This is a genomic window from Gordonia sp. PP30 (assembly GCF_023100845.1).
GTDB lineage: Bacteria > Actinomycetota > Actinomycetes > Mycobacteriales > Mycobacteriaceae > Gordonia.
This window is the reverse complement of the sequence record NZ_CP095864.1, coordinates 343,338-574,023: the sequence shown is the minus strand read 5'-3', so window position 1 is coordinate 574,023 and position 230,686 is coordinate 343,338. Positions and strand designations below refer to the sequence as shown.

Sequence of the window (230,686 nt, the reverse complement as noted above, 5' to 3'; positions counted from 1 at the left end):
GCGCCTGTTCCTGCGCGAGCTGGGTCAGGCGCGCGGCCATCGTCGGATCGGAATCGCGGAGCCGGTCGGCGTCGGCGTGCAGGCGGCCGAGCTCGGCGGCGGTGCGCTGCCGGTTCGCGTCGATGCTGGCGCGCGCGGCGATCACGCTGATCGTCAGCCCCAGCACCGTCGCGAGGATCAGCGCCACGATCGCCGCCCGCCGCAGTCGTCCGGTGCGCCGCTCCGTGTGTTCGGCGGCGGCGACGAAGGCCGCGGTCGCCGGGGAGACGTCGCCGGAGCCGGCCGCGTCTCGTGCTCGTTCGAGCTGGGTGCCGCGCAGCAGCAGACTGCGGTCGCGGCCCGCATCCTCCCAGGTGAGCGCGGCATCCTCCAGGCGTTGCCGGACCAGGAGGTCGGCCCGGTCGTCGTCGATCCAGGTCCGCAGGCGCGGCCACGACCGCATCACGATCTCATGGGTGAAGGTGATCCGGTCGTCGCCGTCGACGGTCAGCAACCGGGCGCCGACCAGCGCGTCGATCGCGTCACCCCGCGCACCGCGGGCCTCACCGCCACCGACCAGGAGCTCGTCGCGCGTACGCGGCACACGGGCGTCCCGGCCGGTGTCGTCGAGGTGGACCAGCCGCAGGAGGACTCGCCGGGCCTCATCTTGCACGGCGTCGTCGAACTGCGACCACATCTGTTCGGCGGTGTCACCGAGGGCGCCGAACACGCCCCCGGATGCCTCGTAGGCGTTTAGGGTGAGCCGGTTGCCGGTGCGATGCCGCCAGAGGGTGGCGAGTGCGTGATTGAGCAGCGGAAGCGCACCGGCGTCGTAGTCCTCCATCTGCGGTCCGCAGAATTCGGCGAGCACCAGCTCGGTGAGCCCCGGGTCGAGTTTCACGCCGACCCCGGCAGCCGGCGCCACGATGACCTCGCTCAACTGCGCGCGCCGCATCGGGCCGAGCAGGTAGGTGCGCTTGTTCATCGCTTCGACCAGACTCGGGTAGCGCACCCATTCGGAGAGGAAGTCGGCGCGCAGGCCGATCAGGACCGCGACGGGATGCGGCGCGTCGCGCGCGGTGAGCGCGCCCAGGGTCTCCAGGAACGCGAGGGTCCGGGTGCCGTCGGCGACGGTGAAGAGTTCCTCGGCCTGATCGATCACCACCACCAGCGGCCCGTCACCGTCACCGGCCGTGTCGAGCGCCCGCGTCAGCTGTGCGTCCGGATCAGTGCCGGGCGTCATCGCGACGACGCGCACGCCCGTGCCGGTCAGCGCAGGCGCCACCCCGGCGGCCAACAGCGACGACTTCCCCGAACCGGAGACACCGACCAGCGCCACCAGGCCGCCCCCGTCGTCGAGTGCGTCCTGGATGAGTGCGGTGATGGCCGCGATCGGTTCGTCGCGGCCGAAGAAGCGCGCCGCCGCGTCCGACCCGTACGGTGCGAGACCCGGGTACGGGCAGGCGACGTCGTCACTGGACTCGGCCAGCCGTTGCTGACGCCACAGCTCCTCCCACTGCTCCATCCGTGCCGGGATGCCGGCGAGCGCGTCCCGGGCCCGGGCGCGGTCGAGCAGTTCGGCGATGGTGAGGAGCAGGACGCCGTCGAACTCACGTGGCAGATGACGGCCCTTGCGCCAATCGCTCAAGCGGCCGAGGAAGCTCTGGCGTACCGTGACCCCGGCGGGCCGGCCGCGCTCGGCGACCGCCTCGCTCACGTTCCGGAGCGTCGGATCGCCCGCGGCGGCCCACAGCCTCCGCAATTCCTCGGAAAAGGTCATCATTCGCCTGTCGCACGGAGCCCCCCTCCCCGACGGAGAGACTCTCACTCGCGACAGAATAAGTAACGACGACGCCGATCGGTCACCATCGGGCGACCGATTGAGTCGTAGCTCACGACGATCTCCCCATCCGCGCCGACAGACGCGGCCGGACCCTGACCACCACGATCCGCGGGAGTCAGTGCCGAGACCGTCGCGCCCGTCCTCCGGCGCGTCGCCCGAGAATCCCGCCGTGCCGCAGGTGCCTGCGCACCGACAGCGCACACGTGCCCAGCACGAGAGCGACGGTCACCAGGATCACCATCAGTAGGGCGAAGTCGCCGGCGGCGAAGACGATGGTCATTCTCACTCCTGAAAAGTCGGAATCGGTGACGGACGTCCCGCCCCGACCGCGGGGCGCCCGTCACCGGACCGGATACGGCAGACCCCGGTCAGATCCGGGAGGTCTTGCCGTAGGCGTAATACACGTACACACCCGTCTCCGAGGTGACCGAGATCTTCGCGAACGGCCGCACCGAGATCGGCCCGACCGCATTGGTCACATTCACATCAACCCCGGACAACACGATGTCGGCGACCGGCTTGGTCAACGCGATCTCCGCCAGCGTCACGGTGGTGATCTTGCCCGCACCGACCGTGAACTCCAGATCCGCCGACGGAATCACCGTCGCCTCCGCACCCAACTCACCACCGATCTCACCCACCGAACCACCACCCCCGGAATCACTCACCGTCACATCCGGTGCGACCTTCGCATTCACCCCACCCGTCAGCTTCAACTCCGGCGTATGCGCGGTCACCTTCACCCCGTCGGGCGCCACCTGCACCGGATAGCCGATCTGGTAACCCAGCTCCACAGTCGCCCGGACCTTCTTACCGTCGATGTGCGCGATCCCCGCGTGAATGTTCGACGACAGCAGGGCCTCACCGGACGTCGGCGACGAATCCAGCGGCGCGACCTTCCGCACCGATTGCTGCGCGGCCGTCAACTCGATCGCCAGCCCCTCCCGGGTCGAATGCGTCTGCGCCGATGCCGGCCCCGCGATCAGACCCGACAGCGACAGCACACCCGCAACGGCGGCCACCACACCCAGACGACGCTTCATCAGAACTCCTCAAACTCAAACATTCGTGCGATGACGGCACCTCGTCGTGCCCTCCCACCACGCTAGAAACCCGCCGGTAGGCAGAACGCACACATCGCGACAAAATCGCAGGTCACGGCCGAATACTGTTTTCTGGTCCAGAAAACAGGAAACCGCGACCAGGGGAAACGTGGAAGATCCGGGCAACGAAAAACGTCGCGTCGAGTTGTGAGGCGCGGTGTCAGTCGCGGCGGCGGCGACCGCTCGACGACCCGCCGCCCGACCCCTCACGGAGCCGGTTGAGTAGTTCCGAGACCGGCTGACCACCGGTATGGGCACCGTCGTCCGTGGCGGGACCCCGACGGCCCCGCTGCGGCATCGGCGGCACCTCGGGCACCGGCGGAACCGGCGCGGCCGGCGGCTGATAGCCGGCCCCCGGATAGTCCTGCGGCAGCACGTAGTCCTGCGGCGGCGCGTACTGCTCCGGCTGGGTGTAGGGCTGCTGCGGGTAGTGCGCCGCCGGCGGCTCGGTGGCGTAATCGATCGCCGTGTACTCGCCGCCGGTGTACCGGTACTCGGTGGCGGTGTAGTCGGCGTGCGGCCCGGCCTCCCCGTATCCGGCCTCCGCGTATCCGGCCTCCGCGTATCCCGCCTCGGCGTACCCGGTCTGGGCGTATCCGGGCTCGGCATATCCGGTCTCCGCGTATCCGGTGTACGCAGCGGCGGCACCCTCGTCGACCGCCTCCGCGTAATCGAATTCCGGCGCCTCCTCGGTGACGACCGGAATGATCTCGGTCATCTCCACCTCGGGCACCTCCTCCGGTACCGTCTCGACGACCGGGGCATGGCGGCCGCCGTCGGCCGGCGGCACGGTGGAGGCGAAGTCGAGGTTCGCGGCGACACGGTCGTCGGTCGCACCCGCGTAGGCCACCCCGGACAGTCCGGAGCCGAGTTCGCGACGGCGTTCCGGACGCAGCGCGAGGGGCACGTCCGGCAGCGGATTACCGAGGACCTTCTCCAGGCTGGCCCGCAGGGCGAGCACCTGCTGCTTGAGGGCCTCGAACTCCTCGTTGGTCTCCTCGGCCAGCTCATGACGGATCGCGGTCTCGACCTCGGCCTCGTACTGGCGGCGGGCCGCGATCTCACGCTCCAGCTGCAGCTCGTACACCATGCGCTGGTCGCGACTGCGGCTCTCGGCCACGTCGGCCTGCCGCCGGTACTTGGTCACCAGCACTGCACCGATCACTGCCGCCCACAGCGCCGCGATCACGGCCAGGGAGGCGATCAGCGAGATGTCGTCGCCGAACACCATCAGCAGGCTCGCGATCAGCGCGAGCACGATGAAGAGGCCGAGCAGCCACTGCGCCGGCGACGCCGGGAGTCGCCGGGCACCCGCCGGGGTGGTTGGAGCGGCAGGTGTGCCCGATCCGTCAGCGGACGACGGCGTGGCGGCGCGGCGAGGTGGTCGCCTGCGGGCCCGTGCTGCGCTATCTGTGCTGGTCATGCTGGCCAACTTACCCGGCACCGGGTGCCCGGGCGGGCAGCGGCCGCGGAGAGTCGGCGTTCAGACCGGGTTCGGCGAGGTGTCTGGGGCATCCGGCGACGGGTCGTCGGGTGCGCGGCAGCAGTGCTCCAGCCAGAGGGCCGCGCCGGCCAGCAGCAGGCCACCGACCGCTCCGACCACCGCGGCCGGCAGATCGGCGCGGGCGACGTCGAGTTCCCGATGCGCCAGCAGGTAGACCGACAGTCCGGCCCATCCGCCGAGCGCGATCGCGCCGACCAACGCGGACGCCTTGGCCAGCGCCACCAGACGAGCCACGCTGATCGGGTGCAGCTGCCCCTCACCGGGCCCGAGCTTGCCGCCGGCGATCCGGGACCGCACCAGGAAACCGATCACGACTTCCAGCACCGCCGCGGCGTACAGGGTGAGCCCGGCCGGCCACGGCAGCGATGGGAACAGCCCGTAGTGGTAGCGAGCCAGCACCCACAGGACCAGCCCGGCCACCACCGCGACCGCCAGCAGGTCGCGCACCCGCGTCGGGCCGAGTTTGTGCTCGTCGTCGGGGTGGTGGCCGTGCGACGCGCCGGTGGTCACGAGGCCTCCGCCGAGGCGATACCGGCCCGCTCGGCCGGATCCAGTTCGTCCAGCAGTTCGGCGATCCGCCGCGGGCCGGTGGGCGTGGCCAGCACGGCGTCGGGCTCGATCTCCAGCCAGGGCACCAGCACGAAGGCTCGCACGGCGGCCCGCGGATGCGGGAGGGTCAGCTCCGGATCGTCGCTGACGACGACGGTGCCGCCTTCCTCGACGGACACCACATCGACGTCCAGCGTCCGCGGTCCCCAGCGCACCGTGCGCTCGCGCTCGGCGGCCCGCTCGCAGGCGCGGCAGAACTCCAGCCAGTCCCCCGGCGTCAGGTCGCCCTCGGCGACGAGCACCTGATTGACGAAGTCGTCCTGCTCCACGCCGCCCCACGGCGGCGTCGTGTAGACGCGCGAGGCGGCGACCAGCCGGTCGCCCAGCGCCGCGATCACCGAGGCGAGGTGCCCGCGACTGTCGCCGACGTTGGAGCCGGCCGACAGCACCGCGCGGCTCATCGCGGCACCCGGCCCGGCCCGGACTTGGGCGAGCGGCGGGTCACGACGGCGACGTCGTCGAACATCAGCGGGATGGGCGCGGACGGCTTGTGTACGGTCACCTCGCACGCGGAGATGCGCGCATCGGTCATGATCGTGTCGGCGATCTGCGCGCCGACCGTCTCGATCAGGTTCCGCGGAGTACCGGCGACGATGTCGTGCGCGGTCTGGGCCAGCGCCCCGTAGTCGACGGTGTCGGCGAGATCGTCGCTCACCGCGGCCGGCCGCAGGTCGAGCCACAGGGTGATGTCGATGAAGAAGTCCTGGCCGTCGCGCCGCTCTTGGTCGAAGACCCCGTGATGGCCGCGGACGCGCAGTCCCGTCAGTTCGATCCGGTCAGCCATGCCCGGCCCCTCTCGGTCGGCTCGATGTCCACGCCTGGGCGACGGCCACCGCGTCGCGGCTGCCCGCGACGTCGTGCACCCGCACGCCCCACGCGCGACCGGCCGCGGCCAGCGCCGAGATGGCCGCGGTCGCGATGTCGCGGCCTTCGGGCGCGCGGTCGACGCCGCCGTCGGCCAGCAGCGAGCCCAGGAAACGCTTGCGGGAGGCCCCGATGAGCACCGGGAAACCGAGCCCGACCAGCGTCGGCAGCGCGTGCAGCAGGGACCAGTTGTGGTCGGGGGTCTTGGCGAAGCCGAGGCCGGGGTCCAGGATCAACCGGTCCGGGTCGACGCCCGCGGCAACGGCGGCGTCCACCTGCCCGAGGAGTTCACCGCTCACCTCGGCGACCACATCGCGATAGCCGCCGGAATCGGTGTGCCGGTGGGTGAAGTGCCGGTCGCCGGTGGCCGAGGCGTCCGACGGCCGCCAGTGCATCAGGATCCAGGGCAGGTGCGAGTCGGCGACCAGCGACGCCATCGCCGGATCGGCACGACCGCCCGAGACGTCGTTGATGTACGACGCCCCGGCCGTGATCGCGGCTTCGGCGACGGCGGCACGCATGGTGTCGACGGAGGTGACCACCCCGGCGTCGTGCAGGGCGGCGACGACCGGGGCCACCCGGGCCGCTTCGACGGCGGGGTCCACCCGGACCGCGCCGGGCCGGGTCGACTCCCCGCCGACGTCGACGATGTCGGCGCCGGCCGCCGCGAGTGCGAGCCCGTGCTCGACGGCCGCGTCGGCGTCGAGGTACCGGCCGCCGTCGGAAAACGAGTCCGCGGTGACGTTGAGGACGCCGATCACCAGCGTCCGGCCGCCGTCGGGCGCGGTCATCAGCGGGCGATCAGGTCGAGCGCTTCGCCGCGGGAGACCGCGCTGGTCTGGAAGATTCCGCGCACCGCCGAGGTGGTGGTGCTGGCGCCGGGCTTGCGGATGCCGCGCATCGCCATGCAGAGATGCTCGGCCTCGATCACCACGATCACGCCGCGCGGAGCGAGCCGGTCCATGAGCGCGTCAGCGATCTGGCTGGTGAGCCGCTCCTGCACCTGGGGACGTCGTGCGTACAGGTCCACCAGCCGGGCGAGCTTGCTCAGGCCGGTCACCTGGCCGGTGGCACCGGGGATGTAGCCGACGTGCGCCACTCCGTGGAAGGAGACCAGGTGGTGCTCGCAGGTCGAATACATCGGAATGTCCTTGACGAGAACCAGTTCGCGATGGTCCTCGTCGAAGACGGTGGCCAGCACGTCCGACGGATCGGTGTAGAGCCCGCCGAACATCTCGCGGTAGGCGCGCGCCACCCGCTCCGGCGTACGGCGCAGGCCCTCGCGGTCGGGGTCCTCGCCGACGGCGAGCAGCAGCTCGCGCACGGCGGCCTCGGCCCGCGCCTGATCGAATGCGCGACCGTCGGCGGTGATCAGCGGCTCGTCGCTCATCTCGGTTCTTCGGTTCCTTCCGGCGAGAGATCAGTTGTTGCGCGGGTCGTCGGCCGGCGGCCACCCCGGGGCCTGCCAATCGCGCGGGGCTCCGTAGTCGGGCCAGGTGCCGCCGGGATGTCCGCCGTTCGGGCCGGGCTGACCGTATCCCGGCTGGCCGCCGTTCGGCTGACCGCCGTGGGGCTGGCCGCCGTTGGGCTGGCCGTACCCGGGCTGCCCCGGCGACGGCGCACGACGACTCAGATCCGGGTAGCGCGGCTGCACGCCCGGCGCCGGCTGGCCGTACGGCGGCTGACCCGGCTGCGGCTGCCCGTAGGCAGGCTGTCCCTGCTGAGGCTGGCCATAGCCGGGCGCCGGCTGCGGCGCGGGCGGCACGGTGACCGGCTCGGGCGCGGGCGGCGGCCACGGCTCACCGCGCTCCATCGCCAATTCGCCCTTGGTCTTGATCGGCGGCTTGGAACTCGGGGTGCGGTCACCGAATTCGCTGAACTCGGTGATCCGCTCGCGCTTGTCGACGCCGTCGAGGATCACTTCGAGATCCTTGCGGACCAGCGTCTCCTTCTCCAGAAGCGCACCGGCGAGCTCGTCGAGCTTGTCGCGGTTCGCATCGAGGATGGCCCACGCCTCGGTGTGCGCGGCCTCGATCAGGCGGCGCACCTCCTCGTCGATCTCGGCGGCGACACCGGCCGAGTAGTCGGGCGACGAACCCATCCCGCGGCCCAGGAACGGATCGCCCTGCTCCTGGCCGTAGCGGACGGCGCCGAGGCGGCCGCTCATGCCGTATTCGGTGACCATCGCGCGAGCGATCTTGGTGGCCTGATCGATGTCCGACGACGCGCCGGTGGTCGGCTCGTGGAACACCAGTTCCTCCGCGGCACGACCACCCATGGCCATCACCAGGCGCGCGATCATCTCCGAGCGCGTCATGATGTCCTTGTCCTGCTCCGGCACGGCCAGCGCGTGACCGCCGGTGCGCCCGCGGGCCAGGATGGTGACCTTGTAGATCGGGTCAAGATCGGGCATCGCCCAGGCGGCGAGGGTGTGGCCCGACTCGTGGTAGGCCACCACCTTCTTCTCGTGTTCGCTGATCAGGCGGCTCTTCCGGCGCGGGCCGCCGACCACGCGGTCGACCGCCTCTTCGAGGGTCTCGTCGGTGATCACGCTCTTGTTCTCACGCGCGGTCAGCAGCGCGGCCTCGTTGATCACGTTCGCCAGGTCGGCGCCGGACATGCCGGGCGTACGCTTGGCCAGTCCGTCGAGGTCGGCGTCGGGCGCGATCGGCTTGCCCTTGGCGTGCACCGCGAGGATCGCGCGACGGCCGGCCATGTCGGGGTTGCCGACCGGGATCTGCCGGTCGAAACGGCCCGGCCGCAGCAGCGCCGGGTCGAGGATGTCGGGGCGGTTGGTCGCGGCCATCACGATGACGCCGGAGCGCTCGCCGAAGCCGTCCATCTCCACCAGCAGCTGGTTCAGGGTCTGCTCGCGCTCGTCGTGCCCGCCGCCCAGGCCGGCGCCGCGCTGGCGGCCGACGGCGTCGATCTCGTCGACGAAGATGATGCACGGGCTGTTGGCCTTGGCCTGCTCGAACAGGTCTCGGACGCGGGAGGCACCGACACCGACGAACATCTCGACGAAGTCCGAGCCGGAGATGGTGTAGAACGGCACCCCGGCCTCGCCGGCGACGGCGCGCGCCAGCAGCGTCTTACCGGTGCCGGGCGGGCCGTAGAGCAGCACACCCTTGGGGATCTTGGCGCCGAGCGCCTGGTAGCGGGCCGGATTCTGCAGGAAGTCGCGGATCTCGTCGAGTTCCTCGACGGCCTCGTCGGCGCCGGCGACGTCGGCGAACGTCGTCTTCGGCATGTCCTTGGACAGCTGCTTGGCCTTCGACTTGCCGAAGCCCATCACGCCGCCCCGGCCGCCGCCCTGCATCCGGCTCATGACGAGGAAGAACAGACCGAACAGCAGCACCATCGGCAGCACGAAGATCAGGATCGACTGCCAGATCCCGGAGTCCTTGGTGATGTGCGTCGAGTACGGGGCGCCGGTGGCCGTCGCGGCCTGGAAGATGCGCGGCGAGACCCCGGACGGGTACTGGGACTGGATCTTGGTGACGTCTTTGCCGTCGTGCTTGATCGGCTTCTTCAGCTCGATGCGGACCCGCTGTTCCTTGTCGTCGATGGTGATGAACTTCGTGTTCTTGACGTTCATCTGTGTCATCGCGACGGAGGTGTCGACGCCGGTGTACTCACCGTCGGTCGAACGCAGCGCGGAGAAACCCCACAGGGCCAGAATGATCACGGCCACGATGGCCAGATTCCGGTACAGCTTCTTACGATTCATGCTGGTTCGCGCGGGCGCCGTCGCCCCTCACCTGCGGGTGGGTGTCGCGGCGCGCCCTTGTCCTTCCCGTCTCACTCGCCATTGAGGCTACCTGTCAACCCCCGGGGACCCCCTCTTTGTTCCCGCAGGGCGTAACGACGGCCGCCGGCGGCCGGGTCAGGAGCTGTATACGGACGGGTGCAGGCGCCCGATGAACGGCAGATCGCGGTAGCGCTCGGCGTAGTCCAGGCCGTAGCCGACCACGAACTCGTTCTCGATGTCGAAACCCACATCGGCCACCTGGACCGGCAGTTGCACGGCCTTCGGCTTGCGCAGCAGGGTGACCACCTCGAGGGACCGCGGATTCCGGGTCGCCAGGTTCTTCATCAGCCACGACAGGGTGAGACCGGAGTCGATGATGTCCTCGACGATCAGCACGTCCCGGTCGGCGATGTCCCGATCCAGGTCCTTGAGGATCCGCACCACGCCCGACGACGACGTCGACGACCCGTAGCTGCTGACCGCCATGAATTCCATCTGGTTCGGGATCGGCAGCGCCCGGGCGAAGTCGGTCATGAACATGACCGCACCCTTCAGCACGCCGATGAGCACCAGATCGTCGGGCGCATCCCGGTACCGCTCGGCGACGGTCTGCGCCATCTCCGCGGTCCGCTGCGCGATCTGCTCCTGAGTGATCAGGATCTGGTCGATGTCGTTGTCCGGGTACCCATGCGCCACGCGTCTAGCTTTGCACATCCCCGCCGCCCGTCTCCCACCGCCGGTGCGCGCATCTCGCACGTGGCCACGGCAGATCGCGGACCGGCTCAGAGCCTGGCGCGGTCGACCAGCCTCATTCCCCATCCCCCGTCCGCGACATCGCCGCCTCGACTCACCGGTCGACCGATCCGCAGGTGAGCACACCGGCTCGCCGGGCGATCACCAGACGCGCGGCGGCGTCGCCACCGACGGCGATCGGGCCCTGGCCGTGCCAGTCGGTGACCAGGGCCTCGACCTGGGCCGTCAGCCGGAACGACGGTGCCGCCGCGCCCGATTCGGTGAGCCACGACCGCAGCGCCCGGGTGCGCAGCGCCACCGGGGCCGCGGCCAGCGCCGCGACATCGAGGCCGCCGGGGGTGCGCGCGCGATCGAGCAGGTCGGCGGCGAGCAGGTCGAGGGCCTCGGAGTCCGCGCGCAGCTGCGCCGCCGTCCGGGCCAGGGCCTCGGCGGCGCCGCCGTGCAGGACGTCGTCGAGCAACGGCAGCACCTCGTGCCGCAGGCGCACCCGGGTGAAGCGCGGGTCGTCGTTGTGCGGGTCGTGCCAGGGGCTCAGGCCCCACTCGGCGCAGGCCCGCCGGGTCTGCGCGCGCCGCACACGCAGCAGCGGGCGGCCCCACGGTTCGTTCCAGTCGGCCATACCGGCCAGCGAGCGCGCCCCCGAGCCGCGGCCGAGTCCGAGGAGGACGGTCTCGGCCTGGTCATCGAGGGTGTGGCCGAGCAGCACCGGCCGCCCGGCCCGGGCGGCGTCGAGCGCGGCGTACCGCCCACGACGCGCCGCGGCCTCGGGGCCGCCCGGCCCGCAGACGTCGATCTTGAGCACCTGTGCCCGCGCGCCGATCGTTCTCGCCGCGTCCGCGGCCTCCGCCGCGATCCGCGCCGACCCGGACTGCAATCCGTGGTCCACCACCAGCGCGGTCACGTCGAGTCCGGCCCGGACGGCCGCGGCGGTCAGCGCCAGGGAGTCCGGCCCGCCGGAGAGCGCGACGCAGACCCTTTCGACAGGCGGGTCCTGAGCATGCGTGGCGGAGCTTGCGACGACACGCGGTCGAAGGGCAAGGGGCGACGGAAGATACCGATGCACGAATCCCCGGACAGCGCCGATCAGCTCCTGCTGGGCGGACGATTTCGGCGGTGGACCCGCTACAGGACCCGTGCGATCCACTTCTCGGGCTCGCCGATCTCGGCCATCGTCGGCATGGTGTCCGGCGAGGTCCACACGGTATTGAAGGCGGCCATCCCGACCTCACCGACCACCGCGTCGACGAACGCCTTGCCGCGGATGTACTGCGCCATCTTGGCGTCCATGCCGATCAGCGCCCGGATGAGCCGCTGAATCGGATTCTGCGGGCGGGTGCGGCGCGCATCGAAGGCCTCGCGAATGGATTCGACGGTCGGCACGTGTGCCGGCCCGACGGCGTCCATCACGTGATCGGCGTGCCCTTCGAGAAGGGTGCCGAGCACCATCACGCGCTCGAAGGCGTCGTGCTGTTCCGGGGTCTGGATCAGCTGCATCAGTCCCAGCACGCCCTTCTCCCGGGGACGGCCGCTGCGCAGCGTCTCGGTGATCCGGCCGACCACATCGGTCATCGATTCACCGGCGTCGCCGGTGAGCACGCCGACGTTGTCGCGCATGTATCCGGCCAGCCACGGGTTGGCGGAGAACTGCACGCGGTGGGTCACCTCGTGCAGGCAGACCCAGAGGCGGAAGTCGCTCGGCGAGACGCGCAGCTGACGTTCGACGGCGATGATGTTGGGCACGACCAGCATCAGCACGCCCTCGTCGCCGGTCTCCGGATCGGGCGAGAACGGGTCGTACTGGCCGAGGATCGCGCTGGACAGGAAGGCGAGCAGCCCGGCGGCCTGCGCCCCAGCGAGCTTGCCGGTCAGTCCGCGGCCGGGCTCCTGGTCGCCCAGCATGGCCGGCATCGACGACGCCGCCGCGGCGATCCAGCCCGAGCGGTCGAGGAGGCGAGCGGTCGGGACGCGCAGCCCGTCGGCGAGTCCGGTCACCTCACGCACCGGCCCTTCCGCGCGGATCGCGGCATCGGCGAGTTCGGCGCGCGCCTGGTCCATCGTGTAGCGGGTGACGCGCGGCCCGGGCCGCGCCAGTCGGCTGCCCAGCGACGCCGCCAGATCCCAGTCGATGTTGGCCACGCGGGGATCGTCGTCCGCGCCGTCGTCGACGACCGGCCCGTCGTGCGTCTGGGGTGCTGTCACAGCTGCGGTTCTCCTTCGTGGTCCGGTCTGGCCGACTCTACCGGCCGCGGCGAGGTGCCCGCCTCAGCTGCGGCAGCCGCAGAGACGCAGCGCACCGGCGAGGCCGTCGAGCGCGGGACGGGCGTCGGCCGGCGAGGTGCCGCCGGACATGAACGCGAAGGCCAGCACGCGGCCGTCGACCGTCTGCACGATTCCGGTCAGCGAGCTGACCCCGGTGAGCGTGCCGGTCTTGGCGCGGACCCAGCCCGCACCCGGATTCTCCCCCGCGGGGAAGCGGTCGGCGAGGGTGCCGCTGCCGCCTGCCACCGGGAAGGTGTCGAGCATGGGCCGGAGTTTCGGATGCGAATCACCGGCCGCCGCGGAGACCAGCTGGTCGAGCAAGCGGGCCGGCACCCGGTCGCCGGTGGACAGCCCCGACGAATCGTGCAGCACCACACCGGTGACGTCGAAGCCCTTCTCCCGCAGCACCTTCACGACGGCGTCGGCGCCGCCGGCGATCGACACCGGGCCGCCCATGTGCGCCGAGAGCTCGATGCCCAGGGACTCGGCGAGCACGTTGTCGGAGAACCGCATCATGTCGCCCACCCGCGTCGAGAGCGGCGCGGACTTGACCTCGGCCAGCACCTTCGCCGACGACGGCGGGGTCACCTCCTCGATCTGCCCGTGCAGGCCCAGCTGGTCGGCGAGCGCGCGGCCGGCGTCCTGGGCGGGGGTGTCCGACCGCGGGGAGTACTCGTCTGCGGTGTCGGTGCGCGCGCCGTCGAGCATCAGCGAGTCGATGGGCGCGATGTCGCCGCCCTTGATGTCCTCGGTGGACCAGCTGCGCTCCATCGCCGGGCCCTGCACCGAGCTCGGGGCGACGGCCACCGAGGTGATCGCGACCCCCGACTTCTTGAGCTGATCCACCAGATCGCCGATCGTGGGGCCGTCGGTGTAGAAACCGCCGTCGGGCTGCGCGGTGAGCGTCGGGTCGCCGCCGCCGACCAGGATCACCTGGCCGTCGGCACCCTCGACCACCTTGGTGGTCAGCCGCGCGTCGTGGTCGAGTTCCTCCAGGACCGCGGCCGCGGTCAGGATCTTGGCGTTCGAGGCCGGGGTCCGCGGCTGGTCGGGCTGCTGCGACCACAGGATCGCACCGGTCAGCGGGTCCGACACCACCCCGGTGAGCTTGCCGAGCGCCGGGTCTTTCAGACCGCCGCGCAGCGCCGCCGACACGCCCTGCGGGGTCGGCTCGGGGGCGTTCGCCGAGACGGGCAGGATGCTCGGATCGACGGTCACCGCGGCCGGCTGCGCCGGGGTGCCCGCCGGGACCGCCGCAGGCCGCAGGTAGTACCAGCTGTAGGCGAAGAAGCCACCGGTCGCCAGGATCGCGACGAGGACCAGGGCGAGCACCGTGATCGCTACCGTGCGCCCACGGCGCCGCCCAGGCTTCGTCGTCGACGCCACGTGGTTCCCTCCGGAGTTCTGGTAAGTGTTCCCACCACAGTATCGTTGACGCGATCGACAGCATTTCCCCGAAGACTGAGAGGAGCAGGCGCATGGAGTTCGAGGTCACCATCGAGATCCCCAAGGGCGGCCGCAACAAGTACGAGGTCGACCACGAGACCGGCAAGGTCTACCTGGATCGTTACCTCTACACCCCGATGGGCTACCCGGCCGACTACGGCTACATCGACCACACCCTCGGTGAGGACGGCGACCCGCAGGACGCGATGGTGCTGCTGCCCGAGTCGGTGTTCCCGGGCGTCATCGTCAAGGCCCGCATCGTCGGCATGTACACCATGACCGACGAGGCCGGCGGCGACGACAAGCTGCTCGCGGTGCCGGCCGGCGACCCGCGCTGGGACCACATCCAGGACATCGACGACGTGTCGAAGTTCGAGCTCGACGCCATCGCGCACTTCTTCGAGCACTACAAGGACCTGGAGCCGGGCAAGGAGGTCACCCCGGGTGGCTGGGTCGGCAAAGCCGAAGCCGAGAAGGTCGCCCAGGCCGCGGTCGCCCGCTACGGCGCCTGACACCCGGCGGCCTGCGGCTATACGACGACGCCCCGCTTCCCGAGGTCTCCGGGAGGCGGGGCGTCGTCGTTGAGCTAGGCCTTCGAAGGTTCCGTGTCCGGCTCCGGATCGGGCCCTTCGACCACCTCGCCGTCGCCCGGCTCGGCACCGTCCGGCTCGGCACCGCCGGTCCGCAGCGGCAACTCCGCCCAGGTCACGGTGCCGACGATGGCGAGCAGCGACAGTATCGATACGGCCAGGAACACCCGGTCCATCGACTCGGCGAACCCGTCCTTGATCGGCCGCGCCAGATCGGCGGGCATCCGTTCGAGGACGGCGGTGTCCTTCATGACGCTCGACGCGCCCGCGGCGTGGCTTGCGCCCCCTTGCGACGCGGCGATCAGACTCTTGCCGAACGCCGCGACCTCCGGGTCGTGGCTCTGTGCCGCCTGTGCGACCGCGACCTGGAACTGCGGATCGTGCGAGGCGGACTTCATATGGTCGGCGATGTTCGGCCCCATCGTGGAGAACAGCATGGAGAAGAACACGGCGACGCCCAGGGTGCCGCCGATCTGCCGGAAGAAGGTCGCGGTGCCGGTCGCCATGCCCATGTCACGCAACGGCAGTACGTTCTGCATGGCCAGCATCAGCGGCTGCATCAGGTTGCCGAGACCGAAGCCGAGGAACCCGGCGACCAACATCACGAGCCACATCGGGGTGTCGGTGCCGATGTAATGCAGCACGAACGCCGCGACCGTGAGGATCACCGAGCCGATGATCGGGTAGACCTTGTAGCGGCCGGTCCGGGAGATCAGCTGGCCGGACACGATCGAGCCGATCATCAGGCCGAGCACCATCGGCAGCATCTGCAGGCCGGCGACCATCGGGCTCGACCCGCGGAGCACCTGGAAGTACTGAGGCAGCATCGAGATGCCGCCGAACATCACGGCACCGACCACCACCGAGACCAGGATGCCCTGCGTGAACACCCGGTTCTTGAAGATCCGGAGCGGGATGATGGCCTCCTCGCCCATGGCCCGTTCGATCAGGATGAAGGCGATCAGGCCCACGGCGCCGATCACGTAGCAGGCCCATGACCGGCCGGACAGCCAGCCCCAGTCGCGGCCCTGTTCGGCGACGATCAGCAGCGGCGCGACGGTCACCGCGACGGCGACGGCACCCCAGTAGTCGGTGCGGTGACCGGTCACCTTGTGTTGGTCGTAGTTGAGGACCTTGTAGACCAGTGCCAGCGCGATGATGCCGATCGGCACGTTGACCAGGAACACCCAGCGCCAGCCGGAGACTCCAAGGATCGAGTCGGCCCCGGCGAACAGACCCCCGAGCACCGGCCCGAGCACACTGGATGTGCCGAACACGGCCAGGAAGTAGCCCTGGTACTTGGCGCGTTCACGCGGCGGCACGATGTCGCCGATGGTCGTCAGTGCCAGCGTGAACAGACCGCCGGCGCCGATGCCCTGGAACGCACGGTAGCCGGCCAGCTGGTACATCGACGTTGCCGACGCGCACAGTGCCGAGCCGATGATGAAGATGGTGATGGCCGCCAGGAAGAACGGTTTGCGGCCGTACAAGTCGGACATCTTGCCGTACAGCGGCGTGACGATGGTCGACGTCACCAGGTAGGCGGTGGTGACCCAGGCCTGCAGGTCGTACCCGTGCAGGTCGTCGGCGATGGTCCGGATGGCCGTCGACACGATCGTCTGGTCGAGCGCGGCGAGGAACATGCCGGCCATCAGGCCGGCGAGGATGGCGAGGATCTGGCGGTGGGTCATCCCCTGCGAGGGGAAGTACTCCGCGTCCGCGGTGTCGGTCATGGGGCGCCTTCTGTCGGGGTGGTTGGGCTGATCTCGGCTTCGACCGCGTTCACGAATCGGTCGAGCAGAGTCACGAATCTTTCGAGTTCACCGGGTGCCCACTCGCCGACCAGCGACGCCCCCATCGCGCGCCGGTACTCGACCATCCGGCCGAGGGTGGCCCAGCCCGCCTCGGTCAGCACCAGGCGGTGCGCGCGCCCGTCGATCGGGTCGGCCTCACGCCGGACCAGACCCTCGCCGACGAGATGCGCCACATGGCGGCTCACGGTCGACGGGTCGGACGAGAGGGCCTGTGCCAGCTCACCCGAGCGCAGCGGTCCGTGCTTCAGCATGATGAGCGCGCGATAGGCGGCCGGTTCGGTGGTGCCTCCGGTCGCCTGACTGGCTCTGGTCAGCGCGCGATCACGCAGCCGGTGATATTTGGCGAGCGCCGCGAAGAGGCGGTCGACGAGTTCGTCGTCGGAGACGGACACCGAAACCCCTTCCTCACGAAACACTTGCGGCCTGCAACTGATTGCAGACCGCAAGTGTGCGCCCGGATCCGGGTGCCGTGCAACTACGGCAATCGGCCCGAAACGGAAGGTTCGCCGATTGGGCCGTGTTGCGACAGTCCTCTACGAGGCATTCGGCGAGTCCGATGGGCGGACGACGACGCAGCCGGCCGTTCATCGGGCCGACGAGGCCCGCAAAGGGATTTTCGCAATACGGCCTACGCGCCGGTCAGCTGCGCGAGCGCGGCGACGAGCCGGTCGACGTCGTCGGACCCGGTGCCCAGCCCGAAGCTGACCCGGACCGCGCCGTCGCCGTGCCCGAGGCGGGTCAGCAGCGGGTGCGCGCAGAACTTCCCATCGCGCACACCGATGCCGTGGTGGTCGCTGAGGTACTCGGCCACCTCACGCGCCGCGCGGCCCGCGACAGCGAATCCGGCGATGCCGACCCGATCCGCGACGGCTCCGTTCGGAACGTCGTCCGGGGCCTCGAAGATCCTCAGCGGCGTGATGCCGGGCAGCGCGGCGAGCCCCGCGTCGAGGCGGGACAGCAGGTCGTGCTCGTGGTAGCCGATCAGTTCGAAACCGAGCCCGGTGATCGCCTCCGCGGCGGCCGCGATGGCCACGGCGCCGAGGACGTTCGGGCTGCCCGCCTCGTGACGCGCCGCTCCGGTGTGCCAGGTGGTCTCGGTCAGCTCGACGTGCGCCGTCGCACCGCCACCGGCCAGGTACGGCTCGGCGGCGTCGAGCCAGTCGGGCCGGCCGATCAGCACTCCGGCACCGAACGGCGCGTACACCTTGTGACCGGAGAACACCAGGTAGTCGACGCCCGAACTGGCCAGCGAGACGGGCCGGTGAGCCACCAGCTGCGCGCCGTCGATCAGGATGCGGGCACCGTGCCGGTGCGCCAGCGCGGTGAGCCGGCGGATCGGCAGCACCTCGCCGGTCACGTTCGACGCCGCGGTGACCGCGAGCAGCGCGGCCGGCGCGCTCGCGAGTTCGGCCTCGAGGGCGTCCAGGGTGGCGTCGAGCGTGGGCCGGGCGACCACCGTGCGGGCGCGCCCGGTCCGCTGCCACGGCAGCAGGTTGGCGTGGTGCTCGATGTCGAGGACCACCACCTCGCCGTCCGCCGGGAGCGCGTGGGCGGCCAGGTTGATGGCGTCGGTGGTGTTGCGGGTGAACACGACGGTGTCGTCGGCGCGGCCGCCGACGAACCGGCGGACCGTCTCCCGGGCCCGCTCGTAGCGCGCGGTGGTGACCTGCGACAGATGTCCCGCCCCGCGGTGCACGCTCGCGTACTGCCCGAGCGCCTTCGTGACCGCCGCGGCCACGAAGGCCAGGGCGGGCGCGCTGGCGGCGTAGTCGAAGTTGGCGTACCGCACCTGCGCACCGGAGACCGTGGGCACGGTCTCCTCGGCACCGACCACCTCGGCCAGCGGGGCGACGGCCAATGCGGCGGCCAGTGCATCGTCGGTGCACACGGGGGTTTCCAGGACAGCGGTCATGACGGTGTCTCCTCAGCGAATCCGCGCTTGCCGCGACCGGTCGGCCGGCGGCCGGGTCGTCACCGGGAGCACCCCACTCGCGAGCGGAGGGTTGCCGATCAGCCAGCCCGGGCTTGTCGCTGATACTCGTGACCCGCCGATCACTGTGCCGGTTCACCGGCCACGGCGCGAGGGTTAGATTCACGGCGGATTTAACCGCCTCGTCGTGCCCGATCCGGCCGGTCGGATACCGTACGACCATGACGAACCCGCCCCCACCGGGACAGTTCCCGCCGCCGTCCGGCCAGGATCCGCAGGGCCAGTACCCGCCGCCGCCCCAGCCGGGTCAGGTTCCGCCCGGCCAGTTCCCGCCGCCGGGACAGGTCCCGCCCGCGGGGCAGTTCCCGCCGAGCGCGGTGCCGCCGCCCGGATACGGCGCCCCACAGCCGGCCGGACGTTCGGGCATGTCCACCGGCCTGATCGCCGGGATCATCGGCGCCGTGGTCGTGATCGCGGTACTGATCGGCGTCCTGCTCTGGCAGCCGTGGAAGTCCGGCGACGCGGGCAAGACGCAGAGCTTCACGCTCGATCGCGGCGTGAAGGTGAAGGTCGACGTCCCCGGCGGATGGAAGGCCCTGACCATCACCGATGATTCGAGCCTCATCCTGGCGATCCTGCCGTCCGACGAGACCCGCACCGACAACGACTCGCTGGATCAGGCGACCCGCGAGCTGGAGACCGACCCGAACGCGAAGCCGGTGCACGCGGTGGCCGTCCACACCGAAGAGTGCCCGTCGAGCGTGAGCGACCTGGCGGCCGGCACCTGGCGGACCAAGCCGGTCAGCACCGACACCGAGGACAACGCCGCCACCGCGAGCTTCCCGGCCATCCTGCGCGTCGATTCGACGTACTGCCTGGGACTGGTCGGCATCGACGTCGAGCACGGCACCGCGGTGAAGTCGACCACCGGCGTCGACCTCGCCAAGAAGCTGGTCGACAAGAAGCAGATCACCGCCTCCCGGTGACCGGCACGACGAGCTTCGTGCTGTCGCGGCCGTCCGGGACCGTCCGCGGTACCGGCGTCGCCGCCCGGTTCGCTTCGGTGGCAGCGGCACGTTCGGCGCTGGGCGGGGACGCCGCGGTGATCGCGGGACTCCTCGCGTTCGACACCGCGGCCCCGGCCGCGCTGCTCGCCCCGGAGCGGTGGTCGTTCCGGCCGGAGCCGCTGGCCCCCCGGCCCCCGGCCGCCGTCGTTCCCGCGGACTCGTCGCTCACCCCGCCCGGGGTGCACCGCGAGCGGGTCGAGGCGGCGCTGCGGATCATCGGGGCCGGCGGTGCGGAGAAGATCGTGCTGGCCAGAGAGGCCACCCTGCGGTTCGCCGCACCGGTCGATCCGGACGCCCTCACCGCGGCGTTCGCCGACGGCGCCGGGCAGTCCGCGGTCTTCGCCGCGCAGACCGCCGGCGGCGGCTGGCTGATCGGCGCCAGCCCCGAGCTGCTGGTCCGCCGGTCCGGCCGCGTCGTCACCTGCCACCCGCTCGCCGGGTCGGCCGCCCGGCAACACGACCCGGATCTCGACGCCGCGGCCGCCGCCTCGCTGGCGGCGTCGGACAAGGACCTGCGCGAGCACGCCTTCGTCGTCGACGACATCGCCGCACGACTCGCTCCACTGTGCGAGGACCTCGACGTCCCGGCCGTCCCGGTGCTGTCCAGCACTCCCGAGATGTGGCATCTGGCGACGCCGATCCGCGGGATTCTGCGTGACGATCCGCCGCGCCGCGACACCGCGACCGCACTCGACCTCGCCGCCCTGCTCTCCCCCACCCCCGCCGTCTGCGGCACCCCGCGCGCGGCGGCCGCCGCCGCGATCGCCGAGATCGAGGGCCCGCGCGAGTTCTACGGTGGCGCCGTCGGCTGGTGCGACGCCCGCGGTGACGGCGAGTGGCTCGTCTCGATCCGCTGCGTGCAGATCGACCCCGGCCACCGGGTGGCCCGCACCTGGGCGGGCGGCGGCATCGTCGCCGGATCCGACCCGGCCGCCGAGGTCGCCGAGACCGACGCGAAGTTCCGTACCGCCTTCCGCGCCCTCGGCATCGATCCCCGCTGATCGAACGAACCGCCCCGAGCAGCGAGCAGTCTCCACAGCCGCGTTTCCGCGGCACCGAACGGGGAACCACCCCACCATCCACCTCGATCTCAGTGCAGCTCGGCCCGTCGTGCGGCCAGGCTCTCCGCGAGGAGCCTCATCGACTCGGCGACCTCGTAATTCAACTGGTGCCAGGTGTAACTCAGCACGATCCAGCCCGCCTGAACCACGTCGTTTCGCTTCCGGTGGTCGCGCTCGAAGTGCCGCTGCTGCTGGTGGTAGGCCCAGCCGTCGATCTCGACGGCGATTCTCTCCGTCGGCCAGGCGAAGTCGACAGGCCATTTCCCGACCCGGTACTGCGGTTGCCAGCCGGTGATCTCCTCCGCGCGCAGCAGGTCGACGAACAGGCGCTCCGCCGCTGACTCGGTATCGCCTCCGGCCACCTCGACCAGCCGCCGAGCTTCGGCCATGCCGCGGATCCCGGCGCCCGCGTTCCATCGCGGAGGCCAGCTCCGCGACCGTGACCGGATGCTGTTGCAGCGCTCGGTCGATCAGCCGGGCACCGTCCTTCACGACCGAGGCGGCGGACAGCACGGTCATCGGCAGGCTCGTCACCCTCAGCCCGCGGACCGTCTCGACGTCCGTTTCGTGATAGGTCCGGCGAATCGCCTCGACCGCACCGCCGGACCAGCGGTCCGGCCGGGAGGCGTACCCGACCGCGATCGTCAGCGGGGCGGCGAGCTCCGTTTCCAGCCCGCGCCACCAGGCGGCGGTCGTCCGGTCAGCGACGCCGCGCAGGGCCGCGACCGCGGCACGCACCATCGCCGCCTCGGTATAGGCGTGCGAGCACGACCGGAAGACGCCCCGGGCGAGCGACTTCCAGCTTCCCGAGCGGACGCGATACCTGATCTGCTCGCGCGTCAGCCCGCACGCCAGTGCGCGCTCGACGGTAATGACGCCATCATGATCGGCCAGTTCCAGTGCGAGTCGCCCCGTATCCCCCATGTCCATTTAGACGCAAGGGGCCCGATCCGGTTCCACCGGTCCGCAGACCGTCGCGGATGCGGTCACTATTCCCGCTTCCGCGACGATCTGCCCAGGGCCTGGTCCAGATCGCGGATCAGGTCGTCGGCGTTCTCCAGGCCGACGGAGAGGCGGACCATGCCGTCGGTGAGGCCGATCGCGGCCCGGCCGTCCGGTCCCATCGCGCGGTGGGTGGTGGTCGCGGGGTGCGTGATCAGGCTCTTCGCGTCACCGAGATTGTTGGAGATGTCGATGATCCGGAGTCCGTTGAGCACCTCGAAGGCCCGCTCCTTGCCGGTCTTACCCTCGACGGAGTTCGGGGAGCGGCCGGCCGAGCTCGGGGAGCGGCCGTCGGCGGCCAGCTCGAAGGTGATCACGGTGCCACCGCCGGCCATCTGCGCCCGCGCCAGCTCGTACTGCGGGTGCGACGGCAGGAACGGATAGATCGTCCGTGCCACCCGCGGATCGGCGTCGAGGAACTCGGCGATCTTCAGCGCGCTCGCCACCGACTGGTCCAGGCGCAGCTTCATCGTCTCCAGGCCCTTGAGCATCACCCACGCGTTGAACGGGCTGAGCGCGGGACCGGTGTGCCGCATCAGCTCGCGGACCGGGCCGGAGATGTATTCCTGCGTGCCCATGATCGCTCCGCCCATCACGCGGCCCTGCCCGTCGATGTGCTTGGTGCCCGAGTACACGATCACGTCGGCCCCGAGGTCGAGGCCGCGCTGCAGCAGCGGCGTGGCGAACACGTTGTCGAGCACCACCTGGGCGCCGGCGGCGTGCGCCAGTTCGGCGACCTTCCGCACGTCGACCAGCGTCTGCATCGGGTTGGACGGCGTCTCGAAGAACACCGCGGTGGCCGGCGTCGACAGCGCCTCCTCCCACTGCGCCAGGTCCTCACCGTCGACGAAGACGACGTCGACGCCCCACGACGGCAGGATCTCGTTGCAGATCACGAAGCACGACCCGAACAGGCTGCGGGCGGCGACCAGCCGGTCGCCCTTCTTCAGCAGCGCGCCGAGAGCGACGAAGACCGCGGCCATGCCGCTCGCGGTCGCGAACGCCGCCTCGGTGCCCTCGATCTGCCGCAGCCGCTCGGTGAACATCTCGACCGTCGGATTGCCGTAGCGGGTGTAGACGAAGCGTTTGTCCTCGCCGGTGAACGCCCGCTCGGCCGCTTCGGCCGAGTCGAAGACGTAGCCGCTGTTGAGATACAGCGCCTCGGAGGTCTCGAAGAATCCGGACCTCATCAGGCCGCCGCGAACCGCGATGGTCTCCGGCGACACCCATTCGGGCAGGTCACGGCTCATCGATGCACTCCTTCTACTGTTGCCTCCAGGGCAGGCCCTCGGCGCGCCAGCCGGCCGCCCCGCGGTGGCCCTGCGCGTCGAGCCCGCCCTCGAATCCGTCAAGAATGTTGTACGCCTTCTCGATCCCGGCCGCCGTGGCGGCCTCCGCGGCGCCGATCGAGCGATGCCCGGACCGGCACAGGAAGAGCACCTCGGCGTCGTCGTCGACGCCGGCCTCCCGCAGTGCCTCGACGAACCGCGGATTCGGCGCCATCGACGGGAAACTCACCCACTCGATGAGGACGGCCTGCTTGCCGAGCGCGGAGACGTCGGGCACGCCCACGAAGGCCCATTCGGCGGCGGTGCGGCAGTCCACCAGGACCGCCTCGGGGTGCTGTTCCAGGGCGGCCCAGGCCTCCTGCGGGGTCATGTCACCGGCGTAACTCACAGCGTGCACACCTTCCAGGCGTTGTTCTCGCGGACGACGGTCAGCGGTGTCGTCTGCTTGTCGTTCGGGGTGTCCTCGCGGTTCCAGTGCACGGTCACCTTCGCGGTGTCACCGGTCACCGCGACGTCCATGGTCGGGATCTGCAACTGGCCCTGCGCGTCGCGGGCCTTGCGGTTCTCGTCCGCGAACTGCTGCTCGGTCGGGAACTCCGGCGAGTTCACCTTGGCCGCGCAGTAGGAGTCGCGGAACTGCTGATAGTTCAGCGAGTTGCGGGCGGTGTACGCGTCGTTGACCACGTGCTGCACCTGGGTCGAGTCGTTCAGGCGCCGGTCGGGCGGGCTGCACGCCCAGACGCCCGCCACCACGCCCACCAGGATCAGGACGAAGATCGCCGCGGCCAGGATCGGCCAGGCGCTGCGGTCGGGGTCGTCACTGCCGAACTCCTCGGCGAGGGCCTCCGGATAGTCGTCCGACGGACGCTGGTCACTCATAGTCGGCGATTCTATCGGCCGGGCGGAAGCCCTGGTCGGCCGCGGCCGTGTGGGCGTCGTGGCAGATCGGCGCGGCTACGTCAAGGGTTTCGGGCAGAAGCGGCCGGGTGAGGGGAGCCTCACTGTTCGAATTTTGGCGGCGGCTCACCAGCGCATACCGTGGCAGGAGAACAGATTTGTCCAGCTGAGGAAGCGACTGCGAAATGAGTGAGAACAGCCGCCCGCTGCGCGTAGCGATCGTCGGTGCCGGTCCCGCCGGAATCTACTGCGCCGACGCCCTGATGAAGTCGGAGACCGCCGCGGAGCGCGGGGTCAGTATCGACCTGTACGAGCGCATGCCGGCCCCGTTCGGCCTGATCCGCTACGGCGTCGCCCCCGATCATCCGCGGATCAAGGGCATCATCACCGCCCTGCACAAGGTGCTCGACAAGCCGCAGGTCCGCCTACTCGGCAACATCGACTACGGCACCGACATCACCCTCGCGGATCTGAAGAAGCACTACGACGCCGTGGTCTTCTCCACCGGCGCCACCGACGACCGCGTCCTGGAGATCCCCGGCGTCGACCTGGACGGCAGCTACGGCGCCGCCGAGTTCGTCGCCTGGTACGACGGCCACCCGGACTTCCCGCGCGAGTGGCCGCTGGAGGCCGAGAAGGTCGCCGTGATCGGCGTCGGCAACGTCGCGCTCGACGTGGCCCGCGTGCTCGCCAAGACCGGCGACGAGCTGCTGCCGACCGAGATCCCGGACAACGTCTACCAGGGCCTCAAGGCGAACAAGGCCGTCGAGGTGCACGTCTTCGGACGACGCGGCCCGGCGCAGGCCAAGTTCACCCCCCTGGAGCTCAAGGAACTCGACCACTCGCCGAACATCGAGGTGGTGGTGAACCCCGAGGACATCGAATACGACGAGGGTTCCGCCGTCGCCCGCCGCACCTCCAAGATCACCGACCAGGTCGCGACGATCATCGAGAACTACGCGATCCACGAGCCCAAGACCGGCGCGATCCACAAGCTCTTCCTGCACTTCTTCGAGAGCCCGGTGGAGATCCTCGGCGAGGACGGGAAGGTCGTGGGCCTGCGCACCGAGCGCACCGAACTCGACGGCACCGGCAACGTCAAGGGCACCGGCCGCACCACCGACTGGGACCTCGGCGCCGTGTACCGCGCCGTCGGCTACCTCTCGGACAACCTGCCGGAGATCCCGTTCGACAGCCAGGCCGGCGTGATCCCGAACGAGGCGGGCCGCGTGTTCGACGACGGCCGGCACCTCACCGGCCTGTACACCACCGGCTGGATCAAGCGCGGTCCGGTCGGCCTGATCGGCCACACCAAGGGCGACGCCAACGAGACCGTCGAGTGCCTGGTCGAGGACATGGTGGCGGGCGCGCTCAACGCGCCGGAGGACGCCAGCGAAGAGGGCGTGATCGCGCTCCTCGAATCGCGCAAGATCCCGTACACCACCTGGGACGGCTGGTACCGCCTGGACGAGTACGAGCGCGGCCTCGGTGCCGCCGAGGGCCGCGAGCGCAAGAAGGTGGTGGAGCGTCACGAGATGCTCGCCGCCTCCGAGCCCGACAAGATCTAGTCGACGACGCCGAAGGACCCCGCCGCACCCGCGGCGGGGTCCTTCCGCATCCTGTCCCGACCGCACTCTGCCCCCGCCCTGCCCGCCCCACCCCCGCGCTCCCCGTCCCGGGGCGGCAGCGCGCATCCGCGACAGTCCCCACGAACGCGACGCCCGCGAGCGCCGCTTCCGTGGCCGACTGCCGCGCACATGTCGCCGGCTGTCGCGGATAGCGGGGCGGCGGGATAGCGGGGCGGCGGGGTAGAGATGAGTCAGGGGCGACGACCCCCCGGTCGCCGCCCCTGCCGTGTGTTCAGCTCAACTGACTCGCGGGCGAGATCAGTTGGCCGGGGTCGTCGGAGCCGGAGCGTTCGGCGGCGCCTGCTGCTGGCGGACATTCATCCAGAAACCGAAGTTGTCCTGGATCTGGAACGCCTCGTTCTCCGCACCGATGGTGTAGCCGGAGATGGACGACGGCCAGCAGCCCGCCCACTTGGTGTTCACCGAGATGTAGGTCTGACCGGGGAGGAGCTGACCCGCCCGGGTGTCCTTCGCGATCACCTTGCCGAAGGAATCCTTCTGGCCCTTCTTCTTGGCGGGCACGGTCTTGGTCGCGCCACCGATCTCGGTGATGGTGACGTTGTTCATCGTCGAGCCGCCGGTGTTCTTCACACCCATCCAGCGCTTCATCTGCCAGAGCGGGTTGGGCTTCCAGTTCGGTCCCCATGCCTGGAAGGTGCAGTCGACACCGCCGAGCATGGTGAGGTTGCCCGGGGTAGCGGCCTGCGCGGGCGCGGTCGCGAAGAGCGAGCCGGCACCGATGGCGCCCGCCGCGGTGACCGCCACAGCGGCTCGTTTCAGGGTCTTCTTCATGATCAAACCTTTCGTCGTTGTTCTACCGTTGCGGAGCCGACGGCCCCGGAATCGTCGCTACCGGCCGGCCTGCGCGGCGAGCATGCCGGGTGCCATGCCCCAGTCGAAGTCGATGTTCATGTTCGACCCGCTGAACACTTCCTGGATATCGTCGCCGATCGCGTAGCCGAGGATCGCGTACGGTGAACCGCAGCCCTCGGTGGTCTGCGCGGCGATCACGGTCTGGCCCTTCTTCAGGGTGCCGGCCGAGGTGACCGCCTCCGTGGACGCGAACACCAGGCCGCCCGCGCCTTCCGGCTTACCGGCGTCGAGCTTGGGGACCGTCGCCTCCGGGCCGGCGACCGAGCCGACGCGAACTCCGGTTGCCGTATCCGGACCGTGGTTGGTCACGGCGACCAGACGCTGGGTATAGGTCTTGCCGTTCAGTTCCTGACACTTCACGGTGGCGTTCACGCCGAGGTCTCCGGCGGCGTGGGCCTGGCCTGCGGCCAGTAGCGAACCGGCGCCGACGGCAGCGGCGGCCACCGTGACCAGCACCGACCGTGTGATGTTCTTCTTCATTGTCCCCTCCTGATGGGCTGCGGGCAGTCGTGTCCGCCGCGCGGAAACCGCGCGACGACACCCAGCTATCGGGCATACCGGGCGTCCACCAGAGTGACCACCCTCTTCACCGTTTGTCGCCGGACCAACAGGAAACGTTACGAATCTGTTCAGTTTTCTCACATCGGCGACGCCACGCCGGGCGCGCGCCTGCTCCGTTCAGCGCGACGGCGGAGGCGGAGGCGGGGGTCCCGGCGGACGCGGACCGCGCGGTCCGGCGGGGCCGCGCGGGGGCATGCCGGGCGGTGGCACCTGCGGCGGACGAGACGCCCGCGGCGGCGGCATCGGCGGGCGGGGTGCGCCTGCGGGACCCCCGCCCGGACCGGGCTGCGGGGGCGGCCCGGGCACGACACCCGGCGCGCGACGGGGCGGCGGCCCCGCCGGCGGCGGGCCGCCCGCGGGCGGTTGCGCGCGGTACTGATCGGTCTCGGCGGCGGCACCGTCCGGGGCGGCTTGCGGCGCACCCGATGCGGGGCGGCCCGGTCCGTCCGGGGTGTGGTCTCGAGGGAGATGCTGATCGGCGGCACCTTCGACCATCGTGGAAGCACCCACGACCGGCGCGGAAGCCCCCGCACCCGGCCCGGAGACACCCTCGGCCGGCGCGGAGGCACCCGGCATGACCGGCTCCGGGATCGGATCGTCCGCGCCGAGCGGCACTACAATCCCGGCGGCGCGGGTGGCGCGGCGGCGCGCCTCGTCGGTGGTCGGCGCGGTCGCGACGGCGACGCCCATCCGGCGTTTGGCGAAGCTCTCCGGTTTGCCGAACAACCGCAGGTCGACCGCCGGATCGGCGAGCGCCTCGGCCACCCCGGCGAAGCGGATCGCGGGTTCGTCGAGCCCGCCGTAGATCACCGCGGAGGCGCCGGGTGAGCGCATCTCGGTGGTCACCGGCAGGCCGAGCACGGCGCGGGCGTGCAACTCGAACTCGCTGAGTCGCTGGGTCGAGAGGGTGACGAGCCCGGTGTCGTGCGGGCGCGGGCTGACCTCGGAGAAGAACACCTCGTCGCCCTTGACGAACAATTCGACGCCGAACACGCCGCGCCCGCTGAACCGGATGTCGGCGGCGGCCATCGCGGTCACGACCCGCGCGGCGATCGACCGCGCCGCCCCGGAGGCGATCTCGCTCATCGGCTGCGGCTGCCAGCTCTCCACGTAGTCGCCGCCGGACTGACGGTGCCCGATCGGCTCGCAGAAGTACGTGGCCAGCTCGCCGGTGGCCGGGTCGATCGCGCGCACCGTCAGCAGCGTGATCTCGTAGTCGAAGTCGATGAACCGTTCGACGATCACCCGCGTTGAGCTGACCCGGCCGCCGGTCATCGCGGTCTCCCACGACGCCGCGACATCGGCCTCGCCACGCATCACCGACTGCCCCTTGCCCGAGGACGACATCACCGGTTTCACCACGCACGGATAGCCCACCCGGAAGGCCGCGTTCCGCAGCTCCTCCTCCGACTCGGCGAACAGGTACGACGACGTCGGCAGACCCAGCTCCTCGTCGGCCAGGCGGCGGATCCCCTCGCGGTCCAGGGTCAGCGTGACCCCCTTCGCGCTCGGAATCACCTCGGCCAGACCCTCGTTCTCCACGTCGACCAGGGCGGCGGTCGCGATCGCCTCGATCTCCGGAAGCACGTACTGCGGGCGGTGCTTCTCGATCACCGCCCGCACCGCGGCCGGATCGGTCATGTCGATCACCTCGGCGGCGTGCGCCACCTGATGGGCGGGGGCGTCGGCGTACCGGTCCACCGCGATCACCTCGACGCCGAGGCGTTGCAGCGCGATCACGACTTCCTTGCCCAGTTCACCGGAACCGAGCAGCATCACCTTCACCGCGTTCGGCGACAGCGGGGTACCGAAGGCCCGCACGGGGCCGCCCGGTGCGGCGGCGGGCTCGTCGGGGGCGTCAGGAGTGGGGTTCGACGTCATGCCCGCAGTCTACGGTGACTCTCCGGCCTCTCCGCCGGAAGCGATGTTCGGGATCAGCCGCGGAACGAACAGATCCGTCGGCTCGCTGCGGCCCCGCAGCACGACGGCGTCGGTCATCTTCCAACGTGTCCGCTCGCCCCGTTCGGCGGCCTCGACGACGCGGCGGCTGGCCCACGGCACCCGCGGATCCCGCTTGGCCAGCTCGGAGATGCGGGCGCTCTCGTTCACCGGATCGCCGATCACCGTGTACTCGAAGCGCTGGATGGCCCCGACGTTGCCGGCGACCACCGGGCCGAAGCTGACACCGATCCCGGCCCGCAGGTCCGGTACCTCCACGCGCAGCCGCTCGGCGATCTCGCGGGCGGCCCGCAGCGCGCTGCCGGCCGGGTCGGCGATCGCCTGCGGCGCACCGAAGATGGAGAGCACCGCGTCGCCCTCGAACTTGTTGACCAGCCCGTCGGCGCGTTCGGTCGCTTCGACGATCACCGCGAAGAACTGGTTCAACAGGTCGACCACCTCGGTGGGCGACCGTTTGGTGGCCAGTTCCGTCGAGCCGATCACGTCGACGAAGACCACCGCGACCGTGCGCTCGGCGCCGCCCAGCTCGGGGTCGCCGAGCATGGCCGCATCGGCGACGTCACGTCCGACGTGCCTGCTGAACAGGTCGCGCATCCGTTCTTGTTCGCGGAGTCCGGCGACCATGTTGTTGAAGCCGAGCTGGAGTTCACCGAGTTCGGAGGCGTCGTACACCACCAGGTCGGTGCCCGGGGAGACGTCGCCCTCGCGCACTCGCGCCATACCGCGGCGCACGCTCTGAATCGGTCCGGTGACGCTCCACGCGTACAGGATCAGGGACAGCAGACCGACCCCCATCGCGACGGCGACGAGCACGGTCACCGACACGAACATGTTCATCTTCGAGGTGTCCGGCGAGAAGGTCCCGAACAGCACCACCAGGAAGATGCCGAGCACCGGGACGCCGGTGCCCACCAGCCACGACGACACCGCCCGAGACCGCACCGACGAGCCGCGCCAGCCGAGCCCGGCCTGCAGGATCTTCGCCGACACCGGCCGCAGCATGATGTCGGCCAGCAGGTTGGAGATGGCGACCACCACCAGGGCGCTCATCACCACGATGAGCACGACCTTGGTGATCAGTCCGGTGTCGACCAGGCCGTAGAGGACACCGAGCAGCACGGCCGCGCCCACCCACAGGATGAACTGCAGCAGCACCAGCATCCGCCGCGCCCGCAGCGTCCGCTTCACATCGGCCGGGGTGGGGATCTGTTCCAGGATCGACCAGCGCAGGCCGCGCACCATCGTCGCGGTGCCGACCGTGATGCCGACGATCAGCGCCACCCCCGCGTACACGGGAATGGCGATGAAGTTGATCAGCATCAGGTCCCGGCGCAGGAACGACGGTTCCGGGATACCGACCGCGCCGAGTGCCACAGCGACCACGATCCCGACCAGGTTGGCGAAGACGATCGCCGAGGTCAGCAGGACCTGGATACGGACCCGCTGCTTGCGGCCGCCCTCATCGGCCGGCCCGAGCAGAATGGATCCGTAGTCCCGGCTCAGCCGCGGTGACAAGGTGGCTCAGACGATTTCGCGGCGCACGATGGTCTGTTCGCGGCCGGGCCCGACACCGATGCACGAGATGAACGCACCCGACAGCTCTTCCAGCCGCAGCACGTAGTTCTGCGCGTTCTGCGGCAGCTCATCGAAGGTCCGGCAGCCGGAGATGTCCTCCCACCAGCCGGGCATGGTCTCGTAGACCGGGGTGGCGTGGTGGAATCCGGTCTGCGTCATCGGCATGTCGTCGTAGCGCACCCCGTCGACCTCGTAGGCGACGCAGATCGGCACCTCATCGATGCCCGACAGCACATCGAGCTTGGTGAGGAAGTAGTCGGTGATGCCGTTCACGCGGGTGGCGTAGCGGGCGATGACGGCGTCGAACCAGCCGCACCGGCGCGCACGGCCGGTGGTGACGCCCACCTCGCCACCGGTCTTGGCCAGGTACTCGCCCCACTCATCGAAGAGCTCGGTCGGGAACGGGCCGGAGCCCACGCGGGTGGTGTAGGCCTTGAGGATGCCGAGAACCGTGGTGATCTTGTTCGGCCCGATACCCGAACCGACGGCCGCGCCGCCCGCGGTCGGGTTCGATGACGTCACATATGGGTAGGTGCCGTGGTCGACGTCGAGCAACGTGCCCTGGCTGCCCTCCAGGAGGATGGTGTCGCCGCGCTCGAGCGCCTGATTCAGCAGCAGCCGGGTGTCGGCGATGCGGTGCTTGAAGCCCTCGGCCAGCTCGAGTGTCTCGTCGACCACCTGCTGCGAGTCCAGGCCCTTGCGGTTGTAGATCTTGGTGAGGATCTGATTCTTGATCTCCAGGGCCGCTTCGACCTTCTGGGTCAGGATCTTCTCGTCGAGCACATCGGCCACCCGGACGCCCACGCGGGCGATCTTGTCCTGGTAGCACGGGCCGATGCCGCGACCGGTGGTGCCGATCTTGCTGTTGCCGAGGAAACGTTCGGTCACCTTGTCGATCGCCACGTGGTACGGCATCAACAGGTGCGCGTCCGCGGAGATCATCAGCCCGGCGGTGTCGACGTCGCGCTCTTCCAGACCACGGAGTTCAGTCAGCAGGACCGACGGATCGACGACGACGCCGTTGCCGATCACGTTGTTCACCCCCGGCGTCAGGATTCCCGACGGGATCAGATGGAGAGCGAAGGTCTCGCCGTTCGGCAGCACGACGGTGTGACCCGCGTTGTTGCCGCCCTGGTAGCGGACGACCCATTGGAGCTTGCCGCCCAGCAGATCCGTCGCCTTACCTTTGCCCTCGTCGCCCCACTGGGCGCCGATAAGCACAATCGCAGCCATGTCAGGTGCTCCTCCTATTCACCGCAACCCTACTGGGTGAACCGCACAGATACCCTATTCACGTGGTATCTCACGCGATCTCCCCACCGCCGCCCGGCGCCGAAGCCGCTGCGCTGTCCCGCGCCGTCGCCGCGGCGATCACCGATCCGGGCGTCTCGCGGCTGATCGTCACGCCCCCGGCCGACAGCGCCGCCGCCGACCTGTTCCTCTCCCAGGTGGTCGGCGTCCTGATGCGCCACGAGCGGCTCGACGTCGAGGTGGCCTACGTCCCCGCGGCCGCCACCCGGGCCACCCGGGCGTACGGCCTGCCGCACGGAGAAGCCGCGGCGAAGCTCGCCGAATCCGGTGTCGCGCACGACCTTCCGCTGATCCGCGACGATGCCGCCACCGTGCTGGTCGGCCGGGCACGGCACCTGGGCGCGGCCCCGGAACCGGGTTCCGGGCGGGTGAAGCTGCACGGCGAGACCTATGTCGATTCCGAGCGGCTCTTCGACGGTGATGTCCGCGGCGTGGTCATCGAGCCGCTGACCGAGGCGCCCGGGGTCCGGGCCCGGCTCGACCGCCTGATCCCCGGCGGCTGGCTGACCGGGCGCGCCGTGCAGACCGGCGGCACCAACCTGGTCGTCGAACGTGAAGGGGAGCTGTCGCCGCGACCGGTGAAGCGGTCCACCTTCTACCGGCACCACATCGACTGGAAGCTGGTGCGCCCGTGAACAGTTCACCCGCACTGGCGGCCGCCCGGGCGGTCCGGCCGGGCCCGGTCTTCGCGCTGATGGTCGCGGCCGCGGTCGGCGGCGGCGTGCTGCTCTGGCGCAGCGGCAGCGTGAATTCCGGCGCGGCGATCGGCGGCATGTGGCTGCTGATCCTGGCCGGCTGGATGATCTCGCTATGCCTGCACGAGTTCGCGCACGCCTTCCTCGCGTTCGTCTACGGCGACCGGACGACGGAGCTCCGCGGCTACCTGACGCTCGACCCGCGCAAGTACACCCATCCCGGGCTGTCGATCGGCCTGCCGCTGCTGATCATCGTGCTCGGCGGGATCGGTTTCCCAGGCGGCGCGGTGTACCTGAACACGTCGGGCATGACGAAGGGCCAGCGCACCCGGATCAGCCTGGCCGGACCGCTGACCAACCTGGTCTGCGGCGTGATCCTGCTGCTGGCGGTGGCGGCGGTGCCGATCACGACCGACAACCTCAATCTGCTGTCCGGGCTGGCCATGCTGGCCTTCCTGCAGATCACCGCGACCGTCCTGAATCTGATCCCGATGCCCGGGTTCGACGGCTACGGCGCCATCGAGCCCTATCTCTCGCCCGAGACCCGGCGCAGCGCGGCGCAGATCGCCCCGTGGGGATTCCTGATCATCTTCGCGCTGCTCTTCATCCCGGCGCTCAACCGGGCGTTCTTCGATCTCATCTACCGGATCATCGAGCTGTTCGGCGTGCCCGGCGGCCTGGTCGGTGAGGCCTGGCGGCTGTTCCTCTTCTGGCGCTGACCCGACGCGAACGACGGCCCAGCGCCTGAGCCGCGTCGCGATGTCCGTTCCTCCCCGAGGACGTGCGTGTCGCGGGTCCATTTCCGTGTCGCGTGCCGTGCATGAGCAGCGACACGAAAGACGACCCGCGACACGCGACCGGGAGGGCGTGCCGGGGTCGTACAGGTATCCGAATTCGACGTGCCAGTCGAGGGTGGCGTCGATCAGCGTGGCACGGAGCCGACGTCAGCCGTCACCACGACAGCCGGTCGCAGCAGCCGGCACCGCCGTCGACCGGGTCCACCTGGACGGTGGCGTGAACCAGACCGTATTCGCCGAGCACCGCGCGAGTGTCGGCGAGGACGCGCGCGTAGTCGTCGTCGGCGCTGCCGACGTGCACCGTCGCGACGTCCATCCCGGTGGTCACCGACCATACGTGCAAGTCGTGCACGTCGGTGACACCGGGAACATGCGCCAACTCGTTCCGGAGGGCGTCGAGGTCGACGTGGTCGGGTGCCTGCTGATTGAGGATCCGCAAGGCATCCCGCGCGAGCCCGATCGCCCGCGGGACCACCCACACCGCGATGCACACGGCGACCACGACATCGGCGTACTCCCAGCCGGTCGTCATCATCACCACACCCGCGACCAGCACGCCGACGCTGCCGACGGCGTCGGCGAGGACTTCCAGATACGCCCCGCGCACCGCGATCGAACCCCGCGCGTCGGCCCGTAGCAGCAGCATGACGACGACGTTCACCACCAGCCCGACCAGCGCCACGATCACCAGCGGACGGCCCGGCACCTCCGGCGACGCACCGCCGATCCGGCGGATCGCCTCGTACACCACGAAGATGCCGACGCCGATGAGCAGCACCGCGTTGACCACGGCGGTGAACACCTCGGCCCGGTACCAGCCGAAGCTCCGGCCGTCGGTGATCCGCCCGTGCCGCGCCAGCAGCAGCGCGGACAAGCCCATCGAGACCGCGACCACGTCGGTCAGCATGTGCCCCGCGTCGGCGATCAGCGCCAGCGAACCGATCGTGATGCCGACGAACAACTCGACGAAGAAGTACCCGCCGATCAGCACCACGGCCAGCACCATCGGCCAGAGCCGCCGCGCCGCCGCCTCCCCGGCGGCCAGGTCGGCGGCCGTCGGTCCGTGCGAGTGGCCGGCCTGCGAGTGATCGTGCACGTTGCTCATGACCTCAATATATGCGCGATTTCGCATGTGAATCAAGGGCTCTGCGCCGGGCGTCACATCCGGGCTCGAGAACGGCGTTTCGACACCGGCTCGGCTGGCGCCTCGCCGGGCTCAACGGGCGGGCGGCCACCCGCCCGTTGAGCCGGTCGAGCCCGCAGGGGCGAGACCGAGTCGAAACGCACCCCTCGCTAGGAAAGACGCAGCTGGGCGATCGCCGACTCCCGCTTCAGCCCGGTCACCATCAGCATGTCCACCAGCAGCGACCGGAGCTCCACCAGCAGCGCCACCTCGGAGACGTCGCCCTCCCCCTCGGTGATTGCCGCCTGCGCCTCCGCGATCCCCGGCGCCGCGCGCCGGAGGATCGACCGGAGCACCCGCGCCGCGTCGGCCTGATCGGGGGCGCCCTTCGGCGGGGCCAGCATCATCTGGCGCAGGACCTCGAAACCCTCGGGCAGCGCCGCGATCAGATCGACGATCGGCGGCTCCACCACCACCCCGCGCTGCGTGAGACCCAGCGCGCGCCGCGTGCAGACCCGGAAGTTGCGCATCGCGTTGTCGATCGGCGCACCGGTGTCCGCGATCCGCCGCAGCCGTGGCCGTTCCGCCCAGTACAGCGGAGAAAGGGTGCCGACCTCCCGGCCGGCCCGCATGTCCGAGTGCATGGCGTCGATCGACGACTGGGTGGCCCGCGCCCGCGCCAGCACCCGCTGGACCGAGTCGGCGTCGACCGTCCGCAGCGCCACCGCGAGATCGCCGGACAGATCCCGCAACGTAGCCAGGAGCAGGGCGGCGTCACGACGTGCCCGATGCGCCGGATTGAACGGCACCAGCGCGCCGATGAGGAGCGCGACGCCGCCGCCGACCACGGCGTCGAGCATTCGCTCGTAGCCCGCGGCGTTCCCGGGCGGCAACAGGGTGGCCACAAGGACGGCCGACGCCCCCGCCTGATTAGTCACCATCGGCGCGCTGTCGAATAAGACGGCCGCCATCATCGCCAGGGCGACCACCACCGCGATCTGCCACGGACCGGCGCCGATCCGCGAGATGATCAGGTCGCCGATCACGATGCCGATCAATACCCCGCCGATCAGCTCGATCGACCGCCGCCACCGTTTGGCCAGCACCAGCCCGAGGGACGCGACCGCGGAAATCGGGGCGAAGAACGGCCGCTGATGATGCAGCAGGTCGTGCGCGATGAACCAGGCGAGCCCGCCGGCGATCGCGCACTGCAGGATCGGGACCAGCGAGAGGCCGAGTCGCCGTACCCGCTTCTGCAACCACTCCGGCAGGTGCCCGATCAGTCGCGAGCGCGTCGCCCGGATCCGATCGGTGGTCATGGTCGGCGAGCTAGGAGAGGCCGAGTTCGTCGATCGCCGCCGGGTCGCTGTCGTTCAGCAGATCCAGGCAGCGCGCGTATTCGTCCTCTTCGCCGATCAGCTGCGCCGCGCGGGCCAGCGCCCCGACACACCGCAGAAAGCCCTGGTTCTGCTGGTGGCTCCACGGCACCGGGCCGTAGCCCTTCCAGCCGTGCCTGCGCAGCTGATCCAGCCCGCGGTGGTAGCCGGTGCGGGCGTAGGCGTAAGCGGCGGTCTGGGCCGCGACGTCGTCGTCCGCACCGTTCAGCGCCGCCTCGGCGAGGTACGCCCAGGCGATCGACGCCGACGGGTACTGCGCGGCGACGGCGGCCGGATCGACGCCGTTCAGCAGATCAGACTCGGCGTCGTCATCTCCGGTCAGGAGCGTCGGCGGGGGTCCCAGCAAGTCTCCGAATGAGGTCACCCCGCCATTCAATCACTCCGTGGCCCCCTCCCGGCCGGAGCCGCGTCACTCATTGTTCGATACCCTTTGGGGCATGGCGCCGCCGCCAGGCCGCCCGACTACCCACGACTCGTAGGACCAGCGCAGCATGCCGACTTCCGATAACGACAACCAGAGCGCCGTCAAGAAGGCGGTCGACGCCTTCCGCGCCCGCCGGGCCGGAGACGACGATGCCACCCCGGCAGCCGTTCCCGAGGACGACGGCGCAGAGACCTCCGTGGTCCGGATCGAGCCGGGCCAGAGCCCGGGCGGGGGCGGCGACTCCGAGTCGCCGACCAAGGCGTTCGCCATCCCGGTGGTCGAGCAGGCGACCGAGGAGACCACGGTGGTCACCGATGAGCCCGCCGAGGGCTCCGACGTCGAGGACTCCGCCGAGGCCGGTGACGCGTCGTCGTTCCCGACCGAGACGGTGGTGACCGTCGCCGGTTCGGGTGACCGTGCGCAGGCTCCGGCCCGCACCGCGGTCGAGGCCGTCGATCCCGATTCGGTGACCCGCCCGGAGATCGTTGAGCACACCGTCGACCTCACCGAGGCGGACGCCGACGCGCAGGCCGAGGATACGCAGGCCGAGGCCGCGCCGGCCGCCGACGACAGCGAGACCGCGGTGATCGCCGCCCAGGCTCCCGCCGAGGCCGAGGACGACGCCCCCGAGGCCGTCGAGGACTCCACCAAGGGCACCGTGGAGTCCAGCGCCGACGTGACGCCGACCGAGAAGATCGAACTGCCGACCGCCGCGGTCGCTACCACCGCCGCAGCCGGAGCTGCCGCCGCGGCCGGGGCCCCGGCGAAGCCGGCCGAGCAGCAGGCGTGGTCGAGCACCCCACATCAGCCGCAGGTGATCCCCGGCGCGCAGCCGCAGGAGCCGAAGAAGCGCCGCGGCCGCCTCATGGCACTGGGCGCCCTACTGGTCGCGGCGATCATCGCCGTCGCCGCGGTGCTGATCTGGTACTTCATGTTCGACCAGTCGACGCAGAACAAGGTCGCCGACGCCGCCAGGAGCTACCAGAACGCGATGTCCGACGGCGACCTCGAGGCCCTGCGCGACATCACCTGCGGCGAGGAGTACCAGTACTACTCGAAGGTCTCGCCCGAGGAGTTCGCCAAGGCCTTCCAGGCCCAGAAGGCACAGAACCAGATGATGAAGTTCAAGGACATCACCGGCGTGGCCGTCGACGGCGACACCGCCCGCGTGGGCGTCGACGTCTACAACTCGGGCGACCCCAAGGTCACCACGTCCGCTCAGATCACCCTGCACAAGGTCGACGGCAGCTGGAAGGTCTGCGACCAGCCGTAATCCCCCGGAACACGAAGTGCCCCTGCCGGCCGGCAGGGGCACTTCGTCGTTTCAGGACCCGGGTCTGAAGGACTTAGCGACCGATGGTCTTGCCCGCCGACTTGAGGTCGTTGCAGGCCTCGACGACGCGCTCGGCCATGCCGGCCTCCGCCTTCTTGAGGTAGCTGCGCGGGTCGTAGACCTTCTTGTTGCCCACCTCGCCGTCGATCTTGAGGACGCCGTCGTAGTTGGTGAACATGTGGCCGACCACCGGACGGGTGAAGGCGTACTGGGTGTCGGTGTCGACGTTCATCTTGATCACGCCGTAGCTCAGGGCCTCCTCGATCTCGCTCTTGAGCGAGCCCGAGCCGCCGTGGAACACGAAGTCGAAGACCTTCGCGCCCTCTTCCTTGCCGATGAGCTCCGCGGCGGCCTTCTGGCCGTCGAGCAGGACCGACGGCTGCAGCTTCACGTTGCCCGGCTTGTAGACGCCGTGGACGTTGCCGAAGGTGGCGGCCAGCAGGTAGCGGCCCTTCTCGCCGGTGCCGAGCGCGTTGACGGTCTTCTGGAAGTCCTCGACCGAGGTGTACAGCTTCTCGTTGATCTCGGCCTCGACGCCGTCCTCCTCGCCGCCGACCACGCCGATCTCCACCTCGAGGATGATGTTCGCCTTCGAGGTCAGGGCCAGCAGTTCCTGGGCGATCGCCAGGTTCTCGTCGATCGGGACCGCCGAACCGTCCCACATGTGCGACTGGAACAGCGGGTTCTGTCCCTTGTCGACGCGCTCCTGCGAGATCGCGATCAGCGGGCGGACGTAGGTGTCGAGCTTGTCCTTGGGGCAGTGGTCGGTGTGCAGGGCGACGGTGATGTCGTACCGCTCGGCGACGACGTGTGCGAACTCGGCGAGCGCCACGGCGCCGACCACCATGTCCTTCACACCCAGACCGGAGCCGAACTCCGCGCCGCCGGTGGAGAACTGGATGATGCCGTCGGAGCCGGCGTCGGCGAAGCCCTTCAGCGCGGCGTTGACGGTCTCCGAGGAGGTGCAGTTGATGGCCGGGAAGGCGTAGCCGCCCTCCTTGGCCTTCGCGAGCATCTCGACGTACTTCTCGGGTGTTGCGATGGGCATCAGAGTCCTCCAGCGATTTGGGGCCGCACTCAGGCGTTTTCGGTCCATCACAGTATGCCGGTTGCCGGCGACCGGCGGGTCCCGGCCCGGCCAACCCAGCCAACGTCACAGCGCAATGGACGTCCGGTTAGGGAATCTCCAAGGTTTCGCCGGTACTGTGAGGTCCTGTGATCGACGCTTCCCTGGCCAGCGCCACCACGACGATGAACGTCGCCCTGATGCCGAGCTTCATGGACCCCTACACCCTGATCGGGTGGTTCGGGGCCTGGGCGTTCTGGGGACTGCTGCTGGTGGTCCTGATCGAGTCGGGTGTCCTCTTCCCCGTCCTGCCCGGCGATTCGCTGCTGTTCGTCGCGGGTCTGATCGCCGCCGGTTCGACCAGCGCGGAGCACGCGAAGGCCGTCGCCGACGCGAACTTCCACCTCTGGCAGCTGTGCGTGTTCGTCCCGGTCGCGGCGATCATCGGCGGCCAGATCGGCTACTGGATCGGCCGCTACGTCGGCACGTCGATGTTCAAGCCGCAGGCACGCTTCCTCAAGCAACGCTACCTGGACGAGGCGCACCAGTTCTTCGAGGAGCGCGGCCCGATCACCATCTTCCTGGCGCGCTTCGTGCCGATCGTCCGCACCATCGCGCCGATCGTCGCCGGTGCCGCGAAAATGCGCTGGGCGGTGTTCGCACTGTACAACGTGGTCGGCGCCATCGTCTGGGGTGCGGGCATCGTGCTCCTGGGCTACTGGCTGGGCCAGTTCCAGATCGTGCAGAAGCTGATCGAGCCGATCTTCATCCTGATCGTGCTGGTCTCGGTGCTCCCGATGTTCATCGAGTGGTACCGCCGACGCCGCAACCGCGGCAAGGAGATCCCGGTCGAACTGGATCTGAACGAAGAGGCCTGACCTCCGCCGCCTCGCCTGCTGTTCCGCGGTCGCTCCACGACCACAGAACAGCAGGCCGGCGCCCGGCAGGCCCTCGGCGCACCGGCGCCGGTCAGGCGCGCGACATCCAGAAGTCCAGTTCCAGGCCGTCGATCGGCCCCGGCGTCACCTGGTAGCGCTCGAGATCGGTGACACCCGCGTCGGTCAGCACCTCGTCGTCGATGTAGCAGCGTCCGCTCTCGCCGCCGGCCGGGCGCGACAGGATCAGCATCGCGGCGTCGGCGATGATCTCCGGGGTCCGGCTCGCCGAGACGAGATCCTCGCCCAGGATGTTGCGGACCGCCGCGGTGTCGATGGTGGTGCGCGGCCACAGCGAGTTCACCGCCACCCCGTCCGCCTTCAGTTCCGCGGCCAGTCCGAGCGTGACCAGGGACATCGAGAACTTGGAGATCGTGTAGCCGGTGCCGATCTCGGCGAACCACGCCGGATCCAGCGTGATCGGCGGCGACAGGGTGAGGATGTGCGCGTTGTCGGAGGCCCGCAGATGCGGGATCGACAGCTTGGAGAGCAGAAACGCCCCGCGCGCGTTGATGTCCTGCATCAGGTCGTACTTCTTCATCGGCAGCTCTTCGGTGCGGCTGATGTCGAGCGCACTGGCGTTGTTCACCACGATGTCGATGCCGCCGAATCGCTCGACGGTCCGCGCGACCGCGTCGGCCACCTGCTCGTCGTCGCGGACGTCGCCGACGATCGGCAGCGCCTGGCCGCCGGCTTCCTCGATGGCCTTCGCCGCCGTGTACACGGTCCCGGGGAGCTTCGGGTGCGGTTCGGCGGTCTTGGCGAGGAGAGTGATGTTCGCACCGGCACGGGCCGCCTTCAGGGCGATCGCCTCGCCGATGCCGCGGCTGCCGCCGGACATGATCAGGGTGCGTCCGGCGAGCGGACGGGAAGTGTTCTCGGTCGTCATCGTCGACGATCCTTTCGGGTGAGGTGAGTGGAGGCCGGAGTCACTTGGGCGCCATCCGGATGGCGCCGTCGAGCCGGATGGTCTCGCCGTTGAGCATGGCGTTCTCGACGATGTGCATGGCCAGCGCCGCGTATTCGGTGGCGCGGCCGAGCCGGGACGGATGCGGCACCTGCGCACCGAGGGAGCGCTGCGCGTCCTCGGGCAGTCCGGCCAGCATCGGGGTCTCGAAGATGCCCGGCGCGATCGTCATGACGCGGATCTGCTTGGCGGCCAGTTCGCGCGCGATCGGCAGGGTCATCGCGGCGACGCCGCCCTTGGAGGCCGCGTACGCGGGCTGACCGATCTGGCCGTCGAAGGCGGCGACCGAGGCGGTGTTGACGATGACGCCGCGGTCGCCGTCGACCGGCTCGTTCCCCACCATCTGCTCGGCGGCCAGCCGGATCACGTTGAACGTGCCGACCAGGTTGATCTTCACGACACGCTCGAAGACGTCCAGCGGCAGCGGCCCGCCGCGGCCCAGGACCTTGCCCGGCGTCGCGACGCCGGCACAGTTCACCACGGTGCGCAGCGGCCCGAGATCGGTGGCGGCGGCGACGGCCGCGGCGATGTCGTCCGGCGAGGTCACGTCGCCCGGGACGAAGACCGCACGTTCGCCGAGATCTGCGGCGGCCGCCGCACCGGCCGACGACGGCAGGTCGACGAGCACCACGGCCGCACCCCGCTCGTGCAGGGCGCGCGCGGTGGCGTTGCCGAGGCCGGACGCGGCGCCGGTCACGAGCGCGACGGAGTCAGACAGATTCATGGATTCTCCTTTGGCGGAATCGGGGGGTGCTCAGTTCGCGGCCAGGCCGCGGGCGATCACGAGTCGCTGGATCTGGTTGGTGCCCTCGAAGATCTGGGTGATCTTGGCTTCGCGCATGAAGCGCTCGACGCGGAAGTCGCGGGTGTAGCCGTTGCCGCCGAACACCTGCACCGCATCGGTGGTCACCTTCATCGCGGTGTCGGTGGCCACCAGCTTGGCGACGGAGGCCTGGCGCGAGTACGGCAGCCCGCGGTCACGCCGGCGCGCGGCGTCGAGATAGGTGGCACGTGCGGAGTCGACGGCGGCGGCCATGTCGGCCAGCAGGAAGCCGAGGCCCTGGTGGTTGATGATCGCGGTCCCGAAGGTCTCCCGCTCCTTGGCGTAGGCGACGGCCGCGTCCAGGGCTGCCTGCGCGATGCCGGTGGCCACCGCCGCGATGCCGAGGCGCCCGGAGTCGAGCGCGCTGAAGGCGATCTGCAGGCCCTGCCCCTCGGCACCGATCCGGCGGTCGGCGGTCACCAGGGCGTCGTCGTACGTGGCGGAGGCGGTGGGGACCGCGGTGAGGCCCATCTTCTCCTCCGGCTTGCCGAAGCTCAGACCGTCGAGGCTGCCCGGGACCAGGAAGCACGAGATGCCCTTGGATCCCTCGCCGGTGCGGGCGAAGAGGTTGTAGAAGTCGGCGAGGCCGCCGTGGGTGATCCACGCCTTGGTCCCGCGGATCCGGTAGCCGTCGTCGGTCGGGGTGGCCCGGCACTTGAGGGCCGCGGCGTCCGATCCGGCGTCCGGCTCGGACAGGCTGTAGGCGCCGATGGTCGCGCCGCCGAGCATTTCGGGCAGCCAGCGTTCCTGCTGCTCCGGCGTACCGAAGGCGGCCATCGGGAAACACGCGAGGCTGTGCACGCTCACCGCCACGCCGACCGCCGCCCACCGCGCGGCGATCTCCTCGAGCACCTGCAGGTACACCTCGTACGGCTGTCCGCCGCCGCCCCACTCCTCCGGGTACGGCAGGCTCAGCAGTCCGGCCTCGCCGAGCGTCGCGAAGACGCCCTCGGGATAGGTCTCGTTCTTCTCGCAGTCGTCGACGATCGGATCGAGGGTCTTGTCCGCGATCTCGCGGGTGAGCGCGATGAGGTCGTGAGCCTCGTCGGTGGGCAGCAGGCGATCGACCGGCATGACATCTCCTTGTGGCGACGCTGAACAGTACTGAATTACTCAGGACAGTACTGGGCGGCCACTAGTACCGCAAGGGGTCCGCCAGTATCATTTCCGGTATGAGCAGGCCCACCCCCGAGTTCGCCACCCGCCGACGCTCGGAACTGTTCGACGGCATCGTCGACCTCTTCCTCAGCGAGGGGTTCGCGCATCTCACGCTCGACGAGATCGCCGCGCGGCTGCGCTGCTCCAAGTCGACGCTGTACACCCTCGCCGGCAGCAAGGAGCAGCTGGTCCGGGCCGCCACCGTTCACTTCTTCCGGCGCGCGACGGACGAGATCGCCGAGAGCGTCCAGGACATCACCGGCGCCCGGGAACAGATCACCGGTTTCCTCGACGCCGTCGGCGCGGCTCTCGCACCCGCGTCCGACCGGTTCATGGCCGACCTCGACGCGTTCCCACCGGCCCGCGACGTGTACCAGCAGAACACCGAGATGGCCGCGACCCGCGTCCAGCAGATGATCGACGCCGGTGTCGCGGCCGGGGAGTTCCGGCCGGTGCACGCCGCCTTCGCCGCCGACCTGGCGGCCACGATGATCGCCCGCATCCAGCAGGGCGGCGTGCGGGCGAGCACCGGTCTCGACGATGCCAGCGCCTATCACGAGCTGGCCGCGATCCTCACCGGCGGCATCAGCAAGTAGCGGAGCCGGCTGACAGCCGATTCACAGCGCCGCCCGAGCCGACCCCGAGCCCGGCACGCGAGGCTGAACGCATGATGACACCGATCCAGCACCCGCAGTTCGCCCTCCCGACCGTGCAGGTGGTGGTGCTCGACGACCCCGCCGCGCACGACTACGCACGACGCCTCGCCGCGACCGGCGCGCGCTTCGGTGTGATCGGGGCGCGGTCGGTGGACGTGGTCCCCTATCTGACCGGCGCCACCGGCAACGTCGTCGCCCTGATCGCCGACGCCGACGATCCGGCCCAGCTGGCCGATGCGGTCTCCCGGGTGGAAGACCGCCTGCAGGCCCTCGCGGCGGTGGTCCGCCACCGCCGCGACCCGCTGCTGACCGACGGGTTCGCTACCAGGCCGCACCGAGATCCGCGTGCCGCGTGATCCACGCGTGCATGACGATCCCGGCGGCCACCCCCGCGTTGATACTGCGGGTGGACCCGAACTGCGCGATCGACACTGTCATCGCGGCGGCCCCGCTCGCCTCCTCGGTCACCCCGGGCCCCTCCTGACCGAACAGCAGCAGCGCGTTCTCCGGGAGCTCGGTCTCCTCCAGCCGCACCGATCCGGGGGTGTTGTCGACGGCCACCACGACGAGCCCGTTCCCGGCCGCCCAGGCCGTCAGATCGTCGATCGTCGCGTGGTGGTGGATGTGCTGGTAGCGGTCGGTCACCATGGCGCCGCGGCGGTTCCAGCGTCGTCGTCCGACGATGTGCACGCCGGCCGCGAGGAAGGCGTTCGCCGTGCGCACGACCGTCCCGATGTTGGCGTCGTGGCCCCAGTTCTCGATCGCCACGTGGAAGCGGTGCCGTTTGGTGTCGAGGTCGGCGACGATCGCCTCCCGCGTCCAGTACCGGTACGCGTCGACGACGTTGCGGCGGTCTCCGGCGTCGAGCAGTTCGGGGTCGTAGCGGGGGTCGTCGGGTAGCGGCGCACCGCGTTCGGTGAGCCACGGACCGACGCCGACGGGCTCACCCAGGCCGCTGTGCCATTCGGTGGGACCGGGCTCGGAACCCTGCTCGGGACCCGAGGGCTCAGGCAAGGCCGAGGTCGGCCAGCCCGAGCAGCGAGCGGTAGCCGACCTCCTGCGCGCGGATCACGTCGTCGGCACCGGTGTCCCGATCGACGACGGTCGCGACGCCCACCACGATCGCGCCGGCGGCGCGGGCGGCCTCGACGGCCTTGGCCGGCGACGCCCCCGTGGTCGAGGTGTCCTCCACGATCAGCACCCGGCGGCCGGTGATGTCCGGTCCCTCGATCTGCCGCTGCATGCCGTGCTCCTTGGCCGCCTTGCGGACCACGAAGGCGTCGATCGGACGGCCCGCCGCATGCATGATCGACGTCGCGACCGGGTCGGCGCCCAGCGTCAGGCCGCCCACGGCGTCGTAGTCCCAGTCGGCGGTCAGCTCACGCATCAGCGCGCCGATCAGCCGGGACGCCTCGTGCTGCAGCGTCGCCCGGCGCAGGTCGACGTAGTAGTCGGCCTCCTTACCGGAGGAGAGCGTCACGCGGCCGTGCACCACGCTGAGTTCGGTGACCAGTTCGGCCAGTCGTGCGCGGGCCGTCGCGTTGAGTGCGGGCGTGTCGGAGGCAGCCATCGTCGTGGGGGTTCCTAAGTGGTTCAGTCGAGGTCGCGCGGGCCGCTCAGCGGCGGCAGATCCGGCGGGTCGAGGCGGTCGCGGTCCGGGCGCGCGAAGGGCGCCGGGCGCGGCGGCCGGGACGCCGGGTACTCGGCGCGGCCGTCGTCGTCCGCCGGAGCGGCCATCGGCCGCGGGCCACCTGGCACCGGGATACCGGGCTGGCTCGGCGGCCGGGGCGCCTGACGCGGGGCCGGCCGGTAGGCCTGGGGCGCGGCGAACTCGTCGGAGTCCGGGCGACGGCGTTCGCGGCGGGCATTGTCGCGCAGCGACTCGGTCTTCTTGTCCGCGAGCTCTTCCCGGATCGGGCCGTGCGGGTCGCGCGGGTCGGGCGCGTCCTGCGGGTCGATCGCCGGCGGCAGCACGCGCAGCAGGTCGGCGAACCGCCGCACCGTGTCGAGGGCGACGTCGAGCTGCTCGCCGTCGGTGGTCAGCGGCATCGAGCCCAGCGCCCAGTTGCCCTCGTTCCACAGGATTTCGAGGTAGGCGGGCGCGTTGGTGGCGAGCGCGACCATCCGCCGATCACAGACCCGGCGGGCGGCGTCGAGGTTGCTCGCGAACATCACGCGCGAGCCCATCGCACCGAGCAGGTCGACGTCTTCCTCCGCGGGAGCGAGGACGTCCTCGTAGCGCAGGTCGACGGTCACCGACGATGCGGCCGGGCGGCGGACTGCGACGACGGTGGCGGTCTCCTCGAGATCGAAGACCACCGCCTCGGCACCCTCGTAGACGCCGTAGGCGACGTCGCGCACCTGAACGTGCTCGGGCACGTCCATGGCGGCGCGGTGGAAGGCGGTCCGCAGCTTGCTGTCGGACTCACGGAACGCGAAGGAGTGCGTTTCGCCCCACACGGCGCGCTGGTGATGCACGTGCTCGGACCGGCTCCGGTCCAGCCACAGCAGGACACCGGCGCCGATGAGCGCGAGGGCCGCAATCACGAAATAGACGATGGTCATCGGGCATAGCCTACTATCGAACGCTCACGCACCGGAGGACGACACTGGCCTTGGGCCAGGCAGAGAAGGGATACGCGAGGATGCACGCAGGGTCCGCCACCGCGGTCGACCGCCTCGCCGAGTCCGTCGACGACCGCCTCATCGAGGCTCTGACCTGCGCCTTGGTCGAGACTCCCAGCGTCAATCCGGGCGGCACCGAGCAGGCCGCGGCGCAGGTCCTGGCGACCGCCTGCCGCGATCTCGGATTCTCCGTGACTCTCGACGAGGTGTCCCCCGGCCGCCCGAACGTGCTGGCGGCGACCGGTGAGGCCACCGGCCCGGGTCTGCTGCTCCTCGGCCACACCGACGTGGTGCCGCCGGGACCCGGCTGGACCGCTGATCCGTTCACCGTGCGCCGCGACGGCGACCTGCTCATCGGGCGCGGCGCCGCCGACATGAAGGGCGGCCTGGCGGCGGCCGTGGCCGCGATGGCCGCGCTGTCCCGGGCCGGCGAATTCGGCATCGCGCTGTCCGGCCCGGTCACCCTCGCCGCGACGGTCGACGAGGAGGAACTCAACAGCGGCAGCCGCCATCTGATCGGCCGCCCGCTCCCCGAGTTCGCCGGCTGCATCGTCGCCGAACCGACCGGGCTCGCGGTGGTCCGGGGTTGCCGCGGGGCGTCGTATCTGGACATCGCGATCACCGGGCGCGCCGCGCATTCGGGGCGCCCGTCCGACGGCGTGAGCGCGATCGCCGCGGCCGCCGCCGTCATCGGCCTGCTCGACGACGATCAGGCGGCGCTCGCCGCCGCGCCCGACCCGCTGCTCGGATACGGCACCTGGAACGTCGGCCTGATCCGCGGCGGCCAGGGCATCGCGGTGGTCGCACCCGACTGCTACCTCGGCGTCGACCGGCGCCTGATGCCCGGCGAGACGGTCGAGGCGGTCGCGCAGCGGCTGCGCACCGCGATCGCCGAGACCGGCATCACCGGCGACGGCGCCGTCGTCGAGGTGCGGCCGACCATGGAACTGCCCGGCTTCACCACGCCCGCCGATCATCCGCTGGTGCACGCCGTCGCCCAGGCGGTCCGCGACTGCGGGGCGCCGACGTCGATCGGCGGCTGGTCCGCGGCGTGCGACGGCGGCTACATCAGCAGTGTGCTGGGGGTGCCGACCGTGGTGATGGGACCCGGCGACATCGGCGGACAGGCCCACCAGCCCGACGAGTCGGTGCCGCTGTCGGAGGTGGTGACCGCCGCCCGCGCCTACGTGCGGGCGGCCGTCACCCTGCTCGGTACCTGAAACAGGCCGGTCAGCCCTTCCGGATGGCTTTCTCGACGTCTGCCGCCGGCAGTTCCTTGGTGCAGAAGAACCAGTCCTGGCAGTCCATCGGCCCGTCGTCGCCGGTCATCCGGTCCTTCGCGGTCCCGCACGACCCGGCGGTCGGCACGATCACCGGATCGCCGGGACGCCAGTCGGCCGGAGTCGCGACGTTGAAGGCGTCGGCGGTCTGCAGGCCCTTGATCACGCGGAGCAGTTCGTCGAAGTTCCGGCCCAGACTCAGCGGGTAGTAGACGATGGTGCGGATCACGCCCTCGGGGTCGATCACGAAGACCGCGCGGACGGCCTTGGTGGAGTCCTCGCCGGGCATGATCATCCCGTACTTGCGGGCCACGTCCATGGTGATGTCCTCGATGAGCGGGAAGGTCACCTCCATGTCCTTGTGGCCGTTGTATTCGATCTTCTCGCGGATGGTGCGCAGCCATGCGATGTGGCTGTACAGACCGTCGACGGACAGTCCGACGAGCGCGGTGTTGTACTTCGCGAACTCGTCCATCATCGAGGCGAAGGTGATGAACTCCGAGGTGCAGACCGGCGTGAAGTCGGCGGGGTGGGAGAAGAAGATGACCCACTTCCCCCGGTAGTCCGCCGGGAAGTCGATCTCGCCCTGCGTGGTGACCGCCGTGAATTCCGGGGCCTTGTCGCCGATGCGGGGCATGGCGGCCGCGGCGGCGTCGTTCCGGTCGGTGGTGAGCTGTTCGGTCATGGTGTTTCCCGTCTGTCAGACCCGCTTCCGGGTTCTTCTCTGGATAGACTCCAGATTATTAGATACCCCATGGGGTATCTACGGAATGCGATCCCGCTCACTCCGAAGTGGGGACGAAAGTCCCGGACCGATCGTGCGGATGACGCCAGACGTCGCGGATATTGTCGGCTGTCGACAGACGTCGCGGATCCTGGCGGATCTCTCCCGGACTCCGCGACAGATTTCGGCGTCGACAAGATCCGCGACGGATCACGCCCGAGCGCCGTCCCCCGACAGCGGACCGGCCGGGACTCAGCGTCGACACGGGACACTCGGGGCGTTTGTGGCCGGCTCAGCCGGCGTACCCCGGACTGCGACGTGTGAACGGTCGCCGCACCTGGTCAGCGCGCCGGCACCCGCCGGTAGAGCCGGAACGGAGCGTTAGCGGAGTTCCGTGTCGAAACCCCGCAAGATGCACTGGGACGCCGCGCTTTCCAACCCCGGCACCGGCAGCCTCGCTGCGCTCGTCACCGGCGGGGCCAGCGGCCCCCACCCGCCCCGACTCAACCAGCGACCCCGCCCGCCGGCTGAGGTGCGACGAGGCGCTGGCCGAGGAGCCTCGAAGCCCCCCGGCGACTCCGGAGAATTTGCTAGACGACGTCGCGGACGCGGATGCCGACGGTGCCCGACGATCCCCGGCGGAGGCGCGAGCCCAGGATGGTCAGTTTCCCGAGGAGGCCGTACTTGCGCTCGATGGCGCGGGCCGCGACGGTGCCGTCGATGATCTCGCCGACGCCGGCCACGACCGGCCCGGACGTCTTCGATCCCCGCGCATCGCAGGCCTGAACCAGCACGTTGTTGTTGCGGCGCAGCCGCTTGACCTTCCACGAGTCGGCGACGGTCCACAGCAGCAGGTCGCCCGAGTCCGGTGCGGCCCACAGCGGCGACGCCACCGCGGTGCCGTCCTTCTTGTAGGTCGTGACCATGACGTACTTGGCGCGGGCGACCTCGGCGACCGAAGGAATGCTCATGTCCGCCAGGGTAGCGATCGCGGCGCGGATCAGAGTTCCGGCCAGTGTCTTTCCAGACCGGCGAGGATGAACGCAATCTTGGTGTCGAGGGCGCCGCGGCCGGTCCACCACTCCTGCGGCGGCATGGCGACGGCACGCTCGCCGATCGCTTGTCGCATCCGGTCGATGCCGCGCACGCCGTCGTCGTCGGTCGCTCGCATCGACTCGATACCGAGGTGCGAGGCGAAGACGGTGTCGCCGATGAAGTCGAGGGCGAACCGCACCTGCCCGGGGGTGCAGCCCTGCGCGGTCAGGACGGCCGAGTAGGCGGTGAGAACGTCGTCGACTCTGGTCATGGCCGGCGGGAACGAGTAGACGAGGCGACTCAGCCCGGGAAAGTCCTCGCAGACCCGCCAGCATTCGTCGGCCCAGAGCTGCAGGGTGTCACGCCACGGCGAGCCGTCCGCCGGTACCGCGAGGGTCGCGGCGGCGGCATCGAGGCAGGCCACGACCAGATCGTCGCGCGAGGGGAACAGCCGGTAGATGGCCGGGGTCACGACGCCGATACGCCGGGCGACGGCGGCGAGGGTGAAGCGGTCGACGCCCTCGGCGACGGCGGCGGCCACCACGTCGTCGGCGGTGAACGCCGGTTTCCGGCCCACCCGCCGGCCGCCGAGGACGCCGCCGCGTGACGGCGTCCCCTCCGGCGATCCATGCACGGGACCAGATTAGTCCGAGCGCGTCCCCGACTCGGCGAGCTGCCAGCCCTGCGCGCTGCGCAGCCGGTGCCAGAACCGGGCGTAGGTGCCGCCGGCGGCGATCAGCTCGTCGTGCGTGCCCTGCGCCTGGACGCGGCCATCGTCGTCGAGCGCGACGATGCGGTCGGCGGCCGCGATCGTGTCGAGGCGGTGCGCGATGATCAGGACCGTCGCCTGCTTCCGCAACTCCTCGACGGCGGCGACGACGTTGGCCTCGTTCTCCACGTCGAGCGCCGAGGTCGCCTCGTCGAGCAGCACGATCGGCGCGCGCTTGAGCAGCGCCCGCGCGATGGCGACGCGCTGGCGTTCGCCGCCGGACAGCGCGCGCCCGCCCTCCCCGACCCTGCTCGCCCAGCCGTCGGGCAGCCGATCGGCGATCTCGGTGACGCCGGCCAGCCGCCCCGCTTCCCGGATCTCCGCGTCGGTCGCCCCGTCCCGGCCAACGGCGATGTTTGCTTCGAGGGTGTCGTCGAACAGGTAAACGTCCTGGAACACCAGCGACAGCTGGCCCATCAGCTGCTCACCGGTCTGCTCGCCGACCGGCACCCCGCCGACACGCACCTGGCCCGCATCGGCGTCGTAGAACCGGCCGATCAGGCGCGCGATGGTGGATTTACCGCTGCCCGACGGCCCCACGAGGGCGACCATGGTCCCGGCGGGAACACTGAATGAGACGTCGCGCAGTACCGGCTCTTCGCCGTAGGCGAAGCGCACCCGCTCGAGTTCGACGGTACCGGGCGCGGTGAGTACCGCCGGTTCGGCAGGTTCGGGCAGCGGCTCGGCGGTGAGGACCTCGTCGATCGCGTCGAGCAGTGGGCGTCGTGACTCCAGGCTCATGGCGTTCCCGGTGATGGCCGAGAGCGTCGAGGTGAAGCGCAGCGCCAGACCGATGAAGGCCAGGGCCGGAATCGGCTCCAGTGTCCCGGACACCGCGAACGAACCGCTGACGGTGATCAGCACCACGATCACGCCCTGGGTCACCATGCCGCTCAGGATCAGCCCGACAGTCTCGATCCACAGCGCCTTGACGCGGGCGCGGTAGGTGTTCGCCAAGGCGTCGTCGAGCGGGGTGAAGTGCTCGCTGCGTCCGCACGAGCGGAGCGCACCCTGGCACTGCGCGAACTCGACGATCCGGTCAGCCAGTTCCACCTCCTGCGGTTCGTAGATCGCGCCGCCACGGCGCATGAACCAGGTGGAGACGAGGGTGATCGCCACGAACACCGGCGCAGATACTGTCAGCACCAGGCCGAGCAACGGATTCCAGAACCAGGCAGCGACCACGATGACCACCGCCGAGGTGATCCGCGAGATCAGCGGGCCGATCATGTGCGCGAAGATCTCGCCGGCCATCATCAACTCGGACGACACCATGCGCGACAACCGCCCCGCCAGCGGTCGGGCGAACCAGCCGAGCGGCTGCTTGGAGACCTGATCGCCGACGAGCCGGTGGATGCTGTGGAGGAAGTCGAGGGCGATCCCGTAGGTTCGCTTTTCTTGCAGGTAGATGAGGACGAAATCGGCCACCGCAAGCACCGCGAGGACGATCAGCCAGCCGCCGACCCGCAGTCCCCACACGGGATCGCCGGAGGCCAGCGAGCTGATCGCGGGCAACAGGGCGGCCAGCGCGAGGCCTTCGGCCAGGCCGCTGGCCGCGGCGGCCAGTAGCGCGGGCCGCAGGTCCTGCGGCCGGGAGATCATGCGCTTGAGGCGCGGGATCACATCGATCAGCGGAAGGTTCATCGGTTCTCTCCCCGGGCGGCGGGCGACTGAGCGGTCGCCGGTTCCCACAGTCGGGCGTACGACGGCTGGTCCAGCAGTTGGTCGTGTGTGCCGGTCGCGATCACGCGCCCGCGGTCGAGCAGCACAATCTGGTCGACGCCGGCGATCACCTCCGGCCGGTGCGCGATGAGCAGCACCGTCTTGCCGCGAACCAGCTCCGACAGCGCTTCCTGAATCTGATGCTGCGATTCTGGATCGGTCAGAGCGGTGGCCTCGTCCAGGATCAGCACGGGGGCGTCGACCAGGATCGCCCGGGCGATCGCGAGACGCTGCGCCTGCCCGCCGGACAATCCAGTGCCGGCGCCGTAGACGGTGTCGAAGCCGTTCGGCAGGGCCTCGATCTCGTCGAGGATCCGGGCCGCGCGGGCCGCTTCCCGGATCTGCTCGTCGGTAGCTTCGGGGCGGCCCAGAGCGATATTGTCGCGTAGCGAGATGGCCGGGAGCTGCGGGTCTTGCAGGACGAAGCCGACGTGCGCGTACAGATCGTCGATCTCTGCGACCGGCACCGAGCCGAGCCGGATCTGGCCGGAGCCCGGATCATCGAACCGGGCCAGCAGGGTCGCGGCGGTCGACTTCCCGGAGCCCGACGGGCCGATCAGCGCGGTGATGGTGCCCTCGGGCAGCGTGAACGACACGTCGTCCAGGGCCAGCCCGCCATCGCCCGACTCCCGGTATGAGTAGCTGACGTGGTCGAACTCGACATCGTGCCCGTGCGGCTCGGAGCGGCGGCCATCATCGCGAAGTACCGAGGTGTCGAGCAGATCGGTGAGACGTCGCGCCGAGGCGCCCGCCATCTGCGTCGCCCACAGGGAGCCCATCAGCACCTCGATGCCATACGGGATCAGCAGCGCGATCAGCGCTGTCGCGAGCACGTCGGCGGTGGTGACGTCACCGCGATGTACCAGCCAGGCTCCCCCGCCGAGATTGATCAGCAAGACCAGAGGCACCGCCAGGAGTGACTGACCCAGTGCGCTGACTCGCAGCAGCGGCTTGACCCACGCGTAGTAGAAGACCTGGAACTGGCCTGCCGCTTCCTGATAGTTGCGGTGTGCCCGACCCACCCGGCCGAAAGCCTTCACCACCGCGATGCCGGTCACGAACTCCACCATCCGGGCGGAGACCATGCCCAGCTTCTTATCCATTTCGACTGTCTTCTCGGCCATCCCGCGCATACCGATCGCCATCGACGCCGTGTACAGCGGGAGCGTCGCGATGGCGAGTAGCCCCAAGCGCCAGTCGACGACGAAGGAATAGATCATCAGCGCGAGCGGCATCACGATGGCCTGCGTGCCGTCGACCGGCTGGTGAGCGATCAGCTGGTGGACGGTGGCGATGTCGTCCTGCAGCGCCTTGCGCACGCGCCCGGAGTTGGTATCGGTGAACCAGTTGAGCGGGGCCTTGGCGAAGCGCTGGACCAGCCGCTGCCGGATGAGATGTCCCAGCCGGAGGTCGGCGAAATGCGTCACGCCGAGTGCGATGAAGTAGATCACCAGTCGCAAGGTGAAGGTGATGACGAGGATGCGGATCCATCGGTCCACCTCGCCGCGGTCGACGGCGGTGTTCGACGCCGCAGCGTCGAGCAGGACGTCGCCGATGTGCACGAGCGCGATGTACGGCACCACCGCCAACACCCCGGAGACCACCGCCATGAGGCGGCCGATGGTCAGCGGTATCGCGACCGGCCGCATGAGGTCTTTGAGCGCCCGCGCATCCGCGCGCTGCCGGGTTTTGGGGTCGTCGGGTATCTGGTCCGGGACCTCGGCCTCGGGCGCCACCGTCGTCGTCACCACATCTCCTTGTGTTAGTTAGGATTGCCATACTTAATTGTGAATACTATTCACAATAAAGCCGACGGCGTCTCCGGACAAGGACGAAGGCACGCATGACCCATCGATCCCATCAAACAGCGCCCGCTCCGGGTGCCGGACCCACCCACGACGACGAGGTCCCCGCTCCGTACGGAGCGGGGACCTCGTGTCGTTCGGCGACCTCGATCAGCCGATGGTCAGCGCGTCGGTGCTCGGGTCGACGTCGACGCGCACCGTGTCGCCGTCGCGGATGTCGCCGGCCAGCAGCGCCTTGGCGAGCTTGTCGCCGATGGCCTGCTGGATCAGCCGGCGCAGCGGGCGCGCACCGTAAAGCGGGTCGTAGCCGCGCGCACCCAGCCATTCCTTGGCCTCGGTGCTGACATCGAGCGTCAGGCGGCGCTGCGCCAGCCGACTCGCCAGACCCTTCAGCTGGATGTCGACGATCGACACCAGTTGTTCGGGGCTCAGCGCCTCGAAGATCAGGATGTCGTCGAGCCGGTTGATGAACTCCGGCTTGAACCGGGCCCGCACCGCGGCCATCACCTGCTCGCGGTCCCCGCCGGCGCCCAGATTGGACGTCAGGATGAGGATCGTGTTGCGGAAGTCCACCGTGCGGCCCTGACCGTCGGTCAGCCGGCCCTCGTCGAGCACCTGAAGCAGCACGTCGAAGACGTCCGGGTGGGCCTTCTCGACCTCGTCGAACAGCACCACCGAGTACGGGCGGCGGCGCACGGCCTCGGTCAACTGACCACCCTGGTCGTAGCCGACGTAGCCGGGAGGCGCGCCGACGAGGCGGGCGACGCTGTGCTTCTCTCCGTACTCGCTCATGTCGATCCGGATCATGGCGTGCTCGTCGTCGAACAGGAACTCGGCGAGCGACTTGGCCAGCTCGGTCTTACCCGTGCCGGTCGGGCCGAGGAACATGAACGAGCCGAGCGGCCGGTTCGGGTCGGCGACGCCGGCCCGAGCGCGGCGCACCGCGTCGGAAACCGCCGCGATCGCCTCTTCCTGGCCGATCACGCGCTGACCGATGTGCGCCTCCATGCGGAGCAGCTTCTCGGTCTCGCCCTCGAGCATCTTGCCCGCGGGCACGCCGGTCCACGCCGACACCACCTCGGCGACGTCGTCGGGCCCGACCTCCTCCTGCAACATCACGTCCTGGTCGGGATCGGTGCCGGTCTTCTCGATCGCGGCTTCCAGTTCCTTCTCCAGGGCCGGGATCTTGCCGTAGCGGAGCTCGGCGGCCTTGCCCAGATCACCGTCGCGCTCGGCCCGGTCGGCCTCACCGCGCAGGTTCTCCAGCTCTTCCTTCACGTCGCGCACCGCGTTGATGACGTTCTTCTCGGACTGCCACCGCGCGGTCAGCTCGTTGAGCTTCTCGCGGTCGTCGGCGAGCTCCTTCCGAAGCTTCTCCAGCCGGTCCTTCGACGCGGCGTCGGTCTCCTTCTCCAGCGCGAGCTCTTCGACCTCGAGGCGCCGCACGACGCGCTCGATCTCGTCGATCTCGATCGGCCGCGAGTCGATCTCCATGCGGAGGCGCGACGCGGCCTCATCGACCAGGTCGATCGCCTTGTCCGGCAGGAACCGGGAGGTGATGTAGCGGTCGGAGAGCGTCGCGGCCGCGACCAGCGCGGAGTCGGTGATGCGCACACCGTGGTGCACCTCGTACCGCTCCTTGAGGCCGCGCAGGATACCGATGGTGTCCTCGACCGAGGGCTCGCCGACGTACACCTGCTGGAAGCGGCGTTCCAGGGCCGCGTCCTTCTCGATGTACTGGCGGTACTCCTCGAGCGTGGTGGCACCGACCAGGCGCAGCTCACCGCGGGCGAGCATCGGCTTGATCATGTTGCCGGCGTCCATCGCCGAGTCGCCGGTCGCGCCGGCGCCGACGATGGTGTGCAGCTCGTCGATGAAGGTGATGATCTGGCCGTCGGAGGCCTTGATCTCGTCGAGCACGGCCTTGAGCCGCTCCTCGAACTCACCGCGGTACTTGGCACCGGCGACCATCGACCCCAGGTCCAGGGAGATGACGGTCTTGTCGCGCAGCGACTCGGGCACGTCGCCCTCGACCACGCGCTGCGCCAGCCCCTCGACGATCGCCGTCTTGCCGACGCCGGGTTCGCCGATGAGGACCGGGTTGTTCTTGGTGCGGCGGCTCAGCACCTGCACCACGCGCCGGATCTCGCTGTCGCGGCCGATCACCGGATCGAGCTCGCCGTTGCGGGCCCGCTTGGTGAGGTCGGTGGAGTACTTCTCCAGCGACTGGTAGGTGTCCTCCGGGTTCTCGCTGGTCACCCGGGCCGTACCGCGCACCGCCTGGAAGGCGTCGCGCAGTGCCTGCGGGCCGGCGCCGGCGTTCTGCAGCAGCTTGGCGGCGTCCGAATCGCCCGTCGCGAGGCCCACCATCAGGTGCTCGGTCGAGACGTACTCGTCGTTCAGCTCGGTCGCGAGATTCTGCGCAGCGGTGATCGCCGCGATCGACTCCCGGCTCAGTTGCGGCTGTGCGCTGGTGCTGGAGACGACCGGCGCCCGGCCGACCAGGCCCTTCGCCTCGGCCAGGGTCTGCTTGGGGTCCACGCCGACCGCCTTGAGCAGCGGCGTGGCGATACCGTCGGCCTGCTCCAGCAGGGCGACGAGGATGTGGGCGGGCCGGACGTCGGGATTCCCCGCGGCGGCCGCATCTTGGACGGCAGCCTGCAGAGCAGCCTGCGTCTTGGTGGTCGGAGTGAAGCTGTCCACTAGCTACGCCTTTCGTGTCGTACTCGCCGGGAACGAACCCCGGCGTCAAGTCTATGAGGCTCACTGCGGCCTCTCACCGGGTTCAACCAACCCAGAGTTGAGTCTGTTCCGCTTAAGTCTTGGAATGGTTGTGATCTGCGTCATGACTTCCGGGTGGCGCGGCGCGGCGCGGACCGCGGCCCCTCGGCGACATGCTGTCCCAACCGTGACGTATCCGCCCGCCTCGACGACGTCCCGGGACACATCCACCGAGGTCGCGAGATCGAGACGGGATTCGTACGTCACGGTCGGGTCAGCCGGCGCCCTTCCCCGATGTGCCGGATGCACCCCCGCTTCGGTGAGGCGAGGCCCGACAGGAATCGGCGTCAGCGTCGGGCGCGTCAGCGTTCGCGACACCTGCCACGGGCCCGCGACAGCCACTCGGGGAAGCGACAGCCGCGGGAGTCGCGTTCCCCACGGGTGTCGCGCCGCGGGGTCGGGTGTCGCGGATGCCGGGCGGAAGCGCGGAGGCCGGGCGGAAGCGGGGAGGCCGGGCGGCGCATCGCGCGCCCGTGCGTTGACAGCACGGAGCACACCTGCGATCGTCGACTAGACAGACCTACCTACCTAGTGAGCGATCGTGACCCCACCGGCCCGACTCCCCGCACGACGGCGACTTCTCGACGCCGCGGCGCGCGGCTTCTACGACGACGGCATCGCGAGCACCGGGATCGACACGATCATCGCGCGGGCGGGTGTCGCCAAGATGAGCCTCTACAACAACTTCTCGTCGAAGGCCGAGCTGGTCGCGGCCTACCTGGAGGAGCGCCACGAGGAATGGTCGCGCCTCTACGACGCTCGCCTCGCCGCCGCCCGGACCCCGCGCGAGCGCGTACTCGCCGTCTTCGACGCCTACCTCGATCACGCGTCGATGGCCTACGACCACGGATTCCGGGGCTGCGGCCTGCTCAACGCCGCCGCCGAACTGCCCGCGAGCAGCCCCGGCCGGGCCGCCGTCAGGGCCCACAAGGAGCACGTCGAACATCTCCTGAACCGCCACCTCGACGGCCTCGTCGGCGAGAGCCGCGCGGGCGAACTCGCCGCACACCTCTCCTTCCTTCTGGAGGGCTCAATGTCGCGGGCCGGCCTCGAGGGCGATCCACGGCTGCTGCACCGGGCCCGGGCAATCGCCGACTCCCTGCTCGACGCCCGGTGAACGGTTCTCGGGCCGCGGCGCTGGCGACCGTCGCCGCGGCGGTCCTCTGGGGCACCACCGGCACCGCCGCGGCGTTCGCCCCCACACTCGGCCCGATCCTGATCGGCGCGGTCGCGAGGGGCGGCGGCGGCATCTTGCAGGCCGTCGTGAACGCCGGCGCGCTGCGCCGGGAGCGCCGCGCCCTGCACGACCGGCTCTCCGTCACGGCCCTCGGCGCCCTGTGCGTCGTGATCTATCCGCTCGCCTTCTACACGTCGATGCACGTCGGCGGCGTGGCGCTGGGCACCGTGGTCTCGCTCGCCTCGGCCCCGCTGGCGTCGGCGGTGATCGAGCGCGTCGCCGACGCCCGGCCGATCAGCCGCCGATGGGCGGCCTCCTGCGCGCTCGGCGTCGCGGGCTGCGCTCTGCTCTGTGTGTCACGAAGCGCGGGCACCGGCGGGAACGTGGTCGCGGGCGTGCTCCCCGGTCTCGCGGCGGGCGCCGCGTACGCGGGCTATTCGTGGGCGATGCGCCGCCTGATGGCGCACGACATCTCGCGCGACGCGGCCGCCGGAGCCGTCCTCGGCGGGGGCGGCGTCGTGCTCGCGGCCGGCGCCGTCGCCGGCGGCGCGTCGCTCGCCGCGGCCCCGCCGTCGTCGTGGGCCGTCCTCGCCTACCTGGCCGTGGTCCCGATGTTCGGCGGGTACGTCCTGTTCAGCCGCGGCCTGGCCGGGATCGACGCGACGACGGCCACCACCCTCACGCTCCTCGAACCGGCGTGGCGACGGTGCTGGCGGTCGCGGTGCTCGGCGAGAACCTCACCGCGTCGGGGTGGACCGGGATGGCCCTGCTCCTGGTCGCGCAGGTGGTCCTGGTCAGCCCGCGCGGCCGTCCCCGGCCGACGCGGCACGACAGACCGACCCGTAACGACAGACCATTACGCCCCGCAACTCAGAACGACAGCAGCCTGCCGTATCCGATCGACCACTGATCGACGCGCAGCGCCACGGTGACCGCGTCCCGGTCGACCGCCAGATCCACGATCCGCACCGCGTCGCCCAGCGCGGTCGGAATCGGGATCGCCGGGACCGCGCGCAGCCGGCGGCGCAGGCCGCTCTCGCCCCAGCCGGCATGGGCCGGATGCAGCTCCACCCGCCCGTTCACCACCTGAAGATCGACGTCCAGCCAACCGTGCCGGGAACGATGACCGGTCGGCCGCAGCCGTGCCCGCTGCCCGCCGAGCGGCTCCACGTCGACCCGCCCGAGGTGCCGCCGCAGCAGCGCCTGCACCTGGTTCCAGTCGGCCTCGATGAGGACGTCGAGCGGCGCGGCGACCAGCGTGGGCGAGAACCCGGGGCGCGTGTGCACGTTGCGCGGCCGCACCTCGACGCGGCGGGCCCGCAGCCCGTCGAACTCGATGTCGTCGCTGGTGATCAGGACATCGTCGATCTGCCCGAACGCCGTGCTGACCGGGTCGAAGGACGCTTCCAGGTCGCTGACCACCACCGCGAGCGGGCTTCCGCCGAGCGTCGTCTCGATCCGCCGCCCGATCAGCGTCGCGCGCAACGCCCCGAACAGCGGCTCGATCGGCAGGCGGATGGCCGTGTCGTATCCGGGGAGATTCGATCCGAGTCCGGCGAGCCACCCCAATGGACTGGTGTACCAGGGTTGACTCGTCACCGCTCTCCGTCGTCCGTCCGTACCGCCGCTTTCACGCTACGCCCCCGGCCGCGCCGCCCCGCACGGCCCGAACGATTGACGCACCGCCCGCCCGGGGGCTAGACCGGTGAACATGACCGACGCACCGATCAGCCGCTTCCCCGTCCCCACGCTCGACGAGCTGCCCGACGACATCCGCACGCGCATCCTCGACGTCCAGGAGAAGTCCGGTTTCATCCCGAACGTCTTCCTGGCCCTCGCGCATCGCCCCGACGAGTTCCGCGCGTTCTTCGCCTACCACGACGCGATCATGGACAAGCCCGGCAACGTCACCAAGGCCGAGCGGGAGATGATCGTCGTCGCCACCTCGGCACCGAACCAGTGCCAGTACTGCGTGGTGGCGCACGGCGCGATCCTGCGGATCCGCGCCAAGAACCCGCTGCTGGCCGACCAGGTCGCCACCAACTACCGCAAGGCCGATCTCACCGACCGCCAGAAGGCGATGCTCGACTTCGCCCTCAAGGTCTCGCAGCAGGCCTACGCGGTGAACGACGACGACTTCGCGATCCTCGCCCGCCACGGACTCGACGAGGAGGACGCCTGGGACATCGCCGCGATCTCGTCGTTCTTCGGCCTCTCCAACCGGATGGCGAACGTGACCTCGATGCGGCCGAACACGGAGTTCTACGGCATGGGCCGCTGACCCCGGCGATCGGCTATACAGAGGGAGTGACCACCGCCCCCGACGACGCCGCCCTCGCCGCTGACCTGGCCACCTTCCCGCCGCTCGACGCGCTCAGCGCCGAACAGCTCGCGCGCGCCGTCGATGCGGCGAGTATCGAGACCTTCGCGGCCGGGGAGGTGGTGCTCGACGCCTTCGCGCAGACGACGTCGGACCTGCTGGCCGTCCTCGACGGCGAGGTCGCGATCTGGAACGACCCCGAGAAGCTGCTGCAGGGGCCCACCGAACGGGGCTCGCGCGGACGACTCTTCGGATTCTCCGCCTACCTCGCCGGGCAGCCGGTCGGCCCGCGGATCGTCGCGAACACGCCGACCACGCTGGCCCGGATCCCCGCGCCCCTCGTCGAACCCGCCTTCGCCTCCCCGGCCGGGGCACGCTTCCTCGCGCTCGACGGCACCCGGGCGTACCGGATCACCGCCAGCACCCCGATGTACCTGCGCGTGGACGACCTCATCGAGTCGCCGCCGCTGCTGGTCGACGCCGCGACGCCGGCGCACGAGGTGGCCCGCGCCATGACCGGCCGGAGCCTGTCGTGCGCGGTGATCAGCGCCGACGACGGCACCTACGGCCTGCTCACCGACACCCTGCTGCGGGCACGTCTGCTCGCCGAGGGCCGCTCACCCGACACCCCGGCGCACCTCCTGATGGTGCATCCGGCGCCCGCCGTACGGCCCGACGAGTCGGCCGCCGAGGCACTGCTGGCGATGCTCGACGGCGGGCACGACCACCTGATCGTCACCGATCCCGGCGGTATCCTCCGGGGCGTGGTCGGCACCAGCGATTTCGTCGTCTCGCCGACCACCGCGGGGGTCAGCCTGCACGAGCAGATCCGCCGGGCGCCGACCGCGCAGCAGCTGGTCGACCGCGCCCGGCAGGCACCGGAGATGCTCGCCGACCTCGCCGACCGCGGCATGGACGCCGAACGGGTGATCGCGGTCTACTCCACCGTGGTCGACGCCGTCGTGCGGCGCGCGATCGCGCTCGTCTTCGCCGGCCGCCCCGACCTGGACACCGACGCCTTCACCTGGCTGTCCCTGGGCAGCAACGGCCGCCGCGAGGCCGTCCCGAGTTCCGACATCGACGCGGCCGTCGCCTTCCGCAACGACATCGACGACGAAGCGGCCGACGTCTACCGCGAGGCCTTCACGGATGTGGAGAAGCTGCTGGTCCGGGCCGGGATCAGTGTCGACGGCCACGGCGCGGTGCCGCACCGCCCGCCGTTCTCGCGCACCAACGCGCAGTGGCGGGCCGCCGCGCGGCGGTGGCTGACCGCACCGGAGGAGGAGAAGGCCACCATCATGGCCTCGATCCTGGTCGACGGCCGGCCGATCTGGGGTGACCTCGCACTGCCCGAGGTCACCCGGGTCTTCGGCGGCTTCCGCCGCCATCCCCGGACCATGGAACTGCTGCTGGCCGAGTCCCTCTCGCATCGGGCGCGCGGCCGCTCCATCCGCGACGCGCTGGTCGGGAAGGGCGACACCTTCGACATCAAGAAGCGCACGCTGCTTCCGATCGTGAACATCGCCCGTTGGGCCGCGCTGGGCGTCGAATCGACCGAACTGCGGACCACCCGCCGGCTCGCCGCCGCGGCCGGTTCGGAGATCCTCCGCCAGCACGACGCCACCCGCCTCATCGAGATCTTCGAGAGCCTCGAGCGGATTCGGCTCCGCCACCAGCTCGGGCAGATCGTACGCGGCCAGACGCCGACCGATGTGATCGACCGGCGCACCCTCAGTCCGATCGAGCGCACCGTGATCGGCGAGTCGGTCCGGGAGATCACCGCGGTGCAGCGGCGCATGGACCGGGTGTCGTCATACCTGCCGGTCGAGTCGTGGGCGACGCGCACCGCGCAGCGCTGACCGGGCCGGTCGACATCGACACAACCGAGCGACTTCTACTTACTCCCGGGTTTGTCTGACAATCTTCACGATGTGTTCTACATTACAACCACGCATCGCCGGGGAGACCCCGATGCGCCGTGACGAGGTGAAGGGCGCCTCGTCCTTCCTGTGAAGGAGTGGGAGATGGCGATCGACGTCGAGGTCGATTACGAAGCGGCCGACAAACATCTCAAGCGCACCATCGGACTGTTCAGCCTGATCGGCCTCGCCGTCAGCATCCAGGTCGGCTCCGGCTGGCTGCTGGCGACGCTCGCCGCCGTGTCGCGCGCCGGGCCCGCGGCCATCGTGGCCTGGGTGCTCGGCGCGGTGTTCTTCGCCGTCATCGGCATCTCGTGGATGGAACTGGGCACCATGCTCCCGCGCTCCGGTGGCGGCGTCCGGTATCCCCGCATGACGCACGGCGGATTCCTGTCGTGGATCAACGGCTGGGGCTACCTGATCGCCGTGATCGCACTGCCGGTGATCGAGACGCAGGCCGTGCTGACCTACATCGGCGGTCACTGGAAGCATCTCGGCCTGATCAAACAGTCCGGCGACGGCCCGGTCATGCTGGCCTGGCCGACCGGCATCATCACCGGCTGGATCGTCCTGCTGATCTTCCTCGCGCTGAACATCTTCGGCGCCACGCTGCTCACCGAGTCGAACAAGGTGGTCACCATCTGGAAGCTGGTGATCCCGGCGCTCACAGTGATCCTGATGTTCACCGCGTTCGACAGCTCCAACTTCAGCGAGCACGGCGGCTTCGCCCCGATGGGCTGGGGCGCGGTGTTCGGCGCGGTCTCCGGCGGCGGCATCGTGTTCGCCTACGTCGGTATCCGCCAGATCGTCGACTTCGGCGGCGAGGTGATCAACCCGAAGAAGAACATCCCGCTGGCCATGCTGATCGGCGGCCTGCTGATCCCGCTGGTCCTGTACACGCTGCTGCAGACCGCGTTCATCGGGGCCATCGACTGGAGCAAGGCCGAGGTCGCCCGCGGCGACTGGGCCGGGCTGTTCACCTCACCGTGGGCCTCGGAGCCGCTGCTCGCAGCGGTGACCGCGGCCGGGTTCTCCTGGTTCGCCCTGGTTCTGCTGTCCGACGCGGTGCTGTCCCCGGCGGCCTGCGGCTGGGTCTGGGTCGGGCTGGGCGGCCGCACGCTGTACTCGATGTCGGTCAACAACGAGATGCCGCAGAACGTGCAGAAGATGAACCGGTTCGGCGTGCCGTGGCTGGCCCTGACCATCACCACCGCGGTGGGCTTCCTGATGTTCCTGCCGGTGCCGTCCTGGTACACGTTCGTCGGCATGGTCTCGACGGCCCTGGTGCTCAACTATCTGATCGCCGGGCCGTGCATGGCGGTCTTCGCCCGGTGCGCGCCCGAACTGCCGAGGCCGATCAAGGTCCCGGCGAGCACCTTCTGGGGTTGCGCGGGCTACGTCTGCTCGCTGCTGCTGTGCTTCTGGGCCGGCTGGATGACCATGGTGAACGTGATGACCGTGGTGATCATCGGGCTGCCGATCTACGCGTCGTACTCGTCGGTGAAGTCCGGCTTCACCCCCGCGCGCGGCGTCCGGCGCCCTGTCGCTGATCTTCACGGTCGTCTGGGTGGTCGTGGCCGTCCAGTCGGGCTGGCTGTTCGCCGCGAGCTACGACGTCAAGCACTGGAGCGCCGCGGTGTATCTGCCGGTGTTCCTGCTCCTCGTGGTGGCGTTCCTCGCCGCACTGTGGGCCATCAGCAACGCCGAGGGCCGCAAGCTCATCGGCGCCGGCCTCTGGGTGCTCGTCGCCCTGATCGGCGCGCTGTTCCTGTCGTACTTCGGCGACACCGGGCCGCAGCCGATCTTCCGCTACGGCACCGACATCGTGGTGGTGGTGATCCTCGGCGTCCTGACCTATCTCTGGGCGGTCCGTGTCGGACACCGCACGTGGGAGATGGATCAGGTGGTCCAGCGGACCCTGCTCGACGCCGAGCTGGAGGAGGCCGCGGACCGGGCGCACGCCGTGTCGTGAGTGCTTCTCCTCCGCCGTGTGCCGTCTCGGCCCGCGACGGAGGAGAAGTTTCTCCCTGCGCCCACGGGGCACGTCCGCCGTGCGGCACATCGGGCCCGGCCGGGTGGCGACCGTCACGACCGAGCCGGTGATCTGCGCCCGATGCGGGCTCCGGTCGGATTCAGGCGCCCGATTCGCGCTGCTCGATCAGCGCCACCAGTTGCTCGGCACTGTCGATGATGTGCACGACGAGCGCCGCATGCACCGTTTCGAGATCACCGGTCTCGAAGGCGTCCATCAACGCCCGATGCGCCCGCGGGGCACGCTCGGGGTCGTGCCGGGCCGCCTGGTCGCGCGCGAGACAGATGGTGATGTGCGCCTCGGTCGCCGGCCAGAGATTCATCAGGAAGGTGTTGCCCGCGGCCTCCCAGATGCGTCGGTGAAAGGCCACATGCGACTCGTGCTGGACCATCGGATCCCGATCGTCCGCGAGCGGCCGGTACTCCTCCCACGCCCGCCGGATGGCCGCCATCTTCGCGCCGGACTCATCCGCCAGCACCTCGGTCATCGCCTGCATGTCCAGGGCCACCCGGACATGCGCGACGTCCAGGATCTCCCGGGGGTCCAGTTCGGCGACGCGCAGACCGCGGTACGGCTGCTGCACCAGCAGCCCCTCCTGCGCGATCCAGTTCAGTGCCTCGCGCACCGTCGGACGACTCACCCGCAGCGCCTCGCTGAGCGAGGACTCCGTCAGCCGCTCCCCCGGCCGGATCGTGCCGAGAACGATGCCGCGTTTGATCTCGTTGATCACCGCATCGCGCCGGGTCGGGTTGGCCACCGGCTCCAGGCCCGCGACCCCGCGCGGCGTCGTCGAACTCATCGTTTCCCCCTCCCACCATGACTGGCAGATCGCCTTACAATCTACTCTTCGCGCCGAGTATGACGAGGCCCCTTCCTGGGGTCCGGGCCGGCCCCGGACCCGAGTCGTGCCACTTTAGTGCCCCGTTGAGGCGTGGAGTTTCGCGATGATTTCGGCGGCGGTTCCGTCGAGTGGTGTTTCGGCCATGACGTGTTGTCCGCGGATGTGGATCATGACGTCACGTACCGGGCGCAGTGTGGTGATGATGCGTTTGATGGAGTAGCCGGTGGTGTCGGTGAGGTGGCGGGTGACGGCGAGTGCGGCGAACACGATGGTCAGGTGCGCTTCGATGGATTCGCGCTGGTGGTGGAACATCGGCCGGGCCCGCAGGTCGCTTTTGGCCATCCGGAACGATTCCTCGACCCGGAACAGGTCGTGGTAGGCGGCAACGATGTGCTCGCCGGAGAGCGTGCCCGAGGAGATGCTGGTGACGTAGCCCTTCAGACCGAGGTACGAGCGGGCCTTGTCGACTGCGTCCCAGTTCACGCCGGGCTGGTTCCCGAGGGCCACGAATCGGTCCTTCTTCGGCCGGCGCCGCCCGTCGGCGATGTCCTGGGCTCGTTCGATCTGCTTGTTCAAGGTGATGTTGTCGCGGCGCTCGCGTTTGCGTGAGTAGTGCCAGACCACCCGCCGTGTGCGAGCGTGCGCGCCGGTCCCCATGGTCCGCTTGGTTTCGATGGTTTGGCCGTCGCGAAGGTAGGTGCCGCGGCGTTCGTAGTGTTCGGCCAGGTCACGTGGCGCCGAGCCGGTGCGGGACCCGACGATGAAATCGAAACCTGCCTCCTGCAGGGCGTTGAGATTAGCGGCCGACAGCATTCCGGCGTCAGCGACGACGACGACGTCAGCGCCGTGGTGGCGTTCGCGGAACCGGGTGAGCACGGGCAGCAGTGTGCTGGTCTCTGCCCGGTTGCCGGCGAAGGAGTGCACGTCGAGGGGAAACCCGGTCGGGTCGACGAGCATCCCGACGAGGATCTGGGGGTCGACCCGCCGTTCCTTGCTCATCCCGACATTCCGGAAGGTGTCTTCGTTCTCAGCTTCGAAGTACAGGGTCGTCACGTCGTACATCACGACAGACAGGGCCCCGCCCGCGGTCAAGCCCCAAGTAGTGGTGTAACTCGTTGTTGATCCTTCGGTGGTGGTCAGGCTGGTATTTGCATCAGGTCATCGGTGGTCACCTCCGTCGTCGAGTCGGTGTTTGTGTCGGTGGTCAGGGTCAGCCTGCAGCGGCTCAGGACTTCGAGGCCGAGGTATCGGCGGCCTTCGGCCCATTCGTCGGTCTGCTCGGCCAGGACGGCGCCGATGAGCCTGATGATCGCGTCTCGGTTGGGGAAGATCCCCACGACGTCGGTGCGGCGTCGTATCTCACGGTTGAGGCGTTCGGTGGGGTTGTTGGACCAGATCTGACGCCATACGTCGTCGGGGAACGCGGTGAAGGCCAGCAGGTCCTCGCGGGCATCGTCGAGGTGGTCGGCGACCTCGGGCAGCCTGTCTTCGGTGTACTCCAGGAGCCGGTCGAACTGCTCATGCACCGCGGTGGCGGTGGGCTGGTCGTAGACGCTGTGCAGCATGGCTTTCACGGCCGGCCACATGCTCTTGGGGCAGGTGGCCATGAGGTTGGCGGCGTAGTGGGTGCGGCAGCGCTGCCAGGCGGCGCCGGGCAGGTTCGCCGCGATCGCCTCGACCAGTCCGGCGTGGGCATCGGAGGTCACCAACCGGACTCCGTCCAGGCCGCGGGCCACCAGGTCGGCGAAGAAGGTGTTCCATGAGGCCTTGGTCTCACTGGTGGCCACCTGCATCCCGAGGACTTCGCGGTGGCCGTCGCCGTTGACGCCGGTGGCCAGCAGCACTGAAGCCTTGACGACCTGCTTGTTCTCGCGGACCTTGATCGTCAACGCATCGGCGGTGACGAAGGTGAACGGGCCGGCCTCGTCCAGGCGGCGGTGTCGGAAGGCGGCGACCTGCTCGTCCAGTTCGGTGGCCATGCGGGAGACCTGGGATTTGGACAGTGAGTCGATGCCCAGCGTCTTGACCAGTTTGTCCATCCGGCGGGTCGATACTCCGGCAAGGTAGCAGTCCGCCACGACGGTGATCAGGGCGGATTCGGCCCGCTTGCGGCGCTCGAGCAGCCACTCGGGGAAGTACGAACCCGAGCGCAGTTTCGGGACGGCGACATCGACGGTTCCGACGCGGGTATCCAGGGGCCGGTGGCGGTAGCCGTTTCGGTAGTTGGTGCGCTCAGCCGAGCGGGCGTTCCACTCGGCGCCGCAGACAGCGTCGGCATCGGCGGAAAGCAGGGCGTTGATGATGGTTTGCAGCAGCTCGCGCATCAGATCCGGTGACGCGTCGGCGAGGGCTTGGCCAAGCAGGCCTGCAGGGTCGACAATATGAGGTGCGGTCATCGTGATGACTCCGTTCGAGGATTCTTTAGACGGTTGACTCGAAGGATCACACGGTGGCCGCTCTACGTCCGTCCCGACACGAAGTCGGAGACGATCTCGGCCACCGAGTTACACCACCTTATGGGGCACTACTCCGCCCGCGGTGACATGCCCCAACGCCGCCGAAGCGAGCTGTGTCCGCCAGTCCTCGGTGACACTGCGTTTGAGGGTGCGCCAGATCGTGCGCAGCGATGGTGAAGGCACTCCGAGTTCGGCCAGCACTCGGATCGTGTCGGCCTTGCTCGTCGGTTCGACGATCCTGGCCAGCACCAACTGTTTGAACGCGTCAGTGCCGATCTTGTCGAACCCGAGATCGCGGTAGCCCTGTTCGAGGACTTCCCACAACACGCGGGATTGTGACCCGGCCACCTCGGGGACCGCCGAAACCTTCGCCGGCAACGACGCAGACAAGTCGAAAGCGAGTTGACCTGCATGAATCTTGGTATCGGCGACCTCGAGCAATACCGCGAGTTCTTCGGGTGTGTGCGCAAATCCGATGTGTTCGACGATCCGGCGCACACCACGTTCCTTCGACACGATCTGTACCGCTGTCGCACCCGACGCGGTCCGCACCTTCCGGACGAACAACCCCACACGATCGATCGTAGACACCCAGTTTAGTGCCCCAAACGGGCACTACCGGCGGCCAAAACCCCAGGTCGCGCCGACCCGACGAGCCAAGTCACCGAAATGTGGCACGAGTCAGGCCGGACGTCACCGTGGCGGCGCTCGTGACGTCGATCGAGAGCATCATGACCGGCCGAGAGTTCCCGGTCGATCGGTCAGGACGGTCCCGGGTCCAGATAGCCCTCGACCACGAATGACCGCCACGGCTTGACCGCTTCCCGGCCGTGCCCCGGGTCGACGCCGACGATCCGCTGGCCGGCGATCCACACCGTCGCATGTTTCCCGTAGAAGTCGGCGGACATGATTACCGCGCCGGGCGCGGGCACCGACGCGTCCGAGCCCTGCCAGTCGACCAGTCCGGAGTGTCCGTGGACCTGGCTGAACGGCATGGTGGCGTCGGCCCAGCCCGGGATCAGCTCGCGACTCGACTCCGCCCAGATCGGCCCGGCATACGGATTGGCGCGGCCGGTCAGCATCAGGCCCGGCGAGAAGAACGCCGCGTCGCCCGAACGGGCCAGCCGGTTCAGCCGGGCCGCCGCCTCGCCCGGCGTACCGGGCGCATCGAGGACGGCCGACCAGAACCCCGCGGTGACGCCCGCGTGCGTCACCAGGAACGACTCGTCGGCCGTGACGATCGCCGCGGCGCCGACCGGCTTCCCCTGCTTCCACCACTTCCGCAGGGTCTTGGCGGCCGCCTTCCCGATCTGTTCCGGCCAATGGAATTCCGGTGTCCGCAGATACAGCGCCTCGTGGTTGCCGATCAGCTGGATCCACCGTCCGGGATTATCGTCCAGGTAGATGCCGACCAGTTCCACCACGGCGTCCGACTCGGGCCCCCGGTGCACCAGGTCGCCCACCTGAACCACGGCCAGATCGTCGGGCAGCCGTCCCTCGCGCTCCACTCCGAGGATCCGCAGTTCGGCGCGCAGCTCGTCGAGATGTCCCCCGATATCCCCGATGACCGCGATCCGCATGATTGTTCGATGCTAGTTCACCCGGCCGTCGCTCTCGGGCGAATTCGGCGAGGTCACAACGGTTTAGTATCCCGGTAATCTCGGCCCATGCGATTCGGAATCTGCCTGAGCCTGAACGCCGCGCCCGGCAACCCGCTGGAGAGCATCGGCCGCTTCGACGACCTCGTCGGCCACGCCGCCGCCCTCGGATTCACCGACGTCGTCGTGCATTGGCCGCGGGAGAGCGAGCCGTACCTCGGCGATGTGACCGTCCTCGAGGCGCTCGCCGCCCGCGGCTTCCGCGCCCCGTAGGCGCGGCCGGTCACGCGACCTTGGCGGCCGCCGAGGTCTTGTCCTGCTTGAAGATCTTCTTCATGCCCATCGAGTAGACCACCGCGGACAGATAGAACCCGGCCAGCATGCCGAGCGCCGCGTACGACACACGGTGCGAATCAGCGCCGCCCAGCTTGCCGCCGTCGATGATCTGGATGCCGTAGATCAGGAGCGACGCGGCGATCGCGAACACCACCGAGATCACGCCCCACTTGTTGGTCTTGGTCTTCGCGTAGAGGTATGGCGTCGGGTCGTCGTCCTTGCGTCGCAGGAGATAGTCGACGAGCGAGACGTTGAGCCACGGTGCGATCCACACGCCGAGCACCATCACGAAGCCCTGGTAGTTGGCCGGTAGATCCTGCGTCGCCGCCCACCCGAGCAGGAATCCGACCACCGTCATGAGGAGCGGCGCCACCTGGTCGAGGACCGTCTGGCCCGCGTCGTCCTTGCCGCTGCGGAAGACGTGCCTGGACGACTTCAGGGTGATCGCGTTGTTGGTCCACGAACCGATCAGAATCACGATCAGCACCACCACGCCGAATCCGGACGGCAGGTAGCCGGTGAACTGCGCGGTGGGGTTGTCGTTCGCGAGCAGCGACGGGTCGCCCTCGATGACGATGCCGGCGGCCACGCCGATGGACATCACGAACATCGTCGCGCAGAACAGTCCCAGCGCCGAGCAGAGTCCCGCCGTGCGAGGCGAGGCGCTGCCCTTACTGCGGGCGGCGTAGTCCGTGGCATAGGGGTTCCAGCCGATCGTGTACGCCCACGCGAGGCAGGCGACCACGACCACCGCGACGATGCCGTTGAAGTTCCACGGGCTGCCCTTGTCGTAGGCGAGGTCGACCTTCGCGAACGTCATGATGCCCGCGACGACCAGGATCACCGCCAGCACCGGGAACAGGTACCGCTGGATCGCCCGGTACTTGACCTGGATCTGGGCCAGGGCCAGCTGGACCACGACGGCGATGCCGATGCCACCCACCAGCGGAATCGAGGTGAAGATCGCGTTGATCGCCAGCCCCGCCACCACCGAGTTGACGATGAACCAGCCGAACGAGCTGATCACCGCCATGATCGTGGTCAGGATCAGGTTGCCCATCCGTCCGAACGCGAGCCCACCGAGAGCCAGCTGCGGCACCTTCAGTCGCACCCCGCGCGCGGTCAGAAGGCCGTGGCTGACCGCGCCGAAGGCGACGCCGAAGAAGATTCCGATGAGCGCCTGCAACAGGCTCATGTGCAGGAACAGCACCACGACGATGCCCATGTAGATCGCGCCGAACTCGATGTGCGGCGTCATCAGCCAGGTGGCGAAGTACCACCAGCCCGATCGCCGCTCCGGAGCCTCCGGGATCGGCGCCTCGACCGGATCCCCGATGCTGTAGCCGACCACCCGCACTCCCGCCGGAATCTCGGCGGCCATCGTTGCCTGCGTCACGCGCCACTCCTCGCCTCTACGGCCGATCACGGACGACATCTCGCAACCCCGCGTCCGTGGGTTCGGTGTTGTCGCCTGATTATTTCCCTGTCACCGCGACTCCCGCCCCACTCCGGCGGAAGATTCGCCGGTATGGCACAGAATGCGCATCACCTGGCACGGGATACCGTTGTCGTCGTGACCGAATCCCGTTTGCTGACCGATGTCGCCCGGCGACTCGCCGCCTTCGGCGCACTCACCCGGATGGCCGGAACCGACTCGCTGGTCACCCTCGACGACGGCGGCCTCACCCTCGACGACGGCGAGCACTACGTCCGGATCGAACGCACCGACGGTGGCCCGCTGCGCTCTCCGGACGGACCCGTCCCGGCCGGCTGGCGCACCGACGAGACCACCGAGCGCCTCGCCGTCGACTGGATCGAGGACTACCTCGAGGACACCTACCAGGCCCTCGTCATCCGGCGCGACGACATCACCGACCTGATCGCCGACCCGTTCTCGCAACTCCACCTGGAACGACTCGCCCGCCGCTTCCCCGCCGCCGACCTCCCCGCGCTGCGGGAGTTCCTGGGCACAGTGGCCGCCTGGCTCGGCGCCCCGGCCGTCGGGTAGAACAGAGGAGATATTGTGCATAATCTTCTAAGGAGTCGCCGTGTCGGAGATCAGCCCGATTCCCTTCACCCTCGACGACGGCCACCCCGCGCTGGCCGGTGACCGCTGGATCGACGACGACGCCCCACGCCGCTCGACGCTGCTGCTCTTGCACGGCGGCGGCCAGACCCGGCACTCGTGGGATCGCTCCGCCCGCGCCCTCGCCGCCCGCGGCCACGACGTGTACACGCTCGACCTGCGCGGGCACGGCGACAGCGAGTGGGCCGCCGACGGCGACTACGACCTCGACGCCTTCGCCGGCGACCTGCTGAGGGTCCTCGGCACGCTGCCCACCGCCCCGATCCTGATCGGCGCCTCGCTGGGCGGCATCACCAGCCTCTGCGTCGCCGGCGAGCATCCCGACGCCGCCGCCGGACTGGTCTTGGTCGACGTGGTGGTCGATGTCGAGCCCGAGGGCATCCAGCGGATCCAGAACTTCATGAACACCCACCTGGACGGCTTCGCCACGCTCGACGAGGTGGCCGATGCCATCGCCGAATACACCCCGGAACGCAAACGATCCCGCAATCTCGACGGTCTGCGCAAGAACGTCCGGCAGCGCGCGGACGGCCGCTGGTATTGGCACTGGGATCCGGCGTTCATGCGTGATTCCGACGACGAACCGCGGGCGCACTCGGACCCCGAACGTCTCGGCGCGGCCGCGCGCAACGTGACCGTGCCGACGCTGGTGGTACGGGGCCGCCAGTCCGACGTCGTCTCGGAGGAGGGCGCCCGGGCCATGCTCGAGCGCATTCCGCACGCCGAACTCGTCGACGTCGGCGGCGCCGGCCACATGGTGGTGGGCGACGACAATCAGGTGTTCGCCACCGCCATCGACGACTTCCTGGAGAGCCGCGGTCTCTAGCGGTGTCACGGTGGACCCGAGGCCGACAGGCCGAAATCCGTCGCGTATTCGCTTGGCGATCCGCCAGGATCCGCGACGTCTGTCGGCCGGCGACACGATCCGCGACGGATCACGATCGCGAGGTCGTGCGGCGCGTGCTCCCGGCGTGATCACTCGCCACCGACGGACGGCGCCGGGACTCACGAGTCCAGGCGGAATCCAGCGATCGGTACGGTCGATGCCATGGCGAATATCGTGATCATCGGGGGCCACGGCAAAGTGGCCCTTCTCCTGGCCCCGATCCTGACCGCACGCGGCGACACCGTCACCTCGGTGATCCGCGACCCCGAGCACGCGATCGACGTCTCCCGCACCGGAGCCAATCCGCTGTTGCTCGACATCGAGACCGCCTCCGCGCCGGAACTCGCCGCGGTGCTGACCGCGGCCCGGGCCGACGCCGTGGTGTTCACGGCAGGCGCGGGCGGCGGCGACCCCGCGCGCACCTACGCGGTCGATCGAGACGCGGCCCTGCGGGTGATGGACGCGGCCTCGGCCGCGGGCGTCCGCCGCTTCGTGATGGTGTCGTACCTCGGGGCGGGACCCGACCACGGTGTGCCGCAAGACAACTCGTTCTACCCGTACGCCGAGGCGAAGGCCGCCGCCGACACCGCCCTGCGCGCCTCCGGACTCGACTGGACCATCCTGATGCCCGGCCGCCTCACCCTGGACGAGCCCACCGGCGCCATCGATCCCGCCGCGGTACGCGCCGACGACAATCCCGGTACATCGCGCGCCAACGTCGCGGCGGTCGCCGCCGCGGTACTCGCCGATCCGTCCACCGTCGGCCGGGACATCCCCTTCACCGACGGCTCCGTCCCCATCGACGACGCCCTCCGCGGAGCTCGCTGACGGGAGGTCGGGAACCTCGGAGTCCCTGCCCGTCGAGCCGCCCGGCCCCCGCCCGCGTCGAAACGGCCAGTCCGAAGGCGTTTCGACACGGTCTGCGCCTAGCGGCTTGACCGGCTCAACGGGCTGCTGGCATCCACCTCCGCCCGCTGCCGGCATCCCCACGCGCTGCTGGCATCCGACTTAACAGGCTGCTAGCAACCACCTCCACGCGCTGAAGGCAACCGCCTCCACCGGCTGTTGGCATCAGGCTCAACGGGCTGCTTGGCAACCGCCTCAACCGCCCGCTGCGCCAAACCGGCCCCCACCAGCCCGTTGAGCCGACCCGAGCCCGCAAGGGCGCCCTTCGACGCCGCGTCGTCGCATGCTCCGCCGCGCCAGCTCAGGACCCGGGTCGTGTCGAAACGACCCCGGCGAGAGAGGCGTTTCGACACGGTCTGCGCCTAGCGGCTTGACCGGCTCAACGGGCTGCTGGCATCCACCTCCGCCCGCTGCCGGCATCCCCACTCGCTGCTGGCAACCGGCTCAACAGGCTGCCGGCAACCGCCTCCGCCCGCTGCTGGCATCCCCACGCGCTGCTGACATCCACCTCAACGCGCTGAAGGCAACCGGCTCCACCGGCTGATCGCGAGCGCCTCAACCGCGCGTCGGAACGACACCGAGCCCGCAGTCCAGCGCGCCGCCCGCTAAGCGAGCAGCTTCGCCTTCGCGGCGGCGAACTCGTCGTCCGACAGCAGGCCCTTGGTGTGCAGATCGGCCAGCTTCATCAGCTCCGCGGTCAGGTCGGTGCCGCCGGCCGCGGGGGCGGGCGCCGGAGCCGCGGCGGCAGCCGCCGCCTGAGCCTGCTGCTGGGCGGCGTACGCCTCGGCGGCCTGTTGCTGCTGCCACGCGGCCTGCGCCTGCGCGTTCTGCGCCTGTTCGGCGCGGCGGTTCGCGGCGCGGTTGCCCATCGCGTTGGCGGTGCCGGTCACCACGGCCGTGCGGGCCGCGAGTCCGATGAGGCCGGGTCGTCCAGCTCGTCGCATGTCGTGTTCTCCTCGGTGATCAGTGGGTATAGGGGACGGCGTGGCCGGATTCAGTCGGCGAGTGCGGCGATCTCGTTCACCACGACCGACGGGATCCGTTCGGACGCGACCACCTCGCTGCCCTCGGCGGCCAGCCGGGCACCGAGTTCCCGGGCCCACACCAGTTCCAGGGCGACGATCGCGGCGGTGGCACCGGGTTCCAGCGTCTCGGCGAGCACCTCGATGTCCTCGTCGCCGGTCAGTCCGGGAACGGCCAGGTCGAGCGCCGTCGCGCCGAGCGCGTCGAACTCCACCTCGGTCACCTCGACGTCTCCGGCCACCGATTTGGTGACCACCACGAAGTCGAGCACCCGGACCACACCGGCCTCCACCTGGGCGACCAGCGCACCGATCACCTCGGGCGACGGCGCCGGCTGGGCGAGCGAGACCACCATCAGTTCGACGGGGCCGAGAGTGCCGGCGGCGGGATTCGACATGGGTCCTCCTCATCGGTCGATGGCCCCGAGTCTTCCGCACACCACCCCGGTACCGCGCGAACGACGCGCGAGAATCACCCGTAAGAGATGAGGCCGTCACTCACCCCACACGACCGGGCATCCGGCGATACGATCAATCCATCGTGATCGCCCCGCCTGCTGAGGGAGTTTGATGTCCGAGTCCTTGGAAGTGCGCGAGGTCGATCCGGATGATCTGACGCTGCCCGTACCGACGGTCGACGAGTTCCGCCGGTCGCTGCTGCATCATCTGCGATACGGGATGGGCACCGATACCGCGCACGCGTCGAAGTTCGCCTGGCGGATGGCGCTGAGCTTCGCCCTCCGGGATCGCGCGATGGAACCGTGGTTCACCGCGACCCGGCGGACGTGGGAGGAGCGCCGCAAGCGGGTCTACTACCTGTCGATGGAGTTCCTGATCGGCCGGCTGCTGGAGGACGTCGCGATCAACCTCGGTCTGCGCGACATCGCCGTCGAGGCGATGGAACAGCTCGGTCTCGACTTCTTCGACATCGCCGAGGACGAACCCGATGCGGCGCTGGGCAACGGCGGTCTCGGGCGCCTGGCCGCGTGCTACCTGGAGTCGATGGCGACTCTGGCGTGCCCCGCTTACGGCTACGGCCTGCAATACGAGCACGGCTTGTTCAAGCAGCGTTTCGCCGACGGCCGCCAGGTCGAGGAGCCCGAGGACTGGCTGGTCAGCGACAATCCGTGGTACTTCACCCGGCCGGAGGCCGCCTACCGGGTCGGCTTGCGCGGCGACGTGGTGGAGCAGGACGGGCGGCAGATCTGGACGCCGCGGCTGTCGGTGATCGCCGAGGCGCACGACACCCCCGTGGTCGGCTGGGGCGGGCGATGGGCCAACACCCTGCGGCTCTGGGCCGCCAAGCCCAGCGCCGATCTGTTCGACCTCGGCCGCTTCAACGCGGGCGACTACGCGGCCGCCGCCGAGCCCGAAGCCTGGGCCCGCACCCTCAGCCGCGTGCTGTACCCGGACGACACCACCGACCGGGGCAAGGAACTGCGGCTCTCCCAGGAGTACTTCCTCACCTCCGCGTCGGTGCAGGACATTCTGCGGCGCTACCTCGAAGACCACGACGATCTGTCCCGGCTGCCGGACTACGCCGCGATCCAGATGAACGACACCCATCCGGCGATCGCCGGCCCCGAGCTGATCCGGCTGCTGGTCGACGAGCACGGTTTCGACTTCGACCGCGCCGTCGACGTCTCCACGCAGGTCCTCGGCTACACCAACCACACGCTGCTCCCCGAGGCCCTCGAGCGCTGGTCCGTCGGGCTGATGCGCAAGGTGCTGCCGCGTCATCTGCAGATCATCGAACGACTCGATTCGCGGGATGCCCAGCTGCACGGTCCCCGCCCGGACGGGGTCGGCCTGATCGGCGACGGCGACGTCAGGATGGGTGAGCTGGCGTTCGTCACGAGCCACCGGGTCAACGGCGTCTCGGCGCTGCACACCGAGCTCGTCCGGGAGAACCTGTTCCCGGCTCTCGACGAGCTGCACGGCGGCCGCATCGTCAACGTCACCAACGGGATCACCCCGCGCCGCTGGCTCAAGCTGGCCAATCCGCCGCTCGCCCAGCTCATCACCGAATCCGTCGGCGCGGGCTGGGAGACCGATCTGGACCGGCTGCGCGAGCTGGATCCGCGCGCCGACGACCCGGAGTTCCGCGAGCGCTACGGCGTCACCAAGCGGCTGGCCAAGGTGCGTCTGGCGAACTGGCTCGCCGAGCATCACGACATCCAGATTCCGGTCGACGCCCTCTACGACGTGCAGATCAAACGGCTGCACGAGTACAAACGGCAACTGCTCAACATTCTCTGGACCATCGCGCACTGGCAGCGGATCAAGGCCGACCCGGATGCCGGCTGGGTGCCGCGGGTCAAGATATTCGGTGGGAAGGCCGCCCCCAGCTACGCCATGGCCAAGGACATCATCGCGCTCATCAACGACGTCGGCGCCGTGGTGAACGACGATCCGCAGACCCGCGACCTGCTGCGCGTGGTGTACCCGGCGAACTACAACGTGTCGATGGCCGAGAAGCTGATCCCCGCGGCCGATCTGTCCGAGCAGATCTCCACCGCCGGAATGGAGGCCTCCGGTACCGGCAACATGAAGTTCGCGCTCAACGGCGCGCTGACCATCGGCACGCTCGACGGCGCGAACGTCGAGATCCGTGAACAGGTCGGCCCCGACAACTTCTTCCTGTTCGGCCTGACCGCCGACGAGGTCGCGGCGCGGCGGAGCGAGCCCGATCACGCGCGGACCGCCATCGAGGCCAGCCAGCCGCTGCGCGACGTCTTGCAGACCATCGCCGAGGGCACCTTCAGCCCGGGTGACACGCACCGCTACGGCGGCATCCTCGACATGCTCTGGAACAGCGACTACTTCCTGGTCGCCTCCGACTTCGACGCGTACGACGCGGCCCAGACCGAGGTCGACGCCGCCTATCGGGACTACCCGAGGTGGCAGACGATGGCCGTCCACAACATCGCTCGCATGGGCTTCTTCAGCTCGGACCGGGCGATCCGGGAGTACATGAGCGAGATATGGACCATCACTCCCGCCCTGTAGTCCCCCTCGGGGAGGACACGCTCGCGCAGATCCTCGGCGACGCCGAGGCGCACCTGCTGGTGCAGGGCCGCCATCGCGATCCGTTTGCGGTCCTCGGGCCCACCGACGACGGCCGGTACGTCGTCGTGCACGTTCCGGGTGCGCGCCGCGTGTGGATCGTCAACGACACCGATGAGGCCGAGGCGACCCGGCACCCGGCCGCCGACGGCGTCTTCGTCGGCCCGTTCCTGCCGTTCTACCGGCTGCGGGTCGAGCGGGCGGACGGCACCCTCGTGGAGCGGGAAGACCCGTACCGGTTCTCGCCGGTGCTCGGCGCGATCGACGAGCACCTGATCGGCGAGGGCAATCACCGCAGGCTGTGGCGGGTACTCGGCGCTCACCCGACGGTCCACGACGAGGTCGCCGGAGTGCACTTCGCGGTGTGGGCACCCGAGGCCGAGCAGGTCGCGGTGGTCGGCGACTTCAACGACTGGAATCCCACCGCCCACCCGATGCGCCGGCGCGGTGCGACCGGGGTGTGGGAACTGTTCGTGCCCGGGATCGGTGAGGGCGAGGTGTACAAGTACCACCTCATCGGGCCGGGTGGCCGGGCGATGCCGATGAAGGCCGATCCGGTCGGCTTCGGCGCCGAGCTTCCGCCGCGCACCGGTTCGGTCGTCCGGCGCCTCGGCACGCACCACTGGCACGACCGCGCGTGGCTGTCGGACCGCAGCCGCCGCAACGCGGTCGACGCGCCGATCAGCATCTACGAGGTGCATCTCGGTTCGTGGCGGCGCGACGACGAGGGCGACCCGCCGTCGTACCCGGAACTGGCCACCGAGCTGATCGACTACGTCGCCGAGCTGGGCTTCACGCACATCGAGGTGCTGCCGATCTCCGAGCATCCGTTCGACGGATCGTGGGGCTATCAGCCGATCGGGCTCTTCGCGCCCACCATCCGGTACGGCACCGGCGCCGAGTTCGCGGCCCTGGTCGACGCCGCGCACGCCCGCGGGATCGGGGTGCTGGCCGACTGGGTGCCCGGGCACTTCCCCACCGATCAGCACGGCCTGGGCCGGCTGGACGGCACCGCCCTGTACGAGCACGCCAATCCCCAGGAGGGGTTCCATCCCGACTGGAACACGCTGATCTTCAACTACGGCCGGCCGGAGGTGGCGAACTACCTCATCGCGAACGCGCTGTACTGGCTCGACGAATATCACCTCGACGGACTGCGCGTGGACGCCGTCGCCTCGATGCTCTACCGCGACTACTCGCGCGGGCCCGGCGAGTGGGTGCCCAACAAGGACGGCGGCCGGGAGAACTACGAGGCGATCGCCTTCCTGCGGAAGGCCAACGCCGCCGCCTACGCCGAGCATCCGGGCGTCATGATGGTCGCCGAGGAGTCCACCACCTTCCCGCGGGTCACCGGGCGCGTCGACGACGGCGGCCTGGGTTTCGGCTTCAAATGGAACCTGGGCTGGATGAACGATTCGCTGACCTATTTCGGCAAGGACCCCGTCCACCGCCGCTACCACCACGACAACCTCACCTTCGGCATCACGTACGCGTTCACCGAGAACTTCGTCCTGCCGATCAGCCACGACGAGGTGGTCCACGGCAAGGGCTCGATGTACGGCCGCATGCCGGGCAGCCACGCCGACAAGCTCGGCAACCTCAAGGCGTTCTACGGCTACATGTGGGGGTATCCGGGCAAGAAGCTGCTGTTCATGGGTCAGGAGTTCGGTCAGCCCGCCGAATGGAATCACGACGCCCAGCTGGACTGGGCGGTGCTCGCCGACCCCGGGCACGCCGGGGTACGCGACGTGGTGCGCGACCTCAACCGTCTCTACCGCGAGCAACCGGCCCTGCACCGGTACGACTCCGACCCCCGCGGGTTCCAGTGGCTGCTGGTGGATGCGGTCGACGAGCAGGTCTTCGCGTGGTTGCGGCGGGGCGCCGACGGCGACCCGCATGTCGTGGTCGTGCTCAACCTCACGCCGGTGCAGCGGACCGGTTTCCGGCTCGGATTCCCAGTGCCCGGCCGGTGGATCGAGGCGCTCAACACCGATTCGGCCCTGTACGCCGGGGGCGACCGCGGCAACACCGGCGCGATCGAGACGGAACCCGTTCCGGCCCAGCGGGAGGCGCAGTCGGCACTGCTGACGCTACCGCCACTGTCGGCCCTGTACTTCGTCGAGGAGAGGACGGTGTGATGACCCCGCGCAGTCTCCTCGCGGTCGCCTCCGAGTGCGTCCCGCTGGTCAAGACCGGTGGGCTGGCCGACGTCGTCGGCTCACTGCCGAGTGCGCTGGCACCCCTGGGCTGGCGCACCCGCACCCTGCTGCCCGCGTACCGCGGACTGCTCGAGCAGTTCGACGACCTCACCCCGGTGTGGGAGCACGGCGAGTTGTTCGGCGGATACGGCGCGGTGCTGGCCGGTCGACTCGCCGGCCTCGACCTCCTGATGCTCGACGCCCCGCACCTGTTCGACCGCGCCGGCGGACCCTACGGCATCGACGGCCACGACCACCCCGACAATCACCTGCGATTCGCGGCGCTGTCGTGGGTGGGTGCACGGATGGCGATCGACGGCACCGCGGAGGGCTGGCGGCCCGATGTGGTGCACGCGCATGACTGGCAGGCCGGTCTCGTCCCGTCGTACCTCCGGTACGCCGGGTGCCACGTGCCCTCGGTGATGACCATCCACAACATCGCCTTCCAGGGGGTCTTCGGCGCCGATCAGCTCGACGCGGTGCGGCTGCCGACATGGGATTTCCATCCGGAGGCGCTGGAGTATCACGGTCTGGTGAGCGCGCTGAAGGCCGGCATGGTGCACGCGCAGAAGGTGACCACCGTCAGCGCCACCTACGCCGAGCAGCTGACCACGCCCGAGTTCGGCTTCGGGCTGTGCGGGGTGGCCGCCGCCCGCGCCCGGCGCGGGGACATGCTCGGCATCGTCAACGGTATCGACGTCGACGTGTGGGATCCGGCCCACGACCCGCACATCGTCGGCTACTCGGCCGACGACCTCGCGGGGAAGGCGGCGAACCGGACCGCGCTGGCCGAGGCCTTCGGCATCGCCGAGCCGTCCGGTCCGCTGGCCGTCGTCGTCACCCGGTTGACCCACCAGAAGGGGATCGACCTGCTGATCGACGCGGTGCCCGACTTCGTCGAGGCGGGCGGCGCCGTCGTGGTGCTCGGATCGGGTGACCCGGCGTACGAGTTCGGCCTGGTCCAGCTGGCCGACCGGTACCCGCACGCGGTCGGGGTACGGATCGGGTACGACGAACCGCTGAGCCACCGGATGTTCGGCGGCGGCGACCTGGTCGTGGTGCCGTCCCGGTTCGAGCCGTGCGGGCTGACCCAGCTCTACGGTCTGCGGTACGGCGCGGTGCCGCTCGTCGCCGAGACCGGCGGTCTCCGGGACACGGTGACCGACGCGTCGGTGGAGAACCGGAGTGCCGGGACCGCCACCGGATTCACCTTCGGCGACGTCAGCTCCGTCGGTGTGGCCGATGCCTTCGCCCGGGCGATCGCGCTGTACGACGACCCGGCGGCCTTCGGGCGAATCCGCGCGCAAGGGATGGCGACCCCCGTCGACTGGGCGTCGTCGGCCCGGCAGTACGCGCAGCTGTTCGACAGCCTGCTCGCGTGACGCGGCCGTCGCCGAGGGTGTCCGCGGGCCGGCCGTGGCCGCTGGGGGTGACCGTCGACGGCGACGGCGTCAACGTCGCGGTGTCGTCCGAGACCGCCGAGCGCATCGACTTCTGTCTGTTCGCCGCGGACGGGACCGAGGACGCCGTCCCGCTGCCGTTCCGGGACGGGAACATCCATCACGCGCACGTGCGCGGGGTCGGCGCCGGGGCGCGGTACGGTCTGCGCGCGCACGGCCCGCAGCGCCCCGCCGACGGTCTGCGGTTCAATCCGGCCAAACTCCTGATCGACCCGTATGCGCGCGCTCTGGACGGCCCGATCCACTGGCATCCGCTGATGTCCGGGTTCTCCGGCGACGACGATCTGTCCATCGACTCCCGCGACAGCGCACCGGCGGTGCCCAAGGGCGTGGTCGTGGGGCACACCGACGGCGAACCGGGGCCCAATCCGGCGGCCAACCGGCCCGGGCACGCCGCCGCCGATCTGGTGATCTACGAAGCGCACGTCAAGGGCATCAGTGCCGCCCACCCGGAGGTGCCGCCGGAGGTGCGCGGCACCTACGAGGGCATGGCACATCCGGCCGTGCTCGATCATCTGACCGCGCTGGGCGTGAACGCCGTCGAGCTGCTGCCGGTGCAGGCCTTCTTCGACGACCGCCGGCTGGTCGAGATGGGTCTGACGAACTACTGGGGCTACCAGCCGATCGGCTGGTTCGCCCCGGAGCCGCGGTACGCGCGCGCCGACGCCGTCGCCGAGTTCCGCGGGCTGGTCCACGCCCTGCACGAGCGCGGCATCGCCGTGATCTGCGACGTCGTCTACAACCATTCCGGGGAGGGCGACGAATTCGGTCCGACGATCTCGCTGCGCGGACTGGACAACCGCTTCTATTACCGGCTGCACGACGGCGGCCGGCACTACAACGACGACACCGGAACCGGTAACACCCTCGCCGTCGACCGGCTCCCGATGCTGCGACTGGTGCTCGATAGTCTGCGCTACTGGGTCACCGAGTTCGGCGTCGACGGCTTCCGCTTCGACCTCGGCACGACGCTCGGCCGCGGCCGCTCCGGTTTCCGTCGCGACGGCCGCTTCTTCACGGCCCTGCGCCAGGATCCGGTGCTCGCGGGCGTCATCCTGATCGCCGAACCGTGGGACATCGGTCCGGGCGGCTATCAGCTGGGGCACTTCCCGCCACCGCTGCACGAGTGGAACGACGAGTTCCGCGACGGCGTCCGGCGGATCTGGCGCGGCGAGGAGACGCTGGGTGAGGCCGGTGTCGGGGCGTTGCTGCTGGGCTGCGCGCATCGCTTCGACCATGCGGGCCGGCCGGCGTCGACGTCGGTCAACTTCCTGACCGCGCACGACGGTTTCACCCTCGCCGATCTGGTGTCGTACGCGGTCAAGCACAACGAGGCCAACCTCGAGGACGGCCGGGACGGCCACAACGACAACCACTCGGACAATCTCGGCGTGGAGGGCCCGACCGACGATCCGGCGATCACGCGGGCCCGCGCCCGGCGCATGCGCGGGATGCTGGCCACCCTGCTGGTGTCGCAGGGCATCCCGATGCTGCTGGCCGGGGACGAGATCGGCAACGGCCAGGGCGGCAACAACAACGCCTACGCCCAGGACAATCCGATCGGCTGGCTCGACTGGTCCGCGCCCGACACCGAGTTGTTCGAGGTGGTGCGCCGGCTCATCGCGCTGCGCCGGGAACTGCCGGTGCTGCGTCAGCGCACGTTCCTGCACGGTCGCGAGCGGGCCGACGGACAGCGCGACGCCGTCTGGTCGCTGCCGGACGGGCGTGAGCCTGCGCCGGACGACTGGCACAGTGTCGACCGGTACTCGATCGCCCTGACCCTGCGCGGCGCGGCGGGCGATCCGGTCGGCGAACTACTCCCCGATGCGGTGTGCGTGATCGTCAACGTCGGCCCGGACATCGACTTCGCGCTACCCCGCTCGAATGGTCCCGGCTGGCGCTCCGAACTCGACACCGCCCGCCCGGACGGCCCCGCCGCCGTCGGCGCGCACTACCCGGTGGCCGAACAGTCCGTCGTCGTGCTCCGCTCCGCCGACGGACCGCCCACCGCCGACTGACCCGGCCGCCGCCCACCGCCGACTGAATCACCGGCGGACCGCCCAACGCCGGCCGACCCACCAGCAGACCACCCACCGCCCAGCTGAGCCACCGGCCGACCGCCCACACCCACAGACCACCCACCGGCCGACCGCCCACACCCGCAGACCACCCACCGCCGGCTGAGCCACCCGCGGACCGCGCACCGCCGACTAAGTCACCGGCGGACCACCCACCGCCGGCTGAGCCATCGACGAGCCCGCCAGGGCGAGACGATGAGTCGAAGCCACCCGTCTCTCGGGTCCCGGCCGCCACGAGGAAGTCGATCACCGAATCGGGCTCTCCCCGCTTCTACGACCCCGTAGCAGCGAGCCGACACAGAAGCAGCGTTCGCGAGCGCTGCCTCTGCACGCGGACGCTGCCACGCCCACCGGCCGGCAGCGGGAAGCCACGATCCGCACTCCACCCGCCGACAGCTGAATCACCGACGGACCACCCACCGCCGACCGAGCCACCAGCAGACCACCCACCGGCCGGCTGAGCCACCGGCCGACCGCCCAACGCCGGCCAAGTCACCGGCGGACCGCCCACCGCCGACCGAGCCACCAGCCGACCGCCCAGCCACCAGCCGACCACCCACCGCCGGCTGAGCCATCGACGAGCCCGCCAGGGCGAGACGATGAGTCGAAGCCACCCTCTGGCGGCTCGGCAACGCCGCCGACCCCCATCCCGAGCGGTCGATCCCCCTAGCGGCGCAGCTTCTTACCGGCGTCGAACCGCTCCTCGCGCTGGCCGAGATGCCAGGCGTGCCACCGCCGCCAGCGGCGGACCGAAGCGGTCTGCCACCACCGGTCGACACCCGGCGAGACGCGCCGCGCGAGTTCGACCGCGGCGATCAGCGGGGCCCGGCCGAGCAGCAGTGCCAGACCGGGGAGACCGCTCGGCAGCCGGTACTTACGCCGGTTCCACGGCAGCATGAACAGCCGCGTGTAGCCGGCCTGCAAGTGCAGGTGATACCGGGCGCGCAGCCGGGCGAGCCCGCGCACCTGCGGACCCGGCTCGAACGACGGCACGAAGCCCTCGACCAGCTCCGGGCCGAGCGGGCCGGAGTCGTACTTGCGGGTCGCGTCGAAGTAGTAGAGGAGCCGCAGGCCGTCGCCGACGGTCTCCGGATACATCTCGTCGACGCGGCAACCGACCAGATGACCGAGATACCTGTTGAAGTGGAGCACGGCCCGGATCTCCGCGGGACTCGTCAGGAAGCCCAGCGCGTACAGCCCCAGCGCCGGACCGACGCTGCCGCCGAGCAGGGTCAGCATCATCTCGCTCTGGCTGATCGGCAGACCGTGCGCGGCCGCATCCCACTCGGGATGCTCGGCGACGCGCGCCCGCACCGACACGTGCATCACGCGGACCTTGAGCGAGACCTCGCGGGCCCGTGACCCGGGTGTCAGCACCGCACCAGGCCGGCACACCTCCAGCCACCAGCGGCTCGTCTCCAGATAGCGGTGCAGCGCGCTGGCCCCGGCGTAGCCGCCGGACAGCGACAGCGGCACCGCGAGGGAACCCTCGGTGTAGGTGTCCATGGTGCCCGCGTTGCCGACGGCGCCGAGGCTGTAGCCCCACCGGCGCCAGACCGCCGCCCCCTGCTCGATCAACTCGGGGTCCACCCAGTCGGGGATGGTCTCGAACTCGGCGAACAGCGCGCGCATCGATTCCGGGGCATCCGGCACGGCATCGATGCCGACGCGCAGCGCCTCGTCGAGCAGTTCCCGCGATCGGTCGGCCCCCAACTCACCGAGATAGGTCTCGGCGACGAATCGCTCGGCCACCGGATCGCCCGCGGTGTGCCCGGCCAGATACCGCGCGGCGACCTCCGGCGGTGGCAGCAGGCCGATTCCGGTGAGCCGCCGCACCCTGTCGTGCCACCGCTGATGGGCCGGACCGACGACGAGCTCCATGACACACCCCTGATCTCCGCCGCCGCGGGAATGAAACGTTTCAACGATTATGTCCCATCTCACGGCGGCGCACCCCGAGGTCGGCGGTGTCCCGAGTAGGGTCGGGCCTCGAGAGCGCGTTCGGAGGAGCCCCCCATGCAGATCAGCATCGTCTGGAATATCAACGCCAAGCACGTCGCGATCGACCGCGCGATCGAGACGTTGCGCGCACTGCACAACGAGGGCTTCCGGCGCGTGTGGTCCACGCAGATGCCGAACGAGCCCGACCTGCTGACCGTGATCGCGGTGGCCGGTCACGAGGTGCCGGAGATCGAGTTCGGCACCGCCGTGCTGCCGATGCAGAACCAGCACCCGATGAATCTCGCGCAGCGAGTGCTCACCACCAACACCATCATCGGCGGCCGGCTGAGCTTGGGCCTCGGCCTCTCGCACAAGGTGGTCACCGAGGGCATGTGGGGAATCCCGTACTCACGGCCGGTGAAGCGGACCAACGAGATCCTGGACGGCCTGCTACCGCTGCTGAACGGCGAGAAGGCCGGCGCCGCAGGCGAACTCGTGACCACCCGAGGCGCCCTGAGCCTGGTCGACGCACCCGCGCCGGACGTCTATCTCGCCGCACTGGGCCCCAAGATGCTCGAAGTCGCGGGCCGTCGCACCCGCGGCACCATCACCTGGATGACCGGTCCGGCGACCCTGCGCGACCACATCGTCCCGTCGCTGCACGCCGCCGCCGAGCAGGCCGGGCGCCGCACCGACGAGGTCCGGACCGTGGCCATGCTGCCGATCGCCGTCACCGACGACGCCGACACCGCCAAGGGCTACGCGGCCGAGCAGTTCGCCCTCTACAACTCGCTCCCCTCCTACCGCGCGATGCTCGACCGCGAGGGCTACGAGCATTCCTCGGACGCGGCGATCATCGGCGACGAGGCGACGGTCACCGCGCGTATCGATCAGATCCGCGCCGCCGGGGTCGACGAGTTCGTCGGCATCCAGTTCCACCGCGACGGCGACGTCCGGGCCCGCACCCGCGAACTGCTTCGCTCGCTCGACAACTCCTGATCGCCCGCCTGCCTGCGGGCCGCGCCTACGACGCGGCTCCGGCGGCGAACCCTATCGCCTTCGGGCCCGTCGCCTCCTTCACGACGGTCGAGGGCCGACTTGCCGTCGACGCAACCGCCGACCTACTCTTTATTGGTAACTGTTTCCAATAAGGAGAACTCGTGAAGGTCCGCAACTCCCTCAAGTCCATGAAGAACCAGCCCGGCTCGCAGATCGTCCGGCGGCGCGGCCGGATCTTCGTCATCAACAAGCAGAACCCGCGCTTCAAGGCGCGCCAGGGCTGATCGCGGCCGCACGCGGGGTTGACGGATCCGGTTCGGCGCAATACATTCATAAATGCGCATACATTAATGCGACACCAGAACTCTCGCCCCCGGAGGTATCAGTCATGACCCACGCCACCCACGACGGCCACGCCCACACGCACGGAGACGGCTGCGGCCACGTCGCCGTCCCGCACGGCGATCACACCGACTACGTGCACGACGGCCACCTGCACCGCGAGCACGACGGGCACGTCGACGAGTGCGAGGCCGCCGAGCACGTCGTTCATGACGGCCACGACCACGAGCACGGCGAGGGCTGCGGCCACGTCGCCGTTCCGCACGGCGATCACGTCGACTACGTCCACGACGGCCACCGCCACGCCGCTCACGACGGTCACTACGACGACCACTGACCCTCATCGGTCGAGACGACCCGCCCTACGGAGTCCCCGACTCCCCGGGCGGGTTTCGTCGTTCACCGGACGGTCGAAGCCCACGACTGTCGGGTGGAGCGGCACCTTGCGCGACATCGCGCGAAATCGAAGCCACCCCATGACCGTCTCGACCCCGCTCGACCGACCCCTGCGTCGAGACCACCGGCTCTGAACGACTCACCCGGCCTCGACCGGCCGGCTCCCATCGTTCGACCACTGCGAGTACGACCCCGGGTACAGCGCGGCCCCGTACCCGGCGATCTCCAGCGCCGCGATCTGATGCGCGGCGGTGACCCCCGACCCGCAGTACACGACCACGTCGCGGCCGTCGGCCCCGAGCGAGGCGAACCGTTCGCGCAACGCCTCCGCCGTCCGGAACGTACCGTCGTCGGCCAGACTCTCCCCGGTCGGTGCGCTCACCGCGCCGGGGATGTGTCCCGGCCGCGGATCGACCGGCTCCACCTCGCCGCGGTATCGCTCCCCGGCGCGGGCGTCGAGCAGCAGCGCGCCGGTCGCGGCGACGTCGTCGATCCCGACGGTCGGCATGCCGCCACCGGTGAGGGTCACCGACCCGGTGCGCGGCACGGTGTCGCCGGAAGAGAGCCGGATGCCGGCGGCGCGCCAAGCCCTGAGAGCCCCGTCGAGGATCCGGACGTCGTCGATCCCGCCCCAGCGCAGTAACCACCAGGCGCGCGCCGCGGACATACCGCCGCAGTCGTCGTAGACCACCACCGGTACGCCGTCGTCGATGCCCCAGCGCCGCGCGGCGGCCTCCAGGTCGGCGAGCTCGGGCAGCGGATGCCTGCCGCGGGCGGCGCTCGGCGGCGCGGCGAGTTCGGTGTTCAGGTCGACGTAGATCGCGCCGGGCACGTGGCCGTCGCGGTAGTGGTCGTAGCCGCGGTCGTCGCCGAGCTGCCACCGCACGTCCAGCACCACCGGTGGCCGGTCGGAAAGCATCGCTTCGACCAGTTCCTCGGCCCCGATCAGCACCTCACCCATCACGCGTCCCTTTCGCTCGCCGGCCCGCTCCGCCCGCGAGCCTAACCCCGTCGGATCCGCGGCACATGCGACGGCCGCCGACGCAGCGGATGCGATCTGACGTCGCGGATCCGTTGCCGAGTGCCGCGGAACGGGGCGCTACGCGGAGTGCGGGACCGGGCAGCCCGTGGGGAAGGTGCCCAGTTCGGCGACCACCACGGTATCCGGGGAGTAACTCTTCATCCGGCGGCTGTGCTGAAAGTCCTTGGCGCGCAATCGCGGCGGCAGCATGCGCACCACCGCAGCACGGGCCCGCATCGCCCCGCGTGACGCGGCTCGCACGACGGCGGACGGCTCGTCGTACTCGAAGGCTTGCAAGAGCGGCGCGTCCATCAAAGCGCGGGAGAACAGCCTGACCAAGGGCCGCGCAGGCCGGGGATAGAAGGTCGCTAGCAGGTTCAGCGTCAGGTCGGCCACCCGACGGCCGCCGGGGTCGTAGGCGAAGTGCTCGGCCTCGTAGGAATCCAGCAGGTCGGCGAATTCGTCGTAGGTCTCCGGCATGTCCTTGATGTTCATGTGCCGCCCGAGCTTACGGAAATAGTGCACGCACGCGGTCACCTCGTCGTACGTCAGTTTGCGCCACCCGTAGTCGTCGATCCAGCGCTTGGGCACCACGACGAAGGTCGCAAGCACGTAGAGCATGTCCTCGTTGGAGATGTCGTACGAGCGGTGCATCTGGTTGACCCGGCGCAGCGCCGTCTTCCCCTCGGCCGAATCGAAGCCGCGCACTAACGGGCACTCCAGGAGCAGTGCGGTGTCGTCGTACCGCTTCTGCGTGTCGTCGAAACCCCGTGACTCCGCCAGGAGGGCACCGACACTGGGCACCGCATAGGTGCGGAACAGCGCGAAGCTGAGTGCCTGATTGAAATCCCAGGGGAAGTCGTACATCGAGAGGTTGCGATAGATCTCCTCGAAGTCGGTGCGCGGGTCGAGGCCGCGATTCCGGTCCCAGCGAAACATCGATTGGCCGCCTTTCATCGTCGTCCGCCTGAGCATAAGTTAACTTATGCCCTCCGGGCAAGGGGTCACGCCCATGAGAGAATCGTCAGTCATGACCACCCAGTCAACGAGCTCCGCAGCGTCCCCGCTGCGCGAGCGGTTCCTCGAAGCCGGGATGACGATCCTGGCCCGCGAGGGCTATGCGGACTTCAAACAGGCGACGGTCTGCGCCGAGACCGGGCTGACCACCGGTGCGTTCTACCACTCCTTCCGCAACTGGCGGGAGTTCGGCACGGCACTGATCGAATACTGGCGCAGCGAGTCGACCGATCGCCTCGTCGCCTGGCTCGACACCGACGTGGACCCGCTCGTCCGGAGCGACGCACTGGTCGATGTCGCCCTCGACCTCCCGCACGCCGCGGAGGCCGCGATCCGGACCTGGGCCGCCGGCGACCCGGCCGTGCGCCAGGCGGTCGACGACGTCGACGCCGTGCGCACCCAGGCCATCGTCCGGTACACCCTCGATCTCGGAGTCGAGCGCGAGCATGCCCGCCATCTCGCCCGCACCGCCATGCTGCTGCTGATCGGACATCAGACCGCCGGGAGCGCCGTCGCCGACCTGGAGTGGAGCATGCGCCACCTGCTGGCGACGGATCCACACGTGCAGGCCGGCCTCACCCGGCTCCGGGAACCGGACCGGTCAGACCGCTGAGTAGTCGGCCACCTGACCACGAGCCGGCGCCTTCGCCATCAGCCACAGCATCCGCGGCAGTTCCCGCAGCGGCAGGCGCGACGGCCAGTCGTGCGGGCGCAGCAGCGCCTCGGTGCCGCCGTCGACGGTGACCACCGAACCGACCATGAAGTCGGCGGCCGGCGACAGCATCAGCGCCGCCCACTCGGCAAGCTGCTCCGGCGTCCCGTACTGGCGCGCCGGCACCGGGAACGACCGCACCTGCTTGCCCGTCGGACTCTCCAGCTGCGAGCGGAGGAGCGGCGTCAGCACCGGCCCGGGCGCCAGCACGTTCAACCGGATCCCGGCGCCCGCCCAGTCCGCGCCGACCGCCCGCGTCCGGCACCACCGGCTCACCGCCAGCTTCGACGCCGCGTAGGCGACGGGCGCAGAGATGCCGCGCCGCGCCGCGATGACGCGGGCGGCCGCGGCAGTCTCCCCGCGGACCAGCAGCCGGACGGCACGACGCGGCACCAGCGGGGTCGACGTGGTCGAGTTGGAACCGAACACGACCACCTTGGCCTTGTCCGGGCACGCGGCGAGCGCCGGCCGCAGACCGTCGAGCAGCTCGGTGACCCCCAGAACGTTCACCTCGACGATGGTCCGCTCCGCACCGCGTTTGGGGCCGAGCCCGGCCGCCAGCACCGCGCCGTCGAGAACACCGCCGCAGCGGTCGAGGACGTCGTCGATCACCCGCCGCCGCCCGGCCGGAGTGGCCAGATCGGCGGCCACCTCGGCGCCGGCCAGATCGACGCCGATCACGTCGTGACCGTCGTCACGCAGCCGCCCGGCGACGCCCGCGCCCATGCCCGACGCCGCACCCGTCACCACATACGTTCCCATTAGCATCCCTTCGGAGATTTGCCTGCAAATCGGACCTTTTTGTCCCGATATGCCGTCGCATCGCGCACCCTAGCGATCCCGTGTACAAAGGCCTGATGGGTCGAAGACTAGCGGTGATCGTGACCGCGTTTGTGCTGTTCCTGGCCGGGAACGTGCCGGGTGCCGCCGGCGCCGCTCCCGGCGATGCGGAACAGACTGACACGGAGTCGACCGGCGACGCTCAGCTGCTCCGCGTCGGGCTCGACTATCTCGGCACGTCGGCGACCATCTCGCTGCCCGGCGTGCAAGAGGTCTACCCGCTGACCCTCGCCGTACCGAACGGCACGCGGCCCGACGCGATCGAAGGCCGCGCGCAGCTGCCGGCCTCCGTGACCGGCGGCACCGTCGATGTGCTGCAGGGTGATCGGATCCTTTCCCGGACCGCCGTCTCGACGTCGCCGAACGCTCCGATCCGGTTGCCGCTGACCGGGATCCAGGTGAACGACGAGACTCGTTCGGTCACCCTGTCGCTCCGCACGTATCTGCGCACCGAAGGCGTCTGCGAGTTCGACCCCGATGAGGGCTTTCGGATCACCGACGCCACCATGTCCGTCACCGGGCGTCCCACGGCCCCCACCGCGATCAGCGACTTCCTGCCCCCGGTACTGACCGGCGTGACCCTTTATCTCCCCACCGATCCGAGGCCCGACGAGGGTGCCGCCGCCGTCTCGCTGGCCACCGCCCTTGTCGCCCATTACGGCAACGCACCCATCGCTGTCCGCACTCGCGCACTGCCCCGCGACGCCCTGCGTCCGCCGGCGGCCACCGGTCCGCTGGAACGACAGATCGTCATCGCCCAGAGCCTGCCCGAGGGCCTGCACCTGGCCAACGATGGCGCGTACCTGACGCTCGGCGGCGACGATCTGCGCACCGCCGCTCCCTTCCTCACTTCCGGCCTGGCACCGTTGGCGATGGCCTCCGCGGCGATCCCCGGGCCCGCGGCCGACGCCCCGCAACTGCCGCGAGACGTCTCGACCCTCGCCGACATCGGAGTCGGCGATCAGCGTGTCACCGCTCTCGGCTGGCCGTCGGTGACCGTCGGCATCGATCAGACGCGCCTGGGTCGTCCCTCCGATGACATACAGGTTCAGCTGCGTGGCACCTACACGGCGCCACCGTCCGGCAGCGGCGGCCAGCTGACCGTCCGCTCCGGCGATACCGTCATCGCCACGTGGCCCGCCGACCAGAGCGGCGCGTTCGACCGCTGGGTGAGCGTCCCGAATTCGGTACTGGAACGCTTCACCGAACTGCGGGTGACGCTGGAGCGCGGCGATTCCCGTACCGGCTGCGGAGACGCCTTCCGCTCGAGCCTGTCGCTGTCGGCGTCGGGACGGATCCGGTCGAACCGGGCACACCCGCCGATCCCGGCCGGGCTGGCCTCGGTGCCGCAAGCACTCATGCCACGTACCCAGCTCGCGTGGACGCGCGGCGACATCACCGACATCACCCGCGCCGTCAGTCTGCTGAGCGGGCTGCAGCGGCTGTCGGCGATCCCGCTCGGGGTGGATGTGGTGGCGATGTCCGCGGTGAACAACGACCTGCCCGCTGTCCTGATATCCGGTGACGGCACCGGACTGCCCAAGCTGTCCCTGCCCGTCAGCGCCGCGGGACAGGGCCGGATCGACGTCACCGGGCTCGATGGCCAGCCGGCGGTGACCACCATCCCGCAGACCGTCTTCGGTTCACTCCAAGTGGTCAACAGCGGCGACCGCACCGTTCTGGTGGCGACCTCGACGGGCGCCCCGGCACTACTCGACGAAGCGCTGGCCTGGCTGGATGCCGACCCGGCGCGGTGGGGATCGGTGCACGGTGCGGCCATGCTGCAAGCCGCCGGCCGGACACCGGTCTTCTTCGGCGACACCACCGCACCGGCCCCGACGTCCTCCGGGACGGCGACCGCGTGGTGGACCGGTCTCGGCGTGCTGGCCGCCGGCCTGCTGGTGCTCGGCGGCCTACTCCTGCTCCGCCGCCGTCGCGGCACATCCGAGCCCGACGCCGACTGAATGTCCCGGCCATGACCGTCTCGCCGTCCTCCGGTGGCGCGCCCCCCACCGCCCAGCCGCCGCCCCCCGCCGGCACGTCGTCCGCCCGCTCCCCGCTGGCGGCGACCCCCGTGCGTATCGCCGCGCGATGGGTCCTGCTGGTGGCGCTGACGGTGTTCGCGTACTGGGACACCGTCGCCGCACTCGGCATCGAGATGGCCCAGCACACCGTGGTGACGTATGTACCCGCTGCCGCCACCCTGTGCCTGCTCGCGGCCATCGGGGTCACACTGCGGCACGACGACGAGCCACCCATCTACGACCGTGACACCGACTTCATCGTCGCCACCGTGGTCCTGCTGCTCTCGCTGTCGTTCCAGGGGCTGCTGAACCGGCGGTATCTCCCCGCCTACCTGGTGACCCACATCGACGTGCTCTCACTGCTGATGTTCTTTTTCGGCGGCTGCGTCCTGCTGTTCGGTCTGCGCCCAGTCCTCCGGTACCGCTGGGTCTGGCTACTGAGCCTGGCACTTTTTCCGCTGCCGTACCGGGTCGCGGTCGTCACGCTCGGTGGCACCCCGCTGGCCGCGGGCGCCGTGATGCTGGTCCTCGGAGTCTCCGCGTCCGCGGTCGCCGTCGGCCGGACCCGTCGCAGCGCCGTCTTCGGTGCCCTGGCCTCGGCGGCGATCGGAGTCGTGCTGCTCGCCCTCGTCGCGACGCTCGCACCCGACGCCCGCAGCTCGGCGTACCAGTGGATTCCGGCGGTCGGCTGCGCGGTACTGACCGGCGTGTTCATGTATGTGCAGCAACGACGCGGGCTCGGCAGCATGCGCCCCTTCCCGCACCGCGCGCTGCGCGCGCCTACTGCGCCGCGAGTACCGAAGGCGGCGATGCTGCTGACCGTCGTCGCTGCGGGGCTGCACCTGATCGGCTCTCCGGCCATCCGCGTGGACGCCGGCGTCACCGTCGCCGGCCTGTCGACCGCACCGCCGCTGCGGGTACCGCTCGGCTGGCACCAGATCGAGACCACCGGCGTACTGCCGTCCACCCAGAACGGCGCCGAGGCCCGGCGCATGCGCCAGGTGCTGGAACAGAACCACGGCGACACACGGTTCGATGCCCAGGCCCGGCCGCGCCGCATCGTCGCCGACACCGTCGAGACCGCGCTGCCGCTGACGCTCGACGTTTACCTGCCCGCACTTCTGTACGACATCTCGAACACCCGCGTCTCACCGGAGACCGCCGTGACTCTGCCACACGGGGTCACCGGAGTCTTGCAGACGCTCGTCGACGACCAGCGTCTCCTCACCTACAACCGGCTGGCCTGGCGCTGGAACAACGGGCACTCGACACAGCAAGTGGTGCTGTTCTCCGTCGACAATCACGAGCCGGAGGCGCCGTTCCCGCAGTTCCGCCGCCGGCGCGACACCTGGCGGGTGGTCAACGGCATGCTCACTCTGTTGATCCGTGGCAATGCCGTGACCGAGGACCTGAATCCGCGGTTCGCCGATCGCGCCCTCCTCACCGAGACGGCGGGCGCGCTCATCGACACCCAGGTCGCGGCGATCGGCGGCGGCCATGGCTGAGCCGGGCGCCGCACGCGAACCGGGCGTGGCCGAACGCCTCGCCGACGACGAGTACTGCGCGGCCGCGCTGATCGAGGCGGTGGACGGGCTGCGCACGCGCTTCCCGGATGCGTCCGCCTCGATCGCGTTCACCCGCACGCAGAAGATCGCCGGCGCGGTCGTGGCCGCGGTGGTGCTCGCCTGCGCGATCGCCTGGCCGATCCCGACCGCGGCCACGCTGGTCTCCGCTATGACCGCGGTCTACATCCTCGCACTGAGCGATCGTCTGCTGATCTTCCGCCGCGGTCTCACCAGCGGCCCGGTCGTGATCGACGACGACCTCGCCCGGTCCCTGCCCGACGACGCCCTGCCCGCCTACACGGTGCTGATCCCCGCCTACGACGAACCCGAAGTGGTGGGCGAGCTGATCGCCAACATGCGGGCGCTGGAGTACCCTCCCGACAAAGTCCAGATCCTGCTGCTCCTCGAGGCCGACGACACCGTCACCATCGAAGCGGCCCGCGGCCTCGACGACGACGAGTCGGTGACCGTGGTGCTGGTGCCGCCGGCCGAGCCGCGCACCAAACCCAAGGCGTGCAACTACGGGCTGGCGTTCGCAAACGGCGACATCGTCACCATCTACGACGCCGAGGACGAGCCGGATCCGCTGCAGCTGCGCCGGGTGGCCGCCGCGTTCGCCGCGGCCGACTCCGACGTCGTCTGCATTCAGGGGAAACTCAGTTTCCACAATGCGACCGACAACCTCCTCACCAAGTGGTTCACCGCCGATTACGGGATCTGGTTCGGTTTCCTGCTGCCCGGCATCATGGCGAGCCGTTCGCCGATCCCGCTGGGCGGGACGTCGAACCACTTCCGTCGGTCCCTGCTCGACGAGATCGGCGCCTGGGATCCGCACAACGTGACCGAGGACGCCGACCTCGGCGTCCGGATCGCGGCGCGCGGCTACCGCACCGAAGTGCTCGACTCGGTCACGCTGGAAGAGGCGAACGTCGACGGTATCAACTGGATCCGCCAGCGTTCTCGCTGGTACAAGGGCTACATGCAGACCTGGCTGGTGCACATGCGCCATCCGGTCCGGCTCTGGCGCACGCTCGGCCCGGTCGGCGTGTACCGCTTCACCCTGCTGCTGGCCGGTACCCCGGTGATCGCCTGCGTCAACATGGCCTTCTGGCTGATCCTGCTGACCTGGGTCACCGGCGAGCCCCGGGCCATCGCCGCCCTCTTCCCCGGCCTCTTCTACTATCTGGCGCTGATCTCGCTGATCCTCGGCAACGGCGCCGCCGTCTACATGAACATCATCGCGATCCGCGAGGACGACCGCAGCGAGCTCCTCGGTTCCGCGCTACTGGTGCCCGCCTACTGGGTGATGATGTCGATCGCGGCCATCAAGGGGATGTGGCAACTGCTCGTCAGCCCGTCGTACTGGGAGAAGACCGCGCACGGCCTGGCCACGCCGAAGAAGTCCGGCGACGGGGACGAGGAGGACGTGTCATGAGCCGGGCACGCCTGCTCCCGATCGCGGTATTCGCCATCTTCTTCGCCGCCTACCTCGCGGTCGGCTGCTACCTGACTGTCGACCAGCAGTTCTTCTTCGGCGACGCACTGTCCCGCGTCCAGGCCGCGCAGAGCGTTCTGTACAGCCGGGATCCGCACCTGTCGGCCATCGGCTTCATCTTCACCCCGCTCACCGCGATGGTGCAGTTGCCGCTGATCGCGTTCTCACCGGTCTTTCCGGCGCTGACCGCCGACGCGCTGTCCGCGGTCATCATGTCCGCGGCGTTCATGGCCGGCGCCGTCACCGCGCTGACCGGGATCGCGCGCGACCGCCGCGTCCCCCTCGGCCTGTCGCTGGTGGCACTGATCGCGTTCGCCGCCAATCCGATGATCGTGCTCTACGGCGCCAATGGGATGAGTGAGGCGCCCGCGATCTTCTTTGTCGCGTGGTGTGCCCGCAGGCTGATCCGGTGGGTCGACACCGACGACGTCCACGAACTGACCGTGGCCGGCGTCGCACTGGCTCTCGGATTCCTGACCCGATACGACCTCGCCGCCGGGGCGGTCGGCGCCGCGGCGCTCGTGGCGGTGGTCAGCTACCGCAGGCGCGGCGGCACCGCGCGAGGCTCACGTGCCCTGATCGACGCGACCCTGGTCCTCGCGCCGACCGTTCTCGCGTTCGTCGTGTGGTCCGTGACCAGCTGGATCATCAACGGCGAACTGCTCGCCCAGTTCACCTCGGAGTATGGCAACAAGGCGATCATCGCCCAGTCCGGCGGGTCCGGTTCCGACACCCTCGGTCAGGCGTTGCGCTTCTCGGCCACCGAGCTGCTGATCCTGTCTCCACTGCTGCCCGCGCTGCTACTCATCGTCGCCGCGGCCCGCACCCGCCGTCGCCGCCTCTACCCGCTCGCCGCCGCGGTCGTGGTGTTCGGCGCGGTCCTCGGTTTCCAGGTCATCACGTACGCGCGCGGACTCACTTTCGGCTTCCTGCGGTTCTATCTCGCCGCGGTGCCGCTGACCACCGTGGTCGCACTGCTCGCGGTGTCGGCCCGCCACACCGTTCCCTGGCGCAGGCGGGGACGGTACGCCGAACCACCGGCGCCGCCCCCGGCCAGTCGCGGCGCCGAGCGTGCACTCGCCGCGGCGGCCGCGGTGACCGCGGTGGTCGCGATCCCGGTGACCGCCGTGGGGATGACCTCGCCGAAGTTCGCTCCGCAGGAATTCGCGATCCGGTCGGTGGTCTTCCGGCAACCGGACTCGGTGAATCCGGTGTACCTCGACGCCCGCACGGTGGCGCGGTCATTCTCCACGGAGCGGGCCCTGGCGGAGTATCTCGATTCGCTGCATCTCCCGAACGGGTCGGTGCTCACCGACACGGTCTACGGGTTCGCCGTCGTGGCCCGGTCCGACAGCCCGCGGCAGTTCGTGATCCCCTCCGACGAAGACTTCCCGGAACAACTCAACGACCCGGCCCACTTCGGTGTGCGGTACCTGCTGTCGGTCCCGAACACCGGACGCGGCCGGTCCGACGCGCTGAATCTCCGCTACCCGACGCTCTACGAGAACGGGGCGGGTATCGCGACACTGGCATTCGAGGCCCCGAACCAGGGCGCCGACCTGCCCGATTGGCGGATCTACCGGGTCCTGGGCGGCCCGCCGCCGGAACGATGAGGGCACGGCGATGTCTCATCCGACCACGAACCCCGGAGTAGGGTCGGCCGTTATGAAGGGAGGACGGTCGGGCTGGGCGCTCGCCGGTGTCGCGGCCCTCATCGTCGTGCTGGTGGCGGGCAGCGTGCTGCTCTGGCAGCGCCCCGACGGGCGCGACACATCCACCGCCGACGACCTCGTCACCAGCGACGGCACCGGGCTCCGGCTGAACGGCCTGCCGTGGTGGCCGACCGGATTCAACGCCTACCAGCTCGCCACCGACTGGTCGATCAACGCCGGTTGCGGCGCGCAGGTGAACCTCGACCAGTACTTCGGCGCGCTGCCACCGCACTCACTGACTCGCTTCTCTCTCTTCGCACCGTCCGCCGTGCGTGCCGACGACGGGACCATCGACTTCCGCGCCGCCGACGCCGTGTTCGACGCCGCCGCCCGCCACGGACAGCTGGTACTGCCGGTCCTGTCCTCGGGCGACGGCGCCTGTGACGGCGGTTCGTTCAAGGACGAGGGGTGGTATGCCGACGGCTGGCGGAGTCTTCCGGTGAGTCCGCATGGGACCTTCGCCGACTGGGTGCGAACCGCGGTCGGCCGGTGGAAGGACGCGCCCGCGCTGGCCGGGTGGACGGCGACCGGTGAGCCCGAGCCCGGCCGGTGCGTCGGCGACGGCGATTGCCATTCGTGGCGGAACCGCTCATGCCCGGCGGATGCGAACGCGGTGCTGCGGCGGTTCTTCGACGACACCGGCGCCCTCATCCGGTCTGTCGACCCCCGGCACCTGATCTTCGCCGGACTGCTCGGCGGAGATCAGTGCGGGGTGGCCGGTGACGGCTTCTCGCGGCTCGGCGAATCGCCCGGTATCGACGTCCTGGAAGTTCATGACTACTCGCCGTCAGCACCGACGACGGTGCCGGCGTCGGCGACGGTCTCCGCCCGAATCAGCCAGGCGCGGGCACTCGGCAAGCCTGTGGTGATCACCGAGATCGGCGAGTACGGCGGGTCGTGCCTGCCGTTGCCCGACCGTGCCGCCCGGGTCCGCGCCGCCATCGATCTGGTGCGCGCAGAGGGTGCCGCCGGGGCATTGGCCTGGTCGTTCGTCCCGGACCCACGGCCCACCGAATGCACCTACGACATCGGACCGGGTGATCCGCTGTGGCCGCGCCTCACTGATCGGTGATGCGGTACAGGCGGCGCGCGTTGTCGTTGAAGAGGTGCGAGAGCAGATGGTCGCCGCGGTCACCGAGAACGTCGAGCAGGGCGCCGACCACCACACCGATGGTCGCGTTGTGGGTGTCCAGCGGGGCGTTGGAACCGAAGATCACCCGTTCGGGGCCGAACCGGTCCACCACGTGCAGCACCAGCGGACCGATCATGTCGGCGAGAATGTGCTGGCCGCCGATGTTGCCCGACCGCTCCTGCCCGTAGCCGAACAGGCCGCTGGCCACCGCGCTGATCTTGACGTGGACGTTGGGCCGCGCGGCGAGCATCGCCATCCGCTCGCGCCACAGTCCGAGGATGTCGGCGCGGGCCGCGGCCGTCGTCCCCACCGACGACCCGAACGGCCCGAAGACACCGACCGGGCAGCCGAGGTGCTCGACGACGATGGTCGCCTTCGGATACTCCGACGCCAGACTCGCCAGCTCGCCGAGTTGGTGCGAGTAGCAGAGCGACTCGAAGACCAGCCCGCGATCGGCCAGCGGCCCGAAAGCATCCCGGAAGTTCTTGGAGCGCAACGGATCCGATTCCGCCGTCCAGTCGTGGACGAGCGGGTCGTGATGGCGTCCCCACCGCAGCCGGAAGCCGCGGATCAGGCCGTCGACGTCGGCATCGAGCGCGTCGGCCACGCCGAGCCCGGGGATCCGGTCGTCGGCCGGGACCAGCAGTCCGCCGAGTTCGGGGAGGCCGTCGCCGTACGGGAGCCGGCGCAGGAAGTCGAGGTCGCGGGTGACGGCCCCGGGCACCTCCTCCGGTGACAGGCGGCGGCGCCACTGCGAGTCGACCGGGATCACCGTGGTCACCGGCACCCCGGCGACGGTGTCCAGCGCGGCCAGATCCTTCGCGTATTCGCGGAGCCGGTAGGAGGCACTGAGCCGGCCCGGGCCCGCGATCCCGCTCAGGCTGTGCTCATCGGTGAACCGGGAGGCGACCCGGATGAGCGGGCGCGGCAGCGCTTTCAGGACCGGGACGCTCGCCCGGCCGAGCCGCTGCAGACTCCACGGCGGTGTCCGCGGGTCGAAGAAGTGCGCATGCGCATCGACGATGCCCGGAACCCGCCCCACCAACGTCGACACGATTCTCAGCCTCCCACACCGGGCGACGGAAAGCGCGCCGGTATCGGGCGGAATCGGTCACAGGACTACTCTCGTGGGGTCGAGCCCGTCCCCGCCGCAGCGAAAGGAAGACCCGCCGTGAGCCAGCCGCAGCCGCCCGTCCTGCACCGCCTCCGCGCGCTGATCGCCGCGGATCCGGACGGTTTCGCGGGCCGCGTGCTGTCCCGCCTGTTCGGTTCGGCCCCGGCGGTCCGCGACCTGTTCCCGCCGCATCTGCGGCACCTGCGAGAGGCGTTCATCGACGTCCTCGATCACGTGCTGGAGGCACTGCCGGCCGAGAGCGGCCACGACGAGCTCATCGAACTGCTGGCCCAGCTCGGACGCGATCACCGCAAATACGGCGTGACCGACGAGCACTACGACCTGATGCTCCGCGCCCTGATCACCGAGTCGGCCGCCCTGTTCGGCGCCGACTGGACCGAGGACGTCGCCGACACCGTGAGCCAGGCGATGATGCTCACCACCGGGGTGATGCGCGGCGCCGCGCACAGCGTCGAAGGACCGGCCACCTGGCGCGCGCGGGTGGTCCAGAAGTTCACCATCACCCGGGAACGCGCCGTCGTGCGCCTGGTCGCCGTCGATCCGGTACCGCCGGTGCACGCCGGCCAGTACCTGGAGACCAAGATCCCGCAGTGGCCGTATCTGTGGCGTGATCTCTCACCGGCGACGCCGCCGAACGACGCCGGTGAACTGGAGTTCCACGTGCGGGCCGTGCCGGGCGGGCAGGTGAGCACGTCGATCGTGAAGGAGACCGCGCCCGGCGACGTCTGGACCTTCGCCCAGGCGCACGGCACGCTCGCCGTCGAGGGCGACGACCCCGTCCTGATGGTCGCCGGCGGCACCGGACTGGCCCCGCTGCGCGCCCTGCTCCTGGAGATGGCGCAGCGCACCGACTCCCCACCGACGCACCTGTTCTACGGCGCCCGCTACCCGGGCGAGCTGTACGACCTCGCCGTTCTCCGCGAACTCGCCACCACCAATCCGTGGCTCAAGATCACCGCGGTGATCGAGAATCCGGCCGATCCGTGGTGGATCGACGGTGCCCCCGACCCGCGTCAATGGGGTTTCGAGGTGGTCTACGGCCGTGTCGGCGACGTGGCCGCTCGCTACGGCGACTGGACCGGCCGCCAGGTTCTCATCGCGGGCCCCGCCGACATGATCACCTCCACCAAACTGAAGCTCCGCCTGGCCGGCGTCCCCCACGACGCGATGCGCCACGACCCCGTCCACGCCTGACCCGCGGCACTCGACGACGGAGCCGCGGCACCGGTGCACCCACGCGGCAGTCGCCGCCGCGCCTGTGACCGACTGCCGCGGGTCTGTCCGGGCCACACCGGCGACGACGCGCGCGGGGAGCGCGCGAGGGAACCGCGGTCACGCTCGGTGCGTTCAATCGTCATGTGGATGTTCGACGATCGCGCTGGTCGCCGCCGACTCGGACGTCGCCCGGTGCCGTGGCTGCGGGGCCGACTGCCGCGGTTCTACTCCGACCGGCGCCGGCGCGGCTGCCAGACCACCACGGAGTTGGACCGTTCGACGTGGACCACCTCGCCGCGCGAGCCGCGGGAAGCCTGGGCCCGCGCGGAGAGTTCGGCCACCCGGCGCTGCAATTCCTCCAGCTCGTCGCTCAGCTCGATGATCCGCTTGATTCCGGCCAGGTTGACGCCCTCGTCCTGCGACAGCCGCTGGATCTCGCGGAGCCGTTCGACGTCGCTCGGCGAGTACCGCCGCCCGCCGCCGGTGGTCCGCTGCGGCGTCACCAGACCGAGCCGGTCGTAGGTGCGCAGCGTCTGCGCGTGCATGCCGGCCAGCTCCGCGGCCACCGAGATCAGGTAGGTCGCGGTGTCACTCGACGCCACGTCGCCTCTCTCGTCCCGCATCGGCGATCACCGCCCCCAGCCGGCCCGGGGATCGAATCCGCTCTCCTTCTCCGCCGCCGCGTACGCCTTGATGGCGTCGGTGGCAGCCTCGTCGAGAGTGGGCGGCACCGCGACCTTGACGGTCACCAGCAGATCGCCGGCCCCGCCGGACCGCTTCGGCACACCGCGGCCCTTGAGTCGCAGCGTGCGGCCGTCGGCGGTGTTCGGCGGGATCTTGACGCCCACCGAGCCGTCGAGCGTCGGCACCGAGACCGTGGTCCCCAGCACCAGCTCCGAAAAGCTCACCGGCAGCTGGAGTTTCAGGTCGTTGCCGCTGCGCGTGAACAGCCGGTCCGGCGTCACGTGCACGGTCACGTACAGGTCGCCCGACGGCGCCCCACGACGGCCGGCCTCGCCCTGGCCGGTCAGCCGGATCCGCTGACCGTCCTCGACGCCCTTCGGGATGCGGACGTTGATGGTCCGCGGCCGGATCTGCACCCCGGTGCCCGAGCAGTCGGGGCAGGGCTCGTCGATCTTGGTGCCGGTGCCCTGGCATTCCGGATCGGGTTCGGCGAAGCCGAAGTGTCCCTGATCGCGGTGGATGAACCCGGAGCCGTTGCACGACGTGCACGTCTTCGGGCTGGTCCCCGCCTTGGCGCCGCTGCCGTGGCACGACGTGCACGGCGACGGGCTGGTGACCTTGAGCGTCACCGTGTTGCCCTTCACCGCGTCGCGGAAGGCCAGCGTGGTCTCGGTCTCCAGGTCGTTGCCGCGGCGCGGACGCTGCGGCTGCTGCTGAGCACCGCGCGGGCGGCCGCCGCCACCACCGAAGATGTTCCCGAAGATGTCACCCATCCCGCCGGCCCCGGCACCGCCCCCGGCGCCGCCGCCGAACAGGTCGCTCAGGTCGCCGATGTCGAAGCCACCGGTCGTGGTGTAGCCACCGCCGCCGCCGAATCCGCCGCCGCCTCCGAAGGCGTCACCGCCACGGAACCGGCCGCTGGCCATCAGCGCGCGGGCCTCGTCGTATTCTTTGCGCTTCTCCGCATCGGACAGCACACTGTTGGCCTCGGAGACCTTCTTGAAACGGTCCTCCGCAGCGGTATCGCCCGGATTCCGGTCCGGATGCAGCTGTGCTGCGAGCTTCCGATAGGCCTTCTTGATGTCCGCGGCCGATGCGTCCGAAGCGACGCCCAGGTCGGCGTAGAAGTCTCGGTCGAGCCATTCGCGTTGCACCGCCATACCGGCGTCACCTCCTTGTCTTGAAAAGTCTTGTTGATCTTCGTACCTCGCCCGGCGCCATCGCGTCTGTCACCCGGGCGGAAAAGTCTTGTGTCGCCGCGACCGCGGCGGGACCGGGACGACGCCGACGTCGTTCCCGGTCCCGCCCGGCTGCTATGCGTTCTCCGGTGTCCCGGCGGCGCCCGCCGCCGGATCCGGATCGGTGACGGTGACCATCGCGTGACGGATCACCTTGTCCCCCAGTCGATAACCGGGCCGGAACACCTGCCCGATCACCGGGTCCACCCCGCTGCCGTCGTTCTGGATCGCCTCGTGCAATTCCGGATCGAACCGGTCGCCCGGGGCACCGAACTTCGCCACCTTCTCGCCGCCCAGCACATCGCCCAGCTTGTCGGCGAAGGCCTTCAGCGGGCCGTCGGACAGGTGACCGTGCTCGCGGGCCCGATCGAAGTCGTCGAGCAGCGGCAGCAGCTTCTCGACGATCGACTGCTTGCCGAGCGCCACCTTCTGCTGTGCCTCCTCGGCGCTGCGCCGGCGGAAGTTGACGAACTGCGCTCGCTCCCGCTGCAACGCCTCGGTCAGCTCGGCGACCCGCTCATCGATGCCGCCCGCCTCCTCGGCGGGAGCCTGCGCGGCTCCCGCCTCGGCGGCGTTCTCGGTCACGACCTCGGCGTCCACGACGTCCTCGGGCCCCGGCGCGCCGCCCTCGGCGCCCGGCGCCGTCACTTGTCGTCCGCGGGGTCGTCCACGACCTCGGCGTCGACGACGTCGTCGTCGGAGCTGCCGCCCGCGGCGTTACCGGAGTCGGCGGCCGAGGTCTCGGCCTGAGCGTTGGCGTAGATCGCCTCGCCCATCTTCTGCGACTTCTCCGACAGCTTCTCGATCGCGCTGCGGATCGCGGCGGTGTCGGTGCCCTTCAGCGCCTCGTTGGCCTCGTCGACCGCACCCTTGACGTCGGCGACGACGTCGGCCGGGATCTTGTCCTCGTTGTCCTTCAGCACCTTCTCGGTCTGATGGACCAGGGACTCGGCCTGGTTGCGGGTCTCCGCCTCCTCGCGGCGCTTGCGGTCCTCCTCGGCGTGCAGCTCGGCGTCCTTGACCATGCGGTCGATCTCTTCCTTCGAGAGACCCGAGCCGTCCTGGATCCGGATGCTGTTCTCCTTGCCGGTGCCCTTGTCCTTCGCGGTGACGTGCACGATGCCGTTGGCGTCGATGTCGAAGGTCACCTCGATCTGCGGGACACCCTGCGGGGCCGGTGCGATACCGCCCAGCTCGAAGCTGCCGAGCAGCTTGTTGTGGGCCGCGATGTCGCGCTCACCCTGGTACACCTGGATCTGCACCGACGGCTGGTTGTCCTCGGCCGTGGTGTAGGTCTCCGAGCGCTTGGTCGGGATGGTGGTGTTGCGCTCGATCAGCTTGTGCATCACGCCGCCCTTGGTCTCGATGCCGAGGGACAGCGGGGTCACGTCGAGCAGCAGCACGTCCTTGACCTCGCCGCGCAGCACGCCGGCCTGCAGGGCGGCGCCGACGGCGACGACCTCGTCCGGGTTGACGCCCTTGTTGGGCTCGCGACCGTTGGTCAGTTCCTTGACCAGCTCGGACACGGCGGGCATGCGGGTGGAGCCGCCGACCAGAACCACCTGGTCGATGTCGTCGACGCGGATGCCCGCGTCCTTGATGACGGCCTCGAAGGGCTTGCGGCAGCGGTCGAGCAGGTCCTGGGTGATCTTCTGGAACTCGGCGCGGCTGAGCGTCTCGTCCAGGAACAGCGGGTTCTTGTCCGCGTCGACCGTGATGTACGGCAGGTTGATGGTGGTGCTCTGCGACGCCGACAGCTCGATCTTGGCCTTCTCGGCGGCCTCACGCAGACGCTGCATGGCCATCTTGTCCTTGGTCAGGTCGATGCCGCTGGACGCCTTGAACTTGTCGACGAGCCACTGAACGATGCGCTCGTCCCAGTCGTCGCCGCCGAGCACGTTGTCGCCGGAGGTGGCGCGCACCTCGACCACACCGTCGCCGATCTCCAGCAGGGAGACGTCGAAGGTGCCGCCGCCGAGGTCGAAGACCAGGATGGTCTGTTCCTTGGAGGCCTTGTCCAGGCCGTAGGCCAGGGCGGCCGCGGTGGGCTCGTTGACGATGCGCAGGACCTCGAGGCCGGCGATCTGGCCGGCTTCCTTGGTGGCCTGACGCTGCGAGTCGTTGAAGTAGGCGGGCACGGTGATGACGGCCTCGGTGACGTCCTCACCCAGGTAGGCTTCGGCGTCGCGCTTCAGCTTCATCAGCGTGCGGGCGCTGATCTCCTGCGCGGTGTACTTCTTGCCGTCGATCTCGATGGTCCAGTTCGGGTCGCCCATGTGGCGCTTGACCGAGCGGATGGTGCGGTCGACGTTGGTGACGGCCTGGTTCTTGGCGGGCTGACCCACCAGGACCTCACCGTTGCGGGCGAAGGCGACGACGGACGGGGTGGTCCGCGATCCCTCCGCGTTCGTGATGACGACGGGCTCGCCACCCTCCAGCACCGCGAGCGCGGAGTTGGTGGTGCCGAGATCGATTCCGACAGCACGTGACATGTGTGTTCCTCCCTGTTGTACGGCTAGGTGAGCCGGGTTTGTCCGGTAGGGCCGCAATGGCTCCTGATGTCTTGGTCAGAAACCTCAGCGTCTCGCACTCAACACTTAGACCGGTGACGGTGATCCGTCAAGCCTTCTTGAGCGCTGTTCACTCAGGTTCCTCGATGGGTACAACCGGTCCGCGGGCCGATCTCTTCCCGAAGTTGAGCCTGTTACGTGCATATATGTGGTGATCCTGCTCACAATGGGCGCCGGTGCGATGATGGAGTGAGCGCGCACCGGCGCGAGCTACTTCGAGGGGACACCATGCACCTGGCCACGATCCGTACCGGCACCACCACCCGCGCGGTCAAGCGCGTCGACAGCGGCACGTCGCCGGTGCTCGTCGACCTGGGGTACGTCGATCTGGGTGCGCTGCTGGCCGATCCGGACGGCCTCACCCGGGCCGCGGCGATCGACGGCGGCACCACCTACGACGCCGCCACCGCCGATTTCGCGCCGCCGGTGATCAACCCCGACAAGGTGATCTGCGTGTCGCACAACTACGGCGAGCACTACCGGGTCCTCGGGCTGAACATCCCCGAATCACCGCGCCTGTCGACCAAGTTCTCCACCGCGCTGATCGGCGCGAACGACGAGATCGTCAAGCCGGCGGACGCCCACGCCCTCGACTGCGCCGTCGAGCTCGCCATCGTCATCGGACGGACCGTGCGGCACGCCTCCGACGACGAGGCGGCCGCCGCCATCGCCGGCTTCACCGTCATGAACGACGTCACCGACCGCGATCTCGAGTTCCAGGCCGAGGAATGGGGACTCGGCAACATCTGGGACCGCTCCACCCCGATCGGCCCGTACCTGGTGACCCCGGACGACCTGCCCGGCGGCATCGCACCGACCCTCGCGCTCACGACCACGATCGACGGCCGGCCGGTCCAGTCCGGCAGCACCGCCGACCTGCACTTCGACCCGGTGCACGTGGTCCGTCGCGCCTCGCGGTTCATGGAACTGCGCCCGGGCGACATCGTCGCCACCGGCAGCCCGTCGTCGCCAGCGCACGACCACGGCCCCGAGGCGCATCTGCAGGCCGGCCAGCGGATCGTCGTGAGCATCGACGGCATCGGCGAGTGCCGCAACACCGTCGTCGCCGCTGACGCCTGACCCACCGCCCATGTCCCCCGTCGCAGCGGTGACCGCTCTGGACCGGCTGTTCCCGGAGAGCTGGCGCCGGCTCGACGACGACGACCCGGTCGGCCCGCTCTGGCGCGGTGCCCAGATATTCCGGCTGCTCGGCTTCTTCTACGCGCTCGGCTTCCTGATCGCCGTCGACCACGACCTCGAGCATCCCGGGATCGCCTGGCTCTTCTTCGTGCTCCTGACCGCCGCGAACGCGGTCTTCGCCACCGGGTACCTCGTCGGTTTCGGCCGCCGCTGGTGGTGTGCCGCGGCCGAACTCGCCTGCTTCATCGCGGCGATGCTCTCCACCGAGTACGTCGCGAGTTCCGCCTGGATCGCGTCGAACCAGACGTGGCCGACCACCCTGTGGTGTTCCAGCGCGCTGCTCTCGGCGGCTCTGCTCGGCGGCGCCTGGACGGGGGCCGCGGCCGGGGTCGCGATCGGGCTGGCGAACTTCCTGGTCAAGGGGCAGGTCTTCTTCAACTTCGGGCGCAACGCGACCTTCCTGCTGCTGGTCGTGGCCGGTATGGCGGTCGGACTGGCCGCCTCCCGCGCGCGGGTGACCCACGCGAAGCTGACCGCCGCGGTGCACGCCGCGGCACAGGCCGCCGAACGGGAACGACTCGCCCGGCACGTGCACGACGGCGTCTTGCAGGCGCTCGCCCTGATCGCCCGGCGCGGCCGTGAGATCGGCGGCCCCACCACCGAACTGGCCGAACTCGCGGCCGGCCAGGAACGGCAACTGCGGCGGCTGATCGCCGAGGTCCACCCGCAGGCCTCCTCCTCGCGCAGCCGTCCGACGACCGCCGAGATCGTCGACCTCGGCGTGCCCCTCCGCGCCCTCGCCACCGACACCGTCTCGGTCAGCACCCCGGCGGCACCGGTCGTCCTGCACGAGGAGATCGCGCGCGAGGTCCTGGCCGCGGTCACCAACGTCCTCGACAACACCGCCCGGCACGCCGGGCCCGGCGCCCACAGCTTCGTCCTTCTGGAAGACCTCGACGACGAGGTGGTCCTGAGCCTGCGCGACGACGGCCGCGGGATCGCGCCGGGCCGCCTGAACCAGGCCGCCGCCGAGGGCCGGATGGGCATCAGCAGGTCGATCATCGGACGCATCGAAGCGCTCGGCGGCAGCGTGGCGCTGGAATCGGCGCCCGGTGCGGGCACAGAATGGGAACTGACGATCCCGCTACGCCAGGAGGGCGACCGACGATGAGCGATCCCGCACCGATCCGCGTGATGGTGGTCGACGACCACCCGATGTGGCGCGACGGCGTCGCCCGGGACCTGACCGACGAGGGCTTCGACGTCGTCGCCGCGGCCGACGGCGTGCAGCGGGCCACCGAGATGGCGCGCGCCTATCAGCCCGACGTGGTGCTGATGGACATGCAACTCCCCGACGGCAACGGCGCCCAGGCCACCGTCGCGGTGCTGGCGGTCTCCCCGAATTCGCGCATCCTGGTGCTGTCGGCCTCGGAGGAGCGCGACGACGTCCTGGAGGCGATCAAGTCCGGTGCCGGCGGATACCTGGTCAAGAGCGCGCAGCGCTCCGAGCTGGTCGCCGCCGTCCGGGCGACCGCCGCCGGGCAGACCGTCTTCACCCCCGGCCTGGCCGGCCTGGTGCTCGGCGAATACCGGCGGCTCGCGAAGGATCCTGCCGACGACGCACCCGCCCTCACCGAGCGTGAGACCGAGGTCCTCCGCTACGTCGCCAAGGGCCTCAGCTCCCGGCAGATCGCCGAGCGCCTGTACCTGAGCCCGCGGACCGTCGAGAACCACGTCGGCGCCACCCTCCGCAAACTCCACCTCCGCAACCGGGTGGAGCTGGCCCGCTACGCGATGGACAACGGGCTGTCGTAGCGGCACCACGGACGCCGAATCCGTCCGGCCGTACAGCCGCCGACTCCGGGAATCGCCCATCTAGGTAGTTCTGCGCATCCGGGTGCCCGTATCCCGGCGGACACTAGAAATCATGAGCTCAGCACCGGATCCGATCGAGGTCGCCGCGCGCATCGACGACGACCTGCACGCCATCTCCGCCCGCCTGTCGAAGGTCACCGGCGACGTCGCCGAACTCCGCGAGGCCCTGGCCGGACTCGCCACGCGGCCCGCGACGGCCCCGGAACCCGAACAACTGGAACCCGAACAACAGGCTGAGCCGGAACCGCGGGCGGCGACCGAGCCGCAGGCCGAACCTCGGCCCACCCTGCAGTACGCGACCGCCTTCGCGCCGCCGCCCGGTACACCGATCGCACCGCCGCCCGCCGCGCCGCCCATCCCGACTCCGCTGGTTCCGCCTCCGTACGCCGGACCTCAGCCGGCCGCGCCCTTCCCGCCGTATCCGGGCGCTCCGTCTCCGGTGCATCCGTACGGCCCGGCCTGGCCCGCTCCCCCGGTGCGCGCACCCCGCGACACCGGCAGCGTGATCGGCCGGGTGCTGGCCGTCGCCGGTGCCGCGATCACCCTGATCGGCGTGGTTCTGCTGCTAGTGCTGGCCGCGGAGGCGGGTCTGCTCCGCCCCGAGGTCCGGGTCGCCGGCGGTGCCGTGCTGGCCGCCGTCCTCGCCGGCGCCGGGATCTGGGTTGGCCGCCGTCCGGCGCGCCGTCCGGCCGCGTCGGCCCTGGTCGCCACCGGCGTGGTGACCGCGCTCTTCTGCGTCATGGCGGCCGCGAACATCTATCACTGGCTGCCGATGATCGCGGCGCTCGTACTGTCCGGGACCGTCGTCGCCGGCGGCCTCGGCGTCGCCGCGGCCTGGAAGGATCAGTGGCTCGGGGTGACCGCGGGGGTGGCTCTGATCCTGTTCTCCCCGTTTCTCACGCACGGCTTCACCATGACCCTCGCGGTCTTCCTGCTGGTCTACGCCGCGGCCTCGCTGGCCGTCCAGATCGGCCGCAACTGGTGCGCGTTGTTCGCCGTCACCACGGTCGCGGCCACGCTGCCGATCGTCGGGCTCGCGGTGCAGCTGCACGCAGGGACGTCCACCCAGTTCGCGATCGTGGCCTGTCTGACCGCGGCCCTCGGTGTGGCGTCGGCCTGTCTGTTGGTGCGGACCAGTTCGCTCCCCCTGCTCGTCGCGCTCATCGGCCTCCTTCCGGTTCTACCCCTGTTGATCAGCGGATACCGGCTCGGCGGGACCACCGCCGGGATCATCCTCGGCGTCACCGCCGCGGTGTTGCTCGCGCTCGCCGCGGGCGGCACCGGCCTGCCGGGCGCGAACCGCGGCGTCCGGATCGCGTGGCTGGCCGCCGGCGTGGTGACCGGGGTGATCGCGGTGGCCGTCGCGTTCGGCGTCGACGGCTTCACGCTCGCGCTGCTCGGGACGGCCGCGGTCCTGGCCGTGTCGGACCGCGCTGCCGGCGATCTCGCCCTGCCGGTGCGGATCGCGGCCACCGTCGTCCTCGCCGTCGGGCTGGTGGCGATCGCCGTGCCGGGCGCGACGGCGATGTTCGTCCGGGACGGGCTGGGCACCACCGACCGGATCGTTCTCGTCATCGGTTCGCTGCTCGCGCTGGTCGCCCTCGGCATGGTCACCTGGTCGTGGCTGCCCTCGGCGAAGAGCGCGTCGACCGTGCTCATCGTCATCGCCGGACTGGTGTCCCTGCTCGTGACCAACGTGTTCTGCGTGGCGGTCGGCACGGCGGTCACCGGCGGGAGCCTGAACGGCTACCGGGCGGGCCAGATGTGCGCGACGATCGGCTTCGTCGCGGCCGGCGCCGTGGCGCTGACGTGGGCCAGGCGCCTCCGTCACGGCGATCGCACCCTGGCCCTGACCGCCGGACTGCTGGTGATCGCGGTCGCGGTCGCCAAGCTCTTCCTGTTCGATCTCGCCGCACTCGGCGGGTTCTTCCGGGTGCTGGTGTTCATCGTGGTCGGTCTGGTGCTGCTGGGTCTGGGCGTCGTCTACGCACAGAGCCTGCCCGAGGACGACCCGTCGGCCGATTGCCCGACCGGCCCGATCCCGGTACTGCACGGTCGCTGACCGGACGAGCTCGTTCACCACGAGCCGGCCTGGAGCTTTTTGAACGACGGACACCGCCGCACCGGGCGCGAGTGAGCACCCGGTGCGGCGGACTGGTGACGGCCTACCAGTCGGCCTCGTCGTAGACGATCATGCCGCGGATGTTGTTGCCCTCGAGCATGTCGTCGTACGCCTTGTTGATGTCTTCGAGACGGTAGGTCTGCGTCACGAGGTCGGCCAGGTTGAGCTGACCGGCGCGGTACTCGTTGAGCAGCTTGGGCACCTGGGTGCGCGGACCGGCACCGCCGAAGATCGCCCCCTGCACGCGCTTCTGCAGCAGGGTGAGTTCGAACAGGTTGAGCTTGACGTCCATCGCCTGGAAATCGCCCATGCCCACGACCACCACCTGGCCGCCCTTCCCGGTCATCGCCAGCGCGGGGGCGATGTACTCGCCCTTGATCTCGCCGACGGTGATGACCACGGTGTTGGCCATCGTGCCCCAGGTGATCTCACCGACCGTCGGCAGCGCCTCCTCCATGCTCGCGAAGGTGTGCGTGGCGCCCAGTTTCTCGGCCATGTCGCGCTTGAACTTCACCGGGTCGACGGCCACCACGTACCGCGCACCGGCGGCCTTGGCGCCCTGCACCGCGTTGATGCCCACCCCGCCGATACCGACCACGACCACGGTGTCGCCGACCTTGGTTCCACCGATCTCGGTGGCACTGCCCCAGCCGGTGGCCACGCCGCAGCCGAGCAGCGCGGCCTCCCGCAGCGGAATGTCGTCCTCGATCTTCACCAGCGAGGCCTGGTTGACCGTGATGTACGGCGAGAACGTGCCGAGCAGGCACATCTGGGTGAACCCCTCGCCCGCGGCGTTGGTGACGCGGTGCGTCTTGTCCGAGATCGACAGCCCGGTCAGCAGACCTGCGCCCTCGTCGCAGATGTTCTGCTGACCGCGGGAACAGGGGCCGCAGACGCCGCACGCCGGGATGAACGCGGTCACCACGTGGTCGCCCTCGGCGAACCGCGTCACCCCCGGCCCCACCTTGGTCACGACTCCGGCGCCCTCGTGGCCGCCGACCACCGGCATCGGCGCCGGGCTCTGGCCGGTGCGCAGGTGATGATCGGAGTGGCAGAGGCCGGAGCTGGCCAGCTTCACCTGGACCTCGCCGGCCACCGGGTCGCCGAGTTCCACCTCCTCGATCTGCCACTCCTGATTCACGCCGCGCAGGACCGCCGCCTTCGTCTTCATCGTGTGATTCCTCGTCCTTCTCGATCGATCGGATGCCCCCTGTCCCTCGATCCTCGCCGCGCGACCGCGAACGCGAGCCGTTTTCGGGGATCTGCCCGCACGACCTCCGCCGGCGAGGCCGCGCGAGGCCCAGCGACCCGCTGCCGGAGCCGCGCGCCTCTCCTCAGCCGATCAGGGAATCCACGACGGCTCGCGGCCGCGAGCCGAGAGCCTCCCGCAGAAAGTTGCGCGCCAGCGACAGTCGCGTACATCCGCGGCACGGCGCGATCACCCCGGTCACGTCGATCCCGGCGGCCCGGCACAGTCCGACGGCCCGCGCGACGTGGAAGTTCTGCGTCACGATCAGCGCGCGCCGCACCCCGAACTCCTCGGCCGACCGGCGGCATGTCGCCGCGGTGTTCAGACCGAGGGGGTCATCGACGATGTCCGCCGCCCGGACCCCGTGCGCCTGCAGGTAGTCGCGCATCACGCGGACCTCGTTGCCGGCGTCGTCGGCGTCGTTTCCGGAGGCGATGATCCGGTCGACCCGGCCCTCCCGGTACAGCTCCAGCGCCACGTCGAGCCGATTGCGCAGGTAGACGCCGGGTTCACCGGCGCCGGCCTTGGCGCCGAGAACGATCACCGTCTCGGGCGCCCCCGGCGGAACCTCGCCGGCGTCGACCACCCGGCCGCGCGAGACGGCCACCGCCCACGCCGAACTGCCGATCACGACGGCCTCGACCACGATCACCAGCCAGAGCGCCAGTGTTCCGAGTCGTCTCCGCACCCGATCACGGTAGCCGCCCCGGCGCGGGCCGGTGGTCGTCGGAGGGCACCGCGGCGCCGCGGAACCTGGTGCGTCCGCCGAACGGGACTGCCGTGTCGAGCCCGAGAAAGACTCCCCGGACGGCAGTCGGCCCGCTCACCTGGCAGGTGAGCGGGCCGATGCGAACCGTTGACTCAGTTAGTCGCTGACGACTCCGGAGCCCGAGTCGCCACCCGCACCGGCACCGGCACCGGCACCGCCGTCGTTTCCGGCGCCACCTTGACCTTCGGCGCCACCGTTGTCTCCGGCACCGCCTTGACCTTCGGCGCCACCTTGACCTTCGGCGCCACCGTCACCCGCGCCGTCGTCGGCACCGCCGCCGAGTTCCGAGTTCGACTTCTGATCGAGATCGGCCTTGTCGTTGTCACCGGTGCCCGTGACGGTGTCCACCGGCGGGGCCGGCGGAGACACCACGATCGCCGGCGGGTCGTTCGGCGGATTGATGTCCGAGCTCACCACGGGCGTCGGCGCATCGTTGACGACCATCGGATACTTCTGGGCCGCGTCTCCGTCCGACCCATCGGCCTGGCCGTCGGCGACCTGCTGGGTCGACTGCTCGCCGAGAGCGAGGGAGGCCGGCGCAGCCGCTTGTCTCAGGACCTGCGTGGAGGTATTCGACGAGGCCGAGCCGATGATCCCGCTGATCCAGTCGATCAGATCGGACTCCACCTTCGGACCGCTGTCGGTCATCACCACGCGGATCAGATCGCTCTTGAATTCCGGGACGAACTTTCCGGCGAGCACATCGTTCAGCGGCCCCAGGTCCAAGACGTCGCCGCCCACGTCGGAGATCAGGTCCGCGATCTTGTCTCCGAACGGCGAGACGAGACCGATGTCCAGCGGGTTCTTGATCGCGTAGACCACGTAGCCGCCGTGCTGATCCACGTTCTGCTGCTTCTGGAAGATGAAGAGCACGCTGGTGCAGGAATGGGTGCGCTTGGAGCTCGTGACCGCGCCCGAATCATCGAGTGTCTGCTCGTGCACCCGAGCCTCACCGTAGGCGGCGGTGCAGACAGCACCCGATGAACCGTCGAGCGACCTGTATGCGGCGGTGATACCGCCGAGCGCGACAGTCGATGCCCGGTACTGTTTGACGTTAGAAACCAACCCGGAGGCGACCTCACCGAGGGTCAACGACGAGTTGGCGATCGCGATGCCGAACGGCAGGCTCTTCGCATTCGCCGAGTTCTCCACCCTCGGCGAACCGATGCCGATCAATTCCTGCGACGCAGGCCGGCCGATCGCCGTCGCGACGCTCACCCCGAAGAGTGATTCCGCGTTCGCGATGCCACCTGCGGCGGCGATGGCCGCCGCGACCGCGAAGATGTAGTCCGCCTTGGCCGTGGACTCACCCCCCAGGACGGTGATGGCGGTGGTGTAGCCGCTTCCGGAAATCGTGGCTGTCCCGGGTATCAGAACACTGGGATTATGAAGGTCGAGTTCGACGCCTGGCGTGGCGAGTGCACCGTTCAGCCCGCCGACGGAGACCAGCCCCGCGATGTCCGGCGCGACGATGCCCAGGATCGCGTCGGCGACCGACGAGAACAGCCAGGGGCTGGCGCCGGTGCAATCCGCAACACTGCCCAGATCTTGGCTAGCGTCGGTGTCACCCGCATCGCAGGCCGCGACCGCTGGCAGTACAGAGCCGAGACTCCCGATACTCAGGGGAAAGATGTCTGCTGCGTGCGCGGGCGGCGCGGTCATCGTGCCCGCCATCAGCGCGGCGGTGGCCCCCACCGCGACGGCGGCGCCCGCCTTCCGGCGGCGACGGTTCTTTCGGGCCTGCGATGTGGCCATAAGTGCGCTTCCTCTCAGATGCAATCAAGTTCCCGGCGAAGCTGAGACTACGCTGAGCGTGTCGCGAGTCACAGAAGATCGGAAAGCCGTCTTTTCAGACTCTCCGTCCACCCGTCGGCCGACGCCCTCGGCCTCTCCGCGACGGCCGCCAACGGGGCGTGGGACACCACCGGATTCTCCGCGATGTGGTGCGTGCCACAATATGGCGAGAAGGCGGCGTGCGGTACACCGCCGGAACGGCGCGCAAACGGAGGAGCACCTGTGGAGTACATGCCGGTGACGCAGTCGATGTTCCTCGTCGCCGAAACGCGCGACCAGCCGATGCACGTCGGCGGCCTGCAACTCTTCATCCCCCGCGACGGGCAGAGCCCCGCGGAACTGGCCGAGGAGGTGCACGCACGGTTCGTCGCGGCCACCGGCGTGCAGCCGCTCTTCCGCAAACGCCCCGCCAGCCCGGCTTCCGTCATGGGCCTGACCGCCTGGCAGCACGACGACGAGATCGACGTCGACTATCACGTCCGCCGGATCGTGCTGCCCCGTCCGGGCGAGATCAAGAACCTCCTGCGGTACGTGTCCCTCAACCACGGCGCGCTCCTCGACCGGAACCGGCCGATGTGGGAGGTGCACATCATCGAGGGCCTGCGCGACGGCCGCATCGCCCTCTACACCAAGATCCACCACTCGCTGGCCGACGGCGTCACCGCGCTGCGCATCCTGCAGCGCAGCCTGACCACCGATCCGGACGACCGCAGCGGCACGTCGTTCTGGGACCCCGCACTCCTGCGGCGCCGCCGCCCCCGGAAGCCGACGACCCCGTCGGGTCTACTGAGCAAGGTCACCGGCACCATCGGCTCGGCGGTCGGCCTCGCCGACGACCTGATCGGCCTCGGCCCGGCCGCCGCGAAGGTCGCGATCGCCGGCGTGTTCGACAAGGACTTCGTCGCCCCGATGCAGATGGCCCCGGTCACCGCGCTCAATGTGACGATCGGCTCAGCACGGCGCTTCGCCGCGCAGGACTGGCCCACCGACCGCCTGCGCGACGTCGCACGCCGGCATGGCGTCACCTTCAACGACGTCCTGATCGCGATGTGCGCCGGTGCGCTGCGCCGCTACCTGCACGACCACCACGAACTCCCCGATTCCACCCTCACCGCGTGCCTGCCGGTCTCCCTGCACGGCGAGGGCGACGGCGACGGCAACGCGATCACCGCCATCCTCGTCCGGATGGCCACCGACATCGACGACCCCGCCGCTCGGTTGCGGGAGATCCGCGCCTCGTCGTCGTCCGCCAAGAACATCGTGCGCGGCCTCAAACCGATCCAGTCGCTCGCGCTCGGTGCCGCGAACGCCTGGCCGCTGGCCTTCGCGACGGTGCCCGGCTTCGTCAAGTACACGCCGCACGGCTTCAACCTGATGATCTCCAGCGTGCCCGGCCCCGACATGCCGCTCTACTGGAACGGCGCCCGTCTCGACGGCTGCTACCCGGTGTCGATCCCGATGGACGGCCTGGCGATGAACATCACCATCACGACGGTCGGCGGGAAGGCCAATTTCGGCATCATCGGCGCACGCGCCCAGCTGCCGAGCCTGCAGCGCATCCTCGACCATCTCGACACCGCCCTGCTCGAGCTGGAAGATATCGCGCCGATCGGCGCCTGACCAGGCACATCATCGACAAACCTGAGACGTCCGACGTCATGACGTCTCAGTGTCTACCTGCCAGTAAGATTCCCCTACCCGACCAACCCGAGGGAGCGTCATGCAGTACATGCCGGTGACCGAGTCGATGTTCCTCATCGGCGAGACACGCGACCAACCGATGCACGTGGGCGGGCTCCAGCTGTTCATTCCGCGCGATGGCCAGACGGCGGCCGAACTGGCCGACGAACTCCACGACCGCTTCGAGGCCGCCACCGAGTTCCAGGACGCGTTTCTCCGCCGGCCGGCCGGCAGCGTCGCCGGCTATCTCGCGTGGCAGCACACCGACGAGATCGACTTCGACTACCACGTCCGGCGCATCGCGCTGCCCCGCCCCGGCGAGATCAAAGACCTGCTGCGCTATGTCTCGCTCAACCACGGCACGCTGCTCGACCGCTCCAAGCCGATGTGGGAACTCCATATCATCGAGGGCCTGCAGGACGGCCGGCTCGCCCTCTACTCCAAGGTCCACCACTCGACGGTCGACGGCGTCACCGCGCTGCGCATGCTGCAGCGATGCCTCAACACCGATCCCGAGGACCGCACCGGCACGGCGTTCTGGGACGCCCGGCTCCGGCGGCGCCGCCGGAACCGGGCGCCGAAGCCGGAGAAGAACCTGTTCACCAAGGTCACCGATACCGTCGGCACGGTCGTACGCACCGCCGACGACATCGTCGGCATGGCCCCCGCGGCGGCCAAGGTCGCCGTCTCCGGCATGCGGAACAAGGACTTCGTCCCGCCGATGAAGGCCGCTCCCAAGACGATGCTGAACGTCCCGATCGGCGCCGCTCGCCGCTTCGCCGCACAGGATTGGCCCACCGAACGCATCCGTGCCGCCGCCCGCAGGCACGGCGTCACGGTGAACGACGTCATCCTGGCCATGTGCTCGGGCGCCCTGCGCGCATACCTGTCCGATCACGACGCCCTGCCCGGCGAATCGCTCACCGCGATGGTTCCGGTCTCCCTGCACGACGCCGAATCCGAGGGGAACAACGTCACCGCGATCCTGGCCCGGCTCGCCACCGACCTGCCGGCCCCGGCCGATCGGCTCCGCGAGATCCGCGCGTCCACCGCGTCGGCCAAGAACGTGGTCCGCGGGTTGCGCCCGCTGCAACAGCTGGCCCTCGGCGCGGCCAACCTCTGGCCGCTGGCGTTCTCCCCGATGCCCGGCGGACTCGATCTGTCCCCGCAGATGTTCAACGTGGTGATCTCCAATGTCCCCGGAACCGACGAGCAGTTGTACTGGAACGGTGCTCGGCTCGACGGCTGCTACCCCGCGTCGATCCCGGTCGAGGGGCAGGCGATGAACATCACGATCACCTCGGTCAGCGGCAAGACCGCCTTCGGGATCACCGGCGCCCGCGCCCAGTTGCCGAGCCTGCAGCGCATGCTCGACCACCTGGAGACCGCGCTCGGCGAACTCGAAGTGATCGACCCGATCGACGACTGATCCGGCCGGTCCGCGTCGTGTCCGGGGGCCCGGAGATCGATGACCCGCACCACAGTGCGCACGCGCGGGCTGGCTTGCTTTATTACTCACGAGTAATGTCCGGGGAGGACCCGTCTCACCTGCCAAGTTAGGTAAACCTTGGCGGCGCTGAGCACGGTCGAACCTCTACGGTATTACCGAATACATGTCGGGTTTCGCGCCATCCTCCGGGCTGTCGGCGCGCGACCGCGGTAACGACCTCAAGAAAGGCCGGTACATCCCATGACGACCACGACGGTTGTGATCGGATCCATCGCGGCGATCATCAGCCTCTTCTGCTGGGCGATCTTCCTCAGCGGCGTCGGCAAGATGGTGCTCGCGATCGCCCAGGGCGAGAAGGTCGAGCGAACACGCTTCACCTACCTGGGCTCCCGATTCTGGACGATGCTGAAAGAGTTCGTCGGTCACACCCGGATGGTGAAGTTCCGGACCGTCGGCTGGGCCCACTGGCTCGTCATGTTCGGCTTCCTGATCGGCGCCATCTTCTGGTTCGAGGCGTACGGGCAGATCTTCGATCCGCACTTCCACTGGCCGGTCATCGGCGCGTGGGACATCTACATCTTCGCCGACGAGGTCCTCGGCCTGGGCACCGTCATCGGTATCACCACCCTGATCATCATCCGTCAGCTGAACCACCCGCGCGTCCCCAAGCGGCTGTCCCGGTTCGGCGGCTCGGACTTCAAGGCGGCCTACTTCGTCGAACTCGTCGTCCTCATCGAGGGCCTCGGCATGATCTTCGTGAAGACCTTCAAGATCGCGACGGGCATGGAGAACCCACCGATCTGGACGTCGTTCTTCACCCACTACTTCGCCGAGCTGTTCGGCCACCCCTCGCACTACTGGGTCACCGCGGCGGCCGTCATCAAGCTCATGAGCGGCATGATCTGGCTCGCCGTCGTCGGCTACAACATCGACTGGGGCGTCGCCTGGCACCGCTTCGCCGCGTTCCCCAACATCTTCTTCAAGCGGGAGAGCGACGGCACCCCCGCGCTCGGCGCGATCAAGCCGATGATGAGCAACGGCAAGGTCCTGGAGATGGAGACCGCCGATCCGGACGTCGACTCGTTCGGCGCGGGCAAGATCGACGACTTCTCGTGGAAGGACCTGCTCGACTTCACCACCTGCACCGAGTGCGGCCGCTGCCAGAGCCAGTGCCCGGCGTGGAACACCGGTAAGCCCCTGTCGCCGAAGCTGATGATCATGTCGCTCCGCGACCAGGCGCTCGGCGGCGCCCCGTACCTGATCGCCGGCGGCAAGAAGGACATGGAGGGCAACGAGGTCGGGCTGGTCGACGCCGAGGGCAACCCTGACGAGGCCCGGCTCGCCAAGATCCCCGAGGCCGCCCGCACCATGGCCGAGCGCAAGCTGGTCGGCGAGTCCGAGGGCACCACCGGCGCGATCATCGACGCCGAAGCCCTCTGGAGCTGCACCACCTGCGGCGCCTGCGTGGAACAGTGCCCGGTCGACATCGAGCACATCGACCACTTCATCGACATGCGGCGCTACCAGGTGCTGATCGAGTCGGACTTCCCGACCGAACTGGCCGGCCTGTTCAAGAACCTGGAGAACAAGGGCAACCCCTGGGGCCAGCCGCAGGCCCAGCGCACCGCCTGGATCGACGAGCTCGACTTCCACGTGCCGGTCTACGGCCAGGACGTCGAGTCGTTCGAGGGCTACGAGTACCTGTTCTGGGTCGGCTGTGCCGGCGCCTACGAGGACCGCGCCAAGAAGACCACCAAGGCCGTCGCCGAGCTGCTGAACATCGCCGCCGTCGACTTCATGGTCCTGGGTCAGGGCGAGACCTGTACCGGCGACTCCGCCCGGCGCGCGGGCAACGAGTTCCTGTTCCAGATGCTGGCGCAGCAGAACATCGAGACCTTCAACGAGCTCTTCGGCACCGCCCCGCAGCAGCGCCGCAAGATCGTCGTGACGTGCGCCCACTGCTTCAACGCGATCTACAACGAGTACCCGCAGGTGGCGTCGCTGAACGGCGAGGCCAGCGCGGGTCAGTACGAGGTGGTCCACCACACCCAGCTGCTCAACCGCCTGGTGCGGGAGAAGCGCCTGGTTCCGGTGGCACCGGTCGGCGGCCGCGAGGTCACCTACCACGACCCCTGCTACCTGGGCCGCCACAACACCATCTACGACGCGCCGCGTGAACTGATGGAGGCCTCCGGCTCCACCCTCACCGAGATGCCGCGGCACGGCTCGCGTTCCATGTGCTGTGGCGCCGGCGGCGCGCGCATGTGGATGGAGGAGCAGATCGGCAAGCGGATCAACATCGACCGCGTCGACGAAGCCCTCGACACCCTCTCCGGCACCCCGGACGGCGAAGACACCAAGCTGATCGCCACCGGCTGCCCGTTCTGCCGCGTGATGCTGACCGACGGCGTCACCGCCCAGACCTCGGGCACCGAGCTCGAAGAGAAGGTCGAGGTGGTCGACGTCGCCCAGATGATCCTGGAGGGCGTCAAGCGCGGCCGGCCCGAGGGCGTGACCCGCGGCGACAAGCACCACGGCCCCAAGTGGGTCGCCAAGCCGGAACCGGAGCCCGAACCCGAGCCGGAACCCGCACCGGTCAAGGCCGCGCCCGCGGTCAAGGCCGCGGCACCCGCGGCGGCGGCACCGGCCGCCGGTGGCCTGGCCAAGCCGGGCGGTCTCAAGAAGCCCGGCGGCTTGAAGAAGCCGGGTGCCGCGGAAGCCGCCGCACCGGCCGCACCCGCCGAGGGCGGTCTGGCCAAGCCGGGCGGACTCAAGAAGCCCGGCGGCCTGAAGAAGCCCGGCGCCGCGGCCCCGGCCGCACAAGCCGCGGCACCCGCCGAGGGCGGCCTCGCCAAGCCGGGCGGACTGAAGAAGCCCGGTGGCCTGAAGAAGCCGGGCGGACTCAAGAAGCCCGGTGCGGCAGAGGCTCCCGTCGCGGAGGCAGCGGCCACGGAGGCTCCGGCCGCCGAGACCGCGCCGAACGGTCTCAAGAAGCCGGGAGGTCTGAAGAAGCCTGGTGGATTGAAGAAGCCCGGCGGGCTCCAGAAGCCCGGCGCCGCTGAGGCCGCCGAAGCCGCGACGACCGAGCCGGCTCCGGCCGACACCGCGGTGCCGGCCGAGGCGACCACCTCGGCGACGCAGGGCAAGGCCAAGGGCTTCGGCATGGCCGGTGGCCTCAAGAAGCCCGGCGGCGGGTTGAAGAAGCCCGCTCCGGCCGCCGAGGCACCCGCGGCGGAACCGATCGAGGACGTGACCCTCGACGATGCCCCGGTCACCGAGGACACCGCCGAGTCCGTGGACGCCGAGCCCGACGCCCAGGTCGCCGACGCGGCGATCGCCGCCGAGACCGAGGTCGCGGCGCCCGGTGCCGCCACCACCGCGGGCACCGAGGGCAAGGCCAAGGGCTTCGGCATGGCCGCAGGCAAGAAGCGCCCCGGCAAGTAGCCCGGCGCAGGTAGCAGCGACAGGCGGCCCGACTCCGAATGGAGTCCGGGCCGTCGCGCATCCGGGCTTTCGTCAAACATCCTCGCCTCGACGTCGTTGTCGCTCAGAGTGGGCAGACCAGGCGTCGCAGCTCCCCCGGAGATGACCGGCCAACGGCGCTGTCGCAACATCGACGCCGGCGGTGCATCATCGAATTCTGCCCACTCTGAGCGACAACAAATCGACAACGATCAAGGCCCGACTGCCCGCCACAGAAGGGGAAGCCGCATCTCAGGCGTCTCGCCTACCGTGGCCGCCATGACCTCCGCCGAGTACCCGACCGACGAGTTCCCCGGCACTGGCACCTCACCCGTGCGGTCCCACCCAGGCGGTCCGGCGATCCGCCTGACCGATCCCCGGTTCTTCGTCCTGCTCGCCGCGCTGGCCGGCACGTCGGCGCTCACCGCGGTCCTCGGCGTCACCGATCCGGCCGCACCCCTCAGCTATCCGAGCCGGTTTCTGATCTGGAACCTGTTTCTCGCGTGGATACCGCTGGCCTTCGCCCTCGCGTTCGCGGTCGTGCGCCGCCGGATCTGGCTGCTGCCGCTCGGCCTCCTGTGGCTCGCGTTTCTGCCCAACGCGCCGTATCTGATCACCGATCTGGTGCACCTCCGCGAGGGTTACGACCTGTGGCGCCACGTGCTGCAGTACGGGGTGGCCGCCTGGACCGGGATCATGCTCGGCGTGGTGGTGACCGGGACTCTCGACTGGGTGCGCGATCCCCTCTCGTCCGTCGAATCCACCGGTGTCGCCGCGGCGATCGCCGCCTTCCTCGCCCTGGCCTATCTGACGGTGTGGTCGTACGAGGCGCTCGCCGCCCCACCGCGGACAGGCGGATCGTACTGACCCGTATAGGGCGGGCCAGCGCCGTATGCGGCTCCGCGACCCGCATACGGGTCAGTACGATCCGGCTCAGGCCTCGGCGTACCGCACGACCAACGGTGCGTGATCGGACAGCCTCCGGTCCGCCGCGGGCTCCTTATCGACCCGCACCGACCGCGCACGGCGCGCCAGCCCCGGCGTCGCGAGCTGGTGGTCGATCCGCCATCCGACATCCTTGGTGAAGCTCTCGCCCGCCCAGCTCCACCAGGTGAGCGGGCCCGGCCGGTCGCCGTGGAGGCGGCGCACCACGTCGATCAGCCGCCGCGGCCCGATGATCGAGCCGAACCATTCCCGCTCCTCGGGCAGAAAGCCCTCCATCTTGCGCGCCGGCCGCCAGTTGGTCACATCGTGTTCGCGATGGGCGATGTTCAGATCCCCCACCAGCAGAAACTCCCGGCCGGCCCGCAGCGCCGCCCGGCGGTTCCGGTCCAGCTCACGCGCGAAGGCGGCGAGGAAACGCATCTTGCGCGCGTGCTTGGCGCCGCCGTCCGGCTTCTCGCGCATGGACCCGGGCTTCTGCAGGTCCGCGGGCAGACCGCCCTTGGGCAGATACAGCGAGGCGACGGTCAGCGGCCGATCGGCCAGGTCCACTTCGAGGTAGCGGCCCTCGGTGGCGAACTCGCCCAGTCCCCGCGCCACCGGCGGCGTCACATCCCAGCTGCGCACCGCCACCGGCTCCACCCGGGTCAGTACGGCCACCCCGTTGCGGCCCGGGATCGATCCGACGTCGTACGCCGCGTGATAGCCGGGGAACCCACCGACATCGGCGGCGCCGCACCGCAACTCCTGGATCGCGACCACCTCGGGTCCGCGATGCGCCAGCCAGTCGCCGAACCCCCGGCGGCGCGCCGCCCGGATCCCGTTCACATTGAACGACGCGACCTCGAACCCACCGTCGTCGCCCGGTCCGCGCAGCTGCACCATGACCATCACCCTGCCGGACCCGTCGCAGGGAATCCATTTGCCCCCGGCTGTCAGAATGGAACCCGTGAGCCGACCGCATGTATCCCACCAGAACCTGAACCTGCGCACCCTCGAGCAGTCCGACAAGCTCAAGAACGTGTGCTACGAGATCCGGGGACCGGTGCACGAGCACGCGGCGCGCATGGAGGCCGAGGGCCACCGCATCCTGAAGCTCAACATCGGCAACCCCGCCCTGTTCGGCTTCGAGGCCCCCGACGTGATCATGCGCGACATGATCCACGCCCTGCCCTTCTCGCAGGGCTACTCCGACTCGCTCGGCGTGCTCCCGGCCCGCCGCGCCATCGTCACGCGCTACGAGCTGATCAGCGAGTTCCCCTACTTCGACGTCGACGACGTGCTGCTCGGCAACGGGGTCTCCGAGCTGATCACCATGACCATGCAGGCGCTGCTGAACGACGGCGACGAGGTGCTGATCCCCTCGCCCGACTACCCGCTGTGGACGGCGATGACCGCGCTCTCCGGCGGCACGCCCGTGCACTACAAGTGCGACGAGGCCGCCGACTGGAATCCCGACCTCGCCGACATCGAGGCCAAGATCACCGACCGCACCAAGGCGATCGTCGTGATCAACCCGAACAACCCGACCGGCGCCGTCTACTCGCGCGAGGTGCTGGCCGGGATCGTCGAGATCGCCCGCAGGCACTCGCTGCTGATCCTGGCCGACGAGATCTACGACAAGATCCTGTACGACGACGCCGTGCACACCTCGATCGCCTCGCTGGCCCCCGACATGCTGGTGCTCACCTTCAACGGCCTGTCCAAGGCCTACCGGGTGTGCGGCTACCGCGCCGGCTGGGTCGTCATCACCGGTCCGAAGGACCACGCGAAGGGCTTCATCGAGGGCCTGCACACCCTGGCGTCGACCCGGCTGTGCAGCAACGTCCCCGGCCAGCACGCCATTCAGGTGGCGCTCGGCGGCTACCAGTCGATCGACGCGCTGTGCGCCCCGGGCGGCCGGCTGTACGAGCAGCGCACCGTCACGGTCGACAAGCTCAACGAGATCCCCGGCGTCAGCTGCGTCACGCCGAAGGGCGCGCTCTACGCGTTCCCCAAGCTCGATCCGAACGTGCACGAGATCCACGACGACGAGAAGTTCGTCCAGGACCTGTTGCTCCAGGAGAAGATCCTGGTGGTCCAGGGCAGCGGCTTCAATCTCGACGACACCGCGCACTTCCGGATCGTCACGCTGCCGTGGGCGCAGGACCTGTCCGAGGCCATCGACCGGATCGGCAACTTCCTCTCGTCGTACCGGCAGTAGCGGGTCGGCGCCCGGCCTCCTCCCGGGTGCTAACTTTTGCTACCACTTATCTGTGACGAGTGGTAACGTCCAGTGAAACCGGCCTTCCAGAGGAGAATGCACCCATGGTTTCCTGGCACCGCTCCACCGTGTCGAACGACGAGGTCGAGATCGCGGTCTTCGAGCTCGACTCCCCCGGCTCCGGCAAGGCCGACCGGCCGACGGTGATCCTGGTCCACGGCTGGCCCGACACCCATCACCTGTGGGATCGCGTCGCGCCCCTGCTCGGCGACGACCTCCGCGTCATCGCGTACGACACCCGCGGATACGGCGAGAGCACCCGCCCCGAGCAGGTCGAGGCCTACGCGCTCACGCACCTCGCCGACGACCTGTTCGACGTGATCGACGCCGTCAGCCCCGGCCGGCCGGTCCACCTGCTGGCGCACGACTGGGGCAGCGTGCAGACCTGGGAGGCGGTGACCCGGCCCGGCGCGCAGCAGCGCATCAAGAGCTTCACCTCGGTGTCCGGCCCCAACCTGGACTACCTCGGCGAGTGGGCGCGCGCCAATCTGGCGCATCCGACGCCCGGCAACCTCGCCCGCGCCCTGTCGCAGGTCGCGTCGTCGGCGTACACCGGCTTCTTCCAGTTGCCGGTACTGCCGCAGCTGTTTTTCTCGGCCGTCGGCTCGGAGAAACTGTGGACCGAGTTCCTGCACGTCATCGAGGGCACCCCGCGCGAGAACGTGTCACTCGGCGACACCCTGAAGCAGGACATGGTGTCCGGCCTGCGTTTCTACAGCGCCAACATCCGGCAGAAGCTGGCCCACCCGGATCCGCGGCCCACGGACGTACCGGTGCTCGAAGTGGTCAACGACCGCGACATCGCGCTGCGCCCGGCGATCTACCAGTACACGCATACCCACGCGAGCAAGCTCTGGCGCAAGGACAGCCCCACCGGCCACTGGCTGCCGTACACCAAGCCCGGGTACGTCGCCGCGACCGCGCGCGAGTTCATCGACCTGATCGAGAACGGCACGTCGAGCGCCCCGAACACCATCGACCGGGCGCGCCGGCTCGGCCCGCCGCAACGACTCGGCGGCAAACTGGCCGTGATCACCGGCGCGGGCAGCGGCATCGGCCGGGAAACCGCGTACGCGCTCGCCGAGCTCGGGTGCGAGGTGGTGCTCGCCGACATCAACGTCGACGGCGCCGAGGAGACCGCCACCGAGTGCAAGGCCAAGGGCGTCCTGACCAGTGTGTACCCGCTCGACGTGTCGAGCACCGAGGCCGTCGACGAGTTCGCCGAGTCGGTGCGCGCGGCCCACGGCGTACCCGACATCGTCATCAACAACGCCGGTATCGCACTCGCCGGTTCCGCGCTGGCGGCGTCCGACGCCCAGGTCGACCGCATCCTGGCGATCAATCTGCGCGGCGTGATCTCGGGCAGCCGCGCCTTCGGCCGCCAGATGGTCGAGCGCGGCGTCGGCGGCCACATCGTGAACCTCTCGTCGGCATCCGCGTTCACCCCGCAGCGCGACATGGCGCTCTACTCGGCCACCAAGGCCGGCGTGCTGATGTTCTGCGAGTCGCTGCGCGCCGAGCTGGCCGAACACCGCATCGGCGTCACCGCGATCTGCCCCGGCATCGTGCACACCAACATCACCGCCGCCACCGAGATCGCCGGGGTCGACGACGAGGCCGGCAACCGCAAGCGGATCGACGACTTCTACGCGCGCCGCGGCTTCACCCCGGACAAGGTGGCACGCGACATCGTGAAGGCCATCCTCGCCAACAAGGCCGTCGTTCCGGTGACCCCGGAGGCCAAGTTCGGCTACCGCTCCTACCGGTTCTTCCCGTGGGCGTCGCGTATCGCCGCCCGGGCCAAGCTCGCGAAGTAGCCGTTCCCCCGTTCCGACCAAGGCAGGAGTCAACGATGACCCGGCACCCGAACCAGTCCACTCCGGAAACCGATCCGGGCAAGGTGGAGCTGCACGCCCGCAACGTCCGCTTCGACCTCTCGGCGGCCCCGCTGCACTGGATCCCCGGCCATCCGGTCGCGTCCAACTTCATCACTGTGCTGAATCTCCTTCTCCCCGAAGGCGAGCGCTGGTTCGTGCAGACCTTCAACGAGGCGCTGCCGATGATCAAGGACGAGGCCCTCGCCGCCGACATGCGCGGATTCATCGGGCAGGAGGCGATGCACGCCGAGGCGCACGACAAGGCCGTCGTGGAGTGGCTGAACCGCCACGGCATCGAGACCAAGGCGTACACCGACCAGATGGAGTGGATCTTCCGGCGCGCCCTCGGCCCGCGCGACGGCGGCACCCCGGAACAGCGGCAGAAGCACCTGATCGAGCGGCTGTGGCTGATCGCCGCGATCGAGCACTACACCGCGATCCTCGGCGACTTCGCCCTGAACTGTTCGTGGGCGGAGGCCGGCGCCGACCCGAACATGACCGATCTGTTCACCTGGCACGGCGCCGAAGAGGTGGAGCACCGCGCCGTCGCGCACGACGCCGCGGCGTATTTCGCGGACAGCATGGTCCACCGGGCGCGGGCGATGGCCCTGGCACTGCCGTTCCTGGCCCTGCTCCTGGTGCGCGGCTTCCGCTTCATCATGAACTCGGACGACTCGGTGAACATCGGCATGATCGGCAAGTTCACCGGGTACTGGCGCGGTGGGCGGGCGAACGTGCTGCCGAAGATCCGGCATCTCCTGCTGGCCACCTTCACCTACTTCCGGCCGACCTTCCAGCCCACCGACATCGGTGACACCGCGCAGGCCGTGGCCTATCTCGCCTCATCCCCGGGTGCCCGGCAGGCGGTCTGATGAACCACATCTTCCACGAGCACACGACGAGCTTCACCACCGAGCCGCCGCACCTGTACGGCCGGTGGCGGCGTGATCCCCTGCTTCGGGTGACCACCGGGCTGCGCAAGACCTGGTTCCCGTTCTGGGGGGCGCTCGAACGGCTGCGCCCGCTGCCCGCCGACGACGGCCTGCGCACGCTGGAGATCGTCGGGCGCGAGGTGGTGGCCCAGGACGAGAACGTCATCGCGCTGACCTTCGCGGCCGCGGACCGCTCGGTGCTCCCCGAGTGGCATCCCGGCGCCCATCTCGACCTGCATCTGCCCTCGGGCCGGATGCGCTCGTATTCGCTGTGCGGGGATCCCGGAGACCGTCGTACCTACCGCATCGCCGTGCGCCGCATCCCGGAGGGCGGCGGCGGGTCGATCGAGGTGCACGACACCCTGTCCGTCGGCGACACCGTCACGATCCGCGGCCCGCGCAACGCCTTTCCCGTCGCGCTGCCCGGATTCGGTTCCGCGGCACCGCGATTGCGGTTCATCGCCGCCGGCATCGGGATCACCCCGATCCTGCCGATGCTCGCGATGGCCGACCGCTTCGGCGTCGAGTGGTCGATGATCTACTCCGGCCGCAGCGCCGACTCCATCCCCTTCATCGACGAGCTGGCCCGCTACGGCGACAAGGTGACCGTCCGCACCGACGACGTCGACGGCCTGCCGTCGATGGACGAGCTGGTCGGGCCGACCACGCGGCGCCCGCACGGCGAGACCGACCTCGCGATCTACTGCTGCGGCCCGGTCGTGATGCTGGAGGCGCTGCGCACCCATCTCGTCGGACGCGGCGACATCGAACTGCACTACGAGCGTTTCTCGCCGCCGCCGATCGTCGACGGCACCGAGTTCGAGGTGGTGCTCAACTCGACCGGGGAACGTCTCACCGTCCCCGCCGATCAGTCGGTGCTGACCGCCATCCGCGCGGTCCGCCCGGATGCGCCCTACTCGTGTCAGCAGGGTTTCTGCGGCGCCTGCAAGATGCACTCCACGGCCGGCGAGGTGGACCACCGCGACGGCCTGCTCACCGAACCCGAACGCGAGGCCGGGTACTTCCTGCCCTGCGTCTCCCGCTGCCACTCCCCGGAACTGTCCGTCGACGCCTGACTTCCACGACGGCCGAGCGAAATCCCACGACGGTCAAGTGAAATCCCACGACGGTCGAGCGAAATCCCACGACGGTCGAGCGAAGTCGAGACCACCCCGCTCGACGCCTCTGCCACAATCGACGTCATGACCGAATACCGGATCGAGGACTTGGCGCGGGCCGCGGGCACCACCGTCCGCAATGTGCGGGGCTATCAGGACCGCGGCCTCATCCCGCGCCCCATCCGGCGCGGCCGGGTCGCCATCTACACCGACCAGCACCTCGCGCGCTTGCGGGTGATCGCCGACCTGCTCGGCCGCGGCTTCACGATGGCGCACATCAACGACTTCATCTCCGGGCTGCAGCGGGGCGACGACCTGGTCGAAGTCCTCGGCCTGAAGGACCTCCTCGCCGAGCCGATTCAGCGCACGCCCACCCAGCGGATGACGGCGGCGCAGCTGCGCGAGCAACTCGGCACCGACGATCCGGACGTGGTGCAGCGACTGATCGATTTCGGTCTGGTCAACAAGCTCGACGGGGACGAGTACCTGGCCACCGACACCGACACGCTCGACGCCTACCGCTCGCTGATGGCCATCGGCATCCCGCTGACCTACATCCTCGGCCTGCAGCGCCGGCTCGAGGACGACCTTCAGGTCGCCGCCCGCACCCTCATCACGGCGGGCCGCGCGGCCATCACCGAGGGCCGCTTCGACGGCTGGATCCCGGAAAGCGACGAAGAGGAGGACTGGGCGATGACCTTCGTCCGCCAGCTCCGCCTCACCGGCCGTATCGCCGCGCACAACACCCTGAACCGCGCACTCGATCGCGAACTCGGCCGCCAGCTCGACGACTACCTCGCCATCGCTAAGGCGCGCCGCCACAGCGAGCACGCCGCGGACACCGCGTAACCCCACTCGCCCGCCGATAGGGGTCGTGACCCGGCCTCGGCGCCTGGAAGCCGCCGCCCGCCGGCCGAGTGCGCCACCCGCCGGCCGAGCCGGGCGAACGACGTGTGCCCATCTGAAGCCGCATCCGGAACAGTGCCGTTGACGTGCTCCATTGCACCTGTACAAATGTACATGTACGTTTGTACAGGTGCACCGCAGGACAGGAGATGCCATCGTGTCGACCCCCAAGCGCGATCCGAACGGCCGCCGCGAGCAGATCGTCGGCGCCGCAGCCGACCTGCTGAGAGACGGCGGCGCCAAGCTGACCCACCGACTGGTCGCCCAGAAGGCCGGCGTCCCGCTGGGATCCACCACCTACTACTTCGCCTCCCTCGACGACCTGACCGCCGCGGCGCTGGAACTCCTCGCGGCCGGCGTCGACGCCGATCTCGCCGAGACGACCGACCTGCTCGCGGCGAGTGACCGGTCGCCGGAGACCGTCGCCCGTCTCTTCCACGACTATCTGACCGATACCGACCGCGTCCGCACCGAGGTCGCGCTCTACATCGGCGCCCTCGCACGACCCGAACTGGTCGCCCTGAGCCGTCGCTGGTTCGACGGCCTGGTGACCCTCCTGAGCACCTTCACCGACCCGACGACCGCGCGCCTGCTGGCGGTCTTCGTCGACGGCGCCTGCATGCATGCCGCCCTGCACGACGAGCCCCTCGATCTCGCCCTCCTCGAACACCTCACCCGCACCTTGATGGAGCCGAAGTGAACGTCCTCGACGCCCCCGCGATCAAGCCGGACGGCACCCTGCGCGACGAACTGCCGCCGTGGCGGCGCTGGGCGTCGCTCACCGTCCTGTCTCTCGCGCTGCTGACCGTCGTGATGGACCTGACGGTCCTCAACGTCGCACTGCCGTCGATCAGCGCGGAACTGCATCCGTCGGCCACCGGCCAACTGTGGATGGTCGACGCGTACTCGCTGATCCTGGCCGGTTCGCTGATCACGATGAGCGGTCTCGCCGACCGCTGGGGCCGCAGGCGAATGCTGATGATCGGCTTCGCCCTCTTCGGCCTGGCCTCACTGCTCGTGCTGTGGGCCGACTCCACCGCCGCGGTGATCGCCCTCCGCGCCCTCCTGGGCCTGGGCGGCGCGATGATCATGCCGACCACGCTGTCGATGCTGCGCGTCATCTTCACCGACAACCGCGAGCGGACTCTCGCCCTCGGAGTCTGGGCCGCGGTCTCGGCCGCCGGTGCCGCAGTGGGTCCGATCATCGGCGGCCTTCTGCTGGAACACTTCTCGTGGCACGCGGCGTTCCTGGTGAACGTCCCGCCGATGGTCATCGCGCTGGTCGCGGCGGCGGTCCTGCTGCCCGAATCCCGGGTCGCGGTGACCGGACGGTGGGACGCGCTCTCATCGCTGCTGTCGATCGCCGGCGTGGCCGCACTGGTCTGGTCCATCAAGGAGTTCGGCAAGCACTTCGTCACCGACGGTCTGGCGAACGCCCCCGCGTGGATCGTGCTCATCGCGTCGATCGGGCTGCTCACCGCCTTCGTCCTGCGCTGCCTGCATCGGCCCGATCCACTCCTGGACGTACGGCTCTTCACGCGCCGCCAGCTGACCGCGGGCATCCTGGCGGCCCTGTTCTCGATGGTCGCGATGGGCGGAGGCCTGCTCCTCCTGGCGCAGTGGCTCCAGTTGGTCGAGGGATTTTCCCCACTGGCGGCCGGCTACCGCCTCCTTCCGTTCGCGGCGGGCGCGATCGTCACCTCGCTGTTCGCCCGATGGCTCACCGACATGCTCGGCGCGCGCGTCGTGATGACACTTGCCCTCCTGCTCCCCGCAGCCGGCTTCGCCCTCCTCTACCTCGCACCGGCGCCGCTGGGCTTCGGGTGGGTGGCTGCGGCGATGGGACTGCAGGGCGCGGGCGCAGGCGCCCTGGCGATCGGCTCGGCGATGATCATGTCCGGCAGCCCACAGGACAAGGCGGGAAACGCCGCCGCGCTGGAGGAGACCGCCTACGACCTCGGCAACGTCTTCGGTGTGGCCGTGCTGGGCACGATCTCGGCGGTGATCTTCGCCGGCCGCCTCCATTCGCCGATCCCGGGAGCCGACAACTCCCTCGCCGAGGCGCTGGAGATCGCCGAGCAACGCCACCTGCCCGAGCTCGCCGAGGCAGCGCGGTCCACGTTCACCGAGTCGCTGGTTCAGGTCGGCCTGGTCGGCGCGATCCTGCTCACCGTCGCGGCACTCGTCGTGTTCGCGCTGACCCCGCGCGGGCTGGACCTCGACATCCAGCACTGACCGGCGAGCGAGTCAGCGGCGATAGACCGTCGTGAACGCCTTCCGCGCGTCGGCGCGACCGGCCGCCACCTGATAGGCGGTCAGCGTCACCGCGGCCGGTTCCACATCGAGCGTCATGAATCCACGGTCCGTGTAGTTCTCGTACCTCGCGCGGAACCGCCGGGACGACGACGCGTGCACGGTCTTGGCGGCGGCGCCCGCGATGATCTGGCGGGTGCCCTTGAGTCCGGGCACCGCGTCGAGCACCTGCTGGCTGTGGTCGTGCCCGGAGAACAGGAAGTGCGCGCGGCCCGCGACATGCCGTTCGAGGAAGTCCTTGAGCCACTGGCCGTTGAGCGGCGCGGGCAGGCCGTCGAAGGCGCCGGCCGGACCGTGGGGACCATTGTTGGCGTACGGGTGATGCGTGCAGACGATGGTCCACGGCGCCGTCGACGCGCGGAGTCCGCGATCGAGCCAGCGCGCCTGCTCCGTCATGTACCGGCCGCCGGGCTCCCACTCCGGTGACAGGATCGGCGGAATGTACGCGGCGAGCGGGTTGACGTCGAGCACGAAGATCTCGGCCACGCCGAGGTCCACCGAGTAGTACCTCGACGGCATGTACCAGCGCCGGGACCGGCGATGATAGGCCACCTCGGCGTCGCCACGCCGCAGCCAGCCGCCGTCACCGGGGAAGACCGCCGAGTTGTCGTGGTTGCCGAGCGCCATCAGCCACGGAAAGTCGAGACTCGCGTTCGGCTTCTCGAACTTGGTGTGGAACTGGACGTCGTCCGGACCGTTCGGGCCGCTCTCGTAGATGTTGTCGCCCAGCCCCAACGCGATGTCGAAGGGTTTACGCGCGTGGATCTCCCGCGCCGCCCGGGTGACGGCGAACTGCGGCGCCTCGCCGGTGCCCGCGTCGCCGGTGACGAGGACATGGAGGCGATCGGCGCCTTTCGGCAACGTGAAGTGCGTGGCGGCCGAGGCGGTTCCGATCCCGATCCGGCCACCTCCGAGCGTCGCGGCAGCACCCGCGACGGCGGCACCCGCAAGAAGGGAACGTCGTTTCAGGCCGGAATCGACCGGCCGGGGACTGTTGTCGGTCACGCCGGAATGGTGGCATACGAGCGTGAACGCGACGCCGCCGCGCGGTGGCCGGGAAGTGTCCCGCCCGTCGCGCCCGCGCATCGGAATCGAACGGCGCGCTAACGAATACGAAGGGAGAGAACATCTCCCGACTCGGTGCCTGCGGTGAGCCGGTGCGGGTCAGCCGGATCGACGGCGACGGAGGTGACCGGCTGCCCGACGTCGTAGGTGCACCGCACCCCGGTCGTGGGGTTCACCGCGACCAGCCGGCCGGTGGCGCTCGCGACGGCTAGGCGCCCATCGGGCAGCAAGGCGAGATCGTCGAGCGTCCCGGGCAGCGGCGCGGTGAGGTCGAGAACCTTGGCGGCCGCCGGGTCGCCGATCGGCACGACCACCACGCGCCCGGTGGCGCTGGTGGTGGTCGTGACGTAGAGCAGGCTGCCGACCGCCGTGATGCCGTTGGTGCCGTAGGACAGTGCGAGCGGACCGGGCGCCATCGCCTTCGGCGCACGCGCCGTCCAGCCCCGATCGATGGACCCGTTCGGACGGACCCGGAACAGACCGGCGCCGCTGTCGGCGACGTACAGCGCCCTGTCGGGCCCGAAAGTCAGACCGTTCGGCATGGTGAATCCGCGGGCGAAGACGTGCGCCTTCGGCGCCGCCTGCCGGGGGTCGAAACGGACCACCGTCCCGCGCCGGGGCCCGCCGGGGATTTCATTGAGCGGGCTGGTGCCGCTGTTGACGTACATCAGCCCGTCGGGCCCCTGCGCGATGCCACCCGGCTCGCTCACCGCGACCGATCCGGTCTTCCGGCCGGACGGCGAGTAGCGGTCGACCGTCCCCCGCAGGACTCTGGTCACCCACAGGTCGCCCTGCGCGTCGTACGCGAGATTCTCCGACCAGTCGGCGACCGGCGTCCGCGCGGGAACGGCGACCGATGTCGTGAGCCGTCCGCACGACGAATCGGCTCCCGCCGTGGCTACCGGCGCGATCGCGCCCGCCACTCCGGCAGCGGCCGCGGCGACGAGGGACAACACGGAAGTTCGCAGACTATGCACGCGCACGACGCTACTCGCGACCGCTCGCGGGCGGAATCGTCGCGCGGTCCGGAAATCGCCTGCCCGATTGGTGCACGACACCAAACCCGGCACCTTGACGTCCAAATCACATCAGCCACATCAGTCTCAAACTGTCGTCGAATCGAGACCGTCCGACGCGCGTCACCGACGTCATCCGACGATAGCGTTGACACAATGCGCCGCCCCGTCCTCCGCAGCCTCGCCTGCGCCGCCACCGCGACGATCCTGCTGGCCGCCTCGGCCTCACCGAGTTCCGCCGATCCCACCGGCCCCGCGGGTCCGGCGAACACCGCCCAGGCCACCCCGCCGAATCTTCGACCCCTCCCGGGCCAGGTGATCGACGGCGTCGACCGGATCGTGCCGCCGGCCACGATCCCGACGCTGAAGACCATCCCGCAGCGCGCACAGGCGCCCGGCTACAGCCACGCGACGCTCGAACTGCGTAATGCCGTCCTGCCGTCACCGGTCGGCGATCCGATGTTCGACCGGTGGCCCGCCGGGCTGGACAAGCGCAAGCCGGGCGACGTGCTGGCGACCCGCGATGTGTCGGGCACCGCGGGATTCCTGGTGACCGTCCCCATCGCCCGCGCGACGATGCTGAAGTACCGCTCCACGGACGTCCAGGGCCAGCCGATCTTCGGCACGGCCACCGTCATCGAGCCGCGGGAGGCGTGGCACGGGCCCGGCGACCGGCCGATCCTGGTGAACAACGTCCCGATCAACGGTCTCGGCGTCAAGTGCACCGCCGGCTACACCCTGGCCCACGGCCTCTCCGACAAGACCAACCAGACCGACCTGTTCCCGCCGACCACGCAGTGGGCGCTGTCCCGTGGCTACACCGTGATCGTGCCCGACCACGAAGGACCGCGCGAGGCCTACGCCGAGCCGACCATGGCCGGCCACATCGTGCTCGACGCCATCCGGGCCGCCGCGAAGTACGCGCCCGCGAAGTACGCGGCCAGCCGGGTCGCGGTGACCGGCTATTCCGGCGGCGCGATCGCCACCGACGGCACCGCGAAGGTGCTCGCCGACTACGCGCCGGATCTGGTCCCGCGGATGGTCGGGGCGGCCCTCGGCGGCGTGCCCGCCGACTTCCGGATGCTCGCCGGCGCGATGAACGAGAACGTGGCGACGGGCGTGATGCTCGCGGCCACCCTCGGCGTCGCCCGGGAACGGCCGGAGATCCTGGACATGGCCAACAACCTCGGCGCGCAGCTGGCCACGTCGACGTTCAAGGATTCGTGCGGCTCCAGCTACGGCCTCGCCGCTCCGTTCCAGCTTCCGGCGCAGCTGTTGTCGAGCGACCCCGATCCGTTCAACTCCGCGGTGGCCGAGCACATCTACCGGGTGACCCAGATGGCCGACAAGAAGTCGGCCGTGCCGCTGTACATCTATCACGGCGCGCAGGAGATCTGGATCCCGGCGCAGGGCGCCCGGAACCTCTACGCCGAGCAGTGCCGGCTCGGCGCGAACGCGACCTACCGGGAGGTGCTCGGCGAGCACCTGTCGGCCGCGCTGATCGGCTATCCGGGTGTCCTCGACTGGCTCGACGCCCGCCTCCGCGGCGTCCCCGCGACCAGCGAGTGCCCGAAGCCGAAGGCCTCCTGACCCACACGCCGCACGACGGCCCGCCACACCAGCCTGCCGACTACTCACCACACCGCCCGGCATTCATCACGCCGTCCCCACCGCCCGCGCCACACCAAGCCGGCATCTGAACACGTCGCATGACGGCCCTCGACACCAGCCCGGCGCCCGCTCGTCACCCGACCCGCAACTCACCACGTCGGCCGCCACAGCGCCCCACCAGGCTGACGTCTACCCACGCCGCACGACGGCCCGAGCCACCAGCCGCCGTCCGTCACACCGACCGGCCATTCACCACGCCGGCTGAACCAGACGGGCCCCTCGGGCCCGGCTGAGTCGAAGCCAAGCTCCTGGCGAGCGCTCAGCCGATGACGATCGGGGGCAGGCCGGGAATCGGGTTCGGAATGGTGCGGCGATTGTCCGGCCGCGGACGGGGCCGGGGCTTCGGACCGGTCGGGGCGACCGTCGCCGTCGACGACTTCGACGTCGTCGTGGGCGGCGGGGTGTACCGCTTCATCTCCGCGCGCGCGGCCCGGATGTCCGCGGGCTCGGCCGTGGTCGGGGTGTCGTCCTCGGTGGTGGTCGGCGTGCCCGAGGCCGACGCGGCGGCCTCGGTGACCGGGGCGTGCGGACCGGAGTCGTGGTTCGACATCGTCGCCACCGCGACACCGGCACCGACGGCCGCGACCAGCGCCACCGCCGCGACGGTCACGATGACGCGATTGCGGCGCACGGACCTCCGGCGCGCGGGTGCCGCCGGCTCGCCGTCCTCGTCGGGAGCGGCTCCCCAGGCCAGGGCGGTCGGTGCGCCGGAATCGACCGCCTCGAACAAGGCGGTGGACTCCTCGTCGCCGGCGAAGGTCTCCGGGAACTCGTCCTCGGGGAGCAGCATGGCGTAGCCGCGCTCGGTGAGCGCTTCCCAGAGGCCGGGCCACTCGTCGGTACCGGGGCCGAGGAACACCGCGGCCACCGGGTCGTCGCCGGCCAGTTCGACGATCATCCCGTGGGCGCGGTTGACCTCCGGGACGGTCGCCCACATGACGGTGTCGAGGTCGACGGTCACCAGCCGCAGCCGGTCGGTCCCCATGAGCAGCGCACTGTCGCGCGCGACGAGCATGGGCCGCGCGCGGCGGCAGATGTCGCGGAGCTCGGCGAAGACCGCGGGGTCGGTCGACTCCGGGACGCGCTCGGCGTCGCGCAGATACGACGCGATCCGCACGTCGAGAACGGCCGGGGTGATCCGCGATTCGACGATCGCCCGCTCGACCGTCAGGTCACGGGCCAGTCGTGCCGCCCAGATGCCGCCGGGACCGAAGTCGAGCGCCAGCACCGCCCCGGAGGCGTCGTCCGGGATCGAGAAGTCACCGATCCAGTCGGGACGGGGCGCTGTCGGTTCGGTCATCGCTGCTCACTGCTGAAAGTTCAGATACGCCTTGGACGGCGTCGGGCCACGCTGGCCCTGGTACTTGGAGCCGACGCTCGCCGAGCCGTACGGGTTCTCGGCCGGCGACGACAACCGGATCAGGCAGAGCTGACCGATCTTCATGCCCGGCCACAGGGTGATCGGCAGATTCGCGACGTTCGACAGTTCCAGCGTGATGTGCCCGGAGAATCCGGGGTCGATGAAACCCGCGGTGGAATGCGTGAGCAGGCCGAGGCGGCCCAGCGACGACTTGCCTTCCAGCCGGCCGGCCAGGTCGTCGGGCAGCGTGCACACCTCGAGCGTGGAGCCGAGCACGAACTCACCCGGGTGCAGCACGAACGGCTCGCCGGCGGCCGGCTCCACCAGCGAGGTCAGCTCGTCCTGCCGCTGCGCCGGATCGATGTGCGTGTACCGGGTGTTGTTGAAGACCCGGAAGAGCCCGTCGAGCCGCACGTCGACCGACGACGGCTGCACCATCGCGGGGTCGTGGGGATCGATCCCCAGACGCCCGGACTCGATTTCGGCGCGGATGTCGCGATCGGAGAGCAGCACGCTGTTGAGGTTATCGGATCGAGCCCCCTCCCGGCGCGCCGACCAGCGGTTCTGCGGGCCCCCACACGGCCCCGCGCGGCCCCCTCCGGGCGTTTGCTACTGTGTGTTGCGCAGGGCACAGACCCGGCAGTGCCGATGTAGTTTAGTGGTAGAACATCAGCTTCCCAAGCTGAGAGTGCGGGTTCGATTCCCGTCATCGGCTCCACGAAGAACCCCGGTTCAGAGAAGCTCTGATCTGGGGTTTTCCGCTTTTCACCCGCGGATGGGCGCGGCTCACGACGGATGCCTCGTCGGCCGCCCTCGAATATCGGGTCACGAGGGGAATCGTCCCTCGTGGGTCAGCATTCGGGGGTGACCGACGAGCAAGACCGGGCCGTCCGCCCCGGACGGTGGCGGTGACGGTCCTTCGCGGTGATCGCGCGGATGTCCTCGACCACCTCGTCCCAGCCGAACAGGATGTCGTCATAGGTCAGCCGCAGCGTGATCCAGCGGCCGACCACCGCTTTGCGGTCGCGGGTCCGGTCGTTCTGGTACGACTCCAGACTCGTGTGGTGCTGTCTGCTGTCGCACTCGATCAGAATCCGGCCGATCCGCAGGTCGGTGCGGCCCACGCCGGCGATCTGCGGCTGCACGACCACCGAGAAGTGAAGCGCCCGGAGCCGGACGCGCGCGATCGACTCGGTGCCGGACTGGGAGTTCACATCGGTCTTGCCGAACATCGCCACCACATATTTGGGCAGGTGCCCCATCCGGCCGCGCAGTTCCTCGGCGGAGACGTTCCAGGTGTTCAGCACCGAATCGCACACGGCGATCCAGCCCTCCTCCCTCATGCAGCGGGCGGCGCATTCGAGGGCGATCACCACCGGATCGACCCCGACCCGGCCCGCGGCCAGCGGCGAGAACCCCCGGCACCCACTGTCGGCCTTGGCGTTACGGGTGATCCGGCGATGGTCCTCCGGATACCCCGGCGGCAGCCAGAATCCGTACCCGCGCAGCGCCGACAGCACTCCGCCTGCCTTCACCGCAGCGTGCACCCTGTCGTCGTGAGCCGGCGTCGCGTACCAGCCCCGGCGCACGATTTCGAGTTCGCCCGCCGCGACCATCCGCCGGATCTCGCGCGCATCGAGTCCGAGCGCTTCCAATTCGGCGCGGGAATAGACGCCGTGCACGGCGCCGCCCTCGCCGTGGTCGTCATCGATCGCGGTCGTCGTCGCTACATCCCCCATGGAGAGTTAGACGCACGAGGCGGCGGATCGGTTCCCTCGTCCGGACGCGAGTCAGCAGCGTCAGGCGGGACCCGCGACCCGCGTGAGCCGCCGCGTCCCGGAGGCGACCCGCCACGACTGAGCGTGGCGGAACGGCGAGTTCCGCACCGCCCGGTCGGCGACGAAGTACCAATCCATCTGCGCCGCGGCGGGACTCACCGTCAGCACCGCGTAGCCGTGGGCGTCGGTGTCGACCCAGCGGGTGTTCCGGTTGGTCGCCATCAGCGCCGCCGAGGCGGGCCGGCCGAGGGTGTGCTCGGGCACCGAGAGCGTGTCGTCGAGGTTGTTCGACGTCACCGAGGTCACCACGAACTCGGTCGCGGCGTTGCCGCCGGCCGGGTAGTTCGCGGGCCGGCGCGGCACCTCGCACGCCCACGACATGTGGATGTCGCCGGTGATGAACACGACGTTGCGACGGCCGCTCTTCTCGATCGCCGTCAGCAGCCGCTGCCGGTCGGCGGTGTAGCCGTCCCACGAGTCGGTGTTGAACGGCACCCCGCCGCGCGGCAGCCCGAGGAGGTCCGTGAGGATCGCGGCACGCTCGGGATCGAGCGGCGGCAGCAGGATCGGCGAGATCATCACCGGATTCCCGACGATCTGCCACCGGGTGGGCGAGGTCTCGATCCCGCCGGTCAGCCAGCGCATCTGCGCACGGCCGGTGATCGTCGTACCCGGCGCGTCGACGGCCGACGAGGTGGCCGACGGCTGCACGTCGCGGTAGGTGCGCAGGTCGAGCATGGACAACTCGAGCAGATTCCCGTAGCGAAGACGCCGGTAGACGTGCCGCCCGTCCGCGTCGACCTGCGGCCGCACCGGCATCCACTCGTAGTAGGCCTGCTCGGAGTGCGCCTTGCGCGCCGCCCACGACCCCTGCGTACGCGGATCGTGGTTCTCCGCGCCGCGCGCATAGGAGTTGTCCGCCGACTCGTGGTCGTCCCACGTGCAGATGAACGGGTGAGTCGCGTGCGCCGCCCGCAGGTCCGGATCAGTCTTGTACTGCGCGTGCCGGATCCGGTAGTCGGCCAACGACACGATGTCGTGCGCGGGCTGGTGCCGCCGCACCGGTCCGTGCTTACCCCCGTACTCGCCCGGCCCGTACTCGTAGAGGTAGTCGCCGAGATGCACGACGGCGTCGAGCCCGGGCTTCTTCGCGAGCTCGCGATACGCGCCGAAGTACCCCGCCTCCCAGTTGGAGCAACTCACCACCCCGAAGGTCGCGCGCTGAAGATCGTCGGCCGTGGCCGGTGCGGTCCGGGTGCGGCCGACCGGCGACACCGCCCCGGCCGCGGGGCCGTCGAGCACGCGAAACCTGTACCAGTACAACGTCTTCGGCGACAGCCCGCCGGCGTCGACCTTCACCGTGTGATCGCGTGAGGCGTCGGTCGAGGCGGTACCGGCGGCCACGATCGACGGGAACGACGGCGACGTCGCCACCTCCCACCGCACCGTCGAGCCGGCTCCGCGCCCCGACCCGGGCGCCGCGTCCGGCGTCGGCGTGACGCGGGTCCACAGGATCACCCGGTCGGGCAGCGGGTCGCCGGAGGCGACCCCGTGGGCGAACACCGCACCACCCGGCCGCGCCGCGGCGAGTGGCGCCGAGGCCAGGCCCGCGCCGACGATTCCGGCACCGGCCGCACCGACGAAGGTGCGCCGGGAGACGCCGGCCGAGCGGCGGGGCGGGAACTGGGCGGAAGCGGGATCGGGTCCGGAATGTCGCACCCGGCCAGCTTTCCGGTGTCACTTGAACTTCCAGCGACGCCGGAGTGTCCGGACAGCGACCGTTACCGACCGGTAGATGAACTCTCGGACACCGGTACCAGTCCGACGGCGGCATGCACGACCACCAGCTCGGTCAACGCCCCCAGCAGCGGCGACCGCAGGCCCCAGTGCTGCCAGTACAGCGGGACGTCGATGGGCTCGTCGGACAGCCGGACCAGACCCGCGCCGATCACCGGATCGTCGAGCTCCGTCTGCGGGATCGCGCCCCAGCCCATGCCGGCCGCGATCGCCCGCCGGTACTCGCTCGCCGCGGGCATGAGGTTGACCGGCGGCGACAGCCGGCCGGCCATCGGCGCCAGCTGGGCCAGCGTCTGCCGCTGCACCGCATCGTTCTGGTCGAACATCATCATCGGGGCCCGGGCGACATCGGCGGCGACCGGCCCGTGCGGCAGCCAGTGCGCGACGAACTCGGGCGATGCCACTGGGAAGTAGCGCAGCGCGCCGAGCGCGAGGGTCCGGCAGCCGCGCACGACGATCGGATCGGAGGTCACCGCGCCGATCACGTCGCCGGACCGGAGCAGGTCGGCGGTCACGCTCTCGTCGTCGCGCCGCACCTCCACCGTCACCGGATGCGCACGGTGGAAGTCGGCGAGCACCGGCAGGAACCAGGTCGCGAGCGAGTCGGCGTTGCACCCGATCCGCACGGCCACGCGCGGCCGGTCGCGCGGGTCGTCGGCGACGGCCTCCTGCAACGCGAACTCGGCTCCGGCCTCGTCGACCAGCAGCTGCCACTGCCGGCCGAGCCGCAGCAGGATCTCGCCGTCGACGGTCGGCCGCGCGGGCTTGGTACGTCGGACCAGGACGCGACCCACCGACTGCTCGAGCGCCTTGATCCGCTGGCTCACCGCCGAGGGAGTCAGGTCGAGGGCGGTGGCCGCGGCGTCGAACGACCCCTCCTGCACCACCGCCGTCAGGGTCCGCAATCCGTCCGAACTCAGCTCCATATCAATCATTCTAATGTTTCATCAAAATCATTCGCTGGACTCAGCAGAACCGCGGACCTAGCGTCGAGAATCGTGAACACCGCGCTCCTCGTCGCCGCCACCGGACTGGCGACCACCCTCGGCCTCATCGCCGCCATCGGCCCGCAGAACCTCTTCGTGCTGCGCCAGGGCCTCACCGCGACGCACGTGCTGCCGGTGATCGCGCTGTGCACCGTGAGCGACGCGATCCTGATCCTCGCCGGGACCGCCGGACTCGGCGCGGTGGTCACCTCGCATCCCGGCGTCGTCGACGGTCTCCGCTATCTCGGCGGCGCCTACCTGCTGGTGCTGGGGGCACTCGCCGCCAGACGCTGCGTGCGACCCGTCGCGGCGGCCGCCGCACCGGACCTCGGTGCGGCGACGTCGGCCGGACTGTGGGCGGTCCTCGGCACCGCGGCCGCGATGACCTGGCTCAACCCGCACACCTACCTGGACACGGTGGTGCTGATCGGCTCGCTCGCCAACAGCCACGGATCCACCCTGCGCTGGGTCTTCGCCCTCGGCGCGTGCGCGGGCAGCGTCCTGTGGTTCGTGGCACTCGGCAAGGGCGCGAGCCGGATGTCGCCGCTGTTCCGCTCCCCGCGGGCCTGGCGCGTGCTCGATGCCGTCGTCGCCGTCGTGATGGGCGGTATGGGAATCGCGCTCATCGCGGCGAGCTGACCCCGGCGACGCACTACCCTGGCCGCATGCCCGACGTCAGCGAACTGAGCCAACGACTCCCGAGCGGCATGGTGGTGACCGACCCGGAGATCCTCGCCGCCTATCGCCAGGACCGCGCACAGGATCCCGAGGCCGGCACACCGCTCGCCCTGGTCCGGCCGCGCACCACCGACGACGTCCAGACCGCCGTGCGCTGGTGCGCCGAGCACGGTGTCCCGATCATCACCCGCGGCCGGGGCACCAGCCTGTCCGGCGGCGCCACCGCCGTCGACGGCGCCTTGATGATCACCACCGAGAAGATGCGCGGCGTCACCGTCGACACCACGACCCGCACCGCCGTCTGCGCGCCCGGCATGCTGAACGCCGAGGTCAAGGTTGCGGCCGCCGAGCACGGCCTCTGGTATCCGCCGGACCCGTCGTCGTTCGAGATCTGTTCCATCGGCGGCAACGCGGCGACCAACGCGGGCGGCCTGTGCTGTGTGAAGTACGGCGTCACCGTCGACTACATCCTCGGCATGCAGGTGGTGCTGGCCGACGGCCGGGCGGTCCGGCTCGGCGGCAAGCAGCTGAAGGACAGCGCGGGGCTCTCGCTGACCCGCCTGTTCGTCGGCAGCGAGGGGCTGCTCGGCATCATCACCGAGGTCACCGTCCGGCTGCTCCCCGCGCAGGCCCCGGCCAGCACCGTGGTCGGGATCTTCCCGAGTGTCCGCGCCGCGAGCCAGGCGGTGATCGCGGTGACCGCGCAGACCCGTCCGGCGATGCTCGAGTTCATGGATTCGACGTCGATCAACGCCGTCGAAGACGTGCTCAAGATGGGCCTGGACCGCGAGGCCGGCGCCATGCTGATCGCCCAGTCCGACGCGCCCGGCCCCGCCGGTGCCGCGGAGATCACCCTGATCGAGGAGGCCTTCCGCGTCTGCGGCGCCGGGGAGGTCTTCGCCACCGACGACCCCGACGAGTCCGAAGCCTTCACCCAGGCCCGGCGCATCGCGATCCCGGCCGTCGAGCGCAAGGGCTCGCTGCTGCTGGAAGACGTCGGCGTCCCCCTGCCCGCGCTGCCCGACCTGGTCGACGGGGTGGCGGCCATCGCCGCCGACAACGGCGTCACCATCGCGGTGATCGCCCACGCCGGCGACGGCAACACGCACCCGCTGATCGTGTTCGATCCGGCCGACCCCGACGAGGCACGACGCGCTCAGCTCGCCTTCGACCAGGTGATGGGCCTGGCCGTCGAGATGGGCGGCACTATCACCGGCGAGCACGGTGTCGGTCGTCTCAAGAAGGGCTGGCTGCCCGCGCAGCTCGGCGACGACGTGATGGAGCTGACCGCGACCATCAAGCACGCGCTCGACCCGCAGGGGCTGCTGAACCCCGGCGTCATGCTCTGACTTCCACTCCGGAAGTCCCGTTCGTTCAGATCCTGGACACCTGACGGTCGCCCATGGTTCAGAATGGCAAACCATGGCGCTCCTCACCGCGATCATCGTTCTCGCGACCCTCGCCGCGATGACGAGCGGCCGCGTGCCCGCGGTCCTGGCGCTGATCACGGCCCTGGTGGCCGCCGGGCTGATCGGTATCGCCACCCCCGCCCAGCTGTTCGCCGGCGTGAGCAACGGCGGCGTGATCACGATCGCGGCCATGCTGGTGATCGCCAAGGGCGTGCTGGCCACCGGGGTGGTCTCCCGGGTCACGTTCCGGCTGCTCGCCGGGGTCAAGACGCCGGTCCAGACACTCGTTCGCCTGATCCCGCCGGTCGGCCTCATCAGCTCCCTGATCAACACCACCCCGATCGTCGCCATGCTGATCCCGGCCACCAAGGAGTTGCAGCAGCGCTCGGGCATTCCGGCGCGCTCGGTGCTGCTGCCGATCGCCCACGCGACCACCCTGGCCGGATCGATGACGCTGATCGGCACCAGTTCCAACCTGATCATCGCGGGTATGGCAGAGAGCGACGGCGTGAAGCTGTCGATGTTCTCGTTCGTACCGATCGCGGCCCCGGTCGCGGTGATCGGCTGGATCGCCATCGTCGTCAGTTCGCGCTACCTGCTCCGCAGCAAGCCGAAGGTCCGGAAGAAGGAACTCACCTGGCGCGCGGAGATCCCGGTATCCGGCAAGGCCGTCGCCCTGGGCAAGACCGCCGAGGAGGTCGGGATCGCGCGCACCGTGGAGTACGAGCTGATCGACGTCCGCCGCTGGGGCGAATCAGTGGTCCCGGACAGTCCGATTGAAGAGGGCGATATCCTGGTCTACCGCTGCACGGACCGCGGCGTGCGCATGCTGTGGGCCAGCCCGCGGTTCGGGCTCGCCCCGAATCACCTCTTCGCCGTCACCCTCGACACCGGCTACTCCGGCAGTATCCGCGATCTGCAGGACGACGAGGACCTGCTCGTGGTGGCCGCCGAGACCAAGAAGCGATTCCGCGACACCCGGGCCCGGCCGGGCGCCACGGTGTACGTCTCGACGTCGTCACGCGAGGTGCTGAACAATCATCCGGAGGTCGGCCTGTGGCAGAACGCCGCGGGCAAGGCGCCGCAGACCGGGAAGACCTGGATCGCGCTGGCGATCCTGCTCGCGGTGATCCTGGCGGCGTCGTTCGGCCTGGCCCCGGTGGAGTTGATCTCCTCGGCGGGCGCGGTCGGCATGGTGCTGTGCGGGGTGCTCACCCCGCGCTCGGCGGTCCGCGCGCTGGACTGGAACATCCTGGCGATCATCGCCGGCTCGATCGGCCTCGGCGTGATGGTGGTGCAGAGCGGCCTGGGCGGCTACATCTCCGACGGGATCATCGCGCTGTCGTCGGGGAGTGTCCCCGCCGTGGTCGCGGTGATCGCGGTCGGCACGGCGCTGCTGACCAACTTCGTGACCAATGCCGCGGCGGCGTCGATCCTCACCCCGGTCGCCATCGCCATCGCGAACTCGATGGGGCTCAACCCGATGCTGCTGCTGGTCCTGGTCGGCACCTGCATCTCGTTCACCTTCCTGAATCCCTACAGCCACCAGTCGAACCTGATGGTGATGGAACCCGGGCGGTACACGACGACGACGTTCGTGCGCTTCGGCATCCCCCTGACCCTGGTCAGCCTGGTGACCGCCTTCGCCGTCGCCTGGCCGCTCCTGGAGTTCTGGCACTGAAGCAGCGGCCGATCCGGCACACTCGGCGTATGGGAGGACCTCGACCGATCGTCGCCACACTGTGCCTGGTCACCGGCCTGCTCGCCGGTCTGCTGACGGCGGTGCCCGGCCCGGCGGCGGCCCGCGCGCTGCCCGACGACTTCCTGTGGGGTGTCGCCGCCTCCGGCTTCCAGACCGAGGGATCGTCGCCGGACAGCAACTGGCGCCGTTACGCGCGGTCGCCGAAGACGCACGACGACATCGGCACCTCCGTCGACTTCCGGCACCGCTACCGGCAGGACATCGCCCTGGCGAAATCGCTCGGCGTCCGGGTGTACCGGGTCGGGATCGAATGGGCCCGCATCGAGCCCGCTCCCGGCCGGATCGATCGGCGCGAACTCGCCTACTACGACGACCTCATCGCGTCGATCGCCGCCGCCGGAATGCGGCCGATGATCACCCTCGACCACTGGGTGTACCCGGGATGGATCGCCGATCGCGGCGGCTGGGCCGATGCGCGGACCCCGGCGGCCTGGCTCACGCAGCAGCGTCGCGTGGTGGACCGGTACGCGAGATACCACCCGCTGTGGATCACGGTGAACGAACCCGCGGCCTACGTGCTGAAGGAAGTGCAGTACGGCGGCCTGCCCGCACAGCTGGCACCGGTGATGTTCGATCGGCTGGTCGCGGTGCACCGAACGATCTACGACTACATCCACCGGCGCGATCCCGGCGCGATGGTCTCCTCGAACGCCGCCTACATCCCCACCGTCCAGCCGGCGCTCGACACGCTCTTCCTCGACCAGGTCCGCGACAAGCTCGACTACGTCGGCCTCGACTATTACTACTCGGTGAGCCCGAGCCGGCTGGGCGCGGCGAACATCGTGACCGACGAGCCGTGGAAGGCACCGGTCTCCGCCGACGGGCTCTATTACGCGCTGCGCGACTACGGCCGCCGGTTCCCCGGCATACCGCTGTACGTGGTGGAGACCGGGATGCCGACCGAGAACGGCGCACCCCGGCCCGACGGCTACCGCCGCGACAATCACCTGCGCGACCTCGTGTACTGGACCCAGCGCGCCCGCGACGACGGCCTGAACGTGATCGGCTTCAACTACTGGAGCCTCACCGACAACTACGAATGGGGAAGCTACACACCGCGTTTCGGGCTGTACACGGTCGACGTCAAGACCGATCCGGCACTGCGACGACGACCCACACCCGCGGTGGCCGCCTATCGCCGGATCATCGCGACCGGCGGCGTCGGACCGGACTACCGGCCCACCCGGCCGGCCACCTTCTGCTCCCTCGTCGCCGCTCCCGCGAGCTGCACCGAGCCGGTGCACTGACCCGGGCGCCCACTCCGGCGCCGGCCCCGGCGCCGATCAGTCCGCGGCCGGCGGCGGCGGAGGTGTGGGCGCACCGACCGGCGGCGGGATCTTCGGGTAGCCCTTGGTCGAGAGCACCATGCCCGGGTTGCCGGGGCCCGCGGGATCACCGGATCCGGGACGCGGGCGGCCCGGTGACGGGTCCCAGTCGGTCTCGACCAGCTTCTTCTGCACCCAGATCGCCAGGGCGAGGATCGCCGCGCCGATCGCGAGCATCACGATCACGCCACCGGCGCCACCGATCTTGGCAGCGTTGCCGAGCAGCAGGCCGTACCAGCCGAAGTCGGCGTCGCCGAAGGTGGTGTTCTCCTCGCCGAAGCCGCCGAGCACGCCGACGAGCACTGCGGGCAGGAAGGTGATCAGCAGACCGTTGGCGAACGCACCGCAGATCGCACCGACCCGCCCGCCGGTGGCGTTGCCGTACACGCCCGCCGCACCACCGGTGAAGAAGTGCGGCACCAGCCCGGGCAGCACCAGCGCCCAGCCCCACCAGGGGCCGAACCACAGGGCGATCGCCGCCAGCCCCAGCAGGCCGGCCACGAAGCTGGAGATGAAGCCGATGAGCACGGCGTTCTGCGCGTAGGGGAACACGATCGGCGCGTCCAGCGCCGGCACCGCGCCGGGCACGATGCGCTCGGCGATGCCCTGGAAGGCCGGCACCAGCTCGCCCAGGATGGTGCGGACGCCGAACAGGATCACCGCGACGGCCACGCCGAAGCTGAGACCCATTGTCACGCCCTGCATCAGGAAGTTGCCCATGCCGCTCGCGCCACCGGCACCGTCGGCGTCCGCGTAGGCGAGGTACGCCTGCGAGCTGCCGACCCGGCCGACGTAGACCAGCGACACGATGATGTACATGAGCACCATCGACAGCGCCGTGGCCACCATGGAATCCCGCAGGAAGCGCAGCGACTCGGGCAGTTTCAGGTCCTCCGTCGACCGGCTGCGCTTGCCGCCGGTCCACCGGCCGACGATGCCGGCGACCACGTAGCCGAGCGTGCCGAAGTGCCCGATCGCGATGGTGTTGTCGCCGGTGATGCGCTTGGTCCACGGCTGCGAGATGGCCGGCAGCGACACCATCACGACACCGAGCAGGACGCCGCCGATGATCACCACCGACACTGCGTTCAGACCGCTGGTCGCCAGCACGATGGTCAGCAGCGTCGCCATGAACAGCGTGTGATGACCGGTGAGGAACACGTACCGCAGCGGGGTGAACCGCGCGAGCACCAGGCTGATGATGAACCCGAGGATCATCAGCCAGGCGACCTGCGCACCGTAGGTGTCCTGCGCGATGCCGACGATCGCCTCGTTGGTGGGCACCACGCCGTGCGACTTGGTCGACCCCTTCAGCATCACGCCGAGCGGGTCGAGCGAGGCCACCACCAGCGTCGCGCCCGCGCCGATGAGCAGGAAGCCGAGCGTCGCTTTGAGCGCACCGCCGATCACCTGCCCCACGCTCTTGCGCAGCGCGATCAGACCGACCGCGGTGATGATGCCGATCAGGTACGCCGGGACCGCGAGGATCTCGTTGACGATGAATTCGGCGATGGTGACGAGCCAGTTCATGATCGTCGTCCCCCCAGATGTCGTAGTTGGCGCGGAGCGCGGCGTCGATCTCCGCGGTGGAGGTGAAGTTCTCGATGACCGTCATCGGCACCCCGAGGTCGCCGAGCGCCTTGGCGATCTCCCCGGAGATGAGGATCAGGTCCGCCTCCTTGGCCTTCCCCTTCGCCGAGATCGTGTCGGTGGCCTCCACCTCGATGAACGGCGACCAGCCCCACTCCCCCAGCACCTTCTCCAGGGTGTTCTTGAGGAACAGGCTGGTCCCGACCCCGTTGCCGCAGACGGTGAGGATCTTGTTCTTGGTGGTGCCGCGCGCCGCCCCGGACGACGACGTCCGAGCGGTCTCGGGGGCCGCCGGAGCCGCCCCGCCGTCGAGGACCCCGAGCACCTCGGCGGCCGAGGTGGCGGCGGCGAGCGCGGCACGACGCGAGGCGTCGCCGATCACCTTGGCCAGCTCCGCCATCGCCGTAGTGTGCGCCTTGGCGTCGCTCGCCGCGAGCGCGACGACCAGATCCACCGGGTCGTTGCCGGGACTGCCGAAGGCGACCGGCTCGGCCAGCCGCACCCACGACATCCCGGTCCGCAGCACCGCGGGCGACGGGCGCGCATGCGCGAACGCGAAGCCCGGCGCGATCACGATGTACGGCCCCTTCTCCAGGACCGAATCGACCATCTCCCGCGTATAGACGTCGGTGGTGACACCGGTCCGGACCAGCAGCGCACCGGCGACGCCGATGGCCTCCTGCCAGTCGTCGGCGGCGGCGTCGAGGACGATGGCCTCCGGACTCAGCAAATCAGTCAATGCGCTCACGTCCGGCACGGTATCGGACACCGAGCGGGCGTGTGGCCGTTCTCCGGGGTAGCCGATGCACCGTGGCACGAAATGATGCCATTGGTTAATGTCATCGTTCGTGTCCACGAATCGACAGCTCGAATCCGTCTACGTCCTCGGCGGCAACCGCATCCCGTTCGCCCGCTCCAACGGCGCGTACCTCGACCAGACCAACCAGACCATGCTGACGGCCGCTCTCGACGGCCTCGTCGAGCGCTACGGCCTGGCCGGCGCACATCTCGGCGAGGTGGCGGGCGGTGCCGTGGTGAAGCTGGCACGCGATCACAGCCTGACGCGGGAAGCGTTGCTGGACACCGAGATCGCCCGGTCGACGCCGACGGTCGACATGCAGCAGCAATGCGCCACCGGCGGCCAGACCGTGGTGCACATCGCCAACAAGATCGCCTGCGGGCAGATCGAGTCGGGCGTCGCCTGCGGCGCGGACACCACCTCCGACCCGCCGATCGGCTTCGGCCCCCGCCTCCGCGGGCAACTGGTCAGGCTGAACGCCGCCCGGAGCACCGCGGACCGGATCAAGCTCGCCGCACGACTGCCTCTCGCCCTGGACTTCGACGTGCCGAGCCCCGCGGAACGGCGCACCGATCTGGTGCCCGGCGCCGCCCAGGCGGTGACCGGTGCGGCCTGGGGCGTGTCGCGCGCCGACCAGGACCGGATCGCCCTCGACTCCCACACCAATCTCGCCGCCGCCTACGACAGCGGCTTCCTCGACGATCTGGTGACCCCGTTCGCCGGCCTCACCCAGGACGACAACCTGCGCCGCGGCCTGGACGCCGAACGACTCGCCGGGCTGAAGCCGTGCTTCGGCGGCCCGGACGGGACCATGACCGCCGCCAATTCGACGACGCTGACCGACGGCGCCTCCGCGGTCCTGCTCGGCACCGCCGGCTGGGCCGCCGGGCGCGGCCTGACGCCGATGGCGCGGGTGGTCGACGCCCAGAGCTGGGCGGTGGACTACGTCGACGGCGACCCCAAGACGCAAGGCGTGCTGATGGCTCCCGTGTACGCGGTCAGCGAGCTGCTCCGGCGCAACGACCTGGCGCTGCAGGATTTCGACTTCTACGAGATCCACGAGGCCTTCGCCTCACAGGTGCTGTCCACCCTGGCCGCCTGGAACGACGCCGAGTTCTGCCATACCGAGCTGGGCCGGGAAGCGCCGATGGGCACCATCGACCGCGACCGGCTGAACGTCACCGGCGGCTCGCTGGCCACCGGTCACCCGTTCGGGGCGACCGGCGGCCGGATCGTGGCGACTCTCGCGAAACTGTTGCAGCGCAAGGGATCCGGCCGCGGCCTGATCTCCATCTGCGCGGGCAGCGGCATGGCCGTCACGATGATCCTCGAAGCCGTCTGAACGAGCGCCGACCGGAGTCGGCGGTCGTCAGTGGTGTCGCGACCGCAGCACCCAGCGGCGGCTACTTCACCTCGGTGGTCATCACCCGCCAGATGCCCAGCACGCCGGGGATACCGACCCAGAGCACGAAGCAGACCAGCACGTGCGCCCAGGTCTCGGCACCGGCGGACGGGTGGGAGAGCGGGTCGAACGCGGTGCTCGGACTGATCCAGTCGGCGATCGAGTCGAAGACGGTCCTCTTGCCGCCCTCGTCGAGCCCGCCGGAGGCCAGGGATCCGACCGTGAGCACGGTCGGCACGATGAACGACGGCACGATCAGATACACGACGATGCCGCCGGCCGTGTTCAGCAGCGCCAGCGCCATCGCGAAGGCCATCAGCAGCTCGAAGAGGCCGTTCACACCGGAGAACCGCAGCGCCGGCCCGGACGAGTCGAACGACGCCCCGCGGGCCCCCGCGATGATCGCCGCGAGCGCCACATAGGCGATGAACAGGGCCAGCGCGAGGCCGAAGGCGGCGCAGAACTTGGCGGCGACCACCCGTTCGCGACGAGGTTCCAGGGTGAAGGTGCTCAGCACCGAACGCTGTCCCCATTCGCTGGTGACCAGCATGATCGTCACGATGCCGACGAAGGTGGGCGTCATCATGCCGAAGACACGCACCGAGGTCGCGAAGTCGGTGGGCGTCCGCATGAACGCCAGAATGAGGAGGGTGATCAGCCAGATCACGCCGAGCAGACCGAGCAGGATCCAGGTACTGCGGGTATTGAGGAGCTTGCGCAGTTCCACCGCGGCCAGGCGCCCGAACGGCACCCCGGGGAGAGACGGATCGATGTCTTTGGCGGGCAGGACTGGCGCGCTCATGCGTGACCTCCGGGGTAGCCGGGACCGGCCGGTCCGGGCGGATAGGGCTGCGTGTACTGCGGCGGCGGCGCGGGCGGGGCGTATCCCGGCCCGGGCGGCGGGGCGAATCCGGGTGGCGGGGCGTAGCCGACCTGCGGGGCGTAGCCGGGCGGCGGGGCGAACCCCGGCGCCCCGGGCACATCGCGCTGCGCCCCCGAGGTGAGTTCCAGGTACATCCGTTCCAGGTTCCCGGTGCCGGCCCGGCGCAGCTCGGTCAGCGCGATCGACGACGACGCGACCAGCGCGCCGACGGTGGCCGGGTCCGACTCGGCGTATAGACCGCCGTTCTCCGGGCGGCACGCGATACCGGCCGCGGTGAGCAGCTGGGCGAGCGCGGCGTCGTCGTCGGACGACACGGCGGTGCCCGGCTCCCCGGTGAGCGCGTCCTTGGTGCCCTGCGCCATGATCCGGCCCTGCCCGATCACGATGAGATAGTCGGCGATCAGCTCGATCTCGTGCAGCAGGTGCGAGCTCAGCAGCACCGTGCCACCGGCGTCGGCGAAACCGCGCAGCACCCCGCGCATCCAGTGGATGCCCGCCGGGTCGAGGCCGTTGACCGGCTCGTCCAAGATCAGCACCTTGGGATCGCCGAGCAGCGCGTTCGCCACCCCGAGCCGCTGCCGCATACCGAGCGAGTAGTGGCCGACGCGGCGGCCCGCCTCCTGCTGCGTCAGCCCGACCAGGTCCAGCAGCTGGCCGACGCGGGCGTCGGACAGGCCCATCGTGCGCGCGCTCAGCAGCAGCGTCTCGCGGCCGGTGCGGCCGTTGTGGAACGCGGACGCGTCGAGCAGCGTGCCGACCTGCAGCGCCGGATTGGGGATGTCCCGGTAGGCGTACCCGCCGATGGTCGCGGTGCCGCCGGTGGCCGGGGTGAGTCCGGTCAGGATCCGCAGCGTCGTCGACTTGCCCGCGCCATTGGGTCCGAGGAAACCGACCACCTGTCCCGGCTGGCAGGTGAACGACACGTCGTCCACCGCCAGCAGATTCTTGTAGCTCTTTCTCAGATGCTCTACGACGATCACCCCGCCCATCATGCCCGCCCATCGCCTCGAATCAAGCGCCTACACTCGCCCTCGTGTCCCCTCTCGAGCGCATCGTGCTGCCGAACGGCGTCGGGCTCGCGGTCGCCGTCGACGGCTCGACCACCGCCGATGCCACCACCGTCCTGCTCAATCCGGGCATGGGCATGCCGCAGGCCACCTGGGAATACACCGGTGTCACCCGGGGCCTGGCCGACGCCGGATTCCGGGTGATCTCGTACTCGGCGCGCGGCGTGACCCCGTCCGATGCGCCGCCCCCGCCGTACGACGTCCCCACCATGGCCGACGACGCCGCGCTGCTGCTGGACCACCTCGGCGTCGAGCGGGCCATCCTGGTCGGCTACTCGATGGGCTGCTATCTCACCCAGGCCCTGCTGGAACGACGCCCGGGCACCGCGCTCGGCGTCGTCATGACCGCCGGGCTGAACTCGTCGGAGATCGGCCGGCTGGTCAACGACATGGAGCTGGCCCTCTTCGCCCGGCTCGGCGAGGTCCCCGTCGAGGTGTCGGCGTTCGAGACGCTGATGACCACGCTGGCCCCACCGGCGCTGCAGGACGGCGAGACCGTGCGCGTCTGGCGGGAGATGCTGACCGACGGGCAAAGTTCATGGACGTCGCCCGACGGGCAGCACGGGCAGCTCGCCGCGTCGAGCGGCTGGATGAACCGCGGCGAGCCCACGCGCGAACGGCTCGCCGCGATCGACGTGCCCACCCTGGTGATCGCCTACGAGAACGATCTCTTCTTCCCGCCGAAGACCAGCCAGGCCGCCGCCGAGATGATCGACGGCGCCGAATTCGTGCAGATCAACGGGCTGTCGCACGGGGGTCTGATGCTCGATCCGGACCGCACCGCGACTGCGCGCATCGTCGACTTCTGCGAGCGGATCAGATCTGGTGACCGTCCCACTCGTGGTCGTGCATGAAGCCACCGGCCAGACCCACCCGGTACTTGATGCTGTTGCGCAGGATGTTGATGTAGGCCGGCACCAGCATGGCCGCCGGCCCCATGTCGCCGCGCTCGGCGATCACGTCGTCGGCGCTGCGGAACGCCTTCCAGAACTTGCGGAAACTGTTGCCGGGCAACGCATCCTTGCGCCAGCCGTACAACGTCATGCCGATGCCGATCATCCGGGTGCGTCCGGTGGGCGGGGTGATCAGCTCGGTGTTCTCACCGAAGAAGGCCCGGTCGACGCGGTTCTCCGGCGTGAACAGCATGATGCCGCTGGTCGCCCGCGGATTGGCCTCGATGGTGAACAGCCCGCGTTCGGGATGGTCGATGAAGTCGAAGCCGATGTGTCCGGTGAATCCGGTGCGCCGCACCACATCTCGCACCCATTCGAGGATGCCCGGGTGCTCCACCTGCTCGAACACCAGGCACGACGAGCCGCCGATCGCATAGCCGACCGGGTACAGCGCGTGCGCGTACACCTCGCCGTCGCGGCAGATCGAGTAGCTGCAGTAGCGGTCACCCTCCATCCACTCCTGCGCTATCCACGGGTTGGTGGGATCGAAGGTCAGCTGGGTCAGCGGGTCGCCGGGGTAGGCCTTGTACACCTCCTGCGAACCACGTGAGTAGGCCTGTTTGACGGCGAACGGGCCGTCGAAGTCGAGTTTCGCGATGTCTTCCGGGCCGGTGATCGCCGCGAACTTCAGCGTCTGAATCCCCAAGTCCTGCAGGAGTTCCTGGAACTTCAGCTTGTTGTGCAGCTGATCTTCGAGCGCGAAATCGGAGAGGAAGAGGTCGCACGACGGCGGGAAGAGCCCGGCCATCATCGAGAGGATGTCGGTCTCCTCGTGAATCGGGATCACCATGTCGATGCCCTCGGACTCGACGATCGCGGCGATCTCCCGGCAATACTCCTGCGGCCGGTACTTCGGCGGGCTGACCCGGTGAAAACCGTCGACCGCGTGCGAGAAACGGCTCACGGCGATCGGCACACTGTCGGCGATGCTGACCCGATGCCCCGCATCGGCGAGCAGCCTCGCGAGATTCAGGGTCAGGAACGACCTGCCAAAGGTGATGAGGATGTGCTTACGCTTACCTTCGTCCACGCGGACCAGCGTAGACCCCCGTGTCGGGGGCACCTGATAGCGTTCTCATGCAACCCGATTCCCCCTCTTCCCTCGAAGGACTCCCCTTGTACGCACTCGGAATCATCGCCGCGATGATGGCCGCCGTTGCGTATGGCATGTCCACCGTCTTGCGCGCGCTCGGCGCGCGGCGCGTCGCGGTCGCCGAACGCGAGGAAACAGGTCTCGACCAGCCGGAATCCACCGACGACGGGGCGGCCCCGTCGATGTCGTCGACCGTGGCCACGCTCGGTGATCCGGCCTTCATCCTGGGCACCGTGATGGTGGTCATCGGCTTCGCCGGCGGTGCCGTCGCGGCCCGCTTCCTGCCGCTGTTCCTGGCGCAGTCGATCGTCTCGGCGAATCTGATCGTGACCGCCCTGGTCGGCACCTTCATCCTGAACATCACGCTGCACACCCGTGACTGGGTGGCGATCTGGCTGGTGGTGCTGTCGCTGGCGCTGCTGGGCATCTCGTCCGCGCCGAGCGCGAACGACCACGCCAGCACCACCTTCCACTGGGGGCTGCTCGGCGCCGCGTTCGTGATCGGCGCGATCGGCCTCGTCGGCGTCTACACGCTCGGCGCCTACGCGGCCTTCGTCGGCGGTTTCTGCGGTGGCCTGCAGTTCGGCGTCATCGCGATCGCCGTCCGCGTCCTGGAGGGCGTCGCCCCGTTCGATCCGGTCCGGGTGCTGACCGACCCCGCCGCCTGGGCGATCGCCGTCGCCGGCGCCAGCGGCTTCTTCGTCCAGACCGTCGCCCTGCAGGTGGGCGCGGTCAACGGCGTCACCGCCGTCCTGGTGGTCGGCGAGACCGCCGCGCCCAGCGTGATCGGCGTCGCCTTCCTCGGCGACCACGCGCAGGCCGGCCTCGGCTGGCTCGCCTGGACCGGCTTCATCGGCGCGGTGATCGGCGCGATCCTGGTCGCCTGGTACGGCAGCGGCGACCCCGACCACTTCGGCGAGGCCCCCGAGGAGCTCGGCGGCTGGCGCCGCGGCCGCGCCGACGAGCCGTCCTCTCCCGACTAGGCGGCGCGGGGAAGCCGCCTGCGAGAAGGGCGTTTCGACACGTCTCGGCTAGCGCCTCGACGGCTCAACGGGCTGCTAGCGGACGACCGGCCCGCGAGCGGCCCGCCCCGCCCGTGAGGAACGAAGTGACGAACCGTGTCGAAACGCCCCCAAGCCCTTCCGCCCAGTGAGCTGCCACCACCGCTCCCTCCGGCCAACGGGCCCTCCGCCCATTGAGCCGGACGGGCCCGCAAGGGCCCGGCCGTGTCGAAATGCCCACCGACGACGATCAGCAGTCCACGACCGGCGACGACGCCTGCGCCCAGAAACGCTTCGGGATCCGTCCCGCGCCCGCGGCCAGGTGCCCGGCGAGCACCGCATGCCGCATCGCCGACGCCATCGCGACCGGGTCGGCGGCGCGGGTGACCGCCGACGCCAGCAGCACCGCGTCGCAACCGAGTTCCATCGCGAGCGCCGCATCGCTGGCGGTGCCGATCCCGGCGTCGAGCACCACCGGCACCCCGGCCCGGGCGACGATCATCTCGATGTTGTGCGGGTTGGCGATCCCCAGCCCGGTGCCGATGGGCGAGCCGAGCGGCATCACCGCCGCCACCCCGGTGTCCTCCAGCCGGCGGGCCAGCACCGGATCGTCGTTGGTGTAGGCCATCACAGCGAAGCCGTCGGCGACGAGCGCGGCGGCGGCGTCGACCAGTTCCAATGGATCGGGGAGCAGCGTGCGCTCATCGGCGACCACCTCCAGCTTCACCAGATCGGTCCCGAGCGCCTCGCGCGCGAGTTGCGCCACCAGCAGCGCCTCGGCTGCGGTGTGACAGCCCGCGGTGTTCGGCAGCACATCGATGTTCAAGCGCCGCAGCAGATCCAGCACGCCGGTGCCCGAGCCCGGACTCACCCGGCGCATGGCCACCGTGGTCAGTTCGGTACCGGAGGCCAGCAGCGCGGCTTCGAGCACCGCGAGATTCGGTGCCCCGCCGGTCCCCATGATGAGCCGCGACGTCAGCCTCCGCCCGGCGACCACCAGGGCCTGCTCCGGCTCCGCCGAGGGATCAGCCACCCTGCACCGCCGTCAGCACGTCGACCACCGCGTATCGCCCGATCGGCTCGTCCCAGCGCGACCGCGGCCGCACCACGCCGTCGATCGCCACGGCCACCCCACGCTCGGGCAGGTCGAGCCGGGCCAGCAGCCCGGCCACATCCGGTTCCCGATCGAAGGTCACCGCCTCCCCGTTCACCGTCAGCTCGACGATGCCGTCCGCACCCATCGGTCGCTCCTCTCCTCTTGTGTCTCGACAACGTTCCCGAGCAGCCGGAGGACCCGTACCGCGGTGCCCGGGGCCAGCGCGATTCCGTTCCGCCCGTGCCCGGCGGCCACGACCGTCCGCTCGTCCACCCGCCGCACGATCGGCAGTCCATCGGCCGACATCGGCCGGATTCCCGCGGCGACCTCTGTGAGTTCGTAGGTGCGCAGGCCCGGGAACAGCTCGCAGGCGTCGCCCAGGAGGTCCGCGACGCCGCCGGCCTGCGGGGCGCGGTCACCGGCGTCGACCGCCTCGTACTGGGTCGCGCCCAGCACCAGGCCGTCCGGGCGCGGCACCAAGTACACGTTGCGCCCGTGCCAGCGAGCCCGGATCACATGCCGCGGCGGCGGCACCGACCACGACGTGCGCGTCAGTCGCAGGATCTCGCCCTTCTCCCCGCGCAGGCCGTCGAGACCGCCGGGGATCAGCGCGCTCGTGTCGAGCCCGGCGGTCACCAGGACCTGGTCCCCGGGCAGTCCGGCGAGCCCGGTCACCCGGGTGTCGTGGAACCGCACCCCGGCCTCAGTCAGGGCCGCGCGCAGCGCCGTGAGCAGTCTCCGGTTATCGACGGCGCCCTCCCCCGACAACCGGTAACCACCGGCCGGGGTGCGCGTCAGACCGGTCTCCGCGGCCCGCAAATCGGCCGCGGTGCATTCGGTCGTCGCACCGCCCGCCCACGGGACTCGGGCGCGCGCGAAGCCGACCGACTCGTCGAGGTAGGCGCGGTCGGCGGCCGAACCGGCCACCAGCAGGGTGTCGGCGGCCGTGGAGACCCCCGGGTCGCCGAGACGGTTGAGCAGTGCGGGCCAGCGGGCCACCGAGTCGGCCGAGGCCGCCAGCAGTCCGTCCTCGCCCGGGTGCGCCTCGCCCAGACAGCCGAGCATCCCTCCGGCCACGTGCGCCGCCCGGCGCGCCGGGCCGTCGTCGTACACCCGCACCCGCCAGCCGGCATCGGCCGCGGCGAGCGCACACGTCAGCCCGACGGCTCCGCCGCCGACGACGGTCAATTCTCGTTCCACGTTCAGACCTTCCTTCGCCGGCATTACCCGGATCAGGTACGACGGTCGGCGGGGGCGGCCCCGCGATCTCAGCCCGGCGATCCTCCGGGCACCCGTGTCGTTCTTGCGCTGCTCCTAGCCTACCGTCGTCAGCATGGACGCCCGCTCTCGCTTGGATTCCGCCCGCCTGTACCTGTGCACCGATGCGCGGCGCGAACGCGGCGACCTGCTCGAGTTCGTCGCCGCCGCGCTCGACGGCGGCGTCGACATCGTGCAGCTGCGCGACAAGGGGTCGGCCGGCGAGCAGCGGTTCGGCGTGCTGGAAGCCCGCGAGGAACTGGAGTCGCTCGCCGGGCTGCGCGAGCTGACCCACGCGGCCGGCGCGCTCCTCGCCGTGAACGACCGCGCCGACATCGCCGCCCTCGCCGGCGCCGACGTACTGCATCTCGGCCAGGGCGACGTGCCGCCCGCGCTCGCCCGCCGCATCGTCGGACCCGACGTGGTGATCGGCCGGTCCACGCACGACGCGGCCCAGCTCGCCGACGCGCTGGCCGACGACGCCGTCGACTATTTCTGCACCGGCCCCTGCTGGGCGACACCCACCAAACCCGGCCGTACCGCCACCGGCCTCGACCTGGTGCGCGCCGCCGCCGCGGCCACCCGCGAGCAGACCAAGCCCTGGTTCGCGATCGGCGGCATCGACCTGGCGCGGGTCCCGGAGACCGTCGCCGCGGGAGCCTCGCGGATCGTCGTCGTCCGGGCCCTGACCGCGGCGGCGGATCCGGCGGGCGCCGCGCATGCGCTGCGGTCGGCGTGTGAAACCACTTGCGCGTCGCGGCCGGAGGAGTAGGCTCTTCCCATCATGTCGTGGCAGAAGCTTCTTGTAACCCGCCGCAGCGGGGTCTGATTCAGACCGACCCCCCGCTGCGGGTTCGTCACTGCCTCCTGATCTCGGCTCCCTCGCTTCCTGAGCTTGTCGAAGGACTTTCGTCGGTCATTCAGATTTCGACCGGAAAGAAGCCCCGAGATGCCTACCGTTCGCAGTGCTCGCCCAAGCTGGCGGCATGATCACCATGAGGCCCAGGCCATGAGCGCCGGCCCGATCACCCTGGAACGACTGCACACCGAACCCGAGCCCGGCGACGCCATCCACTGCCGGGCCACCCTGACCGTCGACGAACGGCTGGTCGATCTGGAGGCCACCGCCTTCGGGACCATCGGCGCGATGAGCGAGATGCTGTACGGCCTGGGCGCCGGCGTCGAGATCGTCTCGCTCTACCACCAGAACGAAGGTCCGGCGGCACCCGACGGCTCCGGCGGCGAGGTCTCCGCGTATCTGATGTGCCGACGCGACGGCGCGTGCTGCTGGGCACACGGCCGGGCCGCGACCGGCGACGAGGCCACCATCCGCGCGCTGATCTCGGCCGCCAACCAGCTGACGGGCCGGCAGCGACGCGGCTGAGCGGCGCGCGGCCGGTCGGCCGTTCTCGTATGTCGGCCCACGAGGGGAATGTTCCCTCGTGGGCCGGTATTCGGCAGTGGCCGACGAACCGGAAGGGCACCCCGTGTCGTCAGCGCAGGCGCAGGCGCAGCGTCGGCCACGCGCTCCCGAAGCCGGGATGCAGCGGCAGGTCGCCGACACCGGACTCGGGCACCCAGCGCAGTTCGGCCGATTCGCCGTTCGCGGTGGTGGCGACCGGTTCGGGCACGCGCGCGATGACCGTCGTATAGGTCCAGCCGCTGACCGCCTCGTGGGTCACCTCGGACTCCAGGACCTCGATCAGGTCCCGGTCGATGCCGGCTTCCTCATGGGCTTCGCGGAGGGCCGCGTCGATCGCCGACTCGTGCGAGTCCCGGGCGCCGCCCGGGAGGCCCCAGGTGTCGCCCTGATGCGACCACACCGCGCGGTGCTGCAGCAGCACCCCGAGGCCGTCGCCGATCGGCGTGCACAGCAGGAGACCCGCGGCACCGTGCCGTCCCCAATACCGCGCGCCGTCGGGGTCGAAGACCCAGCCGTCGCCATCTCCGCGCACCCGAATCCTCCCTCCGCGACACTCTCCCCGACCACGCTACCGGGTGCGCGCGTACAGCACGCGGTTCCCGACTAGGGTTGGCATCGTCACGGAAGGGCGCGATCGTGAGTGGGCAGCAGTCGACGGTACGCAGTGCGCTGACGCATGCCGGTCGGAATGTGCTGCCGGAATCGGTGCAGGCCAATCCGCGCCTGCGGCAGGTGATCGCCGATCGGCGCGAGATCGCCGCGATGACCCGCGATCGCGTCACCTCACCGATCGCCGCGTTCAAGTTCTACGCGCTGACCACCCCCGGCAAACTGGTGGTGCTGCTGACCGCGCTCGTGCTGGCCTGCGGGCTCACCGGCTGGTATTCGTCGGTGTCCCTCAACCAGCGCAGCGACACCCTGGAATCACTGATCAACAGCAGCGAGCCCCTGGCCGAGTCGGCCGAGGTGCTCTACAGCTCGCTGTCGGTGGCCGATGCGGCCGCCAACTCGGCGTTCATCTCGGGCGGCCGGGAGTCCCCGGATCTGCGCAAGCTGTACTCCGACGCCATCGCCAGTTCGGGCACCGCGCTGGTGGCGTCCGCCGACGGCGGCGGACTGGCCTCCGAGACCGGCCCCGGCGCCGACGTCTCGGTGCGCGACGACCTGGACACGATGGCCGTCTCGATCCCGTCGTACACCGGCGTGATCGAGACCGCCCGCACCAACAACCGGCTCGGCAACCCGGTCGGCTCCGCTTATCTGGTGCAGGCGTCGAACATGATGCAGGGCGACATCCTGCCCGCCGCCAAGCGCCTGTACGACGAGCGCTCGACGGCCATCTCCGAACCGCAGCGCACCCTGACCGTGCCCCCGTGGGGCGTGTACGTCGCCCTGTTCACGACCATCGCGATGCTGATCGGTATCGGCCGCTATCTGGCACGACGCACCCGCCGCCATTTCAATCTGGGCCTGGTCGGCGCCGGCGCGGCGCTCATCATCGGCACACTGTGGCTGCTGGTGACCGGGCTGACGTCCGTTGCCGCGGCCAACACGGCCAAGAACGACGGCGCCGAGCCCCTGCACGACCTGACCACCATGCGGATCCTCACCCAGCAGGCACGCTCGGCGGAGACGCTGAACCTGGTGCGCCGCTCCGATCCGGGCACCCTCGACCGTGACTTCAATTCCACGCTGACCCAGATCCGCAACCGCACCGCCTCGCTGATCGCCGAGCATCCGGACGAGTCCGGCATCACCGATCCGCTCCGCAAGGTCCAGAACTCGCTCACCCAGTGGGAGCACGCGCACGCCGAGGTGAGTCAGCGGCTCGCGGCGGGCGACTTCGTCGGGGCCCGCGCCCTGACCATCGGCACCGGCGACATCAGCACGGCGACCGGGTACGACCAGGTCAACACCCAGTTGCTGCAGGCGATCGACCAGACGCGCGACACCTTCCGCAGCAACATCCACACCGCTCAGCAGTTGCTCGGGTACACCGGCACCGGGATCGGCTGGCTGTGCGTGGTCGCCGCGGTCGCCGCCGCGGCGGGCCTGTTCCCGCGCATCCGGGAGTATCGATGACCCGATTCGTCCGCCGCGCCACCGGGACCGCATGCCTGGTCGTCGCCCTGTGCCTCGCCGTCGCCGGCTGCTCGTCGCAGGATCTGCGCGACACCGACCCGCCGACGACCGTCGCCCAGGTGCCGACGCCGCCGGGCGCGTCGTTCGGCGCTCAGGCCCCCGAGGGCATCGACACCAGCGACTGCGATGCGACGGCGAGCCTGCGGCCGCCGGACACGATGCCCGAGCCCGGCCACATGCCGCCCGGTTCGACGATGGCCCGGATCGCCTCGCGCGGCCGGCTGGTCGTGGGCACCGACATCGGCAGCAATCCGCTGAGCTTCCGGGACCCGATCTCCGGCGACATCGAGGGCTTCGACGTGGACATCGCGCACTGGATCTCGCAGGCGATCTTCGGTGAGACCCGCATCGAGTACCGGATCCTGTCGACCGGCGACCGCGTCGCCGCACTGCGCGACGGCAGCGTCGACGTCGTCACCAAGTCGATGAGCATCACCTGCGACCGCCGCAAGTCGGTGGACTTCTCCGCCCCGTATTACGTGGCGTCCCAGCGCATCGCGGTCTACCGGAACTCCGGGATCGAGAGCATCGCGGGCCTGGCCCACAAATCGGTGTGCGCCACCCAGAACGCCACGTCGATCACCCGGGTGCAGCGCCGGGTCCCCAGCGCGAAGATCATCACCACCGAGAACTGGGCCGACTGCCTGGTGCTGATGCAGCAGGGGCAGGTCGACGCGATCGCCGGCGACGAGCCGCTGCTGTCCGGGATCGCGGCGCAGGATCCGTGGGTGCAGATCGTCGGCGACCCGTTCGGGACCGAGTACTACGGGGTGGGTATCCCGCTCGGCGAGAACGACATGGTGCGCTTCGTGAACGGTGTGCTGGAGCAGCGGCATGCCGACGGCAGCTGGCAGCAGTCGTACAACCAGTGGTTGTCGCAGCTGGGCCCGGCCGTCCCGCCGCCGGTGACCTATCGGGAGGAGGCACGATGACCGATCGGAAACCCGTCGAAGAGCCGGTCGGCACGGTCCGCACGCAGGCCACGCCGGTCGACGTGTTCGACGACGACTACCCGGCCACCCAGGCCACTCCCCCCATGTCGCTCGACGACCTGGACGACGACACCGACGTCGAGCCGGGCACCCAGGCGACGCCCGCGGGCCGCCTCTTCGACGACCCGGCGCTCCCCCACCGGCGGCCGCCGCGGAAGAGCACCGCCGCCGTGCACGACCGGCGGCTCGGCAGCGAGCTCGTCGCGCTGCCCGCGATGCGGGACATCGACCCGGCCGATGCGGTGCTGTCGAACCCGATCATCGTGGAGAGCAAGCGGTTCTGCTGGAACTGCGGGAAGCCGGTCGGGCGGGCATCCGGCCCCGACGAGGGGCCGCTGACCGGCCACTGTCCGCATTGCGGCTCCCGGTATTCGTTCGTTCCCGGCCTCGAACGCGGCACCATGGTCGCCGACCAGTACGAGATCGCCGGCGCCATCGCGCACGGCGGCATGGGATGGATCTATCTGGCCGTCGACCACAACGTCTCCGACCGGCCGGTGGTGCTCAAGGGCCTGCTGAACTCGTCTGACTCGGCGGCGCGGGCGGTCGCGATCGCCGAGCGGCAGTTCCTCGCGTCGGTCAACGACCCCGGCATCGTCAAGATCTACAACTTCGTCGAGTACACCGACGACGAGGACCGGCAGCTCGGCTACATCGTCATGGAGTACGTCGGCGGTCACACGCTCAAGCAGCTGACCACCGGGCCCGACGGCGAGAAGGTGAACCTGCCGATCGAGCAGGCGATGGCGTATGTCCTCGAGGTGCTCTCGGCCGTCGGGCATCTGCACTCGCTCGGGCTGGCGTACAACGACGTGAAGCCCGACAACATCATGATCACCAGCGACGAGGTCAAGATGATCGACCTCGGCGCGGTGTCGGCGATCAACGGCTACGGGCACCTGTACGGGACACCCGGCTTTCAGGCGCCAGAGATCGTCGAGACCGGCCCGCAGGTGGTCACCGACATCTACAGCATCGGCCGCACCCTCGCCGTGCTGACGCTGGACATGCCGATGGAGAAGGGCCGGTACGTCGACGGCCTGCCCGATCCGGAGACCACGGAACTCTTCGTCGAGAATCCGTCGTACTACTACTTTCTGCAGCGGGCGACGGCCACCGATCCGGCCGAGCGGTTCGCGTCGACCGAGGAGATGACCACCCAGCTGCTCGCGGTGCTCCGGGAGACCGTCGCGCTGCACACCGGTGTTCCGCGGCCGGCCATGTCGAAGGTGTTCACCCCGCAGCGCTCGGCGTTCGGCACCAATCTGATCCTGGCGCCGATCGACGGCTTCTTCGATCCGGCGATGGCCGCGGTTCCCGATCCCGCCGACATCGCGCGGGCCCTCCCGGTGCCACTGGTCGATCCGGAGGACCCGGCGGCCAACCTGCTGAGTTCGGCCGCGCTGAGCTATCCGCGCCAGGTGCTCGACAGCATCAAGAACGCCCGCGCCGAGGGCTTCCCCGGTCTGGCGCTGGGCGACGACGACTCCGACGGTCACCCGTCCGCCGAGATCGACCTGGCCGAGGCGCGGTCGCATCTCGAGCTCGGCAATCTGGAGATCGCGTTGCGGCTGCTGCACGACGCCGCCGCGAACCACGGCGACTCGTGGCGGGTGCAGTGGTACCTCGGCATCTGCGCCCTGCAGGACGGCGACGCCGAGGTGGCCTACGAGCGGTTCCAGACCGTGCTGGAAGCGATGCCGGGCGAGGTGGCCCCGAAGCTGGCGGTGGCCGGGACCGCCGAGCTGATCGGGTACTGGCTGTCGGTGCAGGACGAGGTCAGCAACGATCAGGTGGCGCAGATCGAGCACTGGTACGACATCGCGCGGCACCACTACCACGACCTGTGGCTGACCGATCATTCCATCGTGACCGCCGCGTTCGGGCTGGCCCGCATGCTCCTTGCCGAGGGCCGGCACCTGGAGGCCATCGAACCGCTCGACGAGGTGCCCACCACCAGCCGCCATTACAGCATCGCGCAGGAGAGTGCGATCCTCTGTCTGGTGCACGAGCGGCCGATGAGCGAGGTGGAGAAGGACGAGCTCTTCGAGGCCGCCGACCGTCTGGAACGACTGACCGATGAGGACGGCCGCCTCGGTCGGCTGCGGCTGATCGTGCTGGGCACCACCCTCGGCTGGATCGATCTGCATCGCGAGGAACTGGAGGAGACGCCCGACGGCGAGCACCCCGATTTCCTCGGCTTCCCGTTCACCGAGCAGGGCCTGCGCGCCGGAACCGAGCGCTGCCTGCGCGAACTGGCGCGCCGCACCCGCGACAACCGCGCCCACCGCTTCCTCCTGGTCGACCTCGCCAACCTGGTCCGCCCCGCCACCCTCTTCTGACCGGGCTCGGCCGAGCCACCCGTGCCGATCGAGGAGCACCGAGGCCGTCCTTCCGCCAGCCGAGCCGGTCGAGCCTCGCACGAACGCGACCAGCACCTCCCTTGCGATCACCCCGTCCGCCCGCTGAGCAACGCCGAAGCCATCCGTTCGCCGGTTGAGCCCTTCGACTCCGCTCAGGAACCACCGGTCGAGCCCGCCAGGGCGAGACCGAGTCGAAGCCCCCCCTGCACGACGACGGCACCATGGCGGCCCACGCGTGCATATGTGGATCGTGACCCGCCAGAATGCCGTCGTCATATGCCGCTGGCGCCAGGCTGGCCGAACACACGGGGACCATGCCGACCGGAGGTCTCGGCTCAACGGGTCCTGAGAGCACGCGTGGCGGAGCTTGCCACGACACGCGGTCGAAGGGCGACCACCATCTCCGTCGAGACCACCCCACCCGCCGGCTGAACCTCATGCTGAGCACGCGTGGCGGAACCTGCGACGACACGCAGACGAACGGCGACCACCGCCTCCGTCGCGATCACCCCGCCCGCCGACTGAGCAACCCCGAAGCCATCCATCCGCCGGTTGAGCCGGTCGAGCCCGCCAGGGCGAGACCGAGTCGAAGCCCCCTGCACGATGGCCCAGTGCACGCGGGACCATGTCTATCGGGTCTCGGCGCCACAGGTCCTGAGCGCGCGTGGCGGAGCGTGCGACGACACGCGATCGAACGGCCACCATCTCCGTCGAGACCATCCCACCCGCCGACTGAGCAGCGCCGAGCCCGCCAGGACGAGGCGCGTGCCGAAGCCCCCGCCCACCGAACTCCACAATCCGGACCGGCGGCCCACATAGGCTAAGAGCCGTGACCGACACGAAGCCACAAGACGACACCGCGGCGCAGGACGACCGCGCGCCCGTCCACATCCAGAAGCACCTGGTCTACATCATCTACGCGGCGCTGATGGCCGCGATGTTCCTCTCCTCACTCGACCAGTCGGTGGTGAGCACCGCCCTGCCGACGATCGTCGGCGACCTCGGCGCGGTATCCCACGAGGGCTGGATCATCACGTCGTACCTGCTGGCCATCGCGATCGTCATGCCGATCTACGGCAAGATCGGCGATCTCTACGGACGCCGCTGGCCGTTCCTCTTCTCGATCGCGGTGTTCGTTCTCGGTTCACTGGGTTCGGCGCTCGCCGAGTCGTTCTGGATGCTGGTGGCGGCACGAACCTTCCAGGGCCTCGGTGCCGGCGGCCTGGTGATCCTGTCGCAGGCGATCGTCGCGGACATCGTCTCGGCACGCGACCGCGGCAAGTACATGGGTCCGATGGGCGCCATCTTCGGCATCGCCTCGGTGGCCGGGCCTCTGCTCGGCGGCTGGTTCACCGAGGGCCCGGGCTGGCGCTGGTGCTTCTGGCTCAATGTGCCGATCGGCCTCATCGCACTCGTCGTCGCGATCTTCGCGCTGAAGCTCCCCATGCAGCGGTCGACACGCCCCTTCGATTGGTACGGCACCGTGTTCATGGCGCTGTTCACGGCCGGGATCGTGTTCCTGACAAGCTGGCCGAGCGTCGTGCCGAGCGGCAAGTACGACTGGTCCGATCCGATCCTCGTCCTCCTGCTCGTCGGCACCATCCTCGCGTTCAGCATCTTCGTGTGGGTCGAGACGCGGGTCGACGAGCCGCTGGTGCCACTACGCCTCTTCCGCGATCCGGTGTTCAGCGTCTCGGTGACGGTCGCGCTGATCTTGGGCATCACGATGTTCGCCGCCCTCAGCTTTCTGCCGACCTTCCTGCAGATGGCCCGCGGCGTCGGCCCCACCGACTCCGGGCTGCTGATGCTCCCGATGACCGCCGGCGTGATGCTGACCGCGATCGTGTCGGGTCTGCTGATCACCAAGACCGGCAAGTACCGGATCTATCCGATTCTGGGCATGGCGATCACCACCGCCGGAATCGCCTGGCTCACCCGGATCACCGGCAGCATGTCGATGGTGCTGTTCGGTGCCATGATCTTCGTGCTCGGCTTCGGTATGGGCCTGGTGATCCAGACCATCGTGATCGCCGTGCAGAACGCCGTCGATCCGTCCGAGGTCGGCACCGCCACCTCGACCAACAACTTCCTCCGCGAGATCGGCGCCGCGATCGGCACCTCGGTGTTCGGCACGCTGTTCACCAGCAAACTGACCGCGAACCTGCACGACGTGATGGCCAAGGTTCCGCCGCAGGACCTGCCGCCCGACCTGCTGCACGACGACCTCACCCCGGAGGTGGTCAAGGCCCTGCCCGAGCCGCTGCACACGCAGGTGGTCGACGCCTACGTGAACGCGATGGCACCGTCGTTCTGGTACCTGGTGCCCATCGCCGCGATCGGCTTCATCGCCTCGCTGTTCCTTCGGAACAAGGCGCTCTCGACCCAGGCCGGGCTGGTCGCCCGCGGCGAAGCGGCCCCGCAGCCCGCCCCGACCGCCTGATCCAGCCGGCGCGGTCGGACGGCGCCGGCGGACTCCGACCCCGCTGTTCAGGTAGCGCCAGCATCATCCAGATCCGGCTGGACCGTCCGACTTCGCCGGCGGCGCGGGGAGTCGTCCCGGGTCAACCGCGGCCTGCGTCGTCGTCCGGCACCTCCGCCGGCCCGGCCCGGGCCCGCGCGGTCGCTTCCCGCAGACCGAAGTCGCCCAACCGCACCGGCACGACGACGTCGACCAGCACGTCCTGCCCCTCGACCTCGCACGTTCGCAGGCGCGGCGCACCTTCCTGGGCGACGACGATCTCGCGCGCCCGCCCGCAGGGATCGTCGCCACCGTAGAGCTGCGCCGATGCCGCCGCGAGCGCCCCCAGATCGGCGGCGTTCTGCGCCCGGTGCCGCGCGAGCACCGCCGCACCGAGATAGCTCATCGCCACCACGAGCGTCGCCAGCCCGGCGATGGCCAGCGCCGCCGCGATCGTCGTGAACCCGGCGTCATCCCGGATCCGACTGCTCGACGCCGGTCGGTTCCCGCGCGGCGACGCTGCGCGCCGAGACGTCGAGCATCGCCAGCAGCGGCACCTTCGCAACGACGGTCGCGACCACCCGGTCACCGTCCGTGCGCACCTCGATCCGGGCGCCCTTCGGCGCCACCTGGGCGCCGACCCGGGTGGCGGCCGGATCGCCCGCGGCGGCGAGTCGTGCCACCTCACGGGCCGCATCGGTGCACCGCAACTGGGCGGCGACCCCGCCGATCGCCGCCACCGACAGCACGACGAAGACCGCGAGCGCCGAGAGCGCATAGGCGGCCTCGACCGTCACCATCCCTGTCTCGTCCGCCGCAAGCCGTCGCCACCACCGCCGGCTCATCCCACTGACGTGGACAGCGCCTTGCTGATGATTCCCGTCAGCGCGCTCACCACGTTGTCACCGGTCACGACCGTGTACAGAATCGCTCCGAAGGCCGCCGCAGCGACCGTCCCGATCGCATATTCCACCGTGCTCATGCCAGTCTCGTCATCGAGCAACCGGCCCGGAAAGTCGTTGTTCACAGCATCCCCCTTGCCTCGAATCGCTCCGGACGAAGCGGTTCGAGGTTTAGACGCACCAGCGGCCGGTCCGGTTCCATGACGCGCCGAATCTCGAACCACTCAGGTCCTCTGCCCCTTCTACGCCAGCTCCCACTCGGGGCGAAAGCCGCACGACAGTCGTCCTCCCAGTCCTCCGAAATGTCGATGCCGACCGCTCCGACCGACACACGGCTTCGATGTTTCCCCAGGTGACGCATCCGGACGATTCTGGACCGGAATTTGATTGGTGTCCTCTACCTGCATGTTTGGGACTAGTGGTCCCCAAGAGCCGGCCTCACGCTCCTACCGTTGCTGCGAACTCCACACCGGGGCTCAACCACCACAGAACACAACGAAATCAGAGTGATGATGAGACGCCGTTTCACCCTTCTGCTCGCCCTACTCGGGGTGCTGTCGATGACCGCGCTGCTGGTTGGCGGTCCCGCTGATGCCAAGACCCACACGACCCGTGAAGGGCTGACGATCGCCCTGTCCGCGGCTCAGCAGTCGGTGCGTGCGGTGCCGCCGCTGGACTCCTCTCCGCTGTCCGGACAAGCCCTGCTGTCCTCGGACGTGCATGCGGCGATCGGGAACATCGACGGCAAGACCGTGCGCGCCACCGTCGAGGTGGGCTACAAGATCGGCTACCCCGTTTCCGTCGCCCCCAACGGAGTGAAGGTCACCGCCCACACCCCGGAGTTGAAGCTCTCTTCCGGGGTGAACGCCAAACTGGCTCCCAACGTGACGATCGGCGGTACCGGTGGCGGCGGATCGATCGGTGCGATCGGCGCCGATCTCGGTGCGGAGGCGACGGTGATTCCATCGGCGGATCTGGAGTTCGAGGTCGGCGCCGGGAAGATCACCACGGTCACCCTGGCCGAGATCGCGTTGACCAAACCGGTCGCCGACATCGTCCTCTCAGGCGTGGAACTGAACGTGTCCAACGCCCTCGGACCGATCAGCGTGCGGCCGTTCGCCAAGATCTCGGTCACGACTGAGACCGGGGTGTACGTGTACTACGCCCACGGCCGCACCACCCGGATCTGAACGGGGTTCCCGAGATGAGGGAGAACACCGGACTGCGAAGCCTCTTCTGGACCACCGTCAGCGTGATGGCCACCACCGCGGTCATGATCATGCTCGTTGTCGTACTGACGCCACCAGCGTCCAGCGCCGAGACACCAGCCGAACGCTGCAAACGCGAGACCACGGCTTACAACACCGCGTGGAAGAACACCTGGGCCCAGACCAACCCGGGGAAGAGCCCTTCGCAGGCACCGCCGCCGCCCGTGCCGTACCGGTGCGGAGTCCCGAAGAGCGCCCCTCTACCGCCTAGTACAACTTCTCCATCGCAGGAGCCGGAGCCTTCGAAGCAGGCGACGGTTCCGCCTCGCGAACCGGGCGCCACCGGCCCATCTCTGAACGGTCCTACCGACCGGAAGGATCAAGAGGTCGGGGTGGACCCCGATCAGCAGCCGATCGAGGCTCCTCCGACCTCGCCTGGAGGACTGTCGTTCGTTCGTCTCCCATCGGACCCAGGAGTTCTTCGTCTCCAGATTCGCCGCAACAATGTTACTCGAACGATTGAATGCACTGGCAATGTGCAGAATGTCCACCAATCGAGAGGGAATCCCGCATGGATGGATGTTAAAGCGAAGGTTCAATGCAAGGGAGACCTTCCGATCGAGTCTGCGAACTACAGAATCAGCTATCTGAAGAAGCGGGTGCTGAAGTTTAGGCCCGACCAATGGAATGAAGTGAGTGAAAGTGTTCGCACGCATTCATTTACTGGTCCGGACATGTATAAACAGAAGACGATCATGTCGGCTGAAGCAACACCGTGCATCCCAGGCGAGTATCAGGGTAAGGTCTCGGGACTGCTGCACGGATAGGTGACATCTGATCTGGCTTGCCTGGGAGGGTGGGCCTGGAAGGATGGCCATCGTGCCCAAGCCCTACCCGTCCGAGTTTCGTGACGACGTGGTTCGCGTCGCTCAGAACCGTGAACCTGGAGTGACGATCGAGCAGATCGCGAAAGACTTCGGGGTCCATCCGATGACGTTGCAGAAGTGGTTGCGTCGAGCCGAGATCGATGAGGGCGCCAGGCCGGGTCAGTCTCGGACCGAGTCCGCGGAGATCCGTGAGCTGCGCCGACGGAACCGGCTCCTCGAGCAGGAGAACGAGGTGCTGCGCCGTGCGGCGGCGTATCTGTCGCAGGCGAATCTGCCGGGAAAAGGCTCTACCCGCTCGTGACCGAGCTCGCCGCCGCAGGGGTTCCTGTGACGGTGACGTGTCGGGTATTGAAGCTCTCCCGCCAGCCCTACTACCGGTGGCTGGCCAACCCCATCACCCCGAGCGAGGTGGTGCAGGCCTATCGCGCGAACGCTCTGTTCGACGCCCACCGGGACGACCCTGAGTTCGGGCACCGGCTCCTGGCCGACGAGGCCCGCGGCAACGGCGAGGCGATGGCGGACCGGACTGCGTGGCGTATCGCCTCGACGAACGGCTGGTTCAGCGCGTTCGGCAAACCCAAGCGCAGCAAGGCTCGCAAGCCCGGCCCGCCCGTGCACGACGACCTCTGCGCCGTCGTCGACGAGCACGGCCGGACACGGCACGTGTTCGCCGCGGACGCACCGAACCAGCTGTGGCTGACCGACATCACCGAGCACCCGACCGCGGAGGGCAAGCTGTACCTCTGCGCGATCAAGGACGCGTTCAGTGGCCGGATCGTCGGGTACTCGATCGACTCTCGGATGAGGTCCCGATTGGCCGTCCGAGCGCTCGAGAACGCCGTCGCGATGCGCGGCGATGTCGCCGGCTGTGTGGTGCATTCGGACAGGGGGTCTCAATTCCGAAGCCGCAAATTCCGGCGCGCTTTGACCCGTCATCGCATGGTCGGAAGCATGGGAAGAGTCGGCTCCAGCGGAGACAACGCCGCTATGGAAAGCTTCTTCGCGCTGCTGCAGAAGAACGTCCTCGACCGCCGCTCCTGGACCACCCGAGAACAGCTGCGCACCGCGATCGTCACCTGGATCGAGCGGACCTACCACCGCCGCCGCCGGCAAGCCCGCCTCGGCCGTTTGACGCCCATCGAATTCGAGACCATCATGACCAACAGCGTCGCTCTCGCAGCGTGACTACAACCTGTCACCTAAACGTGCAGCAGTCCCGATCACGCATCATCGTCTCGGCCTCGGGTCGGGTCACGGGTTGTTGAAACGTAGTGCGCAGGGTGCCGGCGATCCTCACGTGTTCGGGGTCGGTGACGACCATGCGCCGGGCCCACCGCCGCTGGTGGACAGCGACCACGCGGCGGGCGTGTCAGATGGTCTGTGTAAGTCGGGAGGGTGAGTCCTGAAAGGAACTCTCACTGTGACCATCGATGATGTGACTGTGGATCAGTCACGAGAAGAGCGGCGTCGCCGCCAGAACGAGGCCACCGATGCGCTCATCGCCTCGGGTGCGCTCGATGGTGTCCTTGCCAAGATCGATGGCGGCGAGCCGTTGACCGGCGAGGGCGGTCTGCTCGGGTCGCTGATGAAGGCGGCCCTGGAGCGTGGTTTGAACGCCGAGTTGAGCGATCACCTCGGGTACGAGGCCGGCGACCCGGAGGCGTCGTCGTTTCCCAACTCCCGTAACGGTTACGGCACCAAGACTGTCGCCACCGAGGTCGGGGACGTGGAGTTACGTATCCCGCGTGACCGCGACGGCTCGTTCATCCCGATGCTGGTCCGCAAGGGCCAGCGCCGTCTGGACGGTCTGGACGCGATGATCGTCTCGCTCTACGCCGGCGGGATGACGATCCGCGATATCCAGCACCATCTGGCCTCCACGATCGGCACGGACCTGTCGCACGAGACGATCTCGAAAATCACCGAAGAGGTCGCCGACGAGGTGATCAAGTGGCAGCAACGTGACCTCGAACCGCTGTACCCGGTGATGTACCTCGACGCGATCGTGGTCAAGGTCCGTGACGGCGGGCACGTGATCAACAAGTCCGCGCACCTGGCCGTCGGTGTCGACGTGGACGGTATCAAGCACGTCCTGGGGATCTGGATCGCGCAGACCGAGGGCGCCAAATTCTGGGCGTCGGTGTGCGCTGAACTCCGTAATCGCGGCGTGCAGGACGTGCTGATCGTGTGCTGTGACGGGCTGACCGGGTTCGCCGACGCGGTCGAGGCGACCTGGCCGCAGGCTACCGTGCAGACGTGCGTGGTCCACCTGATCCGGGCGTCGATGCGGTTCGTGTCCTACGGTGACCGCAAAGCCGTCGCCGCCGCCCTCAAACCGGTCTACCAGGCCTCCAGCGCCGACGCTGCTCTCCAGGCCCTGGAGGAGTTCGACGCCTCCGAACTCGGGCGCCGCTACCAGTCGACGGTGCGCAGTTTCCGCGACGCCTGGGAACGGTTCACCCCGTTCCTGGCGTTCCCGCCGGAGCTGCGCCGGGTGATCTACACGACCAACAGCATCGAATCGTTGAACTACCAGTTGCGCAAGGTCATCAAGAACCGCGGGCACTTCCCGAACGACGCCGCCGCCGTGAAGCTGCTGTGGATGGCGATCGGCAACATCGAGGACAAACGCGCCCGTGAACGCGAGAAGGAGAAAGGACTACCCGCCGATCAACGCCGAGCCCCCGGCCGACTCGTCGAAGGCCAAGTCACCACGAACTGGAAACGAGCATTGGAACAACTCTCCCTGATCTACCCCGAACGAATCAACCATCACCTCTAACCCGAACACCCGAACGACATACACAGAAAACTTGACAGGCTCACCTGCGACGCACCGGCTTCCTCGAGGACTCGCAGGGAGTCGAGCTTGCTCGTCGGCTCGATGATCCGCGCCAGCACCAGATCGCGGAACACCAGGTCATCGCCGGTGGATGCGGCGAATCCCAGCTCGGTGTACACCCCGTCGAGGGCCTCCCACAGGTAGGCCATCCGCGAGGACTCAATCGGCAACGGCGCTTCCGGGTCCGGCGTACTCAGGCCGAGATCGAGTTGCGCCTGCCCATGAGAAAGTCTCTGCGCAGCAACCACTTTGAGCGCCTCGTACTCGTCATCGGTGTGCGCTGACCCAATGTGCTCAATCGACCGCGAACCCTTCCGAGAACCGTGAACGATCTGCACCGCACGCGCGCCTGAGGCCGTCTTCACCGTCCGCACGTACGCCATTCCCGAAGCCTACGGCCCCGCCCTTAGTGCGCACATCCAGACCATCGCCAACACCAACGCCCTGGTCACAGCACCACAACGATCACGCGGCCGAAAATTGGCCTAAGTCAGGTCAGAGACTTCTCGCTCACGGAATTCTGGACCAGAAAGCCACCGATGGCCTCTGACCTGCGGCTATGCCAGCTAGCCGCATCATCGCTCGCCGCGCTGCCCTACCGTTGCTCCGGGCACCGATCCGGGCGCACCGAGGCGAGCCGTCGTCAGCGAACGATGGCGTGAGGAGACCACATGAACCCCTTGATACCGACGACGGCGGATGTCATCGGCTTGATCGTGTTTCTGGGCATCCTGGCTTCGATCATTTACGTGACAGTCCGCGTATTCCGCAAGTAACGCGGCGTCTCCATTGGTGTTGCGTGACCACAGAAAGGAAGAAGTGGTACCAGACTGGGCGGATCTTACCTGGGTGCTTGGCGGCATGTCGATCGTTCTCGCGATCGCCGCGGCCATCGGAGTGGTGATCACCGAGCGTCGGACACTGAGCATCGTGTTGTGACTGGCAGCACTTCTGCTCATCCCCTTTCCGGGACCGTGTGGTTAGGGCCGACGTTTCGCGTCCAGACGCGCAGCGAACGGCAGGATATCGGGAGACGATCGAAATGGGAATTGCTCCACATTCACAGTGGCTCGCCGTCCATTCCGCGAGCGGCTGCGCGCGAGCCGGCCGCGGGAGCGTCGATCCGGTTCCACGACACTCGGCCCACGACACTCCGCCCACGACTCTCCGCCACCGGGACCGACCTCACGCGAGCCGGGTGATCCGGACGCTCACTTCCAGGTCCGACTCGCCGCCGCCACCGGCGTAGATCCCCTTGATCGGCGTAACGTCGGCGTAGTCACGACCGATTCCGACGGTCACGTGCCGGTCGGTGATCGCGGTGTTGTTGGTCGGGTCGATGCCCCACCATCCGCCGGTCCACACCTCGACCCAGGCGTGCGACTCGCCCTCGACGGTCTCACCGATCGCCGCCGACGCCTTGGGATGCAGGTAGCCCGACACGTACCGCGCGGGAATCCCCAGGCTCCGCAGCATCGACAGGGTGATGTGCGCGTAGTCCTGGCAGACGCCGCGCCGCTGCCGCCAGGCGTCGCGGGCCGTCGAATGCACCTCCGTCGTGCCGGGCTCGTACTGCATGGCGCCGTGAACACCGGCCACCACCGCCTCCGCGGCCAGCACCGGCGAAAGTCCGGCGGCGGCCTCGCGCGCGAACTCCGACAGCTTGGGCCGGATCGGCGCGTAGTCGCTGGCACCGAGCCATTCGTCGTGCTCGTCGAGTACGTCGTCGCTGGCGAGGAGTTCCCACGTGGCCGCGGCGGCGTCGGCGGAACGCGCTTCGTCGTCCACTTCCACCACGGCGGTGCCGGTCACCTCCAGGCTGTCGTGCGGGGCGTGCAGATCGAACGCCGTCACCAACGACCCCCAGTAGTCGGTGTAGCGGTACAGCCGCGCCGACGGCGAGGTGTCGACGTGATCCAGAATCACCGTCTGCCGGCTGTCCGAGCGTGGCGTGATGCGGGCCTCGTTGAACGACGACGTCGCCGGGCCCGCGTAGGTGAATCCGGTCGTGTGGACCACTCGCAACCGGGCGCTCACTGGGCTTCCTTTCGATCGGCCAGTTCGGTCAGACTCGCACCGGTCCACGATACGTACGGCTCGATGTGGAAGTGCTCCTCGGCGATCGAGTCGGTGACGGCCTGGCACATGACCTGCAGCTCGCGTAGGTGGTCGGTGAGGTCCTCGACCATCGAATCCGGGTCGATGAATTCGAGTCGGCTCCGCGCCCGCCCGAGGAGCGTCAGCGCCCGCGACTGCTGGCCGACGCGGTTGGGCCGGTGGTCGAGCGCGGCGAGATGCGATTCGGCGACGAGCAGCGTGTAGAACACCGACCGCGGGAAGAGCCGGTCGAGCAGCATGAACCGGACGACGCTGTCGGCGTCGACGGCCCCGCGATAGGCGCGCACGTAGGTGTCCTGCGCGCCGGCGGCGATCAGCACGCCGATCCACGACGGCGACGCGGCGAGGTCTCCGGACCGCGAGTGCAGCATCCGGACGATCATGTCGATGCGCTCGATCGACCGGCCAAGCAGCAGATAGCTGTAGCCGTCGTCGTGGCTCAGCGTCGCATCGGTGAGCCCGGCGAACATGGCGGCCCGCGCCTTGATGTACGACAAGAAGTGGTGCGGGCCGAGTTTGCGCGCCCGCCGGATCACCGACGGCACCTCGTTGTAGGTGGCGTTGAGGCATTCCCACATCTCGCTCGACGTCACCTCGCGCGCCCCGCGCGCGTTCTCGCGGGCGGCCTTCACCAGGCCGACGATCGAGCATTCGGCTCCGCGGTCGTAGGCGACGGCCTCAGCGAGCGTCCACACCGTCATGGGTTCGCCGGTGTCCGGCGGTGCGAAGCCGAGGACGGCCATCACCTGGCGGACGGTGTGGTCGGTGTCGCCCGTCGGGTCCTCGAGGAGCTGCTGGACGGCCACGTCGAGGATGCGCGCCATGTCGTCTGCGCGCTCCACGTACCGCCCCACCCAGAACAGCGAATCCGCGTTGCGTGCGAGCATCATCGGACCGTCACCTCCCCGTCGCCGGGGCCGTCGTCCGGCCCTGTTGCTGCTGTTGTTGCTGATCGGTGGTCGACGCCGTGCTCGGCGCCATCGTCGGCCGCGGCGACTGCGGCAGGTCGGCGACGACCCGCGACTCCGCCACTTCGGCCGGGTCGCTGGAACTGCGTGCCGCCAGCACCCAGGTGTCCTTGGACCCGCCGCCCTGCGACGAGTTCACCACCAGCGAGCCCTCGGTCAGCGCGACCCGGGTGAGGCCGCCGGGGAGTACCCAGATCGATTCGCCGTCGTTCACGGCGAACGGCCGGAGGTCGACGTGGCGGGGTTTCAACTGCGAGCCCGCGACGGTCGGATTGGTGGAGAGATTGATCAGCGGCTGGGCGATCCAGCCGCGCGGATTCTCCCGGATCTGCGCCTTGAGGGTCCGGAGCTCGGCCTTGGTGGCGCTCGGGCCGAAGACGATGCCGTAGCCGCCGCTGCCTTCGACCGGCTTCACCACCAGCTCGTCGATCCGCCGGATGGCCTCTTCCCGCTCGTCGGCCAGCCAGCAGCGCAGCGTCTCGACGTTGCCGATCAGCGGCTCCTCATCCAGGTAGTAGCGGATGATCTCCGGTACGTAGGTGTAGACGAGTTTGTCGTCGGCGACGCCGTTGCCGACCGCGCTGGAGATCACCACGTTGCCCGCCCGGGCGGCGTTGACCAGGCCGGCGACGCCGAGCATGGAGTCCGGGCGGAACTGCATCGGGTCCAGGAAGGCGTCGTCGATGCGGCGGTAGATCACGTCGACCCGCGCCTCGCCGTCGGTCGTGCGCATGTAGACCACGTTGTCGCGGCAGAACAGGTCGCGGCCCTCGACCAGCTCGACACCCATCTGGCGGGCGAGCAAGGAGTGCTCGAAGTACGCGGAGTTCGCGACGCCCGGGGTGAGGACGACGACGGTCGGGTCGCCGACGTTGCCGGGCGCGGACGCGCGGAGCGCGCTCAGCAGTTGGCTCGGATAGTCGCGGACGGCGCGCACCCGGTGGCTCGCGAAGAGGTCGGGGAAGACTCGGGCCATGGTCCGCCGGTTCTCGATCACATACGACACCCCGGACGGCGAGCGCACATTGTCTTCCAGCACCCGGAACTCGCCGTTCTCGTCGCGGATCAAGTCGATCCCGGCGACGTGGATGCGCACCCCGTTCGGCGGGCGGATGCCCGCGGCCTGCCGGTGGAAGTGCTCACACGAGTAGATGAGGCGGCGCGGCACGATCTCGTCGTCGAGGATCCGCTGTTCGCCGTAGACGTCGTCGAGGAACATCTCCAGCGCCCGGACCCGTTGCGCGATACCGGCTTCCAGCCGCGCCCACTCGGCGGCGCTGATCACGCGCGGTACCGGGTCGAGCGGGAACGGGCGCTCCTGTCCGGAGAGGGAGAAGGTGACGCCCTGGTCGATGAACGCCCGGTCGAGCGCGTCGAGCCGGATCTTCAGATCCGCCGGGTCGAGTGTCTTGATGGCGGCGGCGATCCCGCGGTACGGCGGGCGCACGGTGCCGTCGGGCCGGAACATCTCGTCGACGGCCCGCTGCTCGATCCCGCTCTCGTACGTCCGGAATGCCGTTGCGCCACTCGGGAATCGGGGATGCACTTCACGATCGGGAGGAGTGCCTGCGGCGTCGTCGGAGAGGGTTGCCGATGGGTCCATGAGTGCATGGTGCCTCAGCGGCGTCGGCTACGCGCGAGTACGACGAGGTCAGGCCCCGCAGTAGCCGGCCTGGCCGGAGACTGAGTCACAATATGAGTTGCCGCCGAGCATCAGCACCTGCCCGCCGGCCTGCGATTCGAGGTGCCCCTCGACGGTCTGCCCCTCCGTATAGAGCGGAGCACCGTCGCCGTAGACACTCTTCTTGCTGACCATGGTGACCTGGATCTGCGAGTCGTTCCCGGACCAGGTGACGTTCCAGACCGTGCCGTCCGCCGCGCCGCTGAACAGCGAGACCTCACCCGTGCCGTCCGCGCGCAGTTCGACGCTTCGGGTGTGCCCGAACCACCTGCCGAGGTACTTGGTGGGCTGCATCGGTTGCGCCGTCGGCGTGGCCTGCGTCGGGACCGTCGTCGCCGGGTTCTGCCCGGTGACGGTCGTGGTCGTGGTCGGTGCCGCGGTGTCCGACGACGGACCTGCCGTCACGATCTCGGTGACCGTCGAGACCGCGCCGGTCCGATCGCCGGCGCTGTCCTTGCCGGAGCCCGAACACCCAGCCAGGAACGCCGCGACCAGGACCACCACGAGTACCGCTGCGATTCGCCTCATATGTCGACTACTACTCGTGAGCCGGAATCGCGACAAGAGCCGGCGCCGGAGTCGTCGGCAATGCGTGATTTGCGTGGCGCTGTCGAATCCCCTTCCCCGGCGCGGTCAGCAGACAGTCGTCCGTACCGCGCCAGCGGATCCCTCACCAAAGTCACATCATTGGTCGCGAGTTCACCGCCGGACGAGGCAGTCATTCTCGCACGGAAACCGCCGCCAACGCGGACAACAACGGGACACGAAGGTCGCCTGTTCTTTGCCCGAAGCGTGCTGTCATCCCCACACTCAAGAAGGCGGCGCCGCAAGATCGATCTCCGCGGGATCGACGCATTCCCCACTCAGATAGTCCACCGGCGGAAAGTCGTTCTCGATGTCCGCCCGCAGAGCGTTCGCCAGTTCCGAAGGCGCAACAGCGGTCAACGTGACCTTCCGGCGATTCTGGGCCGAGAAGCACGCGTTGACCACGACCCAGGTCCGACCCTTCACTTCCACCGGAACGCGCGACAACTCCACATTCGAGAACGAGTAGCTCCGAACGATCTCAGGCGTCCAGCTCCCCCTCGATAGGAGATCGGCGGCGTCGTCGAGAGTCCTGAGACGCAGATCCTTGACCGTGACCAGCGAGCCGGACGGCACGCGGCTGGGAACCGCCGACGCCGCGCCGTCGCGCGCCACGTGGTTGACGCGGCCGTCCGGTGGGTCGTAGCGCGCCTCGTCCTCCGAACACGCCACCAGCCCGATCACGACCGACACCGTCAACAGCAATTTCGCGAGCGGAGCCATCGACTGCCTCCTTTAGCAGTACAGCCAGCGAAGGGACGGATTCGACTCGTCCGGGTTCGCCACCAAGCGCACATGGGACGTCTCCTCATACTCAGCCTCCGGCTCCGTAACGACAGCGGCAGTGGCCTCCGCTCCCACAATCTTCACGTAGTCCACCGAGAGAACAGGACCTCTGCGCACATTCTCCGATCGAACCGTTGGCAGTTCCATTCGACGCTGATCGCATACGTAGTCTGCCAATTCATCATCTGTTCCAGATGCCGCACCGTCGGCAACAAGACGTACGATTTCGGCCACATCTGCATACGAACTCAGGCTACCGCCATGACCGCTCGGGGGCGGCGGATCCCCCTTTTCCTCAGGAAGCCCGCATCCTGCAGTAAAGAGAAGTACCCCAAGAAGCACGACCGCGAGCACCCACCCTCTTTTGCGGCGCGCACTCAGACTCAGAGCCGCCGACCCCCATAAGCCGTGCTCCCTATTTCTCCCGTTCGTCACCCTCAGCAAACGAGCCACCCATACCGGGCTTGCTGATCTCGCACCATATTCACATCATTCGTCGCGAGTTCACCGCCAGAGGACACAGTCATTTTCGCAGTCGCGGTATCACCGGTGACGTGGATGTCCTCGACTTTCTCGACCACGAGATCACTGAAAATTGGGTCAGGCGAGGCGGTCGGTAGGTTGCTGACCTCAGACGCCGGCCGCCGCTTAGGCGCACAGTGCGTTTCCTCGAACAATACCTGATTGCCACTTCGAAGCGCATCCGTTGATACTTCTAGAAGAACCCTGATTTTCCCATAGTCTTCACCCGTACCGCCGGTTCCGGTTACCCCTGTAGAAAGCGTAGTCTTCGGAGGGGCGTCGCCGCCTCCAGCTTCACAGGCCCCGATGGTGAACATAAGCACGCTCGAAAGCGCCACTACTGAGAGTCGTAGCAACCGGGCAGGCGACGGCAAGAAATATCTCATACCGATCACTTCTCCTTAATGTACACAAGAGCCCCAGGGCATTCATTGGCGTTACCGGATCCCATTTTTTGGCCACGTATGTGGGCTCTTCGTCTCTCAGAGTGCGTTGATCCGAGTCGCGAGCTGACCGGAGTGCAGTAGGGACCGCAAGATGTAGTGGTCGAGGTTGCGGAAGCCTTGCGCGATGCCGCGGAGGTGTTCGAGGCGTCCGTTGATGGCTTCGACCGGCCCGTTGGAGACGCCGACGTCGAAGTAGGCGAGGATGTCGGCGCGCCGGGACCACAGGCTTCGTCCGAGTTGGGCCAGCTCTTGCAGGCCTGCCGGCAGTCCGGTGCGGATACGGCGCAGGATCTTGTACATGAGTTTCTTCCCCTCGCGGCGCTGCGGGTGTTCGTAGGCGGCGATCAGCTCCTGGTAGATCTGGTGGGTGATCTCGACAGCGACATGGTCGTCGTGACTGGTCAGCGACTCGAAGAGGCGGATCTTCTGTTTGTCGGTGAGCAGTTCGGTGCGGGTATGCAGAATCCGGCGAATCTTGTACAGCGGGTCGTCCTTGCGGCCCCGGTGCCCGCACACCTGCTGCTGGATCCGTTGCCGACACAAGTCGAGTTTGCTTGCGGCCAGATGTACAACGTGGAACGGATCCATCACTACCCGGGCCGCGGGGAGTTCCTCGGCGGTGGCGCTCTTGTAGCCGGTGAATCCGTCCATCGCCACGACCTTGATCCGATCCCGGAACTGCTGGTCCCGGGCGGCCATCCCGTCTTGAGTACCTGTTTGGATCGTCCGCCGATCATGTCGAGCAGGCGTGCCGGGCCGGTCCCGTCGATGACCGGGGTCAGGTCGATCAAGACGGTGACGAAACTCGAATCCCCTTGTCCGCGAACGTGTTTCCACTTGTGCTCGTCCACGCCGAGGCAGCGGACCCCGTCGAGGTGGCCGCCGTCGTAGACCAGGGCACGAGCGGCGTCCAGGGCGATCGTATTGACGGTTCCCCAGGCGATACCGAGGTTGGCGGCCACGGCGGCAACGCTCATCTTGTCGACCACGATGCGCTGCAGAATCCACCGTGCGGTCCGTGCGGTGACCACTGCCCGTGCTGGGGCTATGTGGTCGATCCTGCCGCGGAAGATCGTGCGCGGGCAGTCGCTAGTGCGGCACACGAACCGGGGAACCGCGGCGTGCAGGATGACCGGGTGGCCACTGATCGGCACATCGGTCAGGGCGCGGTCGGTGTGATCACGCAGTTCACCAGCGATCTGACAGCCCGGGCAGTGTGGATCGGCGTCCAGGACTCGGCACCATACGTGCGTGCGGTCGCGGGCGTCGAGGGCGGCGCCGGTAATCGTCACGCCCAACTCGACGGTTCGGCAGATCGTGTCGGCAACATCGGAAGTAAGCTCGGCCATGGGTCCTGTGGTGTGCGTCAGGGGTGTGTGAGAACTTCCATGATCACACCCAGGGCCTACCTACATGTTGTGGTCGCCCGCGCTCGGCCCGAACCTCACCTACGCACTCTCAGAACCGAAGAGCCCGTATGTGCCTAGAAAACGTTGATCGTGTCATCGGCGGTCCTGGCGATGATCCGGACGCTCGTTTTACCCAAACACCCGTCGACCGAGACTCTCGCGCGCTTCACCCGGATCGACGCGTGATCACCTTGCAACTGCTTCTTCCCCAGCGACAGCTCAGTGATCTTGCCCGGGCGGATGTGGGCCGAGATCGACGGGCTCACCGAAGCAGATGCGCCGAGCGTCGCACTCGGGACGCCGCTGATGGTGACGCCCACGCTAGGTCCTGCTGAGGCACTCAGGCCAAGGGTGGTGCCATCGGACACGTCTACACCACACCCGACGACGAGGAAATGTTCCAGGATTGCTGCCTGGACCGGTTCCTTACCATCTCCGGCAACCCGACCCTCGACCTTGGACGAGATCCACCCCTCCCTGGAGGTCGGAGTCTCGGCCAGATTGTGCATCGGATTCACCACTAACTCAGACGCGTTCAACTCCATCGTCCAGCCATCATCGGTCGCCAACCGATCGTGCTTGCTGTGCAGCGGAGTCGGCGTCGCACCAGCCGGCGTAGGCCCCAGCACGAACCCCAGCCCTATCGCCACAAACAATGCCGTTGCACCGGTCTTCATTACTTTGATCTCGCGCATTCACGTTCCTTCTGGAGTGGCTTCCGTTCAGCAAATCCAGCAGAAACATACATACCAGTCCAGCATGTGACAACATATCGGCCAGTACATTCCAATCTTGGCCAGAAAATATGGGACTTTAGTCCCGATCCTTTCCATATCGTGGCGACCTGTCGGCTTTCGCTGCTATTAACTACATGTGGGCAGCGACATAAACACGCTATCCGGTAGTTTGTTCGAAGATTCGGTGCTCCGGTTCGATCGGACCGTCGACCGCGCGCTCGTGCACCGGGCGTCGGTCGCCGAGGTGTTTCTGACCGACCTCGTCACGACCGGCGACGACGCCTTCGAACTCGCCGCTCAGCTGCCCCGCCGACACGCGTTCTACCGCCCGATCGGCGGCCGGTACGACACCTTGCTGCTGGCCGAGGTCCTCCGCCAGTCGGTGATCGCCGTCGCGCACTCCTTCTACGACGTGCCGCCGGCCTCGAAGTTCACCATGCAGGCCCTCGGACTACGCGTTCCGCGGTGGCCGCACGGCCTGAATGTCGGGGAATCGCCCGCTGAACTGCACGTACGGTTCGACGCCCGGCAGGTCGAGTACCGCGGGCCGGAGGTCGCGGGTCTCACCGCGCAGCTCACGTTCGTGCGCGACGGCCAGGTGATCGCCACCGGGTCGGGCGACACGAAGATCTTCGACGCCACCGGCTACGAACGGCTCCGCTGGCGCGGCGCGGGGCCGCGCACCGTCGGCACGCCGCCCCGTGTCACTCCGGTGGCGCCGGGCAGCGTCGGCGTGCTCGATCCGGCGGACGTGGTGCTCGGCGACGCGCCCGGTGCCGACTCGTGGAGGCTGCGCGTCGACCCGTCCCATCCGGTGCTGTTCGACCACGGCTGCGACCACGTCCCGGGCATGCTCTTACTGGAAGGCATCCGCCAGGCCGTGCGCCTGGCGTCGGACGATCCGTCCGCGTCCCTCGAGTCGTTCGACGCCCGATTCCAGCGGTTCGCCGAACTCGACGAACCGGTCACCGTCGCGGTCACCCCGAACGGGAACCCCACCGGCGCGACGGTGACGTGCCGTCAGCGCGATCACCACGTCGCGGACGCCGACGTCCGGGTCAGTGCTCGCTGACCGGCTCCCCCGGGGGCGTCCAGCGGGCATCCTGGATCTCACTGCGCGGATTGGTGCTGTCCGGGCGCATGATTCCGGGAAGCAGAATCCCCCACATCTGGTCGATGCGCCGTTGCAGGTCGGTCCGCCGCGTCAGCACGTTGGCGACCATCTGCACACCGGTGAACGACGAGATCACGTACTCGGCGAAGTCCGCCGGCACGATCGTCGACAACATGTCGCCCTCGTTGATCGCCTGTACGGTCAGGACCCGGCAAGCCTCGATCCAGTCCTTGTACGGGCCGTCCGGTCCCGGACCCGAACTCAGCTCCAGCGTCAGCCGGATACCGCCCTCGACGATCGGGTCCTCCACGATCTGCCTGCCCATCTCATGGCACAGCATCACGATCTGCGCCAGCGCGGGCGCCCCCGTCGCCGCGATCGACTCGACGGCAGCGATCGACGCCTGGTGCTGACGGGCCATCACCTCCGCCGCGAGCTCTTCCTTCGATTTGAAATGGAAGTACAACGCACCGCGGGTCATGCCCGTCGCGGCGATGATGTCGTTCAGATTCGCCCGGTCGTACCCGCCGACGGCGAACGCCGACGCCGCACCCCGCAGGATGCGCTCGTGTGTCGCGATCGCCCGTGCCTGCTTCAGCTCGGCCACCAGCTCTCCCTCCGCTCCCATGTAAGGATCAAGTCCAGTTGAACACCACGGTAGTCAAACCGGCCGGGCATCAGCATAAGTGGACCGCAGACGGCGCGCCGACCCGCACGATCGCCGTGCTCGGCGCCACCGGATTCTGCGGTGCGCACATCGTCGACCAGTGCCTCCGGCGCGGGTTCGCGGTCCGCGCGCTCTCCCGGACACCCGCTTCGCGCCACGCACCCCATCTGCGTTCGCTCGCCGCCGACCTCGGCGAGCGCTCCGCTCTCACGGCCGCACTGACCGGTGTCGACGGGATCGTCCATGCGGCGTCGTACACCGGTTCCGACCCGGCCCTCGCATGGAGCACCAACTGCGACGGCACCGCGAATCTCACCGCCGTCGCCCATGACCTCGGCATCGATTCGCTGCTCTATCTCAGCACCATCGGCGTCTACGGCCCCGGACCGTTCCGCGACCGGCCGGAGACCGCGCCCGTCGCACCGGTCACCGAACTCAGCCGCAGCCGGGTCGCCGCCGAAGACCTCGTGATCGACGCCGGCGGCCTGGTGCTGCGGCCCGGGTTCATCCACGGCCCCGGACCGAAGAGCTTCCTGACCGGGCTGGCCCGCATCACCGCTGCCCTCGACGCGCTGGTCGACGACGGAGCCGCGCTCCAGTCGACCGTCTCGGTGACCGCACTCGCGGCCCTCGTCGCCGGGCTCCTCACCGAGCCCTTCCCCGCCCGCCTGCGAGCGAGCGTGCTCAACGTCGCCGACGACGAGCCCCGGCCGATCCGCGAGCTGGTGTCGGACGCCGAGGCGGCGGGACTGCTGACCGCTCCGACGCGCACGTTCACCCTCGCCGAAGCGCAGCGGACCGCCGGGCCGGCCGGCCTCACCGAGCGCCAGGTGGACCTCGTCGCCGTCGACCACACCCTCGATGTCGGCCGACTGCGATCGTTGCGGCCCTAACCCCACTACGACCCGCCGAACATGCCCGACGCCAGACCGACCACCACCGGCACGATCCCCAGACAGACGAACGCCGGAAGAAAGCAGAGCCCGAGCGGCCCGCTGATGGCCACCCCCGCCCGTTCGGCGCGGGCCAGCGCCCGGGTCCGGGCCTGCTCGCGGGTGGCCTCGGCGAGGGCCTCGACCCCGTCGGCCATCGACGATCCCGCGCGGGAGGCGCGGCGCGCCAGCGTGGCCAGTTCGCGGAAGTGCTCGTCCGGAGCGCGGGGCCGGGCACCCCGGCGCTCCGGTGTCGCCCACGCGGTCTCCGGGTCGGCACCCAGCGCCAGCAACTCCGCCGCCCGGGCGAGATCGGACGCCAGCGGCGGCGGCGCGTGCGCGGCGGCCACGGCCACCGCGGTCGCCACCGGAAGGCCTGCGCGCAGGCAGACGGCGAGCAGGTCGTACCCGGCGGCCACCTCGAACGGATCCGGCTCCGGCGGCCTCATCCCGCCCCGAACCCGCGGAACGACGCCGGACGCGGCCCGCGGGGGACGACGCCCCGCCCCGATCCGGGCGAGTGCCCGCTCCGGACCCGGCCACAGCAGCGCGGCGATCGCCACCAGCACCAGCGCCGCACTCACCGGAGCACCTTCGCCACGATCGCGTCGACCCACAGCAGCCCGGCAGCCGCGAGCCCGACGCCGACCACCAGCAGGATCGAGCCCAGCGGCGTACCGAGAAGAACCCCGACCGGATGCGCACCCATCAGCTCACCGAGACCCAAGCCGAGCACCGGCAGCACGGCGAGCACCGTCGCCGTCGCCCGCGGGCCGGCCAGCGACGCCTGCGTTCGCGCACCGAAGTCCTTGCGTTCCGACAGATCCCGGCGCATCGCGCCGGTGAGCGCCGCCATCGGTACGCCGTGGCGCACCGACGTCGCCCACGCCTCCCCCAGCCTCCGTAATCCGGCATCGTCTGCTCCGGCGACGGCATCGGGTTCTCCGCCGAGTTCGACGTGTCCGGCGACCCGCGCCAGCTCCGCGGCGACGCCGCTGTCGGCGCTCGCCACCTCCGCTGCCGCGGCCCGGCACGCCCGCACCATCGGCGCGCCGACCGAGAGTTCGGCGGACACGACCGTGAGCGCGCGCATGAGGTCGTCGTCCCGCACCGCCCGCGCGGCGGCCGACGCCGCCCGGCGACTCCGCGAGAACCACAGGGCCACCACGATTCCCGACGCGATCGCCGGACCGATCCCGGCGAGGGCACCGGCCACCGGCACGGCCGCGAACACGAGCGGCCGGCGCGGCACCGTCCAGCGCCGGCTCCCCGGGCCCCCGCTCAGAGCATGCAACCGGTGAACCGGCCGGCCCGACGGCCACGCCAGGAGGGCGGCAGCGCACAGCAGCACCGCCACGGCGAGTCCCGGCGCGGTCACCGGTCACCCCTGGTCCACAGCGGCCGGATCGACACCTCGCCGCCACCGGCACGCTCCACCGCACCGATCTCTACGAGCCGCCGGTCGCCACCGGGACGTCGTTCGACACCGATCACCACGTCGAGGGCCGCCGCCAACTGACTCTGCAACGCGCTCCGGCCGATGCCGCCGAGCGCCGCCAGGGCTTCCATCCGCGCGGGCACCTCGGCGATCGAGTTGGCGTGCAAGGTTCCGGCACAGCCCTCGTGGCCGGTGTTCAGCGCCGTCAGGAGATCGATCACCTCGGCACCGCGCACCTCTCCGACGACGATCCGGTCTGGCCGCATCCGCAGCGCCTGGCGGACCAGTGCCCGCACCGAGACCTCGCCGATGCCCTCGACGTTAGGCGCCCGGGCGACCAGCCGCACCACGTGCGGATGCTGCGGATCCAGTTCCGGCGCATCCTCGACCAGGATCATCCGTTCACCCGGATCCACTTGGCCCAGAAGGGCGTTCAGCAGCGTGGTCTTGCCCGCCCCGGTGCCGCCGATCACCAGGAAGCTGCGACGCCGCGCGACCACCGAGAGCAGCAGATCCCGCGCTTGTCGCGGGATCGACCCGTCACCGGTCATGGCGGCGAAATCCTTGGTGACGCTGCGCAGCACGCGGAGCGAGATACACGTCCCGTCGACGGCCAGGGGCGGGATCATCGCGTGCAGCCGCACCGCGTAGCCGTGCCTGCCCACCCCGGAGAGGCGACCGTCGACCCACGGCTGCGCGTCGTCCAGGCGGCGCCCGGCGCCGAGGGCGAGCCGCACCGCCAGGCGCCGGACACCGGCCTCGTCGTCGAAGGCGACCGCCGCCGGTTCCAGTCCACGGCCCCGCTCCACCCAGACCCGGTCCGGCGCGGTGACCAGGATGTCGGTGACCGCCGGGTCGGCCAGCAGCGTCTCCAGCGGCCCGGCGCCGACCAGCTCGGTCTGCAGATACCGCAGCGCCGCGAGGAGATCGGTGTCCGAGAGCAGGCCACCCGATTCGGCGCGCACGGCGTCGGCGATGGTCTCGGCGTCCGGTTCGGCGGCGTGCGCGGCGAGCCGTTCACGGACCCGGGCGAGCAGGTCGGCATGCCGCTGACGGGTGGCGGTCATCGTCGTCCTCCCCGTGGGCCGGCGAGGGCGTCCAGTACGGCGCGGGCGGCCACCGTTTCCGGGCCCCGCCGGCCGGGCCGGAGTCCGCCCTCCTCACCGGATCGCGCCAGTGCCCGGCGGCTCCGCAGCGCGGCGAGCAGCGGCAGTCCGACGGCCTCGGCCACCTGCCCGGCGGACAGTCCACCTGGCGCGGGGCCACGGACGAGCAGCCTCGCCTGGCCGCCGAGTCGAGCGCGGGTGACGAGCTTACGGGTGGCCGCCACGGCGGGGACCGAAGCGGTGGTCATCACCACCGCCAGGTCGGCCGAGTCGAGCACACCGAGCGCGGCCGCGTCGACGGCGCGGCCCGCGTCGGCGATCACCGTGTCGCCGTGGGCGCGCGCGGCGTCGACGACCGTCAGCACCGTCTCCGCGGACAACGGTGTGCCGTCGTCACGCCGGGACGTCAAGAATTTCAGACGTGCGCCGCATCGCGGGAGCGCCGCCGACAGCGCCTGTCCGGCGATGCTGCCGGTCTCCCCGGTGATGTCACCCCAGCGCAGCCCCGGGGTGTCTTCGGCGCCGAGCAGCAGGTCCAGGCCCGCGCCGCCGGGCTCGGCGTCGAGCAGAAGGACCGGACTTCCCGACCGGCTGGCGCACTGCGCCAGCACCACCGCCATCGTGCTCACCCCTGCCCCGCCGTGACCGCCGACCAGCGCGACCGACGGTGCCGCACCGCGCCGCGGCTGCCGGACCGCCGAGAGCGCCGCGACGAGCGCGGCCTCGTCGTCGGGCAGCACATATCCGCCCTGCGCACCCGCCGCCAGTCCGTTGCGCCAGGTGCGCGCGTCGGTTCCCGACCCGGACACCACCAGCACCCCTGGCCGCGCGGGCAGCCGGGATTCGGTGAGCCGCCCGAGGGCGTCGCCGTCGACCACCACCGCACCGGCCCGCAGCCAGTCGTGCCGGCAGCGCGCCGGGTCGCCGACCACGATCCGGTACCCGGCCGCCGCGCCGCAGCGGGCGACGTCACCCTGCAGCACCTCGCCGGTCAGGACCAGCAGCGTCTCGCTCATGTGCCCAGCGTGAGCGCACACGACGGATCACGCCAGTGTGTTGTCCACAGGTCGTTCGAGTGAGGTGAGAGTTGTCCACAGGCCGCCGGATGTCCGGCGACGAGTATCTCTCCGCGGCCGGCGCGGCTCAGCCGGTGAAGGGCGGGACCACCTCGCACGGCACCGTCACCGGGTGCTGCGGGTCGAGGGCGTTCAGCACCATGTACGCCGCGCGGCGGGACCCCGCGATCGCCATGTGATCGCTGTAGTCCTGCGCGCAGGTGTCCTGCACGACGATGTTCGTGACGTCCTCGCCGGGACGGCCGGGGACCTGCCCGGCGGTGTAGGGCACCACCATCTCGTCGTACCGGGTGCTGATGTTGGTGTAGCGGACGCCCTTCACATACGGGCTGCCGCCGCGCCAGATCTTCTTGTTCATCGGCGAGCCGGGCAGCATCCCGCCGCAACCCACGCAGAACGGCAGCGGCACCGCACCGATCGCCTCACCGAGCTGCGTCATCACTGGATTCACCGACCCGGTCCCGCGCCACAGCGGCGCCAGCGAGACGTAGTCGGTCACCTTGTCCGCCCCGCCGAGGTACTTCAGGTAATAAGTCGGCATGTAGGTGCCCTGCGAGTGGCCGACCAGGTCGACCGTCGGCGCGCCGGTGGACTTGCGCACCTTCTCGACGAAGGCGTCGAGCTGGTGCGCGCTGATGTCGATCCGGTCCATGCCGCCGATCGCGGTGAACGGCCACGGCAGCCCGGGCAGCGCCCCGTAGGTGAGCGCGTACACGCAGTACCCGCGGTTGCGGAGCATCGGCACGTACGACCCCCAGTTGGTGGTCTTGGCGCCCCCGGTGCCGTGCACCAGGATCACCGGCCGCGGGTGTTCGGGGCTGGGCTTGCACGACCAGTCGTTGGCACCGGGCAGATCACCGCCGGGGTGCGCCAGCTCGTACGGGATCCCGCCGAAGAAGTTGTAGTTCTCCGGGAGCTTCGACGACGGCGCGGCACCCGCCGGACCGGCCGTCATCAGCCCGAACACCGTCGCCAGCAGCGCGGCGCAGAGCGCGCCGAGAGTCTTCCGCATGCGAGGAGGGTAGCGCTCCGAGGGCGAGAAATACCCCGGAATAGGGACGACCCCGGCCAGGGGGGAGGAGGCCGGGGTCATCTGCTTTCAGCCCCGGGGGGTCGGGCTGAAAGCGCCGGCCGAAGCCGGACACTTGCGAAGGTACACGCGCGCCGACAACCTTTGCAACTCCAACTATCCGCAAGTTGAAATTCGCTCGTTCCTGACTCAGCGGTCAAGGAATGTACGTATTCTCTCCATTTGTGACATCGACGTCGCCCGGCCGGTCCGCGGCTTTCTTCGACCTGGACAAGACGGTCATCGCCCGGTCGAGCGCACTGGCCTTCACCAGGCACTTCTACGACGGCGGGCTGCTCAGCAAACGCGGCATGCTGCGGTCGGCGATCGCTCAGCTCCAATTCGTCCTGACCTCCGATCACACCGACCAGGTCGAGAAGATGCGCCAGCACGTCACCGACATGTGCACCGGCTGGGAAGCGGCCACCGTCTCGTCGATCGTCACCGAGACGCTCGACGACGTGGTGCGCCCGGTGATCTTCACCGAGGCCGCCGAACTGATCGCCGAGCACCGTGCGGCCGGGCGCGACATCATCCTGATCTCCGCCTCCGGCATGGAGATGGTGGAACCGATCGGCGTCATGCTGGGCGTCGACACCGTCCGCGCCACCCGGATGGAGGTGGTCGACGGCCACTACTCGGGCCGGATCGAGTTCTACTGCTACGGCGAGGAGAAGGCGCGCGCGATGCGCGAGCTCGCCGAGGAACGCGGCTACGACCTCGCGGAGTGCTACGCCTACTCCGATTCGAGCACCGACATCCCGATGCTGGAGACCGCGGGACACCGCGCCGTCGTCAATCCGGACAAGGCGCTGCGCGCGCACGCGCTCGCCCACGACTGGGAGATCCTCGACTTTCCGAATCCGGCACCGCTGGTCGACTGGTCGAGCCCGGCGACTCGTGGCTGGACGGCCGCGGCGGCCGCCGGCGTGGGCGTGATCGCCGCGGCGGCGGTGGCCTACGGAATCTCCCATCGGCGACACCACGCCGCGTGAAGTTTTCTCAAAGGCTTGATGTGATGCGGATCACCATGTAGAAAGTAGGTACGGAACCCCGGGAAGGCAAAGTCCGGATCGGAAGAGAAGATCCGGATCCCCTGATCCGATGGTTCCCAGCACGGACGGTAAGCACCCACGCGGTGCGCGCCGCATTGGCAGAAGTGTTGTGCGCCTGCGACATCGAGGTTCCCGGCCCGGCCGGAGCTTCCCTCCCTCGCCGAGGCGAGACCACAACCCACCTTGCACGCTTGGTAACTTGCGTCCGTGCTCGCGGGCGGCACCCGAGACCGGTTCACCGGCACGGGGGCCGCCCGCAATACGCGTGGGGGGCGACCATCATGCGGATCCGCTCGACCGGCAGACGGCCCGACCGGCATACGGATCCGCGCGGAAGTCAGGAACGCGCGGCGTCGGCGATGGTCCGGGCTTCCGCCGCCCCGGCCGTCATCGCCCGGCAACTCAGCACGATCCAGTCGGCGAGCGCCTGCGGATCCCCGGTGGCGAACAGCGCGGAGAGTTCCCGGTAGTCGCCGAGATGACGCAGCCACGACACCTCGGGCACACCGAGCAGATGCGGATCGAGCCCGGTCGACGCCGTCACCAGCCGCGACGCCCCGCGCGCGACGACCGCGTTCCCCTTCTCGAACGGGGCCAGCGCCAGCAATTCGCCGTGCACGACCGCCGCCAGTACGGCGGCGGGCACCTGCGTCGCGCCGGTGACCAGCTGGCCGAGCAGATCGAGCCGCTGCGCGATGTGCGGCTCGGCCCGCGGGCGGCCCAGCTCGGTGTCGTCGTCGACCAGTTCGGCGGCGGCCAGCGAGTGCAGCCGGGCGAGCGACCGCATCGGTGCGCGCCGGAACACCGCCACCTCCCGATCGAGGGAGTCCGGGTCGAGGGCCTGCGCCACGCGGATCGCGCCGGCCATCACCGGATCGTCGAAGTCGTGCTCACGGTTCAGTTCGGTGGTCGCGCCCTCCATCGCGGCCGAACTACGGCCGCCGCGCCACGACGACTCGCGCGAGGTCTTGTCCCACCCCCGCAGATTCACCGGATGACGGTGCACGGCGGCCAACGCCTCACCCGCTTCGGCGGCGGCCTCGGCCACGCCGGGGAGATCGAGCAGGGGGGCGAGCGGATCGGCGGTCACCCGGTTCAGGGTAGTCGGCCACCGACCGCCCGGAACCGACCGCTCACCGCGCGCAACCCACCCGCAACCTATGCACGACTACCCTCAGCGACGCCAGTGACTACCCTCACAGATGTCGGGCTCCGGTGCTCTGCACCATGCCCCGTGCATAGCCTCACCTTCAGCACGCTCCACCGAAAGGCAGCCGATGTCCACCACCGAGCAGGTCTATCCCCCGTCCCCGGAATTCGCCGCGCAGGCCAACGCCACCGAGGCGATGTACGCCCGCGCCGAAGCCGATCCGGACGAATTCTGGGCTGAGCAGGCGCGGAACCTGGACTGGGCGACGCCGTTCAGCACCGTCCTGGACTGGTCGGATGCGCCGTTCGCCAAGTGGTACTCGGACGGCAAGCTGAACGTGGCCGTCAACTGCGTCGACCGCCATGTCGCCGCCGGTAAGGGCGACCGCGTCGCGATCCACTGGGTGGGCGAGCCCGGCGACAGCCGCGACATCACCTACAGCCAGCTCAAGGACGAGGTGTCCCGGGCCGCGAACTACTTCGCCGCGATCGGTCTGCAGGCCGGTGACCGCGTCGCCGTCTACATGCCGATGGTCCCCGAGGCGATCATCGCGATGCTCGCCTGCGCGCGCATCGGCCTGACCCACTCGGTGGTCTTCGCCGGCTTCTCCGCCGCCGCCCTGCGCTCGCGCGTCGACGACGCCGAGGCCAAGGTGGTCATCACCACCGACGGTCAGTTCCGCCGCGGCCAGCCCGCCGAGCTCAAGACGCACGTCGACGAGGCCCTGGGCACCGGCGACGACGCCGCGCCCTCGGTGGAGAAGGTGATCGTGGTCCGTCGTACCAACCACGACCCGAACCTGCCGTGGGTCGACGGTCGCGACGTCTGGTGGGAGGACACCGTCGGCGAGGCATCGCCGCACCACGAGCCGGAGGCGTTCGACGCCGAGCACCCGCTCTTCCTGCTCTACACCTCCGGCACCACCGGCAAGCCGAAGGGCATCGTCCACACCTCCGGCGGCTACCTGACGCAGGCCAACTACACCTTCCACAACGTGTTCGACCACAAGGAGGGGCGCGACGTCTTCTGGTGCACCGCCGACATCGGCTGGGTCACCGGGCACTCGTACATCGTGTACGGCCCGCTCTCCAACGGCGCGACCGAGGTGATCTACGAGGGCACCCCGAATTCGCCGGACGAGCACCGCCACTTCAACATCATCGAGAAGTATGGCGTCACCATCTACTACACGGCACCCACGCTGATCCGCACCTTCATGAAGTGGGGCCGCGCGATCCCGGATGCCCACGACCTGACCTCGCTGCGTCTGCTGGGCAGTGTCGGCGAGCCGATCAACCCGGAGGCGTGGCGCTGGTACCACGAGGTGATCGGCGCGGGCCGCTGCCCGATCGTCGACACCTGGTGGCAGACCGAGACCGGCGGCATCATGATCGCCCCGCTGCCCGGCGTCACCGCGTGCAAGCCGGGCTCGGCGATGCGGCCGCTGCCGGGTATCAGCGCGAACATCGTCGACGACAACGCCAACCCGGTCGGCGCCGGCGAGCAGGGGTACCTGGTGCTCGACCGCCCGTGGCCGGGCATGCTGCGCACCATCTGGGGCGACCCGGAGCGTTTCAAGGACACCTACTGGTCGCGTTTCGCCGACGAGGGCTGGTACTTCGCCGGCGACGGCGCCCGGTACGACGACGACCACGCCCTCTGGGTGCTCGGCCGCGTGGACGACGTCATGAACGTCTCCGGACACCGCATCTCCACCGCCGAGGTGGAATCGGCGCTGGTGGCGCATCCGGCCGTCGCCGAGGCCGCCGTGATCGGTGCCGCCGACGAGACCACCGGCCAGGGCATCGTCGCCTTCGTCATCCTGATGGAGGGCGTGGCGAACGACGGCGAGACGCTGATCGCCGAGATGCGCAACCAGGTGTCGATCGACATCTCGCCGATCGCCAAGCCGCGCGAGATCAACATCGTGCCCGAGCTGCCCAAGACGCGCTCGGGCAAGATCATGCGCCGGCTGCTGAAGGACGTCGCCGAGGGCCGCGAACTCGGCGACACCTCGACGCTGGTGGATCCGTCGGTCTTCGAGGCGATCCGCGCCAAGCGGAGCTGACACCCCGGACGATACCCATCCGGTCGCGCGACTCCACTGGACGCCGCGCGACCGGATGCGCGATCCGGCCCAGAGTTTCTGGACGGTTTCTCCCAAGCACACGCTGCTCACGCACCTGTGCTCTGGCCGCGAGCCCGATCACGGAGCAACGCGCAGGGTGACATGACGGCCAGACCTCGTACTCGGCGCGCTTCCAGTCGTCGACCGCGCGCCCCGACCATGGGGAGGGCGAACTGAACATCGGAACGGGCCGCCCCGCGATCGGCACCTTCGTCACGCACCGCAGGTCGTTCGACGCTGCCGATGCACCTGCCACGATGGAAGGCCGGCGCGAGAAGCCGTACGTGAGAAGTCGCTACCGCTGGGCGGGCGCAAAGCGGTCGTGATGAATACGGCGCGTCGGTGACGAAGCAGCCCGAGCAACCCCGATAGCACTGACGCGGGATCGCGGCAAGGAACACTCGGGCCACGCGACATTCGCGCGAGAGCGGAAACGCGGGTGCATTTCGCCGATCCCGTGCTCACCATGGCAGCGGCCGCCGAACGAGCACCGACTGGTCTCCGGCACCGGCCGAGTCGGTTGACACCGACTACCCGAACGAACTCATCGACAATGGGGCATCGTGTCCCCGGCGTGGCCGAGCAGTCACCCGCCACCGCGACCCGGATGGAAATCGCTCAGACCCCCGTCCAAAGCGTGGGCGAGACGCCGACACCGGCCACATCGATCCGAACAGGATTCGGCACCTTCCCAGATCGCAGGTCCGAAGAATTCTGAACCAGAATTCGATTTCCCTTCTCTACCTGCACGTTTGAGATTCGTACTCTCCAAGCGTCGACCTCACACTCCTACCGTTGCTTTGAGCTCCACACCGGAGCTCAACTCGACAGAACCCAAGCGAATCCGGAGTGACGATGCGACCCGCTTCGACCCTGCTACTCGCCGTGATGGGCGTGCCGTGCGGCATGGATCTGATCGACCCCCCCAGAACGAAGGAAACACGATGATCACCGCACGACAGAGACTTGGAGTCCTGACTTCAACGCTCTTGGCTGCTGTCGGCTTGGCCTCCGCAGTCGGTTTGTCAGAAGCGACGGCGGCGCCACCGGCCCCCGCGTATCACGACTTTCGGACTGGATCGCAATACTGGGAACACCAGAACAGCGTCGCCAGGTTCACCGCACAAGTCGACCCTGGCGCCAAGCGCTTCATGTGGAGTCTGAAGCTGCAGCCGTCAGTACAATCGATCGTCTGGGCGAACAAGATGGCGTGCACCACCACCATCTCGCCGATCGGTGGATACCGTGACGACCACAGCTGTATTCCCGCAGACTACCTGCTGCACTCGAGTCTCAATTATCGGCCGGACGTACTGCATCAGCTCCGCAGCGCATGCACGTTCCAAGTGATGACAAAGACAGGTCTGCAGCCAGGGCGAGTCGACACCGCAATCGATTTCAGGGCGTAAGGGGTCGGATTTGTCTTTGAACGCAACGTACCCCCGGCTCCCTGGGGTGTGGTCAGCCGCGGCATGCCGCGTGACTCGCGATCTCGCGGGACTCACTCCGTCGTTCGACCAAGATGGGGTCGGGTGGTCCTTCGAATACCTTGGCAACGGCTACATCGCATTGGGCATTCTGCCGCTCAGCGAATCGGATGGGGTCTCGGGTTTCCTCGTCGGCAACGGGTTCCACGGCGCCGAGACGGACGAGGAGGCCGCGACGGCGGCGGTCGCGGAACTCGTACAAGACCAACTCGCTGGACACCACCACGTTCAGTGGCCCGTGCCTGAAGGCGGGTCCGCCCCGCTCCATCCGGAACTCCGAGGTGGCGTGGCGGTGTGGACGAATCGAAGCGGTGTCCACTGCGAGATCGGCAGATTGAACCCGTCTAAGTGAAGGCCGACAGGCAAGGTAGCGTCGCGCAGCGGTCTTGGCGCCGTCGCCGTTACGCGGCTCGTCGTCGATACGCCGGCCCAAGTCACCGGCCTCGACCCGAGAGGTCCGGTCAGCTCGGCGTCAACGCCGCGCTCCAGGGCGGCCTTCATCGACGAGCCTGGCAGACCGGCGTCGCCAGTCGGTTCTTCTCGACAACTCTCACCGAATCGCAACCTCGTGCCGAACCCCGCACGGCGCCGGTCGACAACGGGTTTCTCGTGGAACAGCGCGACGAACCACGACCGCGCCGCCTCCCCAAGCCCCTGCCATGGCAACATAAGAGTCCAACAGCCGAGGCGACAAGGGAGAGCCGTGAGCGGAGATCAGGACACCTGGCCGAAGGAACCGAGCGACGCCCCTCGTGCGCCGTCGATCCCGATGACCGATGCGAACCTCGGGCGTGACGGACAGCCGACCATCGGCAATCTCGTCAAAGAGGCCACCGCAAGCGCGTCGACCCTGGTCCGCGCCGAGATCCAGCTCGCCAAGACCGAACTGATCGGGGAGGCCAAGAAGGCGGGCGCGGGCACCGGCCTGATGGTCGTCGCCGCCACCCTTCTCCTCTACGCGAGCCTGTTCTTCTTCGTGTTCCTCGGTTTCCTGCTGGATCTGTGGATGCCGACCTGGGCCGCTTTCCTCGTCGTCTTCCTGATCCTGCTGCTGGTCTCGATCGGTCTGATCGCCGTCGGCTACGTGCTGTTCCGCCGGCTGCGCAAGCCGGAGAAGACCATCGAGTCCGTCCAGGAACTCGCGACGGTGATCCCGGGCCGCGGCGAGCCCGGCGCCTCGGGCGCCGGCTACGCGCACCCGCAGATCCCGCCCGCGCGGGGCACCGGCCGGAGCTGACTCTGGCCACGCTGTCCGGCCCGCCCGATGCCACGCAGGTGCGGTACGACGGCCCGTGGCATCACTTCGACGTCCGCGCCAACGGGCTGCGGTTCCATGCGGTCGAGGCGGTGGCCGGGTCGATCGCCGACCGGCCGCTCGCGCTGCTGCTGCACGGGTTCGGTGAGTTCTGGTGGAGCTGGCGGCACCAGTTCGACGCCCTCAGCGCCGCCGGCTACCGCGTGGTCGCCGTCGACCTGCGCGGCTACGGGGACTCCGACAAACCTCCGCGCGGCTACGACGGCTGGACGCTGGCCGGCGACACCCACGCCCTGATCCGGGCGCTCGGCCACACCCAGGCGACGCTCATCGGGCACGCCGACGGCGGTCTGGTCTGCTGGGCGACGGCCACCCTGCATCCCCGTTCGGTGGCCGGGATCGCGGTCCTCGCCTCCCCGCACCCGCGGGCGCTGCGCCAGTCGGTCCTGATGAACTCCGCGGAGCGGTCGGCCTTCCTGGCGCCGTTCCTGCACAACCAGCTGCCCCGGCTCGGTGAGAAGCGCCTGACCCGTGGGAACGGTGCATTCATCGAAGAGTATTTCCGGGAGCGCTCGGGCGAGACCTGGCGGCACACCCCGGACTTCGCCGATGCGATCGCCCGCAATCGGCTGGCCATCCAGATCCCGGGCGTCGCGCACTGCAGCCTGGAATACCGGCGCTGGGCGTTCCGCTCGCAGTTCCGCGGCGACGGCCGGCGCTTCATGGAACTGATGAACAAGCGGCTGCACATCCCGGTGCTGGCCCTGCGCGGCCGCGAGGACGACTACATCCTCGACTCGGTGATGGCCGGCAGCGGTCACTGGGCGTCGCAGTTCGACTACCGGATCATCCCGGCGGCCGGGCACTTCGTCCACGAGGAGAACCCGGACGCGGTCAACGCCGCCCTGCTGGGACTGCTGGAGCACTGAGCCCTGCGCGCGTAGCAGCGGGTCGGTACGGAAGCAGCGCCCGCGAGCGCTGCTTCTGCGCGCGGACGCTGCCACGTCCACCATCCCCGGCGGCACCGCTGCGGGAGCGTCAGCGCGCGAGGCACTCGGCGGTGCCGACCTGGGCCTGCCGCTTCTCCGAGGCCGCCACGTCGGCCTCCACCTGGCTCGCGGTGAGCACGAACCCGGTGTCGTCGGCGACGTTCTCCGACGCCCCGAACACCACCCCGAGAACCGTGCCGTCGGGGGCGATCATCGGCCCGCCGGAATTGCCCGACCGGATGGTGCCGCGCACGGTGTACACCTTGCGCTTGACCTTCTCCGGGCTCTGATAGATGTCCGGCCCCACCAGGTTCACCGTGTTGCGGACGCGGACCGGGGTGACGGTGAAGGGGCCGTTCTCCGGGTAGCCGAGCACGATCGCGTCGTCGCCGGTGACCGCGGAGCGCTGCGAGAACTTCAGGGCCGGCGCGGTGAGGCCGGGGACGTCGAGCACGGCGACGTCGTTGCGGGAGTTGAACCAGACCACCTTCGCCTCGTACTCCCGGCCGTTCGGGGTGCGGATCGCGACCTGGTCGGTACCGGCGACGACGTGGGCGTTGGTCATCACCCGCTCCGGCGAGATGACGAAACCGGAGCCCTCCAGCGCCTGCCCGCAGCCGTGCGCGACCCCGAGGATCTTCACGACGCTGGGCCGGACCCGGGTGACCACGGCGGCGGTGTCCAGGGTCTGGTCCGGCGGGTCGACGGCCGCCACCTCGGTCTCGCCGAAGGGGCTGATCACCTGCTTGAGACCGGAGCTGTCGATGAGCGCGGTGAAGTCGCCGGGCAGGCCGCGCATCCAGTTCGGCGCCACCTTGTCGACCGCGCCGATCACCCGGGAGCCGTCGACGGCCTCGGCCAGCCGGGTCTGACTCGATTCCCGGATCGGGATGGCCACCAGCCACGCGACGATCAGGATCGCCACGAATTGCAGCACCGACCCGATACAGCTGTCGACCCGGCGCAGCCGCAGCGAGTGCAGGCCGCTGCGGGCCGCGCGGCCGATCACCATTCCGGAGACCTCGCCGACGATCACCAACCCGACCAGCAGGAGCAACGCCACCAGCAGACGGAGCCGCGGGTCGTCGATGCGGGTCACCACGTGCGGAACCACCAGGATGCCCGCGATCACGCCGACCACCACGCCGAGGAAGGCCAGCGCCGACGCCGCGGCGCCGGCCCGGTAGCCGCCGATCGCCGCGAGGAGCGCGATCGCCAGGACCAGGACGTCGACCCACACCGAGCCGCTCACCGGCGCGCCCGCTGATCGTCGCCGGGCTGCGGACCGAAGCCGGACACCTGGCGGCCACCGGTCTCGGCGATCATCTGTTCCAGCGGGCGCACGTCGTGGGTGTCCCACGGCACGTCCCAGCCGGCGCACGCGCTGATGGCCGCCAGCAGTCCGCCGGTGAAGCCCCAGACCAGCATGCCGTCGTACAGGAACGCCGGGCCCTTGTACGCCGTGGCACCGACGATGGTCCGGCTCACCTGGAAGCGGTTGGCCGGATCGAGGATCTCGCGCAGATTCACCCGCACCACGCGTGCGGTCTCCTCGTTCACGACGCCGACCTCGCTGGGCACCGCCTCGTGCCCGATCACCGGCATCACCTCGAATCCGGACGGCACCGGGAAGGTCGGCAGCTGCGCGAGCACCCGGACGCCGTCGGGAAGCAGGCCCGTCTCCTCGCGCGCTTCGCGCAGGGCGGTGCCGACCGGGTAGTCGTCGCCGGGGTCGCGGCTACCGCCCGGGAAGGCGATCTGGCCGCTGTGCGTGCGCATGGTCGCCGCTCGTTCGGTCAGCAGGATTCCGGCGTCGGCGGGCAGCCCGCCGGGATGATCGTGTGCCGCCTCGAACGCCCCGCTGAACAGGACCAGCACCGCCGCGGCGCGCTGCGCCCGGAACGCCGACGCCCAGCGCGCACGGTCGCCGCCGCGCCGCAGTACGGCCTCGTTCACCACTCGCGGATCGTCGGTCACCGCGCGCAGCCACGGCGGGATCTCCGACCGGTCCACCAGCGCGCCCGCCGGCTCCGCCGGCCGCCGCGTCACGAGCCGCCCCCGGACACGTCCACGCCCAGATCGGTGCGAACCACGGCGGCGAGGTCGTCGTACGAGCCGAAGACCCGCGGCAGCACCGCGGCCACCGTGCCGTCGGCGCGGATCAGCACCGTCGACGGGTAGACGCGCGGCGCGCGGAGCGCACCGGCGATGTCGCCGCGCGGATCGGCGACGGTCGGCAGGTGCACGCCGAGTTCCTTCAGGAAGCTCAGGATCGCGTAGGGCTTGTCGCCGCCGTCCCGCGAGTGCACGGCGAGCACGTCGAGCCGGTCGCCCGCGCGACGGTAAAGCTCATCGAACAGGGGGAGTTCACGGCGGCACGGCAGGCACCAGACCGCCCACAGGTTGATCACCGTCGGCCGCCCGGCCGTGGCCTGGCCCAGATCGATCGGCTTCCCGTCGGCGAGGCAGATTCCCGACACGCCCTTCAGCGCGGCGTCCCCGGGGACCGGCGCCCCGCTCTGCGGGCACGGTGCGAGCGCGGCATCGGTGCGTGCCTGATTGAGCATGCCCGCCGAGACGGCCTCATCGGTCACCCCGCCGGTCAACGACGCCGGGTCCGGTCCGGATGTCGCCGAGTCGCCGTGCACGCGGGGCCAGAGCGCGAAGATCAGGGCAGCCATCACGATGACGAAAGCGAGCATCGCCTTGGCGCCCGGCGACTTGAGCACGCTCATGCGCTTTCCCCGCAGGCCTCGGCGCCGAGTCCCGCGAGCGCGAGGAGATGTTCGGTCTCCGGGCCCTTGACCAGTGCGGCGGCCTGTTCCGGGTCGGTGGGACCGAGACCGTACGACGGGCAGTCGCGCGCTAGCAGACACACCCCGCATGCCGGCTTGCGCGCGTGGCAGATCCGTCGCCCGTGAAAGATGATCCGGTGCGAGAGGTCGGTGTACTCGCGGCGCGGGAACAGCTCGGCGATCGCGCGTTCCACCTTCACCGGATCGGTCTCGGTGGTCCAGCCCCAGCGGTTCACCAGGCGGCCGAAGTGGGTGTCGACGGTGAGGCCGGGAACGCCGAAGGCGTTGCCCAGCACCACGTTCGCGGTCTTGCGGCCGAAGCCGGGGAGCTTCACCAGTTGATCGAGTCTGTTCGGCACCACGCCGTCGTAGTGTTCCACCAGCGCCTGGCCGAGCCCGATGATCGAGTTCGCCTTGTTCCGGTAGAAGCCGGTCGGGCGGATCATCTCCTCCAGTTCGGTGCGGTCGGCACCGGCGTAGGCCCAGGCGTCCGGGTAGCGGGCGAAGAGCGCGGGGGTGACGGAGTTGACGCGCACATCGGTGCACTGCGCCGAGAGGATGGTCGCCACCGACAGTTCCAGCGGCGTGGTGAAGTCGAGTTCACACCACACTTCCGGGAATTCCCGTTCCAGGACCCGGTACATCCGGCGGGCACGACGAACCAGGCCCAGACGGGTCTCCGTTTTCCGCGCGCTCACAACAGTCCAGGCTACCGACCGCGCGGGTGCGGCAGCACATTCGCCGGTCAAGTCACAACTCGGTGACGAGCGGTCTCCCGGTTTCCGGCCGCGGCCGGCACTGTGTTTTCGTGGAGCACATGCAAGGTCTGGCAGTGATCGTCTTCCCCTTCCTGCTGATGCTGTTCGCCCTGGCGATGGAGAAGGTGCAGCACAATCTCGACCGGTTGACCGTCGGCGGCGGCCAGGTGGACGAGTTCCTGGAGAGCGCCGACGACACCGACGTCTCGAATCTGGCCAAGACCGGGCTTCCGGCCGCGCTGGACGAGCTCCGCAACCGGCGGCGCGGCACCGATCATGGTGACGAGGATTGACCGTCCAGTCGGCCAGTCGCGCGTTTCAGTGACTCTCGCAACAATTACACTCGACGATCGAGTAGCCTGAATCACTGCAGGTTGCCAATGCTGTGATTCGAACGAGAGAGGTTCGTACGTGGACGAGATTCTTGCCCGGGCGGGTATTTTCCAGGGGGTTGAGCCTACCGCCGTGGCAGCGCTCTCTTCCGAGCTCACGGAGGTCGAGTTTCCCCGCGGACACGTGATCTTCCACGAGGGCGAACCCGGCGACCGGCTCTACATCATCCTGTCCGGCAAGGTGAAGCTCGGACGACGCTCCCCGGACGGCCGCGAGAACCTGCTGACCATCATGGGACCGTCGGACATGTTCGGCGAGCTGTCCATCTTCGATCCGGGCCCGCGCACGTCGTCGGCGACGACGGTCACCGAGGTCCGCGCCGCCACCATGGACCGCGACGCCCTCAAGAAGTGGATCAAGGACCGCCCGGAGATCGCCGAACAGTTGCTCCGCGTCCTCGCCCGGCGTCTGCGCCGCACCAACAACAACCTCGCGGACCTGATCTTCACCGATGTCCCGGGCCGCGTCGCCAAGCAGCTGTTGCAGCTGGCTCAGCGCTTCGGGACCCAGGAGGGCGGCGCACTGCGCGTCACCCATGACCTGACGCAGGAAGAGATCGCGCAGCTGGTGGGCGCCTCGCGCGAGACCGTGAACAAGGCCCTCGCCGACTTCGCACAGCGCGGCTGGCTCCGCCTCGAGGGCAAGAGCGTGCTGATCGCCGATTCCGAACGACTGGCCCGCCGCGCTCGCTGAGCGCAGACCCCACTCGACTGGAGTACCCGCCACCCCTCACAGGGTGCGCAGGTACTCCAGTTGCGTTTTGACGCTCATCTTGGCCGCCGGCCACAGCTTCTCGTCGACGTCGGCGTAGACCTTGCGGACCACCTTCATCGGCTTGGCTTCCTGCGGCGTCAGCTTCAGGTCGTCGAGCGCCTGCCGGATCTGGTCCAGCCGCTCCTCGCGGTGCGCCTTGTAGAAGCGCGCGATCGGCCCGAGTTCCGGGTGATCGGGACCGTGTCCGGGCAGCAGCGTCGCGTCGGATGCCTCCACGATCAGCCGGTTCAGCGAGTGGAAGTAATCGCCGAGCCCGCCGTCACGCGGGTCGAGCACGGTGGTCCCCCGGCCGAGGATGGTGTCACCGGTGAGGATGGCCCGTTGCCCGTCCCACTCGACCAGAAAGCTCGTCGAGTCGGCGGTGTGACCGGGCGTGTGCAGCACGGTGATCCGCAGTCCGGCCGCCTCGATCACTTCGCGATCGGTGAGCCGCGGGGCGCCGTGGCTGAAGTCGATCGAATGCGCCCGGTGGATCGAGCCGGTCTCCTTGCGCATCCGCTCGATGGCGCCGGTGTGGTCGAAGTGGCGGTGCGTGATCAGCGTCAGTTCCACCTCGCCGGCCGCCTCGGCGACGGTCCGCACGTGCTTCTTGGACCGCCTGGGCCCCGGATCGACCACCACCGAGGTGGGACTCCCGGGGGCGCGCAGAATCCAGGTGTTGGTGCCGTCGAGCTCCATCAGACCCGGGTTGTCCCGCAGCACGACGGAGGCGAACTCGGTGACCGGCCGCACCTGTCCGTAGGCCGGATGGGCGGGGGCGGTCATCTCAGGCCACCTGAACGATCAGTTCCACTTCCACCGGCGCGCCGAGCGGCAGTTCGGCGACGCCGACGGCCGAACGGGCGTGGACTCCGGCGTCGCCGAAGATCTCACCCAGCAGGTCGGACGCGCCGTTCAGCACGCCCGGCTGGCCGGTGAATCCGGGTGCGGAGGCGACGAAGCCGACCACCTTGACGATCCGGACGATGGCGTCGACACCGGCGACGGCGTCGACCGCGGCGAGCGCGTTGAGCGCGCACTGCCGGGCCGCCGCGTTGGCTTGCGCGGGCGTGACGATGCCCTCGGCGCCTTCCGACACCTTGCCGCGCACGCTCAGTTCACCGTCGACCACCGGGAGCTGGCCCGACGTGTAGACCAGATCGCCGACGCGCAGCGCCGGGGTGTAGCTGCCGACCGGGGTGACCACCGCGGGCAGCGTCAGGCCGAGTTCGGCGAGCCGGCCGCTCCATGCATTCGAGGCGCTCATGATCAGTTGGTGGGTCGCTTGAGGTAGGCGACGTGCTGCTCGCCGGTCGGGCCGGGGAGGACGCTCACCAGCTCCCAGCCGTCGGAACCCCAGGTGTCGAGGATGTTCTTCGTCGCGTGCGTCAGCAGCGGAATGGTGGCATATTCCCAGGTCGTCAGATCGCTCATAGCCCAACCTTATCGGTTGATTCTCATGCGGGACAGTGCGGTCGTTAAGGTGAGGTTCGTGACGACTGACCCCTTGACCGCAGGCCACGATCGCTGGCCTGCCGAGGCCCGCGATGCCCGGTTGCACTTCGTGTCCGGCAAGGGCGGAACCGGTAAGACCACCGTCGCCGCGGCCCTCGCCATCGCACTGGCCAGCGAGGGCAAGAAGGTCCTGTTGGTGGAGGTCGAGGGCCGCCAGGGCATCGCGCAGCTCTTCGACGTCCCGCCGCTGCCGCCGACCGACCAGAAGGTGGCCTCGGCCGAGGGCGACGGGGGTGTCTGGGCGCTGTCGATCGACATCGAGCACGCACTGCTGGAATACCTCGACATGTTCTACAACCTCGGTTTCGCCGGGCGCGCGATCAAGAAGGTGGGCGCGATCGACTTCGTGACCACCGTCGCGCCGGGCCTGCGGGACGTCGTCATCACCGGCAAGATCAAGGAGCGCGTGATCGCCACCGATGAGAAGGGCGCGCTGCTGTACGACGTCGTCGTCGTCGACTCCCCGCCGACCGGCCGGATCGGCAACTTCCTGGACGTGACCTCGGCGATGCGCGACCTGGCCAAGACCGGCCCGATCGCCGGACAGAGCGAGGGCGTGGTGCGCCTGCTGCACTCGCGACAGACCTATGTTCACCTGTGCACGCTCCTGGAGGCGATGCCCATCCAGGAGACCATCGAGGCGGTCGACGAGCTGAGCGGCAAGGACCTCAACATCGGCGCGATCTTCGTCAACCGGGTGAGCCCGCACTATCTGCCGGCCGACCAGCTCGATGCGATCGCCGAGGGCGAGGTCGATGCGGTGACGATCCGCGACGACCTGGCCGCCGCCGGACTGTCGCTGAGCGACGAGGATCTGGCCGGACTGCTCACCGAGACCATCGACTACGCGGTGCGGCTGCAGGCGCAGCAGGTGGCACAGGCCGAACTCGACGAGGTCCCGGCCCCGAAGATCGATCTGCCGCTGATCGACGAGCACGTCGACCTCGGTGCGCTGTATCAACTCGCCCGGGTGATGAAGGAGGCCGGCGTCTGATGACCGAGCTGAAGATGGGCGGCGTCCTGCTCGATCCGGCGACGCGCGTGGTGATCTGCTGCGGGTCCGGCGGGGTCGGCAAGACCACCACCGCTGCGGCGATGGCCCTCTACGCCGCCGAGCGCGGCCGGACCGTCGCCGTGCTCACCATCGATCCGGCCCGGCGCCTGGCCCAGTCGCTCGGGATGAGCGAGCTGACCAACGAACCGCAGCCGGTGCCGATCTCGCTGGTCGACGGCACATCCACCGGCTCACTCGACGCGATGATGCTCGACATGCGCCGCACCTTCGACGACATGGTGATCGAGCATTCGACGCCCGAGCGCGCCGAGGCGATCATGAACAACGCCTTCTACCAGACGGTGGCGTCGTCGTTCTCCGGCACGCAGGAGTACATGGCGATGGAGAAGCTCGGCCGGCTCCTGGAAGAGAACCGGTGGGATCTCATCGTCGTCGACACGCCGCCGTCGCGGAACGCACTGGACTTCCTCGATGCGCCGCAGCGGCTCGGCTCGTTCCTGTCCGGGCGGCTGATGCGGATGCTGATCGGCGGCGGCCGCGGGGTGAGCCGCGTGGTGACCGGTGCGATGAGCCTGGCGATGCGCGGCATCGCGACCATCATCGGCGCCGATATTCTGCGCGACGTCGCCACCTTCGTGCAGTCGCTCGATTCGATGTTCGGCGGCTTCCAGGAGCGCGCCGCCCGCACCTACGAACTGCTGACCCGGCCGGGCACCAACTTCGTCGTCGTCGCATCGCCGGAGGCGGATGCGCTGCGCGAGGCGAGCTTCTTCGTCAATCGGCTGGCGCACGACTCGATGCCGCTGAGCGGTCTGATCGTCAACCGCACGCACCCGAACCTGACGTCGATCTCCACGCCGACCGCACAGGCGGCCGAGGAGCGCGTGTCCGACGATCTCACCCGCGGGGTGCTGCGGCTGCACATCGACCGCGCGACCACCGCGCAGCGCGAGCTGCACATGCTGGGCCGCTTCACGTCGGCCAATCCGAGCGTGCCGTGGGTCGGGGTGCCGGCGCTGCCCTTCGAGGTGGCCGACGCCGACGCCCTGCGCGCGGTGTCGGAGCAGATCACCGCTCCGGGCTAGCGAATCGTGCTGGACACGCTTCGTGTCCACCGCGGCGCGGGCCGAGGTGTGTCGAATCCACTCCTCTCGCGGCTCGGTGTCTAGGCGCCGCCGACATCACAACGGCACTGTGACTGCTCACGATCCGGATATGCACACGTGACCCGCCACAGCGCCGTGGTCATGCGGCCGTCGCACCCCGACCGATGTACGAGACATCAGCCGGTCACCCCGGCACCGGGCGGTAGAGCAGGTAGAGGATCGCCGCCAGCAGCCCGATCGCGGCGATCGCCACGACGTTGAGGCCGCCCAGCAGGACGTAGACGAAGAAGACGAGCGCGAGCACCACGACGGTGGCGGTGGCGGTGCGTGCCCAGGCGAAGCCGCGGCGGTTGATCCAGGCGAGGAACAGCCAGAGGGCGACCGCGAGCACGGTCGCGACGATCCAGGCGAGGCGCCACCGGTCGATCGCGTCGTCGATCAGACCGGGAACATCACTCGCGGGCTTGCCGGCATCCCTTGCCGCCCTGGCGAACTCGTCGTGCACGGCGCGGTCGTCGCGCAGCCCTCCGACGAGGTAGATCATGATTCCGCCGAACAGCGCTTGCAGCGCGGCCCCCAGACAGAGCAGGCGGACGACCCACCGCATGGTGGCGGGCGGCCCCGGATTCGCAGCGGACTGGGGCGAGTCGGTCATGGCGCCGACGCTAGGTGACGACGGCGCCGGGACGCAAAGCTACTGCTGCGGTACCGCGGCGAGGTGCTGGCGGCGGCGCTGCGCTTCGAAGAACGCCGACCACGAGGTCACCTCGGGGTGCTGGCGGAGCAGGGCGCGACGCTGACGTTCGGTCATCCCTCCCCAGACGCCGAACTCCACGCGGTTGTCCAGCGCATCGGCGCCGCACTCGAGCTGCACCGGGCAGTGGCGGCAGATGGTCGCCGCCTTTCGCTGCGCGGCACCGCGGACAAAGAGGTCATCGGGGTTTCCACCGCGGCAGCGAGCCTGGGCGACCCACGCGAGGCGGGCTTCGGTATCTCCACCGGACAGAGGGGCCAAAGTCATAGCGGTACTCCGCCTTTCACAATCCATCGACACGCCCGCTGCTCGGGGGTGCATAAGATCCACAATGCAATCTGTCTCTCACTCTTGAAGAAGTGTAAGCCGGATCACTTTTCCGAGCCTATTGAGGGTGGCCCGCCGAACGCAAGTCACAGTTCGGAATTCCGGCATCCGCGACCCGTCGCCGACACGCGGGCAGCACACGGACAGCGACCGATGCCCCGCCACCTGGGTCTCGGCACGTATCCTGGCCGGGTGCGGAACTCCTTCAAACTCCCGGGCGCAGCGCTCGCGCTACTGATGGCCGGTGTCCTGGTCGCCGGGCTGATGTTCCCGTTCGCGTCCGGCGTGGCGATGCTGTCGAACCGGGCGGCCGCCACGATGGAGAACACCTCGTCGGAACTCCTGAACGGCACCGTTCCCGAGGTGACCACGGTGACCGACGTCAACGGCAAGCCCATCGCGCTGCTCTTCGACCAGTACCGGATGCAGGTGGGCTACAACGACATCTCCGAGAACATGATCCGCGCGATCATCTCGGTGGAGGACCGCCGCTTCCTCGAGCACGACGGCGTCGACTGGCGCGGAACCATCCGCGCCGCGCTGAAGAACTCGTCGTCGGGCGAGGTGCAGCAGGGTGCGTCCACCCTCGATCAGCAGTACATCAAGAACTATCAGCTGCTGGTCCTGGCCCGCACCGAGGCCGAGCGCGAGGCGGCCGTCGAGTCGACGCCGGCCCGCAAGCTGCGCGAGGCCCGGATGGCGATGACGCTGGAACGCAGCCTCACCGAGCAGGCCATGCGCGAGAAGGGCCTCGACGAGGCCGCCGCCAAGCAGGACGCCAAGAAGCAGATCGTCACCCGCTACCTCAACATGGTTCCGTTCGGCAACAACGCCTACGGCATCGAGGCGGCGGCGCAGACCTACTTCGGCAAGTCCGCCAAGGACCTGACCGTCGCCGAGTCTGCGATGCTCGCCGGCATGGTCCAGTCCAGCTCGGCGCTGAATCCGTACACCGATCCCGAGGCGACGCTCAATCGCCGAAACACGGTGCTGGACACCATGATCGAGAACTTCCCGGCTCGCGCCGCGGAGCTGCGGGCGGCGAAAAACGAGCCGCTCGGCGTGCTGCCGGAGCCGAAGACGCCGGTGCAGGGATGCATCTCGGCGGGCGACGACGGCTTCTTCTGCGACTACCTGCTGCAATACCTGGCCGAGAACGGTCTGTCCCGCAGCGCCGTCGCCCGCGGCGGTTACACGATCCGCACCACGCTGAATCCGGAGGTGCAGGACAATGCTCTGCGCGCCGCGCAGAGCCAGGTGTCCCCGGACGTCGACGGCATCGCGAACGTCATCAGCATCATCAAGCCCGGGAGCCAGTCGCACGACGTCCTGTCGATGGTCTCCAGCCGCGACTACGGACTCGACCAGAAGCGCAATCAGACCGTGCAGCCGCAGCCGTTCTCGATGGTGGGTGACGGCGCCGGCTCGGTGTTCAAGATCTTCACCGTCGCCGCGGCGATGGAGAAGGGCCTGGGCACCAACACGGTGCTCGGTGTGCCCGCGAACATCGCCGTCAAGGGCATGGGTAACAGCAACGGGGCGTTCGGCTGCCCGCAGGACTACTACTGCGTCAAGAACGCCGGCGCCTACCCGCCGGCGCTCACCCTGACTCAGGCGCTCGCCCAGTCCCCCAACACGACGTTCGTGAACATGCTGCAGCAGGTCGGCGTCACCCCTGCGGTCAACATGGCCGTGCGGCTGGGGCTGCGGTCGTACGCCGCGCCGGGATCGTCGGGCCACGGCGACCAGAGCCTGGCCGACTACGTCAAGAAGGGCAACTTCGGGTCGTTCACGCTGGGCCCGTTCGCGGTCAACGCCCTGGAACTCTCCAACGTCGCCGCCACCCTCGCGTCCGGCGGCGTGTGGTGCCCGCCGAGTCCGGTGGTCTCGATCCAGCAGGTGAAGCGCGACCAGTACAGCAACGCGGTGATGGGCCCGGACGGCAAGCCGGTGATGGTGAACGTCCCGTTCAACCCGCCGAAGTGCGAGCAGGTGGTGGAGAGCGGTCTCGCCAACACCCTCGCGAACGCGATGAGCCAGGACGACCAGCCCGGCGGCACCTCCGCGGCGGCCGCGTCGTCGATCGGCTGGCGCCTGCCGCTCTCCGCCAAGACCGGTACCACCGAGGCCCACCGCTCGGCCGCCTTCCTCGGCTTCACCAACCAGCTCGCCGCGGCGTCGTACGTCTACAACGACGGCTCGCATCCCGCCGGGATCTGCACCTCGCCGGTCCGCCAGTGCTACGACGGCGACATCTACGGCGGCTACGAGCCGGCCCGCACCTGGTTCCGCTCCATGCTGCCGATCGCCGAGAAGTTCGGTCCGGTCCGATTGCCACCGAGTGACCCGGCCTTCGTCGCGGGCAGCAGTCGCGGCCGCATCCCGAACGTCGCCGGTCTCCCGGTGAGCCAGGCGACCTCTCGATTGCAGGAGGCCGGCTTCAAGGTCAACGAGCTCGAGGTGGACAGCAGCAAGCCCAAGGGCACCGTGGTGTTCACGGCACCGTCGGACAGCGCCATGCCGGGATCGACGATCGCCGTCTACGTCTCCAACGGCAAGGAGCAGGAGGGCGGCGGTCCACCGACGTCGAAGACCGTCGACGTGCCCGGCGTGGGGCCGGTAACGATCGAGGTGCCGGGCGGCTGACCGCCCCGGCGCGCGGGGGCGCGACGCGTATCCTCGTGGGCATGGTTTCTGTCCCCCGTGTGCCGGCTCGCGACGCTTCCGAACTGCTCTCCTCCCCCGCCGCGCGGCTCGCTGCCGGTGCCGCGGGTGCCGCGGCGGCGGGTCTGCTGTACTCGACGATGATCGAGCGGAACGCCTTCGCGCTGCGCCAGGCGACGCTGCCGGTCCTGGAGCCCGGGTCGCCGTCGCTGCGCGTGCTCCATCTGAGCGACATCCACATGATGCCGCGCCAGTACCTGAAGCAGTCGTGGATCTCCGAGCTCGCGAATCTGGAGCCGGACCTGGTGGTCAACACCGGCGACAACCTGGCGCATCCGGCGGCCGTCCCGGCCGTCGTGCAGGCACTCGGTGAGTTGCTGACGCGGCCCGGACTGTTCGTGTTCGGTTCCAACGACTACTTCGGCCCGAAGCCGAAGAATCCGTTCAAGTACTTCCGCAAGGACCACAAGCGCACGCACGGTGAGCCGCTGCCCTGGCAGGACTTGCGGGCCGCGTTCAGCGAGCGCGGCTGGCTCGACGCGACCCACGCGATCCGCGAACTGGAGGTGGGCGGCGTGCGGGTCGCGGCCGCTGGTGTCGACGACCCGCACATCGGCCGGGATCGCTACGAGACGGTGGCCGGGCGGCCGAATCCGCTCGCGCAGCTGCGGCTGGGGCTGACGCACTCCCCCGAGCCGCGGGTGCTCGACGCGTTCGCGGCGGACGGGTACGACCTGGTGCTGGCCGGCCACACCCACGGCGGCCAGCTCTGCCTGCCCGGCTACGGCGCGCTGGTGACCAACTGCCACCTGGATCGTTCCCGCGTCAAGGGGGTGTCGCACTGGGGATCGACGATGATGCTGCACGTGAGCGCGGGCCTCGGCACCTCGCCGTACGCGCCCGCCCGGTTCTGCTGCCGCCCCGAGGCCACCCTGCTCACCCTGACCGCGTCGTCGAACGGCGGAGGGGACGACGAGATCGTCGACCAGTCGCTGCCCCAGCTGGCCGGCACGCTGCACTGACCACGAGCCCGGCAGCCCGTCAAACCGACCCGCCCCTCCCTGCAGCCCGTTGCGCCCATCCGGCCCCCACAGCCCGTTGAGCCGATCGAGGCGCTAGCCGAGATCTCGTCGAAACGCCCCCACCGCCCGTCGAACCGACTCGCCCCCACTGCCCCGTCAAGCCGAGCCCCCGCGGCCCGCTGAGCCGATCAGGCTCCGCCACCCGTCAAACCGACCCCGCCCCCGCCACCCGTTGAGCCCATCCGGCCCCCCACAGCCCGTTGAGCCGATCGAGGCGCTAGCCGAGATCGTGTCGAAACGCCCCTCCTACCGATCCGTCTCCACACGGCCTGGCGATCAGGCACCGCGGGAGCAATACGTCGCGGATCTTGCCGGACCGAGATCGGTCGCGTGAATGACGGCGAATCCGGCAGGATCCGCGACATCTGTCGATCGACGGTCGAGGACCGGCCGGCCGGGAACGTCAGAAGTACACGACCATCAGCTGCGCGATCAGCACCTTGGCGAGCATGGCGACCGGGAAGAGGACCGCGTAGCTGACGGCGATCCGCTGGTCGCCGAGCTTACCCATGGCGTAGGCGTACGGCGCCGGATTCAATTGCGACCCGGTGAGGCCGCCCAGGGCGCTCGCGGTGCCGTCACGAAGCACCGTGCGGAGACCGATCACGCAGATCAGCGTGTGGGCGGCGGCGATGGCGATGCCGAGGGTGATGAGCCCGACCGCGTCGCTCTTGAGCGCGGTCACCAGGCCCCCGCCCGCGCCGAGCCCGACCGCGGCCAGGAAGACCAGCAACGAGAACTGGTTGAGCGTGTTCGACACGCCGCCGGGCAGCGTCCACACGATCGGCCCGGTGCGGCCGACGGCCCCCAGCACGACGCCGACGATGAGCGGTGCGGTCGCCGCACCCAGCACGAACGCGCCGCCGCCGGGCAGCGGGATGGACAGGAAGCCGAGTGCGAGGCCGATGGTCAGCCCGAGGCCGAGACCGATCGGATTGATGTCCCCCGCGGCCCGATCGGAGTCGCCGAGGTCGGCGGCGATCTCGGCGAGCCGGTCGCGCGGCGCGGTCACCCGCAGCCGGTCTCCGCTCTGCAGGATCAGGTCCGGAGTGGCGATGATGTCGACGTCGCCACGCCGCACACGACTGACCACGGCGTCGTACCGCTCTTCCATCCGTAACTCGTGCAGCGGACGGCCGACCAGCGCGCGGGTGGAGAGGGTGACGCGCCGGAAGTCGATCGCCGACCGGTCGAGCCAGGGTTCCACCGTGGCGGGCCGGCCCAGCTCGCTCACGATCCGTTCGGCCTCGTCCTCGCGCGCCGTGACGGTGATCAGGTCGCCTGCGGCGAGCGGCTCGGCGTCGTGCGCGACGACGGTGACCGAGTCTCGGGTGAGACGCGAGATCACCGCGTCGTACCGGTCGTTGAACTGCTGCACGGTGAGCCCGGGGTCCCCGACCAGTTCGAGCGTGCGCACGACGATCGGGCTGATCGTCTCCAGATCCGCACCGGTCGGCTTCCGCTGACCCCGCCGGATCAGATAGGTGCAGGCCAGGATGGTCGCGAACACCGCGATCGGATAGGCGACCGCGTAGCCGATCGCGGGCGACGCCGGAGTCTCACCGTCGGCACCGGTGAGCTGTTCCTGCACCGCGCCCAGCGCCGCGGTCGCGGTACCGGATCCGGAGAAGGCGCCGGCGATCATGCCGATGTCGAAACCGAAGGCCTTACCGACGCCGAGTGCGACCGCCGCCATCCCGATGATCGCGACGATCGACACCAGGACCTGGCGCCAGCCGCGGCGGATGGCGGACACGAATGCCGGTCCCGCCGAGACGCCGACCATGTAGCAGAACACGCACAGCGACAGCGCGGTGACCAGGGGCGGCACGGCGACGTCGGGGTCGATCGCCGACAGCGCCAGCGCCACGAAGAGCGCTCCCGCGGGACCGAAGGAGACCGGACCGAACGGGATCTTCCCGACGACGCACCCCACGCCGACACAGAAGAAGATCGCAAGCAGCGGACTGTCGACGAACCAGTGCATCCGGCCCTCCCGGGGTGTCGAGTGGATTCGATCGTAGGCGTTCGATGACACCGCCGACGCCGAACGGGGACGACAGGCCGGATCGGCGCGGGAGCGGGCCGTGGGAGCCCCGCACTGTTAGTCTGAGGATGAAATCAGCACCAGAGCGTCCATTTGCGAGAGCCTGAGTCCGGCGCTCGAGGGGTTGTGATGAGGTCCCGGCGGCACGATGCCCCGGGACCTCTCGCATCGCTGCGGGCGAGTCACGGACGAAACCCGAACCGCCCCTGAAGCATTCGTGAAACGAGGAGAGCCTGACCCGCACTTCTGCCGGTCAGGCTCTCTACTGCTTCTCAACCAAAGCGTCGGGGTAACAGGATTTGAACCTGCGACCTCTTCGTCCCGAACGAAGCGCGCTACCAAGCTGCGCCATACCCCGTGTTACAACGTGAACGAATTTACCCGACAACCCCGCCGGACATGAAATCGGCAGGTAGAAGGCCTTTCTGGGCCGCCCCTCAGCTCGGGTCTCCGGCCGTTGCACTGTTCACACCGGCGCTCTCGACCATCCGCGTGTGGTCGGCGACATTGATCGCCGAATACGCGAGCGACCACTTGCCGATCGCCTTGTCGAAGTCCTTACCCAGACCGTCGAGGTAGCGGGCGATGTCGCCACGCGCCGACGTGCGGGCGTGCGCCTGCGCCAGCACCGCCCCGCACAGCTCGCCGTACATGGTCAGCCGCTCGATCGGCATCTCCTCGATCACCACCGAGCCCTTGCCGTCGCGGAGCTGCCGAACGTAGAAGTCGGAGATCCCGGCCCCGGCCCTCCCCGAACCGTCCGCCCCGTCCTGGAAGACGGGTGCGGAGAGCCATCCGAGCAGGATGTCACTGGACGCCTGCATCAGCTGCTGCCCGAAGACGACGCGGTGCCCCTGATTCCGGAACTGCACGCCCGGCGTGTACGGGGCGAGCACCGACTCCTGCGCTTCCTTCATCTGCAGGAACAGCGGATCCTGGTTCTCCCGGCCGGCGAAGAGCGCGATCCAGCAGCGGGTACCGACACTGCCGACGCCGACCACCTTGCGCGCCGCCTCGACGAAGGCGTACTGGTCCAGGAGCCGCTCCAGGTATCCCGGCAGGGTCTTCCGGTAGGCGTCGAACCGATTCACGAACATCGCGCTCAGATTCTCCGCATCGGTATCGACGAAGATCTCACTCGCCGGGACCAGCAGCGGCGGATCGCTCTTGATGTGCACACCGGTGTCGTCCTGCACGCACAGCTTCGACAGCGCCTGCTCGCTGTTGCGATGCCGGGACTTCTTCAGCAGGCGCCGCATCCGGTCGCTGCTCGCGGTGTCCAGCTGGTCGCCCAGATCACGGATCACCTCGTCGGCGTCGACGTGGTCGTACCAGCACGCCATGGCGCTCTTGTTCGACGACGCGGCCATCGTGCGGCGGTACGCGCGGGCGGCACGACGCGCCGCACGCTTCGCCTGCTTGTCGGTGGCGCCGTTCGACTGCGCGGCGACCACCATCGACGCCGCCAGTCGCTTCACGTCCCATTCGAAGGGGCCGCGATGCGTCTCGTCGAAGTCGTTGAGGTCGAAGACCATGCGCCGGGCCGGCGACAGGAACAGCCCGAAGTTGCTCAGATGCGCGTCGCCGCACAGCTGCGTGTAGATGCCGGTGTCCGGTGTCGCGGCGAGATCGGCGGCCATCACCGCCGCCGCGCCCCGGTAGAAGGTGAACGGGGTGGCACCCATCCGCTCGTGCCGGACCGGGACCAGTGCCCTGATCCGGGTCGCGTCCTGCGCGGCCAGGATGTCGACCGGGTCGCGTCTGCTCGCGAGATCGGGCCCGGCCGCCAGTTCCTCGGCACCGATCGGCGCAGCGTTGCTTGTCATGTCGACTCCCTCGCGAGATTCCCTATTGATACGAGATGAAGTACGGAACGGGGCGCACCGCCATGGTTCTCCCCGGGCCGAACATCGGCTTGTCCTCGGTGTAGAAATTCTTCCAGCCCATCCACACGTTCGGCGGCATACCGGAGATCATCCGGTTCCACGTCCCCATCTTGACCGCGGGCACACCGTGCCCGTCCGCGTGCAGCACGACGGCGAGTTCGGGGTGCGAGGTGTCGATCCTGGACCGGTCGCCCAGCATGTCCACGTCGAACTGATGCAGGACGAACGCCTTCTGCGGAAGGTTCCTGGTCCGCACCAGATCGGCGAGCCACGCCGACGTGCGATTGACCTCGGCGGGGTCGACGGAGCCGATCTGTGTCAGGTGCACCTGGCCGGGTTTGAGCCGCCATTCCGGATCGAGTGCCAGACCCACGTGCGGTCGTTCCAGCAACCGCTGATACATCTTCGCCTGGGTCAGGAAGTCCATCCGGCCCGGCTGAAGGTCGAGGGTCACGTAGATACCGGCCTTCTCCGCCGCGTCGATCCACGGCTCCACCACCGCCGGGTCGACGACGTTGGTATACGCCCCACGGTATCCGGGCTCGGCCGAGGCCACGGTCACGATGATCTCGAAGCCCGGAACCACCGGCGCCGGCGAGAGCGAGTCGTACTGCGCGGCAACAGCTTTCGCGCGGTCGATCGACGCGGGCAACGACTGCCTGCCGAGCGGACCCAATTCCCGGGAACCCGGGGAACCGTAGAGTGCGACGACTCGCCGCGAGGGGAACATCAACTGGCCGCCGCCCGGCAGCTGGGGCACCGTCCGGGCCTGCCGTACCCGCGCTCGGAAGGTCTCCTCGTCGCCGAACGCCGCACCGAAGGCGAGGATCGCCGGATCCCCGGCACGACTCACCGCGGCCACGGACTCCCCGGTGGCCCGCGGGTCGGCGACCGGTACGCGCACCACCTGGGCATCGGCGAGCCCAGCGTCGGCGGCCGCCTCGGCGGCGTCGTCACCGGAGTCGTCGAGCAGTACCACCGGATGCCCCGCGAACGGCACGACGCCGCGCCCGATCCGGCTGGTGTCGGACGTCTGCGTCACCCCGAGACCCGCGACCTCACCGCCGACGTTCACCACGCTCGATACGCCGAGTCGCCGCAGTTCCGCGGTCACGGCGCCGGTCCCGGCGGCCGGCACCGTGTACACCGGCACGCGGCGGTTCCGGCTCAGCTCGACGGCCCGCGCGCGTTCCTCCGGCGCGGCGCCGGCAGGCACCACCACCGCGGACGACGACGAGGCGAGCAGCATGCGGGTCACCAGCACCGCGTCGGGCACACCGTTCTCGGCGATCACCGCGACGGTGCCGGCCGCCTGGCCGGGACGCGGACCGGCACCGCGATCGGCGACGATCACCGCCGAGGCGGTGACCAGAATCCCGATCGCGACCAGTCCGACCACCGCCAGCGCGGCGCGGACCCCGCCACCGGTCCCGGAGTCAGTCCGTCGCGTCATCTGCGGTCGCGCCGTAGGACTCAGCGAACGACACGCGGGGCGTGGTCAGGGCGGCGAACGCGGCCATCGACAGGAAACAGAGCACCGCGAGACCGAAGAAGAACGCGACGACCAGCGCCACGATGAAGCAGACGTCGGCCAGCGCGCCGGCGACGCCGCGCAGCAGCAGCGCCGCCGTCACCGCGAACACCGCCCCCACCATCGACCAGACCGCACTGCGCAGGCGGGGGCCGACCGCGGAGGCGTAGAAGAGACGCTGATACAGCCCGACCTCGAACTCGTCGACGCAGGCCAGTCGCACGGCGTCGTCTCCGGCGAGGTCACGCAGTCCGCGGGCGAGTTCGACGTCGCGCATCAGGGACGACGATTCGCGCTGCCGATACCGGATGTAGGCGACCGCGACGAACGCCATGGCGAGCAGTCCGAGCCCGGCCAGAATTCCCCAGTTGTTCACGAGTCCTCACGCTACCGCGCGCCCGCGCTCGGCGGGCGCGCGAGTCGGTCAGACGCTCGACGTGACCGTGTGCGCGATGTTGCCGCGGGTGGCCTTGGAGTAGGGGCAGAAGGCGTGCGCCTTCTCGGTGAGTTCCTGCGCCTGCGCCGCGTCGAGCCCGGGGATCGTGGTGTGGATGTCGGCGACCAGACCGAAGCCGCCGTCGGCGTCGTCGGACCCGATGCCCACGGTGATCTTGACGGCGGTCCCCGCAGGCAGATCCACACCCGCCGCCTTCGCGACGTGGTGCAGCGCGCCGTTGAAGCAGGCCGCGTAGCCGGCCGAGAACAGTTCCTCGGGGTTGGAGCCGTCGCCGCTGCCGCCCATCTCCACCGGCGGTCGCAGTTCCAGATCGATGCGCCCCGACTCGGAGACCACCTCTCCGTCGCGTCCGCCACCGGTCGAGGTCGACCACACGCGGTACACCGGATTCACAGTCATCGCATTCCACCTTCGCTTGGGATTGAACGAGCAGTTCTCCACCCAACGTACGCGCTATGTCCGCTACCCGCGGCGGACCCGTCCCGGCTTGATGCGCGTGGACGACGGCAGCCACGCGCCGGCCGCGCGCCGGAAGGTCATCAGCACCGAGAGCAGCAGCGCGCCCACCGACACCCAGGCGAGCACCCGGATCACCGGCGACACTTCCGGGTACTTGAACAGCAGGTCGGAGATCAGCGGAACGAACAAGATGATCACCACGCTGAGCGCGGCATAGATGCTGCGGAGGTTCCGGCTGTGGTGCTTGGCGATGTTGACCAGCAGGGGGTAGCTGAGCGCCATCGCGATCAGCCAGCCGATCAGCAGGGCGAGCGGCCAGAAATGGGCCATCGACGACGCCTGCGCGTGCGCATCGATCTGTTTCACGCCCTCCATCTGCGGTTCCAGCCGGGCCTGGAGGCGTGCCCTGGTCGCGCCCAGCGTCGCGAAACCGAAGATCACGCAGACGAGCGCGGCGACCGCCGACAGATACCAGGCCCAGACGGCGTCCCGGACCAGCGCCGCCGGTGGCGGACCCGGATCGGCCGGCCGCCGCGGATAGCGCGCGGCCAGGTCGGCGTCCCGCGACGTGCGGGCGAGCTCGGCCAGATCCTCGGCGTCGAGTTCGGCCTGAGTCGGGATGCGCTCGTCGTCGTCATCACCGTGCGGCCCGGGGAAGGTCATGCGTCGATCCTGACACACTCCCCCACCGGCCTCACCGGGCGATCTTGAGCATCCGGCTGAACGTGCCCTGCCAGAGTGCACCGTCGGGGGCGATCATCCCGGTCAGCTGCAGCGGCTCATCGAGCGGTGCGACACCGACCTGCCGGGTCACCACCCGGCGCCCGGTGTGGAAGTCGACGGCGACATAGTTCACCGGGCCGAGTTGCTGCGGGCCGGGTGTCAGCGGCCCGTAACCCAGCGCGTGGATCAGACCGTCCGCGGTGGACAGCCGCGGGAGGGTGGCCATCCGGTCCCGGCTCTCCCAGACCCGGGTGCAGCGGCCCGGGGCGACGTCGATCCGCGTCATCGCACCGACGAACGGCGCGTCGGGCGGCACGGCCGGTCCGCGCACCGCCATCGGCGGGTACTGGAATCCGTAGGTGCTCGGGATCACCAGGCTGTCGCCCCACGCCATCGGCGAGTTCTCGGTGCCCTGGTCCGGCTGGGCGAAGGCCCGCAGCGAGCAGACCGGGGAGCCGTCGTCCGAGCGATAGACGTGCAACCGCGGCACGACGGCGTTGTCGACGATGGCGACCCATTCGTCTCCGCCCGGGCCGAAGTACGTCGGCGTGGTCCCGCTGCCCCAGGTGAGCTGGCCGGGTTTGCGCGCCGGCCCGCGGTCGTACGCCTTGCGCCACACCGCCTTCGGGACACCGTCGGAGCCGGCCCACATCTCGTACAACGCGTGCGTCGTGAGCACCGAGACACCGCGGGACCGCACCGACAGACCGTTGCCCAGTTCTTCGCCGCGCGGCAGGTGCATCGAGGCGACCTTCCGGCCGGTGACCGTCCCGACGATGCCCGCGGTGGTGACCCACCAGATGCGCCCGCTCTCGTCGGGCGCCAGACCGGTCACGGAGTCGGCGCCGAGGTGCCGCGAGAGGTCGATCCGGTCGGCGACGAACAACTGCCATCCCCGGGCGGTACGCCGATGCGCCACCTTCAGGATCGCGCCGGTGCCGTCGGCCACCACCACCCGGTTCTTGTCGTCGAGGTAGCCGTAGACGCCGCCGAGCAGGCCGCCCTTGGCGAGCGGCAGGGTCGCCAGCACCCGGGCGGTGGCCGGGTCGAAGAGCGTCACGACCGGCGTCGCGAACTGCGGCGGGCGCCCGGCGATCACGTTGGTGCACAACGACACCGGGAGCGAGTCGGACCCGATGAAAGTGGCCGCGCACGGCCCGCCCGGCACGCTCCACGCCGCCAGATGCCCGGTACGTCCCGGTCCTCGGTAGGCGGTGCTGTCGGTGGAGGCGAGGTCGCCGTGCATCAGCGAGGTCCACTTCGGGCCCAGGCCGGGGAGACCGCTCGGCGCGGCGGATGCGGCCGGAGCCTGCCCGAGAATCAGCGCCAGAGCGGCGACCGCCGCGAGCAGCGCGGCGAGGAGTCGATACGGTTTCGTACCCATGCCGAAGAGTCCACCACACGCTCCTCGGTCAGGCACGTGTTCGACTCAGGACGACCGGTGGTCTCGACTCCGCTCGACCAACATGAAAACCACTCGAGCCGAGCCTGTGACGATCGAGCCGGGCCTATGACGATCGAGCCGGGCCTATGACGATCGAGCGGAGTCGAGATCACCCACCCGACCGAGCAGAAGGTCTCGACTCCGCTCGACCAGCATGAAGACCGCTCGACCAACATGGCGACCGCCGACGGCCTGGCCCTGAGCATGCGTGGCGGAGCGAAGCGACGACACGCGGTCGAAGGGTCAGACGAGCAGTTCGGCGATCTGGATGGTGTTCAGCGCGGCGCCCTTGCGGAGGTTGTCGCCCGAGACGAACAGGGCCAGCCCGCGTCCGTCCGGGGCACCCGGATCCTGGCGGATCCGGCCGACCAGGGAGACGTCGCCACCGGCCGCGTCGAGCGGCGTGGGAACGTCGACCACCTTGACCCCGGCGGCCTCGGCGAGGATCGCCCGCGCCTCGTCGGGGGTGATCGCCTCGTCGAACTCGGCGTTGATCGAGAGCGAGTGACCGGTGAACACCGGGACGCGCACGCAGGTGCCGCTGACCAGCAGCTCGGGGATACCGAGGATCTTGCGCGACTCGTTGCGGAGCTTCTGGTCCTCGTCGGTCTCCCCGGAGCCGTCGTCGACGATCGACCCGGCCAGCGGGAGCACGTTGAACGCGATCGGCTTCACGTAGACACCGGGCTCGCCGAGGCCGACCGAACCGCCGTCGTAGACGAGCTGTCCGAGGTCACCGGCGACGCCCGCCTCGACCTGTCCCTTCAGTTCCCGCACTCCGGCCAGACCGCTGCCGGAGACCGCCTGGTAACTCGACACGATCAGCCGGCGCAGCCCCTTGGCGTCGTGCAGCGGCTTGAGGACCGGCATCGCGGCCATCGTGGTGCAGTTCGGGTTCGCGATGATGCCCTTCGGCGGGTTCTTCGCGAGTTCGCCGTTGACCTCGGCGACGATCAGCGGGACGTCGTCGTCCTTGCGCCACGCCGAGGAGTTGTCGATCACGGTGACGCCGGCCGCGGCGAAGCGCGGGGCCTGCACCTTCGACATGGTGCCGCCGGCCGAGAACAGCGCGATGTCCAGGCCGCTGGGATCGGCGGTGGTCGCGTCCTCGACGACGATCTCCTCGCCGCGGAAGGGCAGCGTCTTGCCCGCCGACCGCGGGGAGGCGAAGAACCGGACCTGGTCGGCGGGGAAGTTCCGCTGCTCCAGCAGGGCGCGCATGACGCCGCCGACCTGACCGGTGGCGCCGACGACTCCGATGTTGACCATGACTAGCGCCCCGTTCCGCCGTACACGACGGCTTCCTCGTCGCCACCGAGATCGAACGCCTTGTGCAGCGCGCGCACGGCGTCGTCGAGCTGGGCCTCCTGGCACAGCACGGAAATCCGGATCTCGGAGGTGGAGATCAGTTCGATGTTGATGCCGGCCTCGCTGAGCGCCTCGCAGAAGGTGGCGGTGACGCCCGGGTGGCTCTTCATGCCCGCACCGACCAGCGACACCTTGCCGACGTTCTCGTCGAGCGCGATCTCGGAGAAACCGATCTCGCTCTGCAGCGCCGACAGCTTCTCGATGGCGACCGGTCCGAGTTCCTTCGGCAGCGTGAAGGTGATGTCGGTCTTGCCGGTCTCGACGGTGGAGATGTTCTGCAGCACCATGTCGATGTTGATCTCGGCGTCGGCGACGGCCCGGAACACCTTGCCGGCGTAGCCGGGCTCGTCCGGAATGCCGAAGACGGTCACCTGAGCCTCGCTGCGGTCGTGAGCCACACCGGTGAGGATCGCTTCTTCCACGGGGATGTCCTCCATCGAACCGGACACCAGGGTGCCGGGCTTGGTCGAGTACGACGAGCGCACGTGAACGGGAACGTTGTAGCGGCGCGCGTATTCCACGCACCGGAGCATGAGGACCTTGGCGCCGCACGCGGCCATCTCGAGCATCTCCTCGAAGGAGACCTTCTCGAGGTGCCGGGCGTCGGGCACGATCCGCGGGTCGGCGGTGTAGATGCCGTCGACGTCGGTGTAGATCTCGCAGACATCGGCCTCCAGCGCGGCGGCGAGCGCCACCGCGGTGGTGTCCGACCCGCCGCGGCCGAGGGTCGTGACGTCCTTGGTGTCCTGGGCGACGCCCTGGAAGCCCGCGACGAGCACGATCCTGCCGTCGTCGAGCGCACTGCGGACCCGGCCGGGGGTCACGTCGATGATCTTGGCCTTGCCGTGACTCGACGTGGTGATGACTCCGGCCTGCGAGCCGGTGAAGCTCTGCGCGCTCTCGCCGAGCGCCTCGATCGCCATGGCCAGCAGCGCGTTGGAGATGCGCTCGCCGGACGTCAGCAGCATGTCCATCTCGCGTTGCGGCGGATTCGGGTTCACCTGCTCGGCCAGATCGAGCAGTTCGTCGGTGGTGTCACCCATCGCCGAAGCGACGACGACCACGTCGTTGCCCTGTCGTTTGGTCTCGACGATGCGCTCGGCCACGCGCCGGATCCGTTCGGCGTCCGACACCGACGAGCCACCGTACTTCTGGACCACCAGTGCCACGTCGGGGGCCTTCCTGTACTCGGTCTTCTCGCGTGCTGCTTTCCGGGAATACTGTACCGGTCGCCGGGTGCGCCGCCGGTCACGGGCGGTGCCCGCCTACGCTGATCGGTGACGAGAGGAGAGCGGTGGACCTCGGGCCCCGGGTCGACGGCGCACCGGCCAGCGGCCCCGTCGCGCGCAACGTGGTGCTGCGTCCGGATGTGCTCGACCAACTCGACTGCGTCACCACGCAGTTGGTGACTCTGGTGTGCGCTCCGGCCGGCTACGGAAAGTCCCTCGCGGTCGCCTCCTGGCTGCGCGACCGTGGACACGATGCCGCGTGGACCACGTTGCGGCCCGCCACGATCGATGCCGTCGGCCTGTGGAAGACGGTGATCGACGCCCTCATCGCTTCGGCTCCCGCCGATGCCGCTGCGCTGAAAACGATCCGGGATGTCGTCGCACTGGTGCCCGACGAGACACCCGCGGCCCTTGCGTCGTGGATCGCCGGGCGGGGCGCACCGACGATTCTGGTGATCGATGACCTGCACCCAGATCGCCCAGCCGGAGACCTATGCGCAGATCCTCGAACTCGTCGGCGCCGCCGGAACGGGCCTGCACCTGGTGGCGATCACCCGGCACGAACCGCCGTGGCCACTGCACCGCATGCGTCTCGACGGCATCCTCGACCAGATCGGCCTCGACCAGCTCCAATTCTCCGAAGAATCCGCAGCGGAACTGTTCCACTCGCTCGGCCTGCCGATGAGTCGCGACGACGTCGCCCTGCTCACCAGCCGCACCGAGGGCTGGGCCGCCGGGCTCCGGCTCGCAGCGATCGGTCTGCGCGAGGCACCGGACCGCCACGAGTTCGCCGTCACCCTGTCCGGGCGCAGCGGGCACATCGCCGACTATCTGATCCGCGAGATCAGCTCGCGGATTCCACCTCTTTGGCACGAATTCCTGAACCGCATCTGCGTCGTCGACGAGGTGTCACCCAACCTGGCCGTAGCCCTGGGTGGCGGCCCGGACAGCGGCGCACTCCTCGAACGGATGGCCGGCGCCAACGCGTTCGTCTACCAAGTCGGCACGACAGGCCGATACCGCCTACACCCGCTGCTGCTGGACTTCCTGCGTTCTCGCCGCACCCCTGCACAACTCGCCGAGATGCACTCGGTGGCCGCCCGTTGGTACGTCGACAACGATCAGCCGCTCACCGCATTGACCCACCTGACCGCGGGCGGCGAATGGGCCACCGCGGGCGACCTTATGGTGCGCCATGTGGCCTCGTGGACGGTCTGCCGCTCGCCCATCGACTTCGCGGCCCTCCTGGAGCCGATTCCACGGGAGGCCCTACTGATCGAGCCGGGGCTGGCGGCCGGTGTGGCGGCCGCCCGCACGATGAGCGGAGTGGCCGACGGAGTCGACGAACTGGTCGAGGCGGCGAAGGCCGGCATCCCACGTACCGTCGGGGCTTACCGGCGCCGCCTCAAGCTCCTGCTGGACCTGGTCGAGCTGGGGCGCCGGCGGTGGGCCGGTGACCTGCAATCGGTACTCGACGCATCGCTGGAGATCCCGTATAGCCCCGCCGAACTCGCCGAACTCGGATTCACCGATTGGGCGTCGATGCGCAATCTGCTGATCGCCAATGAGGGCCTGTGCCGACTCTGGCTCGGCGAACACGATGCCGCCGATGCGACGCTGCGTTCCGCTGTATCGGACGATCTCGGACGGCCGATCGTGCTGCCCATTCTCAACGCCCGCGCCCATCTCGCGCTGCTGCAGTGGTCGCGGGGCGAATTGACCTCTGCCAAGGAACTCGCTGAGGACGTCACCGACCAGGGTGGAGCCGCCGGCCTCACTCACTCGGCGCAACTGGCCGCCGCCTACACCGCCTTGGCCGGTGTCGCCTTTGATCGAGACTTCCACGACGAGGCCGACCGCTGGCTGGACCTGGCCTCGTCAGCGGTTGCCGAACCACACCTGAGCTTCGCGGTCGCGGTTCTGCGGGCCCGGCTGGAGTGGGTCCGGGGCGACCTCGCCGGTGTCCGTTCCACCCTCGAGGGTGCCCTCGCCGCGATCCGACGCATCTCCACGCCGCCGCCGCAGATCGCCGGCGCCGAAGCGTACTACACCGCGCTGGTGGCCACCGGTGTGCACACCCCGCGCAGCCACCGGCCCGTTCGCGAGCGCAGCCGCGAACAGATCCCCGCCGCACCACTCGGCTCACTCCGGCACCGGGTCGACCAACTCCTCACCGCCGTTGATCAGACGCCGGCACCGGACGCCGCCCTGCCTGTGCTGGAGGAGGCACTGGTCCTCGCCGCCGACGATGAGTTGCGGCGCCCGTTCTTGGACCGGGCGACCCGCCTGCGCACTTTGCTCACGCAACGAATCGCCGTCGGCACCCAGGCCGCAGAATTCGCGCACGACTTGCTCGCGCGCACCGCCGGCCACGCAGCGGCCACGACCGACCCCGCGCGCGGGCTGTTCGTCCCGTTGAGCGAGCGCGAACTGAACGTCCTGCAGTATCTGGTGGGCACGATGACCACGGCCGAGATCGCCGGTGCGCTGTACGTGTCGGTAAACACCGTCAAGACTCACCAGCGCTCGATCTACCAGAAACTCGGTGCCAGCGGGCGCCGGGAGGCCGTGGCACAGGCTCGCCGACTCGGGTTCTTCTGAACCGTCGCCAGCGGACCTGCGCCGACGGCTTCACGGCTTCACGGGGTGACAATCGAAAAGTCGGGGTCACCCGGGTCCAGCACGCTGCCGAGTCGGGCCAGTGCGCCGGGGTCTCCGCTCAGTTCCACGCCCGCGGCCGCCAGTCCGTCGGGGGTCACACCACCGGCGACCACCATCTGCAGAGCCGACGCGGTCGCGGTGAGCGTGGCGTCGGCCGGCGTCCGCTGAGGTGCGCTCGTGTACGTGAGCACACCGTGCCGTAGGCGCAATCGGTAGCGTTCACCGGTATCGGTGAGGACCACGTCGATGGTGAGGTTCTCCTCCCACGCCGCCGGGCCGTTCACCTGGATCGCGATCGCGTCGAAGAGCATGGCGGGGGTCAGGTGCGCGATGATGTCGGGCGGGCTCACCTGAGTGGGCGTGCCGAACTTCCCGTTTCGCAGTTCGGTGGCGCCCGACAGGTAGAAATTGCGCCAGGTGCCGTTCTCGGCACCGTAACCGAGTTGTTCGTAGGTGTCGGCCAACAGCTCGCGGGCCGCCGCATGATCGGGCTCGGCGAAAACGACATGGTTCACCACCTGCGCCACCCAGCGGAAGTCCCCTTCCTCGAACGACGTGCGGGCCTTGTCCACCACCGCGTCGGCACCGCCCATGAATTCGACGTAGCGCGTGGACTGCTCGACCGGGGTGTGCTCCCACAGGCTGGCTGGGTTGCCATCGAACCAGCCGAGGTATCGCTGGTAGACGGCTTTCACGTTGTGGCTCAGCGACCCGTAATAGCCACGGGAACTCCACGTCTTCTCCAGAGCCGGGGGCAACTGCAGTGTCTCTGCGATTTCCGGGCCGGTGTAGCCCTTGTTGAGCAGCCGAAGCACCTGGTCGTGCACGTAGGCGTACAGGTCTCGCTGACTCTCCATGAAGGTCACCACTCGCTCGTTGCCCCAGGTGGGCCAGTGATGCGAGGCGAAGACCACCTCGACGTCGGCGCCGAACATCTCGATGGTCTCGGTGAGATATCCGGCCCACCCGTGCGGGTCGCGGACGACGGCGCCGCGCAGCGTAAGGATGTTGTGAAAGGTGTGCGTCGCGTCCTCGGCCGAGCACAACGCCTTGAACTGCGGAAGATAGATGAGCATCTCCGAGGGAGCTTCGGTGTCCGGCGCCATCTGGAAGACCATCTCGACGCCGTCGACGGTCATCGTCTGGCCGGTGACCGAGATGATGTCGGTGGGTGGCAGCAGGGTGAGCGAGCCCGTCGACACCGTCTGACCGAGACCGGCTCCGACCTGCCCCTGCGGACCCCGCGCCAGCGCGGCGCCGTACATGTAGCCGGCACGGCGGCCCATCGCGGTGCCCGCGTACACGTTCTCGACCACCGAGTGCTCCAGGAATCCCTCTGGCGCGATGATCTTGACCTCACCGGCCGCTACTTGCTCGGGAGTGGCGAAGGCGCGGATACCGCCGAAGTGATCGACGTGCGAGTGGGTGATGACGATCGCCTTCACCGGCCGATCCCCGCGATGCGCGCGGTAGAGCTCCAGCGCGGCGCGACCGGTCTCCTCCGACAGCAGAGTGTCGATGACGACGATCCCCTCGTCGCCCTCGACGATCGAGGTGTTCGACAGATCCAGCCCACGAACCTGATAGATCCCTGGAACCACCTCGAACAGGCCCTCGACGGCACACAGTTTGGACTGCCGCCACAGGCTGGGATTCACCGAGTCCGGGGCCTCGCCCTCGAGAAAGGCATACGTGTCGTTATCCCAGATGACCGTTCCTTCGTCGTCGAGCACGGCATTCGGCTGACGGCGCGCGACGAGGCCTCGCATCGCATCGTCGAAATCTTGCGTGTCGGCGAAGGGCAGCCGGTTCAGCAGTGCCCGATTCTGCTCGGCGATCGCCGGGGTCACCGGCTTGGAAGTGTGCGACATGGGGTTCCTACTCCTCGGAGGATGCTCTCGCCTTTCGACGGTAGTTCCGTGCGCGGTGCCGCGAACCATCCTTGGCGGGTGATTCGCCCGTATCCCGTCGGCGTCTGCGCACCGCCGCGCTGCGTACGATCGTGGCGATGACGACCGCAACCGTTTCGGCGCCGCGCCAACTGTCGCGGCTCCCATGGGCCACTGCGATGGGGGTGTTCGTCGTGGTCCGCGCGATCGGTATCGCCGTCCTCGCGCTGCTCGCGGCCAGGCGCGACGTGTCGTTCGGGACGCTCTTCACCAAGTGGGACGGCCAATGGATGGTCGCCATCGCACAGTACGGCTACCGCGACGTGCCCGCGACGCTGACCGACGCGCACGGCATCCACACCGCGGATACCGGCTACGCCTTCTTCCCCGGCTATCCACTGCTCGTCGGCGTGCTCGCCGATGCGCCCGGCGTCAGCGTCACGACCGCCGCCCTGACCCTGAACGTGCTGTTCGGCCTCATCGCCGCGGTCGGAGTGGCGCGTTTGGGCGCCCTCTGTGCCGACCGGATGACGCCGGAGAACGATCCCGGCCGCGCCGGCCTGTACCTGGTGGTGCTGTTCGCGGCGACCCCGATGTCGGTGGTGCTGAACATGGCGTACACCGAGGCGCTGTTCTGTGCGCTGGCCGCCTGGGCGCTGGTGTTCGTGCTGGAACGCAGCTGGCTCGCCGCCGGTGCGGCGGCCCTGGCGATCGGACTGGTCCGCCCGACCGGGGTGGCGGTGATCGCCGTGGTGATGGTGGCCGCCGTGGTCGCCCGGCGCGACGGCCCGCGGGCCTGGGCCGCGGTGGTCCTCGCGCCGCTCGGCTACCTCGGGTATCTCGGCTATGTGGCCGCGCGCACCGGCTCTCTCGACGGCTGGTTCACCATTCAGACGCAGGGCTGGGACACCCGGATGGACCTCGGCGCCGCGGCGACCGAGTTCATCGCCGACTCGCTCACGGTCTCGCAAGACTTCGCCGCCATCGCCACCGCCCTGATCATGCTCGGGGTGCTCTGCCTGCTCATGTGGTCGGTCGCGGCCCGCCTCCCCTGGCCGGTCCTCGCGTACGGCGCGCTGGTCACGGCGTCGATCCTGCTGTCGAGCGGTCTGATGATGAGCCGCGCCCGGCTCCTCCTGCCGGCCTTCGTACTGCTGATCCCCCTGGCCGTGCTGCTGTCGCGGCAACGCCGCACCACCGCCGCCGCGGTCTTGGCCCCGATCGTCCTGCTGAGCGCGTGGTTCGGTGCGTACATGCTGACGGTCTTCCAGTACGCGATCTGACCGCGAGAGGCCACGACGGGAGAGGGGCCGAAATCTGTCGCGGACTCGCCGACGGATCCGGCAAGATCCGCGACACTTTTTCGCCGCCGACAGGATCCGCGACAGATCGCTCAGCGGGGATCGGGAGCGGCCGCCGCGAAACCGTCACAGAGCCGCGCAACGCCGGCGTCGAGCACGGCGCGCTGATCCACCAGCCGGGACACCGCCTCACCGCCCGCCACCCGCGACAGCAGCGGCAGACCGGCGAGGCGGGCGTCGGTCGGTGACGCCGACAGCACCTCGGCGAGGCCGCCGCTCCCCTCGGCGGGGGCCGGCGAGCGCAGCAGCTGGTCGCTGACCGAGATCAGCGCCGCACCGTCGACGTGGTTCCACAGGGTGAGCGCCATCTCGACGGCGGTCGCGTCGTCGACGCCGAGTTCGGCGAAGCCCTCGGCCAGCCACTCCAGGCCCGCGAGGCAGTCGGGCGTGAGGCCGTAGCGCGGCACCGCGTAGGTCAGCAGTACCCACGGGTGCCGCTGGTAGAGGCGCCAGTCGACGTCGACGGCGATCGCCACCCGCTCGCGCCACGTCCACGGCCCCGGCTCGCCCACCGGGTACGGGAAGCGTCGTCCCACCTCCGCGGACATGGCCGACAGCAGCGCATCCTTGTCGGCGACGTGCCGGTACAGGCTCATCGCGCCGACGCCGAGCCGGTCGGCGATCCGCCGCATCGAGACGGCGTCGAGGCCGTCGCGGTCGGCGATGTCGATCGCGGCGTCGACGATCTGCTCGATCGTCAGCTTGGCCGGCGGCACGCGGCACCTCCCTTTCCACGGTCCCGAAGGATCATCTTGCGTACAGCGTACTCACGGGAGTAGCGTACACCGTACGCGCCGCGTCGACCCGACGCGGCGCAGTCACGCCCATTCCCCCGAAACGACGACCCCCGGAAACCATGAGCCTCACCACCGAACACCAGACCCCCGGAGCCGACGACCAGATGACGCCGCAACCACTCACCGCCGACGAGAGCCCGAGCGCTCTCGGGCGCCGTCGTGCCTGGTTCGGCCTGGTCGTCCTGATGCTGCCGGTGATCCTGGTGTCGATGGACTTCTCGGTCCTCTACCTGGCGATGCCGACCATCGCGCAAGCGCTGCACCCGTCGGCCACGCAAGAGCTGTGGATCCTCGACGTCTACGGCTTCCTGATCGCCGGCCTGCTGATGACCATGGGCAACCTCGGCGACCGGATCGGCCGCCGCCGCATCCTGCTGATCGGCGCGGCGGTCTTCGGCATCGCCTCGGTGGCCGCGGCCTTCGCCCCGAACGCGGCGTTCCTCATCGGCGCCCGCGCCCTGATGGGCATCGGCGGCGCCACCCTGATGCCGGCCAGCCTCTCGCTGATCGCCAACATGTTCCCGCACCCCGCCGACCGCGCTCGCGCCATCGGCATCTGGACCGCGGCCTTCGCCGGCGGCGCGGCCATCGGCCCGGTGATCGGCGGCTTCCTGCTGCACCACTACTGGTGGGGCGTGGTCTTCCTGATCAACGTTCCGGTGATCGCGGCGCTCTTCGTGTTCGCACCGTTCCTGCTGCCCGAGTACCGCGCACGCTCCACCCACCCCTTCGACATCCTTGGCGTGGTGCTGTCGCTGCTCGGCATCCTCCCTATCGTCTACGCCGTGAAAGACGCGGCTGCGGAAGGCATCTCGATCCGCAGCGTGGTGATCGGCCTCTTCGGCGCGACGATGATCTGGCTCTTCCTCCGGCACCAGAAGCGCACTCCGGCGCCCCTGGTGAACCTGCGGCTGTTCTCCAGCGCCGCCTTCAGCGCCTGCATCGCGGTCGCACTCTTCGGCATGATGGCCCAGGGCGGCATGGCCTACCTGACCAACGTCTACCTGCAATCGGTACAGGAGTACGACGTCCTCGCCGCCGCGCTCGCCGGCATTCCGATGGCGATCACCATCGCCGTGTTCTCGGTCGCCGCCGCGCGCGTCGCCCGATTCATGGGCGTCCGGCGAGCCCTCACCCTCTCCCTGCTGCTGGCCGCGGCCGGCAACCTCGGCGTCCTCAGCCTCGGCGTGCACAGCCCACTCTGGATCTTCCTGGTGCTCACCGCGATCAGCGGTATCGGCTACGGCATCCAGTTCGCGCTGGTGTCCGACGTCGTCGTCGGTTCGGCGCCGCCGGAGCAGTCCGGCGCCGCGTCGGGCGTCTCGGAGACCAGTTTCGAGCTCGGCACCGCCCTGGGGCTCGCGCTCTTCGGCTCGCTCGCCACCGCGGTCTTCCTCGGCCATAGCGACGGCCGGTTCGCCGACTCGCTCGGCGAGACGCTCGACCACGTCGGCACCGACAGCCCGGTGGCGCTGGCCGCCAAGCAGGCCTTCGTCGACGGCATGCACGCCGCCGCACTCGCCGGCGGCATCGCCCTGCTGGTGCTGTCCGTCGTCGTCGCCTACGTGATGCGCGGGAAGGACGCCGTGCGGTAGACCGGACTCAGCCGCCGAGGCCCGGGATCCGGCGGCCGCGGTCGACGTGGAAGTCGTAGGCGGACTCCGCGTGCAAGCTGTCGTCGAGGCCTTCCGCCTCGTGGTGGGCGTGCGCGCGCAGGCCGATCAACCGGTTGAGCACGAATCCGACGATGACCGTCACGGTCATCGCGTACAGCAGCACGGTCAGCACCGCGACCACCTGCCGCCACAGCTGGTCGAAGCCACCGCCGTACAGCAGGCCGTCGACGCCGGTGGGGGTCGACCTGCTAGCCACCAGGCCGATCATCAGGGTGCCGACCACGCCGGACACCAGGTGAACACCCACCACGTCGAGCGAGTCGTCGTACCGCCAGCGGTACTTGAGCTCGATGGCGAACGAACTCGCCACACCGGCCGCGGCGCCGACCGCCATCGCACCGATCGGCGTGACCGACCCACAGGCCGGGGTGATCGCGACCAGACCGGCGACCACACCCGATGCCGCACCGAACGACGTCGGCTTGCCGTGCCGCACCCGCTCGACGACCAGCCACGCCACCATGGCCACCGCGCCCGAACCGAGCGTGTTGGCGGCGATCAGCGCCGCGGAGCCGTTCGCGGCCAGCGTCGACCCGGCGTTGAAGCCGAACCACCCGAACCAGAGCAGTCCGGCCCCGAGCATCACGAACGGCAGATTGTGCGGACGCATCGGATCGCTGGGCCAGCCGACGCGTCGGCCGAGCAGCAGTGCCATCACCAAAGCCGAAGCGCCGGAGTTGATTTCGACCGCCGTGCCACCGGCGAAGTCGATGGCGTGCAGTTTGGAGACGATCCAGCCGCCGTGCGCCGCGCCGGTCAGTCCGGGCGCCGCGAAGACCCAGTGCGCCACCGGGATGTAGACCAGCGTGATCCACAGTGCGGAGAACGTCAGCCACGCCCCGAATCGCATGCGGTCGGCCACGGCGCCCGCGATGAGCGCGACGGTGACCATCGCGAAACCGGCCTCGAAAGCGACGAACAGCATCGCTGGAATGTGCTGGACCAGCGGCATCTTGCCGGTGTCCGAGCCGTCCGGGGCGAAACCGCCGAACAGATGCTGTAACCCCGCGAACGCCGTCGGGTCGCCGATCAGACCCGCCTTGTCCGGCCCGAACGCCGCCGAGTAGCCGAACAGCAACCAGATCACCCAGACCACCGGGATCGCCGCCAGGCACATCATCATCATGTTCAGCACGCTCTTGCTGCGCACCATGCCGCCGTAGAAGAGGGCCAGGCCGGGCGTCATCAACAGCACCAGCGCGAAGGCCGCCAGCAGCCATGCCGTGTCGGCGCCGTTCGGCGTTCCGAGGACCGGATTCACGGGTGGGACCTCTCTTCCGAGAAACTGACTCCGGGAGTGTATCGACCCCTCTACCTGGTCCTTTGCAGTGATCTCCGACGTTGCCCGATACGGGCGTTTCGCGCCGGGGCCGACGCGGATGCCGCGCCGTAGGGTGGTCGTCATGCATCCCTTGATCGCCGGCCGCTGGAGCGCGCGCGGCTACGACACCTCCGCCACCATCGACGACGCCGAACTGACCTCGATCCTGGACGCCGGCCGCTGGGCGCCGACCTGGGGCCGGATCCAGCCGGTGCGCCTGGTGGTCGGCCGCCGCGGCGACGACACCTTCGCCGCGCTGACCGCGACACTCAACCGCGGCAATGCGAGCTGGGCGCCGGCGTCGGCCGCCTTCATCCTGGTGTGCACCACCGACGAGCCCGACGACCCGGCCAAGCACGAGTACGGCGCGGTCGACGCCGGTCTCGCCCTGGGCCAGATGATCATCCAGGCGGTGTCGCTCGGCTACAACGCGCACCCGATGGCCGGATTCAGCAAGGCCGCCGCGATCGAGGCCTTCGGCATCCCGAAGGGAGTCCGGCCGATGGTGCTGCTCGCGATCGGACGACTGGCCGACGACCCGGACACGCTCACGCCGGAGATCCGGGAGCGCGACGCCTGGCCGCGAGAGCGCCTGCCGCTCAAAGAGATCGCTTTCTCCGGACATTGGGGCACGCCGTTCGCGTGAGCGGCGCATCGT

The 230,686-nt window shown here is 69.6% G+C and carries 197 protein-coding genes, 2 tRNA genes, 7 pseudogenes and 2 riboswitches (1 of these 208 running past the window's edge); of the genes and pseudogenes, 85 read left to right on the top strand and 121 right to left on the bottom strand.

Annotated features, from left to right (window positions below):
* From MYK68_RS02590 to dacB, 14 genes are all read right to left on the bottom strand, one after another.
* Positions 1–1,759, bottom strand: partial view of an nSTAND1 domain-containing NTPase gene (locus MYK68_RS02590; protein ID WP_247866176.1) — the 5' portion only. 1,967 nt of this gene lie to the left of the window's left edge; 1,759 of the gene's 3,726 nt are visible here — the first part of the coding sequence; its start codon is at positions 1,757–1,759; the stop codon falls past the left edge of the window.
* A 178-nt stretch (positions 1,760–1,937) separates the two neighbouring features.
* The gene (locus MYK68_RS02585) at positions 1,938–2,102 is read right to left on the bottom strand and encodes a hypothetical protein (RefSeq protein ID WP_247866175.1); all 165 of its coding nucleotides are present in this window, start codon (positions 2,100–2,102) and stop codon (positions 1,938–1,940) included.
* A gap of 88 nt (positions 2,103–2,190) precedes the next feature.
* Positions 2,191–2,865 (bottom strand): MspA family porin, encoded by a 675-nt coding sequence (locus MYK68_RS02580; RefSeq protein ID WP_247866174.1) that lies wholly within the window; start codon positions 2,863–2,865, stop codon positions 2,191–2,193.
* A 220-nt stretch (positions 2,866–3,085) separates the two neighbouring features.
* Positions 3,086–4,348: a DUF6779 domain-containing protein gene (locus MYK68_RS02575; protein ID WP_247866173.1), complete on the bottom strand. Its 1,263-nt coding sequence runs from the start codon at positions 4,346–4,348 to the stop codon at positions 3,086–3,088.
* Positions 4,349–4,408: 60 nt separating this feature from the next.
* Positions 4,409–4,939, bottom strand: a complete 531-nt coding sequence (locus tag MYK68_RS02570; RefSeq protein WP_247866172.1) for a DUF3180 domain-containing protein — start codon at positions 4,937–4,939, stop codon at positions 4,409–4,411.
* The gene (gene folK, locus MYK68_RS02565; protein ID WP_247866171.1) at positions 4,936–5,439 is read right to left on the bottom strand and encodes a 2-amino-4-hydroxy-6-hydroxymethyldihydropteridine diphosphokinase; all 504 of its coding nucleotides are present in this window, start codon (positions 5,437–5,439) and stop codon (positions 4,936–4,938) included. The genes MYK68_RS02570 and folK overlap by 4 nt, the downstream gene beginning before the upstream one ends.
* Complete coding sequence (folB, locus tag MYK68_RS02560; RefSeq protein WP_247866170.1) at positions 5,436–5,822, bottom strand: dihydroneopterin aldolase; 387 nt, start codon at positions 5,820–5,822, stop codon at positions 5,436–5,438. Before folB ends, folK begins: the two co-directional genes overlap by 4 nt.
* Positions 5,815–6,693, bottom strand: a complete 879-nt coding sequence (folP, locus tag MYK68_RS02555; RefSeq protein WP_247866169.1) for a dihydropteroate synthase — start codon at positions 6,691–6,693, stop codon at positions 5,815–5,817. The genes folB and folP overlap by 8 nt, the downstream gene beginning before the upstream one ends.
* A complete protein-coding gene (gene folE / locus MYK68_RS02550; RefSeq protein ID WP_247866168.1) occupies positions 6,693–7,292 on the bottom strand; it encodes a GTP cyclohydrolase I FolE in 600 nt (199 codons plus the stop codon). Before folE ends, folP begins: the two co-directional genes overlap by 1 nt.
* Positions 7,293–7,322: 30 nt before the next feature.
* Positions 7,323–9,632, bottom strand: a complete 2,310-nt coding sequence (gene ftsH / locus MYK68_RS02545) for an ATP-dependent zinc metalloprotease FtsH (protein ID WP_247866167.1) — start codon at positions 9,630–9,632, stop codon at positions 7,323–7,325.
* A 156-nt stretch (positions 9,633–9,788) separates the two neighbouring features.
* Positions 9,789–10,367, bottom strand: coding sequence for a hypoxanthine phosphoribosyltransferase (hpt, locus tag MYK68_RS02540; RefSeq protein ID WP_247866166.1), 579 nt, complete (start codon positions 10,365–10,367; stop codon positions 9,789–9,791).
* Between the two features lie 133 nt (positions 10,368–10,500).
* Positions 10,501–11,490, bottom strand: a complete 990-nt coding sequence (gene tilS / locus MYK68_RS02535) for a tRNA lysidine(34) synthetase TilS (protein WP_502798315.1) — start codon at positions 11,488–11,490, stop codon at positions 10,501–10,503.
* Between the two features lie 38 nt (positions 11,491–11,528).
* Entirely contained in the window at positions 11,529–12,542 is a 1,014-nt protein-coding gene (locus MYK68_RS02530; RefSeq protein ID WP_247867903.1) for an Rv3626c family coenzyme F420 biosynthesis-associated protein, read from the bottom strand.
* Between the two features lie 126 nt (positions 12,543–12,668).
* Positions 12,669–14,051: a D-alanyl-D-alanine carboxypeptidase/D-alanyl-D-alanine endopeptidase gene (gene dacB, locus MYK68_RS02525; protein ID WP_298443655.1), complete on the bottom strand. Its 1,383-nt coding sequence runs from the start codon at positions 14,049–14,051 to the stop codon at positions 12,669–12,671.
* 92 nt (positions 14,052–14,143) lie between these two features.
* Between dacB and MYK68_RS02520 the strand changes: the two genes are divergently transcribed.
* Entirely contained in the window at positions 14,144–14,623 is a 480-nt protein-coding gene (locus tag MYK68_RS02520; RefSeq protein WP_247866163.1) for an inorganic diphosphatase, read from the top strand.
* A gap of 74 nt (positions 14,624–14,697) precedes the next feature.
* On the opposite strand, the gene MYK68_RS02515 is transcribed toward MYK68_RS02520, so the two are convergent.
* The 3 genes from MYK68_RS02515 to MYK68_RS02505 all read right to left on the bottom strand — a co-directional run bounded on the left by MYK68_RS02515 (position 14,698) and on the right by MYK68_RS02505 (position 18,427).
* Entirely contained in the window at positions 14,698–16,434 is a 1,737-nt protein-coding gene (locus MYK68_RS02515; RefSeq protein ID WP_247866162.1) for an MDR family MFS transporter, read from the bottom strand.
* Entirely contained in the window at positions 16,431–16,907 is a 477-nt protein-coding gene (locus MYK68_RS02510) for a MarR family winged helix-turn-helix transcriptional regulator (RefSeq protein ID WP_247866161.1), read from the bottom strand. Before MYK68_RS02510 ends, MYK68_RS02515 begins: the two co-directional genes overlap by 4 nt.
* Before the next feature lie 236 nt (positions 16,908–17,143).
* Positions 17,144–18,427, bottom strand: a complete 1,284-nt coding sequence (locus tag MYK68_RS02505; RefSeq protein WP_247866160.1) for an aminotransferase class V-fold PLP-dependent enzyme — start codon at positions 18,425–18,427, stop codon at positions 17,144–17,146.
* Between the two features lie 18 nt (positions 18,428–18,445).
* A riboswitch (SAM riboswitch) is annotated at positions 18,446–18,561 on the bottom strand.
* A gap of 105 nt (positions 18,562–18,666) precedes the next feature.
* Between MYK68_RS02505 and MYK68_RS02500 the strand changes: the two genes are divergently transcribed.
* Together MYK68_RS02500 and MYK68_RS02495 are read left to right on the top strand one after the other, a co-directional pair.
* Positions 18,667–19,431 carry a hypothetical protein gene (locus tag MYK68_RS02500; RefSeq protein ID WP_247866159.1) on the top strand — a complete coding sequence of 255 codons (765 nt, stop codon included), beginning with the start codon at positions 18,667–18,669 and terminating at the stop codon, positions 19,429–19,431.
* Positions 19,428–20,513: an isochorismate synthase gene (locus tag MYK68_RS02495; protein WP_247866158.1), complete on the top strand. Its 1,086-nt coding sequence runs from the start codon at positions 19,428–19,430 to the stop codon at positions 20,511–20,513. Before MYK68_RS02500 ends, MYK68_RS02495 begins: the two co-directional genes overlap by 4 nt.
* 89 nt (positions 20,514–20,602) lie before the next feature.
* Here the strand turns inward: MYK68_RS02495 and MYK68_RS02490 are convergent, their stop codons facing one another.
* From MYK68_RS02490 to MYK68_RS02475, 5 genes and pseudogenes are all read right to left on the bottom strand, one after another.
* Positions 20,603–20,962, bottom strand: coding sequence for an endonuclease domain-containing protein (locus MYK68_RS02490; protein ID WP_247866157.1), 360 nt, complete (start codon positions 20,960–20,962; stop codon positions 20,603–20,605).
* Between the two features lie 442 nt (positions 20,963–21,404).
* Positions 21,405–21,497: pseudogene (locus MYK68_RS20865) on the bottom strand (hypothetical protein); the annotation flags it as partial.
* 65 nt (positions 21,498–21,562) lie between these two features.
* Positions 21,563–22,825 carry an O-succinylhomoserine sulfhydrylase gene (locus MYK68_RS02485; RefSeq protein ID WP_247866156.1) on the bottom strand — a complete coding sequence of 421 codons (1,263 nt, stop codon included), beginning with the start codon at positions 22,823–22,825 and terminating at the stop codon, positions 21,563–21,565.
* A gap of 13 nt (positions 22,826–22,838) precedes the next feature.
* Entirely contained in the window at positions 22,839–23,252 is a 414-nt protein-coding gene (locus MYK68_RS02480) for a rhodanese-like domain-containing protein (protein ID WP_247866155.1), read from the bottom strand.
* The gene (locus MYK68_RS02475; protein ID WP_247866154.1) at positions 23,249–23,743 is read right to left on the bottom strand and encodes an Rv0361 family membrane protein; all 495 of its coding nucleotides are present in this window, start codon (positions 23,741–23,743) and stop codon (positions 23,249–23,251) included. The genes MYK68_RS02480 and MYK68_RS02475 overlap by 4 nt, the downstream gene beginning before the upstream one ends.
* Before the next feature lie 203 nt (positions 23,744–23,946).
* On the opposite strand from MYK68_RS02475, the gene MYK68_RS02470 reads away from it, so the two are divergent.
* Positions 23,947–25,329, top strand: a complete 1,383-nt coding sequence (locus MYK68_RS02470; RefSeq protein ID WP_247866153.1) for an FAD-dependent oxidoreductase — start codon at positions 23,947–23,949, stop codon at positions 25,327–25,329.
* 318 nt (positions 25,330–25,647) lie between these two features.
* Here the strand turns inward: MYK68_RS02470 and MYK68_RS02465 are convergent, their stop codons facing one another.
* From MYK68_RS02465 to MYK68_RS02445, 5 genes are all read right to left on the bottom strand, one after another.
* Entirely contained in the window at positions 25,648–26,181 is a 534-nt protein-coding gene (locus MYK68_RS02465) for a hypothetical protein (protein WP_247866152.1), read from the bottom strand.
* Positions 26,182–26,238: 57 nt separating this feature from the next.
* Positions 26,239–26,742: a hypothetical protein gene (locus MYK68_RS02460; RefSeq protein WP_247866151.1), complete on the bottom strand. Its 504-nt coding sequence runs from the start codon at positions 26,740–26,742 to the stop codon at positions 26,239–26,241.
* Between the two features lie 198 nt (positions 26,743–26,940).
* On the bottom strand, positions 26,941–28,704 hold the full coding sequence (gene purT / locus MYK68_RS02455; RefSeq protein ID WP_283255264.1) for a formate-dependent phosphoribosylglycinamide formyltransferase: 1,764 nt from the start codon (positions 28,702–28,704) through the stop codon (positions 26,941–26,943).
* Between the two features lie 9 nt (positions 28,705–28,713).
* Positions 28,714–30,297, bottom strand: a complete 1,584-nt coding sequence (locus tag MYK68_RS02450; protein WP_247866150.1) for an adenylate/guanylate cyclase domain-containing protein — start codon at positions 30,295–30,297, stop codon at positions 28,714–28,716.
* 6 nt (positions 30,298–30,303) lie between these two features.
* Complete coding sequence (locus MYK68_RS02445; protein WP_247866149.1) at positions 30,304–31,590, bottom strand: adenylosuccinate synthase; 1,287 nt, start codon at positions 31,588–31,590, stop codon at positions 30,304–30,306.
* 62 nt (positions 31,591–31,652) lie between these two features.
* Here MYK68_RS02445 and MYK68_RS02440 point away from each other — a divergent pair, with 62 nt between their 5' ends.
* Together MYK68_RS02440 and MYK68_RS02435 are read left to right on the top strand one after the other, a co-directional pair.
* Positions 31,653–32,303 carry a hypothetical protein gene (locus MYK68_RS02440; RefSeq protein ID WP_247866148.1) on the top strand — a complete coding sequence of 217 codons (651 nt, stop codon included), beginning with the start codon at positions 31,653–31,655 and terminating at the stop codon, positions 32,301–32,303.
* Between the two features lie 59 nt (positions 32,304–32,362).
* Positions 32,363–33,082: a site-2 protease family protein gene (locus tag MYK68_RS02435; protein WP_247867901.1), complete on the top strand. Its 720-nt coding sequence runs from the start codon at positions 32,363–32,365 to the stop codon at positions 33,080–33,082.
* A 232-nt stretch (positions 33,083–33,314) separates the two neighbouring features.
* Here the strand turns inward: MYK68_RS02435 and MYK68_RS02430 are convergent, their stop codons facing one another.
* The 3 genes from MYK68_RS02430 to MYK68_RS02420 all read right to left on the bottom strand — a co-directional run bounded on the left by MYK68_RS02430 (position 33,315) and on the right by MYK68_RS02420 (position 36,044).
* Positions 33,315–34,265, bottom strand: a complete 951-nt coding sequence (locus tag MYK68_RS02430) for a cation diffusion facilitator family transporter (protein WP_247866147.1) — start codon at positions 34,263–34,265, stop codon at positions 33,315–33,317.
* A 188-nt stretch (positions 34,266–34,453) separates the two neighbouring features.
* A complete protein-coding gene (locus MYK68_RS02425; RefSeq protein ID WP_247866146.1) occupies positions 34,454–35,602 on the bottom strand; it encodes an FUSC family protein in 1,149 nt (382 codons plus the stop codon).
* Between the two features lie 10 nt (positions 35,603–35,612).
* Positions 35,613–36,044, bottom strand: a complete 432-nt coding sequence (locus MYK68_RS02420) for a DUF3151 domain-containing protein (protein WP_247866145.1) — start codon at positions 36,042–36,044, stop codon at positions 35,613–35,615.
* Between the two features lie 127 nt (positions 36,045–36,171).
* Between MYK68_RS02420 and MYK68_RS02415 the strand changes: the two genes are divergently transcribed.
* Positions 36,172–37,377, top strand: a complete 1,206-nt coding sequence (locus tag MYK68_RS02415) for an Rv0361 family membrane protein (RefSeq protein WP_247866144.1) — start codon at positions 36,172–36,174, stop codon at positions 37,375–37,377.
* Positions 37,378–37,450: 73 nt separating this feature from the next.
* Here the strand turns inward: MYK68_RS02415 and fbaA are convergent, their stop codons facing one another.
* Entirely contained in the window at positions 37,451–38,485 is a 1,035-nt protein-coding gene (gene fbaA, locus MYK68_RS02410) for a class II fructose-bisphosphate aldolase (RefSeq protein ID WP_247866143.1), read from the bottom strand.
* A gap of 167 nt (positions 38,486–38,652) precedes the next feature.
* Here fbaA and MYK68_RS02405 point away from each other — a divergent pair, with 167 nt between their 5' ends.
* Positions 38,653–39,381 (top strand): DedA family protein, encoded by a 729-nt coding sequence (locus MYK68_RS02405; RefSeq protein WP_247866142.1) that lies wholly within the window; start codon positions 38,653–38,655, stop codon positions 39,379–39,381.
* Between the two features lie 91 nt (positions 39,382–39,472).
* On the opposite strand, the gene MYK68_RS02400 is transcribed toward MYK68_RS02405, so the two are convergent.
* The 3 genes from MYK68_RS02400 to MYK68_RS02390 are packed head-to-tail and all read right to left on the bottom strand — an operon-like array spanning position 39,473 to position 42,302.
* A complete protein-coding gene (locus tag MYK68_RS02400; protein WP_247866141.1) occupies positions 39,473–40,327 on the bottom strand; it encodes an SDR family oxidoreductase in 855 nt (284 codons plus the stop codon).
* Positions 40,328–40,367: 40 nt separating this feature from the next.
* Positions 40,368–41,129, bottom strand: coding sequence for an SDR family NAD(P)-dependent oxidoreductase (locus tag MYK68_RS02395; RefSeq protein WP_247866140.1), 762 nt, complete (start codon positions 41,127–41,129; stop codon positions 40,368–40,370).
* Positions 41,130–41,159: 30 nt separating this feature from the next.
* Positions 41,160–42,302 (bottom strand): acyl-CoA dehydrogenase family protein, encoded by a 1,143-nt coding sequence (locus tag MYK68_RS02390; protein WP_247866139.1) that lies wholly within the window; start codon positions 42,300–42,302, stop codon positions 41,160–41,162.
* Positions 42,303–42,400: 98 nt separating this feature from the next.
* Between MYK68_RS02390 and MYK68_RS02385 the strand changes: the two genes are divergently transcribed.
* Positions 42,401–42,982, top strand: a complete 582-nt coding sequence (locus MYK68_RS02385) for a TetR/AcrR family transcriptional regulator (RefSeq protein ID WP_247866138.1) — start codon at positions 42,401–42,403, stop codon at positions 42,980–42,982.
* A 71-nt stretch (positions 42,983–43,053) separates the two neighbouring features.
* Complete coding sequence (locus tag MYK68_RS02380; RefSeq protein WP_247866137.1) at positions 43,054–43,398, top strand: SDR family oxidoreductase; 345 nt, start codon at positions 43,054–43,056, stop codon at positions 43,396–43,398.
* Here the strand turns inward: MYK68_RS02380 and MYK68_RS02375 are convergent.
* The 3 genes from MYK68_RS02375 to MYK68_RS02365 are packed head-to-tail and all read right to left on the bottom strand — an operon-like array spanning position 43,364 to position 45,607.
* Positions 43,364–44,056: a TrmH family RNA methyltransferase gene (locus tag MYK68_RS02375; RefSeq protein WP_247866136.1), complete on the bottom strand. Its 693-nt coding sequence runs from the start codon at positions 44,054–44,056 to the stop codon at positions 43,364–43,366. The two genes, MYK68_RS02380 and MYK68_RS02375, sit on opposite strands and share 35 nt — an antisense overlap.
* Positions 44,049–44,612 carry an orotate phosphoribosyltransferase gene (pyrE, locus tag MYK68_RS02370; protein ID WP_247866135.1) on the bottom strand — a complete coding sequence of 188 codons (564 nt, stop codon included), beginning with the start codon at positions 44,610–44,612 and terminating at the stop codon, positions 44,049–44,051. Before pyrE ends, MYK68_RS02375 begins: the two co-directional genes overlap by 8 nt.
* Positions 44,613–44,635: 23 nt before the next feature.
* Positions 44,636–45,607: a TtfA family protein gene (locus MYK68_RS02365; RefSeq protein WP_247866134.1), complete on the bottom strand. Its 972-nt coding sequence runs from the start codon at positions 45,605–45,607 to the stop codon at positions 44,636–44,638.
* 80 nt (positions 45,608–45,687) lie between these two features.
* Between MYK68_RS02365 and MYK68_RS02360 the strand changes: the two genes are divergently transcribed.
* Entirely contained in the window at positions 45,688–46,887 is a 1,200-nt protein-coding gene (locus MYK68_RS02360) for a M20 family metallopeptidase (protein ID WP_247866133.1), read from the top strand.
* 10 nt (positions 46,888–46,897) lie between these two features.
* Here the strand turns inward: MYK68_RS02360 and MYK68_RS02355 are convergent, their stop codons facing one another.
* The 6 genes from MYK68_RS02355 to clpB all read right to left on the bottom strand — a co-directional run bounded on the left by MYK68_RS02355 (position 46,898) and on the right by clpB (position 55,705).
* A complete protein-coding gene (locus MYK68_RS02355) occupies positions 46,898–47,632 on the bottom strand; it encodes a peroxiredoxin (protein ID WP_247866132.1) in 735 nt (244 codons plus the stop codon).
* Between the two features lie 629 nt (positions 47,633–48,261).
* A complete protein-coding gene (locus tag MYK68_RS02350; RefSeq protein ID WP_247866131.1) occupies positions 48,262–48,642 on the bottom strand; it encodes a PPOX class F420-dependent oxidoreductase in 381 nt (126 codons plus the stop codon).
* Positions 48,643–48,671: 29 nt separating this feature from the next.
* Complete coding sequence (locus MYK68_RS02345) at positions 48,672–49,340, bottom strand: TetR/AcrR family transcriptional regulator (RefSeq protein WP_247866129.1); 669 nt, start codon at positions 49,338–49,340, stop codon at positions 48,672–48,674.
* 9 nt (positions 49,341–49,349) lie between these two features.
* The gene (locus MYK68_RS02340; RefSeq protein WP_247866127.1) at positions 49,350–51,119 is read right to left on the bottom strand and encodes an ABC transporter ATP-binding protein; all 1,770 of its coding nucleotides are present in this window, start codon (positions 51,117–51,119) and stop codon (positions 49,350–49,352) included.
* Positions 51,116–52,945, bottom strand: a complete 1,830-nt coding sequence (locus MYK68_RS02335; RefSeq protein ID WP_247866126.1) for an ABC transporter ATP-binding protein — start codon at positions 52,943–52,945, stop codon at positions 51,116–51,118. Before MYK68_RS02335 ends, MYK68_RS02340 begins: the two co-directional genes overlap by 4 nt.
* Positions 52,946–53,152: 207 nt before the next feature.
* Positions 53,153–55,705: an ATP-dependent chaperone ClpB gene (gene clpB / locus MYK68_RS02330; RefSeq protein WP_247866124.1), complete on the bottom strand. Its 2,553-nt coding sequence runs from the start codon at positions 55,703–55,705 to the stop codon at positions 53,153–53,155.
* 619 nt (positions 55,706–56,324) lie between these two features.
* Here clpB and MYK68_RS02325 point away from each other — a divergent pair.
* Positions 56,325–56,900 (top strand): TetR/AcrR family transcriptional regulator, encoded by a 576-nt coding sequence (locus MYK68_RS02325; protein ID WP_247866122.1) that lies wholly within the window; start codon positions 56,325–56,327, stop codon positions 56,898–56,900.
* Complete coding sequence (locus MYK68_RS02320; RefSeq protein ID WP_247866120.1) at positions 56,897–57,892, top strand: EamA family transporter; 996 nt, start codon at positions 56,897–56,899, stop codon at positions 57,890–57,892. Before MYK68_RS02325 ends, MYK68_RS02320 begins: the two co-directional genes overlap by 4 nt.
* Here MYK68_RS02320 and MYK68_RS02315 read toward each other — a convergent pair.
* The gene (locus tag MYK68_RS02315; RefSeq protein ID WP_247866119.1) at positions 57,831–58,559 is read right to left on the bottom strand and encodes a hypothetical protein; all 729 of its coding nucleotides are present in this window, start codon (positions 58,557–58,559) and stop codon (positions 57,831–57,833) included. The genes MYK68_RS02320 and MYK68_RS02315 overlap by 62 nt on opposite strands.
* 112 nt (positions 58,560–58,671) lie before the next feature.
* Between MYK68_RS02315 and MYK68_RS02310 the strand changes: the two genes are divergently transcribed.
* The 3 genes from MYK68_RS02310 to MYK68_RS02300 all read left to right on the top strand — a co-directional run bounded on the left by MYK68_RS02310 (position 58,672) and on the right by MYK68_RS02300 (position 63,302).
* Positions 58,672–59,241, top strand: a complete 570-nt coding sequence (locus MYK68_RS02310) for a peroxidase-related enzyme (RefSeq protein WP_247866117.1) — start codon at positions 58,672–58,674, stop codon at positions 59,239–59,241.
* A gap of 26 nt (positions 59,242–59,267) precedes the next feature.
* The gene (locus tag MYK68_RS02305; protein ID WP_247866115.1) at positions 59,268–61,139 is read left to right on the top strand and encodes a putative nucleotidyltransferase substrate binding domain-containing protein; all 1,872 of its coding nucleotides are present in this window, start codon (positions 59,268–59,270) and stop codon (positions 61,137–61,139) included.
* Between the two features lie 165 nt (positions 61,140–61,304).
* Positions 61,305–63,302 (top strand): APC family permease, encoded by a 1,998-nt coding sequence (locus MYK68_RS02300; RefSeq protein WP_247866113.1) that lies wholly within the window; start codon positions 61,305–61,307, stop codon positions 63,300–63,302.
* A 29-nt stretch (positions 63,303–63,331) separates the two neighbouring features.
* Here MYK68_RS02300 and MYK68_RS02295 read toward each other — a convergent pair whose 3' ends face one another.
* From MYK68_RS02295 to MYK68_RS02275, 5 genes and pseudogenes are all read right to left on the bottom strand, one after another.
* On the bottom strand, positions 63,332–64,030 hold the full coding sequence (locus MYK68_RS02295) for a GntR family transcriptional regulator (protein WP_247866111.1): 699 nt from the start codon (positions 64,028–64,030) through the stop codon (positions 63,332–63,334).
* Positions 64,031–64,144: 114 nt separating this feature from the next.
* Positions 64,145–65,164 (bottom strand): annotated as a pseudogene (locus MYK68_RS02290) (IS1634 family transposase); the annotation flags it as partial.
* A gap of 44 nt (positions 65,165–65,208) precedes the next feature.
* Positions 65,209–66,468, bottom strand: a complete 1,260-nt coding sequence (locus tag MYK68_RS02285; protein ID WP_247865287.1) for an IS256 family transposase — start codon at positions 66,466–66,468, stop codon at positions 65,209–65,211.
* Between the two features lie 126 nt (positions 66,469–66,594).
* Positions 66,595–67,101, bottom strand: a pseudogene (locus MYK68_RS02280) (IS1634 family transposase); the annotation flags it as partial.
* Positions 67,102–67,289: 188 nt separating this feature from the next.
* A complete protein-coding gene (locus MYK68_RS02275; RefSeq protein WP_247866105.1) occupies positions 67,290–68,108 on the bottom strand; it encodes a metallophosphoesterase in 819 nt (272 codons plus the stop codon).
* A gap of 87 nt (positions 68,109–68,195) precedes the next feature.
* Between MYK68_RS02275 and MYK68_RS02270 the strand changes: the two genes are divergently transcribed.
* Positions 68,196–68,399, top strand: coding sequence for a hypothetical protein (locus MYK68_RS02270; protein ID WP_502798295.1), 204 nt, complete (start codon positions 68,196–68,198; stop codon positions 68,397–68,399).
* A gap of 10 nt (positions 68,400–68,409) precedes the next feature.
* Here MYK68_RS02270 and MYK68_RS02265 read toward each other — a convergent pair whose 3' ends face one another.
* The gene (locus tag MYK68_RS02265) at positions 68,410–69,858 is read right to left on the bottom strand and encodes a purine-cytosine permease family protein (RefSeq protein ID WP_247866103.1); all 1,449 of its coding nucleotides are present in this window, start codon (positions 69,856–69,858) and stop codon (positions 68,410–68,412) included.
* Positions 69,859–70,035: 177 nt separating this feature from the next.
* On the opposite strand from MYK68_RS02265, the gene MYK68_RS02260 reads away from it, so the two are divergent.
* The 3 genes from MYK68_RS02260 (at position 70,036) to MYK68_RS02250 (ending at position 72,262) form a co-directional block, all read left to right on the top strand.
* Positions 70,036–70,470: a hypothetical protein gene (locus MYK68_RS02260; protein ID WP_247866101.1), complete on the top strand. Its 435-nt coding sequence runs from the start codon at positions 70,036–70,038 to the stop codon at positions 70,468–70,470.
* A gap of 40 nt (positions 70,471–70,510) precedes the next feature.
* Entirely contained in the window at positions 70,511–71,374 is an 864-nt protein-coding gene (locus tag MYK68_RS02255; RefSeq protein WP_247866099.1) for an alpha/beta fold hydrolase, read from the top strand.
* 222 nt (positions 71,375–71,596) lie between these two features.
* Positions 71,597–72,262: an NAD(P)H-binding protein gene (locus MYK68_RS02250; RefSeq protein ID WP_247866097.1), complete on the top strand. Its 666-nt coding sequence runs from the start codon at positions 71,597–71,599 to the stop codon at positions 72,260–72,262.
* 683 nt (positions 72,263–72,945) lie between these two features.
* Here the strand turns inward: MYK68_RS02250 and MYK68_RS02245 are convergent.
* Both MYK68_RS02245 and MYK68_RS02240 read right to left on the bottom strand, forming a co-directional pair.
* Positions 72,946–73,284, bottom strand: coding sequence for an SHOCT domain-containing protein (locus MYK68_RS02245; protein WP_247866095.1), 339 nt, complete (start codon positions 73,282–73,284; stop codon positions 72,946–72,948).
* Positions 73,285–73,334: 50 nt separating this feature from the next.
* On the bottom strand, positions 73,335–73,760 hold the full coding sequence (locus tag MYK68_RS02240) for a DUF6325 family protein (protein WP_247866093.1): 426 nt from the start codon (positions 73,758–73,760) through the stop codon (positions 73,335–73,337).
* Positions 73,761–73,932: 172 nt separating this feature from the next.
* Here MYK68_RS02240 and MYK68_RS02235 point away from each other — a divergent pair, with 172 nt between their 5' ends.
* The 4 genes from MYK68_RS02235 to glgX are packed head-to-tail and all read left to right on the top strand — an operon-like array spanning position 73,933 to position 82,104.
* Entirely contained in the window at positions 73,933–76,371 is a 2,439-nt protein-coding gene (locus MYK68_RS02235) for a glycogen/starch/alpha-glucan phosphorylase (RefSeq protein ID WP_247866091.1), read from the top strand.
* Complete coding sequence (glgB, locus tag MYK68_RS02230) at positions 76,347–78,566, top strand: 1,4-alpha-glucan branching protein GlgB (protein WP_247866089.1); 2,220 nt, start codon at positions 76,347–76,349, stop codon at positions 78,564–78,566. Before MYK68_RS02235 ends, glgB begins: the two co-directional genes overlap by 25 nt.
* On the top strand, positions 78,566–80,008 hold the full coding sequence (gene glgA / locus MYK68_RS02225; protein WP_247866087.1) for a glycogen synthase GlgA: 1,443 nt from the start codon (positions 78,566–78,568) through the stop codon (positions 80,006–80,008). The genes glgB and glgA overlap by 1 nt, the downstream gene beginning before the upstream one ends.
* The gene (gene glgX, locus MYK68_RS02220; protein ID WP_247866086.1) at positions 80,005–82,104 is read left to right on the top strand and encodes a glycogen debranching protein GlgX; all 2,100 of its coding nucleotides are present in this window, start codon (positions 80,005–80,007) and stop codon (positions 82,102–82,104) included. Before glgA ends, glgX begins: the two co-directional genes overlap by 4 nt.
* A gap of 726 nt (positions 82,105–82,830) precedes the next feature.
* Here glgX and MYK68_RS02215 read toward each other — a convergent pair.
* Positions 82,831–84,045, bottom strand: coding sequence for an oxygenase MpaB family protein (locus tag MYK68_RS02215; RefSeq protein ID WP_247866084.1), 1,215 nt, complete (start codon positions 84,043–84,045; stop codon positions 82,831–82,833).
* Between the two features lie 135 nt (positions 84,046–84,180).
* On the opposite strand from MYK68_RS02215, the gene MYK68_RS02210 reads away from it, so the two are divergent.
* The 3 genes from MYK68_RS02210 to MYK68_RS02200 all read left to right on the top strand — a co-directional run bounded on the left by MYK68_RS02210 (position 84,181) and on the right by MYK68_RS02200 (position 85,783).
* On the top strand, positions 84,181–85,104 hold the full coding sequence (locus MYK68_RS02210; protein ID WP_247866082.1) for a TIGR03564 family F420-dependent LLM class oxidoreductase: 924 nt from the start codon (positions 84,181–84,183) through the stop codon (positions 85,102–85,104).
* A gap of 161 nt (positions 85,105–85,265) precedes the next feature.
* Positions 85,266–85,388 (top strand): type B 50S ribosomal protein L36, encoded by a 123-nt coding sequence (gene ykgO / locus MYK68_RS02205; protein ID WP_247866080.1) that lies wholly within the window; start codon positions 85,266–85,268, stop codon positions 85,386–85,388.
* Positions 85,389–85,492: 104 nt separating this feature from the next.
* Positions 85,493–85,783, top strand: coding sequence for a hypothetical protein (locus MYK68_RS02200; protein ID WP_247866078.1), 291 nt, complete (start codon positions 85,493–85,495; stop codon positions 85,781–85,783).
* Between the two features lie 198 nt (positions 85,784–85,981).
* On the opposite strand, the gene MYK68_RS02195 is transcribed toward MYK68_RS02200, so the two are convergent.
* Positions 85,982–86,803 carry a sulfurtransferase gene (locus MYK68_RS02195; RefSeq protein WP_247866077.1) on the bottom strand — a complete coding sequence of 274 codons (822 nt, stop codon included), beginning with the start codon at positions 86,801–86,803 and terminating at the stop codon, positions 85,982–85,984.
* Positions 86,804–86,941: 138 nt separating this feature from the next.
* The gene (locus tag MYK68_RS02190; RefSeq protein ID WP_247866075.1) at positions 86,942–87,802 is read right to left on the bottom strand and encodes an oxygenase MpaB family protein; all 861 of its coding nucleotides are present in this window, start codon (positions 87,800–87,802) and stop codon (positions 86,942–86,944) included.
* 91 nt (positions 87,803–87,893) lie between these two features.
* On the opposite strand from MYK68_RS02190, the gene MYK68_RS02185 reads away from it, so the two are divergent.
* Positions 87,894–88,493: a TetR/AcrR family transcriptional regulator gene (locus tag MYK68_RS02185; RefSeq protein ID WP_247866074.1), complete on the top strand. Its 600-nt coding sequence runs from the start codon at positions 87,894–87,896 to the stop codon at positions 88,491–88,493.
* Here MYK68_RS02185 and MYK68_RS02180 read toward each other — a convergent pair.
* Positions 88,482–89,354 carry an SDR family oxidoreductase gene (locus tag MYK68_RS02180; RefSeq protein ID WP_247866072.1) on the bottom strand — a complete coding sequence of 291 codons (873 nt, stop codon included), beginning with the start codon at positions 89,352–89,354 and terminating at the stop codon, positions 88,482–88,484. The two genes, MYK68_RS02185 and MYK68_RS02180, sit on opposite strands and share 12 nt — an antisense overlap.
* Before the next feature lie 95 nt (positions 89,355–89,449).
* Here MYK68_RS02180 and MYK68_RS02175 point away from each other — a divergent pair, with 95 nt between their 5' ends.
* The 5 genes from MYK68_RS02175 to MYK68_RS02155 are packed head-to-tail and all read left to right on the top strand — an operon-like array spanning position 89,450 to position 97,300.
* Positions 89,450–91,396, top strand: a complete 1,947-nt coding sequence (locus tag MYK68_RS02175) for a cellulose biosynthesis cyclic di-GMP-binding regulatory protein BcsB (protein ID WP_247866071.1) — start codon at positions 89,450–89,452, stop codon at positions 91,394–91,396.
* 11 nt (positions 91,397–91,407) lie between these two features.
* Positions 91,408–92,961, top strand: coding sequence for a hypothetical protein (locus MYK68_RS02170; RefSeq protein WP_247866069.1), 1,554 nt, complete (start codon positions 91,408–91,410; stop codon positions 92,959–92,961).
* Positions 92,954–94,456 carry a glycosyltransferase gene (locus MYK68_RS02165; RefSeq protein ID WP_247866068.1) on the top strand — a complete coding sequence of 501 codons (1,503 nt, stop codon included), beginning with the start codon at positions 92,954–92,956 and terminating at the stop codon, positions 94,454–94,456. Before MYK68_RS02170 ends, MYK68_RS02165 begins: the two co-directional genes overlap by 8 nt.
* Positions 94,453–96,129 carry a glycosyltransferase family protein gene (locus MYK68_RS02160; protein ID WP_247866066.1) on the top strand — a complete coding sequence of 559 codons (1,677 nt, stop codon included), beginning with the start codon at positions 94,453–94,455 and terminating at the stop codon, positions 96,127–96,129. The genes MYK68_RS02165 and MYK68_RS02160 overlap by 4 nt, the downstream gene beginning before the upstream one ends.
* Before the next feature lie 52 nt (positions 96,130–96,181).
* Positions 96,182–97,300, top strand: coding sequence for a glycoside hydrolase 5 family protein (locus MYK68_RS02155; protein WP_247866064.1), 1,119 nt, complete (start codon positions 96,182–96,184; stop codon positions 97,298–97,300).
* On the opposite strand, the gene MYK68_RS02150 is transcribed toward MYK68_RS02155, so the two are convergent.
* Positions 97,287–98,414 (bottom strand): amidohydrolase family protein, encoded by a 1,128-nt coding sequence (locus MYK68_RS02150; protein ID WP_247866062.1) that lies wholly within the window; start codon positions 98,412–98,414, stop codon positions 97,287–97,289. The genes MYK68_RS02155 and MYK68_RS02150 overlap by 14 nt on opposite strands.
* 117 nt (positions 98,415–98,531) lie before the next feature.
* Between MYK68_RS02150 and MYK68_RS02145 the strand changes: the two genes are divergently transcribed.
* A complete protein-coding gene (locus tag MYK68_RS02145; RefSeq protein WP_247866060.1) occupies positions 98,532–99,689 on the top strand; it encodes an FAD-binding oxidoreductase in 1,158 nt (385 codons plus the stop codon).
* Between the two features lie 245 nt (positions 99,690–99,934).
* Here the strand turns inward: MYK68_RS02145 and MYK68_RS02140 are convergent, their stop codons facing one another.
* The 4 genes from MYK68_RS02140 to dnaK form a co-directional block, all read right to left on the bottom strand.
* Entirely contained in the window at positions 99,935–100,333 is a 399-nt protein-coding gene (locus MYK68_RS02140) for a heat shock protein transcriptional repressor HspR (protein ID WP_247866058.1), read from the bottom strand.
* 6 nt (positions 100,334–100,339) lie between these two features.
* A complete protein-coding gene (gene dnaJ, locus MYK68_RS02135; protein ID WP_247866056.1) occupies positions 100,340–101,554 on the bottom strand; it encodes a molecular chaperone DnaJ in 1,215 nt (404 codons plus the stop codon).
* Positions 101,555–101,707: 153 nt separating this feature from the next.
* On the bottom strand, positions 101,708–102,280 hold the full coding sequence (gene grpE, locus MYK68_RS02130; protein WP_371308498.1) for a nucleotide exchange factor GrpE: 573 nt from the start codon (positions 102,278–102,280) through the stop codon (positions 101,708–101,710).
* Positions 102,277–104,124, bottom strand: coding sequence for a molecular chaperone DnaK (gene dnaK, locus MYK68_RS02125; RefSeq protein WP_247866055.1), 1,848 nt, complete (start codon positions 104,122–104,124; stop codon positions 102,277–102,279). Before dnaK ends, grpE begins: the two co-directional genes overlap by 4 nt.
* A gap of 306 nt (positions 104,125–104,430) precedes the next feature.
* Between dnaK and MYK68_RS02120 the strand changes: the two genes are divergently transcribed.
* From MYK68_RS02120 to MYK68_RS02105, 4 genes are all read left to right on the top strand, one after another.
* Positions 104,431–105,282, top strand: a complete 852-nt coding sequence (locus tag MYK68_RS02120; protein ID WP_247866054.1) for a fumarylacetoacetate hydrolase family protein — start codon at positions 104,431–104,433, stop codon at positions 105,280–105,282.
* A gap of 10 nt (positions 105,283–105,292) precedes the next feature.
* Complete coding sequence (gene macS, locus MYK68_RS02115; RefSeq protein WP_247866052.1) at positions 105,293–106,513, top strand: MacS family sensor histidine kinase; 1,221 nt, start codon at positions 105,293–105,295, stop codon at positions 106,511–106,513.
* The gene (locus MYK68_RS02110; RefSeq protein ID WP_247866050.1) at positions 106,510–107,157 is read left to right on the top strand and encodes a response regulator; all 648 of its coding nucleotides are present in this window, start codon (positions 106,510–106,512) and stop codon (positions 107,155–107,157) included. Before macS ends, MYK68_RS02110 begins: the two co-directional genes overlap by 4 nt.
* Before the next feature lie 112 nt (positions 107,158–107,269).
* Complete coding sequence (locus MYK68_RS02105) at positions 107,270–109,279, top strand: DUF2339 domain-containing protein (protein ID WP_247866049.1); 2,010 nt, start codon at positions 107,270–107,272, stop codon at positions 109,277–109,279.
* A 103-nt stretch (positions 109,280–109,382) separates the two neighbouring features.
* On the opposite strand, the gene MYK68_RS02100 is transcribed toward MYK68_RS02105, so the two are convergent.
* From MYK68_RS02100 to MYK68_RS02090, 3 genes are all read right to left on the bottom strand, one after another.
* Positions 109,383–110,510, bottom strand: coding sequence for an NDMA-dependent alcohol dehydrogenase (locus MYK68_RS02100; RefSeq protein WP_247866047.1), 1,128 nt, complete (start codon positions 110,508–110,510; stop codon positions 109,383–109,385).
* Between the two features lie 163 nt (positions 110,511–110,673).
* Positions 110,674–111,276 carry a SanA/YdcF family protein gene (locus MYK68_RS02095; protein ID WP_247866045.1) on the bottom strand — a complete coding sequence of 201 codons (603 nt, stop codon included), beginning with the start codon at positions 111,274–111,276 and terminating at the stop codon, positions 110,674–110,676.
* Positions 111,277–111,453: 177 nt separating this feature from the next.
* Positions 111,454–113,112: a hypothetical protein gene (locus tag MYK68_RS02090; RefSeq protein WP_247866043.1), complete on the bottom strand. Its 1,659-nt coding sequence runs from the start codon at positions 113,110–113,112 to the stop codon at positions 111,454–111,456.
* A 261-nt stretch (positions 113,113–113,373) separates the two neighbouring features.
* Here MYK68_RS02090 and MYK68_RS02085 point away from each other — a divergent pair, with 261 nt between their 5' ends.
* From MYK68_RS02085 to MYK68_RS02070, 4 genes are all read left to right on the top strand, one after another.
* On the top strand, positions 113,374–114,771 hold the full coding sequence (locus MYK68_RS02085; RefSeq protein ID WP_247866041.1) for a WS/DGAT/MGAT family O-acyltransferase: 1,398 nt from the start codon (positions 113,374–113,376) through the stop codon (positions 114,769–114,771).
* Between the two features lie 100 nt (positions 114,772–114,871).
* The gene (locus MYK68_RS02080) at positions 114,872–116,260 is read left to right on the top strand and encodes a WS/DGAT/MGAT family O-acyltransferase (protein WP_247866039.1); all 1,389 of its coding nucleotides are present in this window, start codon (positions 114,872–114,874) and stop codon (positions 116,258–116,260) included.
* Positions 116,261–116,521: 261 nt separating this feature from the next.
* Positions 116,522–119,725 (top strand): (Fe-S)-binding protein, encoded by a 3,204-nt coding sequence (locus MYK68_RS02075; RefSeq protein ID WP_247866037.1) that lies wholly within the window; start codon positions 116,522–116,524, stop codon positions 119,723–119,725.
* A gap of 384 nt (positions 119,726–120,109) precedes the next feature.
* Positions 120,110–120,610 (top strand): DUF1361 domain-containing protein, encoded by a 501-nt coding sequence (locus tag MYK68_RS02070; RefSeq protein WP_247867899.1) that lies wholly within the window; start codon positions 120,110–120,112, stop codon positions 120,608–120,610.
* A 66-nt stretch (positions 120,611–120,676) separates the two neighbouring features.
* On the opposite strand, the gene MYK68_RS02065 is transcribed toward MYK68_RS02070, so the two are convergent.
* Positions 120,677–121,570: an exodeoxyribonuclease III gene (locus tag MYK68_RS02065; RefSeq protein ID WP_502798294.1), complete on the bottom strand. Its 894-nt coding sequence runs from the start codon at positions 121,568–121,570 to the stop codon at positions 120,677–120,679.
* 64 nt (positions 121,571–121,634) lie between these two features.
* On the opposite strand from MYK68_RS02065, the gene MYK68_RS02060 reads away from it, so the two are divergent.
* The 7 genes from MYK68_RS02060 to MYK68_RS02030 all read left to right on the top strand — a co-directional run bounded on the left by MYK68_RS02060 (position 121,635) and on the right by MYK68_RS02030 (position 130,016).
* Entirely contained in the window at positions 121,635–122,888 is a 1,254-nt protein-coding gene (locus MYK68_RS02060) for a pyridoxal phosphate-dependent aminotransferase (RefSeq protein ID WP_283255262.1), read from the top strand.
* A 104-nt stretch (positions 122,889–122,992) separates the two neighbouring features.
* Complete coding sequence (locus tag MYK68_RS02055; protein WP_247866033.1) at positions 122,993–124,765, top strand: SDR family oxidoreductase; 1,773 nt, start codon at positions 122,993–122,995, stop codon at positions 124,763–124,765.
* Positions 124,766–124,800: 35 nt separating this feature from the next.
* The gene (locus tag MYK68_RS02050) at positions 124,801–125,697 is read left to right on the top strand and encodes a metal-dependent hydrolase (RefSeq protein ID WP_247866031.1); all 897 of its coding nucleotides are present in this window, start codon (positions 124,801–124,803) and stop codon (positions 125,695–125,697) included.
* The gene (locus MYK68_RS02045) at positions 125,697–126,833 is read left to right on the top strand and encodes a PDR/VanB family oxidoreductase (RefSeq protein WP_247866029.1); all 1,137 of its coding nucleotides are present in this window, start codon (positions 125,697–125,699) and stop codon (positions 126,831–126,833) included. The genes MYK68_RS02050 and MYK68_RS02045 overlap by 1 nt, the downstream gene beginning before the upstream one ends.
* Before the next feature lie 126 nt (positions 126,834–126,959).
* Positions 126,960–127,724, top strand: coding sequence for a MerR family transcriptional regulator (locus MYK68_RS02040; RefSeq protein ID WP_247866027.1), 765 nt, complete (start codon positions 126,960–126,962; stop codon positions 127,722–127,724).
* Between the two features lie 214 nt (positions 127,725–127,938).
* Positions 127,939–128,481 carry a TetR/AcrR family transcriptional regulator gene (locus MYK68_RS02035; protein ID WP_247866025.1) on the top strand — a complete coding sequence of 181 codons (543 nt, stop codon included), beginning with the start codon at positions 127,939–127,941 and terminating at the stop codon, positions 128,479–128,481.
* Entirely contained in the window at positions 128,478–130,016 is a 1,539-nt protein-coding gene (locus MYK68_RS02030; protein ID WP_247866024.1) for an MFS transporter, read from the top strand. The genes MYK68_RS02035 and MYK68_RS02030 overlap by 4 nt, the downstream gene beginning before the upstream one ends.
* Before the next feature lie 12 nt (positions 130,017–130,028).
* On the opposite strand, the gene MYK68_RS02025 is transcribed toward MYK68_RS02030, so the two are convergent.
* On the bottom strand, positions 130,029–131,099 hold the full coding sequence (locus tag MYK68_RS02025; protein WP_247866022.1) for a metallophosphoesterase: 1,071 nt from the start codon (positions 131,097–131,099) through the stop codon (positions 130,029–130,031).
* Between the two features lie 98 nt (positions 131,100–131,197).
* Entirely contained in the window at positions 131,198–132,115 is a 918-nt protein-coding gene (locus MYK68_RS02020; RefSeq protein WP_247866021.1) for an SMP-30/gluconolactonase/LRE family protein, read from the bottom strand.
* Between the two features lie 216 nt (positions 132,116–132,331).
* Between MYK68_RS02020 and MYK68_RS02015 the strand changes: the two genes are divergently transcribed.
* A complete protein-coding gene (locus tag MYK68_RS02015) occupies positions 132,332–133,765 on the top strand; it encodes a lipase family protein (RefSeq protein ID WP_247866019.1) in 1,434 nt (477 codons plus the stop codon).
* Positions 133,766–134,105: 340 nt separating this feature from the next.
* On the opposite strand, the gene MYK68_RS02010 is transcribed toward MYK68_RS02015, so the two are convergent.
* Positions 134,106–135,146 (bottom strand): hypothetical protein, encoded by a 1,041-nt coding sequence (locus tag MYK68_RS02010; RefSeq protein ID WP_247866017.1) that lies wholly within the window; start codon positions 135,144–135,146, stop codon positions 134,106–134,108.
* A 6-nt stretch (positions 135,147–135,152) separates the two neighbouring features.
* Positions 135,153–135,719, bottom strand: a complete 567-nt coding sequence (gene dcd, locus MYK68_RS02005) for a dCTP deaminase (RefSeq protein ID WP_247866015.1) — start codon at positions 135,717–135,719, stop codon at positions 135,153–135,155.
* A gap of 131 nt (positions 135,720–135,850) precedes the next feature.
* On the opposite strand from dcd, the gene MYK68_RS02000 reads away from it, so the two are divergent.
* Positions 135,851–135,924: transfer RNA gene (locus tag MYK68_RS02000), tRNA-Gly, on the top strand.
* Between the two features lie 133 nt (positions 135,925–136,057).
* Here the strand turns inward: MYK68_RS02000 and MYK68_RS01995 are convergent.
* The 3 genes from MYK68_RS01995 to MYK68_RS01985 form a co-directional block, all read right to left on the bottom strand.
* The gene (locus MYK68_RS01995; protein ID WP_247866014.1) at positions 136,058–136,945 is read right to left on the bottom strand and encodes a type IV toxin-antitoxin system AbiEi family antitoxin domain-containing protein; all 888 of its coding nucleotides are present in this window, start codon (positions 136,943–136,945) and stop codon (positions 136,058–136,060) included.
* Positions 136,946–137,005: 60 nt separating this feature from the next.
* On the bottom strand, positions 137,006–138,703 hold the full coding sequence (locus tag MYK68_RS01990) for an alkaline phosphatase D family protein (RefSeq protein ID WP_371308482.1): 1,698 nt from the start codon (positions 138,701–138,703) through the stop codon (positions 137,006–137,008).
* 62 nt (positions 138,704–138,765) lie between these two features.
* Positions 138,766–139,707, bottom strand: coding sequence for a LysR family transcriptional regulator ArgP (locus MYK68_RS01985; RefSeq protein ID WP_247866012.1), 942 nt, complete (start codon positions 139,705–139,707; stop codon positions 138,766–138,768).
* A 72-nt stretch (positions 139,708–139,779) separates the two neighbouring features.
* On the opposite strand from MYK68_RS01985, the gene MYK68_RS01980 reads away from it, so the two are divergent.
* The 4 genes from MYK68_RS01980 (at position 139,780) to MYK68_RS01965 (ending at position 144,863) form a co-directional block, all read left to right on the top strand.
* On the top strand, positions 139,780–140,406 hold the full coding sequence (locus tag MYK68_RS01980) for a LysE/ArgO family amino acid transporter (RefSeq protein ID WP_247866010.1): 627 nt from the start codon (positions 139,780–139,782) through the stop codon (positions 140,404–140,406).
* A gap of 26 nt (positions 140,407–140,432) precedes the next feature.
* Positions 140,433–141,794, top strand: coding sequence for an FAD-binding oxidoreductase (locus MYK68_RS01975; protein ID WP_247866008.1), 1,362 nt, complete (start codon positions 140,433–140,435; stop codon positions 141,792–141,794).
* 73 nt (positions 141,795–141,867) lie between these two features.
* Positions 141,868–143,535, top strand: coding sequence for an SLC13 family permease (locus MYK68_RS01970; protein ID WP_247866007.1), 1,668 nt, complete (start codon positions 141,868–141,870; stop codon positions 143,533–143,535).
* A gap of 29 nt (positions 143,536–143,564) precedes the next feature.
* On the top strand, positions 143,565–144,863 hold the full coding sequence (locus tag MYK68_RS01965) for a family 1 glycosylhydrolase (RefSeq protein ID WP_247866005.1): 1,299 nt from the start codon (positions 143,565–143,567) through the stop codon (positions 144,861–144,863).
* A gap of 36 nt (positions 144,864–144,899) precedes the next feature.
* Here MYK68_RS01965 and ulaA read toward each other — a convergent pair whose 3' ends face one another.
* Together ulaA and MYK68_RS01955 are read right to left on the bottom strand one after the other, a co-directional pair.
* The gene (gene ulaA / locus MYK68_RS01960) at positions 144,900–146,471 is read right to left on the bottom strand and encodes a PTS ascorbate transporter subunit IIC (protein ID WP_247866003.1); all 1,572 of its coding nucleotides are present in this window, start codon (positions 146,469–146,471) and stop codon (positions 144,900–144,902) included.
* 16 nt (positions 146,472–146,487) lie between these two features.
* A pseudogene (locus tag MYK68_RS01955) lies at positions 146,488–147,279 on the bottom strand (PTS sugar transporter subunit IIAB); the annotation flags it as partial.
* A gap of 100 nt (positions 147,280–147,379) precedes the next feature.
* On the opposite strand from MYK68_RS01955, the gene MYK68_RS01950 reads away from it, so the two are divergent.
* Entirely contained in the window at positions 147,380–148,672 is a 1,293-nt protein-coding gene (locus tag MYK68_RS01950) for an acetyl-CoA C-acetyltransferase (RefSeq protein ID WP_247866001.1), read from the top strand.
* Between the two features lie 61 nt (positions 148,673–148,733).
* Here MYK68_RS01950 and MYK68_RS01945 read toward each other — a convergent pair whose 3' ends face one another.
* Positions 148,734–149,534, bottom strand: coding sequence for an ABC transporter permease (locus MYK68_RS01945; protein WP_247866000.1), 801 nt, complete (start codon positions 149,532–149,534; stop codon positions 148,734–148,736).
* Positions 149,535–149,695: 161 nt separating this feature from the next.
* A pseudogene (locus MYK68_RS01940) lies at positions 149,696–150,595 on the bottom strand (ABC transporter ATP-binding protein); the annotation flags it as partial.
* 53 nt (positions 150,596–150,648) lie between these two features.
* On the opposite strand from MYK68_RS01940, the gene MYK68_RS01935 reads away from it, so the two are divergent.
* On the top strand, positions 150,649–151,536 hold the full coding sequence (locus tag MYK68_RS01935) for an alpha/beta fold hydrolase (RefSeq protein ID WP_247865998.1): 888 nt from the start codon (positions 150,649–150,651) through the stop codon (positions 151,534–151,536).
* Here MYK68_RS01935 and MYK68_RS01930 read toward each other — a convergent pair.
* Positions 151,499–152,665, bottom strand: a complete 1,167-nt coding sequence (locus MYK68_RS01930; protein ID WP_247865997.1) for an ATP-grasp domain-containing protein — start codon at positions 152,663–152,665, stop codon at positions 151,499–151,501. The two genes, MYK68_RS01935 and MYK68_RS01930, sit on opposite strands and share 38 nt — an antisense overlap.
* An 86-nt stretch (positions 152,666–152,751) precedes the next feature.
* Here MYK68_RS01930 and MYK68_RS01925 point away from each other — a divergent pair, with 86 nt between their 5' ends.
* Positions 152,752–153,711, top strand: coding sequence for an EamA/RhaT family transporter (locus tag MYK68_RS01925; protein WP_247865996.1), 960 nt, complete (start codon positions 152,752–152,754; stop codon positions 153,709–153,711).
* Positions 153,712–153,979: 268 nt separating this feature from the next.
* Here MYK68_RS01925 and MYK68_RS01920 read toward each other — a convergent pair whose 3' ends face one another.
* The 3 genes from MYK68_RS01920 to MYK68_RS01910 form a co-directional block, all read right to left on the bottom strand.
* On the bottom strand, positions 153,980–154,690 hold the full coding sequence (locus tag MYK68_RS01920; protein WP_247867896.1) for a thiazole synthase: 711 nt from the start codon (positions 154,688–154,690) through the stop codon (positions 153,980–153,982).
* A 64-nt stretch (positions 154,691–154,754) separates the two neighbouring features.
* Entirely contained in the window at positions 154,755–154,970 is a 216-nt protein-coding gene (gene thiS, locus MYK68_RS01915) for a sulfur carrier protein ThiS (protein ID WP_247865994.1), read from the bottom strand.
* A complete protein-coding gene (locus MYK68_RS01910) occupies positions 154,943–156,049 on the bottom strand; it encodes an FAD-dependent oxidoreductase (RefSeq protein ID WP_247865993.1) in 1,107 nt (368 codons plus the stop codon). The genes thiS and MYK68_RS01910 overlap by 28 nt, the downstream gene beginning before the upstream one ends.
* Positions 156,018–156,130, bottom strand: a riboswitch (TPP riboswitch). (Overlaps the previous gene by 32 nt.)
* A 28-nt stretch (positions 156,131–156,158) precedes the next feature.
* Between MYK68_RS01910 and thiE the strand changes: the two genes are divergently transcribed.
* Together thiE and MYK68_RS01900 are read left to right on the top strand one after the other, a co-directional pair.
* Positions 156,159–156,854, top strand: coding sequence for a thiamine phosphate synthase (gene thiE / locus MYK68_RS01905; RefSeq protein ID WP_247865991.1), 696 nt, complete (start codon positions 156,159–156,161; stop codon positions 156,852–156,854).
* Positions 156,855–157,091: 237 nt separating this feature from the next.
* On the top strand, positions 157,092–157,466 hold the full coding sequence (locus tag MYK68_RS01900; RefSeq protein ID WP_247865989.1) for a 2-isopropylmalate synthase: 375 nt from the start codon (positions 157,092–157,094) through the stop codon (positions 157,464–157,466).
* Between the two features lie 109 nt (positions 157,467–157,575).
* Here MYK68_RS01900 and MYK68_RS01895 read toward each other — a convergent pair whose 3' ends face one another.
* Positions 157,576–158,037, bottom strand: coding sequence for an NUDIX hydrolase (locus MYK68_RS01895; protein ID WP_247865988.1), 462 nt, complete (start codon positions 158,035–158,037; stop codon positions 157,576–157,578).
* A gap of 104 nt (positions 158,038–158,141) precedes the next feature.
* Here MYK68_RS01895 and MYK68_RS01890 point away from each other — a divergent pair, with 104 nt between their 5' ends.
* The 4 genes from MYK68_RS01890 to MYK68_RS01875 all read left to right on the top strand — a co-directional run bounded on the left by MYK68_RS01890 (position 158,142) and on the right by MYK68_RS01875 (position 165,442).
* On the top strand, positions 158,142–159,587 hold the full coding sequence (locus MYK68_RS01890; RefSeq protein WP_247865986.1) for a GlnX family signal transduction membrane protein: 1,446 nt from the start codon (positions 158,142–158,144) through the stop codon (positions 159,585–159,587).
* A complete protein-coding gene (locus MYK68_RS01885; protein WP_247865985.1) occupies positions 159,584–160,579 on the top strand; it encodes a glutamate ABC transporter substrate-binding protein in 996 nt (331 codons plus the stop codon). Before MYK68_RS01890 ends, MYK68_RS01885 begins: the two co-directional genes overlap by 4 nt.
* Positions 160,576–162,981: a serine/threonine-protein kinase gene (locus MYK68_RS01880; protein WP_247865984.1), complete on the top strand. Its 2,406-nt coding sequence runs from the start codon at positions 160,576–160,578 to the stop codon at positions 162,979–162,981. Before MYK68_RS01885 ends, MYK68_RS01880 begins: the two co-directional genes overlap by 4 nt.
* 850 nt (positions 162,982–163,831) lie before the next feature.
* Positions 163,832–165,442: an MDR family MFS transporter gene (locus MYK68_RS01875; RefSeq protein ID WP_247865982.1), complete on the top strand. Its 1,611-nt coding sequence runs from the start codon at positions 163,832–163,834 to the stop codon at positions 165,440–165,442.
* A gap of 121 nt (positions 165,443–165,563) precedes the next feature.
* Here the strand turns inward: MYK68_RS01875 and MYK68_RS01870 are convergent, their stop codons facing one another.
* The 3 genes from MYK68_RS01870 to MYK68_RS01860 are packed head-to-tail and all read right to left on the bottom strand — an operon-like array spanning position 165,564 to position 166,442.
* Entirely contained in the window at positions 165,564–165,887 is a 324-nt protein-coding gene (locus MYK68_RS01870; RefSeq protein WP_502798314.1) for an Rv3654c family TadE-like protein, read from the bottom strand.
* 43 nt (positions 165,888–165,930) lie between these two features.
* Positions 165,931–166,260 (bottom strand): TadE family type IV pilus minor pilin, encoded by a 330-nt coding sequence (locus MYK68_RS01865; protein WP_247865980.1) that lies wholly within the window; start codon positions 166,258–166,260, stop codon positions 165,931–165,933.
* 41 nt (positions 166,261–166,301) lie between these two features.
* Positions 166,302–166,442, bottom strand: coding sequence for a DUF4244 domain-containing protein (locus MYK68_RS01860; RefSeq protein ID WP_247867894.1), 141 nt, complete (start codon positions 166,440–166,442; stop codon positions 166,302–166,304).
* 429 nt (positions 166,443–166,871) lie between these two features.
* Here MYK68_RS01860 and MYK68_RS01855 point away from each other — a divergent pair, with 429 nt between their 5' ends.
* The 4 genes from MYK68_RS01855 to MYK68_RS01840 all read left to right on the top strand — a co-directional run bounded on the left by MYK68_RS01855 (position 166,872) and on the right by MYK68_RS01840 (position 171,239).
* The gene (locus MYK68_RS01855; protein ID WP_247865978.1) at positions 166,872–167,552 is read left to right on the top strand and encodes an MspA family porin; all 681 of its coding nucleotides are present in this window, start codon (positions 166,872–166,874) and stop codon (positions 167,550–167,552) included.
* Positions 167,553–167,617: 65 nt separating this feature from the next.
* Positions 167,618–168,397, top strand: coding sequence for a hypothetical protein (locus MYK68_RS01850; protein ID WP_247865977.1), 780 nt, complete (start codon positions 167,618–167,620; stop codon positions 168,395–168,397).
* A gap of 52 nt (positions 168,398–168,449) precedes the next feature.
* A protein-coding gene (locus MYK68_RS01845; RefSeq protein WP_247865341.1) for an IS3 family transposase occupies positions 168,450–169,642 on the top strand; the annotation gives its coding sequence in 2 pieces (ribosomal slippage) (positions 168,450–168,734 and positions 168,737–169,642; 1,191 coding nt in all).
* Between the two features lie 256 nt (positions 169,643–169,898).
* Positions 169,899–171,239 carry an IS256 family transposase gene (locus MYK68_RS01840; RefSeq protein WP_247867893.1) on the top strand — a complete coding sequence of 447 codons (1,341 nt, stop codon included), beginning with the start codon at positions 169,899–169,901 and terminating at the stop codon, positions 171,237–171,239.
* Positions 171,240–171,268: 29 nt separating this feature from the next.
* On the opposite strand, the pseudogene MYK68_RS01835 reads toward MYK68_RS01840, so the two are convergent.
* From MYK68_RS01835 to MYK68_RS01800, 8 genes and pseudogenes are all read right to left on the bottom strand, one after another.
* Positions 171,269–171,682, bottom strand: a pseudogene (locus MYK68_RS01835) (IS1634 family transposase); the annotation flags it as partial.
* An 802-nt stretch (positions 171,683–172,484) separates the two neighbouring features.
* Complete coding sequence (locus MYK68_RS01830; protein WP_247865976.1) at positions 172,485–173,336, bottom strand: transglutaminase family protein; 852 nt, start codon at positions 173,334–173,336, stop codon at positions 172,485–172,487.
* A complete protein-coding gene (locus tag MYK68_RS01825) occupies positions 173,333–174,307 on the bottom strand; it encodes an alpha-E domain-containing protein (protein ID WP_247865975.1) in 975 nt (324 codons plus the stop codon). The genes MYK68_RS01830 and MYK68_RS01825 overlap by 4 nt, the downstream gene beginning before the upstream one ends.
* A gap of 7 nt (positions 174,308–174,314) precedes the next feature.
* The gene (locus tag MYK68_RS01820; RefSeq protein WP_247865973.1) at positions 174,315–175,988 is read right to left on the bottom strand and encodes a circularly permuted type 2 ATP-grasp protein; all 1,674 of its coding nucleotides are present in this window, start codon (positions 175,986–175,988) and stop codon (positions 174,315–174,317) included.
* Between the two features lie 48 nt (positions 175,989–176,036).
* On the bottom strand, positions 176,037–176,594 hold the full coding sequence (locus MYK68_RS01815; protein ID WP_247865971.1) for a hypothetical protein: 558 nt from the start codon (positions 176,592–176,594) through the stop codon (positions 176,037–176,039).
* A 282-nt stretch (positions 176,595–176,876) separates the two neighbouring features.
* Positions 176,877–177,374, bottom strand: coding sequence for a hypothetical protein (locus MYK68_RS01810; RefSeq protein WP_247865970.1), 498 nt, complete (start codon positions 177,372–177,374; stop codon positions 176,877–176,879).
* A gap of 1,067 nt (positions 177,375–178,441) precedes the next feature.
* Positions 178,442–179,754 (bottom strand): annotated as a pseudogene (locus MYK68_RS01805) (ISL3 family transposase).
* 134 nt (positions 179,755–179,888) lie between these two features.
* A complete protein-coding gene (locus MYK68_RS01800) occupies positions 179,889–180,509 on the bottom strand; it encodes an MspA family porin (RefSeq protein ID WP_247865969.1) in 621 nt (206 codons plus the stop codon).
* Positions 180,510–180,735: 226 nt separating this feature from the next.
* On the opposite strand from MYK68_RS01800, the gene MYK68_RS01795 reads away from it, so the two are divergent.
* On the top strand, positions 180,736–181,623 hold the full coding sequence (locus tag MYK68_RS01795) for a ScbA/BarX family gamma-butyrolactone biosynthesis protein (protein WP_247865967.1): 888 nt from the start codon (positions 180,736–180,738) through the stop codon (positions 181,621–181,623).
* On the opposite strand, the gene MYK68_RS01790 is transcribed toward MYK68_RS01795, so the two are convergent.
* On the bottom strand, positions 181,610–182,293 hold the full coding sequence (locus tag MYK68_RS01790; protein WP_247865966.1) for a ScbR family autoregulator-binding transcription factor: 684 nt from the start codon (positions 182,291–182,293) through the stop codon (positions 181,610–181,612). The genes MYK68_RS01795 and MYK68_RS01790 overlap by 14 nt on opposite strands.
* A 17-nt stretch (positions 182,294–182,310) precedes the next feature.
* Here MYK68_RS01790 and MYK68_RS01785 point away from each other — a divergent pair, with 17 nt between their 5' ends.
* Entirely contained in the window at positions 182,311–183,225 is a 915-nt protein-coding gene (locus MYK68_RS01785; protein ID WP_247865964.1) for an NAD-dependent epimerase/dehydratase family protein, read from the top strand.
* A gap of 5 nt (positions 183,226–183,230) precedes the next feature.
* On the opposite strand, the gene MYK68_RS01780 is transcribed toward MYK68_RS01785, so the two are convergent.
* The 5 genes from MYK68_RS01780 to MYK68_RS01760 form a co-directional block, all read right to left on the bottom strand.
* Positions 183,231–183,848 carry a type II secretion system F family protein gene (locus tag MYK68_RS01780; protein ID WP_247865963.1) on the bottom strand — a complete coding sequence of 206 codons (618 nt, stop codon included), beginning with the start codon at positions 183,846–183,848 and terminating at the stop codon, positions 183,231–183,233.
* Positions 183,845–184,642, bottom strand: a complete 798-nt coding sequence (locus MYK68_RS01775) for a type II secretion system F family protein (RefSeq protein WP_247865961.1) — start codon at positions 184,640–184,642, stop codon at positions 183,845–183,847. Before MYK68_RS01775 ends, MYK68_RS01780 begins: the two co-directional genes overlap by 4 nt.
* Positions 184,639–185,769: a TadA family conjugal transfer-associated ATPase gene (locus MYK68_RS01770; RefSeq protein WP_247865960.1), complete on the bottom strand. Its 1,131-nt coding sequence runs from the start codon at positions 185,767–185,769 to the stop codon at positions 184,639–184,641. Before MYK68_RS01770 ends, MYK68_RS01775 begins: the two co-directional genes overlap by 4 nt.
* Complete coding sequence (gene ssd, locus MYK68_RS01765) at positions 185,766–186,824, bottom strand: septum site-determining protein Ssd (RefSeq protein WP_247865959.1); 1,059 nt, start codon at positions 186,822–186,824, stop codon at positions 185,766–185,768. The genes MYK68_RS01770 and ssd overlap by 4 nt, the downstream gene beginning before the upstream one ends.
* Positions 186,825–186,951: 127 nt before the next feature.
* Positions 186,952–187,896, bottom strand: a complete 945-nt coding sequence (locus tag MYK68_RS01760; RefSeq protein WP_247865958.1) for an esterase/lipase family protein — start codon at positions 187,894–187,896, stop codon at positions 186,952–186,954.
* A 242-nt stretch (positions 187,897–188,138) separates the two neighbouring features.
* Between MYK68_RS01760 and MYK68_RS01755 the strand changes: the two genes are divergently transcribed.
* Positions 188,139–188,948, top strand: coding sequence for an HAD family hydrolase (locus tag MYK68_RS01755; protein ID WP_247865956.1), 810 nt, complete (start codon positions 188,139–188,141; stop codon positions 188,946–188,948).
* 397 nt (positions 188,949–189,345) lie between these two features.
* On the opposite strand, the gene MYK68_RS01750 is transcribed toward MYK68_RS01755, so the two are convergent.
* On the bottom strand, positions 189,346–190,098 hold the full coding sequence (locus MYK68_RS01750) for an oxidoreductase (protein ID WP_247865955.1): 753 nt from the start codon (positions 190,096–190,098) through the stop codon (positions 189,346–189,348).
* A 187-nt stretch (positions 190,099–190,285) separates the two neighbouring features.
* On the opposite strand from MYK68_RS01750, the gene acs reads away from it, so the two are divergent.
* The 4 genes from acs (at position 190,286) to MYK68_RS01730 (ending at position 195,957) form a co-directional block, all read left to right on the top strand.
* Entirely contained in the window at positions 190,286–192,226 is a 1,941-nt protein-coding gene (gene acs / locus MYK68_RS01745; protein WP_247865954.1) for an acetate--CoA ligase, read from the top strand.
* 1,004 nt (positions 192,227–193,230) lie between these two features.
* A complete protein-coding gene (locus MYK68_RS01740; RefSeq protein WP_247865953.1) occupies positions 193,231–193,695 on the top strand; it encodes a hypothetical protein in 465 nt (154 codons plus the stop codon).
* 781 nt (positions 193,696–194,476) lie between these two features.
* Complete coding sequence (locus MYK68_RS01735) at positions 194,477–195,010, top strand: phage holin family protein (protein ID WP_247865951.1); 534 nt, start codon at positions 194,477–194,479, stop codon at positions 195,008–195,010.
* An 11-nt stretch (positions 195,011–195,021) separates the two neighbouring features.
* On the top strand, positions 195,022–195,957 hold the full coding sequence (locus MYK68_RS01730; protein ID WP_247867892.1) for an alpha/beta fold hydrolase: 936 nt from the start codon (positions 195,022–195,024) through the stop codon (positions 195,955–195,957).
* Positions 195,958–196,066: 109 nt separating this feature from the next.
* On the opposite strand, the gene MYK68_RS01725 is transcribed toward MYK68_RS01730, so the two are convergent.
* From MYK68_RS01725 to nth, 4 genes are read right to left on the bottom strand one after another with little or no spacing between them, the layout of a single operon-like run.
* Positions 196,067–197,269: a MarP family serine protease gene (locus MYK68_RS01725; RefSeq protein WP_247865949.1), complete on the bottom strand. Its 1,203-nt coding sequence runs from the start codon at positions 197,267–197,269 to the stop codon at positions 196,067–196,069.
* Positions 197,266–198,066 carry an NUDIX hydrolase gene (locus MYK68_RS01720; protein WP_247865947.1) on the bottom strand — a complete coding sequence of 267 codons (801 nt, stop codon included), beginning with the start codon at positions 198,064–198,066 and terminating at the stop codon, positions 197,266–197,268. Before MYK68_RS01720 ends, MYK68_RS01725 begins: the two co-directional genes overlap by 4 nt.
* Positions 198,063–198,752, bottom strand: a complete 690-nt coding sequence (locus MYK68_RS01715) for a TlpA disulfide reductase family protein (RefSeq protein ID WP_247865945.1) — start codon at positions 198,750–198,752, stop codon at positions 198,063–198,065. Before MYK68_RS01715 ends, MYK68_RS01720 begins: the two co-directional genes overlap by 4 nt.
* Positions 198,749–199,456, bottom strand: coding sequence for an endonuclease III (gene nth / locus MYK68_RS01710; RefSeq protein ID WP_247867891.1), 708 nt, complete (start codon positions 199,454–199,456; stop codon positions 198,749–198,751). Before nth ends, MYK68_RS01715 begins: the two co-directional genes overlap by 4 nt.
* 173 nt (positions 199,457–199,629) lie before the next feature.
* Between nth and MYK68_RS01705 the strand changes: the two genes are divergently transcribed.
* Together MYK68_RS01705 and glxR are read left to right on the top strand one after the other, a co-directional pair.
* Positions 199,630–199,863 carry a hypothetical protein gene (locus MYK68_RS01705; protein ID WP_247865943.1) on the top strand — a complete coding sequence of 78 codons (234 nt, stop codon included), beginning with the start codon at positions 199,630–199,632 and terminating at the stop codon, positions 199,861–199,863.
* Between the two features lie 118 nt (positions 199,864–199,981).
* Positions 199,982–200,656, top strand: coding sequence for a CRP-like cAMP-activated global transcriptional regulator GlxR (glxR, locus tag MYK68_RS01700; RefSeq protein ID WP_247865941.1), 675 nt, complete (start codon positions 199,982–199,984; stop codon positions 200,654–200,656).
* Positions 200,657–200,692: 36 nt separating this feature from the next.
* On the opposite strand, the gene MYK68_RS01695 is transcribed toward glxR, so the two are convergent.
* Genes MYK68_RS01695 through sp36 form a run of 3 tightly spaced genes read right to left on the bottom strand, consistent with a single transcriptional unit; the run spans position 200,693 to position 202,150 of the window.
* The gene (locus tag MYK68_RS01695; RefSeq protein WP_247865940.1) at positions 200,693–201,502 is read right to left on the bottom strand and encodes an MBL fold metallo-hydrolase; all 810 of its coding nucleotides are present in this window, start codon (positions 201,500–201,502) and stop codon (positions 200,693–200,695) included.
* A 1-nt stretch (position 201,503) separates the two neighbouring features.
* Positions 201,504–201,983, bottom strand: coding sequence for a RidA family protein (locus MYK68_RS01690; RefSeq protein WP_247865938.1), 480 nt, complete (start codon positions 201,981–201,983; stop codon positions 201,504–201,506).
* A gap of 2 nt (positions 201,984–201,985) precedes the next feature.
* Positions 201,986–202,150 carry a Sp36 family protein gene (gene sp36, locus MYK68_RS01685; RefSeq protein ID WP_247865936.1) on the bottom strand — a complete coding sequence of 55 codons (165 nt, stop codon included), beginning with the start codon at positions 202,148–202,150 and terminating at the stop codon, positions 201,986–201,988.
* 25 nt (positions 202,151–202,175) lie between these two features.
* Between sp36 and bagA the strand changes: the two genes are divergently transcribed.
* Both bagA and bagB read left to right on the top strand, forming a co-directional pair.
* Entirely contained in the window at positions 202,176–203,225 is a 1,050-nt protein-coding gene (bagA, locus tag MYK68_RS01680) for an ATPase BagA (protein WP_371308235.1), read from the top strand.
* Complete coding sequence (bagB, locus tag MYK68_RS01675) at positions 203,222–204,331, top strand: ArsA family ATPase (protein ID WP_247867890.1); 1,110 nt, start codon at positions 203,222–203,224, stop codon at positions 204,329–204,331. Before bagA ends, bagB begins: the two co-directional genes overlap by 4 nt.
* 205 nt (positions 204,332–204,536) lie before the next feature.
* Here the strand turns inward: bagB and MYK68_RS01670 are convergent, their stop codons facing one another.
* Both MYK68_RS01670 and MYK68_RS01665 read right to left on the bottom strand, forming a co-directional pair.
* The gene (locus tag MYK68_RS01670) at positions 204,537–205,007 is read right to left on the bottom strand and encodes a hypothetical protein (RefSeq protein ID WP_247865933.1); all 471 of its coding nucleotides are present in this window, start codon (positions 205,005–205,007) and stop codon (positions 204,537–204,539) included.
* A 39-nt stretch (positions 205,008–205,046) separates the two neighbouring features.
* Positions 205,047–205,373: a WhiB family transcriptional regulator gene (locus MYK68_RS01665; RefSeq protein WP_247865932.1), complete on the bottom strand. Its 327-nt coding sequence runs from the start codon at positions 205,371–205,373 to the stop codon at positions 205,047–205,049.
* 297 nt (positions 205,374–205,670) lie between these two features.
* Between MYK68_RS01665 and MYK68_RS01660 the strand changes: the two genes are divergently transcribed.
* Together MYK68_RS01660 and MYK68_RS01655 are read left to right on the top strand one after the other, a co-directional pair.
* Positions 205,671–208,079 (top strand): penicillin-binding protein, encoded by a 2,409-nt coding sequence (locus MYK68_RS01660; RefSeq protein WP_247867889.1) that lies wholly within the window; start codon positions 205,671–205,673, stop codon positions 208,077–208,079.
* A gap of 41 nt (positions 208,080–208,120) precedes the next feature.
* On the top strand, positions 208,121–209,119 hold the full coding sequence (locus MYK68_RS01655) for a metallophosphoesterase (RefSeq protein ID WP_247865931.1): 999 nt from the start codon (positions 208,121–208,123) through the stop codon (positions 209,117–209,119).
* A 463-nt stretch (positions 209,120–209,582) separates the two neighbouring features.
* Here the strand turns inward: MYK68_RS01655 and MYK68_RS01650 are convergent, their stop codons facing one another.
* The 10 genes from MYK68_RS01650 to MYK68_RS01605 all read right to left on the bottom strand — a co-directional run bounded on the left by MYK68_RS01650 (position 209,583) and on the right by MYK68_RS01605 (position 220,263).
* Positions 209,583–211,166 carry an aspartate:alanine exchanger family transporter gene (locus MYK68_RS01650; RefSeq protein WP_247865929.1) on the bottom strand — a complete coding sequence of 528 codons (1,584 nt, stop codon included), beginning with the start codon at positions 211,164–211,166 and terminating at the stop codon, positions 209,583–209,585.
* Positions 211,167–211,510: 344 nt separating this feature from the next.
* Positions 211,511–211,584: transfer RNA gene (locus MYK68_RS01645), tRNA-Pro, on the bottom strand.
* A gap of 79 nt (positions 211,585–211,663) precedes the next feature.
* Positions 211,664–213,052 (bottom strand): DUF2252 domain-containing protein, encoded by a 1,389-nt coding sequence (locus tag MYK68_RS01640; RefSeq protein WP_247865927.1) that lies wholly within the window; start codon positions 213,050–213,052, stop codon positions 211,664–211,666.
* Positions 213,053–213,074: 22 nt separating this feature from the next.
* Positions 213,075–214,565, bottom strand: coding sequence for a hypothetical protein (locus MYK68_RS01635; protein WP_247865926.1), 1,491 nt, complete (start codon positions 214,563–214,565; stop codon positions 213,075–213,077).
* The gene (locus MYK68_RS01630; protein WP_247865925.1) at positions 214,549–215,019 is read right to left on the bottom strand and encodes a hypothetical protein; all 471 of its coding nucleotides are present in this window, start codon (positions 215,017–215,019) and stop codon (positions 214,549–214,551) included. Before MYK68_RS01630 ends, MYK68_RS01635 begins: the two co-directional genes overlap by 17 nt.
* Positions 215,020–215,067: 48 nt before the next feature.
* On the bottom strand, positions 215,068–215,499 hold the full coding sequence (locus tag MYK68_RS01625) for an organic hydroperoxide resistance protein (protein WP_247865924.1): 432 nt from the start codon (positions 215,497–215,499) through the stop codon (positions 215,068–215,070).
* 63 nt (positions 215,500–215,562) lie between these two features.
* Positions 215,563–216,222, bottom strand: coding sequence for a hypothetical protein (locus MYK68_RS01620; RefSeq protein WP_247865922.1), 660 nt, complete (start codon positions 216,220–216,222; stop codon positions 215,563–215,565).
* Between the two features lie 31 nt (positions 216,223–216,253).
* Positions 216,254–217,666 carry a hypothetical protein gene (locus MYK68_RS01615; protein WP_247865921.1) on the bottom strand — a complete coding sequence of 471 codons (1,413 nt, stop codon included), beginning with the start codon at positions 217,664–217,666 and terminating at the stop codon, positions 216,254–216,256.
* Between the two features lie 303 nt (positions 217,667–217,969).
* Positions 217,970–218,995, bottom strand: coding sequence for an aspartate-semialdehyde dehydrogenase (locus MYK68_RS01610; protein ID WP_247865919.1), 1,026 nt, complete (start codon positions 218,993–218,995; stop codon positions 217,970–217,972).
* 2 nt (positions 218,996–218,997) lie between these two features.
* Positions 218,998–220,263: an aspartate kinase gene (locus MYK68_RS01605; protein ID WP_247865918.1), complete on the bottom strand. Its 1,266-nt coding sequence runs from the start codon at positions 220,261–220,263 to the stop codon at positions 218,998–219,000.
* Between the two features lie 519 nt (positions 220,264–220,782).
* Here MYK68_RS01605 and MYK68_RS01600 point away from each other — a divergent pair.
* Positions 220,783–222,924, top strand: coding sequence for a winged helix-turn-helix domain-containing protein (locus MYK68_RS01600; protein ID WP_247865917.1), 2,142 nt, complete (start codon positions 220,783–220,785; stop codon positions 222,922–222,924).
* 38 nt (positions 222,925–222,962) lie between these two features.
* Here MYK68_RS01600 and MYK68_RS01595 read toward each other — a convergent pair whose 3' ends face one another.
* Positions 222,963–224,855, bottom strand: coding sequence for an alkyl/aryl-sulfatase (locus tag MYK68_RS01595; RefSeq protein ID WP_247865916.1), 1,893 nt, complete (start codon positions 224,853–224,855; stop codon positions 222,963–222,965).
* 137 nt (positions 224,856–224,992) lie between these two features.
* On the opposite strand from MYK68_RS01595, the gene MYK68_RS01590 reads away from it, so the two are divergent.
* On the top strand, positions 224,993–226,156 hold the full coding sequence (locus MYK68_RS01590; RefSeq protein WP_247865915.1) for a putative hexosyltransferase: 1,164 nt from the start codon (positions 224,993–224,995) through the stop codon (positions 226,154–226,156).
* A gap of 110 nt (positions 226,157–226,266) precedes the next feature.
* On the opposite strand, the gene MYK68_RS01585 is transcribed toward MYK68_RS01590, so the two are convergent.
* Positions 226,267–226,950 carry a TetR/AcrR family transcriptional regulator gene (locus tag MYK68_RS01585; protein ID WP_247865914.1) on the bottom strand — a complete coding sequence of 228 codons (684 nt, stop codon included), beginning with the start codon at positions 226,948–226,950 and terminating at the stop codon, positions 226,267–226,269.
* Between the two features lie 185 nt (positions 226,951–227,135).
* Here MYK68_RS01585 and MYK68_RS01580 point away from each other — a divergent pair, with 185 nt between their 5' ends.
* The gene (locus tag MYK68_RS01580) at positions 227,136–228,626 is read left to right on the top strand and encodes an MFS transporter (protein WP_247867888.1); all 1,491 of its coding nucleotides are present in this window, start codon (positions 227,136–227,138) and stop codon (positions 228,624–228,626) included.
* 7 nt (positions 228,627–228,633) lie between these two features.
* Here the strand turns inward: MYK68_RS01580 and MYK68_RS01575 are convergent, their stop codons facing one another.
* On the bottom strand, positions 228,634–229,968 hold the full coding sequence (locus MYK68_RS01575; RefSeq protein WP_247865912.1) for an ammonium transporter: 1,335 nt from the start codon (positions 229,966–229,968) through the stop codon (positions 228,634–228,636).
* Positions 229,969–230,110: 142 nt separating this feature from the next.
* On the opposite strand from MYK68_RS01575, the gene MYK68_RS01570 reads away from it, so the two are divergent.
* Entirely contained in the window at positions 230,111–230,674 is a 564-nt protein-coding gene (locus MYK68_RS01570) for a nitroreductase family protein (RefSeq protein WP_247865910.1), read from the top strand.
* The last annotated feature ends 12 nt before the right edge of the window (positions 230,675–230,686 follow it).

Excerpts from the sequence above, each read along its gene's own strand:
- MYK68_RS02585 (WP_247866175.1), bottom strand. The coding sequence starts at position 2,102 with ATGACCATCGTCTTCGCCGCCGGCGACTTCGCCCTACTGATGGTGATC.
- MYK68_RS02580 (WP_247866174.1), bottom strand. The coding sequence starts at position 2,865 with ATGAAGCGTCGTCTGGGTGTGGTGGCCGCCGTTGCGGGTGTGCTGTCG.
- MYK68_RS02575 (WP_247866173.1), bottom strand. The coding sequence starts at position 4,348 with ATGACCAGCACAGATAGCGCAGCACGGGCCCGCAGGCGACCACCTCGC.
- folK (WP_247866171.1), bottom strand. The coding sequence starts at position 5,439 with ATGAGCCGCGCGGTGCTGTCGGCCGGCTCCAACGTCGGCGACAGTCGC.
- folB (WP_247866170.1), bottom strand. The coding sequence starts at position 5,822 with ATGGCTGACCGGATCGAACTGACGGGACTGCGCGTCCGCGGCCATCAC.
- folP (WP_247866169.1), bottom strand. The coding sequence starts at position 6,693 with ATGACCGCGCCCGACGGCGGCCGGACGCTGGTGATCGGCGTCCTCAAC.
- folE (WP_247866168.1), bottom strand. The coding sequence starts at position 7,292 with ATGAGCGACGAGCCGCTGATCACCGCCGACGGTCGCGCATTCGATCAG.
- ftsH (WP_247866167.1), bottom strand. The coding sequence starts at position 9,632 with ATGAATCGTAAGAAGCTGTACCGGAATCTGGCCATCGTGGCCGTGATC.
- hpt (WP_247866166.1), bottom strand. The coding sequence starts at position 10,367 with ATGTGCAAAGCTAGACGCGTGGCGCATGGGTACCCGGACAACGACATC.
- MYK68_RS02520 (WP_247866163.1), top strand. The coding sequence starts at position 14,144 with ATGGAGTTCGAGGTCACCATCGAGATCCCCAAGGGCGGCCGCAACAAG.
- MYK68_RS02515 (WP_247866162.1), bottom strand. The coding sequence starts at position 16,434 with ATGACCGACACCGCGGACGCGGAGTACTTCCCCTCGCAGGGGATGACC.
- MYK68_RS02505 (WP_247866160.1), bottom strand. The coding sequence starts at position 18,427 with ATGACCGCTGTCCTGGAAACCCCCGTGTGCACCGACGATGCACTGGCC.
- MYK68_RS02500 (WP_247866159.1), top strand. The coding sequence starts at position 18,667 with ATGACGAACCCGCCCCCACCGGGACAGTTCCCGCCGCCGTCCGGCCAG.
- MYK68_RS02490 (WP_247866157.1), bottom strand. The coding sequence starts at position 20,962 with ATGGCCGAAGCTCGGCGGCTGGTCGAGGTGGCCGGAGGCGATACCGAG.
- MYK68_RS02485 (WP_247866156.1), bottom strand. The coding sequence starts at position 22,825 with ATGAGCCGTGACCTGCCCGAATGGGTGTCGCCGGAGACCATCGCGGTT.
- MYK68_RS02475 (WP_247866154.1), bottom strand. The coding sequence starts at position 23,743 with ATGAGTGACCAGCGTCCGTCGGACGACTATCCGGAGGCCCTCGCCGAG.
- MYK68_RS02470 (WP_247866153.1), top strand. The coding sequence starts at position 23,947 with ATGAGTGAGAACAGCCGCCCGCTGCGCGTAGCGATCGTCGGTGCCGGT.
- MYK68_RS02465 (WP_247866152.1), bottom strand. The coding sequence starts at position 26,181 with ATGAAGAAGACCCTGAAACGAGCCGCTGTGGCGGTCACCGCGGCGGGC.
- MYK68_RS02460 (WP_247866151.1), bottom strand. The coding sequence starts at position 26,742 with ATGAAGAAGAACATCACACGGTCGGTGCTGGTCACGGTGGCCGCCGCT.
- purT (WP_283255264.1), bottom strand. The coding sequence starts at position 28,704 with ATGACGTCGAACCCCACTCCTGACGCCCCCGACGAGCCCGCCGCCGCA.
- MYK68_RS02445 (WP_247866149.1), bottom strand. The coding sequence starts at position 31,590 with ATGGCTGCGATTGTGCTTATCGGCGCCCAGTGGGGCGACGAGGGCAAA.
- MYK68_RS02435 (WP_247867901.1), top strand. The coding sequence starts at position 32,363 with ATGGTCGCGGCCGCGGTCGGCGGCGGCGTGCTGCTCTGGCGCAGCGGC.
- MYK68_RS02430 (WP_247866147.1), bottom strand. The coding sequence starts at position 34,265 with ATGAGCAACGTGCACGATCACTCGCAGGCCGGCCACTCGCACGGACCG.
- MYK68_RS02425 (WP_247866146.1), bottom strand. The coding sequence starts at position 35,602 with ATGACCACCGATCGGATCCGGGCGACGCGCTCGCGACTGATCGGGCAC.
- MYK68_RS02415 (WP_247866144.1), top strand. The coding sequence starts at position 36,172 with ATGCCGACTTCCGATAACGACAACCAGAGCGCCGTCAAGAAGGCGGTC.
- fbaA (WP_247866143.1), bottom strand. The coding sequence starts at position 38,485 with ATGCCCATCGCAACACCCGAGAAGTACGTCGAGATGCTCGCGAAGGCC.
- MYK68_RS02400 (WP_247866141.1), bottom strand. The coding sequence starts at position 40,327 with ATGACGACCGAGAACACTTCCCGTCCGCTCGCCGGACGCACCCTGATC.
- MYK68_RS02395 (WP_247866140.1), bottom strand. The coding sequence starts at position 41,129 with ATGAATCTGTCTGACTCCGTCGCGCTCGTGACCGGCGCCGCGTCCGGC.
- MYK68_RS02390 (WP_247866139.1), bottom strand. The coding sequence starts at position 42,302 with ATGCCGGTCGATCGCCTGCTGCCCACCGACGAGGCTCACGACCTCATC.
- MYK68_RS02385 (WP_247866138.1), top strand. The coding sequence starts at position 42,401 with ATGAGCAGGCCCACCCCCGAGTTCGCCACCCGCCGACGCTCGGAACTG.
- MYK68_RS02380 (WP_247866137.1), top strand. The coding sequence starts at position 43,054 with ATGATGACACCGATCCAGCACCCGCAGTTCGCCCTCCCGACCGTGCAG.
- pyrE (WP_247866135.1), bottom strand. The coding sequence starts at position 44,612 with ATGGCTGCCTCCGACACGCCCGCACTCAACGCGACGGCCCGCGCACGA.
- MYK68_RS02365 (WP_247866134.1), bottom strand. The coding sequence starts at position 45,607 with ATGACCATCGTCTATTTCGTGATTGCGGCCCTCGCGCTCATCGGCGCC.
- MYK68_RS02360 (WP_247866133.1), top strand. The coding sequence starts at position 45,688 with ATGCACGCAGGGTCCGCCACCGCGGTCGACCGCCTCGCCGAGTCCGTC.
- MYK68_RS02355 (WP_247866132.1), bottom strand. The coding sequence starts at position 47,632 with ATGACCGAACAGCTCACCACCGACCGGAACGACGCCGCCGCGGCCGCC.
- MYK68_RS02350 (WP_247866131.1), bottom strand. The coding sequence starts at position 48,642 with ATGAGCATTCCTTCGGTCGCCGAGGTCGCCCGCGCCAAGTACGTCATG.
- MYK68_RS02340 (WP_247866127.1), bottom strand. The coding sequence starts at position 51,119 with ATGAACCTTCCGCTGATCGATGTGATCCCGCGCCTCAAGCGCATGATC.
- MYK68_RS02310 (WP_247866117.1), top strand. The coding sequence starts at position 58,672 with ATGACCGACGCACCGATCAGCCGCTTCCCCGTCCCCACGCTCGACGAG.
- MYK68_RS02300 (WP_247866113.1), top strand. The coding sequence starts at position 61,305 with ATGGCGATCGACGTCGAGGTCGATTACGAAGCGGCCGACAAACATCTC.
- MYK68_RS02295 (WP_247866111.1), bottom strand. The coding sequence starts at position 64,030 with ATGAGTTCGACGACGCCGCGCGGGGTCGCGGGCCTGGAGCCGGTGGCC.
- MYK68_RS02285 (WP_247865287.1), bottom strand. The coding sequence starts at position 66,468 with ATGACCGCACCTCATATTGTCGACCCTGCAGGCCTGCTTGGCCAAGCC.
- MYK68_RS02275 (WP_247866105.1), bottom strand. The coding sequence starts at position 68,108 with ATGCGGATCGCGGTCATCGGGGATATCGGGGGACATCTCGACGAGCTG.
- MYK68_RS02270 (WP_502798295.1), top strand. The coding sequence starts at position 68,196 with ATGCGATTCGGAATCTGCCTGAGCCTGAACGCCGCGCCCGGCAACCCG.
- MYK68_RS02250 (WP_247866097.1), top strand. The coding sequence starts at position 71,597 with ATGGCGAATATCGTGATCATCGGGGGCCACGGCAAAGTGGCCCTTCTC.
- MYK68_RS02245 (WP_247866095.1), bottom strand. The coding sequence starts at position 73,284 with ATGCGACGAGCTGGACGACCCGGCCTCATCGGACTCGCGGCCCGCACG.
- MYK68_RS02240 (WP_247866093.1), bottom strand. The coding sequence starts at position 73,760 with ATGTCGAATCCCGCCGCCGGCACTCTCGGCCCCGTCGAACTGATGGTG.
- MYK68_RS02235 (WP_247866091.1), top strand. The coding sequence starts at position 73,933 with ATGTCCGAGTCCTTGGAAGTGCGCGAGGTCGATCCGGATGATCTGACG.
- glgB (WP_247866089.1), top strand. The coding sequence starts at position 76,347 with ATGGACCATCACTCCCGCCCTGTAGTCCCCCTCGGGGAGGACACGCTC.
- glgA (WP_247866087.1), top strand. The coding sequence starts at position 78,566 with ATGACCCCGCGCAGTCTCCTCGCGGTCGCCTCCGAGTGCGTCCCGCTG.
- MYK68_RS02215 (WP_247866084.1), bottom strand. The coding sequence starts at position 84,045 with ATGGAGCTCGTCGTCGGTCCGGCCCATCAGCGGTGGCACGACAGGGTG.
- MYK68_RS02210 (WP_247866082.1), top strand. The coding sequence starts at position 84,181 with ATGCAGATCAGCATCGTCTGGAATATCAACGCCAAGCACGTCGCGATC.
- MYK68_RS02200 (WP_247866078.1), top strand. The coding sequence starts at position 85,493 with ATGACCCACGCCACCCACGACGGCCACGCCCACACGCACGGAGACGGC.
- MYK68_RS02195 (WP_247866077.1), bottom strand. The coding sequence starts at position 86,803 with ATGGGTGAGGTGCTGATCGGGGCCGAGGAACTGGTCGAAGCGATGCTT.
- MYK68_RS02190 (WP_247866075.1), bottom strand. The coding sequence starts at position 87,802 with ATGTTTCGCTGGGACCGGAATCGCGGCCTCGACCCGCGCACCGACTTC.
- MYK68_RS02185 (WP_247866074.1), top strand. The coding sequence starts at position 87,894 with ATGACCACCCAGTCAACGAGCTCCGCAGCGTCCCCGCTGCGCGAGCGG.
- MYK68_RS02180 (WP_247866072.1), bottom strand. The coding sequence starts at position 89,354 with ATGGGAACGTATGTGGTGACGGGTGCGGCGTCGGGCATGGGCGCGGGC.
- MYK68_RS02175 (WP_247866071.1), top strand. The coding sequence starts at position 89,450 with ATGGGTCGAAGACTAGCGGTGATCGTGACCGCGTTTGTGCTGTTCCTG.
- MYK68_RS02170 (WP_247866069.1), top strand. The coding sequence starts at position 91,408 with ATGACCGTCTCGCCGTCCTCCGGTGGCGCGCCCCCCACCGCCCAGCCG.
- MYK68_RS02165 (WP_247866068.1), top strand. The coding sequence starts at position 92,954 with ATGGCTGAGCCGGGCGCCGCACGCGAACCGGGCGTGGCCGAACGCCTC.
- MYK68_RS02160 (WP_247866066.1), top strand. The coding sequence starts at position 94,453 with ATGAGCCGGGCACGCCTGCTCCCGATCGCGGTATTCGCCATCTTCTTC.
- MYK68_RS02155 (WP_247866064.1), top strand. The coding sequence starts at position 96,182 with ATGAAGGGAGGACGGTCGGGCTGGGCGCTCGCCGGTGTCGCGGCCCTC.
- MYK68_RS02140 (WP_247866058.1), bottom strand. The coding sequence starts at position 100,333 with ATGCGGGACGAGAGAGGCGACGTGGCGTCGAGTGACACCGCGACCTAC.
- dnaJ (WP_247866056.1), bottom strand. The coding sequence starts at position 101,554 with ATGGCGGTGCAACGCGAATGGCTCGACCGAGACTTCTACGCCGACCTG.
- dnaK (WP_247866055.1), bottom strand. The coding sequence starts at position 104,124 with ATGTCACGTGCTGTCGGAATCGATCTCGGCACCACCAACTCCGCGCTC.
- MYK68_RS02120 (WP_247866054.1), top strand. The coding sequence starts at position 104,431 with ATGCACCTGGCCACGATCCGTACCGGCACCACCACCCGCGCGGTCAAG.
- macS (WP_247866052.1), top strand. The coding sequence starts at position 105,293 with ATGTCCCCCGTCGCAGCGGTGACCGCTCTGGACCGGCTGTTCCCGGAG.
- MYK68_RS02110 (WP_247866050.1), top strand. The coding sequence starts at position 106,510 with ATGAGCGATCCCGCACCGATCCGCGTGATGGTGGTCGACGACCACCCG.
- MYK68_RS02105 (WP_247866049.1), top strand. The coding sequence starts at position 107,270 with ATGAGCTCAGCACCGGATCCGATCGAGGTCGCCGCGCGCATCGACGAC.
- MYK68_RS02100 (WP_247866047.1), bottom strand. The coding sequence starts at position 110,510 with ATGAAGACGAAGGCGGCGGTCCTGCGCGGCGTGAATCAGGAGTGGCAG.
- MYK68_RS02090 (WP_247866043.1), bottom strand. The coding sequence starts at position 113,112 with ATGGCCACATCGCAGGCCCGAAAGAACCGTCGCCGCCGGAAGGCGGGC.
- MYK68_RS02080 (WP_247866039.1), top strand. The coding sequence starts at position 114,872 with ATGCAGTACATGCCGGTGACCGAGTCGATGTTCCTCATCGGCGAGACA.
- MYK68_RS02075 (WP_247866037.1), top strand. The coding sequence starts at position 116,522 with ATGACGACCACGACGGTTGTGATCGGATCCATCGCGGCGATCATCAGC.
- MYK68_RS02065 (WP_502798294.1), bottom strand. The coding sequence starts at position 121,570 with ATGGTGCAGCTGCGCGGACCGGGCGACGACGGTGGGTTCGAGGTCGCG.
- MYK68_RS02055 (WP_247866033.1), top strand. The coding sequence starts at position 122,993 with ATGGTTTCCTGGCACCGCTCCACCGTGTCGAACGACGAGGTCGAGATC.
- MYK68_RS02050 (WP_247866031.1), top strand. The coding sequence starts at position 124,801 with ATGACCCGGCACCCGAACCAGTCCACTCCGGAAACCGATCCGGGCAAG.
- MYK68_RS02045 (WP_247866029.1), top strand. The coding sequence starts at position 125,697 with ATGAACCACATCTTCCACGAGCACACGACGAGCTTCACCACCGAGCCG.
- MYK68_RS02040 (WP_247866027.1), top strand. The coding sequence starts at position 126,960 with ATGACCGAATACCGGATCGAGGACTTGGCGCGGGCCGCGGGCACCACC.
- MYK68_RS02015 (WP_247866019.1), top strand. The coding sequence starts at position 132,332 with ATGCGCCGCCCCGTCCTCCGCAGCCTCGCCTGCGCCGCCACCGCGACG.
- MYK68_RS02010 (WP_247866017.1), bottom strand. The coding sequence starts at position 135,146 with ATGACCGAACCGACAGCGCCCCGTCCCGACTGGATCGGTGACTTCTCG.
- MYK68_RS01995 (WP_247866014.1), bottom strand. The coding sequence starts at position 136,945 with ATGGGGGATGTAGCGACGACGACCGCGATCGATGACGACCACGGCGAG.
- MYK68_RS01985 (WP_247866012.1), bottom strand. The coding sequence starts at position 139,707 with ATGGAGCTGAGTTCGGACGGATTGCGGACCCTGACGGCGGTGGTGCAG.
- MYK68_RS01975 (WP_247866008.1), top strand. The coding sequence starts at position 140,433 with ATGCCCGACGTCAGCGAACTGAGCCAACGACTCCCGAGCGGCATGGTG.
- MYK68_RS01970 (WP_247866007.1), top strand. The coding sequence starts at position 141,868 with ATGGCGCTCCTCACCGCGATCATCGTTCTCGCGACCCTCGCCGCGATG.
- MYK68_RS01965 (WP_247866005.1), top strand. The coding sequence starts at position 143,565 with ATGGGAGGACCTCGACCGATCGTCGCCACACTGTGCCTGGTCACCGGC.
- ulaA (WP_247866003.1), bottom strand. The coding sequence starts at position 146,471 with ATGAACTGGCTCGTCACCATCGCCGAATTCATCGTCAACGAGATCCTC.
- MYK68_RS01945 (WP_247866000.1), bottom strand. The coding sequence starts at position 149,534 with ATGAGCGCGCCAGTCCTGCCCGCCAAAGACATCGATCCGTCTCTCCCC.
- MYK68_RS01920 (WP_247867896.1), bottom strand. The coding sequence starts at position 154,690 with ATGGGGACCGGCGGGGCACCGAATCTCGCGGTGCTCGAAGCCGCGCTG.
- thiS (WP_247865994.1), bottom strand. The coding sequence starts at position 154,970 with ATGGGTGCGGACGGCATCGTCGAGCTGACGGTGAACGGGGAGGCGGTG.
- MYK68_RS01910 (WP_247865993.1), bottom strand. The coding sequence starts at position 156,049 with ATGCCGGCGAAGGAAGGTCTGAACGTGGAACGAGAATTGACCGTCGTC.
- thiE (WP_247865991.1), top strand. The coding sequence starts at position 156,159 with ATGGACGCCCGCTCTCGCTTGGATTCCGCCCGCCTGTACCTGTGCACC.
- MYK68_RS01900 (WP_247865989.1), top strand. The coding sequence starts at position 157,092 with ATGAGCGCCGGCCCGATCACCCTGGAACGACTGCACACCGAACCCGAG.
- MYK68_RS01885 (WP_247865985.1), top strand. The coding sequence starts at position 159,584 with ATGACCCGATTCGTCCGCCGCGCCACCGGGACCGCATGCCTGGTCGTC.
- MYK68_RS01880 (WP_247865984.1), top strand. The coding sequence starts at position 160,576 with ATGACCGATCGGAAACCCGTCGAAGAGCCGGTCGGCACGGTCCGCACG.
- MYK68_RS01865 (WP_247865980.1), bottom strand. The coding sequence starts at position 166,260 with ATGGTGACGGTCGAGGCCGCCTATGCGCTCTCGGCGCTCGCGGTCTTC.
- MYK68_RS01860 (WP_247867894.1), bottom strand. The coding sequence starts at position 166,442 with ATGAGCACGGTGGAATATGCGATCGGGACGGTCGCTGCGGCGGCCTTC.
- MYK68_RS01855 (WP_247865978.1), top strand. The coding sequence starts at position 166,872 with ATGATGAGACGCCGTTTCACCCTTCTGCTCGCCCTACTCGGGGTGCTG.
- MYK68_RS01850 (WP_247865977.1), top strand. The coding sequence starts at position 167,618 with ATGGCCACCACCGCGGTCATGATCATGCTCGTTGTCGTACTGACGCCA.
- MYK68_RS01825 (WP_247865975.1), bottom strand. The coding sequence starts at position 174,307 with ATGATGCTCGCACGCAACGCGGATTCGCTGTTCTGGGTGGGGCGGTAC.
- MYK68_RS01820 (WP_247865973.1), bottom strand. The coding sequence starts at position 175,988 with ATGGACCCATCGGCAACCCTCTCCGACGACGCCGCAGGCACTCCTCCC.
- MYK68_RS01815 (WP_247865971.1), bottom strand. The coding sequence starts at position 176,594 with ATGAGGCGAATCGCAGCGGTACTCGTGGTGGTCCTGGTCGCGGCGTTC.
- MYK68_RS01810 (WP_247865970.1), bottom strand. The coding sequence starts at position 177,374 with ATGGCTCCGCTCGCGAAATTGCTGTTGACGGTGTCGGTCGTGATCGGG.
- MYK68_RS01800 (WP_247865969.1), bottom strand. The coding sequence starts at position 180,509 with ATGCGCGAGATCAAAGTAATGAAGACCGGTGCAACGGCATTGTTTGTG.
- MYK68_RS01790 (WP_247865966.1), bottom strand. The coding sequence starts at position 182,293 with ATGGGAGCGGAGGGAGAGCTGGTGGCCGAGCTGAAGCAGGCACGGGCG.
- MYK68_RS01770 (WP_247865960.1), bottom strand. The coding sequence starts at position 185,769 with ATGACCGCCACCCGTCAGCGGCATGCCGACCTGCTCGCCCGGGTCCGT.
- ssd (WP_247865959.1), bottom strand. The coding sequence starts at position 186,824 with ATGAGCGAGACGCTGCTGGTCCTGACCGGCGAGGTGCTGCAGGGTGAC.
- MYK68_RS01760 (WP_247865958.1), bottom strand. The coding sequence starts at position 187,896 with ATGCGGAAGACTCTCGGCGCGCTCTGCGCCGCGCTGCTGGCGACGGTG.
- acs (WP_247865954.1), top strand. The coding sequence starts at position 190,286 with ATGTCCACCACCGAGCAGGTCTATCCCCCGTCCCCGGAATTCGCCGCG.
- MYK68_RS01740 (WP_247865953.1), top strand. The coding sequence starts at position 193,231 with ATGATCACCGCACGACAGAGACTTGGAGTCCTGACTTCAACGCTCTTG.
- MYK68_RS01715 (WP_247865945.1), bottom strand. The coding sequence starts at position 198,752 with ATGAGCGTGCTCAAGTCGCCGGGCGCCAAGGCGATGCTCGCTTTCGTC.
- nth (WP_247867891.1), bottom strand. The coding sequence starts at position 199,456 with ATGTACCGGGTCCTGGAACGGGAATTCCCGGAAGTGTGGTGTGAACTC.
- MYK68_RS01705 (WP_247865943.1), top strand. The coding sequence starts at position 199,630 with ATGCAAGGTCTGGCAGTGATCGTCTTCCCCTTCCTGCTGATGCTGTTC.
- MYK68_RS01695 (WP_247865940.1), bottom strand. The coding sequence starts at position 201,502 with ATGACCGCCCCCGCCCATCCGGCCTACGGACAGGTGCGGCCGGTCACC.
- MYK68_RS01690 (WP_247865938.1), bottom strand. The coding sequence starts at position 201,983 with ATGAGCGCCTCGAATGCATGGAGCGGCCGGCTCGCCGAACTCGGCCTG.
- sp36 (WP_247865936.1), bottom strand. The coding sequence starts at position 202,150 with ATGAGCGATCTGACGACCTGGGAATATGCCACCATTCCGCTGCTGACG.
- bagA (WP_371308235.1), top strand. The coding sequence starts at position 202,176 with ATGCGGGACAGTGCGGTCGTTAAGGTGAGGTTCGTGACGACTGACCCC.
- MYK68_RS01670 (WP_247865933.1), bottom strand. The coding sequence starts at position 205,007 with ATGACCGACTCGCCCCAGTCCGCTGCGAATCCGGGGCCGCCCGCCACC.
- MYK68_RS01665 (WP_247865932.1), bottom strand. The coding sequence starts at position 205,373 with ATGACTTTGGCCCCTCTGTCCGGTGGAGATACCGAAGCCCGCCTCGCG.
- MYK68_RS01660 (WP_247867889.1), top strand. The coding sequence starts at position 205,671 with ATGGCCGGTGTCCTGGTCGCCGGGCTGATGTTCCCGTTCGCGTCCGGC.
- MYK68_RS01655 (WP_247865931.1), top strand. The coding sequence starts at position 208,121 with ATGGTTTCTGTCCCCCGTGTGCCGGCTCGCGACGCTTCCGAACTGCTC.
- MYK68_RS01650 (WP_247865929.1), bottom strand. The coding sequence starts at position 211,166 with ATGCACTGGTTCGTCGACAGTCCGCTGCTTGCGATCTTCTTCTGTGTC.
- MYK68_RS01640 (WP_247865927.1), bottom strand. The coding sequence starts at position 213,052 with ATGACAAGCAACGCTGCGCCGATCGGTGCCGAGGAACTGGCGGCCGGG.
- MYK68_RS01635 (WP_247865926.1), bottom strand. The coding sequence starts at position 214,565 with ATGACGCGACGGACTGACTCCGGGACCGGTGGCGGGGTCCGCGCCGCG.
- MYK68_RS01625 (WP_247865924.1), bottom strand. The coding sequence starts at position 215,499 with ATGACTGTGAATCCGGTGTACCGCGTGTGGTCGACCTCGACCGGTGGC.
- MYK68_RS01620 (WP_247865922.1), bottom strand. The coding sequence starts at position 216,222 with ATGACCTTCCCCGGGCCGCACGGTGATGACGACGACGAGCGCATCCCG.
- MYK68_RS01615 (WP_247865921.1), bottom strand. The coding sequence starts at position 217,666 with ATGGGTACGAAACCGTATCGACTCCTCGCCGCGCTGCTCGCGGCGGTC.
- MYK68_RS01610 (WP_247865919.1), bottom strand. The coding sequence starts at position 218,995 with ATGGTCAACATCGGAGTCGTCGGCGCCACCGGTCAGGTCGGCGGCGTC.
- MYK68_RS01600 (WP_247865917.1), top strand. The coding sequence starts at position 220,783 with ATGACCTGCACCCAGATCGCCCAGCCGGAGACCTATGCGCAGATCCTC.
- MYK68_RS01595 (WP_247865916.1), bottom strand. The coding sequence starts at position 224,855 with ATGTCGCACACTTCCAAGCCGGTGACCCCGGCGATCGCCGAGCAGAAT.
- MYK68_RS01590 (WP_247865915.1), top strand. The coding sequence starts at position 224,993 with ATGACGACCGCAACCGTTTCGGCGCCGCGCCAACTGTCGCGGCTCCCA.
- MYK68_RS01580 (WP_247867888.1), top strand. The coding sequence starts at position 227,136 with ATGACGCCGCAACCACTCACCGCCGACGAGAGCCCGAGCGCTCTCGGG.
- MYK68_RS01570 (WP_247865910.1), top strand. The coding sequence starts at position 230,111 with ATGCATCCCTTGATCGCCGGCCGCTGGAGCGCGCGCGGCTACGACACC.